Genomic DNA, 230,686 nt, shown 5'->3' with positions numbered 1-230,686 from the left:
GGATTGCGCTTGCATCAGGGATAGCGGTCGCACTTATAGCGAAAAATGGGATTACACTTTTGTCACATGACCCGCACATCACCACGGCCCTTGTTTTTGGGACAATTCTTGCGGTCGCCTTATTCAAGGGAGTTGCTGTTGGTCCGTTAATAGGGGCCGGCATAGCTTATTTATGCATGCAGATCTTCAATTTCTTCAAATGAAGAAGGGGGTGAATGAGCATAAAATCCCCCCCGTTTTGAAAAGGGGAATCTTCTAGTTAATGTTTCATTTATTCTGCTTGGTAACGGATTTTTCAAAAAACGTTCGGGGACCGCTTTGGAAATGCAAGAGAATAAGTAGCTAATTCTTCTGATAAAATAATAATTTTTTCACATTTTAAGTGCTTTTCATTCCCAAAAAAGTGTTTATTGTTTATAATAATGATGTAACTGCTCAGGATTATTCAATTGGGATTCAGAATATCCATGATATTTCAGAGGAATCTTAAAGAAATGCAATTATTGAGCAAGCGCTCACTAGGAACGGCTGCAAGCATTAAATTTTTAGATCTCATCTTAAGGTTTAGCGTGCATTTTACTATTATGGGGGTTCTGTTTCTGTGAACGCTTCCAACTTAAGATGTGTGTCTTCTGCAAAAAAATAGATGGTTGTAATCAATAGCTGATCTCTTGGAAGCGCTATATTTATACGCAATGAGCAAGGACATAGGGGAATACTCAGGAAAAGGAGAGATTTAGTATGACAGCAACAAAAGGTCTTGAAGGTGTGGTAGCAACAACTTCATCAGTAAGCTCCATCATCGATGATACATTGACGTATGTAGGTTATGACATCGACGATTTGGCTGCAAATGCAACATTTGAAGAAGTAATCTATCTATTATGGCACGGAGCTCTTCCGACTAAAAGCCAGTTAGAAGAATTAACTAAACAACTTGCTGAAAATGCTGAAATTCCAGCTGAAGTGGTTAATCATTTCAAAACTTACCCAATTGATAAAGTGCACCCGATGGGAGCTCTTCGCACAGCCGTTTCCCTACTTGGTCTATATGATGAAGAGGCAGATGTAATGAGTGAAGATGCCAACTATCGCAAAGCCATCCGCATCCAAGCTAAAATCCCTACTTTGGTAACAACTTTCGCTCGTATCCGTCAAGGAAAAGAATCGATTGCACCGCGTACAGATTTAAGCTTTGCTGCTAACTTCTTATATATGTTAAGCGGCAATGAACCGACAGCAATCGAAGAAGAAGCATTCAACAAAGCATTGGTCCTTCATGCCGACCATGAATTGAACGCTTCCACATTCACGGCACGTGTCTGTGTGGCAACATTATCCGATATCTATTCTGGCGTTACTTCTGCCCTTGGCGCGTTAAAAGGCCCGCTTCACGGCGGAGCTAACGAACAAGTCATGAAAATGCTTACGGAAATCGGTACCGTTGAAAATGTTGAGCCTTACATCAACGAAAAATTAGCCAATAAAGAAAAAATCATGGGCTTTGGCCACCGTGTATACCGTAAAGGCGATCCGCGTGCCAAGCACCTTAAAGAAATGTCCCAAAAATTGACGGAGCTTACTGGACAACCTCAATATTATGATATGTCCATTAAGATCAATGACATCGTAACCGGTCAAAAGAACCTTCCGCCAAACGTGGATTTCTATTCTGCTTCGGTATACCACAGTTTAGGTATCGAGCACGATCTATTTACGCCAATCTTTGCTGTAAGCCGCGCTTCTGGATGGATTGCCCATATCCTTGAGCAATATTCAAACAACCGTTTGATCCGTCCGCGTGCAGAGTATGTTGGACCAGGTATGCAAAAATACGTACCGATTGAAAAACGCTAAGTAAAAGTTTTTCGAAACATATTTTTATTTCATCAATTTTGTAGTAAATTAATAGATGTGACTAAAGAGGGTTAGTGGTGCTGCCAGCTTTAATGGCGGACGATCTAACCTTTGAATTTGAATCGGAGGTAAGAGACATGACACAAAGCCAAAAAATCACAGTTACTAACGGTGCTCTTAACGTGCCAAACAACCCAATCGTTCCTTATATTGAGGGAGACGGAATCGGTCCTGATATCTGGGCGGCAGCTTCTCGCGTTTTGGATGCAGCAGTTGAAAAAGCTTACAATGGCGAAAAGAAAATCGAATGGAAAGAAGTTTTAGCCGGACAAAAAGCATTTGACCAAACAGGCGAATGGCTTCCGCAAGAAACTTTAGATGTCATCAACGAATATCTAATTGCCATTAAAGGACCTCTTACAACTCCAATCGGCGGCGGTATCCGTTCCTTGAACGTTGCATTGCGTCAAGTATTGGACTTATTCGTATGTCTTCGCCCGGTACGTTACTTTGAAGGTGTGCCTTCACCGGTTAAACGTCCAGAAGATACTGACATGGTCATCTTCCGTGAAAACACTGAAGATATCTATGCAGGCATCGAGTATGCAAAAGGTTCCGATGAAGCGAAGAAACTAATCGACTTCCTACAAACTGAATTCGGTGTTACAAACATCCGTTTCCCAGAAACTTCAGGTATCGGGATCAAACCGATTTCCGAAGAAGGAACAAAACGTCTTGTTCGCTCTGCACTTAACTATGCGATCAAAGAAGGCCGTAAATCATTAACGCTTGTGCATAAAGGGAACATCATGAAATTCACGGAAGGCGCATTCAAGACTTGGGGCTATGAAGTGGCTGAACAAGAATTCGCCGACAAAGTGTTCACATGGAACCAATATGACAAAATTAAAGACGCGGAAGGCACGGAAGCTGCTAACCAAGCACAATCCGCTGCTGAAGCTGAAGGAAAAATCATCGTTAAGGATTCCATTGCCGATATCTTCTTACAGCAAATCCTGACTCGCCCTAAAGAGTTTGATGTTGTTGCGACAATGAACTTGAACGGAGATTACATTTCAGATGCATTGGCTGCCCAAGTTGGCGGAATTGGTATCGCTCCAGGAGCAAATATCAACTACGAAACTGGACATGCCATTTTCGAAGCTACTCACGGAACGGCACCAAAATATGCTGGTCTTGATAAAGTGAACCCTTCTTCCGTACTTCTTTCAGGCGTTCTTTTACTTGAACACCTTGGCTGGAACGAAGCTGCGAACAGCATCACGAAATCAGTAGAACAAACAATTGCTTCTAAAGTTGTTACATATGACTTTGCCCGCCTAATGGAAGGTGCAACAGAAGTTAAATGTTCCGAGTTTGCTGACGAGCTTATCAAAAACCTTAAATAATAATCTTTGCCTATGATGCTTTCCGGAAAAGTTCCTACACGGGTTCTTTTCCGGAAGGCTTATATGTGTACATGAGGACGTTTGAAGTATTCCGAAAATTTCATGAATTCAAGGAGGAAATAACATGTCTAAACGTAAAAAGATCACAGTGGTCGGCGCAGGCTTCACTGGTGCTACAGCAGCCTTCCTGGCTGCTCAAAAAGAACTTGGCGATATCGTCTTGGTCGATATCCCGCAAGCTGAAAACCCTACAAAGGGCAAAGCGCTTGATATGGCGGAGGCGGGTCCCGTTCTGGGCTTCGACGCTAACATCAGCGGTACTTCCGATTATGAAGATACAGCCGGTTCCGACGTAGTCATCATCACTGCTGGTATTGCTCGTAAGCCAGGTATGAGCCGTGACGACTTAGTTCAAACCAACCAAAAAGTCATGAAATCCGTAACTAAAGAAGTGGTTAAACATTCTCCGGATACAACGATCATCGTTTTGACAAACCCAGTCGATGCCATGACGTATACCGTTTATAAAGAATCAGGTTTCCCCAAGGAACGTGTAATCGGACAATCAGGTGTTCTTGATACAGCCCGATTCCGCACCTTCGTTGCGCAGGAGTTGAACTTGTCCGTTAAAGATGTGACTGGCTTCGTACTGGGCGGACATGGGGATGATATGGTTCCCCTTGTACGTTATTCCTATGCTGGAGGCATTCCTTTGGAAACATTGATCGCCAAAGAGCGTTTGGATGCCATTGTGGCACGTACACGTACCGGCGGCGGGGAAATCGTAAACCTTCTTGGAAACGGCAGCGCTTATTATGCACCTGCTGCGGCTCTGGTGGAAATGGCTGAAGCGATCCTCAAAGACCAGCGCCGGGTTCTTCCTTCCATTGCCTATCTTGAAGGGGAATATGGATTCGAAGGAATCTACCTAGGTGTTCCGACTGTATTAGGTGCGAACGGCATTGAAAAAATCATCGAACTTGACTTGACTGATGACGAAAAAACGGCACTTTCGAAATCGGTTGAATCGGTCAAATCGGTCATGCAAGTTCTGCAGTAAGGGAACTGTAAAGCTTCCCTTCATCAAATTGCCCGGAAAATGGGGAGGAAGGCCATCATGCCTTTCTCTCCGTCCACGGGCAGTTTTTTTTATAGGCTCATTGGGGACAATGAAAAGGTGCAATGCGGCCGATGATTTTTTTATGTGTAAATTTCAGGTCATATTCTTTATAATGGAATTGGATGAGTAGACTGAAAACTTTCGGTCTATGGGGTAATACATATTGCAGGAGGATCTAATGTCAAAGAAAATTCTCGTAGTGGATGATGAACAATCGATCGTTACCTTACTTCAGTACAATCTGGAACAAGCAGGCTATACGGTGATCACGGCTTTGGATGGGGAAGAAGGCCTTCAGGCTGCTGTGGATGTACGTCCCGATTTAGTCGTATTGGATTTGATGCTGCCTAAAATGGACGGGCTTGAAGTTTGTAAACAGCTTCGCCAGCAGAAAATCAATACACCGATCTTGATGCTGACAGCCAAGGACGATGAATTTGACAAAGTGCTCGGACTTGAACTTGGGGCTGATGATTACTTAACGAAACCATTCAGTCCGCGGGAGGTCGTGGCAAGGATTAAGGCCATATTAAGAAGGGCGCAACTGCAAACCAATGGAAGTGACGCAGGTCAAGATCAGGAAGATGGTCTCTTAAAGTTGGGGGAATTGAAAGTGTTTCCTGATCGATACGAAGCATTCTTTGATGAACAGCAATTAGAATTGACTCCAAAGGAATTTGAATTACTTTTGTATCTGGCGAAGAATAAAGGCAGGGTTTTAACGAGGGACCAGTTGCTTAGTGCGGTCTGGAATTATGATTTTGCGGGGGATTCGCGAATCGTCGATGTGCATATTAGCCATCTGCGTGAAAAAATCGAGAACGATACAAAAAAACCTCTTTATATCAAAACGATCAGGGGCTTGGGCTATAAGCTTGAGGAGCCTAAAAAAGAATGACGACCTATCGTAAGAAGCTCCTGTTCACCCTCATCACGCTTGTGATGGTCGTCCTGATGGCCGTTGGCTTTTTATTGGGACATTTGTTCAAAAGCTATTATATTAAGACATTCAATGAACGTATACAAAATGAAACGTTTTTCATCTCTACATATATTCAGGAGCATGGGGGGATCGCCTCCTTTTTGGAAAAAGGGAAAACGGCAAAGCTGACGCCCCTCTTGGATTCGAACTTAACCATTCTCTCGAAGGATGGGGAAATATTATACGATTCGACTTCATCCAATGAGATACTCAAGAACCACGCAAATGTCCTTCGCGAAATTACGGTGGAAAAGGGGCGCGAGCAAGGGGAAGGGTATGAAGTCGTTGAAGGGGACGCCGACCTTCATTATTATTGGAAGACAGTTGAAAAGGACGGCGAGATTGAGGGATTTGTTGTTCATAGTAACGAAATCGAAGCCATTCATCAAGTGAATAAGCAAATGTGGCAAATCTTGATCATTTGTTTAGGGGTGGCCTTGATCATCATCCTCATGCTTGCCAGCAAAATCACTTCTTATTATACCCGGCCTATCGAGGAAGCGACGATGGCAGCCATTGAATTGGCCAAAGGAAATTATGAAACCCGGACATTGGAACGGCATTCGGATGAAACGGGAATGCTGACGACGTCCTTGAACATATTGGCAAGAAACCTGCAGGAAACCGAGATAGCGAGGGAAATGAACCAGGATCGGCTGGAAACGCTTGTTGAAAATATCGGGAGCGGTGTGCTGCTCATAGACAGTAAGGGCTATACCACCGTAATCAACCGGGAATTCAAAAAAAGCTTCCGTGTGGATGCCGCTACGTTTTTGTTTCAGGAATATTACTCGGTCATTCAAGATCAGGAAGTCATTTCGATCATCGAAGAGATTTTCCGAACCGAAAAAACGATAAAACGCCAGGTAAAGTTACCGCTTGCCATCGAACGCAAGCATTTTGAGATTTACGGTGCGCCGATCATAGGGAATCATGATGAATGGAAGGGGATCCTGCTCATTTTCCATGATATCACCGAATTGAAGCGGCTAGAGCAAATGCGCAAGGATTTCGTCGCCAATGTTTCCCATGAATTGAGAACACCGATCACTTCCATTAAGGGCTTTTCCGAAACATTGTTGGATGGGGCCTTAAAAGACGAAAAAACCTTGAAGCACTTTTTATCGATCATCTTGAAAGAAAGCGACCGGCTGCAAGAGCTCATTCAGGAGCTTTTGAATTTATCCAAGATGGAGCAGCAGGAATTCGTCCTGAAAGCAGGCGTTGTTGACATGACGAAAGTACTCGGCGAAATACAGGAGATGCTTATAGGGAAGCTGAAGCAGAAACAAGTATCTCTGGAAATTGATCCATCACGAAACCCGGTATTCGTTGAAGGGGAATCGGACAGGATTAAACAGGTGTTCATTAATTTGATAACGAATGCCTTGACCTATACGCCAAATGGCGGAAGGGTGTCAGTAAAGGTGCTTGAACGTGAGCAGACCGTCGACATTGCTGTTCAGGATAATGGAATCGGAATCGATGAAAAGGAACTGCCAAGGATTTTTGAAAGGTTTTACCGGATTGATAAGGCGAGAAGCCGTGATTCGGGCGGAACGGGGATTGGACTTGCAATCGTTAAGCACATCATTGAGGTTCATAAAGGGAAAATCAAGGTGGAAAGCACACCTGGGGCAGGCACGACCTTTACGGTGACGCTTAACAAAAGCTTGAAGGGGAAAATGTAAATTTACATAGCCTTTACAATTCCTTAAAATGGACTTCACAATGCCGGGGTACAATGGTTGCACAACCCCTCATCCAAGGAGTTATGCAAAAACAGAGACTAATGTCTCTGTTTTTTATTTTTGGCTCTATTTTCTCACTGGCATCGATTCCCCCATTTTTAATAAGGGAAATATTTCATTTTCATGAAACTTTAGGCCCTTTCTTGCGTAAATAAGATATAACCGCAAAGAAGGGGTGATACATATCATCAGTTTAAAAAGGATCTATACGATTACAGGACTTGTTATTCTTATATTAATTTTGGGGATTGTAGCGATATCGACCTGGTATACGGTCGATGAATCCGATCAGGCTGTCATCATGACGTTTGGTAAGGTGGAGGAGACGATCACGGAACCTGGACTTCACGTTAAACTGCCTTGGCCGATCCAATCGGTTGAGAAGCTATCGAAAGAAACGTTCAGCCTTAAGTTCGGATATAAGGAAGAGGACGGAGAGGTGAAGGATTACCCGAGCGAGACGAAAATGATTACGGGTGATGAAAATATCGTGCTGGCCGACCTGGTGGTTCAGTGGAAAATTACCGACCCTCCAAAATATCTATACAATGCAGATGATCCAGAAAAAATATTATATGATACCACTTCAGCTGCATTAAGGAGCATCATCGGCAGCACGAAAATCGATGATGCACTTACATCCGGCAAAGCGAAAATCGAAGCGGATGTACGGGAATTATTGACCCAGCTAATGGAAAAGTATGATGTCGGGATTTCCATTTCTGCTGTCAAGCTCCAGGATGTCGAGCTACCGAATGAAGAAGTGCGGAAGGCATTTACGAACGTGACCGATGCCCGTGAAACGGCCAATACGAAAAGAAACGAAGCCGATAAATATGAAAATAAGCGGATGAATGAAGCAGTAGGGGAAAAGGACGCTATCCTTTCGCAGGCCAACGGGGATAAAGCTGCCCGTACCGAGGCCGCCCGCGGCGATGTAGCTGTTTTTGAAAAGCTATATAGTGAATATAAAGGCAATAAGGGGATCACGAAGGACCGCCTTATCATTGAAACCCTGGAGGGCGTCCTGCCGAATGCCGAGATTTATATCATGAATGATGATGGAAATACGATGAAGTATTTGCCGCTTCGTTCCCTTGAAAAAGAGGAAACGAAAAAAGCGCCGGCATCCGAAGATCAGGCTTCCGATACTGAAACGAAAAATCAGAATCCAGCTGAAGAAAAAGCGGCAGGGCAAGGGGGCACAAAGCAATGAGCGGGAAAATAGTAGATTTCACTGAATTGAAAAAAGGAGACTTTCATTGGAGGGGCTATTTCAGGATTGGCATTTTCCTCATTATGTTAATCGTCCTGCTGCTGATCGTGTTCACCAATATCTACATCGTCAAAGAAGGAGAATATAAAGTCGTCCGTCAATTCGGGGAGGTTGTAAGGATCGATAAGACCCCGGGCTTAAAGGCGAAAGTGCCGTTCATCCAAAGCGTCATGACCTTGCCGAAGTACCAAATGAGCTCCGATGTATCCGAGGCGGAAATCAATACGAAAGATAAAAAACGGATGCTGATCGATAACTATGCTGTTTGGAGAATCGAAGACCCGAAGAAGCTGATTACAAATGCAAGGACGTTTGAAAATGCGGAAACGAAAATGGAGGAGTTCATCTATTCTGCTGTCCGTTCCGAGCTGGGCCGACTGAATTATGATGAAATCATCAATGATGAGAAGTCGTCCAGAGGAAGTTTGAATGACCGCATAACGGCAAAGGTCAACGAGCTGCTGCAAAATGACAATTATGGCATCAGCCTGACGGATGTTCGGATAAAAAGGACGGATTTGCCTGCAGAAAATGAAGCGTCCGTTTTCAAGAGAATGATTTCCGAGCGTGAATCGAAGGCGCAAGAGTACCTTTCCAAAGGTGATGCGGATAAAAATAGGATCATTGCGGATACGGATCGGAAGGTGAAGGAGCTGCTATCGACTGCCGAGGCGAATGCCGAAGTGATCAGGTCAGAAGGAGAAGGGGATGCGGCGAAAATCTACAACAAGTCGTTTTCCAAGGATCCCGAATTCTATAAATTGTACCGGACGCTTGAATCTTATAAAAAAACGATCGGAGATCAAACGGTCATCGTGCTCCCATCGGATTCACCGTATGCAAGCTTGTTAATGGGAAATACAAAATAACCGCATAGCCGTCATTTTTCTTTCCGCTTCTACTCATGGTAGAATAGAGGGAGAAAATGAACGGCTTTTTTGCGCTTATGAATGGAAGCTGAACACTACATAAACCTGTTTGACTGGAGGAAGACGGATATGGAAAAAAAGTTAGTACTCATAGATGGAAATAGCATTGCCTACCGTGCATTTTTTGCGCTTCCGCTCCTGAATAATGATAAAGGGGTGCATACGAATTCCGTTTACGGATTCACGATGATGCTCAACCGCATACTCGCTGAGGAAAAACCGACACACATACTTGTAGCCTTCGATGCCGGCAAAACCACATTCAGGCATGCCGCATTCAAGGAATATAAGGGCGGGCGCCAAAAAACGCCGCCTGAATTGTCCGAGCAATTTCCCTTCATTCGCGAGCTGCTCGATTGCTTCCAAATAAAAAGGTATGAATTGGAGAATTACGAGGCGGATGATATCATCGGTACACTGTCGTTACAAGCAGAAAAAGATGGCTACGAGGTCAAAGTCATTTCCGGTGATAAGGATTTGACACAACTATCCTCCCCTAGCACGACGGTTTCGATCACGAAAAAGGGAATTACTGATATCGAGGAATATACGCCAAAGCATATCCATGAAAAATACGGACTATCCCCACTCCAAATCATCGATTTAAAAGGGCTGATGGGAGATGCCTCCGACAATATCCCTGGAATACCGGGAGTTGGCGAGAAGACCGCCCTTAAGCTATTGCACCAATTTGAAACGGTAGAAAACCTTCTTCAATCAATTGAGGAGGTAGGCGGGCAAAAATTGAAAGAGAAGATAGAGGAACATAAAGATTTGGCCCTTTTAAGCAAGGAGCTTGCCACGATAACGAGGGAAGCGCCGATTGAAGTTTCCCTGAATGAGACCGAGTACAGCGGGATGGATCAGGATCGGGTCATTTCATTTTATAAAGAGCTTGGCTTTTCGACCTTGCTCGAAAAGTTGGATGTGACGGAAAGTGTGCCGCTTGAGCAGGAAGAGATCGAGGTCAATTCGGCAGAAATGACAGAAGGGTTGTATGCGGATGAAAGTGCATTATATGTGGAAATTTTAGAAGACAATTATCATCGCGCCGACATCATCGGGATTGCCATAAGTAATGAGCATGGCCATTTCTACTTCCATGGGGAAAGTGCGTTGAACTCCGATGCATTCAAAGCCTGGGCGGAGGATGAAACGAAAAAGAAAACGGTTTTCGATGCGAAACGAACCGTTGTGGCACTCCGCCATCGGGGTGTCCAAATTAAAGGTATCGATTTCGATGTGTTTCTGGCTTCTTATATCCTGAATCCTGCGGAATCAGTGGACGAAGTGGCGGAAATCACAAAAACCCAAGGAGCGATACGTTTGGAAACCGATGACGCCTTCTATGGAAAAGGCGCCAAACGAATCATTCCTGCTGAAGCTGAATTGTGCGAGCATATTGCCCGAAAATCGAAGGCGATCTTTTCTTTGAAAGAACCAATGGTCGATAAGCTTCATGAGTTTGAGCAATACCATTTATTGACGGATCTTGAGCTGCCATTATCGATCATCCTGGCGAACATGGAATGGCAGGGCATAAAGGTGGATATCGGCCGCTTAAAAAATATGGGGCAGGAATTGGCTGGACGTTTAAGAACGATCGAAGCCAGGATCTTTGATCTGGCTGGCGAGGCTTTCAATATCAATTCACCCAAACAGCTCGGTGCCATCCTTTTTGAAAAATTGGAGCTTCCGGTCATGAAAAAAACGAAAACCGGTTATTCCACTTCTGCCGATGTGCTGGAAAAGCTGGAGAGCAAGCATGATATCGTAAAGGAAATATTGCTGTACCGCCAGCTTGGGAAGCTGCAATCCACATATATTGAAGGCTTGCTAAAAGTGGTCAATAACAAATCGGATAAGGTGCATACCCGTTTCAACCAAGCGCTGACCCAAACCGGCCGGCTAAGCTCGACAGATCCCAATCTGCAGAATATCCCGATCAGGCTGGAAGAAGGAAGGAAAATCAGGCAGGCCTTCATTCCATCCGAAAAAGATTGGATCATTTTCGCGGCTGACTATTCGCAAATCGAATTACGTGTGCTGGCACACATTGCCAATGACAGCGGTCTTGTGGAAGCATTCCAGGCCGGGATGGACATTCATACAAGAACGGCGATGGATGTGTTCCATGTATCGGCGGAGGAAGTCACATCGAACATGAGACGCCAAGCCAAAGCGGTCAACTTCGGCATTGTTTATGGTATAAGTGATTACGGGTTATCGCAAAGCTTGGGGATTACGAGAAAAGAAGCTGGGGAGTTCATCGAGAAGTATTTAAGAAGCTTTCCGGGTGTGCAGGAGTATATGGAAGAAAGCATACATGAAGCCCGACAAAAAGGATATAGCACGACCCTCATGCAAAGAAGGCGCTATATACCCGAGATTACGAGCAGGAATTTCAACATCAGGAGCTTTGCGGAACGTACGGCGATGAACACGCCGATTCAGGGAAGTGCCGCGGACATCATCAAGCTTGCGATGATCAATATGAACAAGCGCCTGATCGAGGAGGGGCTCAAGACGAGGATGCTCCTGCAGGTGCATGATGAATTGATTTTTGAAGCCCCGCCGGAGGAACTCGAAATCCTGAAGGTGATCGTTCCAGAGGAAATGGAAAATGCCATCGGATTGAACGTGCCTCTTAAAGTCGATTATGCCTACGGGCCAACATGGTTTGATGCCAAATAAGAAAGATAGGTGATAGAAATGCCAGAACTTCCAGAAGTGGAAACAGTCAGAAGAACGTTAGAGCAGCTTGTACTTGGAAAAGAGATCGAGGAAGTGTCCGTTTTCTGGCCAAAGATCATTAAAGCACCCGAGCCCATCGAACAGTTTCAGGATGCCTTGAAGGGGCAAACGATTCACGAAATAGGCAGGAGGGGCAAGTTCCTCATTTTCACCTTGGATGAATATTCGATGGTTTCGCATTTAAGGATGGAAGGCAAATATGGGGTGCATCAAAAGGATGAACCATACGATAAACATACACACGTGATTTTCAAGTTCACGGACGGCAGTGAGCTTCGTTACCGCGATGTTCGTAAATTCGGCACGATGCACCTGTTTGCCAAAGGTGAAGAATTGGAGCGATTGCCTTTGGTGCATTTGGGCCCTGAACCGTTATCCGAGAATTTCACCGTTGAGGGACTTCGGGCGAAATTGGCCAGGACCAATAGGAAAATCAAACCGGTGCTCCTTGATCAAACGGTTGTCGTGGGAATTGGGAATATTTATGTGGACGAGTCTTTATTTCGTTCAGGCATCCATCCGGAGAGGAAAGCCTCCACACTCTCCTTGGAGGAAATTGTAAAGCTGCATGCCGAAATCATTGCGACATTAGCTGAAGCTGTTGAAAAGGGAGGAAGCACGATCCGTTCATATATCAACTCCCAAGGTCAAATCGGCATGTTTCAGTTGGAACTGAATGTTTATGGACGAAAAGGCGAAGACTGCAAGACTTGCGGTACGCCGCTTGAAAAGCTGGTTGTAGCAGGGCGCGGCACACATATTTGCCCATCATGCCAGCCATTCATTTAACTCATGCATTCCACACACATCGGATGGGCTCCTTCCATATACTAGGGTAGCAACGAGAAGGGAAGGAGTATATTCCGATGTGGCTACAGATTATTTTTCTTGCATTTGCAGTTAGTATCGACGGCTTCGGTGTAGGCATGACATTTGGTATGCGGAAAATGAAAATACCGCTTAAGTCCATAGCGGTCATCTCATTTTGTTCTGCTTTAAGTTTAGGCATAGCGATGGTCATCGGGCAATTCATCAGTCAGCTCATATCCATCGGTGCAGCTGAAAAAACGGGAGGCATCATTCTCATTTTCCTTGGTGCCTGGATGGTATACCAATATTTCAAGCCGGATAAAGATCAGAAGGATGATAGATATCACGAAAAAATCATCTTCAATTTTGAAATTAAATCACTTGGGGTCGTCATCAATATTTTACAAAAACCATTGAATGCCGATTTCGATAAATCAGGCACGATCACCGGAGTCGAAGCGCTCGTATTGGGATTTGCTTTATCCCTGGATGCATTCGGTGCCGGTGTAGGGGCGGCCATGATCGGGATTTCCCCCATCATCCTTGCGGGCTGCATCGCCGTCATGAGTTCCATCTTCATATGGAGCGGGATTCAAAGCGGGAAATTACTTTCAAATAACAAAGTGGTCCAGCATTTGACCTTTCTTCCGGGTGTGCTCCTGATGTTAATCGGATTATTCAAATTATGATAGAGAAATAGGATGTATAAGGGGGAGCTTATGGGACAAATCATCGGAATAACCGGAGGCATTGCCAGCGGGAAAAGCACGGTCAGCCTCTATTTACAGGAGCTCGGTTTCACGATCATAGATGCAGATCTGGCTTCCCGTGCTGTCGTTGAGCCTGGTGAAGAAGCCTATGGTCAAGTGGTAAGTGCATTTGGAGAAGGCATTTTATTGGCGGATGGGACGATCGATCGCGCCAAGCTAGGGTCGATAATCTTTCATGACGAGGAAAAAAGGCTGCAGCTCAATGGCATTGTCCATCCAGCCGTAAGAAGGTGGATGCGCCTCAAAACGGAAGAAGCGCTTGAAGCAGGCAAGGAAACGGTTTTCATGGACATTCCGCTATTATTCGAAAGTAAGCTGACCTACATGGTCGAAAAAACGCTTTTGATATATGTGAATGAACGAGTCCAATTGGAGCGCTTGATGAACAGGAATGGCCTCTCGGAAGCGGATGCCCTTGCACGGATTCATTCACAGATGCCTTTGGCCGATAAAAGAGCTTTAGCGGATGCGGTCATTGATAATGATGGCCGACTCGAAGATACGAAGAGTCAGGTTAGGGCCGTACTCAACGATTGGCATGTCATATAGTCATCATAAAAGGAAGGAACCATTAGGTTTCTTCCTTTTGTGTTGAAAAAATACTAATAATCCGCATTTTTATTAGCACAATTAAAGTTAATTATGTTATACTAATTACATATAAGAGGTAATAAGTATAACATTATTTTCAGGGGGTCCGAACGATGAATTCAAGAATAGCAATTAACGGATTTGGGAGAATTGGAAGGATGGTTTTCCGAAAGGCCATATTAGATGAGAGTTTGGACATTGTTGCAATCAATGCAAGCTATCCTGCTGAAACTTTAGCCCATTTACTAAAATATGATACGATACATGGTAAATTCGACGGCATCATTGTTGCGGAAGATGATTCACTTGTTGTGAATGGCCGCCGGGTACAACTAATCAATAACCGTGACCCGAAGCTTTTGCCGTGGAAAGAGATGAACATAGATATCGTAATTGAAGCTACAGGCAAATTCAATGAACGCTCCAAAGCGGCTCTTCATTTGGAAGCAGGGGCAAAACGGGTGATATTGTCTGCGCCGGGAAAAAATGAAGACGTTACCATTGTCATGGGCGTCAATGAGGAAGTGCTGGAAATTGACAAGCATTTTATCATTTCCAATGCATCCTGCACCACGAACTGTCTTGGGCCCGTTGCGAAAGTGCTTGATGAGAAATTCGGCATAAATAACGGTTTGATGACAACGATCCATTCTTATACGAATGACCAAAATAATATCGATAACCCGCATAAAGATTTAAGACGCGCCCGTGCTGCTGCGGAAAGCATCATTCCTACGACGACTGGGGCTGCAAAAGCCATCTCCCTTGTGCTGCCGCAATTAAAAGGCAAGCTTCACGGAATGGCAATCCGCGTCCCTACACCTAACGTGTCCTTGGTCGATCTTGTCGTGGATTTAAACCGTGATGTGACGATTGATGATGTGAATCAAGCATTCATCGATGCTTCCGAAAATGAACTAAAGGGCATATTGGAGTTCACGACTGAACCCCTGGTTTCCTGCGACTTCAAAACCAATCCGCATTCCGCCATCATCGATGGTCTGACAACGATGATGATTGGAGACAGGAAAGTGAAAGTACTAGCTTGGTATGACAATGAATGGGGCTACTCCAACCGGGTAGTCGATCTTGTGAAATTGGTCGCATCCGAATTGAAAAAAACGTCAGAAGTCCAATTATCAGTAAAATAATCCTGCAAAAGTCTTGAAATATACGATCTTAAAACATGGATTACAAGGCTGGGTAATTTGAAGGAGATGCTGTCTGCACTTTGCAGGCAGCATTTTTTATGGGTTCTGCTTTCTTTCGATGATGGATAACGAAAAGGGAAGCATGTAACAAGCGCGATGTACTCCATTTCGATGAAAAACGAAACTCGCGAGTAATATCGATGAATTCGCGAGTAAAAGTGCCGAACTCGCGAGTAAAGTGTTCAAATTAGCGAGTAAAGCTCCAAAAGAGGGGGAAAAGGCAGTGATTATGAGGAGGACCCGAGCTGAATGGGAGTGTAACGGACGAAATTGACGAATAACGCTCCCCCATTCCGTGTGAAAAGCGCAATTTTTATGAGGATCCGATTCGAATAACAGTGCAAAGTCTAAGCTCGAAGATCGTTCCATCCGCCTATGCATTTAGGGAAATGTACGGTCAATATCAGTTCAGTCCCACATTTCTATGCCGATTTTTTAAAAATATAATTTGATGCAGTTATGAGGGGCAGCGATAAACTGGAATACAGGCAATCCTGGCTGTCCAAAAAGCTGTTATTGCTTTTCCATAAGCAGTTTATCTTTCCAAAACTTCAAATTTGGAGTTGCAAAAAAAATTCAAACAATATATACTATGAATCGTGAACTTCTTCAAAAGACGGTTTGCATGATGGCTACTTAAAGGGTTAGGACCTCTTTGGACTAACTTTCCCCCGTGGTAGTTATCAGAACTAATTGAAATCATTGTAAGGGGGAAGCTTAATATGGAAACAGCTTACACTATGGAAACAATGGGTAGACATGTCATTTCTGAACTTTGGGGTTGTGACTTTGAAAAACTGAACAATATCGATTTGATTGAAAAGATTTTTGTTGATGCTGCTTTGAAATCAGGTGCAGAGGTGCGCGAAGTTGCCTTTCACAAGTTTGCTCCACAAGGGGTCAGCGGGGTCGTCATCATTTCCGAATCACATTTGACGATTCACAGTTTTCCAGAGCACGGCTATGCGAGCATTGATGTCTATACATGCGGTAACTTGGATCCGAATATTGCGGCAGATTATATTGCAGAAGCTTTAAATGCGCAAACACGTGAAAACATCGAATTGCCACGTGGATTAGGTCCTGTACAAATGAAAAAAACCAATATAAGTGCCCTATAAAAAAACGTATACACAGAGATGCCATGGGTGCATCTCTTTTTTAATGCAAAGATTTAGCGGCTTCTGACGGTGCGGCGCGCAAAGGCGAGAAGCGGCTGGAGCCTTCAAGTTACACTTTTTACTTGTACTGGCCGTTCCTTTTAATATAAGATTGAAATAGAAGATTAACTACTTGGGGAACATTTAGATAGCGGAGTCCTACATAAAATACGGAGCTGATAATGATGAAATGCCCATCATGTCAATATAACGGAACAAGAGTGCTCGATTCCAGGCCTGTCGATGAAAGCAAATCGATTCGACGTCGCCGTGAATGTGAGGCATGTGGTTTTCGATTCACGACATTTGAAAAGGTTGAGGAAACACCGCTTATTGTAGTCAAAAAAGGCGGGACAAGGGAAGAGTTCAGTCGGGATAAAATGCTGCGTGGATTGATCAGGGCTTGCGAAAAACGTCCGGTTCCCTTGAAAGAGCTAGAGCAAATTACCAGTTATGTAGAGAAGGAATTACGCAATCAGGGCATATCGGAAGTGAAAAGCGACTATGTCGGCGAAATGGTGATGGACAAGCTGGCGGAAGTCGATGAGGTTGCCTATGTAAGGTTCGCATCCGTCTATCGGCAATTTAAAGATATCAATGTTTTTATCGATGAATTAAAAGATTTGATTAATAAAGAAAGAAAGTAGAGCTGAAGATTCACTTTGGCTCTTTTTTCACTACATCTTTTGAAAGGTTTGAATGGAGATGTCAATGCATTGGCAAGAATTGCTTCCAGCGGATTCATACTTGGTCTCATCCGCGGGGCTGCTTCATGATTATGATCGGAAAGTACTGACCCGTCTATATCAACCTCTTATCGGACCTATCTGCATCAGCCTATACATGACGCTTTGGAGTGAGCTGGAGGAAAACAGGCTATGGTCGGAAACCTCCTCCCATTATCAATTAATGAATACCATCGGCTTGAAGTTAGGTGATATTTATGAAGCGCGTCTATTGCTTGAGGGAATCGGGTTGCTGAATGTGTATAAGCAATCGAAAAACGATTCGAAGGAATTCATCTATGAATTGAACCCGCCGCTGTCCCCTCAGCAGTTTTTCACCGATGGAATGCTGAATATTTACTTATACAAAAAAATCGGTAAAGTGCAATTCAACCGGTTGAAGCGATTCTTTTGTGATGATCAAATCCAGACTGATCAATATGACCGGGTGACGAAGTCTTTCACGGAAGTTTTCTCATCCGATCATTTGGACTCCCTATATGTCACCGATGAAGCGAAAAATGAATGGAAACCGGTACCCGAACAGCAATTCATTGAACGGGTGGAGGGAGTCGAGCCATCGGGATTTGACAGCCTATTCGATTTCGAGCTGTTATTTGCCGGAATGAAATCTTCAATCGTACCTAAAAAGGCCTTTACGCCAAAAATCAAAGGGACGATTGCCAAACTTGCTTTTTTATATGGCATTGATCCTCTCGAAATGCAAAAACTAGTGATGGATGCCGTTTCATTGGATGATGAGATCGATGAGGAGAAACTAAGAAAAGCGGCCAGGGATTGGTACCAAATCGAACGGCAGGCTGATATGCCGTCCCTTGTCAATCGGGTGCAGCCGATTCGTGAACGGACACAAAAAGAAGAACCGAAAACTCAGGAGCAAGAGCTGATCCGTCATTTGGAGACCATTTCACCTCGTGAACGGCTCATGCAATTATCAGGCGGTGCGGAGCCATCAAGCGGAGATTTGAAGGTGGTGGAAGGCGTGATGATCAATCAAAAGCTGAATCCTGGTGTCGTCAATGTCCTGATTGAATATGTCATGCTTAAAACGGATATGAAATTCACCAAGGGCTACGTGGAGAAGCTCGCTGGCCATTGGGCGCGGCTGAAGGTTTCCACCGTCATCGAGGCGATGGAGCTGGCTAAAAATGAACATCGGAAATATCAGGACTGGGCTCAAGGCAGCAGGAATGCGGCCAAAGGCGGACGGAAAAAGACGATTCGGGAAGAAGTGGTTCCGGAATGGCTTGAGAAAAAGGATGAAGACGTGCAGGAGCAGAACCAAAACCAGCCTGAATTGGATGCGCAAAAACGCGATCTTCAGGAAAAATGGAAGCTGTGGAAAGCAGGAGGTGAAATGAAAGATGGAAAAGATCAATAGATCCCTTAACAAATTGGCGAATACGAACCAATTTCAACAGCGTTACGAAAAGCTGAAACAGGAAATTTTTGAAAACGAGCAGATTCGGTTATTCTTGAATGCCAACAGTTCGACTGTCACGAAGGAAATGATCGATAAAAACCTGGGTAAGCTTTATGAATTCACTTCTCAAAGCAATAAGTGTGACAAATGCCCGAACTTGGATGGGTGCATCAATATGATGCATGGGTATTATCCGAAATTGGTCGTTCAAGGCAAAGCGTTGAATCTGCATTATGAAGTCTGCCCGCGGAAGCTCGCGGAGGATGAAAGACGGAAAAGGGAAAAATTGATTCGCAGCCTTTACGTTCCTAAGGATATTTTAACGGCATCGATCGAGGATTTCACCCAAACGGATGATGAAAACAAACGCTTGGATGTTTTGCGTAAAGCGATCACGTTCATCATGGAATATGAACCGGGAAAACGGCAAAAGGGCTTATATATTTACGGGAAGTTCGGCGTTGGCAAGACGTACTTGCTTGGTGCGATCGCCAATGAACTTGCCCAAAGGCAAATTGCCTCCCTCATTGTCTATGTGCCCGATTATTTAAGGGAACTTAAGGGTTCGATCGGTGATAATACCGTCAACGAAAAAATCGAGATGGTGAAAACGGCACCGGTGCTCATGTTGGATGATATCGGGGCAGAATCAATGACGAGCTGGGGGCGTGATGAGGTATTCGGCCCGATTTTGCAATTTCGGATGCTGGAAAACCTGCCGACGTTTTTTACTTCGAATTTCGATATGAATGGCCTGGAGAATCACCTGACCTTTTCACAGCGCGGTGAGAAGGAAGAAGTGAAGGCGGCACGGGTTTTGGAAAGAATTAAATATTTAGCGGAGCCTGTAAGACTTGATGGAACGAACCGCAGAAGATAAAGGAAAGTGGTCTCTGATTAGAGGTCACTTTTTTCTTTAATCCGGGCGCCATCGACTTCTAAACATGTCCCCATCCCCATATACTTGAAAAAAGAACCAAGGGGGAAGGGGGGATGTCGTAGTGCAAATTTCGTTTCAAAATGATTCAGAGGCATTGAAATTGCTGGATTTCGTTTCTGTCCATCCGTTAGGGGCAGAATTTCGACCATACATTCGATTTCTTCGGCAACAAGGACTGCATATGGATATGACAGAGTCTTCAGGTGAAAAGTGGTTGATCCTGCTTCGTGACTCATTTCATTCATTTTTATTGGAAGAAAAGACGCTATCCGTACTTGAACAAATCATCGTCGGCAAGTTTTTCTATAGGGAGCGGGAAGAAATCGAAGCGATCATCGAAATAGCCTCGTCGATCATAGATGGGGAAAGGTCCGTGAATGGAGATGCGGCATTCGATAGGGAGAAACGATCGATCGAGGAGGGGCTGCAAAGCATATTGGAGGGAAGGGTATCTTTTTCATTCGATTCCTTCACCACCTTCCGTTTAAAATCATTCCACCACACATTGGAGAAATATGTGGTCAAGGCGATCGATGAATACAAATTGGAACAGGACTATCAAAATTTCATCGCTACGCTCCGTGATTGCCTCATTGGGCAAGAGTCGAAATTCATATCGCTTCACTTGGTCAACCGTGATGGTTTTCACTTCTATGATCATACATTCACCAAGCTTGACCGTCCGGAAATCAATCGCTTGATCGACAGGAGGCTGCTTGCCAAAAGCTCACTTTTTCTCGACACGGTGATACTGGCCCCGCTGCTATCGATCGCACCCGTCAACTTATATATCTATACAGATGACAAGGAAGAGGGATTGATCCAAACGATCTCAAGGATTTTTGAAGAGCGGGCGATGGTCCTGCCACTTTCGTCATTTTCCCAGGCAAAATGAATGACTTTATTCGGAATGAGAAAATTAACCTTGATTTTCCCCGTATAACGACTTATAATTTCCTACATACTAGTAAAAAACAAAAGTTATGATGAGGACAAGGGTATTCTGATCGCCGATTATCAGAGAGGGGAGCCGCAGGCTGAAAGCTTCCTATTCGCATGGAACACTTACCACCTTTAAACTTCGGCTCGGAAAGCAGGCATTTTTTGCGACTATGAGCTGACGGGAAGCTGCCGTTACCAAGTTACGAGTGCCGTTTTGCCATGATAAGCAAAGTGGAACGAGGGTGGAACCGCGGGTTAATGATATCTATTACTAAGCTCGTCCCTGTATGTATACAGGGGCGGGCTTTTTGTGTTTCATTGAAATCAGCTGCCTGAAGGAATTTGTCTGAACAATAAGAAGGAGTGAAACTGAATGTCTGAATTACTGAAAATATCTTTTCCTGACGGAGCGGTTAAGGAGTTTGCCAAAGGCACAACAACTGAAGACATCGCTGCATCGATCAGTCCTGGATTAAGAAAAAAATCCATTGCCGGGAAATTCAATGGCCAATTATATGATTTGAAACGTCCGATTTTAGAGGATGGGACAATCGAAATCGTTACACAGGACGCACCGGATGCACTTGAAGTGCTGCGTCACAGTACGGCTCACTTAATGGCCCAAGCCATCAAGCGCCTGTACAAACATGCCAAATTCGGTGTGGGACCAGTCATCGAGGGCGGTTTCTACTATGATATCGATTTAGAGGAATCATTGACTCCTGAAGATCTTCCATTGATTGAAAAAGAAATGAAGAAAATCGTGAATGAAAACCTGGAAATCTCGCGGATCGAGGTCAGCCGTGATGAAGCCATTTCCCGTTTTAAGGAAATCGGCGATGAGTATAAACTGGAGCTGATCGATGCGATACCAGCCGAGCAGCAAGTAACGCTTTATGAGCAAGGTGAATTCTTTGACCTATGCCGCGGCATTCACGTCCCGTCAACTGGGAAAATAAAGGAATTTAAGCTTTTGAGCATTGCCGGTGCCTACTGGAGAGGCGATAGCAAAAACAAAATGCTGCAGCGTATATATGGAACGGCTTTCTATAAGAAAGAAGAATTGGCCGAGCACCTGCGGTTCCTCGAGGAAGCGAAGGAACGGGATCACCGCAAAATCGGCAAGGAATTGAACTTGTTCATGAGCTCACAAAAAGTCGGGCAAGGGCTGCCGATGTGGCTGCCAAAGGGTGCGACAATTCGCCGGACAATCGAAAGATATATTGTCGATAAGGAAGAACGACTTGGCTATGACCATGTCTACACACCTGTAATGGGAAGCGTGGACCTTTATAAAACATCCGGACACTGGGATCACTACCAGGACGGCATGTTCCCGGTCATGGAGATGGAAAACGAACAGCTCGTTTTACGTCCGATGAATTGCCCGCATCACATGATGGTCTATAAAAACAGCATCCACAGCTATCGCGAATTGCCAATCCGAATCGCCGAACTGGGCTTGATGCACCGCTATGAAATGTCAGGTGCGCTTTCCGGCCTGCAGCGCGTACGCGGGATGACGTTGAATGATGCCCACATATTCGTCCGTCCCGATCAAATCAAAGAAGAGTTCAAGCGTGTTGTGAATCTGGTTCTTGAGGTATACAAAGATTTCGATATCAAGGATTATTCCTTCCGTCTGTCTTATCGCGATCCGCAAGATACAGAAAAATATTTTGATGATGATGCGATGTGGGAAAAAGCGCAGGGCATGTTAAAGGATGCCATGGATGAGCTTGGATTGGATTATTTCGAAGCGGAAGGTGAAGCGGCATTCTACGGTCCGAAGCTTGATGTCCAAGTGCGTACTGCCTTAGGAAAGGACGAAACGCTTTCCACTGTTCAGCTTGATTTCTTGCTTCCTGAGCGTTTTGATTTGAATTATGTCGGGGAAGATGGCAAGCAGCACCGTCCGGTCGTCATCCACCGCGGTGTCGTTTCGACAATGGAACGGTTTGTCGCGTACTTGATCGAGGAATACAAGGGTGCATTCCCGACTTGGCTGGCACCTATCCAGGCACAGGTGATTCCGGTCTCTCCTGAAGTGCATCTCGATTATGCGAAAGAAGTGCAGGAAAAACTTAAAGCGCAGGGCATCCGTGTCGATTTGGATACACGTGACGAGAAAATCGGCTACAAGATCCGTGAAGCACAAATGCAAAAAATCCCGTACATGCTCGTCGTCGGCGATAATGAGGCCAAAGAGGGCAGTGTGAATGTACGTAAATATGGTGAACAAAAATCCGAAACGATCGCTTTTGAAGATTTCGTTGCAGCGATCAAAGCGGAAGTAAGCCGCTAAGGCTAAAAGGGGGGCACATATTATTGTGTCCCCCTTGTCATTCAGTCATGATAAAATGAGACCACTACAACATTGAAAAGGAGGATCAAAATGAAGAAGAAATTCTCATATCTATTTGGGCCAACATTTCTTGCCATCATCATTTTATTGGTGTTGGACGATTATCGCCAGTATGCGATTGTCCCGGTCCTGCTTTTTTGGATTATCCTGTTTTCTTGGGATTCGATCGAGAAAAAGAAAAAATCGAAAGAAAACTCGTAACATTGGATGGCTCGGCTTCAAGTAAGGGAGGAATGACGGCTAATGGAAATCAGAAAGGCTTCAAGCCAAGATGCCGAAGCATTGGCAGCTTTGTTCAATCATGTTGAAGATTCAGGATATATGCTGTTCAATCCGGGTGAAAGGAAAGCGACAGGTATCCAAATGGAAAAACAATTGGAGCAAATTGAAAAGTATCCCCATTCCGTATTCCTTGTTGCTGCGAGCGGCCATGATCTCCATGGTTATTTACTGTTAGCCGGGAATGGGCTCGAAAGAACGAGGCACTCTGCCAAGATCGTCATCGGCATCAGGGAAGGGGATCGCGGGAAAGGAATCGGGGCAAGTCTGTTCCAGGAGATGGAGGCCTTTGCCCGCATGAACCGCATCCGGCGCCTGGAATTGTCCGTCATCGCAAATAATGCCCAAGCCCGTTCGCTTTATGCGAAGATGGGGTTTGAACAAGAAGGCGTAAAGCGTGAATCGCTGTATTTTGATGGGAAGTATCATGATGAATACTTTTTGTCCAAATTACTTTGAAAAAACATATTGTCAAATAACAGAATGTCTGATAATATTAATTTTGTTGTGAAAAACGAATAAAATTAGCATTTGACAAGTCATCAGTGTTTATGATATATTTCTAAAGTGAATTGAATACGTGTTTGAGGAAAAGAAGAAGCACCCGCTTCTCACCTGGTTGACGCAAGCAATGCAGTTAACAGGTCATGATTTGATTATTTGGATCTTTCTGAATGAGTCTATCAGTGTGGGTGCAGCATGCATCCACACTTTTTTATTATGATTATATCCTGTAAGCGAGTTGTGAGCGTGACCGAATTGATTCAAATATTCGTATTCGCCAATATCTTTGGAGGTGGCTAACTATTAGTAAAGACGCGATGGTAAACGAGGGCATCCGAGCCCGTGAAGTTCGTCTTATTGACCAAAACGGAGAACAACTTGGAATTAAAACGAAATTCGAAGCATTGGAAATTGCCGCTCGTGTAAATCTTGATCTAGTTTTAGTTGCTGCAAATGCAAAGCCTCCGGTAGCCCGGATCATGGACTACGGAAAACACCGCTTCGAGCAGCAAAAGAAAGACAAGGAAGCACGTAAAAATCAAAAGGTCATCAGTCTGAAAGAGGTTCGCTTGAGCCCGACGATTGAAGAACATGATTTCAATACGAAGCTTCGCAACGGTATTAAATTCCTTGAAAAAGGCGATAAAGTAAAAGCTTCTATCCGATTCAAAGGACGTGCCATTACGCATAAGGAAATTGGTCAACGTGTACTCGTTCGTTTTTCTGAAGCATGTAAAGAAGTGGCTACAATCGAGCAACACCCAAAAATGGATGGACGCAGCATGTTCATCATCTTAGCACCAAAAGCTGAAAAGTAATTGTAAAGTAATTTGTAATGAGGAGGAATACCTTATGCCTAAAATGAAAACTCACCGCGGGTCTGCTAAACGTTTCAAAAAGACTGGATCCGGCAAACTTAAGCGTTCTAACGCTTACACAAGCCATTTATTTGCTAACAAATCTACTAAGCAAAAGCGTAAGCTTCGCAAAGCTAGCCTTGTAAGCAAAGGTGACTTCAAACGTATTCGTCATATGCTAGACAACATTAAATAAGTTCGATTTATCGAGTTAAATAGGAGGGAAATAACATGCCACGTGTAAAAGGCGGTACTGTTACTCGCAAACGTCGTAAAAAGGTAATAAAATTAGCTAAAGGTTACTATGGCGCGAAACATATTCTTTTCAAAGTAGCTAACCAACAAGTAATGAAGTCAGGAAACTATGCTTTCCGTGACCGTCGTCAAAAGAAACGTGATTTCCGCAAACTTTGGATCACTCGTATCAACGCAGCTGCACGCATCAACGGTCTTTCTTACAGCCGTTTAATGCATGGTCTAAAGCTTGCTGGTATCGAAGTGAACCGCAAAATGCTTGCTGATCTTGCTGTTGCTGACGAACAAGCTTTTGCTCAATTAGCAACTGCTGCTAAACAACAATTGGACAAATAAGTCTGACTGATATCAGCCACTCTCTTTTTTAGAGGGTGGCTTTTTACATAGCGAGAGGAGGTAAACGGAATGCAGGAAGCATGGATCATCATCATGTATATCATCATCACGAACATCATCGGGTTTGCGCTAATGGGAATCGACAAAAGGAAAGCGCGTGCCCGGGAATACCGGATCAGTGAAAAGACGCTATGGGTTTGGGCCGTCATCGGCGGAGGGACAGGTGCCTTTTTGGGGATGAAGCATTTTCGCCATAAGACGAAGCATGCCGCTTTTAAGCGGGGCCTGCCTATCTTGATGGTCCTTCAGCTAGCCTTATTGATTAAGATATTCATTCAATGGTAATATGTAGCCCGTATAATGTATATGCTTGTAGAAGCAGCAAGAAGCAGCTGGAGGGAGAACATGAATGATAAACTGACACTTGTGATGAGCTACGTCCAATCCGGCAGTGTGTTTGCACCATTGATTTTTATCGCGTTCCACTTATTGCGGCAATTTTTGTTCATTCCCGTCATAGTCGTCTGCATATCAGGCGGCGTATTATTCGGGGCAGCCTTTGGCACCATTTATTCGATAATCGGCTTGACACTCTCGAGCATGGTCTTTTACTTCGTAATAGGCAAATTTCCGAAAACGAAGGATAAGCTGCTGCGGCTCAAGAATAAGCTATTCGGAAATCGAAAGCTGAATAGCCGGCAAATAGCCGTTCTTCGGCTCATCCCGTTCATCCATTTCTATTTGTTGTCGCTTTGCTTATTGGAATCCAATAAAGGATTGAAAAATTATTTTTACCTATCCTTCATGACCAATATCCCCGTTGCCTTCGTTTATACCGTCTTTGGCCACTATATTGCGGATTTCAGCCCTACGCTGATCGTCATCATCTTATTATCCTTAACCGTCTTGCTCTATTTATTGAGGGAGAAGCAGACCGTCGTTCCCTGGAAGGAATTCTTCCGATCGCATGAATAGACGAAAAGGGCCTTGGAGTCACGACACTCAAGGCTCTTTTAGTGTGCTCTGTCATTCTTTCTTTAAAAATTCCTTAACCGGACTTTTCCAATCGATGACCGCATCGGGATAGTGTTTTTTTATCGCTGTCTCAATTTTCGAGAAGTCATTTCGCTTCAAGCCTTTCAATCCTGCTACCGTTTTTGGCCAGATGAAAATCGATATGACCTCGAAGGATCGGTCCGTCGTTCCTAAATACTTTTCCCCTTCGAACATGACCCCGTTGTAGGTCAGCAGGAAATTCTTGCGGATATTGGCCGTATCGTCGAGAAGAAAGTACTTTTTCTGTTCATGTGCCAGCTCTAACTTCCTTTTCGGGTTCAATAGGTATTTGATGACTGTGTATATAAGAAAGATGATGAAAGCTAAAAGAATGAACCGCATGATCAATACCATGGAGCTACCTCCCTAAACAGAGTGATTCTTTACTTTTACGTATAGGTTTTTAATAAGTTTCATTTATTTGTTATAATTTAATGGATGATGATAGAAAGTAGTGATGAACATGAACATCAATAAATTATTGGATATGCAGGCAGCTTTAGATGAGCATATTCAAGCCAAGCATGATTTGGGTGCTGAAAACTTGGTGGAACGGAAGATTCTCGCCCTTTTGGTGGAGCTTGGGGAGCTAGCCAATGAAACGAGATGCTTTAAATTCTGGAGTCTTAAAGGACCTGCCGGAAAAGAGACGATTTTGGCAGAATACGTGGATGGCATCCATTTCATTTTGTCCCTCGGGATCGAAATTGGTTTTGTCCCGGAAATCCCGGCGGCCTTGAAGAAGCACGGTAACGATCTTACGGCTCAATTCATTGCGATATATGGCTATATCGGTGAATTTCGTACCAAGCTGGACGAGCCGTCGTTTCAAAAGGTTTTTACGGAGTATTTATATTTAGGGGAAATGCTCGGATTTTCCGCAGCGGATGTGGAACAGGCATACGTCAGTAAAAATGAAGTGAATTACGAACGGCAAAAGCAGGGCTACTGATTGTTTATGCGACTTATTTTTTGTATAATTATTCTTGTACTGTAAGTAACAGGGGGGTAGTCGGATGGCTCAATTGGATGAAACGCTGCGGATGCTGCGGGACTTAACGGATGCTAAAGGCATTGCAGGCAATGAAAGTGAAGTAAGAAAAGTGATGGCTGAATACATAACACCCTATGCGGATGAAATGACCACTGACGGCTTAGGAAGCTTGATTGCCATGAAAACGGGAGACGCTAACGGTCCGAAGATCGTCGTCACTGGACACATGGACGAAGTCGGTTTCATGATCACCCAAATTGATGATAAAGGATTTTTGCGCTTTCAGCCGGTAGGAGGCTGGTGGTCACAGGTGATGCTTGCCCAACGCGTGACAATCGTCACGGGTAAAGGCGATGTAACAGGCATCATCGGTTCGAAGCCGCCGCATATCCTGTCAGCGGAGGCAAGGAAAAAGCCGATCGATATCAAGGACATGTTCATTGATATTGGGGCATCAAGCAAGGCGGAAGTGAAAGAATGGGGCGTCAAGCCAGGTGACATGGTCGTGCCATATTTCGAGTTCACGGTCATGAATAATGAAAAGCTGCTGCTTGCCAAAGCTTGGGATAATCGCATTGGCTGCGCCATCGCCATCGATGTACTTAAACAGCTGAAAGATAGCGAACATCCCAATGTCGTCTACGGAATAGGTGCGGTACAGGAGGAAGTGGGACTGCGCGGCTCGAAAACATCGACATTCAAGATCCAGCCTGATATCGGTTTTGCCGTCGATGTCGGCATTGCTGGTGATACACCGGGAATAACGGATAAAGAAGCGATGAGTAAAATGGGGGATGGCCCGCAAATCGTCATCTATGATGCATCGATGGTGGCACATAAGGGCTTACGTGATTTCGTCACCGACACGGCCGATGAGTTGAATATCCCTTATCAATATGAATCGATTCCAGGCGGCGGGACGGATGCCGGCTCCATCCACTTGACGGCGAATGGAGTGCCTGCACTCGCGATCACGATTGCAACACGCTACATTCATTCACATGCAGCCATGCTGCACAGAGATGATTACGAAAATGCCGTCAAGCTCATTGTCGAAGTCATCAAACGCTTGGACCGTGAAGCCGTAAATCGAATCATCTATGACTAATCTTGTAAAATAGTGATGGAGGGAACCTGAAAAGGTCCCCTCCATTTTTTGGCTAACATCTACTTATCTTCGACGACGATATAGACCGCCTTGATGGGCCCGTGGACGCCAACGACAAGATCCATTTCGATATCGGCCGAATTGCTTGGTCCGGTTATGAAATTAATGCAGGAAGGAACAATCTCACCCTGGGCGACTTTTGAACGGATGGCAGCTGCAGCCTGTGTCATTCGCGGAATGATCGTGCTTTTGGGAATGATCGAAACATGGCAGGAGGGAAGGAAGCTGATGGAGCGGCCATGATCCTTGCTGCTGAACAGGACGACGGTGGCAGATTCTGCCAGTGTCATTTCACTGAATGTGATGCCGATATTTGCACGCTCCGCTTTCTCGATGTTTTTTCTGCCTGCTTGGTGATCCCATACAAAAGCTCCTTCTTCCAATAATAAATCATTCATTTTGTACTCTGAAAACCGGGTGTCGTCCGGAATGACCAAGGGACCGCCCCCAAGCTGCTCGATCACCTGTTTTAAAAGATGCCCCACTTGCTTTGAATCGGTCAGGTGAAACGCGGTATGTACCCGTTTGCACTGTTCCTCTAATTCCTCGACAAGATCATGTGGGGTCTTCTTTTTCAAAATCTCTTTTTGGGGAGCGTTCTTCCATACAGGCAGTGAAATGCCTTCTGTCATAGTGGGCCTTCCGAGATTTTTGGAAATGTTTTTTAAAAATCTCTCTTCATTATGGATGGTTCCCTTCATGATGGATTTCCTCCCTTTTCGCGATTTTTGAACCAGTCCCGAAAGCTCTCTTTACCTGGCGCCGGAAACTCGCGGCTCTCTGTCCACGTTTTCAACGGACCAGGCCCTTTCGAGATGCTATCTCCTGTTTTGAAAGGCGACATGGCTGCAGGGACCATTTTGGAACCGAACTTATAGAGCATGGGGGAGGCTGCGCCGAGCCCGAATGCCTTCATGGCCATCTTTTCTGAAAATGGAGCCATTTTTTCCTTTTCCACAATAACTTCACGATGCTTTCTTAGTAAATCATGCAGCGGAATCTTAACCGGACAGGCATCCGTGCAGGCTGCACAGAGGGTCGACGCATATGGAAGCTCCTTGAAATCATCATATCCACCGAGCAAGGGGGATAGTACGGCCCCGATTGGTCCCGGATAAATGGAACCATAGGAATGGCCGCCAACCTGGCGATAAACCGGGCATACATTAATGCAGGCAGCACAGCGGATGCATTGCAGGACGGATTGGAACTCGGTACCTAAAATGGAGGAACGTCCATTATCGACGATCACCAGATGGAATTCCTCCGGGCCGTCGACATCACCTTCGTCCCGAGGACCGGTAAGTGCAGTGATATAGCTGGTCAATCGTTGACCGACGGCGCTCCTTGTCAAGAGACTGACAAGGACCTCAAATTCATCGAAGGTGGGGACAAGCCGCTCCATTCCCATCACGGTAATTTGCGTTTTGGGCAGGGCAGTGACCAAATCGGCATTTCCTTCATTCGTAACTAATCCAATTGAACCGGTTTCCGCTATTGCAAAATTACAGCCCGTAATCCCTACATCGGCGCTCAAGAAATCCTTTCGCAAAATGCCTCGGACATGGGCGGTAAGTTCTTCCGGTTTTTCGGTTTGGGTATAGGCCAGCTTTTCTTTGAAAACATCTCTAATCTGTTCTTTGTTCTTATGAAGGGCAGGTGCGACGATATGGGAAGGGGGATCATGATCATCCACCTGTAAAATGTATTCGCCTAGATCCGTTTCGACGACTTCGAGGCCAATTGCTTCAAGGGAAGCATTTAAATTGATCTCTTCCGTTACCATCGATTTGGATTTCACGATTTTCTTGGCTTTCTTGCCTACTATGACGTCCTTGATGTAACCGCTCGCTTCTTCGGCGGTTTCGGCGAAAAAGACATGACCGCCCCGTTTTGAAACATTTTCAGCAAGCTGATGCAAATAGAAGTCAAGGTTGGCGAGAACATGCTGCCGAATCTCTTGCCCAAGTGACCGCCATTCCTCCCAACTGCCCAATTCATCAACCGCTGTCAGTCTCCGTCCGTGCAATCGTTCCTGGGCACTCGATACAGCCAAGCGCATAAAATCATTATGTAGTCCCTCATCCACCCGTTCTTTAAATTTGGCTGAGCTTGTTTTCATAGCCATCTTTTTTTCCCTCCCAGCTTTTTTTAAATACTATTCAGCACTTCGGCAATATGAAGCACTTGAATCGGTTCTCCTTTCCTTCGGATGCGTCCGCCGATATTCATCAAACATCCTGCATCCCCGCCAATCAAAAAATCGGCCCCGGTGTCTTGAATATGGCAGACCTTCTCCTCCACCATTTGTCCGGAAATATCGCCCATCTTAACTGAAAACGTGCCGCCGAACCCGCAGCAGTTTTGGGCATCGGGAAGAGGGGTCATTTCTAGCCCCTTAACATGGCTTAATAAAATCCCCGGCGCCTCCTTGACTTTAAGCAGCCTAGTCATGTGGCATGAAGTATGATAGGTTGCCGTTCCTTTAAAAGTTGCCCCAACGTCGGTCACTTTCAGGACATCGACGATGAATTGGGTTAATTCATAGGTTTTGTTGGCTAATGAGACAGCCTTCTTTTCCCACTCATCCTCGCCTTGAAAGAGAGCAGGATATTCCTTGAACATCGCTGCACAGGAACCGGAAGGGGTAACGATATATTCAGCGTCTGCAAACGTGTTAATCATCTTTTTCATAGCTTCCTTCGAATCTTTCGTATACCCGCTATTATAGGCTGGCTGCCCGCAGCATATCTGGGATTCGGGGAAATCAATCTCACAACCCAGTCTTTCTAGCAACTCCACCGTAGCTTTACCGACATTGGACTGAAACAGATCAACTAAGCATGTTGCAAAGAGAGTAACTTTCAATCTGAATTCCTCCTTTTCAAAATAAGATAACAGGTCATCTGATGACTGAAATATAGAAAAAGGAAATGGTGAATACCAATTTCCAATATTTATATACCAAGTAATCGTTTTCAAAATAATATATCAATTTTATTTCTGTTTGTATAGGGGAATTTTTAAAAATTGAGTCAGGTTCCGGGATTCCTTTGTTGTTTTTTTTGCAGCACCACATCCAATGATTCCTCGACACTTTGCAGATGAAACAGCATGGCATTGCGTGCTCCGGTTTCATCTTGGTCGGCGATGGCCTCGTAAATCCGGGCATGCTGCTCATAAAGCTGATTGAGCGTCATTTCCTCGGAATATAAGGCAAACCTGCGGATATCACGCATTTTTTCCGTCATTAATTCTGACACGTGGTTCATCAAGGAAATCAGCAGCTCATTTTGGGAAGCATTCGCCACGGCAACATGGAAGGAGATATCGGCTTTATCACTCAACTCTTCATCGTCAGAGACGTTTTTCATATGGGAAAGCCTTTCCTTCAGTTCGGTAAGGTTTTCCTTCGTTCGTTTCTTGGCAGCAACTTCTGCCATACCAGACTCAAGGATTTTTCGAACCTCGAGCAAATGCTTGATATTATCTTGATCCATCAAAAGCGCAGCAGTCAAGGGATGATTCATGATGGCAGGGTCGAAGGTTTTCACGAATGTGCCTTCCCCTTGCTTGATTTCGATGAGTCCCATTGAGCTTAATGCACTAAGTGCTTCACGGATGGCAGGGCGGCCGACCTGGAAATTTTCTGCAAGCTGCTGGATGGAATCCAATTGTTCACCTGGCTTCAGGGCACCAGACCGAATCATTTCATAAAGTTCATCGCTGACGACTTCATAAATTTTTTTCGGTTTTATTTTTTTGTATACCAAGTAGTAGCACCTCTATTTTCTATGAGTTTCTCTAGTTAATAGTATATAACACAAATGTTCTTTCACCCTCATGGGAGGATTAAAATCCAATCAAAAATAAAAAAATCTTGATTTTATATTATTAATCATTTAATTTAAATGAATACTCATCTAGTCATCTGATGACTTCGATTGATTCGATTTGTAAGGGTTTTCATCTTGTGCTTGATTTCAGAAATTTTAAAAAATTTAACGTAAATGGAGTCGAAATGAATGACATGGACACAAAACTTTACCCCAATCACTGATGATTTAGTTTTATCTTCCCTTGTTGCACTCATCCCCATTCTTTATTTTTTCTGGGCTCTTGCCATCAAACGGATGAAGGGCTATTTGGCTGGGCTAACGACGTTATTTGTAGCACTGACAGTAGCTATAGCTTTCTATGGGATGCCTCCAGAAAAGGCATTGATGTCCGCTTCACAAGGGGCGGTCTACGGAATTCTGCCAATCGGCTGGATCATCATTACCTCCGTATTTCTTTATAAAATGACGGTGAAAAGCGGACAATTCGATATTATTCGTTCTTCAGTCCTTTCACTTACCGAAGACCGCCGCCTTCAAGCATTATTGGTCGCATTTTCCTTCGGTGCTTTTTTGGAAGGGGCTGCTGGATTTGGTGCACCCGTGGCGATTTCCGCAGCCCTTTTAGTTGGTCTAGGCTTTAATCCGCTATATGCCGCAGGAATTTGTTTGATTGCAAATACCGCACCGGTGGCCTTCGGGGCCGTCGGCATTCCGATCATCGCCATGGAAGGACCAACAGGCATAGCTGCGATGGAGATATCAAAAATGGTCGGCCGGCAGCTGCCATTCCTTTCTGCCTTCATTCCGCTGTATCTGATTTTGATCATGGCTGGATGGAAAAGGTCGCTGGAGGTATTGCCTGCCATTTTGGTTTCGGGTTTTTCCTTTGCTATCACTCAGTACGTAAGCTCGAATTTCCTTGGACCTGAGTTGCCGGATATACTTTCTGCGTTGGTGTCACTTTTTGCATTAGCGATTTTTCTTAAATTCTGGAAGCCTAAAACGATCTTTCGCTTTGCATCCGAGGAAACGGCTGCGGCTGCCGAACCGTTGATCGATTTGTCCAGAAAGGAACCTGTGTACACGAAAGGGCAAATATTCCACGCGTGGTCGCCATTCCTGCTTTTGACCCTTTTCATCACCATTTGGGGGCTGAATCCGATAAAGCCGGCGCTCTCAGGCCATTATGAAGGCAATGGCTTTCTGCTCGGGATAATCAATGAAATCGGTAAACTGGTTACCTTCCAATTGGAAGTGCCGGGCCTCCATAATGAAATTATTGGAGGCAACGGCCTGCCGATAGCGGCATTCTTTAAATTGGAGCTGCTCGGTGCGGCGGGTACAGCGATTTTACTGGCTGCCATCGTGACGAAGTTCCTCGTCCATATGCCGGCAAAAGAGTTTTTCAGCACCTTCGCCGAGGCGATGGGCGAGTTGGCAAAGCCAATCCTGATGATTTCATCCGTAGTCGCCTTTGCCTATGTTACGAATGCTTCGGGCATGTCGACAACTTTAGGGATGACCCTTGCGAAGTCAGGGGATTTGTTTCCGTTCTTCGCACCGGTCCTCGGCTGGCTCGGTGTCTTCATAACCGGCTCGGATACATCAGCGAATCTCTTATTTGGCAGTCTTCAAAAGGTGACGGCGCTTAAGGTGGGGATGGAACCGGTACTTGCGCTTGCAGCGAACTCTTCCGGAGGGGTGACGGGGAAGATGATTTCTCCTCAATCGATCGCGATTGCTTGTGCCGCTGTTGGACTGGCCGGCAAGGAATCGGAGTTATTGAGGTTCACGGTCAAACATAGTTTATTTCTATTGCTGCTCGTTTGTGTGATCACCTTCTTGCAAAATGGCGTCTTTTCCTGGATGATACCATAAGTAGCTAGAGGCTCTTCCATGCAGGCCTAGCACATATTCCATAGCCAAATAGAAAAGGAGGAAGGATGATGCAATTGTCAGCCGTGGCTGAAAAATTGGTGCATGAGGTCCGGAAACTGATTGATGAGGAAATCATCATCATCGATCATGCAGGCACGATCATCGCCAGTACTGATGACAGCCGGATTGGCTCCTATCATGAAGGGGCGATACACGCTTTTAAAAACCGCGAGAAATTGATCATAAATAAACAGGATGAACGAAGTTGGAAAGGCGTGAAGGCAGGAATTAACCTGCCGATTTTTTTTAATCAGGAAGCCGTTTGCGTAATTGGGATCACCGGCGATCCCAAACTTGTTTCCCCCTATGCAGAACTATTGAAAAAGATGACGGAGCTGTTCATTCAGGAAAGCTACCACCTCGAGCAGGAGGAATCCCAATCACGACTGATGGAATTCTTCGTTTTTGAATGGCACCAGCTGGAAACATTCAATGAGCCATTCCTGCAAAAGGCAAAGATGCTTGGAATTGATGTCCATGTAGACAGGGTCATCACTCTTGGTGAGTTCAAGACGGAAAAAGTCATCGAGCCGCATGTCTGGAGGGCGCTTCAGATATACGTAAGGCAGCAGCGTCCGTCGGACATCGCCGTCCGATGGGGGCGAAATCAGTTCGTCCTTCTTTCGCCAGCCAATATGTTTGGTTCAAAGGACCTGCAATTAATGAAATTACGTAAACTGCAAAGGAAGCTCGAAGATAGCTCTGGTTATAAAGTGTGTGCCGGGGTTAGCTCAGGTATGTCTGGTGCCGCTTTCAGAAAGGCTTTCTTCCATGCGGAGCGCTCGTTGAATATTGCGTTGCCAACAGCAACCATTGTATTTGATGTGGACTTAAAGCTTGAAGTCCTGCTAGATGAGGTTACCCGTGAAACAAGACAGGAATATATAACAAGGACGATAGAGGATTTGATTTCGAATGAGGAGCTGCTTAAAACCCTTTCCGTGTACTTCGCCTGTGATTTGTCCGTGAAGGACACCGCTGAAGCCCTTCATATACATATCAATACACTCCATTACAGACTCAAGCGAATTGAAGATATGACCGAACTGAATCCAAGGAAGCTAGCAGATTTGGTCACACTCTATCTAGCTCTGAGAGTATTGGATGAACGTACAAATTAATTGTGAATGAATCGTTAAAATCTGTATGTTCATACATGGAAGGAGGAGCTGTTTTTTCCTTATACTTAAATCATAGCAAAGCGATTAATGTGATTGTGAATATGAGGGGGAAATACATACATGATAACCAAGCAAGTCAAGCAGTTACTCCTTTCCATCGTTGGCTCGGAAAACTACGAGGATTCCAAAGTGGAGTGCCTGGTCCATTCATATGATGCGACACCAGGCTATCAAGCGATGCCGGATGCGGTCATTAAACCTGGCTGTACAGCCGAAGTATCTGAAATCATCAAGATTTGCAACGAGTACAAGGTTCCCATCGTTCCACGCGGCTCTGGTACGAATTTGAGCGGCGGCACCTGTCCGATGGAGGGCGGGCTTGTTCTATTATTCAATCGGATGAATGCTTTGCTGGAGGTCGATGAGGAAAACTTAACGGCGACGGTGCAGCCCGGTCTGATCACATTGGACTTGATCACAGCAGTTGAGGCGAAGGGATTGTTTTATCCTCCGGATCCAAGTTCGATGAAAATCTCCACGATCGGAGGCAACATTAATGAAAACTCAGGTGGGTTGCGGGGGTTGAAATATGGAGTCACGCGCGATTATGTCATCGGGCTCGAGGTGGTCCTTCCGAATGGGGACATCATCCAAACGGGAGGCAAGCTTGCCAAAGATGTAGCCGGTTACGATTTAACGAAGCTGATGGTCGGCTCCGAAGGGACGTTAGGAATCGTTACGCAAGCGATCTTAAAGCTGATTCCCATGCCGGAGAGGACAAAAACGATGCTGGCCTTGTATCAGGATTTGGATGCTGCAGCCCAGTCCGTGGCTAAAATCATTGCCAATAAAATCATTCCGGTCACCCTTGAATTTCTTGATCGGCCGACTTTGGCTGTCGTGGAGGATTTTGCGAAGATCGGGCTGCCTACCGATGTGGAAGCGGTCCTGCTGATTGAACAGGATGGCCCTCCTGAAGTGGTGGAACGTGATATGAAAAGGATGGCGGATATCTGTCTGGAAGAAAAGGCGGTTTCCGTGGAAATTGCCGAAACAGAGGCGGATGCAGCTGCGCTGAAAACGGCAAGACGTACCGCCCTCTCTGCACTGGCACGCTTGAAGCCGACGACCATTTTGGAAGACGCCACCGTTCCCCGTTCGGAAATTGCCAAGATGGTTCGAGCGATCAATGAAATTGCCAAGGAACACGATGTGAACATATGTACATTCGGTCATGCAGGGGATGGAAATCTTCACCCTACCTGCATTACGGACGCTCGTGATCATGATGAAATGGAGCGTGTGGAGCGCGCATTTGCAGACATTTTTGCCGCAGCCATCGATCTTGGCGGGACGATCACCGGTGAGCATGGAGTGGGTGCGATGAAGGCGCCCTACCTAGAATGGAAGCTTAAGAAGGAAGGGGTTGCCGCCATGAGGGTGATAAAGCAAGCATTCGATCCCAATAACATCATGAATCCCGGAAAGGTCTTTGCCAAGGAAAGCAGGAAAAGAGTGGTGGTTTCGTCATGACGACCGTTCAGGAAAGAGAAGCGATTGCCAATCAATTCGCCCAAAAAATGAACGAAGATGAGTTGCTGAATTGCATGCGCTGTGGTTTTTGCCTGCCTCATTGCCCGACTTACATTGAATCTGGAATGAAGGAATCCTACTCGCCCAGGGGGAGAATTGCCCTGATGAAAGCCGTGACGGACGGTGCAATAGAGCCGGATGAAGATGTCGAACGCTCTTTGAGCTTATGCCTTGGCTGCAGGGCTTGTGAACCTGTTTGCCCTTCCGGTGTGAAATATGGACATCTTCTGGAGGAAGCAAGAGATATCATCCATCAGAACAAGGAACACAGTTTTCCTGTGAAAAACATCCGCAAGGCCGTTTTTAGCGGATTGTTCCCACATCAGGAGCGAATGCAGAACATGACGAGCCTGCTTGGCTTTTACCAACGGTCCGGCCTGCAATATATCGCCCGGAAAACAGGGGTCCTAAGTATGCTGCCCGATCATTTGGCGACCATGGAAAGGGTGCTGCCTAGGGTCCCGGCAAAATCTGAAATGAAAAAAAGGCCGGATGGGCTGCCTGCGATAGGTCCGGCTCTCAAAAAGGTGGCCTTCTTTTCCGGCTGCTTGATGGATACGATGTTCCTCGAAACGAACAAGGCAACACTAAAGCTGCTTCAGCGAGCAGGATGTGAAATCGTGATTCCGAAATCCCAGGCTTGCTGCGGTGCGCTTCATGGGCACAGTGGCGAAAAAGAAGGGGCCAAGCAACTTGCAAAGCGGAATATCGAAGCGTTTGAGGCAGAGGGGATCGATTATATCATCACGAATGCAGGCGGTTGTGGGGCTTTTCTCATTGATTACGACCATTTGCTCCAAGATGAACCGACTTGGCATGAACGGGCAATCTGCTTCAAAAGTAAGCTGAAGGACATTAGCGAAATTCTTGTTGAACTTCGCTTTCATGAAAAAACTCGCCTGAAATTACCAGCCCAAACCGTAACATTCCAGGATTCCTGTCACTTACGCAATGTGATGAATACAGCCAGTGCTCCGCGTATTCTTCTTCAGGCGATAGAAGGAATCGATTTCAGGGAAATGAAGGATGCGGATCGCTGCTGCGGCTCGGCCGGAATTTATAATATTGTGGAATCTGAAATGTCCATGAAGATTCTTGATTCGAAAATGAAGCATACCAAATCGACGCAGGCGAATGTTGTTGTTACGGCGAACCCTGGCTGTTTGCTGCAAATGCAGCTGGGTATCGAGCGGGAAAAAATGGGGAATGACACGAAAGCCGTACATATCGTCGACCTTCTCGTGGAAGCTGCAGCTTTATAATAGAAGAAAATGGCGCAAAAACCGAACGCCGATGGTAGGCCGTAAGTGTTTATATGGAATTATTTTACTGAACATTACGTTTTTATTAATGAGCAAATCCTTGATAATCCTGGTTTTCGGGCAAATTGTTGTTCTGTGCTAAGAATGAATTGTCATGTTTTAACATAAATGAAATATGGATTCCTCGTTTACTTAGGTGCAAGGCGGGTAGAGTTTATATATGACAGCTACTAAACAGCACAACAAACCCTAAGGAGGAATGTACAATGAATAAAACAGTTTATGGAGTATATGAATCGAATGCAGAAGTGATCCAAGCAATCAATGCACTCAAGGCCAAGGGCTTTGAAGGGGATGATATCACGGTTGTCGCTGATAAGGAAGAAACATTGGATTTTACCAATCACCAACGTGAAACGGATGTTCATACGATGACGAATGTCCCTCACGACGAATCATTTATGGACAAGGTGGCACGCTTCTTCATGCCAGATGATACAGCTGACCTTTCGACAAGATTGGCGAATGCAGGACTTTCCAATAGTGACGCAGCAGAACATGTCTTTGATGTGGAGAACGGAAAAGTCCTCGTGTTGGTCGAAGAAGGCGAAGGCCATCTTGGAACGGCAAAAGATAAATTCACGACCGCATCGATGGACACGGCCGGAACCAGGCTGGATGGGAACACCGCGCCCCCTCTCGATAACGGTACCGAGAAAGCCGATGCCTTAAATAAGGAAGATGTATATGGAGTGAACGGGAAAGGCCGTGAATTGCCAGAAGATGAACGGACGCTCACGCTTCGCGAAGAACAGCTGAATATCGATAAAGAAAGAGTTCAGACCGGTGAAGTGGTCATTAATAAAGAAGTGAATGAACAACATAAAACGATCAATGTCCCTGTTGAACATGAAGAGGTGACAATCGAGCATCGATCAGTGTCAGGACGGGAAGGAAATCTGGAGACTGACAGCATTCAGGAGGGGGAAACGATACGTATCCCTGTCGTCGAAGAAAAATTGGAAGTATCGAAAAAACCAGTTGTAACAGATGAAATCGTCATCAAGAAACACGCTGTACAAGAAACCGAACAGGTTAAAGATACTTTGAAGAAAGAAGAAATTCAGCTTGATAGTTCAGATGACTCGATCTTGAATGAAAAAAATGCAACTGAACGAAGTGGTAACCGCTTCTAAGTGTAAAAATGTTGGCTAAAAGGGTATCGGAATGTTCTCCATTCCGATACCCTTTTTTTATTACGAAAGCGATCCTTTGCAAAAAAGCCTCCCTTAGAGGGACAGAAAGGTGTTCCTAAAGAACTCCACACTTCCTCTTAGGACGCTTTTTTGTTTAAAAAGCGTCCCTTGGGGTATACCTACAAATAAGACAATGTTCCAGAAATTAAGGAGGAAGAGATGCATGGGAAAAGCATTATACGGTATATACGATTCTAAACCAGAAGTATATCAAGCTATACAATCCTTAACGGAAACGGGAAGAGATGAACGGGAAATAACCGTGATCGCCAATAAAAAGGAAGATTTCGATTTTGGCAGTGAAAGAAAAGATCATGAAGTGGACGTCGTAACGAATGCTAGCGAAGAGTCCTTTTTGGATAAGCTGAAACATTTCTTCCTGAATGAAGGAACGGGAGACATAAGAAACAGGCTGGGAGAATTCGGGCTCGCCGACAGCGAAGCGACCGCATATATAAACGAAGTGGAGGCTGGGAAATTCTTGATCCTTATAGATGACCAGGCAGCCGCCTCCAATGATATGCATGATGATGAATATCTCGCGGAAGACCCGCTTAAAACAGGGGTGGTGAACAACCCGGACCCAAACCTTTTTCCAGAGACCACTGCTAATGCCTATCAAACGCCTGAAGTGGAGGCGCAGCCAGGGAGAAGCAAAGAACTGCACGGGAATTCTGCCGATATCTTTGAAAATCATGAAGAGCTGAACACAAAGCGTGCTCAAGAAAGGGAAATCAGGTCCAATTCCACCGAGAGATACAAACAACAGGAGAAGACGGATTTTGAAGGCACATTGACAAGCGACCCACATGCCGATCCATTTTCAGCCGATACCGGGAAGGCTTTGGATGAAGACCGATCTGTGAACCGTAATGTTAAAGGGGAAGAAGACCCATTGAAAGAGGATTATATCAAGAATAGAATCAATACCGACCATCTGTAAGGGTGCAAACTAACAGCCTGCCCAAAGGCTGTTAGTTTCCTTTTGGCAGGGGAACTCCCTAGCAAGGGATCAGCATTTACCATTGCATTATATGCTTGTTTATTAATAAAGCGGCAAGGTATAATTACAGAGGAATCCTATTTCAAGTGAAGTAACAAGGAGGAAGAAAACATGGACAAAAACGTTTACGGTGTTTTTGACTCTAATCCGGAATTACTTGCTGCAATTCATGATTTACAAGCAAAAGGCGTGACTGGCATACAGATGACAGTCGCAGCTGATATAAAAAATGATGTGCAGCTAGGAAATGAGCATACGGATATATTGATCATCGCCAATCAGGACAAGGATACTTTTTTAGAGAAAATCATCCATTTCTTCACAGAAGAAGGCTCAGGGGATTTGCGTACCTTTTTCACGAAATACGGGTACTCCGTAACAGAAACCAATGCGATTCTCGAAGAAGCGAAAGCAAAAAAATTCATTCTGCTTCTTGATGAAGAGGTCTCAGTCGAAGAAATGAAGGCAGATCCGGATAAAGTGGTGCCGATTACGAAGTGAGTGAATGAAAAAAAATAACAGCCTCCGAGGGCTGTTATTTTTTTAATCCTGATTCAAGGGCATGAATCATTTCTTGTTTTTCTTGATCGGATGAATTTTGCCAGATGACCTCGAATAATACTCCCAAGCCAGGCAACATTTTTTCCTCACCGTTTTGGATTGCATCGACAATCGTGTCTTCCAGCTGCTCCTGCGAATTTCCAGATACATTTTGGATGATCGCATTTCGTAGGTTTAAATTCACAATTATTCCTCCTCTAACACATAATGACTGACATTACTAGCATTTCACAAACAGACATGTAATATGTATGCAATTTGCGTTATAATAGGAAAATCAGTGTGAAGTTAAAGGAGCGTTTACCCTTGAAATATATTGAATCGCTAAAAAACCCGCAAGTCAAGCAATGGAAAAAGCTACTGACGAAAAAAGAGCGTGATAAAACCGGCCACTATTTAGTGGAAGGATTTCACCTTGTTGAAGAAGCTTTAAAAGAAGGAATCGTCATGGAAGTCATCGTAAATGAAGAAACGGAAATGCCAGCCCATTTCAAACTGGAAGGCACGGAAGTCATTTATGTGAAACAAGATATCATGAAAGCAATATGCGATACAGAGGCGCCGCAGGGCATTGCGGCTGTTTGTGAACAGAGATTGGCGAGCATGGCCTCCATTGAGCATGATAAACTATTGTTGATCGATGCCGTCCAAGATCCGGGTAATATTGGGACGATGATCAGGACAGCCGATGCAGCCGGTATTGATGCAGTCATTGTGGGCGAAGGCTGTGCGGATTTATATAATCCTAAGGTGGTCCGTTCGACACAAGGAAGTCTATTCCATATGCCTGTTATCAAGGCAAACCTATCCGAGGTCATCGATGAGCTGAAACAGAATGGGACGCCGGTTTATGGTACGGCTTTGGAAGGTGCTTCGCCGTTCGATGAAGTCAAACAATCATCGCGATTCGCCCTGTTAGTCGGTAACGAAGGCCAAGGCGTTTCAAAGGAGTTACTGGCGAAAACGACCAAAAATCTTTATATTCCGATCTATGGAAAAAGCGAATCGCTTAATGTAGCGATTGCCGCTGGGATTTTAATGTACCATTTGCGAAAATGAATTTGAAACGGACGCCGAATTATAATATAATGAAACAGAATTTTATAATGCAAACAACGATGACAAAGAATAGTAACTTAAGTTATCCATAACCAGGGAAAAATGCCGCGACTGAAAGCATTTTTATGGCACTGCTTAAGGGAATTCACCTTTCGAGTTGGCATTGGGAAGACATGACGTCCGAAAAATGTTCCGGTGAAAAGCCGTTATTTTCATGAAGTGAGTGCAGGAGTTTATTTGTTTTGCACTAATAAGGGTGGTACCGCGATACATAAACCTCGTCCCTTTAGGGATAGAGGTTTTTTTGTGTTCATTTTTAAAAAGGATAATGAAGGAGGAAGACATGATGCAGGAACGATTACTAGAACTGCAGGAAGAAGCGTTGCAAAAAGTGACCGCCGCTTCCGAACTTAAGGAACTGAATGAAGTCCGTGTTGCTTATTTGGGGAAAAAAGGCCCAATCACTGAGGTATTGCGTGGCATGGGCAAGCTCTCGGCAGAGGAACGCCCGAAAATCGGCGCGCTTGCCAATGAGGTACGTGAGGCAATCGCTACGGAAATCGAGCAAAAACAAAAAGCTTTGGAGACGGCAGCCGTCAATGCCAAGCTTGCAACGGAAACGATTGATGTAACACTTCCAGGACGTCCGGTGAACAAGGGGAACCTTCACCCATTAACACGTGTTGTGGAAGAAGTTGAAGATTTATTCATCGGAATGGGATATACCGTTGCGGAAGGTCCTGAAGTCGAAAGCGACTACTACAACTTCGAGGCACTTAACCTGCCAAAAAGCCATCCGGCACGTGATATGCAGGATTCCTTCTATATTACGGATGAAATCCTGATGCGGACGCACACTTCACCCGTTCAAGCCAGAACGATGAAAAAACATGAAGGTCAAGGCCCTGTAAAGATCATCTGCCCGGGAAAAGTATATCGCCGTGATAATGATGATGCGACACACTCCCATCAATTCCAGCAAATCGAGGGCTTGGTCATCGATGAGAACATCAGCATGAGCGACCTGAAAGGAACGCTCGACGTATTCGCGAAGAAATTATTCGGGCAAGACCGTGAAATCCGTCTTCGTCCAAGTTTCTTCCCATTCACCGAGCCTTCCGTCGAAGTGGACATTTCCTGTAAAATCTGCGGTGGTAAAGGGTGCAGCGTATGTAAACAAACAGGCTGGATTGAGGTGCTTGGCGCTGGGATCGTTCATCCGAACGTCCTTGAAATGGCAGGCTTCGATTCCAAAAAATATTCTGGCTTCGCATTTGGAATGGGCGTCGAACGGATCGCGATGCTGAAATACGGTGTGGACGACATACGTCATTTCTATACGAATGATGTTCGATTCTTAAAACAATTCAACCATCACGAAGCATAAATTTTCAATTTATAAAGGAGGACCTACCATGTTTGTCTCATATAAATGGTTACAAGATTATGTTGACCTTTCAGGCATCAATGCGACGGAGTTAGCTGATAAAATCACGAAAAGCGGCATTGAGGTTGAAGGGGTGGAAAAGAAAAGCGAAGGACTTAAAGGCGTCGTCATCGGGCACGTGCTTGAACGTGAACAGCACCCTAATGCCGATAAATTGAATAAGTGCCAAGTTGATATCGGGGCAGAAAATCCCGTTCAGATCATCTGTGGCGCACCGAATGTCGATAAAGGCCAAAAAGTCGCAGTCGCTACTGTTGGTGCCGTCCTTCCAGGGAATTTCAAAATCAAGAAAGCGAAACTGCGCGGCGAAGAATCGCACGGCATGATTTGCTCACTTCAAGAATTGGGCTTCGAATCCAAGCTCGTTTCCAAGGATTATGCAACAGGCATCTTCGTCTTCCCAAATGATGTGGAAGTAGGAAAAGATGCATTGGAAGAGCTTGGTCTAAGTGATGAAGTGCTCGAACTTGGTCTGACGCCAAACCGTTCGGATGCTTTAAGCATGATCGGTGTTGCCTACGAAGTGGGAGCCATTCTCGGCCGGGAAGTGAAATGGCCGGTTATCGAGAAAGAAGAATCAGCTGAAAAAGCGACGGATTACATCAGCGTAAAAGTGGAAGCAAAAGAAGATAATCCGGTTTACATTGCGAAAATCATCAAAGATGTAAAAATCGGTCCTTCACCGCTTTGGATGCAAACACGGCTGATGTCTGCAGGTATCCGTCCTCATAATAATGTGGTCGATATCACGAATTACATCCTACTTGAATACGGGCAGCCGCTGCATGCGTTTGATTATGACCGTTTTGGTTCAAAAGAAATCGTCGTCCGCAGGGCGAAGGATGCTGAAAAAATCGTAACCCTTGATGAAGCGGAACGCACGCTGACACCAGATCATTTAGTGATCACAAATGGCAGCGAGCCTGTTGCGATTGCCGGTGTTATGGGCGGAGCCGATTCCGAGGTGAAAAACGATACCACGAACATCATCCTTGAAAGTGCCTATTTCGCGGGTACGGTCGTTCGTAAAGCTTCAAAAGACCATGGCTTGCGCAGTGAAGCGAGTGCACGTTTTGAAAAAGGCGTTGATCCGGCCCGGATACGTGAAGCTGGGGAACGTGCCGCGCAATTGATTGCCCAATTTGCTGGCGGAACAGTCCTGCAAGGAACGGCAGAAGTTGACGAGTTGACAATGGAACCTGCAGTCATCAGCATCACCCTTGAAAAAATCAATAAGCTTCTTGGCACGAACATGACCGTATCCGAAGTGGAATCGATCTTCAAACGCCTGAAATTCGGTGTGGAACTCGACAATGAAACGTTCACGATCACTGTTCCGACACGCCGTGGGGACATTACGATTGAAGCTGATTTAGTGGAAGAAGCCGCACGTTTATATGGATATGATAATATTCCCACTACGCTGCCAACCGGTGCTGCTACCCCTGGCCATTTGACAGACTATCAAATCAAACGGCGGAAGGCCCGTCGTACGCTTGAAGGAGCAGGTCTTTATCAAGCGGTGACCTATTCACTGACAAGTGAGGAAAAAGCCGCGCAATTTGCATTGGAAGCAAGAGAATCGATTCGATTAGCTATGCCGATAAGTGAAGAAAGAAGCCAGCTGCGTTTAAGCATCGTGCCTCAATTGCTGGAGGTCGTGAGATATAACAACGCCCGCCAACTTGATTCAGTAGCTCTATATGAAATCGGATCCGTATTCTTTAAGCGGGGAGACCAAGAGCTTCCTGAAGAAAAAGAACATATCGCCGGAGCCATCACAGGCCTGTGGGAAGCACATCCATGGCAAGGCGAAAAGAAACCGGTCGACTTTTTTGTAGCCAAAGGCGTGATCGAAGCATTATTCGATACACTGGGATTAACGGATCAAATCAGTTACCGCCAAGCACAAATCAATGACATGCATCCAGGGCGGACAGCGGAAGTCCTGTTGAATGGTGTTGTGATCGGCTTTATCGGCCAAGTGCACCCAACTGTCCAAAAAGATTTGGATATAAAAGAAACATATATTTTCGAGCTTTCCTTAAAGGCATTGTCAGAAGCGGAAGTGGCGCCAATTGCCTACGAAACGATTCCTCGCTACCCATCGACGACACGCGATATCGCGCTCGTCGTCGATCAAGCGACAAAAGCCGGAGACATTCAAATCATGATTGAAGAGGCTGGAGGCAAGCTGCTCAAGGAAGTAACCATCTTCGATTTATACGAGGGAGAAAGAATGGAGCAAGGCAAAAAATCCATCGCCTACTCACTGAAATACTTCGATCCGGAACGTACACTTACGGATGAAGACATTACAAAAGCACACGAAAAAGTACTGGAAGCCGTAAAAGAAAAAGCCGGCGCAGAACTACGAGGTTAAAACAAAAAGACAGCTCCCTGAAACGCGGGAAGCTGTCTTTTTATAAACTGGCGAGTAAAGTGCTCGAATTGGCGAGTAAACCGTCCAAATTCGCGAGTAAAGTGCTCGAATTGGCGAGTAAACCGTCCAAATTCGCGAGTAAAGTGCTCGAATTGGCGAGTAAACCGTCCAAATTCGCGAGTAAACTGCTCGAATTGGCGAGTAAACCGTCCAAACTCGCGAGTAAAGTGCTCGAATTGGCGAGTAAACCGTCCAAACTCGCGAGAAAACCACTCAAATTGGTGAGTAAACCGTCCAAACTCGCGAGAAAACCACTCAAATTGGTGAGTAAACCGTCCGAACACGCAAGAAAAATCGTCAATTAGCGAGTGAACCACTCAAATTAACGAGATTACCGCTCGAATTCGCAAGTAAAGTACTCAACCTGACGAGTAACCCGCATAAAAACGGCTGTTCCTGGAAGGGGGCAGCCGCATTACCTTTATTTATGGTATTTCTGTTGGTATAAACGTTTTGCTTTTTCAGTATTGGCAAAGTGGGTTTTCGTGAATTCGTGCAATGCATCGATTCCTTTTTCATGGATCAATCGTGCAGCGGCTTCGTCGACGGCAAATCCGGCACCCTTCGGGATCTTGAATCCGGCTTTTTCACTTAGCAAATCAAAGCGTTTGACGAAGGCGTATCGCGCCAGAATGGATGCAGCAGCTACGCCAAGGTGGATGCCTTCCGCTTTTGTGCATAAATAGGTAGCATTAGCTTGAAAGCGTTCTTGGTTCTTCAGATAATTAAAAAACACATCAGGCTGGGCGAACTGGTCAATAAGGACTGCCTCGGCTTGCTCTGGCTGGATTTTTTGCATCAGAAGCTTGATGGCTTGGTTATGAAGAAGAGCCTTCATTTTTCCTTGTGACATCCCCTGGGCCTGAAGCGTATTATATTTAGGGTTATCGCAAGTAAGCAGGCTGAAGGGCACGACATCCTTTATCTGTTTGGCAATTTCAATGATCTGTGGGTCTTTCAAGTTTTTTGAATCCTGAACACCAAGCTCCCTCAAAAGGGAAAGTTGTTCTTTTTTTGCATAAACGGCTACGACCGTGATCGGGCCAAAATAGTCGCCTGTCCCGACTTCATCTGAACCAATCACGGACATCGTTCCGATATTCGCAGGCGGTGAATACCGGTGGATTTTTACTGAAGAGGTTGCGGCCGCTTTTTTCTTTGGCGCGGAAGGAGTTGCGGCCTGCTGCCACTTGCCGGCTTCCAGTTCAGCGTTCTTCCCTTGAAAAAGGACCTTTCCCGATTTATAGGCGGTCACCGTGCATAGCGGCGGCTTGGCGGAAAAGATGCTCCCTGGCGGCGCTGTGGTGGCCAAGGATGAAGAATAATGAACGTGCATCTTTTTTATTTGTGCGGGACTGATGAGTAAAACAACATGGGACATAATCGGTAAACTCCTAACTTCATATTATTATTAAGGCAGGCTGCTTCCTGGGTCGTTTTCATCTGACAAATTATTGCAGTTTTTATACAAGAAATGACGCGGTACTCCCTTTCATGACGAAAAACTTCATGATATGATAGAATTAGGATTGTTTAGATTGGGGGCATCATTTTGTCAGACGATAAACGAAATAAAACAACAGTTGATATATACGGACAACCATATACAATCGTCGGAACAGAAAGCGCAAGCCATATGCGCCTGGTCGCTTCGATGGTTGACGAAAAAATGAGAGAGATCAGTATGAAAAACCCATACTTGGATACAAGCAAGCTAGCGGTACTAACGGCCGTGAATACCATCCACGAATATATTAAGTTAAAAGATGAATTAGACCAGCTTCAACTGGAATTAAAGAGAGAGAAGGACTGAGTACATGCTTGATTTAGCAATTCTGGCCATTCTTTTAATCGGTTTATTAATCGGTTTAAAGCGCGGCTTCATTTTACAAACCGTTCATATGACAGGGTTCATAGTGGCCTTTATCGTCGCATATGTGTTTTATGGAGATCTTGCTCCCAATTTGAAATTGTGGATCCCGTTCCCGACGATGAGTGATTCCTCGGCCCTTACTATGTTTTTTGAAACAGTCGGGCTCGAAACGGCTTATTACAATGCGATTGCCTTTGCCATCATTTTCTTCGCTGCCAAGATCCTTTGGCAAATGCTTGGCTCGATGCTCAATTTCATCACACACCTACCGATATTAAAACAGCTGAATCGCTGGGGTGGCGGAATATTGGGCTTTGTTGAAATCTATCTTATCATGTTTATTATATTATATATAGCTGCCATGCTTCCAATGGATTCGATTCAGAAGCCGCTAGCGGGGTCGTTCATGGCAGAATCAATCGTGAAACATACACCGTTCCTTTCCGAACAAGTGAGGGAACTTTGGTTTCAAAAACCAGCTCAATCATAATGACAGTTAACGAGGGCCTGCCCCCCTTTCTCAAAGTCCTGATCCATATACTTTGATTGGGGGAGGCCCTTTTCTGTAAGCGCATGATCCTGCCCCTGATCAAGTCATGGCAGGATCGGCCTGCTTGTACTTTCCCTTCAAGAAAGGTATCTTTAAGAAAGAAAACAAGTCACACCCTACTAATTTTTTTGGCGGTGAATGAAATGGCGATCAATAAAAAAGATATCATTAAACTATTAGAAAAAATCGCGATATATATGGAATTAAAAGGAGAGAATCCTTTTAAGGTCTCGGCTTTCCGCAAAGCAGCAGGAGCCTTGGAAACGGATGATCGGAGTCTTGCGGCCATCGGGGACTTCACTGCGTTGAATGGAATCGGCAAAGGGACGGCATCCGTCATCGAAGAGTACATCAATGAGGGAAAATCGACCGTGCTGGAGGAGCTTCAGGAGCAGGTGCCAAAAGGTTTGATACCACTGCTTCAACTTCAAGGCTTGGGCGGGAAGAAAATTGCCAAACTCCATAAAGAGCTGCATGTCAATGATGTGAATGATCTAAAAACCGCCTGTGAAGAGGGCAGGGTTGCTGCACTGGCCGGTTTCGGTAAGAAAACGGAGGAAAAGATACTGGCAGCCATTGCCGAGGCAGGCTCAAGGCCAGATCGGCTTCCTCTTGCCTTCATGAGGCCGATTGCCGCTGATATTGAAACGGCTCTTGCCAACATGGACCATATCATCCGCTCATCGAGAGCTGGCAGCATCCGGCGCATGAGGGAAACGATCAAGGACCTCGATTTCATCATTTCTACAGATCATCCCGAAGAAGTGAAGAATCAGCTTCTTGCCCTATCAGGGATCAAGCATGTTATAGCGGCAGGGGATACAAAAGTATCGGTCGTGCTTGATTATGAATACGATATTTCTGTCGATTTCAGGATCGTGAAGGATAATGAATTCATCACGACATTGCATCATTTTACAGGTTCGAAGGATCATAATGTGCGGATGCGGCAGCTCGCTAAAGAACGTGGTGAAAAAATCAGCGAATATGGTGTGGAAGTGGCGAAAACTGGCGAGATCCTGACGTTCGAAACAGAAGAACAATTTTATCATCACTTTAATCTGCCATACATCCCGCCGGAATTGCGTGAAGACGGTACCGAAGTCGAGCAATATGATGCAATTGAACCGCTCATATCTCTAGAAGCCATCCAAGGCGATCTCCATATGCATACTACATGGAGTGATGGGGCTTATACGATAGAAGAAATGATCGAAGCATGCCGTGCAAAAGGCTATCGATATATGGCCATTACCGATCATTCGCAATACTTGAAAGTGGCGAACGGACTGACAGTGGAACGGCTGCGGGAACAAAAGAAAATCATCCATGAATTAAATGAAAAATACGATGATTTTACCGTGCTTTCCGGGATTGAAATGGATATCCTCCCTGATGGGACGCTTGATTATGACGATGAACTGCTTGCGGAGCTGGATTTGGTAATCGCATCGATCCATTCCAGTTTTTCGCAGCCGCGTGAAACGATCATGGAACGTTTGAAAACGGCCCTTAACAATCCACATGTCGATATCATTGCCCATCCAACGGGAAGGATCATTGGTAAAAGGACAGGGTATGATGTCGATATCGATATGCTGATCGAGCTTGCCCGCGATACGAATACTGCCTTGGAGCTGAATGCGAATCCGAACCGCCTGGATTTGGCCGCTCCTCATTTACGCAAGGCACAGGAAGCGGGCGTAACGATTGTAATTAATACCGATGCCCACAGCATCGATATGCTGGAGCATATGTCTGTTGGAGTTTCAGCGGCCAAAAAGGGCTGGATCAAAGAATCGTCGGTCCTGAATGCAAAGGATCAGGGAGGATTACTAGCGTTTTTGAAGAGAAATGAGTAACTATTTTGCCCATAAATAAGGAGGAGCTTTAACTCCATGCATAATAAAGCTTTAAAGACATTGGAATTTCATAAAATCAAAGAACAATTAATCTCGCATGCCTCGTCTTCGATAGGAAAAGAGAAGGCTCAGCAACTTATGCCTTCAACCGACTTCGAAGAGGTGACGAGGTGGCAGGAAGAAACGGATGAATCGGCCAAAATCGTCCGGTTGAAAGGCAACCTGCCATTGGGCGGGATTTTCGATATCCGGCCACATGCCAAAAGGGCCCAAATTGGCGGAATGCTTTCACCGATGGAATTAATGGAGCTTGCCAGTACGATTCGTGCCGGCAGGATCCTGACTCGATTCTTCGAAGAATTGGCCGAGCAGGAAATCACTGTCCCGCTTGTAGCCGAATATATTAATTCGCTTCATCCGTTGATCGATTTGCAGCAGGATATTACGTTTGCAATCAGTGAACATGGCGAAGTGATGGATTCTGCAAGCGACAAGCTCCGCACCTTAAGAAACCAGATCCGCTCGAACGAAAGTCGTGTCCGCGAGAAGCTGGAAAGCATGATTCGTTCCTCGAACGCAACTAAAATGTTATCGGATGCCATCATCACGATCCGGAATGACCGTTTTGTCATCCCGGTTAAACAGGAATACCGCAGTGTATATGGCGGGATCATCCATGATCAATCCTCCTCAGGGCAGACATTGTTCATTGAACCGCAAGCAATCGTGCCATTGAATAATGTTCTCCAGGAAACAAGAGTGAATGAAACGCAGGAAATTGAACGGATATTGGTTGAATTATCGGAAAAGGTCGGTGGGTACACGCCTGAACTGCTTCATAATGTGAAGGTGCTGGCACATATCGATTTCCTTGTTGCCAAGGCGAAATATGCAAAAACGATAAAGGGGTCTAAGCCGAATCTGAATAATGAAGGACGCGTGAAATTATTCAAGGCGAAGCATCCGCTCATTCCGAGTGATGCAGTCGTGGCCAATGACATCTTCCTTGGTGATGAATTCACGACGATCGTCATTACCGGCCCGAACACAGGGGGGAAGACGGTAACCTTGAAAACGATTGGCCTCTGCACGTTAATGGCCCAATCCGGACTGCAAATCCCTGCGCTCGATGGCTCTGAAACGGCCGTGTTTTCCTCCGTTTATGCCGATATTGGCGATGAACAATCGATTGAGCAAAGCCTCAGTACGTTCTCGTCCCACATGGTCAATATCGTCGACATTCTAAAGAAAGTCGACTATGACAGCCTGGTTTTATTCGATGAGCTTGGTGCGGGAACAGACCCTCAGGAGGGTGCCGCTTTAGCGATATCGATTTTGGATGAGGTATATAAGCGCGGAGCACGTGTAATGGCGACGACACATTATCCAGAATTAAAAGCATATGGATATGATCGCGAAGGTGTCGTCAATGCAAGCGTGGAGTTCAATGTGGAAACGTTAAGTCCAACCTATAAGCTCTTGATCGGTGTGCCGGGGCGGAGTAATGCTTTTGAAATTTCCAAGCGCCTTGGCTTGGATGAAAGCGTGATAAACAATGCGCGCAGCCATATCGGAGAAGATACGAATAAAGTCGAAAATATGATAGCTTCCCTTGAAGATAGCCGCAAGAAGGCGGAAGAGGAAGAGCTGGAAGCCAAGAATCACCTGAAGCAGGCGGAAATCCTTCATAAAGATTTACAAAAGCAAATGGGTGAATATGAGGAACAACGCGATACACTCGCTGAAAAGGCAGCAAAAGAGGCAGCCGCAATCGTTGAACAGGCAAAAAAAGAAGCGGAAGCGATTATCGCGGATTTGCGTAAGCTCCGCCTTGAGAAAAATGCCGATGTGAAAGAGCATGAACTGATCGATGCGAAAAAACGGCTTGAAGAAGCAACGCCGAAAGTGAAGAAAACATCGAATAAAACGGCAAGGCCTTTGGAGAAAAGCCTGAAACCGGGAGACGAAGTGAAGGTCGTAAGCTTCGGACAAAAGGGCCACCTGATCGAAAAGGTTTCCGGGAATGAATGGCAAGTTCAGATCGGCATCATGAAAATGAAGGTGAAGGAGTCTGATCTGGAATTCATTAAAGCAACAAAAGTGAAGGAAACCAAGCCTCTCACGACGATCAAAGGAAGGGATTATCATGTAAGCGTGGAACTTGATTTACGTGGGGAACGGTTTGAAAATGCCATTTCAAGAGTCGAAAAATATGTGGATGATGCGTTATTGGCGGGATATTCAAGCGTCTCGATCATTCATGGTAAGGGAACGGGGGCTCTCCGGTCCGGGGTCCAGGAATACTTGAAGAACCACCGCGCTGTCAAAAGGATCCGGTTCGGCGAAGCTGGAGAAGGCGGAACAGGCATTACGGTGGTGGAATTTAAATAAAGGGCGGTCATGCCGGCTATTCTGCCTGGCTGGCTGACCAGTTACCATTTTGGGAGTTGGACCATGGAGAATATGTGGGAAAATGAATATGTATATATCGCTGCTCGTTACAGTGTCGTAATTTTGTGCATGATTGTTTTTTTAGCCATCTTTGAACTTGTCACAAAGTACAAGAACTGGGAGGAAATCAAGCAGGGAAACCTTTCCGTGGCGTTGGCTACTGGCGGCAAGATATTTGGGATCGCCTATGTATTCCAGCAGTCCATCCTCCATCAGAACTCGCTCATTACCATGATTGGCTGGGGTGTGTACGGATTTGTCCTTTTGCTGATCGGTTATTTCATTTTTGAATTTATGACACCTGGATTTAAAATAGATGAAGAAATACAAAAAGATAACCGGGCAGTTGGATTCCTATCGATGATCATTTCCATCGCTTTATCTTTTGTCATCGGTGCAGGAATTTCTTGATGCCCAGCATGAGAGGGAGAAAATTGTGGAGAAGCTTGCAAAAGTCTTGATTGTTTGTTGCGGAATCTTTTTTCTGCTTGGAATCGTTTATATGTTATTCTTCACTTGAAAGAAGCGGCCATTCGGTCGCTTTTTATTTTGAAGTCGAATAGAAAGAGTGGTTTCAAGCTCAGCACTTGAATGGCCACAATTTTGGAGGTCTGTATTTAGATCGTTTCATTTCACTGCAGGCGCTCCCTTATCCAGAGGCGGTCCTTGAGCCTCCTCGGCTTTCAGCCTGCGGTGTCTCACGTAGACGCGCAATTCCCGCAGGAGTGTCGCGCCTTCCGTTTCATTCCACTTTGATTGAAAACGAATGTGACTCAGTTCGGGGTGGTTTCTAAGTTCTGTGGTAGATTACATGCACCTTAGATTCTGCCATCAGCCTTTATGCTTATATTTCCTCATTTCAACAATTGTAAGAAAATCCCGGGTGTAATATAATGAGAAAGAGTATTAAGAATATTCAGAAGGAGGGGTGTACATGAGCCATAAGCCATGGCAAGCCATTTATCCGGCACAGATACCAGCCGTTTTATCGTATGAAGATAAGCCTCTTTATTCGTTTTTGAAGGAGTCAGCCGAAGAATTTCCCGATAAAGCATCGATTCATTTCCAGGGAAAAGAATTGTCTTACCGTGAAGTCTATGAATCTGCTTTAAGGTTCGCAGCCTATTTAAAAGGCATCGGCCTTCAAAAGGGGGAGCGCGTTGCCGTCATGCTTCCAAACTGTCCTCAGGGGGTCATCAGCTTTTTTGGGATATTGATGGCGGGGGGCGTAGTGGTCCAAACGAATCCAACCTATACAGAACGTGAACTCGAGTACCAAATGAAGGATTCCGGGGCAAAAATGATTGTAGTGATGGACATTTTATTTCCGCGTGTCACGGCCATCGCTTCAAGAACGAATCTCGAACACATCATTGTAACCGCTATCAAGGAATATTTACCTTTTCCGAAAAACCTGATCTATCCGTTCATCCAAAAAAAACAATATGGCATCGTCGTCAAAGTGGAGCATGAAGGCAATCATCATTTATTTACCGAAATCATGAAACGGAAAATCCCTGAGGAAGTGCTTGAGCCGATCGATGTTAATGAAGACCTTGCGCTTTTGCAATATACTGGCGGGACAACGGGTTTTCCAAAAGGTGTCATGCTGACTCATAAGAACCTATTGGCGAATACCAAGATGTGCAACGCCTGGCTTTACAAAAATAGGCGCGGGGAGGAGAGGGTCCTGGCCATTTTACCATTCTTCCATGTGTATGGGATGACGACGGTATTGGTTCTATCCGTCATGGAAGGGAATACGATGATCATCATGCCTAAGTTCGATATCGAAGCGACGCTGAAAACCATCCAAAAACAGAAGCCGACGATGTTTCCCGGTGCGCCAACGATGTATATCGGCCTGCTGAACCATCCGGATATCGCCAAATATGATTTGTCCTCCATCAATGCGTGTATAAGCGGTTCCGCTCCGCTGCCTTTGGAGGTTCAGGAGCAATTCGAAAGTATCACGGGCGGAAAGCTGGTTGAGGGCTATGGACTATCGGAAACCTCTCCGGTGACACATGCCAATTTCATTTGGGATCAGCCCCGTGTAAAAGGAAGCATTGGACTGCCCTGGCCAGATACGGACTCGGCGATTTTGTCCCTGGAAACGGGTGAAGAGCTTCCGCCGAATGAAATTGGGGAAATTGCCATAAAAGGACCTCAAGTGATGCAGGGATACTGGAATCGGCCGGAAGATACGGAAAGCACATTTAAAAATGGCTGGCTGCTAACGGGTGATTTGGGCTACATGGATGAACAGGGGTTCTTTTATGTGGTCGAGAGGAAAAAAGATACCATCATTGCCGGAGGATTCAACATCTACCCGCGTGAGGTGGAAGAGGTACTTTACGAGCATGAGGCGATCCAGGAGGTAGTGGTAGCAGGCATACCCGACCCATATCGCGGCGAGACCGTCAAAGCCTATGTTGTCCTGAAAAATAATGCGAGTGCGACTGAAGCGGAATTGAATGAGTTTGCCAGAAAGAGCCTGGCTTCCTATAAGGTGCCGCGCAGCTATGAATTCAGGGAAGAGCTGCCTAAAACCACGGTAGGCAAGATTTTGAGAAGAGTCCTGATCGAGGAAGAAAAGAAAAAGCTATCCGAAGAAAGAAAAGAAGCGTAAAGCAGCATATCATCCTTACGGAGCAGAGGCCCATGGCTCCGTGTTTTGGAAAGAAGCTGGACAACCTCCAGATCCAGGCTGTAGAATGAACCATAGTGATGGTGGAATCTCAGGACTCTTTAAAGTTTTTGCTTGACAGTCAAGTGTCGTCATTTTATGATAGAAATATGAATGATGATTCATTCATTTTCTGAAAGGGGACCGCCAGTGAAACGCAACAGACCGAAGTATAATCAAATTATTGACGCAGCCGTCATCGTCATTGCCCAACACGGCTATTATCAAGCTCAAGTATCCAAAATCGCCAAGCAGGCAGGCGTAGCGGACGGCACCATCTATCTTTATTTTAAAAATAAAGAAGATATTTTGATATCATTATTTCATGAAAAGATGGGCTATTTTGTGGAACAGATCGAAGAGGAACTCAAAGGGAAATCCACAGCGTCCGAAAAAATGCATGTGCTTATCCAGAAACATTTTCAAATCCTTTCAGAAGACGTCAATTTGGCAATTGTAACCCAGTTGGAATTAAGGCAGTCGAATAAAGAATTACGCCTAAGAATCAATGATGTGTTGAGAGGATATTTGAATCTAATCGATCAGATCATCACCGAAGGAAAAGAGAAAGGCGAATTCCTGCCTGATTTGAATAATTTACTTGCAAGGCAGATGATATTTGGAACGATTGATGAAACGGTGACCACATGGGTCATGAATGAGCAGAAGTATTCGCTCTCGGACCTGGCACCAGACGTTCACCGCCTTCTGCTTGGAGGATGTGGCTTGAAAAGTTAGCGATTCGAATCGAGGGTGGGCGACCATCCTCTAAAGAATCGGTTAATTGCTTTCCTGCTTTTTAAGGAAAGAGATACATATTGAATGTTCGAAAAAGTTTGACTAACATGCCAGGAGGGATGGATATGGAATACCTTAAGCTTTCTGTCGAAAATCATGTGGCATTCATAACGATTGATCATGCGCCCGCAAACGCACTTTCCTCAGCCATCATCGGGGAGCTGTCCGAGGCCTTCGATCAAATCGGGCAAAACGAAGAGGTACGGGTTGTCCTTCTTCATGGTGAAGGAAGATTTTTCTCGGCTGGAGCCGACATTAAAGAGTTTACGGAAGTGAAAAATGGTGAAGCCTTCATATCGCTGACCAAGAAAGGTCAAGCTGTTTTTGAAAAAATTGAATCCTTTCCCAAACCGGTCATTGCTGCCATCCATGGTGCAGCGCTTGGCGGAGGGCTGGAACTGGCCATGTCCTGCCACATTCGTCTGGTGACCGAAAGGGCGAAACTAGGCTTGCCTGAGCTGCAATTGGGATTAATCCCCGGTTTTGCAGGTACACAGCGCCTTCCACGTTATGTCGGCACGGCAAAGGCAGCTGAAATGCTCTTTACAAGTGAACCGATCACAGGCACACAAGCCGTTCAATGGGGTCTGGCGAATCAGGCCTTCACGGATGAAGACCTACTTGTGAAGGCAAAGGAATTGGCCCATAAAATCGCCAAGAAAAGCCCGCTTGCATTAAAGGCCGCCATCGAGTTATTGAATTATACGAAGCATGATTCCTACTATGAAGGTGTGGAAAGGGAGGCCGCCCTTTTTGGCAAAGCTTTTGATACGGCTGATGCACAAGAAGGCATTCGTGCCTTCATCGAAAAAAGAGAGGCTGTATTCAAAGGGAAATAATATGTTTGAAGGTACAAAAAAACTATTTTTAAATATTATGCAGGATTTTGCTGGAACCTGAAGAATACTATTCATATATCTATAAAATTCATAATCTTCAAAACTCAAATTATTCGGGAGGTATTACCGTGAATATTTATGTGCTGCTGAAAAGAACATTTGATACAGAAGAAAAAATTACACTGTCCAACGGGAAAATCAATGAAGATGGAGCAGAATTCATCATCAATCCGTATGATGAGTATGCTGTTGAAGAAGCCATCCAAGTGCGGGATGCACAAGGCGGTGAAGTAACGGTCATTTCAGTCGGAACCGAAGAGGCCGAGAAGCAATTGCGTACAGCTCTTGCAATGGGTGCAGATAAAGCGGTATTGATCAATATCGAGGATGATATAGAAAATGGCGACCAATTCACGACAGCCAAAATCATAGGCGAATATTTAAAAGACAAAGAGGCCGATTTAATCATCGCCGGAAATGTCGCAATCGATGGCGGTTCAGGGCAAGTCGGTCCGCGCGTTGCCGAAATTTTAGGGATCCCTTATATCACAACGATCACTAAATTGGATATTGCAGATGGAAATGTAAGCGTTATCCGCGATGTTGAGGGGGATTCCGAAACGATCGAAGCTTCCCTTCCATTATTGGTGACGGCTCAGCAAGGGTTAAATGACCCGCGTTATCCTTCATTGCCAGGGATCATGAAAGCGAAGAAGAAACCGCTTGAAGAATTGGAATTGGACGATCTGGACCTGGAAGAGGATGATGTCGAAGCGAAAACGAAAACGATCGAAATTTACCTTCCGGCTAAAAAAGAAGCAGGAAAGGTATTGAGCGGCGAGATCGGTGACCAAGTTAACGAACTTGTACAATTATTACGCAGCGAAGCTAAAGTAATTTAATAGAAACGGTACCTTTTTAAAACAAACCACACACAACAAATAGTTAAAATAGAGCACAGGAGGTTTTTATAAATGGCTAGAAAGTTTCTTGTATTGGGCGAAGTTCGCGACGGTTCACTAAGAAATGTATCATTTGAAGCGATCGGTGCGGCTAAGCTTGCTGCAGATGGCGGAGAAATCGTAGGTGTTTTAGTTGGTGACAGTGTTCAGGATTTGGGGAATGAATTGATCCAATACGGTGCAGACCGGGTTGTTGCTGTCGAAAACGATCAATTGAAGCAGTACACTTCAGATGGTTTTGCTCAAGCCTTGCTAGCCGTCATCGAGCAGGAAAAGCCGGAAGGCATTTTCTTCGGACACACGGCGCTTGGAAAAGACCTTGCCCCTAAATTGGCTGGAAAGCTTGAATCAGGATTGATCTCTGACGTGACATCCATCGAAGAAGAAGGCGGAAATATCGTTTTCACCCGTCCTATTTATTCTGGTAAAGCATTTGAAAAGAAAATTGTTACTGGTGGCGTAATATTCGCGACGATCCGTCCGAACAATATTGAGCCATTGGCGAAGGATGAGTCCCGCTCCGGTGATGTTGCCGCGTTAAGCGTGGATATCAAGGATTTACGCACGATCATTAAAGATGTGGTCAGAAAGGCAAGTGAAGGAGTCGACCTTTCGGAAGCGAAGGTGATCATCGCTGGCGGCCGCGGAGTGAAAAGTGAAGATGGCTTCGAGCCTTTAAAGGAACTGGCACAAGTTCTTGGCGGGGCGGTAGGTGCTTCCCGTGGTGCATGTGACGCGGATTATTGTGACTATTCTTTACAAATCGGGCAAACGGGTAAGGTCGTTACACCTGACCTATATATTGCCTGCGGGATTTCTGGAGCGATCCAGCATTTAGCTGGTATGTCCAACTCTAAAGTGATCGTAGCCATCAACAAAGATCCTGAAGCGAACATCTTCAATGTAGCTGACTATGGAATTGTCGGCGACCTTTTTGAAGTCATACCATTGCTGACGGAGGAATTCAAGAAGCTTAAAGTCAATGCGTAAAGCGAAGATGCTTCGGATAAGGGACGAGACAGAACATGTCTTGTCCCTTCCTTTTTTGATTCAGGCTGCTCCCTTTGGGTGCATATTCCCTCTTTTTTTGGACATCCTACCACTGAAGCAAAATAATAGCATCGATTCCAGCAACAATGGTATACTGTCTTTAGTTATTTGAGTAAATTTGAGGAGGAAATATATATGGCTATTGTAAATGCAACTGACCAAACGTTCACGACGGATACTAGCGAAGGTGTCGTTCTTGTAGATTTCTGGGCTCCTTGGTGCGGACCTTGTAAAATGATCGCTCCTGTTCTTCAAGAGCTTGATACGGAAATTGGCGATACGGCGAAAATCGTAAAAGTCGATGTAGATGAAAACCAAGAAACAGCAGGGAAATTCGGTGTAATGAGCATCCCGACACTAATCGTCCTTAAAGACGGTGAAGTGGTGGATAAAGTGGTTGGCTTCCAACCAAAAGAAGCTCTTGCTGAACTTATTGCTAAACACGCTTAATAAGCGGACCAGTTAAAAAAGCTTCAAGTCCCCGGACTTGAAGCTTTTTTCGCTATCTTGATATATAATAATTGTAAACTGGGAGAACAGGAGGCTGAATGCATGAACCAGCAAATAAAGAATAAACTTGCCCTTCTTCCCGATCAGCCTGGTTGTTATCTAATGAAAGATCGTCAGGGAACGATCATTTACGTAGGCAAGGCGAAAGTGTTGAAGAACCGTGTCCGTTCCTATTTCACGGGATCCCATGATGGAAAGACATTCCGGCTCGTCAACGAGATTGAGGATTTTGAATACATCATTACATCTTCCAATATCGAGGCGCTCATCTTAGAGCTGAATCTGATCAAAAAACATGATCCAAAATATAATGTCATGCTTAAGGATGATAAAACCTATCCCTTCATTAAGCTGACTGCGGAGCGGCATCCCCGTTTGATCATTACGAGAAAGGTCAAAAAAGACAAGGGGAAATATTTTGGTCCTTATCCTAATGCTTTTGCCGCAAATGAAACGAAAAAACTACTCGACCGCATCTACCCTCTTCGGAAGTGCAATACGTTACCGGATCGGGTCTGCCTTTATTATCACCTTGGCCAATGTCTGGCTCCATGCGTTTATGATGTGGAGGAACAGGAATATAAAAAAATGCTCGATGATATAAACCGCTTCTTGAACGGCGGGCATACGGAAATAAAAAAAGAGCTGACCGAGAAAATGCTGGAGGCCTCGGAAGATCTGGATTTTGAGAGGGCCAAGGAGTTTCGTGACAAGATTGCCCATATTGATATCACGATGGAAAAGCAGAAAATGATGTCGACCGATTTCATCGACAGGGATGTATTCGGATTTGCTCATGATAAGGGCTGGATGTGCGTTCAAGTATTTTTTGTGCGACAAGGTAAATTGATAGAAAGGGATGTTTCCCTTTTTCCCGTCTATGATGAGCCGGAACAGGAACTGCTTACTTTCCTGGGCCAGTTTTACGAGATTACCAACCATTTCAAGCCAAAGGAAATCTTGCTGCCTGAATCGGTGGACGCTGAATTGGCTGAAGGCCTGCTTGGCGTGAAGACCATTCACCCAAAGCGGGGAGCGAAAAAAGATATGCTGAAATTGGCCAATAAAAACGCCTCGATTGCGCTTCAGGAAAAGTTTTCATTGATCGAGCGGGATGAGGAAAGGACGATCAAGGCAGTGGAAAATCTGGGAGTGCAATTAGGGATCTATACCCCGCATCGAATTGAGGCCTTCGATAACTCCAACATCCAGGGAAGCGATCCTGTTTCCGCTTTGGTCGTATTCATTGATGGCAAACCCGAGAAAAGGGAATACCGCAAATATAAGATTAAAACGGTCCAGGGTCCTGATGATTATGAATCGATGCGCGAGGTCGTCCGAAGAAGGTATTCACGCGTATTGAAAGAAGGTCTTCCGCTTCCGGATTTAATCATCATTGATGGAGGCAAAGGGCATGTGGAGGCCGTACGCGATATTTTGGAAAACGAACTGGGCCTTGATATCCCGCTTTCAGGTCTGATTAAAGACGAAAAGCATAAAACATCGCAATTGATGATCGGCAATCCGCTTGAGCTTGTACCGCTTGATTCCCGGAGCCAGGAATTCTACTTATTGCAAAGAATTCAGGATGAAGTGCATCGATTCGCGATTACGTTTCACCGCCAGCTGCGCGGCAAAAATGCCGTACACTCCCAGCTTGATGATATTCCAGGGGTCGGCGAGAAACGGAGAAAGCAATTGTTAAGGCATTTCGGCTCATTGAAGAAAATTAAAGAGGCTTCGGTCGAGGATATTATCGGAGCGGGCATGCCAAAAGGGGTAGCTGAGGGAATCGTAAGAAAATTGCAAGAATAACCTTGCTCACCATAAATCACTATGCTATGATTAAAAGGAATTTTTAATTAGACAACTTAAAAGTGCTGATAGAGGTGCGGAATTCAAGAGTAAAAACCTGGAGAAGTATGAGCTTCCATGAAGGGTTTCGAAAGGGAAGGACGCCGAAGGAAGACAAGTCTCATACCTTGTTTTTCTGGTCTGACATTTAATAAATGGCGGATTGTCAGGGTGTATACCCTGGAGAGCTATCTCACTGTGTTTACAGGATTGGATATGTGATCACAGCAATGAGATATTTCTCATTGCTTTTTTTATTGCCTAAAAAGAGAGGGTGCATGAGGATGGCATTAATCGTTCAAAAGTTCGGCGGAACTTCCGTCGGCAGCGTTGAAAAACTTAAAAATGTTGCCAAACGGGTAATCGAGGAAGCGGAGAAGGGCAATGAAGTGGTCGTCGTAGTGTCAGCGATGGGCAAAACGACCGACCAATTGGTTTCCATGGCTCAGGATATTTCCGGGAACCCAAGCAGAAGGGAGATGGATATGCTATTGACGACGGGGGAACAGGTTACGATTTCCCTGCTGACGATGGCCTTGCTTGAGAAGGGACATGAAGCAATCTCCTACACTGGCTGGCAGGCAGGGATGCAGACGGAATCGGTTCACGGGAATGCCCGGATAATGGACATCGATGCTTCGAGGATCCAAGCTAGGCTTCAAGAGCAGAAAATCGTTGTCGTGGCCGGTTTTCAAGGAAGCGACGTTAATGGGGAAATCACTACATTGGGGCGGGGCGGTTCCGATACGACGGCAGTTGCCATCGCGGCAGCGCTCAATGCGGATAGATGTGATATATATACGGATGTAACGGGTGTTTTCACGACGGATCCGCGCTACATAAAAGGCGCGCGAAAACTGCAATCGATCTCCTATGATGAGATGCTCGAGCTAGCCAATTTAGGGGCGGGCGTTCTGCATCCAAGGGCTGTCGAATATGCGAAAAATTATCAAATCCCGCTGGAAGTCCGTTCAAGCATGGAGCGGGAATCAGGAACGATCATTGAGGAGGAAGCAACTATGGAAGAAAACTTAATTGTACGCGGCATTGCATTTGAAGATAGCATCACCAGGGTGACGGTATATGGCTTGCCCCAATCACTTGGTGCCTTATCGACCATTTTCATGACGCTTGCGAAAAACCAGATCAATGTGGACATCATCATTCAAAGCATGACCGCCGAGGATACGACAAACTTATCCTTCTCCATAAAAAGTGAAGATAAGAAGGCGGCCTTGATCGTCCTCGAAAATAATAAAGAATTGCTGGCTTTTGAAAGGGTGGAAACGGAGGGCGGTTTGGCCAAGGTATCCATCGTCGGATCGGGTATGGTATCGAATCCGGGAGTGGCGGCCGAGATGTTTGAAGTGATGGCCAATACGGGCATCCAAGTGAAAATGGTCAGCACATCCGAAATCAAGGTTTCGACTGTCGTCAATGAGAAGGAAATGGTGAAGGCGGTCGAATCCCTGCATGAAGCATTTAAACTGGGCCAGCATGCAAATGTGCTAGCATGATTCATGGAGTCCAGTAAAAAACAGACTTCCGGTAAAAAGGGTAAGTCTGTTTTCTGGGCTTGTTAGATTGGATCTCTGGGATCCCATTGGATGGTGAATGTCACTTTTTTTGCGCGGCGTTTGATTTCTTCGGTTGATTCGCTGAGGAATTTTTTTTGCAGTGTGAACTGCTCGGCAAGAAAACCGGCTTCAAGCTGGAAGTGACAGTCAGGATGTAAATCAAGGCGGCGGCTGATTATTTCACCCGACAACGTTAATTCCATCTCGTTTTTCGTATACTTGATGATTTCCAATTCGCCCCATCCGGCGCTTTGGAAAAATTCGATGACTTCCTGATCGCCATTCAGTGGGAATTTTCGTGCTAATTGTTTACCTGCCCAATAGAGGATTTCATTCGAGTCTTTTCCGAGTATATCATTCAGTAGTACTTCCCTGATTAATTCATATCCGAAAGCCGGGACTTGAAACGCTTCTGTTTGAATTTCTTCCTCTATCGCTGCAGCAATATTTTTTTTCATAGTTCATCGCCTCTTTCTGTAAATCTATTATAAACGTTTTTCTTTTGCAAATTATATTGTTTTTTTATTTATTTAAAACGTAATTGGAAAAAAATGATAAATTATACCGAGATATTAATAGATTAGTACGTTTTTTCTTTAAATATAGTCTTGACAAATAAAAAAACATGTATTTTCATCCGATAAAATCTATATTAAAAAAGAGATTTGTTGTATCCGTTTTCTTGACGCACATAGAAGTCAGGAGTAAAATGGACATGTCACATAATTGTAAGAAAGTATAGGAGAGCTTTTGCACTCTATACTTTATTTTCACGCGGAGATAAAAGGTAGCCACCAGATTATCTTTGCATGATTTTTCACAAATTAAGGGGGGGCACTTAGTGGCAAAAAATCGCGAGTTTGGGAATCGTAGACTTCATTCACTTCTTGGAGTTATTCCGATTGGTCTATTCCTAATTTTTCATTTATCGGTAAACTTTATGGCAACAAAAGGGGAAGAGACGTTCAATGGGGCAGTTCATTTAATTGAGTATACGCCCGTAAAGCTTTTGGTAGAATGGGTCGTCATCTATCTACCAATCATTTTCCATGCTGTATACGGAATTTATATTGCTTTTACAGCAAAAAACAATTTAGGCAGATTCAGTTTCTTCCGTAACTGGATGTTCATGCTGCAGCGCCTGACTGGAATCATCACATTGATTTTCCTTGTTTGGCATATTTGGGAGACTAGAGTTCAAGCAGCCATGGGTGCTGAGGTTGATTTTGACATGATGGCAGAGATATTCTCCAATCCATTCATGATTGTGTTCTATATTGTAGGTATCATCTCAGCGATTTTCCACTTTGCGAATGGGTTATGGTCATTTGCAGTGAGCTGGGGTCTGACAGTTTCACCTAAATCGCAAAAAATCATGACTTATTTTACTTTGATCGTTTTCGTTCTGCTTTCTTATATCGGTGTTAGTGCAATTTTCGCTTTCGTATAAGAAGGTAGAAGTTCATTTATAGTATTCGGATAAAAACATAGCTTTGCTAATGGAAATAAGGGAGTGACAGAATTGGGTAAAGGTAAAATCATTATCGTAGGTGGAGGTCTAGCCGGTTTAATGGCGACGATCAAAGCAGCAGAGCTTGGACAACAGGTTGATTTATTTTCATTAGTTCCTGTTAAACGCTCTCACTCAGTTTGTGCCCAAGGCGGAATCAATGGGGCAGTAAATACGAAGGGTGAAGGGGATTCTCCATTCATCCACTTTGATGATACAGTTTATGGCGGAGATTTCTTGGCTAACCAGCCGCCGGTTAAAGCGATGTGCGAAGCGGCACCATCGATCATCCATATGTTTGACCGTATGGGCGTTATGTTCAACCGTACTCCGGAAGGTCTCCTTGATTTCCGTCGTTTCGGCGGTACTCAACATAGCCGTACAGCATTCGCTGGTGCAACGACTGGTCAACAATTACTTTATGCATTGGACGAGCAGGTTCGCCGTTATGAAGTGGAAGGTCTTGTAACGAAATATGAGGGCTGGGAATTCCTTGGAGCCGTTATCGATGACGAAGAAACGGCACGCGGTATCGTAGCCCAGAACTTGACGACAATGGAGATCAAATCATTCCCAGGCGATGCAGTCATCATGGCGAGCGGCGGACCGGGAATCATATTCGGTAAATCAACAAACTCGATGATCAACACAGGTTCGGCAGCTTCGATCGTATACCAACAAGGTGTTAAGTATGCTAACGGTGAGTTCATTCAAATTCACCCGACAGCGATCCCGGGAGATGACAAGCTTCGTCTAATGAGTGAGTCGGCTCGTGGTGAAGGCGGACGTATCTGGACATATAAAGACGGAAAACCTTGGTACTTCCTTGAGGAAAAATACCCAGCTTATGGTAACTTGGTGCCTCGTGATATCGCGACTCGTGAAATCTTCGACGTATGTATGAACATGAAGCTTGGTATCAATGGAGAAAACATGGTTTATCTGGATCTATCACATAAAGATCCTAAATTACTGGATATCAAACTTGGCGGAATCATTGAAATCTACGAGAAATTCATGGGTGAAGATCCTCGTAAAGTTCCAATGAAAATTTTCCCTGCCGTTCACTATTCAATGGGCGGACTATGGGTTGATTATGACCAAATGACTAACATTAAAGGCTTATTCGCTGCAGGTGAGTGCGATTACTCCCAGCATGGCGGTAACCGTCTTGGCGCGAACTCGCTTCTTTCTGCCATCTATGGCGGTTCAGTCGCTGGTCCGAATGCCGTTAAATATATCGAAGGCCTTGCCAAAACTTCTGAATCCATTCCTTCTTCCTTATATGATGGATACGAAAAACAAGAGCAGGAAAAATGGAACAGTGTCATGTCTCTTGATGGAAATGAAAATGCGTACGTCCTTCACAAAGAACTTGGTGAGTGGATGACTCAGCATGTTACGGTCGTTCGTTACAATGACAAGCTGAAAGAAACGGATAACAAGATTCTTGAGCTGATGGAACGTTACAAGCAAATCAACATCAATGATACGGCTAAATGGAGCAACCAAGGAGCTGCCTTCACTAGACAGCTGCAAAATATGATGCAATTGGCACGTGTGATCACGATCGGTGCGTTGAACCGTGATGAAAGCCGCGGAGCGCATTATAAGCCTGATTTCCCGGAACGTAATGATGAAGAATTCATGAAAACGACAATGGCGACGTTCAAAGGCTTGGATCAAGCACCTGAATTCCATTATGAAGATATTGATGTATCACTTATCGCGCCGCGTAAACGTGACTACACGACGAAACATTAAAGAGGGGGAGCAAAAAAATGGTTGAAACTAAATCTGAGACTAAAACAGTCCGTTTTATCATCACTCGTCAAGATACACCGGATTCAGCTCCTTATGATGAGGAATTTGAATTAGCGTACCGTCCGAATATGAACGTGATTTCCGCGCTTATGGAAATCCGTCGTAACCCGGTAACAGTACAAGGCAAACATACGACAGCGATCGCTTGGGACATGAACTGCCTTGAGGAAGTATGTGGTGCTTGTTCAATGGTCATCAATGGCAAACCAAGACAATCATGTACAGCCCTTATCGACCAATTGGAACAGCCTGTCCGTCTTGCTCCAATGCGTACTTTCCCTGTGGTTCGCGACCTTCAAGTAGATCGCAGCCGCATGTTCGACTCGTTGAAAAAGGTTAAAGCCTGGATTCCGATCGATGGAACGTACAATCTGGGACCTGGTCCGCGTATGCCAGAAAAGAAACGCCAATGGGCGTATGAATTATCAAAATGCATGACTTGCGGCGTTTGCTTGGAAGCTTGTCCAAACGTGAACAGCAACTCCAACTTCATGGGGCCACAGCCTTTATCACAAGTCCGTCTATTCAACGCGCATCCAACTGGTGCCATGAATAAAGCGGAACGCCTGAATACGATCATGTCCGATGGAGGGCTTGCAAACTGCGGTAACTCACAAAACTGTGTGCAGTCTTGTCCTAAAGGCATTCCATTGACTACATCGATTGCGGCACTGAACCGTGATACGGCCATCCAGCAATTCCGTAACTTCTTTGGAAGCGACGAAGTTTAATCATCAAAACGAAAGGGCCTGTATCCTAGGATACGGGTTCTTTTTTTAGCGAATCCCATCGAAAAAGAACAGGGAGTGACAAATGATGGAACCGATATGCAGATTAACCAGCTTTCCGAGAGAAAATCCTTTTCATTATTCCCTTTTTCTTATAAAATGAGTGAATAGCCATTCATTTTCGAAAGGGAGTGCACAAGTTGGGCAGAATATCATATATCGATAATATAACGGAGTGGATCAGTGATTTTTCTTTTAAACATGAGATTAAGGTCCGCTTTTCGGAAACGGATATGTTCGGGCATTTAAATAATACGATTCCCTTTACTTATTTTGAGGAAGCGCGGATAGAATATTTTAATAGCTTGGGATTCATGAAGGATTGGACGGCATTCACCAGTGATCAAATTCCGGTAGTCGCCGATCTGCAATGTGATTATCTGCAGCAGGTGTTTTTCAATGATCGATTGACGATCCATGTGAAAGCCGACCATATTGGGACCTCCTCGGTAGATCTTCATTACATGGGCACTAAGCAAGATGGTTCCATATGTTTAACGGGCAGGGGAACGATCGTCCAAGTCTCCAAAGATACCGGGAAGCCGACACCCTGGACGGAGGAGATGAAGCAAGGGATGTGGCATGCGGAGGTCGAACATTCCTGAAAAAATTTCATCCCATTAAGTAAAATAGTCACTCCCTTGCACTTGCCGACATACTATATCTTGACTAAATAGACACCCACTCCGGGTTTTATGCTGGTGAAGGCAAGGAGGGTAACATTACTTGAAGGAGAACGAATTCACTCATAAGCCACTACTCACCAAAAGAGAAAAAGAAGTATTTGAGTTACTAGTACAAGACAAAACAACAAAAGAAATCGCAGGTGAATTGTTTATTAGCGAAAAAACAGTTCGAAACCATATCTCGAATGCGATGCAGAAGCTTGGAGTCAAAGGACGTTCGCAGGCAGTCATAGAACTCCTTCGTATGGGAGAACTTAAGCTTTAATGTGTTAGCGTTTAATACGTAAGCCTTATAAATATTTTCTCTCCCGTTCTATTTGGCAGCATATAAGGAAGTCGAAAACAATCTCATTGTTTTGACTTCTTTGGATGCTGCTTATTTTTATGGGGAGCGTGACAATTCCGGACAATCAATCTTGAAAATCATTTCACTTTCATCCAAAATGGTAGTATGATAAGTTTCATGAAGCGGGGAGTTGGGTGTATGGATGAAGAAAAGCAGGTGGCTTATGTAGCCGATATCGAAAAGGAATTGCGCTATGTATCGTCCTGGATTAAGCAGAGGGGACGAGAGATCCTATATGATTATCATATAACCATTCCTCAATTTCTGGCTTTGCAATATCTTTTTGAAGCTGGCGACATGACGATTGGCGAATTGTCGACGAAAATGTTCCTTGCCTTCAGCACAACGACGGATCTGATTGACCGGATGGAGAAGCGTCAGCTCGTCCAGCGCGTCAAAGATGAAAAGGACCGGCGGGTGGTTCGCATTCACCTTCTTGGTGAAGGGGAACGGATCATCGAAGAAGTGATCAATAAACGGCAGCAGTATTTGAGCGGCGTGTTAGCCCATTTCAATGATGCTGACATCGTTTCCCTTCAAGGGATCTTGGCTAAATTACATCAAGAAATGAAAGAAAAATGAGGCGAGTTTTTTGAAACAACCAATAGGAATCATTGATTCAGGGGTAGGCGGCTTGACTGTAGCGAAAGAAGTCATGCGTCAGCTGCCGAATGAAAATATCATTTATTTAGGCGATACAGCAAGATGTCCTTATGGACCTAGATCCAAAAAAGATGTTCAAGCCTTCACATGGCAAATGACGAGATTTTTGTTGAAGAAGGATATTAAGATGCTGATCATTGCCTGCAACACGGCAACAGCGGCCGTACTTGATGAAATAAGGGCCACGCTTTCGATTCCTGTCCTGGGCGTCATCCATCCAGGTGCACGAGCGGCGTTGAAAGTATCGAACTCCCTGCATATTGGCATCATCGGCACGGAAGGCACGGTGAAAAGCAAAGCTTATGACGATGCACTGGCTTCCATTAATACCGATGTGAAAGTGGACAGTCTGGCCTGTCCAAAATTTGTCCCGATCGTGGAAAGCGGCGAGTTTGAAGGGCAAATCGTCAATAGGGTCGTGGCACAAACCTTAAGTCCGCTGAAGAAAACGAAGATCGATACATTAATACTCGGCTGTACCCATTATCCGCTACTGGGATCTGTCATTTCATCCTATATGGGAAATGGAGTCCAGGTGATTTCCTCGGGAGAAGAGACGGCCCGTGAGGCAAGCGTCATCTTGGATTATTATAGATTAATCAATAAAAGCAAGCTCCGTCCGGTTCATCGTTTTTACACAACCGGCTCCAGGGATATGTTCGGGGAGATCGCCTCGAGCTGGCTTGGCATCCACATCAGCATGGTTGAAACCATCAAGATCGATCACTTATAAGACTTCCATTTTGGGAGTCTTTTTTTGATGGCAAGTCCAAGATAACTTGCAGAGATCATGGAGAATAAGCGATAGGAGGCAGCGGCCTGCCTTCCATGAACATGAAGGACGCTTGTGGAAAGGTAAAAAAAAATTGGTCTATTTTCCCCTAGGGCTCGTATAAATAGGAGTACAAACTGTCCTAGGAGTGATTTTATGTCCAATAAATCAAAAGTAACGATGGCTGTTACCATTCTCGCATCTTCCATTTGGCTTTCCGGATGCGGATTATTCGGCGGTGAAGAGAAAAAGGAAATTGATCCGCCCAAGGATGTTTCCATGGTCGACGATGAATCATCATTAAAGGAATCGAATGGCCAAGAGCAGCCTGCAACAGATGGTGAGGAAGGCGCCGTGGAATCCAAAACGGTGAAAACGGAGTTATATTTAATTGATAAAAGCGGGTATGTGGTTCCGCAGACATTGGAGCTCCCTAAATCCGAAGCTGTCGCTAAGCAGGCGCTTGATTATTTAGTCGATAACGGGCCAGTCACGGATAAACTGCCAAATGGGTTCAGGGCGGTCATTCCTGCAGATACCCAAATAAGCGTGAACATTAAAGACGGAGTGGCAGTGGCCGACTTTTCGCCGGAGTTCAAAAACTATCAAAAAGAAGATGAGCTCAAGATCCTTCAAGCCATTACATGGACGCTGACGCAATTTGACTCCGTCGATAAAATCAAGATGAGGATTAATGGAGAAGATATTTCCGAAATGCCTGTCAATGGCACGCCGATCGATGAGAATATTTCCAGATCTTCAGGAATCAACATTGATACAAGCGACGCTGTCGACATATCGAATACGAAAGCACTGACCGTTTATTATGTCGGCGGTGACGAGGAATATACGTATTATGTTCCGGTAACGCGCCGGATCAGTGAAACGGTTTCTGATGATGTAACAGCTGCGATTCAGGAGCTGACGAAGAGTCCTTCGAATTCGAATTTACAAACAGGCTTCATGACTGATGTAGCCTTACTTGACCAGCCTAAAATGGCAGATGGCAAGGTCAGCCTCAATTTCAACGAAAATATCTTGGGCAGCTTTAAAGAGAAAAAAGTGTCAAAAGAAGTTCTCGATGCCTTGGTACTTTCGTTAACGGAACAAAAGGGAATTGAAAGCGTTGAAGTGCAAGTGAAGGGAAGCGCCGATATTCTGAATGAAGAAGGAAAGAAAATATCAGAGCCTGTCGTCCGTCCGGAAAAGGTCAACACGGGTAGCTTCTAAAACATCGATTATAGCTGGAACAGTTGGAGGCAGCCTACCGCTGCCTCTTTTTTTTTCGATTTATGATAATCATGGAAACTCAGCGTGGAAAATTATTCTGATGGCCATAAGAGCCGGGATTATTGATGAAGTGAGATTTGTGTTAGACTTAAATTACAAGGCATTGTGGAAGCGCCGGCAATTACATATAAAGATTCAGTGGCCCAAAAGGGCTTCCTGCATCATTCGAAGATCAAAAAACGAAAAAAGGTGAGATGAAGGATGAAGACAGTAATCATTGCAACGAAGAATAAAGGAAAAGCGAAGGAATTCGAAAGCTTATTCGCCGCTAAAGGGTATGAAGTCAAAACGCTTCACGATGTGCCGGGTGCACCGGATGTCGAGGAAACCGGTACGACTTTCGAAGCGAATGCAATCCTGAAGGCGGAGGCCATTGCCCAGCAGTTGGGTCATTTTGTCATTGCAGATGATTCAGGCTTGATCGTAGATGCATTGGATGGCAGGCCGGGCGTTTATTCAGCGCGCTATGCCGGTGAAGCGAAAAGTGACGAAGCGAACACGCAAAAAGTCCTCAGCGAGCTGGAAGGAGTCCCTGAAGCGGAAAGGACCGCGAGATTTTATTGCGCCCTGGCACTAGCCTCACCGAACCAGGAAACAATTACGGTATCTGGAACGATGGAGGGTTTTATAACGGAGCAGCCTTCCGGAGAGAACGGATTTGGGTATGATCCCATCTTTTTTGTTAAAGAAAAAGGCAAAACAAGTGCAGAATTGACGAAAGAGCAAAAAAACCAAATCAGCCACCGGGCTCATGCCTTGCAGGCTTTGGATGAAAAACTTGATCTATTTTTAAAGAGGGAGGAAGGAATGTGACGATGAAAATCCTAATCATGAGTGATAGTCATGGACTCATGCAGGAAATCGGCATGATAACCGACCGTCATAAACAGGAAGTCGCAGCAATGATTCATTGCGGGGACTCCGAATTGGAACGAAAAGACCCACTCATGGAGGATTTCCTCGCCGTTCGGGGCAATTGTGACTATGATGATGCCTATCCGGATGATTTGGTGGAGAACATCGCTGGCAAGCGGTTCTTCCTCACACACGGGCATCTCTACAACATCAAGATGACGTTGATGAACGTAGCTTATAAAAGTGAAGAAGTCGGAGCGGATATCGTTTGCTTTGGCCACTCCCATGCTGCTGGTTCTGAGATGATCGATGGCAAGCTTTTCATCAACCCGGGAAGCATCCGGCAGCCGCGGGGAAGAATGGAGAAGACCTATGCCATCTTGGAAATCGAAAAAGACCATCTTGAAATCATCTATTACGACCTTGAAGGAAAAATAGTGGAAGAGCTAAGAAATACTTATCAATTCGAATGACATCATGTATAATGAACAGGAAGCGTTTTTCCCCGCTTCCTGGATTTTAAAAAAGGAAAAAACTTTTTCAGAAAAAGCGTTGACTTTCTTTTGATATCCTACTATAATAAGAAGTGTCCTAAGGGAACAGTTAAGGTAATACATAAGTTTTACCGCAACTTATATCATAAACGTCTCAGTAGCTCAGCTGGATAGAGCAACGCCCTTCTAAGGCGTCGGTCGGGAGTTCGAATCTCTCCTGGGACACTAATTAGAAAAAACCCCTGTAATGTTGATCGCTCAGCATTACAGGGGTTTTTTATTTGTTCAGAATGCCGTTGGAAAAGTTACAGGGCATTATAAATAATGCCATTTCGTCAGTATGGGCGTCGCAAAGGGCACAAATAAATCCTAGCCCTTTGCTATGATGGATGTCGCTATTTCGGAATGATAGCCAATTGAATATTTGTACTATTATTTGTTATGGATACGGAAACATCATCGGTATCCATACCCAAGAAATCATTTCCTTTTAAATTAGCTTTCAATTCGCTTATATCATAGGAAACGTCCAAAGATTGAAAAATCACTTCTAAAACAGCCGTGAATTTCTTTTCAATAGTGGGGAAGTCTTCTTTAGATTCCTCAACGAATAAAAAAAGGTCGGCTAGATTCTTCTTTTCGTCTGTTGAATCATAAGTAAGCTGGATCTTATTATCTTCTGTATTAAAACCTGACTCCGTTTTAATCAGGAGCCTTTGATTATCATTGTTTACAATCGCTTTTTCAAATTCCTCCACTGTTATTGAAAAAGTTGGAGGATTTTCCATGGCGGCTATTTCTTCAGGAGTGGATTCGGTATCACTAGCATCTTCTGGGTTTCCGGTAATTCCATATGGCGAACAGGCTGTTAGGAAGAGTATGCTCAAGATAAGGCAAGCATTTTTTTTATTCAACGAGCTCGCCTCCATTCAATTCATAGACTATGTCACAAAGATAGTTTATTTGCCGATCATCATGGCTTGTCAGTAAAATCGTGACCCCGTTCTTCTTGTAATCCAATAACAGCTCTTGGATCTCAATAACGGACTTCTTATCCAATCCATTGAAAGGTTCATCCAAGACTAATATTTCCGGGTTCTCCATGATAGCTTGTGCTATCCTCAAACGTTGTTTCATGCCCAAGGAATATGCCTTCACTTTTTTGTCTTTTGCATGAGCTAGACCCACTTTATTTAAGGTTTGAACGATATCTTCTTTTGTAATCTTTTTTTGTATATTCGCTAAGATCGATAAATTTTCCATGCCAGTTAAGTAGTTTATGAATGGCGGCTGTTCAATGATGATGCCGGCATTGTCAATATATTTCTTACTGAAAAGGATTCGTTTGCCTTCCACCCAAATCTCGCCATCATTAATAGCCGTAAATCCACAAATCGCTTTTAACAACATCGTTTTGCCTGATCCGTTTGGCCCTACAAAGCCTACACAAATTCCTGGCTTAATTGATAAGGAAATATTATTTAGAATGGTGTGATGCTTTATGCTCTTATTAATATTCTGTACTTTAATCATTTTAAGGCCCCTATACAATTTTATATTTCAAGTTCCGTAGTAACAGGCGGGCAAGAATCATTAAACAGATCCCCGCAATCATCCCACCAACAAAATAAGCATCACCACTAATAAATACAACGCTGAACGTCTTTAGTTGCAGATCCATGATGAATAATACGGAAATGAGTATGAACACAGTCAATAATGCCGTCGTTTCTTGGAATTTCAAATAGAGGTAAAACAAGATTGATGAAAGTCCTAAGGAAATGAGAATGCTTGCGATGCCAAAAAATAAAAATTGTCTTATGATTGAAGCTGGATACTCAAATTCCAGTGCACCATGAACAAAAACGAACGTAAAAATGGAACTGACGTATATAAATACAAATAACGTTACAGGAAGGATGTATCGACCCCTGATTATTCTTAAAGCCTCCCGTTGCAGGTTGATTCGGGAAAAAACAAATGGATGATAGGTTTTCTTGATCATGAGGAAAGAAAGGGAACCCCAAAAAATAGACGCTGCATAAAACGTATATGGACTGATGAAATGGAGAACGCTATTTCCTTCCATATGTTCAATCTGGTTAAAGGCTTTATTAACAAAGATCCGATCCAGGATCGCTTCAGCTGGTAACGATTCATGATAGTCACTCATATAGATGATGATATGTTGATAGCCTTGGATATAGTTAATGAAAGCTAATGAAACGGAAGTGATCATAACGGTTAGTAATAATATTGGATAGTTTTTTATCGCCACTTTTTTAGACCTTTAACTTTCTGGATTTTTAACTGTCTTATTTACACCTGCGATCAGTAATATTATCGCCATGATAAACAATAGAACCAATGGCAGAAATGCTTCCAATGTGGAATACATGGTATTGAAAGCGGTGAAGCTTGCGAAAATGTCAAACCAAACACTTTGAGTGTAAACACCTAGTTTTCCGTACAAAAAATAGATGATCAATACCGATACAATGACTTTATACTCTCGATTTAATAATAAAACCAATGCACACGCTAACAAACTGAACACGAATGCTAAACATAAATAAATTGTACATACCATGAAAACAAAGAAGAGGTAAGGATGGCTGCTATAAAAATTGTGAGGTAAAATCGAAGCAAATCCTCCTATATCATCAAGACTGCGATAAACAAAGATTGCCCCGATCGAATAATACAATAAATAGGTTGATACAACAGTAAACGTTGATAACAATGTATATTGTATGACATCTCTATAAACCTGGTTTTTTATTAATGGAAAACGATGTCTTCCGAGAACATATAAACTTCTTTTCTCTGTGAATAATCCAAGCGTAGGTAATATGAATAAAACGGGAATGTAGTTGATGATGTGAAACATCGAAGAATCAACAAATACTTCCCAAGTTGAAATGCCAGCTATGAAACTGTGTCTGATGTCTTCTTTAGTCCCTACTAAATCAGGTGCGTTATAATCCATTGTCATGATTTCAAAATAATGACTAGCAAACACCCAGGAAAGGGTTAATCCGCCAAACAATAAAAATGATGCTAACGCCATATATCGGCTTCTAATTTTAAATGTACTGAGTAACATTGAATTTCCTCCGCTGTTTCTACTAGCTTTAATTATTTAAAGGAGTGTTGCCCAAGAATGAAATTCCGGACAACACTTTACATTTCATTAACGTTTAACCGCCACTTGCAGACCAAGAACCTTTTATCGTAACCTTCCCTCCACCGGTATTATTCGTTTTTCTTAGCCCTAATTTGTACTTGTACCCTACCTCGGCCTTCTCAGTTTTAAATGTGGCTTTCTTTCCTCTTTGGACATTTGTTCCGCCCCTGAAAACACCGTTGGAGTTTTTCATATTTGCTGTAATCCAAGCAGTACCAGAATCGTTTGATAGATTAACGACACCTTTGGTGTTTGATTTTCTTAACGATTCTGGTGCGAATTTCTCAGCTCCAGAATAAGTAACATTATAACCGGTGAAGCTCCTTACCTCCTGAGCTTGTGTTTCCGTTCCTGCATAACCTAGAATGCCTAATGATAAAAGACCAGTTACTATCCATTTACTTTTTTTTAATGTAATACTCCTTCCAATTAAGGATTATTTTGGCTGCAACCAACCAAAGTATAGTAAAACTTCAGGAGTATTGCAACGAAAAATAAGTAAATAGTATCAAATTTACTCATTTATGATGAAAAAAAGGGGAAATAACAGGACTATGTGATGGTGAAACATTCATATTTCGGGTACATGAAAGTTATCCATACCGTAAGTGGTTGCGGATATAAGCATTCAGGTAAGAAGTATTTAATTTCAAAATATCGCAGGTGGATTGCTTTTTATGTCGAATTTGTAATGGATAAGGAGTTGTTTAAATGAATAAAGATCGTTTGTTCAAGTTCATTCAAACTTCCACTCGGGGTAATTTCTTTTCTGTGGAGATAGCCGAAGATGGAACAAATGTGGCCCAATTAGCCAAGGAATTAGAAAATGAAGGAAGAATCAAGCTGAGGGAATGCACACGGAAGGAGCAAGGGATTTATTTGGAAGGAATACTGAAGTTCGTGCCTAGCTAATTCGTGAAGGAATTTACGGATTAGCTTTTTCTGTCATGTTTCATATGGTCCAATCTGCAGCCAAACTCCACGATCATTCGAGTTTGGCTGCAGATTTTTTTATGGTGCTTAACCGTTTCGTTTCATTCTTGTGCTGCAAGTGCTTGGCTGTCTGGAGGCGGTCGTAAAGAAAAAACATTGACACAATACAAACTTATTAATAATATGTTTATTATATAGTAAACAAAAAGAGGTGTTGTTTGTTTGTTGGAAAACGCTGAAATATTTTGGGCTGCATCCCAGGCTGAACTTAAACAAGGGTATATCGAAGATGGGGAGCAATATACTTGTTTGTTGTGCAATCAGGCAATTCAAAAGGGAATCATATACCCTGTGGACGGGGTTCTTTATGAGGCGGAGCGGTATATGCGCATTCATGTTGAACGCGTTCATGTGTCCGTATTTGAATACTTGATGAATTTGGATAAAAAACTTACTGGCCTCACCGATCATCAAAATAGCCTTCTTCGTCTGTTTTACCAAGGCAAGAATGATGCCGAGATTCAGAAGGAAATGGGCATTGGCAGCCCTTCGACCATTCGTAACCATCGCTTTGTTTTGAAGGAAAAGGAGCGGCAAGCCAAGTTGTTTTTAGCAATGATGGAGCTGTTGAAAGATAAAGATGAACATGCACCGGCATTGGTCCCGCTCCATCCAAAAGCAAGGATGGTCGATGATCGTTATAACGTTACAGAGGATGAAAGGGCGGCGGTTTTAAAGAAATTTTTCCCTAACGGAAGCAAGGATGCCTTGAAATCCTTTCCGCCTAAAGAAAAACAAAGACTGCTGATCCTTCATGAAATCACGAATCACTTCGAACATGATCGAAAATACGAGGAAAAAGAAATCAATCAAATTTTAGGAACTGTCTATCATGATCATGTTCTTTTGAGAAGATATTTAATAGAATACGGATTCTTGGATAGAAAGCTTGATGGGAGCCAATATTGGCTGAAGAAATGAGGAATGGGGGCAAGGGAGATGGACCGTAAAAAAGAACTGAAGCAATTATTTAAAGAAACGAAGGTTGAAGCGGGGATTTACCAAATAAAAAATCAGCATAATCATAAGGTGTTCATCGGGAGTACAAGAAATTTAAAAACGTTGAAAGGGAAGCAATTTGAATTGTCGATGGGAAGCAACACCAATAAAGGGCTTCAAGATGAGTGGAATCGATATGGAAAAGATGCCTTTGCCTTTGAAGTGCTGGAGGTATTAAAGCCGAAGGAAACGGGCTTCTTTGATATGAAACGAGAGCTGCAAAAACTGGAAGAGGATTGGCTGGAGAGAGTGCAGCCGTATGGAGAACGTGGGTATAACAAGGAAAAAGCCGATTGACGATAAAGGATAGGGTTTCCCCCGAGCATGCGGGTGGGGAAATGGCATTTCAGCCGATATGGAAAAAGGCAAAGGAGAAATATAAACGGATAGATTATACAGGGACCCAGTCGTGGTTCTTTTTTTTATCTAATTTCAAGGTCTGCTTGTTGTTCGTTTTTAAATGGTTTAAGCTATTAGTAAGGAGTGTTTCGTTTTTCTAGGAAACTACCACTAAATAATTTAGTATAGGAGCTGCAAATGAAAAAACTAGGTTGGACCATGACGGGGATAGGGACGATCATTGCACTCGGTGCGCTGCTTTATCCTTTGAATGTTATTGATAAAACAAACTGTATTTATTTATTGCTGGGCGGTGCAGGGCTTATGTTCATAGGTTCGATGATCAGGGCCTTTTCGCTGCTTAAAAAATGAATCGGAGTACGTGAGGAGATTATATGGTTTGAAATGGTTGAAGCAAGGTGATGACATGGATAAAAACCAATTGAAATATGCCCAGCAGCATCTCGCTAATGAGCGCACTTTTTTAGCTTGGATAAGGACGGTGATCGCGATCGTCGGGGTGGGTTTCCTAACGACAAGTCTGCATTTTACGATAGGTGTGCATCGTGATGTACGGATCGACTTGATCAGTATCGTGCTTGGGATGTTCGCATGTGCGCTTGGGCTCATCATTACAGTGCTGGCAACGATCGCATATTTGCAGAAGAAACGGCAAATCAATCAGGGAATCTTCCAGGCATCCGGTGCGAATGTGGTACTCATTGCTCTATTCATGGTCATTCTGTTAGGGATGATCGTTTTATATTTTTCCTTTTTATGAAAGACTGCCATTGCTTTGCAGGGCAGTTTTTTTAGTTCTTTATATCATGACATTGTAGTGGGGAATTAACAGCCGTTTTACCTGATAACCTCGGTAGAAAAGAATGATAATAGCTTGAATTTGTATTTAATTTGTTTAATTCCCATTTCGTGAGATATGATAAAGGGAGATCAAATAGGAGGTCATCCATATGGTGGATATCCAAAAAGGTGAGAATTCTTTTTTTGTTGAAGATAATGGCGAAAAGCTTGCGGAAATCACATTTTTCAAATCGGGCGTCCATGAAATTACCGTCGATCATACTGTTGTGTCTGACAGGCTTCGCGGCCAGAAGGTAGGAAAGGCCCTTCTTGAAAAAGTGGTTGCATTGGCACGCGAGGAAAACCGGAAGATTGTTCCGATATGTTCCTTCGTTCTGCAACAGTTTGAAAAACATGCGGAGTACGGGGATGTTTGGGCTAAATGAATTAGAGGGCTGATCATGGAAGGCTGGAATCGTTCCGGACCTTTCCATGGCCAGCCCTTTTGCTTTGCAGGGTGTTCAGTTAATGAATCATTCATGCTTTCGGCACAAAGCGCCTTTCCGCCAGCATCTTCGCTTGCATTAACTATAAGGGGGAGGTGGAAGTATGAGAATTAAATTACGGACCCTTCTGAATCGGGCAACAGAATGTATGGGGAACGGAATGAACCCGGTCGTGAAAGCGGCGATGCTGGAGGTGGTGAAATTAGCATATGAAGAAGGGATAACGGTCCTGATAACACTCGGTCACCGGAGTTTTGCTGAACAAGCCCGCTTGTATGGACAAGGGAGGACGGATAACTCCAAGCCAATCGTCACGTATGCCAAAGCTGGCCAGTCACTGCATAATTATGGACTGGCTGTTGATTTCGTCATCATAAGCGAGGACGGCAGGCGTGCATTGTGGACGGAGAGTGAAAAGTGGACAAGAGTAGCGGCCATCGCTAAATCGTTAGGTTTTATTTGGGGCGGGGATTTTTCCTTTTATCGGGATATTCCGCACCTGGAAATGTCAGGTGGACTATCCGTAAGAAATCTCCAACAAGGGTGGAGGCCGAATCTGATATCACAAATCGCTGACCGGAAGGGAGAAGGATGAAAAAATGATTTTCCATATACCCGGATGGAGGAGTCAGCTTGAGGGGGAGATTTTCCGAATTTTTTTTGGACGCAATCCCTCCTGCTTAAAAAATTATCAATCAAATGACATTGGGATAGAATGTGGCAATGGTAGGGATGTAAGCGTATACAATAAATCTTTCAATTTGGAATTATCAAAAAATTCTCAAAAACCTGTTGACTACCTTCTGAAATACGCGTAAGATAATCACAAATACAAGACATCAAACATAAACGTTTCTTAAAAATTTCGAATAATGCGAAAAGCATTGAAGAGGATAAGTAGTCTTTTTACAAGGCATTCACAGAGAGCCGGGTAGCTGAGAACCGGTATTGTCCCGAAAGATGAACTCACCTTGGAGTTTCAGCTTGAACGGTTGACTAGTAAAGCTGAACGGGTGCGTACCAGTACCCGTTACCAAAACAGAGAATGGCTATAGGCTGTTCGAAGTGCGCATGGAATTTCATGCGAAAAAGGGTGGTACCGTGGAGTGGCTCATCAAGCCTTTTCACCCCTTTATCTTGCGTAGGCAAGTACATGTGGGGTGGGAAGGCTTTTTTGTATGCTTAAAAAGCTGAAAATTCAGAATTTTTTTAAAAAGATGAGGAAGCGAAGGAGGTTTTTACGTAATGGCACAAAAATCAGTGGTAGCTGATCGAAAAAGTGCAAGGACCCATTACAGTGGTGCCGAGTTCTTGTTGAATGCATTGAAGAAGGAAAAAGTCGAAGTAATCTTTGGTTATCCGGGCGGCTCCGTATTGCCGATTTATGACAAGCTTTATAGCTCGGAGCTTGTCCATGTTTTGACAAGACATGAACAAGGCGCCATCCATGCGGCTGAAGGATACGCAAGGATTACAGGCAAGCCTGGGGTTGTCATCGTCACCTCGGGGCCAGGGGCAACGAATATCGTTACCGGTTTGGCGGATGCCATGATCGACTCCTTGCCGCTTGTGGTTATTTCCGGTCAGGTTTCAACGAGTGTAATCGGGACGGATGCCTTTCAGGAGGCGGATGTACTGGGGATCACTACCCCGATTACTAAACATAACTATCAGGTAAGAAAACCGGAAGATCTCCCGCGCATCATTAAAGAAGCCTTTTATATCGCTTCAAGCGGAAGGCCTGGACCTGTATTGATCGATATCCCTAAAGATATGGCGATTGTAGAAGCGCCATCGGTGGAGACGGAGCCAGAGATGGACCTTCCGGGATATCAGCCGACAACCACCCCGAATTACCTGCAAATCAGAAGGCTTGTCGAAGCCGTGAGCGGGGCGAAAAGACCGGTCATCCTGGCAGGGGCAGGGGTCCTGCACGCAAAGGCATCCCATTTATTGAAGGAGTATGTCGAACAGCAGGGCATTCCAGTCGTCCACACTTTATTGGGTTTAGGAGGCTTTCCTGCCAGTCATCCGCTCTTTGTCGGGATGGGGGGGATGCATGGCTGCTTTGCCGCCAATATGGCACTGTCGCAATGTGATCTATTAATCAATATCGGGGCAAGGTTCGATGACCGCCTGACAGGCAATCTAACCAAGTTCGCCCAGCATGCAACGGTGGCCCATATCGATATTGATCCAGCTGAAATCGGTAAAAACGTACCGACGAAGATTCCGGTTGTCGGCAGTGCGAAGGAAGCGCTGAAGGAATTGATTGCACAAAATGGCAGCAAGCCAAACATTGATGAATGGACAGAACAGCTGACAAAGTGGAATGAGGAATTCCCGCTGCGTTTTGACCATGAAGAGGGCGTGCTGAAACCTCAGCGAGTCATCCAGATGCTCCATGAAAAAACGAAGGGAGAAGCGATCGTAACGACGGATGTCGGACAGCATCAAATGTGGGCGGCGCAATACTACCGGTTCAACAAACCGAATTCATGGGTCACCTCAGGGGGCTTGGGAACGATGGGCTTTGGGTTGCCTTCCGCTCTCGGTGCACAGCTGGCAGATCCAAAAGCGACGGTCCTTTCCATATCGGGGGACGGGGGATTCCAAATGTGCCTTCAGGAACTTTCGGTCATTGCCGAGAGGAAGCTGCCGATCAAGATCATCATCGTCAACAATGAAGCGCTCGGAATGGTTAGGCAGTGGCAGGAACTCTTTCATGAAAACCGTTTTTCACACAGCATTTTTCAATCACATCCAGATTTCGTGAAATTGGCTGATGCTTACGGAATTCCAGGTTACAAGGTGACGACAGAGGAAGAAGCGAGCGCATGCCTCGATGCAGCGTTGGCGACTGATGGTCCTGTGCTGATTGATTTCCGTGTAAAGCAGGATGAAAATGTCTTTCCGATGGTGGCGCAAGGAAAAGGGCTTGATGAGATGGAAGGAGTTTAATAGATGAAGGGAATTCTTAGCCTCACCGTGAACAACCGGCCAGGTGTCCTCAACCGGATCACGAACCTGTTCACGAAAAGAAATTATAACATTGAAAGCATGGCTGTCGGCCCATCCGAACAGGAAGGCATTTCAAGAATGACCTTCGTGGTCGATGTTGATGACGAAGCTGTCGTCGAGCAAATCACTAAGCAATTGAACAAGCAAATCGAAGTATTGAAAGTGATAGACATAACGAATCAATCGATTGTGGCGAGGGAGCTTGCGCTCATCAAAATATTGGTGACCACACAAAGCCGGGCCGAGATCTATGCATTGATTGAACCGTTCCGGGCCTCTGTAATCGATGTCAGCAAAGATAGCCTGACCGTCCAAATTACGGGGGAATCCGACAAGATCGGTGCCTTCATTGAACTGATCAGGCCTTATGGCATCAAGGAATTGGCAAGGACGGGTACAGCCGCCATCCCGCGCGGCATGCAAATCGCACAGGCTAAAAGCGCAACCATCGTATAAGCAAAAACAAAAAAACAAAAAAACACGAAAAGAAAAGGGAGATGTATTTATTATGGCAAAAGTATTTTATAACGCAGAGGCAAACGAGAATTTTTTCAACAATAAAAAGGTGGCAGTGATCGGCTATGGTTCACAAGGACACGCACACGCACAAAACCTTCGTGACAGCGGCGTTGAAGTGATCATCGGAATCAGGAAAGGGAAATCCTTCGATAAAGCGGTGGAAGATGGATTCAATGTATACACGGTAAAGGAAGCGTCCGAACAGGCAGATGTGATCATGAACCTGCTTCCGGATGAAACCCAGCCTAAAGTATATCAGGAGGAAATCAAACCGGTATTGCGTGCAGGTCAAGCGTTAATGTTCGCCCACGGATTCAATGTCCATTTCAATCAAATCGTCCCGCCGGCAGATGTAGACGTATTATTGGTAGCGCCAAAAGGTCCTGGACATTTAGTTCGCCGTACATATGAACAAGGTGCAGGAGTACCGGCATTGTTTGCCATCCATCAAAATGTTACGGGCGAAGCAAGAGAGTTGGCGCTTGCTTACGCTAGGGGAATCGGCTCATTGAGAGCGGGCGGATTGGAAACGACATTCCAGGAAGAAACGGAAACGGATTTATTCGGTGAGCAAGCTGTCCTTTGCGGCGGACTGACATCCCTTGTGAAAGCGGGCTTCGAAACCTTGACGGAAGCCGGATATCAGCCGGAAGTTGCCTATTTCGAGTGTTTGCATGAACTGAAATTGATCATCGACCTTATGTATGAAGGCGGAATGGAAAACATGCGCTATTCGATCTCCGACACAGCTCAATGGGGAGATTTCGTTTCCGGACCACGCGTTGTGACAGAAACGACGAAAGAAGCCATGAAGGCCATCTTGAAAGATATCCAAGACGGTGAATTCGCTAAAGGCTGGATCTTGGAAAACCAAGCGAATCGCCCAGTCTTCAATGCTATTAATAATCGCGAAAACCAACATCAAATCGAAGTGGTCGGCCGTGAATTAAGAAAAATGATGCCATTCGTCAAGCCTCAACAAAAAGAGAAAGAAGTGGTAGCCGTTGCGAAAAATTAACATATTTGAAACGACGCTTCGAGATGGGGAGCAATCTGCTGGAGTTAACTTGAATTTTACCGAAAAGCTTGAAATAGCTTACCAGCTTGAAAGATTGGGTGTCGATATTATCGAAGCCGGATTTCCGGCAGCATCCAAAGGGGATTTCAATTCCGTCCAGGAAATCGCGCGCAAAATTAAAAACAGCTCTGTTACAGGGCTGGCGCGTGCGGTGAAAGGCGATATTGATGCAGCGTGGGACTCATTGAAAGGCGGCGCAGAACCAAGGCTGCATACGTTCATTGCCACTTCCCCGATACACCGTGAATATAAGCTGAAATTGACGAAGCAGCAAGTGATTGAGAAGTCAGTCGAGATGGTCAAATATGGGGCAGCGCGTTTCCCTATTGTACAGTGGTCTGCAGAGGACGCAAGCCGGACAGAGCTGGACTACTTGGCGGAAATTGTTGAAGCGGTCATCCAGGCTGGTGCGAAGGTCATTAATATACCCGATACGGTAGGTTATGCCGCTCCTATCGAATACGGCAACATTTTCCGATACCTTCGTGAACATGTTCCTTCTATTGATAAGGTTAGTTTATCGGCACACTGCCATGACGATCTTGGGATGGCAACGGCCAATTCATTGGCTGCCATCGAAGGAGGGGCGACACAGGTTGAAGGAACGATCAATGGCATCGGCGAACGTGCCGGAAATGTTGCCCTGGAAGAAGTGGCGATGGCACTGTACATCCGTAACGATTTCTATCAAGCAAAAACGGATCTCGTCTTGAATGAAATCAAGCGGACCAGTGATTTGGTCAGCCGTCTGACCGGGATGCAGGTTCCTGCCAATAAGGCCATAATCGGTGCCAATGCGTACGCCCATGAGTCAGGCATTCATCAGGATGGCGTGTTAAAGGAAAAAACGACATACGAAATCATATCGCCCGAACTAGTCGGAGTATCCTCCAATTCCCTGGTGTTAGGCAAACATTCAGGCCGGCATGCCTTCAAAGAAAGATTGCAAGAATTGAATCTTTCCGTGACGGAAGAGGAAATGAACACGTTATTCGTTCAATTCAAGGAGTTGGCTGATAATAAAAAGACTATGACGGATGAAGATATCGTGGCCCTTGTGCTGGAAGAGAAAGCAACGGATCTCAATTTTTATGATTTGACTTCCTTGCAGATCTCTCACGGTACACATCAGACAGCGACTGCGACAGTAACGTTGAAAAAAGGCGATAATGAAGAAATACAAGAGGCAGCTACAGGAGCGGGAAGTGTCGAGGCCCTTTATAATACGCTTGAGAGATGCTTGGGATGTCAAGTGAACCTGCAGGACTACCGGATCCAATCGGTTGGCGGAGGAATGGATGCACTTGCTCAAGTCTTTGTCAAAATTGATTATAACGGGGTGGAAACGAGCGGCCGCGGTCTTGATCAGGACGTTCTCGAAGCATCCGCCAAAGCGTATTTGAACGCTGTGAACCGCGTCATCATCATGAGGGAACTGGAAGAAAAGGCAGTATTACAATAGGAAGGGGAGATTTCGATGAAAAGGAATATTGCGGTGCTTCAAGGAGACGGCATCGGTAAAGAAGTGACAAGAGGCGCTGTAGAAATCCTCGAAGCCGTTGCCCAAAGATACGGACATGAATTTGACTTTCACTATGGTGATATTGGCGGCGGTGCCATCGATCTTACAGGCTCACCATTGCCTGATGATACTGTCAAGGTTTGCAAAAACAGCGATGCGGTATTGTTAGGGGCTGTCGGGGGACCAAAATGGGATGATCAGCCAGCGCATTTAAGGCCCGAACGGGGCTTGTTGAAAATCCGGAAGGATTTGAACCTTTATGCCAATATCCGTCCAATCAGCTATTATTCCAGTTTGTCGGAATCTTCTCCGCTTAAAAAGGAATTCATTGAAGATGTTGATTTCGTGATCGTCAGGGAACTAACCGGGGGGCTTTATTTCGGGAAGCCGAGTGAGCGAGTCGAAAGGGAAGGGAAAGAAGCGGTCGTCGATACGCTTTTCTATCAGAAAAGTGAAATGAAGCGCATCATTGAACTGGCGTTTGCGATGGCATCGAATCGCAAGAAAAAAGTCACCTCTGTCGATAAAGCAAATGTTCTTGAATCGAGCAGGATGTGGCGTGAAACGGCAGATGAAGTCGCCAAGGATTATCCGGATGTAACCCTTGAGCACATGCTTGTCGATAACGCGGCCATGCAGCTGATCAAGAACCCGAAACAATTCGATATCATCGTGACGGAAAACATGTTTGGTGACATTTTAAGTGATGAAGCATCCGTATTGACCGGTTCGCTTGGAATGCTTCCTTCAGCTTCAATCTCCGTGGAAGGACCTAATCTATACGAACCGATCCATGGCTCCGCTCCGGATATTGCGGGCAAAAACGTAGCTAATCCAATCGGGACCATTTTATCAGCGGCGTCCATGCTGCGGTTATCCTTTGGTTTGGAGGAGGAGGCTGAAGCTGTCGAGCAGGCTGTGGAAACGGTGCTTGAATATGGCTTGAGGACAGGGGATATCGCAAATGGGCAATCGGATATCACCTCCACTTCAAGGATGATTGCCGAAATAAAAGCCAGCCTTTTAGACCAGGAAGCCATTTCCAATATCATGGGTGCTTATGCATAAACGTCTTCACGGCCTATCATTAGGCCGTGTTTTTTAAAAAATATATGAGATTGATCGAGGTGGATAAGAATGGGAAAGTCGATAATAGAGAAAATATGGGACCGGCATATTGTAAATGAAGAGGAAGGCAAACCGGATTTAGTATATATTGACCTTCAATATATACATGAAGTGACTTCTCCGCAAGCATTTGAAGGATTGAGATTAAAGGGACGCACAGTCAGGAGGCCGGACCGTACCTTCGCAACGATGGATCATAATGTCCCGACCGTCAATCGCTATTTCATCGAGGATGATATTGCCAGGAAACAGCTGGAGGCACTTGCCCAAAACTGTAAGGAGTTTGGTATCCGCCTTGCAGACCTGGATAGTCCCGAACAAGGGATCGTTCACGTCATCGGTCCAGAATTAGGGCTGACGCAGCCGGGGATGACGATCGTTTGCGGCGACAGCCATACCTCCACGCATGGTGCGTTCGGATCGATCGCATTCGGGATCGGTACAAGTGAGGTCGAGCATGTATTAGCGACGCAAACCCTATGGCAAACAAAACCGAGAACATTGAAGCTCGAGGTTAATGGCAAGCTGGGACACGGCGTCAAGGCGAAAGATGTCATATTATATGTGATTTCCAAATTCGGTGTCGATTTCGGAACGGGATACATCATTGAATACTGTGGTGAAGTTTTCCGTGATATGTCGATGGAGGAGCGGATGACCGTATGCAATATGTCCATCGAAGGCGGGGCAAGAGCGGGGCTGGTGGCACCTGATGAAACGACTTTTTCTTATTTGAAAGGTCGTAAATATGTTCCAAAAGGGGAAGAGTTCGAGCGGAACGTTCAGGATTGGAGATCACTGTCCAGTGATGAAGATGCTGTATATGACGAAGAAATCATCCTCGATGGCAGCCTCATTTCGCCGATGGTAAGCTGGGGTACAAACCCTGGAATGGCCAGTGGCGTGGACGGTAGGGTGCCGACCTTTGCCGAGGATATCATCGATCCGAAGGAGTTGAATCGAGCACTAGAGTATATGGGCCTTGAGGAAGGGATGGCGATCACCGATATTCCCGTTCAGCATGTATTCATTGGGTCTTGTACGAATTCCCGCATCGAGGACTTGCGGCAGGCCGCAGAAATGATTGAAGGTCGGGAGGTTCATAAAGGGGTAAGGGCCATGGTCGTTCCCGGCTCGCAAAGTGTCAAGAGGCAAGCGGAAGATGAAGGCCTGGATGAAATCTTTAAATCTTCCGGCTTCGAGTGGCGTGAATCGGGCTGCAGCATGTGTCTGAGCATGAATCCTGATGCTGTGCCTGCCGGAGAACATTGTGCTTCGACCAGTAATCGAAACTTTGAAGGCCGGCAGGGTGCAGGTGCAAGAACACATCTGGTTAGTCCAGCCATGGCTGCTGCGGCCGCCATTCATGGGAAGTTTGTCGACATCAGGAATTTTAAGCGGACGGAACCGATTTATTAATACGATTTAACTGGAGGTGCAGGAAATGGAACCAATCACTTTATATAGAGGAAAAGCGGCGGTGCTTGACCGTAAAAACGTGGATACCGATCAAATCATCCCTAAGCAGTTTTTGAAACGAATCGAGCGCAGCGGCTTTGGGGAATTTTTATTTTATAACTGGCGTTTTGATGAAAGTGGGAATGAACGTCCTGATTTTGAATTGAATCAACCCCATAATCAAAACACTTCCATATTGATAGCTGGTGAAAATTTTGGCTGCGGTTCCTCGCGCGAGCATGCTCCTTGGTCATTGAAAGACTACGGATTCGATATCGTCATTGCCCCGTCATATGCGGATATTTTCAAAAGTAATTGCATGAAAAATGGGATGGTCCCCATCGCCTTAACGGCGGCTGAGGTAAAGCATTTGATGGAAGCTGCATCAGCGCCCGATTACGAGTTGACAATCGACCTTCCTAATCAAACCTTGAAGGATGACAAAGGATTCGAAGCAAGCTTTGACATTCATCCTTACTGGAAGGAAATGCTCGTGAAAGGGTGGGATGAAATTTCGATCACCCTTCAATATGAAAAAGAGATTTCTTCGTATGAATCAAGAACCAAGGTTGCTTCAAGTTAACCAAGGAGTGGAATCTCCCGTTTTCTTATCCTATCGGGAAAGGAAACGGGAATTTTTTATGGCCAAAAATACGGAAAAGCGCTGAATAGGGTGTAAATCCGGGAAAATTTTTGTATTTCCTTCTATTCCATGCTAAACTGTTTTTCAAAAAGTGAACGGTGAGGCGGAAAATTGGATGGATAATGATAACAACCGGAATAAGAACGGAGAAGCTAGGATTATCGCCTTTCCAAATCTCGGTGAAAGGCTGATCGCCAAAGGGCTGGATGAGCTTGGGAACCGCAACTTTAAAGCTGCTGCCCAGCTTTTCAGCCAAGCGAGGGATTATGAGCCTGAAGATGATGAGGTTTGCATGGGGCTTGTAGTCTCGCTTGTGGAACTGGAGTATTATGAGGAGTCAAAGGAATTGTGCAAAGAGATGCTTAATAAAGGCATCGGTGATTATTTTCAACTTATCAACATCTATTTGATGGTCCTTCTGCAATTAGGCGAGCATCGGGAAATGGTCACGACGATCGAACTGTTGTTTGACGAAAACCAAATTCCTTTTGACAAAGAAGAGCATTTCGAAAAAATGCTGCAGTTCAGCAAACGGGCCATTGAGGATAAAAAAGAGGAAGAAGACAGGCAAAATCAGCAAGTCGCAGCGGAATTACAAGAAGATGGGGTATTTGAAGGGAAGGCGGATAACGAAATGTTCCTGATCATTTCAAAACTTACGCACATCAACATCCGGCCGTTCATTCCACAAATCGAGCAATTTCTTCAATCGGAGGAAGGGCACCCCTTCTTTAAAACGATGCTACTGAACATCCTGACCGACCAGGAATATAACGAACAAGTGACACTTAGGAAGTTCAATGAAACGAAGTCTGTACTCCCGAAGGACTTGAAGAGCTTGAAGGAAACGGATTTTTTTAAGAAGATTACCAGCCTGACGGAAGCAAGGATCAGCCAGGATAACCCAAGCTTATATGATATGGTGCATAGTTTAATCGAGCGGCATTCTTTTCTTTTATACCCCTTCGAACCGGGACCGGAAAGGATTCCTGCCTATGCGGCGGCTTACCATGCCCTGGCCGAGGAATACATGGCTGGTGAGATTTCCGCTAGGGGCATAGCGAGCATATATCGCGCAGAAGAGGAAGCGGTAGCCGATATTCTAGCCGATTTAAAAGAAATAGAGGAAATTTCTTATCCCATTATTTAACCTATTGCTGTTGTAACAGAATCAACCTGTGGTATAATGTAGTGGTTGTAATGTATAATTCGTCTGATTTTGACGAAATCCCAAGATTTTTTGGGTATATTTGAGGGATGACTTGTTAACACTTGCAAAGCATATTCATCCAATGCTTATTATTGAAGTATATAGATTTTTTGGAGGGAAACACATGTCTGTAAAATGGGAAAAACAAGAAGGTAATCAAGGTGTATTAACAATCGAAGTTGACGCTGCAAAAGTGAACGAAGGTTTAGACGCAGCTTTCAAAAAAGTAGTGAAACAAGTAAACGTACCTGGCTTCCGCAAAGGTAAAATGCCACGTCAAATGTTCGAAAAGAAATTCGGCGTAGAATCTCTTTACCAAGATGCGCTTGATATCATTCTTCCAGATGCATACGCAAATGCTGTCGAAGAAGCTGGAATCCAGCCTGTAGATCGTCCAGAAATCGACATCGAGAAAATGGAAAAAGGCGAAAACCTAATTTTCACTGCAACTGTAACAGTTAAGCCGGAAGTTAAATTAGGAGATTACAAAGGTGTTGAAGTTGAAAAGTTCAACACGGAAGTAACGGACGAAGATGTTGAAAACGAATTGAAAACATTACAAGAGCGTCAAGCAGAGCTTGTCGTTAAAGAAGAAGGACAAGTTGCCGAAGGCGATACAGTTGTTCTTGACTTTGAAGGATTCGTTGATGGTGAAGCATTCGAAGGCGGAGCTAGCGAAAACCATTCATTGGAAATCGGTTCTAATTCTTTCATCCCAGGATTCGAAGAGCAACTTGTCGGACTTGAAACTGGCGCTGAAAAAGATATCGAAGTTACTTTCCCTGAAGAATACCATGCTGCTGAACTTGCAGGAAAACCAGCTGTATTCAAAGTGAAAATTCACGAAATCAAAACAAAGCAACTTCCTGAGTTGGATGACGAGTTCGCGAAAGACGTCGATGACGAAGTGGAAACGTTGGCTGAACTGAAAGAAAAAACAAAACATAAATTAGAGCACGACAAAAAACATGAAGAAGAAAACTTCATCCAAAACACTGTAATTGGCAAAGCTGTTGAAGGTGCAGAAATGGCCGTTCCTGAAGCTATGATTTCCAACGAAGTGGACCGCATGATGAATGAATTCTCTCAACGCATTCAATCTCAAGGTCTTAATCTAGAACTTTACTACCAATTCTCTGGTCAAGACGAAGAAGCTTTGAAAGCTCAAATGAAAGAAGAAGCAGAAGGACAAGTTCGTACAAGCTTAACTCTTGAAGCGATTGCTGAAGCTGAAAAGCTTGAAGCGACTGACGAAGATGTTGAAGCTGAGCTTGGACAAATGGCAACAATGTACAATATGGAAATCGACGCAATTAAACAAGCTCTTGGAAACCTAGAAGGAATCAAAGGCGATCTTAAAATTAAGAAAGCTATTGACTTCTTGGTTGAAAACAGCAAAACGGTTGAAGCTAAATAATTTTTAGATTTTAATATTTCCTTTAAAAGACAAGGCGCGAGTAATCGTGCCTTGTTTTATACATATTGAGAATTAGTGGAAATTTCAAATATCGGATATTTCCTGATTGATTTTTTTTGCATTTCAGTGTAGATTAGTTCTAATACCGCATATACATATTTATACAGTGAATCCTAATTTTAAAAATCAAAAGTTTTGGGTATACTGGTAAAGGGCAAATACATATTGATTGATCATTATACTTATTTAACAACTCGAACGCGTGAGCATTTTTGTTACGAAACTTCCAAGAACATGATAAAATGCAAAACATACTAGGGATTTTGGAATGCTTAAGCAGGGGTATGCCTAGTTTTTTTCAATTAAGATTGGGTACCGCCATGCTGATGAGTTGGAAGAGTATTAAAAGGGGTGAACGTACATGTTTAAATTTAATGATGAAAAAGGACAGTTGAAGTGTTCTTTTTGCGGAAAAACTCAAGAACAAGTCCGTAAACTGGTTGCTGGTCCAGGTGTATATATTTGTGACGAGTGTATCGAGCTTTGTACGGAAATCGTCGAGGAAGAACTTGGTACAGATGAAGAAGTGGAATTCAGAGATGTACCTAAGCCTATGGAAATCCGTGAAATTCTTGATGAATACGTGATTGGACAAGAACAGGCGAAGAAATCATTGGCTGTTGCGGTTTACAATCATTATAAGCGTATCAATTCCAATAGCAAGGTCGACGATGTCGAGCTTTCAAAAAGTAACATCGCCCTAATCGGACCGACAGGGAGCGGGAAAACCCTTCTTGCACAAACACTGGCCCGGCTATTGAATGTTCCTTTTGCCATTGCTGATGCCACTTCATTGACGGAAGCTGGATATGTAGGGGAAGATGTGGAAAATATCCTCCTTAAATTGATCCAAGCAGCCGATTATGATGTAGAAAAAGCGGAAAAAGGCATCATTTATATTGATGAAATCGATAAAGTTGCCCGTAAATCGGAAAACCCTTCGATTACACGTGACGTATCTGGAGAAGGCGTGCAGCAGGCGTTATTAAAAATTCTTGAAGGAACGGTTGCAAGCGTGCCGCCTCAAGGCGGACGGAAACATCCGCATCAAGAATTCATCCAAATCGACACGACCAATATCCTGTTCATCTGTGGCGGTGCATTCGATGGAATTGAACCGATCATCAAACGCCGCCTTGGCCAAAAGGTCATTGGTTTTGGCTCTGATGTGAAAAAGGACGATATTGCGGAAAAAGAATTACTTTCCAAAGTGCTTCCAGAAGACTTGCTTCGTTTCGGATTGATTCCGGAATTCATCGGACGACTGCCGGTCATTGCGACTCTTGAGCAATTGGATGAAGCCGCTTTGATTGAAATCCTGACACAACCAAAAAATGCGCTAGTCAAGCAATATCAAAAGTTACTTGAGCTTGATGATGTTGAATTGGAATTCGAACCGGAAGCGTTAAGTGAAATTGCCAAAAAAGCGATTGAGCGTAAAACGGGTGCCCGTGGATTGCGTTCCATCATTGAAGGGATCATTCTCGAAGTGATGTTCGATCTTCCTTCTCGTGATGATGTTGCAAAATGTGTCATCACAGGTAACACGATTTCCAAAAATGAATCTCCAAAGCTTGTCCTCAAAGATGGCACAACCGTCATGGGACAAGAAAAGAAAACATCTGCTTAATTTGAATCCACAGACGGCCAGTACATCCTGGCCGTCTGCATGTATAGAAAAAGGGTATTGGAGTGATCTCATTCCGATACCCTTTTTTTTTTTGCAAATTGCACGCTTGATCGTATGCTTTCGCATTTGCGCAGCAATAAAACCAGCCTCTGTCCTTATCCGTTGTTTCGGTAACTCTACGATAGAAGAACTGTTTAAACAAGTGAAGACCCAAAATGGGCAGCTCACCAATTTCCCAGAACTCTCTGGACAAGCGAGTGCCTGAAGAGTAAAGCAACGGTTAAAGTCCATGTCCTCCAGACCTGTGATGAAGCAAAATTCAAAATACATTTTCACGTAAAGTAGATGAAACGGAAAGCGGAGAGACTCCTGCGGGAAATGCGTGTCTTCGTGAGACACCGCAGGCGCACAAGCGCCGAGGAGGCTCGCGGGCCGCCCGCTGGATAATCGAGTGCCTGCAGTGCAATGAAACGGGAATATTACAAATCCTAAAAAACTGTGGGAAATTTGAGATGCTATGTTTGTTTTATGAAAAGTGGAAAGTAACGGTCTAATTTCACCCCTCGAAAACTTAAGGTAACTTGCTTTCAACTTTCGATTATGCAATGAACCGACATAATTCAAAATCATGGAAACATTAGGCAATGAAAGCCTGACCTCAACCTGAACGAAAAAGCGGGATTGTTTCCGCGGAAACCCCAAAAATTTACAACGCGGATTTCATGGATAATTTCGCCCTTCCAAAGGAGATACTAACAGAAATGACAAACTAGGAGAGTGCAGGAGGGAATAGAATGAATTGGACAGGATTGGCGTTGTTTATTCAGCTGTTTTTTGGGATTATTATCGGGTTATATTTTTTGAACCTATTGAAAGGCCAACGGACCCAGAAGGTTTCGATTGACCGAGACTCAAGAAAGGAAATGGACCAATTACGGAAGATGAGGTCCATTTCATTAACGGAACCATTGGCTGAGAAGGTCAGGCCGAGCACATTCAACGAAATCATCGGCCAGGAAGATGGGATCAAATCATTGAAGGCTGCATTATGCGGCCCAAATCCGCAGCATGTCATCGTCTATGGCCCTCCAGGGGTCGGGAAAACCGCAGCGGCCAGACTTGTGCTTGAAGAGTCCAAGAAAAACGGGAAATCACCTTTTAAGAGCTCAGCGGTGTTTGTTGAATTGGACGCGACGACAGCCAGATTCGATGAGCGGGGGATTGCCGATCCGTTGATTGGTTCGGTGCACGATCCGATCTACCAAGGCGCCGGCGCAATGGGACAGGCCGGAATCCCGCAGCCAAAGCAAGGCGCTGTCAGCAATGCTCATGGCGGGGTATTGTTCATTGATGAAATAGGTGAGCTCCACCCCATCCAGATGAATAAACTTTTAAAGGTTTTGGAGGATCGGAAGGTCTTTCTCGAAAGCGCCTATTACCAAGAGGAAAATCAAAATATCCCCACTCACATTCACGATATTTTCAAAAACGGGCTGCCTGCCGACTTTCGCTTGATTGGAGCGACGACGCGGACACCGAATGAAATTGCACCTGCGATCCGTTCAAGATGCATAGAGGTCTTTTTCCGTGAGCTTGACCGGGAAGAGATAATGAAAGTCGCAAAGAATGCCTCCGATAAAGTGGGGATCTCGATAAGTGAAAAAGGTTTGCAGTCGGTTTCCGATTATGCCCGAAATGGCAGGGAAGCGGTCAATATGATCCAGACGCTTGCAGGGATCTCGATAAATGAAGACAGGACCTTCATACGAGAAGAAGATATTGATTGGATGGCACATAGCAGTCAATTGACGCAACGCATGGATCGTAAAATAGAGTCGAATTCGAAAATAGGTCTTGTCAATGGCCTCGCAGTTTATGGTCCCAACTCAGGGGCATTGCTGGAAATAGAGGTTACCGTCATGGCCGCATCCAATGAAAAAGGCTCGATCAATATTACTGGTATTGTTGAAGAAGAGAGCATCGGCGGGGGAACTGGCAAGTCGATCCGCCGCAAGAGCATGGCGAAGGGCTCGATTGAAAACGTGATTACGGTTCTCCGGTCGATGGGGGTGCCAGCCGACCAATTTGATATCCATGTGAACTTCCCGGGCGGAAGTCCCGTCGATGGCCCTTCTGCAGGGATTGCGATGGCAACGGGCGTATACTCGGCCATTTATAAAATCCCCGTTGACCACACGATTGCCATGACTGGAGAAATCAGCATCCATGGCGGTGTTAAGCCGATTGGCGGAGTCATACCGAAAATCAAGGCGGCAAAGCTAGCAGGAGCAACGAAAGTGATCATCCCTGCCGATAATATGCAGCCGCTGTTATTGGAAATCAAGGATATTGAAATCATCCCCGTTACACATGTAAAAGAAGTGCTGGATCAAGCATTGAAAAAGGAAATGATATCGGAGCAAATCCTCACATCCTTGGACCTATCAAAAAAAGAAAGCGTATAAAGGAAATGCCCCGGCTTAATGGAACCGGGGCATTCTGATGAAGTCATGAATCTTCATATATGAAAAAAAATCGCGAGTTCAGGCGTGCTTTTTTAGTTGATATTGGAGATAATAAAAGCAGTCGAAACGTGTGAAGGTAAACGAATAGACACTTCTATATAAATAGGATAGAATTGTTAAAAGGTCGAGAACATGGGTAAATAGTTTACAACGACGATATTAAATAGATGGAGGTGTCAGGAAATGACTGATAAAGAAATCATCGTCCCCCTCCTGCCGCTTAGAGGATTGCTTGTATATCCAACGATGGTACTTCATTTAGATGTAGGCCGAGATAAATCGGTGCAAGCCCTTGAGAAAGCAATGGTGGAAGACCATCTTATATTTTTGACGACACAACAAGATGTTTCGTTGGACGAACCAGGTGAAGAAGATTTATTTAAAATGGGAACATTGACAAAAGTAAAGCAGATGCTGAAGCTTCCGAACGGAACAATCCGGGTACTGGTGGAAGGTTTGAACCGGGCAGAGGTCGTTGAATTTTACGATTATGAGACACATTATGGTGCCAAAATAAAAATATATGAAGACAGTGATGAAAAGGATGCGGAACATCAAGCATTGATGCGCACTCTTCTGGATTATTTTGAACAATACATAAAAATGTCCAAGAAAATAACCGGTGAAACATTCACATCCACTTCGGATATTGAAGAGCCAGGGAGATTGGCTGACATCATTGCCTCCCACCTGCCTTTGAAGCTGAAGGAAAAGCAGGAAGTGCTAGAGACCATCGATATGAAAAAGCGTTTGAGCCGTGTCATTGAAATCATCAATAATGAAAAAGAGGTTCTTTTTCTTGAGAAAAAAATTGGCCAGCGCGTCAAGCGTTCGATGGAACGGACGCAAAAGGAATATTACCTGCGTGAACAAATGAAGGCGATCCAAAAGGAATTGGGCGACAAAGAAGGAAAGACTGGCGAAATTGAAGTCCTTAACGAAAAGATTGAAGAAGCGGACATGCCAGAACACATTAAGGCAGCCGCCCTGAAGGAACTGGACCGCTATGAAAAAGTGCCTTCAAGCTCTGCCGAGAGCTCTGTCATCCGCAATTATATCGAGTGGCTGATATCACTTCCTTGGTCCAATGCGACGAAAGATGATTTGAATATCCACAAAGCTGAAAGAATTTTGAATAGAGATCATCATGGGCTGGAAAAGGTGAAGGAGCGGGTGCTGGAGTATTTGGCCGTCCAGCAATTGACCAACTCCTTGAAGGGGCCGATCCTTTGCTTGGTCGGACCTCCTGGTGTCGGAAAAACGAGTTTGGCGAAATCAATCGCAACTTCCATGAATAGGAACTTTGTCCGGATTTCATTAGGGGGAGTGCGTGATGAATCTGAAATCCGCGGACATCGCCGCACATACGTAGGGGCAATGCCAGGACGGATCATCCAGGGCATGAAAAAAGCCGGAACGATCAATCCCGTCTTTTTATTGGATGAAGTGGATAAGATGTCCAATGATTTTAGAGGCGATCCATCCGCAGCGATGCTTGAGGTCCTCGATCCGGAGCAAAACCATAACTTCAGTGACCATTATATCGAAGAAACGTATGATTTATCCAAAGTCATGTTCATAGCAACGGCTAATAATTTGGGCTCCATTCCCGGCCCGCTTCGCGATCGTATGGAAATCATTTCGATTGCAGGTTATACTGAAATAGAGAAACTTCATATAGCCAAGGATCACCTGCTGCCAAGACAGCTGGAAAACCATGGTTTATTGAAGACCCAATTGCAAATCCGTGAAGAAGCACTTACCAAAATCATCCGTTACTATACCCGGGAAGCCGGTGTCCGGAGTCTGGAGCGGCAGCTTGCAGGCATCTGCCGGAAGACTGCGAAAATCATCGTGTCCGGGGACAAAAAGCGGGTCGTCATTTCGGACAAGAATGTCGAGGAGTTTCTGGGAAAAACGATGTTCCATTACGGACAGGCGGAAGTCGAGAACCAAGTCGGTGTAGCCAATGGCTTGGCCTACACATCGGTTGGCGGCGATACATTGCAAATCGAGGTTTCCTTATCACCAGGAAAAGGCAAACTCATATTGACAGGCAAGCTTGGTGATGTAATGAAAGAGTCAGCACAGGCAGCTTTCAGCTATGTCCGTTCCAAAACCGAGAAACTTCATATTGATACGAACTTCCATGAAAAATATGATATTCATATTCATGTCCCTGAAGGTGCGGTCCCCAAGGATGGGCCTTCTGCAGGCATCACGATTGCAACAGCGTTAATATCGGCCCTTACCAACAGGCCGATCAGAAAAGAGGTAGGCATGACAGGCGAAATTACATTACGCGGACGGGTTCTTCCGATCGGCGGCCTTAAAGAAAAATCTTTAGCGGCTCACCGTGCAGGACTTACGAAAATCATCATTCCGCAAAATAACGAAAAGGATATTGATGATATCCCGGAGAGTGTCCGTAAAGCATTAACATTTGTTCCAGTCTCACACGTCGATGAAGTTCTTGAGCATGCATTGGCAGGTGCGGACGAATGAAAGTGACAAGTTCAGATATTGTCATCAGTGCCGTAAAGCCTGAACAATATCCCAATACCCCAATACCGGAGTTTGCCCTGGCTGGCCGCTCCAATGTTGGGAAATCCAGCTTCATCAACAAAATGATCAACCGGAAAAACCTGGCGCGCACATCGTCCAAACCGGGAAAGACACAGACCTTGAACTTTTATATCATAAATGAAGCACTTCATTTTGTGGATGTTCCTGGTTATGGCTACGCAAAGGTATCCAAATCCGAGCGTGATGCTTGGGGAAGGATGATCGAAACGTATTTCACTTCCCGTGATCAGCTCCGTGCTGCGCTTCTGGTCGTCGATTTGCGTCATCCGCCGACAAAGGATGATATCGCGATGTACGAATTCCTGAAGCATTATGACCTGCCGAGGATCGTCATTGCCACAAAGGCGGATAAGATTCCGAAGGGCAAATGGCAGAAGCATTTAAAAGTCACGCGCCAAACGTTAAACATGGAAAAAGAAGATGAATTGCTTCTTTTCTCTGGAGAAACGGGCGAAGGGAAAGAACAAGCCTGGGGCGTACTCAAGAAGTATATGTAAACGAAAAAGGGGTATTCCGGATGCGGAATACCCTTTTTTTTAGAATGTGCTTTGCCAGATCACTTTTTTCGGACCAAAAAATAGATCCCGATTGCCATCAAGGCAAATGGCCAAAATCTTTCGATATTCGCCGTGCTCGTTTCCACCAGCCCGAAGGAGGTCGTGATTTTATCATAAAATAAGAATAGTACCGAAATGATCAGCAGTATCAACCCATGAAACATTCCAGTATTTGTTTTGCGGGCCCGCAGTATAAAACCTAGGGAGATGATTAAAATAAAGATACCTATATTATCCGGCCATATTTCCAGGTTTTTTACGATGTGAAAATGGGCCCCGAACCCCAGCAGGATCACGCCTGGCAGGATCGACTCGAATTCATTGCCGCTATAGGCCTGGATCAGGAAGGCGGCACCGACAATGCAAAGTAGCGTCGGCCAGCTATAAAAGTCCGGGAAGATTTCGATTTGGGAATGTTCAAGAAAAAAATAAAGGCCGAAACCGATTAAAACGATTCCAGGGAAAATGCGTTGCGTTTTCATGGGATCCTCCTATCCAATTCGATTACTTGAAGTTTTTTGCCATTTTTGTTATGTTACTTTTGTACACAGTGTCGAAATATGTATGTAACTTATAAATCCCGCTAGACACCTTGTGGAGCGATCCTGGCGTTTTAGCCGTCTTTTCATGGTAGCATATGTTTTCATAAACTGTTCATATTATTTGCGTGAATCCATTTTAGTACATGTTATAATAAATTTACACGAAAAATTTTGGGGGTGCAAAACAAAAGGATGCATATTCTAGCGGTTGGTATTAATTACAAAACTGCCCCTGTTGAAATTCGGGAAAAACTATCGTTTAACGAAGCCGAACTTGCCGAGGCAATGAAAGCTCTTAAAAATAAAAAAAGCATCTTGGAAAACATCATTATTTCAACATGTAACAGAACGGAAATATATGCGGTCGGTGACCAGCTTCATACAAGCAGGTATTACATCAAGGAATTTCTTTCGGAATGGTTTCATATCGATAAAGAGGAATTTTCTAAATACCTGTTCATTTATGAGGGAGATGGGGCCGTCGAGCATTTATTTTCAGTTACGTGCGGCTTGAATTCCATGATACTTGGTGAAACCCAGATTTTGGGACAAGTTCGTTCCAGCTACATGTTGGGGCAGAAAGAAGATACGATCGGGACCGTGTTTAACCATCTCTTCAAGCAAGCCCTTACATTGGCGAAAAAAGCCCATTCGGAAACGGAAATCAATACGAATGCCGTTTCTGTCAGCTATGCTGCCGTCGAGCTTGCCAAAAAAATCTTCGGCGGTCTCAATGGCAAGAACGTCCTGATTCTTGGTGCGGGTAAAATGGGAGAGCTGGCCATTCAAAATCTTCATAGCAATGGTGCAGACAGCATAACGGTCATTAACCGCACCTTCCAGAAAGCGGTCGATTTGGCCGGCAGGTTCAATGGGAGGGCGAAACAGCTTCAGGAGCTGCAATGCGCTTTAGTGGATGCGGATATCCTGATTACTTCCACTGGGTCGAAAGAGCTTCTCGTAACTAAAGAAATGATGACCTTCGTGAACAAGCTTCGTAAAGGCCGTCCCATTTTCATGGTCGATATTGCAGTTCCGCGTGACCTCGATCCAACGCTGGCCGAGTTGGAAAATGTCTTCTTGTATGACATCGACGATCTTGAAGGAATCGTTCAGGCGAATATCGAAGAGCGCAGAAAAGCGGCCGAGAAAATAGAGCTGATGATTGAATCCGAAATCGTCGATTTCAATCAGTGGATCAATTTGCTTGGTGTGGTCCCTGTCATTTCTTCCTTGCGGGAAAAATCGCTTTCGATACAGAAGGAAACGATGGAAAGCATTGAAAGAAAGCTTCCGCATTTAAGCGAACGTGACAAAAAGGTATTGAACAAGCATACGAAGAGCATCATCAACCAAATGTTAAAAGATCCGATCCTTTATGCAAAAGAGCTGGCGGATGAGCCGAATGCAAAAGAGCAATTAAATAACTTCGTGAAAATCTTCCACTTGGAGGAATTGATAGAAGACCACCTGGTGGCGGATGATGAAAAAGTGCGGAACGGCTCCAAGGCATCCCTGCTAAATCCAGTTCCTGTCCAGTAATGAGGTAGATATGGAATTACTAATGACAAGATTGCACGAAGCCACAGTATTGTTGTATGCCATCAGTATGCTTTTATATTTTATGGACTTCCTTAATAATGACCAGAAGGCGAATAAGGTCGCTTTCTGGTTGCTTTCTATTGTTTGGGTGCTGCAAACAATTTTTTTGTTTCTGTATGTATGGAAAACGGGAAGGTTCCCGGTATTGACGATTTTTGAAGGCTTATACTTTTATGCATGGGTCCTCGTATCGTTATCATTGATCATCAATCGCTTGCTGAGAGTCGATTTCACGGTCTTTTTTACGAATGTTTTAGGCTTCATGGTCATGGCCATCCATACCTTTGCGCCTGTCCAGATTGAATCGCAGGTTCTTGCTCAGCGTCTCGTTTCGGAGCTTTTGCTCATACATATCACCTTTGCGATTCTATCTTACGGGGCATTTACGCTTTCTTTCGTATTTTCCCTGCTCTACTTAATCCAATATGACTTATTGAAGCGGAAGAAGTGGGGCAAAAGGCTGCTCCGGCTTGGTGATTTAACCAAGCTTGAGCATATGTCTTATGTGCTTGCCGCGATAGGAGTTCCCTTATTGGTGGTCTCGCTCATCCTCGGCATACAATGGGCTTATATAAAAGTGCCGGGTGTATCGTGGCTAGATATGAAAATCATTGGTTCATTCATATTGCTCATCGGCTACAGTGTGTTTTTGTACTTGAAAATCCGGAAACAAATGTATGGAAGGACACTGGCCTTTCTGAACATTGGATCCTTCATGATTGTATTAATCAACTTTTTCCTTTTCGGAAGCCTTTCAACATTCCACTTTTGGACTACTTAGGAGGAAACTATGAGAAAAATTATTGTCGGTTCTAGACGAAGCAAATTAGCGATCACCCAAACGAATTGGGTGATCGACCAACTTAAAGCACTAGGTGCTCCTTATGAGTTCGAGGTGAAGGAGATTGTCACAAAAGGTGACCAAATCCTTGACGTAACACTTTCCAAGGTAGGCGGCAAAGGCTTGTTCGTTAAAGAAATCGAACAGGCGATGCTGGACAAAGAAATAGATATGGCGGTACATAGCATGAAGGATATGCCGGCAGTGCTTCCCGAAGGCTTGACGATCGGGTGCATACCGCCGCGTGAGGATCACCGGGATGCCCTGATATCGAAAAATCATGAAACGTTATCTGAATTGAAGCCGGGCTCCATCATCGGCACAAGCAGCCTGCGCCGCGGCGCTCAACTTTTGGCGAGAAGGCCTGATCTTGAAATTAAATGGATTCGCGGCAATATCGATACCCGTTTGAATAAGCTGAAAACGGAGGACTATGATGCGATCATCCTGGCGGCAGCCGGACTTTCAAGAATGGGCTGGGAACGGGAGATCGTTACCGAATTTTTAGATGAAGACATTTGCATCCCGGCAGTTGGTCAAGGAGCGCTATCCATTGAATGCCGTGAAGACGACAAAGAGTTGCTCGACCAACTTGAGAAATTGACGTGTGCCCATACAAAAAGGACGGTCGAAGCGGAACGTGCCTATTTGGATAAAATGGAGGGCGGGTGCCAGGTGCCGATTGCCGGCTTCGCAGTGGCGAAGGATAATGGCTCCGTCACTTTGACGGCATTGGTCGCTTCACCGGATGGAAAGGTGATGTACAAGGAAATGGTCGAGGGTACAGATCCCGAGGCAGTTGGACATGAAGCTGCCAGGAAAATTAGTGAAATGGGCGGTAAAGAATTAATCGATCGCGTAAAAGCGGAGCTCGATCAGTAATGATTCCCTTCCAGCCCCTTAAGGGTTATCAGGTATTGATCACCAGAGGGAAAGGACAGGCTGATGGCTTGAAGTCATCAATCGAGGAACATGGCGGAACCCCGCTGCTTGTGCCGTTGCTGGAGTTCACCCTGCCTGACCATTTGAAGGAGGTTCAAAGGTGCTTAGGCGCGATCCATACCTATGACTGGATCATCCTGACCAGCCAAAATGGCGTCGATTATTTCTTTAAGCTTCTCGGGAAACGGCCTGGCACGCTTCCAAAAATAGCGGTGATCGGTTCCAAAACGGAAGTCGCCCTGAAACGATACGGATATGAGGCGGATTTCGTCCCAACCGAATTCGTTGCGGAAGGGTTCGTTTCGGAGTTCATTGCCTCAATCAAACCGGGAGCCCGTGTACTTCTGGCGAAAGGGAATCTCGCCAGGTCCGTCATTGCAGAAGCAATCAGTGATGCGGGATCATCATGTGATGAAGTGATCATCTATCATACCGTACTTCCAGCAAGCAGCGAAGAAGAACTCGTGCATCTTATAAAGAATCATGCCATTGACATCATAACCTTTACGAGTTCTTCGACGGTCAACCATTTCCTGCAGATCATGGAACGCCATGAGCTGGGTGCATACATAGACAGGATCGTCATCGCATGCATTGGACCCATCGCTGCCAAGACCGCTGTTAAACATGGATTAGCAGTGGATGTATGTCCGGGTGTCTACACAACGGACGCCATGGTTGACGATATCATTCGCTTCATCATGAAACGCAATACTAAGGGAGGAACTTTACAATGAAAAACATTCCATTTAATCGCCACCGCCGCTTGCGTGCAAGTGCTGGCATGAGGGCTTTGGTGCGTGAAACGCAATTGCATAAAGAGGATTTGATTTATCCCATCTTCGTCATTGATGGTGAACAGGTGAAAACTGAAATCAACTCGATGCCTGGTATCTATCAGCTCTCCATGGATAATTTGGAGGCGGAAATGGATGAAGTGGTAAGCCTTGGGATTAAATCCGTCATTTTATTCGGTGTACCCTTTGAGCATGATAAAGACGAACAAGGATCAGGCGCATTTCACCATAACGGACTCGTGCAGGAAGCGACCCGCCTCATTAAAAAACGATATCCTGAAGTCATTGTCATCGCCGATACCTGTCTTTGTGAGTATACAAGCCATGGCCATTGCGGAGTGGTTGAAGGAGAAAGAATTCTCAATGACGCCTCCCTTGACCTTCTTGCCAAAACGGCAATCAGCCAGGCAGAGGCCGGAGCCGATATCATAGCCCCTTCGAATATGATGGACGGATTCGTGGCAGCGATCCGTGCCGGACTGGACGAAGCCGGGTATGAAGACATTCCGATCATGTCTTATGCGGTGAAATATGCTTCTGCATTTTACGGACCCTTCCGCGATGCTGCGAATGGAGCGCCGCAATTCGGAGACAGGAAAACATATCAAATGGACCCTGCCAACCGTCTTGAAGCATTTCGGGAAGCGGAATCCGATGTCGCTGAAGGTGCGGATTTCCTGATCGTCAAACCGGCACTTGCTTACATGGACATCATCCGTGATGTGAAAAATAATTTTAATCTCCCTGTTGTTTCCTACAATGTCAGCGGTGAATATTCGATGGTCAAGGCAGCAGCCCAAAATGGCTGGATCGACGAGAAAGCAATCGTGACGGAAATGCTGACAGGATTGAAGCGTGCAGGCTCCGACTTGATCATCACGTACTTCTCAAAAGATGTTGCACGGTGGATGGACGAAGAACAAAGATAATAAAATGGGAAAAGGGGATTGAATCATGCGGTCATATGAAAAATCGAAAAAAGCGTTTGCCGAAGCAGTAAATTTGATGCCAGGCGGAGTGAACAGCCCGGTACGTGCTTTCAAATCTGTGGACATGGATCCCATTTTCATGGAGCGCGGCAAAGGCTCAAAAATGTATGATATCGATGGCAATGAATATATCGACTATGTTCTTTCATGGGGACCGCTTATCCTTGGTCACACAAATGATCGTGTCGTTGAAGCTTTGAAAAAGGTAGCGGAAACAGGCACAAGCTTTGGAACGTCTACGTTGATCGAGAATGAGCTGGCTAAGTTGGTCATAGACCGCGTGCCTTCCATTGAAATGATCAGGATGGTATCATCCGGAACGGAAGCGACCATGAGTGCCTTAAGGTTGGCACGAGGCATTACAGGACGTGATAAAATCCTCAAATTCGAAGGTTCATATCACGGACATGGAGATTCCTTGCTAATCAAAGCCGGTTCCGGCGTTGCGACGTTAGGATTGCCCGATAGCCCCGGTGTACCGGAAGGCATTGCCAAAAATACGATCACCGTACCATATAATGACCTTGCAGCAACCAAATATGCATTTGAACAATTTGGCGAAGATATCGCTTGCATCATCGTTGAGCCGGTTGCCGGGAACATGGGCGTCGTTGCACCGCAGCCTGGTTTCCTCGAAGGCTTACGGGATGTGACGACTCAATACGGGGCATTATTGATCTTTGATGAAGTCATGACAGGCTTCCGTGTCGGTTATCAATGTGCTCAAGGGTATTTTGGCATCACACCGGATCTGACTTGTCTTGGAAAAGTGATTGGCGGCGGCCTGCCGGTAGGAGCGTTCGGAGGCAAGCGCGAATTCATGGAACGGATCGCTCCGAGCGGAACGATTTACCAAGCGGGAACATTGTCAGGAAACCCGCTGGCCATGACGGCCGGACTTGAAACACTGAGCCAGCTGACGCCGGAATCTTATCAAGAATTCACCCGGAAAGGTGATTTGCTTGAACAAGGCATCGGGGAAGCAGCCAAAAAGTATGATGTTCCCCATACCTTCAATCGGGCGGGCTCAATGATCGGACTATTCTTCACGAATGAAGAAGTCATCAACTATGATACGGCCAAAACATCCGATCTGGAATTTTTTGCTTCTTACTATCGGGAAATGGCAAACCAAGGCATCTACTTGCCGCCGTCCCAATTCGAAGGCTTATTCCTATCCACTGCACATAGCGATGAAGATATCGAAAAAACCATCTCTGCGGCAGAAAAGGCATGTGCCCAATTAAAAAAATGAACACAATAAAGCTCTAAGTCAGGACTCCCTTTTCCAAATGCCTTTTGGAGAAGGGGTGCCTGTCTTTTTTTATTCATTTAATGAGACTATTCAAAATAATTGCATAAGTAACTTCTCCTTTAAAAAAAGGGTGCAAAGAGGACGACCTATGGCTCGATGAAAATAAGGAATAATCAATCGTCTTTCCACATAGATTGTTATTGGTATATGTACCGTTTCTGAAGTTGAAAGGAGGAGTTGTCTTGTCGCAAGAAAATGAATCGCATTTACGATTTTCTTTAGAGGAATCCGTTTGGTTCCAGAAGGGACAGGAAGTGGCTGAGCTTTATTCGATTTCCCTGGACCCGAATGTGACGATTCAAGAGAGTGATCAATACGTTTTTATCCGAGGCTCGTTAGACTTATGCGGTGAATACAAGGACTCGCAAAATGGTGAACAAGAGGAGTTCTCGCAAACCTTTTTGCCAAAGGCGGTGCAAAAGGTCGAGAGGCGTCTCAATGGACTTAATGAGTTCACACACCGTTTTCCGGTTGATATAACGATTCCGACCAATCGGGTTGCCTCATTGGAGGAAATCGACGTCTCGATTCAGAGCTTTGACTATGCGTTGCCTGAACATAATTGCTTGAAATTGCAGGCCGACTTGCTGATAACCGGAATATACAATGATTCATATGTGGAAGAACGGCTCGAGGCCGAACAAGAAGCAGGGGAAGTGGAGGAGCAGGAAGAAACGGATGGCGAAAATGAGTCGTACATTCCCTATGCGGCTGGAATGCCGACCATTCCGGATTTTCAGCCTGTTTTCCGGGATGAGGAGGAAGATGAGCTTTATACACCATTTTCTGCGGAGGCAAAACGAGTAGCTGAAGCTAACGAAGAGGAAGAAGAAGAACCCATTTATATTAGCGATCAACACAGTGCTCCTGTATTTGACATGCCGGTTTCACCATATCCTGAAGAGGAGGAGTGGGAGGCGGAAGTAAGCAGGCAGGAAGAACAGGATGCTAGTGAACAAGTGTCCGAGGAGCCTGTATCGTCCATGCAAGAAGAAAAGCCTAGCAGGCAGGACTCGCCAAAAGAGTCCCTGAAGGCAAATGAGGTTCAGGAGCAAGATGCGAATCTTCAAAGTGTTCCAATTGTGAGCGGCCAAGTCGCACGGTTTAAGACGGAGGGGCCGACCCTTCAGGAGGATGAGGCTGTTACGGCAGGTCCGATTCTTAATGAACAGGTGAAGGTGGAAAAAGAAGAGGAGCCTCACTCGTCGATTAGCGAGCTGTTTAAAGAGAGGGAAAGGCCAGCACCGCAAGCCAAGGAAGTGAAAAGCTATAAGGGCAGGAAGCAAGCCGCCGCGGAACGGGATGAAAAAGAAACGGCTGACCATGGGGAGAAGCAATCCTCCATCATGGATCTATTCGGCAGGAAGCAAGAAGAAGAGCTGGTAAGGATGAAGGTTTGCATCGTTCAGCAAGGAGAGACGCTTGAAGATCTGGCCCAGCGTTATGAAGTGACGGTCCAGTCGATACTCTTCAGCAATGAATTGGAGTCGAATCAGAATGTCGAGGAAGGTCAAGTCGTCTATATACCGAAGGCGGTTGCCTATAAAAATTAACCGTGACAGAGAGCAGAGCAGCCATAAAAGCCTGCTCCTGTTTTTTACGAAGAGAACGGTTTAAGTTTTTTTTAGAGAAGGTGAGTGAGTCTCGTGGAGGAAAACGAGAATCAGCAGTCGGCCAATCGGGATTGGGACACGGAAAACGTTTTGAAGCAATATGCCCTTTATGTACAATATATCGAGGATTTCGGACGGGTGAAGAAGGTATACAGTGATCGCGGTACGTTTGCCTTGAAGTCGATTTTACCGCATAATGGCATTGATTTTATAAAAAATGTGCAAAAGCTGTATCATCGCGGTTATAATCGCATCGTTCCCATCTATCAAACGATGGACCAACGGTTTGCCGTCCTCCATAATGGCAGGCTGTATTATTTGATGCCGTGGCTGAACAACGCAGGGGACGGGGAGCGTGATGAAAAGCATAAGCAAATGTTCAGGGAGCTTGCCCGGATGCATACCTTGACTGTAAAAGAAATCCAAGTGGATCCAGAAGAACGGGAAGCGCATTATGAGCGGACGCTAGATGCCTGGAATAATGAGAAGGACTTTATGGATGAGTACATTGTCAGCTGTGAAAAGAAGTGGTATATGTCACCATTCGAAATGACGGTATGCTCATTCTTCAATGATATTTCACAGGCATTGAAATATTCGATCAAGAAGTTTGAAACCTGGTATGAAAAGACGAAGGAAAGTGAGAAGGTTCGAACCGTCGTTACTCACGGAAAAGTCTCCCTTAAGCATTTCGTTTATGATGAACGGGGATATGGTTATTTCATCAATTTCGAGAACTCGAATATGGCGCCGCCTCATTTCGATTTATTGCCTTTTCTCGTTAAATCGGCGAGGACCTACCCTACCCAATGTGATGACAGCGTCGATTGGCTGTATAACTATATGCGATATTTTCCGCTGAAGGAAGAGGAATTGCTTCTCATGCAAAGCTATCTTGCCTTCCCTGGTTCTGCTTTGGAATTGGTGAAGGGCTATTCGGATGGCAGGTCGCAGCGCTCGGAGCTGGATGATGTCACTCAACTGCAGCGGCAATTCTGGTTGTTGAAGAACGTCGAATATATGGTGATGAAAATCGAGGAAATTGAACAGCAAAAAAAGGCGGCTGCCGAGGCTGCCAAAGAAGAGCAATCACCCTCAAGCTAAATATACATGATTGGATCATCTCCAGTCATGTATATTTTTTTGCTGTTAGGGCATAATTAAATCCATTCGAAGTATAAAGACAAGGCCAGGAAAATGAATGCAACCAACAGGAGCATATCAAAGAACGTCGGGAAAATCAGTGTCCGCAATCCTTGGAAAACGATGAAGGGAACGATGAACTGCTGGCAGACACCGCGGAATTTTTTCATCCAAGGCGGTAAAGTGTAGGGAGTATATCTTCGTTTCATATTCATTACCTTCCTTTTTAGGACTTCTAATATACTATGGGTGGCAGTGGAAAAGGTGAAAAAGCCGTCACAATGAGCATTAGTGGAGGATACTATGAAATAGCAATGTCCCTGCTTCTTTAAAAAAAGTAAGCGAAAAGATGATTGACTCTAGCCCCATATTTTTTGTACTATATACTATATGCATTTAATGATTTTACATATGAATATAAATCAATGCTAAGACCGGAATTAGTAAGATGACATGCACCTTTCAGAGAGGAAGCCAATTGGTGGGAGGCTTCCAGGCAGCAGCATCCGAAGTCGTCCGCGAGCAGTTTTCGTGAAAAATCTTTAGTAGCGAAGGCCGGTGAAGAGCCGTTATCCGATTTGAGAGCCGAAAGGGATGCTTTATCTTATTTCGGAAAAAAGGTGGCACCGCGAACAACTTCCTTCGTCCTTTTATGATGATGGAAGTTTTTTTTATGCCCAAAAGGAGGAAATGATATGGAAGAGAACCAGATTTCAATGCCGACTAAATATGATCCGCAGACAATAGAGAAAGGCCGCTATAAATGGTGGCTTGATGGGAAGTTTTTTGAAACGACGGGTGACGATAAAAAAGAACCTTATACGATTGTCATCCCTCCGCCGAATGTGACAGGCAAGCTGCATCTCGGCCATGCATGGGACACGACGCTTCAAGATATATTGACGCGCATGAAAAGGATGCAAGGCTATGATGTTTTATGGCTGCCGGGCATGGACCATGCCGGTATCGCGACGCAAGCGAAAGTGGAACAGAAACTTCGTGCCGAAGGCGTAAGCCGCTATGACCTGGGACGGGAAAAGTTCGTTGAAGAAACATGGAAATGGAAGGAAGAATATGCAAGCCATATCCGTGAACAGTGGTCAAAGCTTGGTCTTGGCCTTGATTATACGCGTGAACGCTTCACGCTTGATGAGGGGCTTTCTAAAGCGGTCCGTGAAGTATTCGTTTCCCTTTACAACAAAGGCCTGATTTACCGGGGTGAATACATCATCAACTGGGATCCATCGACGAAAACGGCGCTATCCGATATCGAGGTCATATACAAGGATGTTCAAGGTGCGTTTTATCATATGAAATATCCGTTGGTGGATGGTACGGGTGAAATCGAAATAGCCACGACCCGTCCGGAAACGATGCTAGGCGATACGGCGGTTGCTGTACACCCTGAAGATGATCGGTATAAGCATTTGATCGGCAAAATGGTCCGCCTGCCATTCACGGGCCGGGAAATCCCGATTGTCGGTGATGATTATGTCGATATGGAATTCGGTTCCGGTGCGGTTAAAATTACACCTGCACATGATCCGAATGACTTTGAAATCGGCAACCGTCATGATCTGGAGCGTATCCTCGTCATGCATGAAGATGGCTCGATGAATGATAAGGCCGGTAAATATGAAGGCATGGATCGTTTTGAATGCCGTAAACAAATCGTCAAAGACCTTCAGGAAGAGGGCGTCCTTTTCAAAATCGAAGATCACCTGCACTCAGTCGGGCATTCAGAAAGAAGCGGAGCTGTTGTCGAGCCGTATCTTTCCACGCAATGGTTCGTTAAAATGCAGCCGCTTGCTGATGCTTCGGTGGAGCTTCAAAAAGGGTCGGATGATGAAAAAGTCCATTTTGTCCCAGACCGTTTCGAAAAAACGTATTTACACTGGATGGAAAATATTCGCGACTGGTGCATTTCCCGTCAGCTTTGGTGGGGCCACCGCATTCCGGCCTGGTACCATAAAGAAACAGGTGAAGTGTATGTAGGACATGAAGAACCAGCGGATGCGGAGAACTGGGAACAAGATACAGACGTTCTGGATACATGGTTCAGCTCGGCTTTATGGCCGTTCTCGACGATGGGCTGGCCTGATGCCGAGAGTGTCGATTTCAAACGCTACTACCCGACCGGCGCACTTGTGACAGGCTATGACATCATCTTCTTCTGGGTTTCAAGGATGATTTTCCAAGCTCTTGAGTTCACGGGTGAACGTCCATTCGAAGATGTACTGATCCACGGCCTCGTTCGTGATGAACAAGGACGCAAGATGAGTAAATCGCTTGGCAATGGTGTCGATCCGATGGATGTCATCGATCAATACGGAGCAGACTCCCTGCGTTACTTCTTATCGACAGGCAGCTCACCAGGTCAGGATCTTCGTTACAGTACGGAAAAAGTCGAGGCGGTTTGGAACTTCTCCAATAAGATTTGGAACGCATCCCGATTTGCTTTAATGAACATGAATGGAATGACGTACGATGAAATCGATTTAAGCGGCGACAAATCCGTAGCAGATAAATGGATTTTGACACGTTTGAATGAAACGATCACGAACGTGACGAGACTTGCGGACCGTTATGAATTCGGTGAAGTCGGCCGTGTACTTTATAACTTCATTTGGGATGACTTCTGTGACTGGTATATTGAAATGGCGAAGCTTCCATTATACGGTGAAGACGAAGCGGCTAAGAAAACGACACGTTCAATCTTGGCTTACGTGCTCGATAATACGATGAGGCTGTTGCATCCCTTCATGCCGTTCATCACTGAAGAAATCTGGCAAAACCTACCGCATCAAGGAGAGTCCATCACTGTTGCCGCTTGGCCGGAAGTGAACGAAGAATTGACGGATACGGCTGCAGCCGAGGAAATGAAGCTGCTTGTTGAAATCATCCGCTCCGTCCGTAACATTCGGGCTGAGGTGAATACGCCGCTAAGCAAAAAAATCAACTTGATTTTAAAAGCGAAGGACGAATCCACCTTGGCGACCCTGCAGAAGAATAGCAGTTATATTGAACGCTTCTGTAATCCTGAACAATTGACGATCGGCATTGAAGTCGAAGAGCCAGCCCAGGCGATGACGGCTGTCGTAACCGGAGTGGAGCTGATCCTCCCGCTTACAGGACTGATCAATATTGATGAAGAAGTGAAACGTCTTGAGAAAGAGCTCGACAAACTCAATAAAGAAGTGGAACGTGTACAGAAAAAATTAGGCAACGAGGGCTTCGTCAAGAAGGCGCCGGCAAGCGTCATTGAAGAAGAGCGGGCCAAGGAAAAAGACTATAGCGAAAAACGCGACTCCGTGATCCACAGAATCAATGAATTGAAACAACTGTAAGCATGAAAGGAGGAACCAGCACATTGGCTGGTTCCTCCTTTTTATTCATGATAATCTTGAACGTCATGAAGGGAGTTGATCCTTTCCTTGATGAATGTGAGGTACTCCCTTACGATATTGATCTCGCTCAAGGCACTTAGAGTACGGCTCCCGACGACATCCTCGATTTCATTGAGCATCAGGCTGCCGTCTTCGGCAAAAATGAAATCGATGCCGACCAGGCCGAATTCAAACGCTTCGATGATTCTTTCCACCAGCGCTAAATCATGGGGAGCCAGTTCATATAAGGAAGCGGTTCCGCCTAACGTATAATTCGCCTTGAAGCTGGAAGCTGATTCGCGGAGCACGGCGGCCTTCACTTGTTTGCCTATGACAAAAACACGGATATCCTGTCCGAATCGGCCGGGTTGCTGCACGATCCAGTTTCCATCATTCAACTGGGCCAAATCTGCGTCATTCTTGATTAAATACACCTGCTTCCCGCCGCGGCCTTTTGTTTCTTTAGCGATGAAAGGAAAGGTCATATCAGTTGCCTTTGGCCGTCCGCTGCAATATACGGTATCGGCCATCGGAATTCCCAACGTCGATAAATACTGATGGGTCTTTGCTTTGTCATTCGCCATTTCGGATACGAAAGAGGAGTTGAAGCAAACAATCCCGATTTGCTCCAGCTGTCTTGTGAAAAAAGGATCGATGGTCCGCACGATGGCAAAGTCTGGCGGTGTGATTGGCCCCAGCACATGCTCCGCATATAACGCATTGCAGCGATGACCGATCCGAAGGTCTTCACGATGGTAGAAATGCAAATCAAGATCAAGCTTGCTTGCCTCGTCCAGCATCCAATCTATGTAGCCTTTATTTTTTTCGGCATCCTCGCGATTATAAATCAGCCAGCCTGCTTGCTTTTTCATTTGACGCTCTCCCTTTTCCTAAATTGTCCAGCATATAATCAAACATGCTGTCCGCGATGTTGATGCCGGTGCATTCATATATATTCAGCAAATGCGAATTGGAATTGACCTCGCACAAAAGCGGCCCATCTTCACCGAACAACAAATCGACGCCGGCAAATGAGGCGCCGAGAATCTCTGCACAACGGATCGCCAGGTTTGCTTCCTCCTTTGTGGGCGTATAGGGCTGGGCCCTGCCCCCAGCTGTCATGTTGGCCCGGAAGTCAATCTCGGAATGGCGCTGCATCGCAGCTATGACCTGATTGCCGACGACATTGACACGAATGTCCCGTCCTTTGCTGTGCCTGATGAATTCCTGGATGATGAATGGTTTGTGGCCAAGATGACGGACCGCCCTGAGAAGTTCTTCTTCCGTTTGAATCAAATAGACTTGTTCCCCGAAAGAACCGTAGGACTCCTTGACGACAAGCGGGAATCCAAGTTCGCTCCCGATTTTCATAAAAGCATCCATATCGGCCCGTTCAATCCCCTCGTATGTGAAAGGAGGGAAGACAGTCTTTGGCATCGCAATGTTATGCCCTGCCAGTGCTTGATGCGTTTTCGCTTTGCTGTCGCAAATATCGATGGCAGAACTGCTGTTGTAAACCGGAAGGCCGAGCAATTCCAAGTGGCGCGCCAAATGGATGTCTTTGTCCATGAATAGGACAAAATCAGGCAGCTTTCCAAACGCTCCCTTAAGTAAAGGGACTCCTTTTTCGATGACGGGAATTAGATCTGAGTTTCGCATTAAGGTTGCCTTGATTTTTTTTCTTTCGGCTGCTGCTTGAATGAATAAAGCCAAACTGGAAAATTTATCATGCTGTAAATAGCCATTCACGACAATCCAACAGTGGATGTCAGAAGTTTTCATGGAATACACTACCTTTCATCTAGGTTAATCGTTCATATATTGATAAAATAATCTTAACGCATTAGAGCGGTAGAAAGATAGAGGGGGCTCGAGGTTTAATGACAACGACCATGGAAGAAATCAATCATTTTTTTGAACGGCGGCAAGTCCGGTTGGGCATGAATTTCGGATTGTCACGGATGGAAGCATTATTAAGTAAATTAGGCAATCCGCATGAAGGGTTAACGTATATACATATTGCCGGCTCGAATGGGAAAGGTTCGACACTGCAGTATATGAAAGGGATGCTGATGGCAGAAGGCGTCCGGGTCGCGTCCTTCACCTCGCCGTATTTAATCCGCATGAATGAGCAGCTGAAGATAAATGCAGCGGAAATCAGCGATGAAGAGTTCGTGTCCGTCTTCACGGAACTGCGGCCGTTCATCCAAGAGATGGATGAAGCAGGGAATCATCCCACTCAATTCGAAATCCTGACAGCTATGGCATTCTCTTATTTTAGCAAGAAAGAGGCGGATTTGGTTTTGCTGGAAACCGGGCTTGGAGGCAGGCTGGATACGACGAATGTCATCAAGCCACTGCTTTCGATCATTACCTCGATATCTTTGGAGCATACGAATATCCTCGGTGACACACTGGCGGAAATCGCTGCAGAGAAGGCAGGCATCATCAAAAGCGGGGCGCCGGTCATAAGCGGGGTGACGGCGAAAGAACCGGCGGACGTAATCGGAGAAAGAGCGATTGCAGTTGGTGCTCCGTATTACCAATCAGGCAGGGACTTTCAAATCGGGCATATCAAAAAAAGTGAAAGCGGGCAGAGCTTTTCGTTTACGCAAGGAAATAGGACCATCGATCATATTGAAATGAGCATGTTGGGCCAGCATCAAATCGAGAATGCGGCATTGGCCATTGCTGCTGTCCTGATCGCCCTTGAACATATCGATGAAAATAGCATCCGCAGGGGAATCGCGGAAGCAAAATGGAATGGCCGTTTTGAGAGAGCATCCGAAGAGCCTTTGGTGATCATGGATGGTGCCCATAATCCGGCGGGCATCGAGGTCCTCATGGATACGCTGAAAGTGCATTACCCTGACTATGACTACCGATTCATTTTCAGCTCATTCAAGGATAAAGATTATGCCAAGATGCTTCATGAACTTGAAAAAGATGCGCTTGAAGTCATCATTACCGAGTTCGCCCATGATCGCGCGGAGGCTGCGCAGGCGCTTTATGAAGCCTCTCATCATAAGAATAAAGTACTGATCACGAATTGGCAGGCAGCCATTACGGAAGGAAGGCGGAAAACAGGGGATAAAGAAGCGCTTGTCATCACAGGTTCCCTGCATTTCCTTTCACTTGCGAGATCATTCCTGCATGACTGATCGGTCCGAATCGGAAACCGATCAATTTTGCCATGAAGTGAATATTTGGAAGAGCCAGAGGGGAATTACGGGGAGATCCAATCCTTTCATGAAGTTTTTGTCCGTCAACTCGACGTATATTTGTTAAAATATGCTTATATATTGTTTCTAGAATCAACAGGCTTTTGACGGGCCGGCCTGAAGAGTAAATACGGGGAGGAAATGACATGAGGAACCGTAATGAGTTTCGAAAAAGGGATGTCCTGGCAAAAACATGGGACATGCTGATGGAGGATATGCAGGTCGGGAAACGGGCCAGATGGACGGTTTCCTTGTGCATGTTGCTTGAATGATGGTTACCCACGTCTATATATTCATACTAGGCTTGATTTTAGGTTCATTTTTTAATGTTGTCGGCTTAAGTGTTCCGGTAAGCACCCCATTTGTGAACCGTCGCTCCGCTTGTCCCTCCTGTGGGCGTACCTTGACATCTCTTGAGCTGATACCGGTCATTTCCTATGTGCTGCAGGGCGGGAAATGCCGGGGCTGTAAAGCGGGGATTTCCCTTCTATATCCGATCGTGGAAATGCTGACGGGCATTTTATTTGTATCAGCTCCGCTATTCCTCGGTTATTCGGGTGAGCTACTTATATGCTGGACATTGATTTCGTTGTTCATGATCATCTTTGTATCCGATGTGACCTATATGCTCATACCTGATAAAATCCTGCTTTTCTTTATGCTGATTTTTATTATCCTCCGGATATCGTTCCCGCTGTCACCGTGGTGGGATTCGCTAGCTGGTGCGGCAATCGGGTTCAGTCTGCCCCTTCTGATCGCCGTAGTGAGCAAGGGCGGTATGGGTGGCGGTGATATTAAACTGTTTGCAGTGATCGGATTTACCTTGGGTACGAAGCTTATGCTATTATCCTTCCTTTTTGCGAGTTTTTATGGGGCATTCTTTGGCATCATCGGGATGCTCAGTGGTGCCCTTAATAAGAAAACTGTCATCCCATTCGGCCCGTACATCGTTTTTGGAACATTGACGGCTTATTATTGGGGCGAAGATATTGTAAGTTTGTATGTAAGCCTCCTAAGATGAGCGTAAAGGACCATGCTGCAAATGGGGGAATTTGTCTAATGAGCCCTCGATTAGCAGAGCTAGTGAATTTCCCCCATTTCCAAGGAGGGGGGAAGGAGAATCGGGCAGCTCCATAATCTGTGAGGCATGGATATTGAGGCAATCATGAACCAGAAGTACCAGTGGACAAGAAGACCCTCTCAGCCAGGCGGTCGGTAAAAGGGAAAATTTGACGAAACCTATTAATGACAAGACGACAAAAGTCTTGTTATTTTTTTTTTGCACTATGATAGGATGGAAAAAATGATTTGGAGAGGAGGAAAAAAAGTGGGCAAGCCAGGAAAAAGCAAAGGTATTAAGATTAAGATAAATGGGGAAGAAAAAGGATTTGCCGATAATGGCAGGATTGAAAGGGAAGAGGCAGCGAGTGAAGAGCAGGAACGGCAAGATGATAGCTTTGAATGGATTTTGCCTGATGAAACCAACGAGAACAAGATCGTATTGGTCCCCACGCCCCCGAAGAAAAAAATCCCGAAGCTGATCGGCTTTGGTGCCAGCTCGCGGAAAGGCTCGGAAAAAAGGCCGATTAAGACATTTTTGATCGCTGTCATTTGCGCCGTGTTCTTTGGATCGATTCTTGGCTTGATTGCCGTTAAAACGATCACCAGGGAGAAAGCGGCGGTCCCCTCGGCCGAGACCCCGATTTCAACGAAGGCTCCGGTGGAAGATAAAAAAGCCGCAGTGAAGGGGAATGCGACGCAGCTGAAGACATTTCTTGTGCAGGGCGGAGTGTTCAGCAGCGAGGATGCAGCCAGGCAGGTACAAAAGAAAATCCTCGAAAAGCAGGTTCCCGCTGAAATCTTCAAACTGGAAGACAGCTATTATTTATTCCTTGGTTCTGCAGAGAGCCTCGCTTCAAGCAAGGAGCTGGCCTTATTCTTAAAGTCGTATGATGTGGATGTTTACTGGAAGGAAATCAACCTTGAAGCGTCCGGAAAAAGCCAGGGGGATGAAAAAAACCTCGACAAGATGAAGACGGTATATGCTTCGCTAGCGGAAATATCGGCTGCCAAGCTTCGCGGTAAAGAAGCGACGGTAAACAGGGAGGCGCTGAAGAAAGATCTGAATGAACTGAAAGCGGCGAAAGTATCCGAAGGGTTAACTAAAATGAATGCTGACCTAACGGCAGCGGCACAATCGATTACCGAGTTTGAGAGTTCCAAAAAGGAAGACGAGCTGCTCAAGGCACAAGCAAGCCTCCTGGATTTTTTATTGAATTACCAAAGTGCAACAAGTTAACGGGAAAAGGGACTATCCAGTTGGACAAGCTCCCTGTCAAAAGCTGTCACAAGACAGCTTTTTTATTTTCCGGGAAATGCCCACCTGGATTTGATGATTCCTAGTAAACAATAATTGTGGATTGCATCATAATTTGATAGGATAGATATGTATCTCCCTATGTAAAGAAAGGTGACCTTTTAATTATGCAGCCATTGATTTTAGCTTCTTCATCACCACGTCGTAAAGAGCTTCTGCAGTTTCTCCAAATCCCCTTTGAAAGCATGAATTCCAATGTCGATGAAACGATTGATGATACCATGTGTCCGGATGCTGCCGTGAAAGAGCTTGCCTCGCGCAAAGCGATGGCCATCGCAGCAAGATTTCAGGAACGCTGGGTGATCGGTTCGGACACGGTTGTAGTCCTTGATGGAAAGATTTTGGGCAAGCCAACCAGCCGCGCCGATGGAAAAAGGATGCTGGAGATGTTATCAGGACGTACACATGAGGTATATACGGGCGTTGCCATTTTATTCGGTAAGCATTGCAAGGTTTTCGCGGAAAAAACGGAAGTGACTTTTTGGGAGCTGCCAGAAGCTGAAATCGAACATTATCTGGATAGCGGGGAACCTTTTGATAAGGCAGGCAGCTATGGGATACAAGGGTACGGATCCCTGCTTGTCAAACAAATCAAAGGGGACTACTTCTCTGTCGTCGGGCTTCCGGTTTCGAGATTGGCCCGTGAGCTCAAGGCGATGCAGGCGGACCTGGGATAATCGATTTCCGCCCTGGCGTCTCCCTTCTATAGGGAGGGCAAATGTTTTGCATGAAAAAATGTTAATAAGGGATTACCCGAAAGAAGAAAGGCCGCGGGAACGGTTTCTGCAAGACGGGCCACAGAGCCTCTCCAATCAGGAATTGCTTGCGCTGCTGCTGAGGACGGGGACCCGTGATGAATCCGTACTTCAGCTAGCCGGCAGGCTCATCAATTCCGTCAAGGGTCTGCGTCTGTTAAAAGAAGCCTCCGTGGAAGAATTGACCGGGATTAAAGGGATAGGGGAAGCGAAGGCCATCCATATTCTTGCATCGGTCGAACTTGGCAGGAGGATGAACCAGCTGAATGATCAAGATCGCTATGTGATCCGTTCCCCTGAAGACGGGGCTAATTACTGCATGGAGGACATGCGTTTTTTGTCCCAGGAACATTTCGTCTGCCTCTATTTAAATACGAAAAATCAAGTGCTTCAAAAGACAACAATCTTCATCGGCAGCCTCAATGCCTCAATCGTGCACCCCCGCGAGGTTTTTAAAGAAGCTTTCAAAAGGTCTGCCGCCTCTATCATCTGTCTTCATAACCACCCCTCCGGAGACCCCACTCCTAGCAGAGAAGATATTGAAGTGACGAAAAGATTAGTCGAATGTGGTAGAATTATCGGGATTGAAGTATTGGACCACATCATTATCGGGGAACACAAATATGTTAGCTTGAAGGAAAAAGGTTATTTATGACACTATCAAAATTTTTGACGATACGATATAATATTGTTTATGATTTTTAAAAGAGGAAACTTTTTCAAAACTCTTATTGTCAAAAAACGACAAATTACATCTTGAACTTATAAAAAAGGCATTTTTGTTTACGAAAGGGAGATACCAATGTTTGGAATAGGCGCTAGAGATATAGGGATTGATTTAGGAACGGCTAACACGCTCGTATATGTAAAAGGAAAAGGGATTGCGGTTCGCGAACCATCGGTTGTTGCAGTGCAGACCGATACAAAGCAAATCGTTGCAGTCGGAAACGATGCGAAGAACATGATCGGCCGTACACCTGGAAACGTGGTTGCGCTTCGTCCGATGAAGGATGGCGTAATAGCTGATTATGAAACGACCGCAACAATGATGAAGTACTATATGAAAGAAGCTCAAAAAAAGGGTGTATTCGGAAACAAGCCATATGTCATGATTTGCGTTCCTTCTGGAATCACTGCAGTAGAGCAGCGTGCAGTCATCGATGCAGCGAGACAAGCGGGCGCACGTGATGCATATCCGATCGAAGAACCGTTTGCAGCAGCGATTGGTGCAGACCTTCCAGTTTGGGAGCCTACAGGCAGCATGGTCGTGGATATTGGCGGAGGAACGACGGAAGTGGCGATCATATCGCTTGGCGGTATCGTAACAAGCCAATCCATCCGCATCGCTGGTGACGAAATGGATGATGCCATTATCGTTTACATACGCAAAAACTACAATTTGATGATTGGTGAGCGTACTGCAGAAGCGATTAAAATGGAAATTGGTTCTGCAGGTGATACGGAAGGCGTCGAAAACATGGAAATTCGCGGCCGTGATTTATTGACGGGTCTACCGAAGACGATTGAAATCACACCTGATGAGATATCCAAAGCACTAAGCGATACCGTTTCCGCGATTGTGGACTCGGTGAAAAATACGCTGGAAAAAACACCGCCTGAATTGGCCGCTGACATCATGGACAGAGGCATCGTGTTGACGGGCGGAGGCGCTTTGCTGCGCAATTTGGATAAAGTCATCAGTGAAGAAACGCAAATGCCGGTGATCATCGCCGAAAATCCGCTGGATTGTGTGGCGATCGGCACGGGGAAAGCGCTGGATCATATCCATTTATTCAAAACTAAATCAAGAGATTCCCGATAAGCATAACTTCTCAAATAGGAGCCGGCTCAACAAAAGGTTGCAATTTTGAGCCGGTTTTTCTTATGTTCAAACAGCACGGGCAACGCATTTACGTTTTATAAGGTATAAAGGTAGTAGATATTAGATATTAAGATATAGAGGTGCAATTACCATGCCACAGTTTTTTAATAAAAAGCTCCTTCTCTTGCTCGTTAGTATCATCGTTCTCGTGGCATTGATCGGTTTTTCTTTAAAGGAGAGAGAAGAGTTGACTTGGCCGGAGCAATTCCTGAAAGATACGACAGGCTGGGTTGGAAATGTGTTTAATAAGCCAGTATCGGGTATAACAGGTTTTGTAGGAGGCTTAAAAGACCTTCAGCATACATACGATGAAAACAAAAAATTGAAGGCCCGCCTGGATGAATATGTACTATTGAAAACCCAGGTCCAGGACTTGAAGGAAGAAAATGACGAATTCCGTGATAACCTCAAAAAAGAAGATGACCTGCGGAAGTATTCATCGATTCAATCGACGGTCATCGGCCGTAATCCCGACCGGTGGAATGAGATGCTGACGATCAATAAAGGAAAGCGTAATGGGGTAGAAAAAAACATGGCCGTCATCAAGTCCAATGTGCTTGTGGGCAAGGTTAAATCAGCGACTGATTTTACGGCTTCGGTTCAGCTCCTGAGCTCAATCGATAAAGCGAACCGCGTCTCGGCAATCGTACAAGGTGATGATAAAGCTTACGGTTTGATTGAAGGTTTCGATGATAAAAAGAACCTGCTGCTGATGAAACGGATTCCATATGATAAAAAAATCAAGAAGGATTCTACGGTCATCACTTCCGGTTATGGCGGGATATTCCCGAAAGGACTATTGATTGGAAAAGTGGTTGACGTCAAGGTGGACCAATACGGATTGAACCAGACTGCTTATATTGAACCTGCGACGGATTTATACGATATAAATAATGTTATGGTCGTTCAGCGTGAGGTTGGCGGGGTAGCGGACGAAAGTGATGGGGAGGATGAAGCGGAGTGAAACAATTCATCCTTTCTTTTGTAGCACTGATTTTTTTTGTTTTTGAAAGCATTTTCGCGCAGCTGTTTGCCGGCGATGCATTCGGGGACGATAAAATCCTCGTTCCCCATTTCATGATGATTTTCATTTTTTTCCTGGCGATGTACGGTTCCAGGAAAATGGGCATGCTTTATGGGGCCATCCTTGGATTGACTTATGATGTCGTGTATACGGAGATCTTGGGGATCTATATGTTCCTGCTTCCTTTTCTTGCCTATTTGATTTCGAAATGCATGAAAATCCTGCAAAATAATCTATTGATTGCCTGTCTGACGGCTTTTATATTCACGGCCGTTTTGGAGCTGGTCATCTTCCAGATGAATACCATCCTTTCGTTCGCCGATATGCCATTCGGTGAATTCGCGGAAAGGAGATTGCTTCCGACCTTGTTATTGAATCTCGCATTCATCATCGTCAGCTGCTATCCTTTAAAGAGATTATTCGAAAAGCTTGATTTGCAAGGAGACGCGGAATAACGTTTCAATGCCCGAAGTGCAGGCCGGAATCGCATTTTTTCTTTTCAGAGTACGTAGAAAAAGGAAAATTGTTTTCCTATGTCGAATTATATTTCATTGAGGTGAAACAAACGTCATGAATAAAAGAATTCAGCAAAATGTCATGATTAAGGGAACAAAAGACGGGTTTATGCTTCATCTCGATGATTCTTGCTCATTTTCCGATTTGTTGAAAGAGTTAGAAGTGAAGCTTTCCGCAAACTATCAGTTTCAAGAAAATGACCCGTCCATTTCCGTTAAAGTACATACAGGGAACCGCTATCTTGATGAAAAACAAACAAAAATGATTAAAGAGGTCATCCATAAAAAAAAGAAGCTTTTCGTAGACGAGATGATTTCAAATGTCCTGACAAAGGATGAGGCGAACCGCTGGAAAGATGAAAACCAAGTGACGACCGTGACCAAGGTGATAAGATCTGGACAGGTTTTTGAAGTTCCCGGTGATTTACTTCTGATCGGGGATGTCAATCCTGATGGAACGGTGCGTGCGGGCGGCAGCATATATGTGATGGGGCAGCTAAGGGGCATCGCCCATGCTGGATACATGGGGAATAATGAGGCCATAATAGCAGCCTCGGTCATGAAGCCTGCCCAGCTCCGCATTGCCGGACAGGTCAATTTATCTCCTGACGAATATACGAAATGGGGGCATGATCTGGAATGCGCCTTCATGGACGAAGAAGAAAATATCATTATCGACAAACTGCAAGTTTTAAAGAAATATAGACCTAATTTAAATAGATTAGAAGGGGGTCTCTAATCGTGGGAGAGGCAATAGTTATAACATCCGGTAAGGGTGGTGTCGGGAAAACGACCACCTCCGCCAATTTGGGAACATCTTTAGCTCTTCTAGGCAAAAAGGTTTGCTTGATAGATACGGATATCGGTCTGCGGAACTTGGATGTGATCATGGGATTGGAAAACCGGATCATCTATGATTTGGTCGATGTGGTCGAAGGGCGCTGTAAGATCCATCAAGCGCTCATTAAAGATAAACATTTCGAGGATTTGCTTTATTTGCTTCCGGCTCCGCAAAATAGTGATAAATCAGCGGTGAATGAAGAGCAGATGAAGAAGCTCATCAGCGATATGAAGCCGGATTATGATTATATCCTCATTGACTGCCCAGCAGGCATTGAACAGGGCTTCAGGAATGCCATTGCCGGCGCTGACAAGGCAATCATCGTTACGACTGCCGAGAGACCCGCTGTCAGGGATGCGGACCGCATCATTGGCCTGCTTGAAAAAGAAGAGCAAATTGAACCGCCTCAATTGATCATCAACCGGATACGCGGCCATTTGCTTCATGAAGATGAAGAAATGGATATCGATGGCGTTACCGATTTCCTGAAAATTGACTTGATCGGCGTCATTCCTGACGACGACCAGGTCATTGTGGCAGCGAATAAAAAGGAGCCCATTGCCTATAATCCAGACAATAGGGTGTCGCTTGCTTACCGGAACATAGCCCGGAGGATTCTTGGTGAATCCGTTCCCTTGTCGCCAATCGGCGGCGAACCAAAGGGCTTCATGTCCAAATTGAAAAAATTCTTTAGCGTGCGCTGAATTGGGATTGTTTGAAATGTGATGGGCAAAGCCCTTGCAGTCAAGCAAATTCAAGGACGAAGCGGGAGCACTTGATGCCCCGCTTTTTTTTATGGTGCGGGCAAAAAAAAGGCAAGCCAGGGTTCCTGGCTTGCCTAATCCATATGGAGACGGGGTTATCCGCGTCTTCCGCCCCTGCCGCCGCGTTTTGATTCGGTGCTGCGTTTAAGGGTCGATAAATTTTCTTCACTGGTCTTTAAAAAGCGACTCATTTTATCTTCGAAATTTTCCTTTGGCTGGAAATTACCTTTTGAACGAAAATCTTTAGAACGGCTATCCCCTTGGCGTGGTGGGCGTTTGGTATAAGAAGAGGTTTGCCCTTCGGGTCTATCTATAGCCTTTTTGATGGACAAGGCAGTTTTTCCGTCTTTCTCACTAATCACTTTTACTTCTATTTGGTCGCCTACTTTAAGATGGTCATTGACGTCTTTTACATAGCTATCTGCTACTTCGCTAATATGCACAAGACCTGTCGAGCCTCCCGGTAATTCTACGAATGCTCCAAAATTAGTGATACCTGTTACTTTACCTTGTACTTTGCTGCCTATTTCGATTGACATAAAAAAATGTTCCCCCTCAATAATGTTAAAACCACTTTATTATAACAAATTTCAGGGAACAATATCAATTGGATTTTACGTGGTTTATTCAATTTCAGCAATTGGTGTGAAAATCCTTTGGATTACACCACTTTTCCCTCGATTTTCAGGCGAGTTAATTATTTTATTCCCACCATCCTTTCACGGTCATAGTCTGGACAAGTTGCTCATACGCTGTAATATAGCGCTTTTTAGAGCAGGGGGGATTCTTTATGGATGATCGCAGGAAAGATATCCGCAATCGCATTGCCAAGAGACGGAAGTTTAATGATAATCCAGTTGGGAACAGCAGTTGGACGGAAATCAACAATGATGAATCATATGGTGTGGATTCATTCAACGGATATTCGGAAAAAGATCATCCGCTCTTCAGGAAAGAATATTTTTTCTTTAAAATCCTTGTCAGCGTCTGCCTGTTCCTGGTCATTGCGGTGATGTTCAAGCATCCTTCGGCACGTCTTGATCCTGCCAGGAGCTTTGTCTCGGAAAACATGAGCAAGGAATTCCAGTTCGCTTCCATCTCCAATTGGTACGAAAATGCGTTTGGCAAACCGATCGCTTTTTTGCCGAAGGAAGCGAAAAAGGAAACGGTTGACTCGAACGAGGGCTATGCGACGCCAGTTTCAGGCAAAATCACCCAAACCTTCGAGACGAACGGTGAAGGGATCATCCTGGAAACGAGCAAGGGCTCCAAGGTCGAGGCAATCAATGAGGGCGTAGTCATTTTTGCCGGTGAAAAGGAGGGAATAGGGAAGACGGTCGTCATCCAGCATGCCAATCATAGTGAATCCTGGTATGGGCAGCTGAAAGAGATTGATGTGAAGATGTATGAATTCGTTAAAAAGGGCAATGAAGTTGGACAGGTTACAGTCAGTGAAGACGGATCGAAGGGCAGATTTTATTTGGCGATCAAAGAAAATGATGCTTTCGTCAATCCTAAAAAGGTGATTCAATTTGAGTGAATATGGGAAATTACTGCTCAAGATCAGGGTGCATCCGACATTGTGGTTCGTGATTGGTGTTGCCATCCTCACTGCCCATTTCGTGGAAATGCTGATGCTGCTGCTCATCGTCTTCATTCATGAAATGGGGCATGCCGTCTGTGCTCAGCACTTTAAATGGCGGATAAAGTCCATCCAGCTGCTTCCTTTTGGGGGGGCTGTCGAGACGGAGGAATATGGCAATAAAAGCTTGAAGGAGGACTTGGCTGTTGTGCTTGCCGGCCCGCTTCAGCATGTATGGCTCATTGGTGCCGCATTTTTGCTTTATTTCTTTTCTTTTATTTCCCATGAGCTGTATCAGCCCTTTTTGTATATGAATCTGATGCTGCTAGCCTTTAATTTGCTGCCGATTTGGCCGTTGGACGGGGGACGGCTGCTATTCATTGGCATTTCGCTATATTGCACCTTTCTTGAAGCCCAGAAGCATACACTGCATTTTTCGGCAGCTTTCGCTGTTACGGCCTTTTTGACCTGGCTCATTCTTGATCCGCTCAATTTGAACATTTGGCTCATCGTCTTTTTCATCGGTCTTTCGCTTGTGATGGAATGGCGGCAGCGCTACTATGCGTTTATCCGCTTCCTGTTGCAGCGTCATTACGGGCATACCAATGACCTGGCGAAATTGAAGCCGATTTTGGTGGATGCACAAGAACCGATTTATAAGGTGCTGGAACTGTTTCAGCGGGGGTGCAAACATCCCGTCATCATCATGAAAAACGGCAAGGAGAGCGGATCATTGGATGAAACGGAAATCCTCCATGCCTATTTTTCCGAGAAAATGACAAACGGGAAAATCGGTGACCTATTATATTCTTATTAAATATGTTATCCTTTCTTCAAATTGAGGAGAGGATTTTTTTAATGAAAAAGATGATCGCGAACCTTGCTTCACGCGAAAAAAGAGTCGCCGTATTGGAGAATGAGGTACTGCGCCAGCTTGTGATTACGCCCGAACAAAAGCGCAGTACGGTCGGTAACATTTATCTTGGGAAGGTGACGAAGGTATTGCCTGGTATGGATGCCGTCTTCATTGATTACGGGGCGGATAAGAATGGCTTCCTGCATCGAGACGAGCTCCCTTCCTACCAAATGACAAAAAACACCGATGGGAAAGCGGCCATCGGCCAATATGTTCGTCAGGGAGAAAAGCTGCTCGTTCAGGTAAGCCGTGATGAAACAGGTACAAAAGGAGCTAAATTGACGGGATTGATCGAGTTTTCCGCAGAATCCCTCGTATACATACATGGAAACGATTATGTTGGCGTGTCAAAGAAATTCAAAAACGAGCAAATCCAAAAACAGTGGCGGGAGACAGCCCTGCGAAATAAAAAACCTGATGAAGGCTTGATCATACGCACCTCGATGGAGAAGGAGAGTGAGGCGGTCTTCTTGGAAAGGCTGGACTCATTGCGCGAGCAGTATCAAGCATTAAAAAGGAAGGCTGCCTCTCTCAAGGCTCCGGCACTGCTCTTGTCGAGGGATTCAGTTCTTACGATGATCATGGATGAGATGTCTCGAACGGCTGCCGGACAGCTTGTCATCGATGATTTCGACGCCAGCCAAGTGTTGAAGAAATGGGTGCAGGAAAATCAGAAGGAGTGGGAAATATCCCATGCACCCGGTCCAGACAATATTTTTTCCGAAGCGAATATAGAGGCGCAAGTGGAGAAAATGAATAAAAAAATCGTTTGGCTCGATAATGGCGGTTATCTGATTTTTGAAGAAACGGAAGCTTTCACCGTCATCGATGTCAATTCTGGTAAATTTACCGGAAAAGCGGCAAAGGAGGCAACCTTGTTTGCCGTGAATCAGGCGGCGGCTAAAGAGGTCGCCCGCCAGTTAAGGCTGCGGAATATCAGCGGGATCATTTTGATCGACTTCATCAATATGACTCAAACGCGACACGAGCAGGAAATCATCGATATCGTTAAAAGGGAGACGGCAAAGGACGAGAAACGGGTACAGGTCATCGGCTTTACTGAGCTGGGCATCCTCCAAGTGACGAGAAAGAGAACCTCGCCGTCTTTAAGCGAATGGATGACGGTCCCTTGCCCGGTTTGCAACGGAAGCGGAAAAATCGAAAGCCCTGAAACCGTGGCCTTCCGGCTGGAGCGTGAACTGCTGGAGCACCGCAAGACCGATGATGAAGCGGTCTGGGTCGAGGCAAGCGAGGCGGTTTGGCACGTGCTGCTTGGCGAACAGGAATCCTACAGGCAGACGTTGGAGGAATTGATCGCCAAAAGGCTATTCGTAACATTTATCCCCGGCTCCGTGAATGCTTATTCCATCAAACGCTTCGGCAGCATTGAGGAAATCAGCGGCGCCATCGAATGATGGGCAGGAATTTCTACAAATATATTGACAGGCATTCCGGTTTCATGATAGGATTTTACTGTTATGTTTGTAGCACCCGTGCTACAACCGCTCAACATCAGGTCCTAAGCTTTTGCCTTTCAGGCAAGACGCCTGTGATTGGCGAGTCTGAGACATTCAAGGAGGTGCAAGTATGTACGCAATTATCGAAACTGGCGGTAAACAAATTAAAGTAGCAGCTGGCGAAGCGGTTTACATTGAAAAATTAAACGCAGAAGCAGGCGAAACTGTTACATTTGACAAAGTTTTATTCGTAGGTGGCGAAGACGTGAAAGTCGGTGCTCCACTAGTTGAAGGCGCTACTGTAACAGGTACTGTCGAAAAACAAGGGAAGCAAAAGAAAATCACTGTTTTCAAATACAAAGCGAAGAAAAACAATCGTAAAAAACAAGGTCATCGTCAACCATACACAAAAGTTGTTATCGAAGCAATCAACGCGTAAGGGCTGATTCTAGATGATTAAAGTTGTCTTTGATGCTCCGCAGGAACGAATTGCTTCGTTCACCCTAAGCGGACATGCTAACTTTGCTAAAAAAGGTTCTGATATCGTTTGTGCAGGTGTGTCGGCTGTTTCCTTCGGGGCAGTCAATGCAATCATGTCCTTGACGGATGTAGAGCCTGAGATCGAGCAAGGAAGGGAAGGCGGCTATCTTCGCTGCGTCATCCCGGGGAATCTTTCGCCGGAATCCGAAGAGAAGGTTCAGCTGCTTTTGAACGGAATGCTCGTATCGCTGCAAACCATCGAACGTGATTATGGTAAATACATGAAAATTATCCTCAACCAATAGGAGGTGGAACATATGTTAAGATTAAATCTTCAGTTCTTCGCTTCGAAAAAAGGAGTAGGTTCTACAAAGAACGGACGTGACTCAATCTCCAAGCGTCTTGGCGCTAAGCGTGCAGACGGTCAATTCGTATCTGGTGGCTCTATCCTTTACCGTCAACGCGGAACGAAAATCTATCCTGGTGAGAACGTAGGCCGTGGTGGAGACGATACTCTATACGCTAAAGTAGACGGTGTTGTTAAATTCGAACGTTTCGGACGTGACCGTAAAAAAGTAAGCGTATATCCAGTTGCACAAGAAGCATAATTGGCATCTTTGAACAGAGGCTGACTCAAAAGGGTCTGATTCCTTCTACAAGACTATATACCGCGTCATTTTTAATAATGGTAGGCATATAGTGGAGAAGAAGGGGTCCGGCCCTTTATTTATACTATGGTTCGATAGATGACCAGCGTTTTGCAGGAGACTTCAGTCATTAGTATAAGGAAAAGCAACCTCTGACATACAAAAGGCTCGCCAACCGGCGGGCTTTCTTACACTTTCAGGGGAACAACCCATTACTCATTCACCCCGTTTGGTTCATCCGGATGGACAGTCCAATTCAACTATATCATCTCCGATTGGTGCTAAGATAAGGCCCATTCTCTTTTCTAGTTCAAATGGCTCTACCATCGTCCAAAGAACTCAGGGTGTGTGGCTGTATTTTTTGGACGGGGGCTTCATGTGAAGGCATGTGAATCGAGCTTCATTTCCTGTTTGTTGTTTTTTTGTTATACTGTAAAATGGAAGTATTCAACATGATAGAGCGGAAAAAAGTTTCTTTATCATAATTGAAGGTGTTAATAATGAATAAAAATTGGACGACTATTGAAACCCTGCGTCAAACCAGGCATGATTGGCTGAATAAAATTCAAATCATCAAAGGCAATCTTGAGCTGAACAGAATTGACCGTGTCAAGGGCATCATTGATGAAATCATTATTGAAACCCAAAATGAAGCACGCCTGTCCAGCTTGAATTTACCGAAATTCACTGAGATGCTGCTGACTTCCAATTGGAATAACGGATCATTTTATTGCGAATATGAAATCATCGATGTTTTTCAAGGATCTGCTGATGTGGATGAGCTGATGTATCGCTGGACGACCGATTACTTTACCATTTTGGATAAGAGTCTGGATCCGGCTTTTGAAAACGTACTGTCTGTTTCCATGGGTAAAAAGCAAATGGACAGCATGCGCTGTTCCTTTCATTTGCAAGGCAAATTCATTGACCAGCCGGCAGTAATCGAGTTTTTGGAACGGTCGCTAACGGCTGAGCAAACGATTGAAGTGTGCGAATGCGCTGGGGACGAAATGTTTTTTAAGATGACTATTGATTTTTAAAAGAAGTATACAGCAAGAATTGACTTGCAGAAAACAAGGAAGTGATAGCATGTTTGTCGATCAAACGAAAGTCTATATAAAAGGCGGAGACGGTGGTAACGGAATAGTTGCTTATCGTCGCGAGAAATTCATACCAAAAGGCGGACCTGCCGGCGGAGATGGCGGGAATGGCGCTAATGTCGTTTTTGAAGTGGAGGAAGGCTTGCGCACGTTAATGGATTTCCGCTATCAACGTCACTTTAAGGCACCGCGCGGGGAGCACGGCATGTCCAAAAACATGCATGGAGCGGCTGCAAAGGATATGGTCATCAAGGTTCCGCCAGGCACGGTCGTCATTGATGAAAAAACGAAGGAAGTCATTGCTGATTTAGTGGAGCACGGACAGCGCGCCATCATTGCCAAGGGTGGACGCGGAGGCAGGGGGAATTCCCGTTTTGCCACACCTGCCAATCCTGCCCCTGAAATCGCGGAGAACGGCGAACCTGGCCAGGAACGCGATATCATCATGGAGTTGAAGCTGCTCGCTGATGTCGGGTTGGTCGGTTTCCCTAGTGTGGGAAAATCCACTTTGCTTTCAGTCGTTTCAGCAGCGAGACCTAAAATCGCCGAATACCATTTCACTACGATCGTCCCTAACCTCGGAATGGTGGAAACGGAGGATCACCGCAGCTTCGTCATGGCCGATTTGCCTGGTTTGATCGAAGGGGCATCTGAAGGAGTCGGGCTTGGCCATCAATTCCTGCGCCATATTGAAAGGACGAGGGTAATCGTCCATGTGATCGATATGTCCGGTCTTGAAGGCAGGGATCCGTATGAAGACTACCTGACAATCAATAAGGAACTGGAAGAATACAATTTGCGCTTGACCGAGCGTCCGCAAATCATCGTTGCCAGCAAAATGGATATGCCGGACTCTGAAGAAAACTTGGCGGCTTTCAAAGAAAAGCTCGAGGAAGACTATCCTGTATTCCCGATTTCTGCGGTGACGCGTGCCGGAATCCGTGAGCTTCTTTATGCAATTGCAGATAAAATCGAAGAAACTCCTGAGTTCCCTCTTGATCATGAAGAAGAAAATACCGGAATTCACCGTGTTCTTTATAAACATACTTCACAGGCGGATGAGTTCAGCATTGAACGCGAATCCGATGGCAGCTTTGCCGTATCTGGATTCAAGATCGAGCGTCTATTCAAAATGACGGATTTCACCCGTGAAGAATCGATCCGTCGTTTCGCGAGGCAGCTCCGTTCATTCGGAGTCGACGAAGGCCTTCGACAAAGAGGTGCCACAAATGGCGATATCGTCCGTATCCTTGAATACGAATTTGAATTTGTTGATTGATAAGATGCCATGATGGCAGGCAAAAGGAGGCGTGCAGAGTTGAACAAGGGCGATCAGAAGTTTTTCCTCGTTAGAGAGGATGTCCTTCCCGAAGCGATGAAAAAAACGCTGGATGCAAAAGAAATGATTGAACGGGGAAAAGCTGAATCAGTTTGGGAAGCGGTACAGCGTGTGGACCTGAGCAGAAGTGCCTTTTACAAATACCGGGACACGGTGTTTCCGTTTCATACCGTCGTCAAAGAAAAACTGATTACCCTGTTCTTTTATCTTGAAGATCGTTCGGGTACTCTATCGGAGCTTTTACGGCTCGTCGCATCATCCGGCTGCAACATCATGACAATCCATCAAACGATCCCATTGCAGGGACGTGCGAATGTCACCCTGTCCCTCAACACGGGCGGGATGACGATGGATATTGATGAACTGCTTACAAAACTGCGTAAAATGGAGTTTGTCGAGAAAGTCGAAATCATTGGGAATGGCGCTTGAAAAACAGCCTGTACTTGTTACAAGTACAGGCTGTTTTTTTTTAGTCGCGATTAACTATTGTAAAAAATCTGAAAATGGCATAACATAAACAATAGATTTTCCGTGAAAGGGAGTTTATAATATGACATCAAAAATCGCATTTCTAGGGCCAAAAGCAACGTTCACGGATTTAGCTGTTTCTCGACTATTTCCTAATGACATAAAGATACCGATGAACACGATTCCCGACTGCCTTGATGCTGTACGTGACGGCGAAGTGAATCACACGCTCGTCCCCATCGAGAATGCATTGGAGGGATCGGTCAATATAACGATGGATTACCTGGTCCATGAAGTCACCTTACCGATAAAAGGGGAAGTGACGATTCCGATCCAGCAGCATTATATGGTGCATCCAGATCATGCGTATCCAGGTTTCAGACCGGACATGGTATATTCGCATTCGCATGCCATTGCACAATGCCGCAAATTTCTACATAAGGATTTGAGGGGCATTCCATACGAGTATGTGACGTCGACCGCCGCTGCCGCGAAGATGGTGATGGAGAACCCTGACATCAACATTGCTGCCATTGCCAATGATATGGCTGCTGCGGAGTATGGACTGACGATCGTGAAGCACAATATCCATGATTACGAACATAATCATACGAAGTTTATCGTCGTATCAAACAGTGAAGTTGACTACGCCGGGCATTTGACGGTTGAAGGAGATGCGAAGACGACCTTGATGGTCCAGCTTCCTGCCGACCACTCTGGGCAGCTGCATCAAGTGCTTTCCGCTTTCTCCTGGAGGAAGCTGAACCTCTCCAAGATCGAATCTAGACCGATGAAAACCGGCCTTGGCCATTACTTCTTCATCATTGACGTTGAAATGGCCCTTGACGATGTTCTCATCCCGGGTGCCATTTCCGAATTGGAGGCTCTTGGCTGCTCGGTTACGGTAATGGGAAGCTATTCATGCTTTAAGGTCCAAAACGGCGTAATGCAGCGTTGAGCACTCCTAAAAAAGATGATGCACACTAAACTGCAACAAAATGTCCCGGAGCATATCCGGGATGTTTTTTTGTTCTCGGACTACAAAAGGAAAAGGGGTCCATCGAAGTTGAAAATGGTTTAATTACACACCATTTTTGATGTACTCGTATACTATAGGTAGGCGAACGTTGATATCAAGAAAAAAATACATAGCATCGATCCTAAGTAGCTATACCCTTTTGTATCGAAGAAGATCTTTCAATATGCATGGAACAGGTGGTGTTCAGCAGAAATGGATAGTCAATTCAAAGAAACGTTCGGTTCATGGACCCAGGCGATAGGGACGGTCATTTCTGCTGTTGGGGGAACACCATCCAGAGTGCTTTCCGAAGATTTTCGCAAAAACCTGGATTTGATCGGTAATGAACTTCAAGCGACGGGAAATGCGATATTGGCGGATGCGGAAGATACCTGGTCACTGAATAAACTCGGCAACCAAATCCAAGCGATCGGCAATTCGACTGTCATCCTGGGGCTGGTCATTGATTTCGATGAAGTGACGAAGCAGGAATTGATCATCAAAGGCAATTTGATTCAAGCGTTGGGCGGCGGAACCGCGGTTGCCGGAGCATATGAGAATCCGGATGAACCTGAACAGGCCTTGAATGTCACCGGGAATATATTGCAGGCTATAGGAAATTCGATGCAGGCGATTGGAGGAATCGACGAACTTAGGAATAGCCTTCTTGAAAAGGATCCTGATAATGATGAAGGAAACGATGAAGACAAAGAAGGCGAGAACGAGGAGGGAAAAACACAATATCAATATCCAGACTTTGAAGAGGAGCCGACAGATGGAGAATTGATTCAGACAATGGGGGGCTGGATACAGGCGGTCGGTTCCGTGCTAAACCTGATTGGTCAATTAAGGAGCAATAATGAAAGCCAATCCGGCGAAGACAGCTCCAATGAGAGCGATTCAGCATGATGAAATAACAAAATCCCCTCAAGATATGAGGGGGCTCGTTCCGTCAATCGACCAATATCCCGGCTTCCCTCAGGGCATCCTCCGCTTCGTCAAGCAGTTCCTCAGAAGAGGCGCTCAGTGTATGGAGATGGATGCCGCTCGTTAGCTCCGATAAAAAAGACGCATTCGTGGCGGACACTCTCGATAGGAATTGCTGGACCTCCTTTCGGCTGCTGACCATGATGGAAGCGGTTAGGTCACCGTAAACGGGATGCTCGATTTTAACATCCTTGACCGTAATGCCGATGTCGACGAGCAGATAGAGTTCTTCTTGCGTCCGGGATGGATCATGCTGGCAAGCGAGGATCCTTTCCGGCTTTTTCGTGCTTTCGGTTGGTAAAAACATATAGCCTTGGCTCGTGGCAATGATCGGTTCATTCCGTGCTTTCAGCAACGTTATATCACCGACGATAACCTGGCGGCTTACACTCGTCATTTCCGAGAGCTCGCTGCCTGTAACGGGCTTTGCGCTTGTTTGCAATATATGTAAAAGTTTCGTCCGTCTTTCTTCCCCGAGTAATTTCTTTTTTTCCATGATTCAATCACCTCTTTTGTTAAGGACATTTTACCATAGAATGTCCGACTTTATCGAATCGCAGCGATTCCTGCAAGGCACTCTGCCAATTTGTGCATATCAGCGGCAGTGGTGTGTTTTCCAAAGGAAAGACGGACAAATTGATGTGCCTCTTCTTCGCTTTTCCCGATTGCCATCATGGTTTTGGATGGCTCCTGCTTACCAATCTGACAGGCGCTCCCTGTCGAAACCGCGAAGCCCCTCCGGTTTAATTCGAGCATGATGTACTGCCCCTGCAATCCCGGGAAGGTAAGGGCCAGGATGTGGGGCAATTGCCTGGTTTGCGCTTCGATGACTTTAAAGTGGACCGTTTTTTCCGTTAGTTGCTGAATCAATAGCCTCCTGAGCATGAAGATTCGTTCATGTTCTTTTTCGCGGATTTCTCCTAGGTTCCTTGCAGCAGTTACGAAGGAGGCTATGCTGGGAACGTCCACTGTCCCGGGCCGGAATCCAGATTCGTGGGTGATATTCGGAACGGGGGCCTTTAACTGCTGAATGGTTGGAAAGATCACGGCACCGGTCCCCTTTGGGCCATAAACCTTATGACTGGAAATGGACATTCCATCACACAAAGCAGATATCCCCTCCAGTGGCAATTTTGCAAATGACTGAACACAATCAACATGCAAAAATGCTGGATGCTCATGGACAATTTTACTTATTTGCTCAATTGGCTGAATGACTCCCATTTCCGAGTTCACATGTTGGACAATGACCAGGCACGTCTTGTCGGTAAGTGCTTCAATTAGGTGTTCGATATCGATAAGGCCATTTTCCAAATGCCGCAGATACGTCACACTGTAGCCGGACTGTTCAAGCTTGCAGACATGGTTGGCGATCGAGGCATGCTCGGTCCGGCTTACGATCAAATGGTTCTGCCAAGCCGGCCTTGAAGCGAGAAATGTATCGATTGCAAGACTATTGCTTTCCGATCCGCCGCTCGTGAAGATGATGCCTTCTTTTTTTAGATTCAGCATTTCTGCCAGTTGCTGTCGTGACATATCCAATAAACGTGCACTTTCAGAGCCGATATCATGCAAACTGCTTGCGTTTCCGAAAAACCTCCTGGAGGCTTGGCTGAACACATCGATCGCTTCTTCATCCATGGGGGTAGTTGCGGCATAGTCCAAATAAATCAAAAAATCACTTCCATCCTTCATTCTAAAAAACTCTTGATAATAATTTAATAGTATGTAAATATAGTTGTCAAGACACCTGTCGTAAACAGGAGGGATGTAATTATGGTCACAACGGAAGTCATCGTGATAGGCAGCGGTATTGCGGCCTTGACAACGGCATTGGAGGCAAGTGAGCGGAAGCATGTGATACTCATCACAAAATCAGAACTTCGTCATAGTAATTCTTACTTGGCGCAGGGCGGTATTGCTGCGGCACTCTCCAGCCAGGATGGAGTATCCTTACATAAAAAAGATACGCTCTCTGCTGGCCAGCATTATAACAAGGTGAAGGCCGTGGAAAAACTCGTCCAGAAAGCCCCTTCGGCGATCGCTGACCTTATCCGCTCCGGTATGCAATTCGACCGGGATCATGACGGCTCCCTGATGCTGGGAATGGAGGGTGCACATAGTGTAAGGAGAATCCTTCATAGTCATGGTGATGGGACAGGAAGGTACATGATGGAGCACCTGATAGAATGCTTGAAAAGCACGTCGGTACAAGTGATCGAGAATGAGGCAGCAGTGGAGCTGATCATCGGTGAAGATGAATCTTGCATAGGCGTTAAAACCCTGGATCGGTCAGGGAAACTGGCGGTCTTTCATGCAGAGCGGACGGTTCTGGCAACAGGCGGATGCGGCTCACTCTACCGATATACATCCAACTCACAAACGGTATCAGGTGATGGAATCGCGCTTGCCTTCAAGGCGGGGGCCAAGGTTCGTGATATGGAATTCATCCAGTTCCATCCGACACTGCTTTTCAAGAATAACAAAGCAGCAGGTCTTGTTTCAGAAGCGGTCCGGGGTGATGGCGCCCTATTGGTGACCGAAGCTGGATTGCCAATCATGGAGGGTGTTCATCATTTGAAGGACCTTGCCCCAAGACATATTGTCGCACAGACGATTTTTTCTTATATACAACGCGGCGAAAAGGTATTTTTGGATATTTCGATGATCAAGGACTTCAAAAACCGTTTTCCGACGGTCAGCTCATTATGTGAGAAAAACGGGGTGGATCTCCAGCTCGGAAAAATCCCGGTTGCTCCTGGAAATCATTTTTTAATGGGAGGAATTGAAGTGGATGAGCGGGGGCAAACCTCTGTCCCCTCTTTGTATGCAGTCGGAGAGGTGGCGTGCACGGGTGTACATGGAGCGAACCGCCTGGCAAGCAATTCCCTCCTCGAAGGGCTGGTATTTGGCAAGGCCCTAGGGGGCTTGCTTGCCCATATGCAATCAAGGGAGCTGCCAAAAGAAAAAGAGGGAACACAAGGGTTTGCTCATCTTGCTTCTTTACCTGATTTACCGGTATTGCAGGAAAAATTGATGAATGAAGCGGGTATCGTCCGGACCGGGGCAGGATTAACGCGCCTGAAGAATTATCTGGAGACTTTCGACATCGAAAGCCTGCTTGATATGGATGTTAGCGGGCGATCGCTGACGGAAATCACTAAAGCCAACACAATAATCGTCGCGTGGCTGATTGCTGAATCGGCGCTGACTAGAACGGAAAGCAGGGGCGGGCATTTCCGCAGCGATCATCCAAGCGAAGATGATTCCCTATGGCTTAAAAAATCGGTCATCCTTGCTTGCCAAGATGTGAAAAACCGTGTGAAGGGAAGATGGCGATATGAATATATTGAAGCTTAAGCAAATGCTGGAGCATTTTTTGATCGAGGATATAGGAGAATATGATGTAACGAGTGATACCATTTTTGGCCAAACAAAACAAGGTACCTTGACATTCATTGCAAAAGAAGGCGGGGTTTTTAGCGGAAGCGACGTCATCACGACAGGCTTTTCCCTGTTGGATAACCAAATTGAGGTGACCCTGCATGTCCAGGATGGTGAAGTGTTCGAAACAGGTCAAAAGCTTGCACGAATGACCGGCAATATGGCGTCGCTATTAAAGGGGGAAAGGGTGGTTTTGAATTTGGTGCAGCGCATGTCCGGAATTGCCACGCTTGCTCGTGAAGCTGCGTTGATCTTAGCGGGAACGAAGACGAGGGCATGTGACACAAGGAAAACCACGCCTGGCCTGCGGATGCTGGAAAAATACGCGGTCCGCTCGGGAGGCGCCTTCAATCACCGAAATGGTTTGTATGATGCCGTCATGATCAAAGACAATCATATCGCTTTTGCAGGTTCGATAACGAACGCAGTTCAAGCGGTCAAAGCAAAATTGGGGCATGCATGGAAGGTGGAGGTTGAAACGGAGTCACTGAAGCAAGTTCTCGAGGCTGTTGAAGCCGGTGTGGATATCATCATGTTCGATAACAGGAGTCCTGACGAAATCAAGCAGTGGGTCAAATCCGTTCCGGACCATATCATTACGGAAGCTTCCGGGGGAATTACGCTGGGCAATTTAGCTGCATATCGCGAAACAGGGGTGGATTACATATCGTTGGGCAGTCTGACGCATAGCGTCCGGGCCCTGGATATCAGCGCAAAGGTTACAGAACGTGAGGGGGTTTTGAAATGAATATATTGGAGATGGCTGGCACAGCAGGGAATGCACTTCCTGAAAAATATAAAGCGATGTCAGCGGGGGAGATGGAGAAGGCGGTATGGGAGATAAAAAAGCGCTTAGGTAGCCGGCTTTATATACCTGGTCATCATTATCAACGGGAGGAAGTAATCCGCTTTTCCGATGTGACGGGCGATTCGCTTCAGCTGGCCCAGCTTTCGGCTCGAAATCGTGAAGCGGATTATATCGTGTTTTGCGGCGTGCATTTCATGGCCGAAACGGCCGATATTTTGACAGGAGAAACTCAGACCGTCATTCTGCCTGACATGCGTGCCGGCTGTTCGATGGCAGATATGGCGGATATCGATCAAACGGAACGAGCATGGACAAAGCTTCAGCAATTATTTGGCGATTCGATCCTTCCGCTTACTTACGTTAACTCGACTGCGGCCATCAAAGCATTTGTCGGTAAGAATGGCGGAGCCACGGTGACTTCTTCAAATGCCCAAGAGATGGTCTCCTGGGCCCTTAAGCAAAAAGAACGGATCTTGTTTCTGCCCGATCAGCATCTTGGCAGGAACACAGCCTTCGATATCGGCATCCCATTGAATGAAATGGCTGTTTGGGATCCGCATAAGGAGGAATTGATTCATGAGGGTGAACGAAAGGATCTGAAGGTGCTTCTATGGAAAGGGCATTGTTCGGTCCATGAAAATTTCACGACGGCGAATGTTGAAGCACTTAGGAAGGAACAGCCTGCCATGAATATCATCGTCCATCCCGAATGCCGCCGGGAAGTGGTTGCCATGTCTGATTATGCCGGTTCGACATCTTATATCATTGATATGATCGAAAAGGCACAAGCGGGAAGCTCTTGGGCAATCGGCACCGAAATGAACCTTGTCAAGCGACTAATCGCCAATAACCCAGATAAGCAAATCATCTCCTTGAATCCGAATATGTGTCCTTGCCTGACGATGAATCGAATTGATTTACCGCATCTGCTATGGGCACTTGAATCGATTGAAGCAGGTCAAATCATCAACCCGATAAAAGTGGAAAGGAAGATTGCGGATGATGCCATCCTTGCTTTGAATCGAATGCTTGAAAGGGCATGACGCGTTTTTCGGGCAATAGAAAAAGGGGGTTTTTGCAGCCCCCTTTTTATGTATCATCCGTACGTGTTAAAGATTTCTCGTTTCAAAGGTATTGCCTTTATTCATATCTCCAGATTCAAACCCTTTACGGAACCAACGTTTCCGTTGTTCGGAGGTGCCGTGAGTGAAGCTGTCGGGAACTGCGTAGCCTTGCGCCTTTTTCTGGATGGAGTCATCTCCCACACCGCTGGCTGCATTCAATGCCTCGTCAAGGTCGCCTTCCTCAAGCAGATTCTCTCCCTGGACATGATGTGCCCAAACTCCTGCTAAATAATCGGCCTGTAATTCAAGCCTGACAGAATACTGATTATAATCGGTTTTACTGACCTTTGAACGATCGGGCATGAACTTTTCCGTCGTTCCCAACAGTGTCTGGACGTGGTGTCCGACTTCATGAGCAATGACATAAGCCATCGCAAAATCCCCTGGTGCCTGGAATTCTTCCTTCAACTCTTGATAAAAACTAAGGTCGATGTATAGCTTCCTATCACCGGGACAATAAAACGGCCCCACTGAAGAACCTGCGATACCGCATGCCGATTGCACACTTCCTGAGTACAGGACAAGAGTCGGTTCTTCATAATTCAAGCCGTTTTTCCGGAATTCCTCCGTCCAGACCCGCTCCGTATCTGCCAGGACGACTGATACAAACTGTGCAAGCTCCTTCTCTTCATCACTTTCCACATACGTGCCGCCGCTCCCTGAATCATCGGAGGTCAAGCCGCCTAACAGCTCACTGGGATTACCGCCCAGCAGTGTCAAGATCAAAACGATAATCAATCCGACACCGCCGCCGATGCCAGCCATCCCTTTGCCGCTCATCCCCCTTTTATCCTCGACATTCGAACTGCCCTGCCGTCCTTTCCATTTCATTAACATTCCTCCCAGTATGAATATAAGTGCAAGTCATGGTCCATGGACCATTTACTTTCTTATACCCGGAAATCCTTGAGGTTAGACAGGAGGTTAAAGGAAGAAAACTTCCGGAAGAATGCGGGATCGGTGTCCCAAAATCATCCATCCACTCATAAAAGTCCTCTTGGATGCATAAGTTTTCATGATAAAAAATAATAGCAATTCACCCACTACATCATAGTATATATGGACATATGCACAGGAGGGGTTAATAGCGTGAAAATTCATATAGTCCAAAAAGGCGATACACTTTGGAAACTCGCTAAAAAATACGGCGTCAGTTTTGAAGAACTTAAAAAAGTGAACGCACAATTAAGCAACCCGGACATGATGATGCCGGGAATGAAAATTAAAATCCCAGGAACAACCGGAGCAGTAATAAAAGAAACGATTAAGCCCAACATTCATATGGGAGTGAAAGAATCCCAGGTTCAACCGTATCCAGCACAGCCTGCACCGATGAAAGAGCAGCAAATGATGCAACAACCACCGATGAAAGAGCAGCCGAAGTATCAGCAGCCAATCAAAGAACAGCCAAAATACCAAGCGCCGATCAAAGAGCAGCCGAAGTATCAGCAGCCAATCAAAGAACAGCCGAAATACCAAGCGCCGATCAAAGAGCAGCCAAAGTATCAGCAGCCAGTCAAAGAACAGCCGAAGTACCAAGCACCAATCAAAGAACAGCCAAAGCCGATCGTGAAAGAAAAGCAAATAATCATTCCAAAGGAAGTTCCTGTACCGAAACCGGTCATACCTGAAATCGATATCAATAATTATTATATGGTCAACATGACCAACATGAGTGTGCAAAAGCCGCCTGCACCGCCGCCATTACCGAAGAAAAAGGAAGAACCGGCCGCAACTAAGAAAAAGAAGAAGAAGCCCGCCGTTTCACCGACTCAGGAGTATTGTGAGCCTGTGGATGATTGCATCCCCATGACGCCAATCATGCCAGGAACCGGCTATAGCATGCAGCCTCCGCCATGGGCGCATATGCCGATGCAGGGGATGCAAGCCCCATATCATGGCGGCTATGAAAACCCGGGATCACAAGGGTATCAAATGATGGAAGAAAGTTCTGAGGTCTGGGGAGAATCTCCTGACTCGCAATCGATGGGTCAGGGATACGTTCAAGGTGCGACCATGAATCCATACAGCCAGCAACAATATTATCCATATCAAGCATCTGCACCGATGCCGCACCATTTTTATGGAGGGATGGGACAGCAGCCTCAAGCAGCAGGTTCATATATGCAACAAGACCATGAGTCACCTAACGAATCGCCATCCTCATACAACCAACATAATCATTCACAGCAAAATATACAATCCGCAGATGATGATGACGAAGATTGCGGTTGCAACAAAGGGCTGCTTGGAACGTATGGACCGGACGTGAAAGGGCAGTATCAACCGAATGTCAACGAGTATCACCAGCCTGAGTATCCACAATATCCATCACAGCAGCCATATCATGACCCGAATTTTGGCGCCTATCCGCAGATGGGGAGTCAGCCATATCCACATGAAACAGAATCAACTGAATCGGATCATGGCCAACAATATGAAGCCTTCGTGATGCCAGGCCAAAACGGAGGCCAGCCAGGCATGATGATGGGCGGCCAAAACGGAGGCCAGCCGGGCATGATGATGGGCGGCCAAAACGGAGGCCAGCCGGGCATGATGATGGGCGGTCAAAACGGAGGCCAGCCAGGCATGATGATGGGCGGTCAAAACGGAGGCCAGCCGGGCATGATGATGGGCGGCCAAAACGGAGGCCAGCCAGGCATGATGATGGGCGGCCAAAACGGAGGCCAGCCGGTCATGATGATGGGCGGTCAAAACGGAGGCCAGCCAGGCATGATGATGGGCGGTCAAAACGGAGGCCAGCCAGGCATGATGATGGGCGGCCAAAACGGAGGCCAGCCAGGCATGATGGGCGGCCAAAACGGAGGCCAGCCAGGCATGATGATGGGCGGCCAAAACGGAGGCCAGCCAGGCATGATGGGCAGTCAAAACGGAGGCCAGCCGGGCATGATGGGCGGCCAAAACGGAGGCCAGCCAGGCATGATGATGGGCGGCCAAAACGGAGGCCAGCCAGGCATGATGGGCAGTCAAAACGGAGGCCAGCCAGGCATGATGGGCAGTCAAAACGGAGGCCAGCCAGGCATGATAGGCGGTCAAAACGGAGGCCAGCCGGTCATCATGATGGGCGGTCAAAACGGAGGCCAGCCGGTCATGATGATGGGCGGTCAAAACGGAGGCCAGCCGGGCATGATGGGCGGTCAAAACGGAGGTCAGCCGGGCATGATGGGCGGCCAAAACGGAGGCCAGCCAGGCATGATGATGGGCGGTCAAAACGGAGGCCAGCCGGGCATGATGGGCGGTCAAAACGGAGGTCAGCCGGGCATGATGGGCGGGCCTTATGGAGGTCAACCAGGCATGATGGGCGGTCAAGACGGAGGTCAGCCCAGAATGATCGGCGGTCCTTATGGAGGCCAGCCAGGCATGATGATGCGCAATCAGCTTGGGGGGCATCCGGAAGCCATGTTACCTGGACAAATGGGAGGCCAGCCAGGCCAATTCGGGGGCGTTCGTGCGCCTGAAACATTTGGGATGCCGACATATGCAGATGAAAGCGATGACTACTAATTATCAAGGAGACAGTGTTTTTAACACTCGTCTCCTCTCTTATTTAAATCGTAAGCCAAAGAGTATCCATCATCTTCAAAGCAGTGTCTATTTACTGACTTTCGAAAAAGGTCCTCCAATGATTCTCAAGGGGTTCGACAGTTTTGAGAAGTGGGATAGGCAAAGAGAATTGACATCTTTGTTAAGGCAAAAGGGATTTGATCAAACGTACAATATTCACCAAAATTTAATGCCCTTTCAATTCAAAGGGAAATGGTACGGCAGTATGGACTACTTTCAACCAAGCAAGAAGAAATTTCGCTTTTCCCATCACAAGGACCGCTTGGAGGGGATCGAGTTATTGGAAAGCTTCCATGATGTGTCTGAAAACCTTTCCATAAAAGCACCTCTATTCGATCAGGCCAAAAAATGGCGGGAACGACTATCTTTATTTAAAAAAAATTTCACTTATGTTCGCCAATATGTTTCGGAGGATATCATCAAGGAATGGATTAAATGGGGGGAGTGGTCCTTAGAAGGGTTTGAAAAAAACCAGTCATTGTGGAACAGGGAGAAAAAAGTCATCATTCATGGCGATTGTGCTCACCATAATTTCCTGCGGAAAGCAGACGGGACATTGACCTTAATCGATTTTGACTTGATGGCGATTGCCCCACGGTGCATCGATTATTTACAATACGCCAACCGGATATCCCATCATTTGGGTGATGCAGCAACGATGCTGTGGCAAGTGCCGCAACTGAAAAGGTATGAATCAGACCTTGCCTTTTTATATGCTTTAACATATCCCACGGATATTTTCCGTGAATGGAATCGTCTTAATAAAAGCTCATCCCAATTACATTCTGTCTGGAAACTTACTGTTGAAGGTTTTCCAGAGCGGATGGAGATGAATGAAAAGTTAGCGAAAAAGATTTCCTCCCTGAATAGGAAATAACCCGTTTTTTTGGCCATAACTAACTGAGTACAATGGCCGGAAGACACCCATGCTAATTATGAGCGAAATATAGCTCATTAATTGCTATGGGAGGGTCATAGGTGCGGAATCTTAAATGGGCACTGCCGCTTTATACGGTATTGGCTGCCATCGGCCTGGTTGGTTGCGGTACTAATGATTCAGCGGAAAACGAGAATTTCATTGATGAAACGGGATACCATTCCACTGAAAAAGATCAGTTGGTACGGAACATAAATTATCAGAATATGGTGCAGGGATTGTATGATAAAGATGATGCTTACAGTAAGCGTGATCGAAATTATCATGGTCATGAAAGTAAACCGCTTCGAGCCAAATCATCCTATTATAATGCGTATGAAGGCGAATTGGCAGACCTGGCCAATAGTGTTGCGAACAGCGTGGATCCGGTCGTCGATGCCAGGGCAATCATCATGAAGAATGAAATGCTTGTTGCCTTGCTGCTTGATGACTACAGTCAAGCTAGGGAAATCAAAGAAATAGTGAAACAAAAAATCACACCATTATCTAAAGGCAGGACCTTAATAGTCACCACCGATGAAGGTGTCTATTTCCGGACCATGACACTTGATAACAATCTTCGTGACGGTGATACGAGGGACTTGATCATCCAGGATGCGAATGATATGTTCGATAACCTTAACATTCATGAAAATCACCTGAAATGATGCATGGACTGACCTCGATTGATGGGTCAGTCTTTTTGATTTTTTTGGTTAATAAACGTTGTTTGAGGTCAAACTACTTAAAAAGTAAACGCCTTAAGAGGTGAGTATATTGACTAAACAACTAAGAATCCAATTAGTCTTGATCCTATTTATCATGCCATTTTGCTTAACCGCTTTTGCTGAAGGATCTGCGAAAAAGGAAAATGATCCGATTGAGAGAAAGGTCATCCTGCAGCGTATGTATTTGGATGGTGAACTAAGCGAGGAGAAATTGACGGAAACCATTTGGTCGATGGAAGACTTTTGGTCCAAATATGAAGGCTGGAAAGTGGTCGACCAAAATGAGGAGCAAATCGTGCTTAAGAAAATCGAAAATGATATCTCTCCGCTCCTAAAAGCGAATGGCTATCTCGGCATGCGGGAAGATGGAACACTTTCCATTTTTATCGGAAGGCCGGAGCATGCCAAAATCATTCACACCTTCTACCAATTGGACATTGGGAAACTTGAAGTATATAAGCAGGAGGAACTGCAAAAAGGGATTCCGATCATGAATAAAGACCAATATAAACAGCTCATAAAAGAATATGAGCCATATTCGGTAAACTAGGGCGGGTGGATCTCCCAGCCTTCAGACAGTAGGCAACCTCGATATTATGGAGGTTGCCTACTATTTTTTTTATGCGATATTGATTGTTTCATCTCGCTCGTCATTAAATTAAATTGTATATATGTAGGGATTGAACGTGAAAGGCCTCAATTCGCGAATAAAAGCACGAAATTGGCGAGTAAAGCCGTCAAACTGGCGAGTAAAAGAGCCGAATTGGCGAGTAAAGTAGCCAAATTCGCGAGTAACGGCTCCCAATCGCGTGCAAAAAGCACAAATTGGGACAACAACGCGCCGCCAACTGGAAGCAAAGCCAAAACTCGCGAGTAAAAACAGGAAATTGGCGAGTAAAGCCGTCAAATTCGCGAGTAACGGCTCCCAATCGCGTGCATAAGCACAAATTGGGACAACAACGCGCCGCCAACTGGAAGCAAAGCCAAAACTCGCGAGTAAAAATAGGAAATTGGCGAGTAAAGTCGTCAAACTCGCGAGTAAGTGTACCTTAGTTCAATATGTAGAGAGGATTCTGATTATCCACAGTTTTAGTGGATGTAATCTCTGTTGATTGCTTTGGCTCCCCTTTATTTAAAGGGTGCTTGCCGCATTCGGAAATCATGTAAAAGACTTTGCCGATTATAAAATAACTTTATATGAACAACCACCGGTTTTATGATAAAATGAGAGGTACAGCAAAATCAGGGAGAGAATTAATTTGTATGATTATATAAAAGGCAAGGTCGATTATATTGGACCTGAATACATAGTCGTGGAAAATGGGGGGATCGGATATCAAGTGATGACGCCGAATCCTTTTATTTTTTCCGCCCAATACCAGAAAGATATCCAAGTTTTTTTGTATCATTATGTGCGTGAAGATTTGGTTGCCTTGTATGGTTTTCAGAATCGTCAAGAAAAGGCGTTATTCACGAAGCTTTTGAATGTAACCGGAATCGGGCCGAAGGGGGCGCTTGCCATACTTGCGTCAGGTCAGGTCGATCAAGTCGTGCAGGCGATTGAAAATGAAGATGAATCGTTCTTGGTGAAGTTCCCGGGAGTAGGGAAGAAAACGGCAAGACAGATGATTCTTGATTTAAAAGGAAAGCTGGAGAACATCATTCCGGATGCCTTTCCGAGCTTGTTCAACGAAGGCTTTCCGGCTGCAGGCAGTCCGACTGGCTATACGGAGGAATTGGACGAAGCGATGCTTGCATTGAAGGCACTTGGCTATTCGGAAAAGGAAATCCAAAAGGTTGCCAAGAAATTGCAGACGGAAGATATGACGACCGAGCAATATATTAAGAAAGCATTGCAGTTGATGCTAAGATAAGGAGTGGCGCAATGGAGGAGAGAATTTTCAATCAGGAAGCCGATTTGAACGAACTGTCCTTTGAACAAAGCCTGCGGCCGCAAAACTTAAAGCAATATATTGGACAGGATAAAGTGAAAGCGAACTTGAGTGTATACATCGAAGCGGCAAGGATGAGGGAGGAAACGCTCGATCATGTCCTTTTATACGGGCCTCCGGGTCTCGGAAAGACGACGCTTGCGGTCATCATCGCCAACGAAATGGGTGTCAATATCCGCACGACCTCAGGACCTGCCATCGAGCGGCCGGGTGATTTGGCGGCGATTTTGAGTGCGCTTGAACCCGGAGATGTGCTTTTCATAGATGAAATTCACCGTCTCCCTCGTGTGGTCGAGGAAGTGCTATATCCGGCGATGGAGGACTTCTGTCTCGATATTGTGGTCGGAAAAGGCCCGGAGGCACGCTCGATCAGAATTGACCTGCCCCCGTTCACTCTCGTCGGGGCGACGACCCGCGCCGGTTCATTGTCTGCGCCGCTTAGGGACCGTTTTGGCGTTTTGAGCCGTCTTGAATATTATACGGAAAACCATTTGACGGACATCATCATCCGTACAGCCAGAATCATGGATACGGAAATGGATGGTCAGGCAGCTGCAGAGCTTGCGAGGAGATCGAGGGGCACGCCGCGGATTGCCAACCGGCTTTTACGAAGGGTCAGGGATTTCGCCCAGGTTCGCGGAGATGGCACGATAACGGCAGGGCTTGCCGATTATGCACTTGAATTAATGCAGGTCGACCGTTTAGGACTCGATCATATTGACCATAAATTACTTAAAGGGATCATTGAGAAATTCCGCGGCGGGCCTGTCGGTCTGGAGACGATTGCCGCCACGATCGGCGAGGAAGCCCATACGATCGAAGATGTGTATGAGCCATATTTGCTGCAGGTCGGTTTCCTTCAGCGTACCCCAAGGGGGCGTATGGCTACACAGCTCGTTTACGAGCACTTCGGAATGGTGATGCCTGAATGATGAATATACCTAAAATGGTTATGATACTTGGCGTGATCATCTTCGTGATCGGTTTTGCGATGAAGTATATCCACCTCGGCAGGCTGCCGGGAGATATCTTCTTCAAAAAAGGGAATACGGCGTTTTATTTTCCAATTGTGACCTCAATCATAGTCAGTGTCGTGTTGTCCGCTATTTTTTATTTGATTGGCCGTTTTAAATGAATACTACAGCTTGATAGACAGGTTAGGAAGTGGAACAGATGAAATTGGATGAGTTTGATTTTCGTTTACCGGAGGAATTGATTGCCCAAGTTCCTTTGGAAGATAGGGAAGCAAGTCGATTGATGGTATTGGACAAGGAAACGGGCAAGCTTGAGCATGATGTCTTCAGCCATATCACAGAATATATCAAACCGGGAGACTGCCTTGTGTTGAATGATACGAGGGTTCTGCCGGCCCGACTGTATGGAAGTAAGGAAGAAACGGGTGCAAAAGTGGAGGTCTTATTGCTCAAGCAAGAGCATGATGATGTTTGGGAAACACTGGTAAAGCCCGCAAAACGAATAAAAGAAGGCTCGACAATCACCTTTGGTGATGGTAAGCTAAGTGCCGTCTGTACGGGAGTGCTTGACCATGGGGGCCGCATCCTGAGGTTTCAATATGAAGGCATTTTTTATGAAATACTGGACGATCTTGGGGAGATGCCGCTTCCTCCATATATCAAGGAGCAGCTTGACGATCAAGATCGTTATCAAACGGTCTATGCGCGTGAACGTGGCTCTGCAGCAGCACCGACCGCAGGGCTGCACTTTACCGAGCACCTGCTCGAAAAGCTGAAAGGGATGGGTGTTCATATCGCCTTCATCACGCTTCATGTCGGGCTCGGAACGTTCCGCCCCGTCAGTGTGGACGATATTGACAGCCATGAGATGCATTCCGAATTTTATCAAATGACGGAAGGTACTGCGCGTTTACTTAATGAAGTGAAAGAAAAAGGCGGGAGAATCATCACTGTCGGCACAACATCCACAAGGACATTGGAAACGATTGCGTCCGCTAATGATGGGGTCTTCAAGGAGGCTAGTGGCTGGACGAGCATCTTCATTTATCCTGGGTATGAGTTCAAGGGGATCGATGCGATGATTACGAACTTCCATTTACCGAAATCAACTTTAATCATGCTTATTTCTGCTTTGGCGGGCAGGGAGCATGTTCTGCATGCCTATGAAACGGCCGTGGAAGAAAAATACAGGTTCTTTAGTTTTGGAGATGCAATGTTAATCAAGTAATATTAGAGTGATAAGCTCTTGAAGGGAGTTATTGCGTTGACGGCAATACGATATGAGTTAATCAAAACATGTAAACAGACAGGGGCACGGCTAGGCCGGGTCCATACGCCGCATGGTTCTTTTGAAACGCCGGCATTCATGCCGGTAGGGACGCTGGCTACTGTCAAAACGATGTCTCCGGAAGATTTGAAGCAGATGGGAGCAGGCATCATCCTCAGCAATACATACCATCTATGGCTTCGTCCCGGGCATGAGATCATCAAGGAAGCTGGTGGACTGCATAAGTTCATGAACTGGGATCGCGCGATATTGACGGATTCTGGCGGCTTCCAGGTCTTCAGTTTGAGCGAGTTCCGCAAAATCGAGGAAGAGGGCGTTCATTTCAGGAACCATCTGAATGGCGATAAGCTATTCTTATCTCCTGAAAAAGCGATGGAAATCCAAAATGCGCTTGGCTCCGATATCATGATGGCTTTCGACGAATGTCCGCCGTTCCCCGCAACCGAGGAATATATGAAGAAGTCGGTTGAACGGACAACACGCTGGGCTGAACGCTGCTTGAATGCGCACGAGCGTCCGAATGACCAAGGGCTATTCGGGATCGTTCAAGGCGGGGAATTCGAAAACCTTCGTAAACAAAGTGCAAAAGACCTTGTCTCTCTTGATTTCCCGGGTTATGCTATTGGAGGACTATCCGTCGGGGAACCGAAGGATATCATGAACCGCGTACTGGAGTTTACAAGTCCGCTGCTGCCAGCCAACAAACCTCGTTACCTGATGGGGGTGGGTTCGCCGGACTCCTTGATCGATGGCGCCATTCGCGGTGTCGATATGTTTGACTGTGTGTTGCCGACGCGAATTGCGCGTAATGGTACATTAATGACAAGCAATGGCCGACTTGTGGTGAAAAATGCGAAATATGCACGTGATTTTGGTCCTATCGATGAAAATTGCGATTGCCATGTCTGCAAGAATTATAGCCGGGCATATATTCGCCATTTGATTAAATGTGAAGAAACCTTTGGGATTCGTCTTACGACTTATCATAACCTGCATTTTCTGTTAAACTTGATGGAACAGGTCAGACAAGCCATTCGAGAAGATCGTCTTGGAGACTTTAGGGAAGAGTTTTTTGAGCAGTATGGTTTCAATAAACCAAATGCGAGAAACTTCTAATTCCATAAATATTTTAATGAACGAAAGGAGTGAATGTACAAAATGGCAATAACTCAAATACTTCCATTAATCTTAATGTTCGTATTGTTCTATTTCTTATTGATCCGCCCGCAGCAAAAACGCCAAAAGGCAACGCAAAGCATGCAAAGCAGCTTGAAAAAAGGTGATAAGGTTGCGACCATCGGCGGCATGCACGGAACGATCGATGCAATCGATGAACTGCAAATCGTCATCAAGTCACCAGATGGCACTAAATTGACTTTCGACCGTGCTGCAATCCGTGAAATTACGGAAAGTGCACCAAATAAAGAAGTATCTATATAAGCTAAAGGAAAACCGGCATTGCGCGGTTTAGCTAATAGGAAAAGGGGTCCGGAATTTTTATATTCCGGACCCCTTTTCCCATTCCTTTTATATTTTCCGGCTTTACTGGAGGCAAAGGTAACGCAAAATATTCAATCATGTTCGTGAAACGGTAAAAATTATTGCGGACTTCGTTCGCGCGAGATGTATCGACGAAACGGAGGAGACGGCTTCTGGAAAGCTATGAGCCTGCTGTGACGAGGTACAAAAACAAAAAAATGCAGGCATAACTCACTTTCGAGTCTGCCTGCAGCCTGAACCGGGCAAGATGCCCGGATTTTTGCTGTGTTTATTAATTGGTGCGTGAGTCGGAGCTCATATTGACCCCGAGCACACCGCCCATCATGGCCGTGATGACGAAGCAGCCGTAGTAGATCCATTGCTTGACGGTGAAGAGTGCGTCATGCCCCAAATATTGAAAAAGGAACACGACTAACAGATAGAGAAAGCCTGTGCTGCCGCCTAAGAATAGTCCTTGTTTTTTCCCTTTGCCTCCTGAAATGAACCCGCCGATGAACAGTGATAAAAAGGAAATGATCATGACCACATATGTCAGGGATGATTCCGTCAATGAAGTGAAACGTAGAAGGATGGAAACGATCAAGCTTGCAATCATCGCAATGGCAAAGATGGAACCTACGCCATAAATTACGGCGACACTCATTTTTTTAGTTTCGATGGGTATTCCTCCTTTTTAAAGGCTGAGACGTTTTAGCCTGTTTATGTGTTTGTACAAGCATATTCCTCATCTTAAGCCTTTAGACCACAGCATCCGCGAAATTAGAAAAGATTATGGAGTAATTTTTCTATTCCCAAGCCATGCTATGGATGAAGGATGTGTTAGTGAAGTGGATACCTATCTGGCTATTATTTTTAGAACGACGATGATCTATCTAGTCATCTTATTCCTTTTCCGTATGATGGGTAAGCGGGAAGTTGGGGAACTGAGCATTCTGGATTTAGTGGTATCCATCATGATAGGGGACATTGCAGTCCTATCCTTTGAGGATTTGAATAAACCATTTTTCCAGCAAATCACCCCGATGTTCGTTCTCGCTTTCATCCAGATCATATTGGCTTTCATTTCATTGAAAAGCATCAGGTTTCGGAATTTCGTCGACGGTACACCGCAGATCATCATCAATCAAGGGAAAATAGATGAAAAGGCGATGCGTAAGCAACGCTATAATTTCGATGATTTATTGACTCAGCTGCGAGAACAGGGGATCAATGATCTGAATGAGGTGCAATTTGCCATTCTCGAATCCTCGGGGAAGCTTTCGGTCATTAAAAATACCCAAGGAAAAAGGACGAACACGAAGCAAACGCCATATCCGCTTATTATTGATGGGAAGATACAGGAAAATAATCTTTCCAAAATCGGCAAAAATCAATTTTGGCTCAGGCACCAGTTAAAAAAACATGGTGAAGCGAAAATACAAGAGATTTCGATTTGTGGGTACATAGATGGCCAATTTTACATCGATAAAAACGAAACGAAGAAATGACCGAAGCCGTTTAATGCTTCGGTCCATTTCATTTCCAAGCAAACTTCGCTAAAAAGCCGCCGACTACAGGAATCCTGACTAGATCCGCCTTTTTTATTGAGCCGGTCATGAGCAGGAAAAAGGTGAAAAGCAGGATCACGACTGTTACCGAAATCAACAGCCTTGGTACGATCGGCTGTGTCGAGAGCGGGACTTGATACAGATAATAGCCGCCCCAGCCTGAAATGAGAGCAAGAATCAAAGCCGAAATATAGCTCCGGAAATGCAGCGTGAAGGGAACCACCTTCAGCACGGTGGAAAAATGCAGGAAGGTGACGAGCATCGAACCGACCGCTATTCCTACCGCAGCGCCCATGATTCCGAAGCTTTCTTTTGATGCAAGGAGCCAAATCACGCCGATTTTAAGAATGTTGCCCGCCAGGCTGTTGAACATGGCTGCTTTGGCAAGGTCCAGTGCTTGAAGCATGGACTGCAGCGGGAACTGGAAGTAAAAGAGAATGAAGAAGGGTGCCAGGAATTTAATGAAAACGGCGGCATGTGATGAGCCATACATCACCTGCAGGATCGGTTCGGCAAAGATGAACAAAATGACGACGGCCAAGCAGCCTGTGATAAACGTGATTTTCAAGGACTGCTGCAGCCTATGTTCAACGAGCAGGAAGTTACCGGTCGTCCGCGCCTCACTGACAGCAGGTACAAGTGCAGTCGCCAATGATGACGTAATGAACGAAGGCAGCATGAGCAGCGGCAGCGCATATCCCGTCAGCTCGCCGTATTGGCTGGTGGCTGCGGCTGCGGTGACACCGGCTAGGGCCAAGCTCTGGGCGACCACTATCGGCTCGAAAAACCATGAAAGGGAACCGATCATCCTGCTTCCGGTGGAAGGAAGCGCAATCCCCATCAATTCAGTGAATGTCCCTTTACCGGACTTCACATTTTTGAAAAAGCCCTTCCTGAACTTAAAATGCTTCTTTAGCTTGAAGCTGGTCAAAAGGTAAATGAGAGAGACGAGCTCGCCGATGATCGAGGCGAACATCGCTCCGGCTGCTGCATATTCGATTCCATATGGCAAAAAGGCCTTCGTCAGGACGGCGATGAAGGTGATGCGCGCCACCTGCTCGATCACTTGCGAGAAAGCGAAAGGCTTCATATTTTGCTTGCCTTGGAAATACCCGCGCAATACGGATGATATCGCAATGATCGGCACGATTGGCGCAATCGCCATCAGGGGCCAGACCGTCCGTTGATCGGTGAATAAGTACTCTGAGAGGACGGGGGCGAAAAACAGCATCGCTGGAGTGAAGATCATCGATAATGCAAAGGTGCATGCCAAAGAGACGACAAGGATCTTTTTGATTTTTCGTTCATCGCCCCGGGCATTTGCCTCAGCAACGAATTTGGATATGGCGATGGGAAGCCCCAATTGGGTAATGTTCACGACGAGAAATAGGGTCGGTAAAGCCATCATATATAAACCAACGCCTTCTTCGCCGATGAAGCGGGCGATGACGATGCGATTAATGAATCCAAGAACCCTTGTAATCAGGCTTGCGATTAATAATATCAGCGTCCCTTTTAAAAATTTAGACATTGAACTCCCTCCCTGCCTTCTCAAAAAAGCGGTTATGCTATACAATTATCTATATGCTTGTACATGGACAAAGCATGACAAAAGTGTTTGTTTGCGTTCTGACATCCATCGGAACCCTTCTTAAGAAAATGCACAATCGAGAGAATCATTTTTACTGGAGGCAAAGTGATGGCAAAAATGAATCATCCCTATGAAAGCTATTATGCAAAGGTACGTCCATTTCTGAAGAGCAAGCGTGAGGAATTTCAAATGGTCGGTTTGAATGCCGTTACAGAGGAGGATATCTGGGGAACTCTAACTAAAAACAAATGGAAGCGCCCGCAGGAAAATATTCATCTTCACGAGCTTGTCGCTGATATCGTGACTTTTTCGAGCAATCAGTTCATGACCTTCCAAATGGTCGAAGCATATAAATCACCCAACCTATTCGAGCCGCTGTCCGAGGAGGAATTAAAAGAACTTTTAAAGGAATGAAACAAAGATATACTTAAATTGACAGCTGTTTATAAATGAATCATAATAGATATGGTTATGCTTTTTTTGGAAAAAAGCATAGGTTGCTGTGTCTTTTTTTCTCGAAAAGCTAAGGGAATGCTAGGTGCTTTCATACAAAAAAATGACAGGATTTAAACTTCAGGAACAGGCGGATTATAGAAAGGGGCCTACTACATAATGGTTAAAAGAAGCAGGATCGTTGCGTTTTTTCTGATCATATTACTGGTTTTCGCAGCGATGGGAACGACTTCAAAAGGAATCCTCAAGGATATCAAGCTGGGGCTTGACCTTCAAGGCGGATTTGAAGTGTTATATGAAGTGAAGCCTCTGTCTGGGGAAAAGATCACCCCGGAAGTTTTACGGGCTACAGTAAGCTCACTTGAGCGGCGTGTCAATGTTTTGGGTGTTAGTGAACCTAATATCCAAATCGAAGGGAAAAACCGGATCAGGGTTCAATTGGCTGGGGTCAAGGACCAAAATAACGCTCGGGAAATCCTTTCGACACAAGCTAAACTATCCTTCCGGGATTATAACGATAAGGAAATGATGACCGGTGCCGACCTGAAGGAAGGCGGCGCGAAACAAACGTTCCAGGATAATAAGCCGGTCGTTGAAGTCACATTGAAAGATGTGAACAAGTTTAAGGAAATCACGCAAAAAATTTCATCAATGCCGCAACCGACGAATGTCCTTGCGATCTGGCTGGACTTCGAGGAAGGCAAAGATTCCATTAAGGATAAAGCCTCACAAGACAATATGATATCCGCTCCAGCTGTCAGTGAAGCTTTCAATACGAAAAAGGTTTATATTACAGGGCAATTCACGGTGGAGGAAGCGAAAGAGCTTGCCGACCTACTTGATGCAGGTGCACTGCCTGTCGACTTGAAGGAAAAATACTCCACTTCCGTAGGAGCCCAATTCGGTGCAGGGGCACTGAACGATACGATTTTTGCCGGCATCATCGGGATTGCACTCATTTTCATCTTCATGCTTGTTTATTACCGCTTCCCGGGATTCATTGCAGTCGTGACGCTGAGCATCTATATCTTCCTGACGCTGCTGGTCTTCGATTGGATGAATGCAGTCCTCACGCTTCCAGGCATAGCGGCATTGGTGCTTGGGGTCGGGATGGCCGTGGATGCCAATATCATCACCTATGAACGGATCAGGGATGAACTGAAGCTTGGCCGCACGGTAAAAGCGGCTTATAAAGAAGGCACGAAAAACTCGCTTAGCACGATTACGGATGCGAACCTGACGACCTTGCTCGCTGCAGCTGTCCTCTTCTATTACGGGACAAGCTCGGTTAAAGGGTTTGCGACGACCTTGATCATTTCCATTTTAATGAGCTTCATTACAGCCGTTTATGGTACGCGTCTCTTCATGAGCCTATGGGTGAAAAGCGGCTTCCTGGACAAACGCACATCATGGTTTGGCGTGAAGAAGAAATATATTCACAACCTAAACGAGAAGATCAATCTAATGTCATTGCCGACACGGTTCGATAAAATCGATTTCGTCAAGCATCGGAAGGCCTTTTATGGCATTTCGATCGGGATCACGATTATCGGGATCATCTTCCTGTTCGTTTTCCGCTTGAATCTGGGAATCGACTTCACGAGCGGAACCCGCATCGAAATCGCGTCTAAGGATGTACTGACGACTCAGCAGGTTAAGACCGAGATGGGCAAGGCCGGCATCGATGTCGATGATATCAAGGATGTCAGACTTGCTGGACAGGATAACAAAAATGCTGTCGTCCGGACGGTGGGCGTTCTTGATAAACAGGAAATCGCTGTCCTGAAGGACCATTTCAAGAAGGATTACGGAGCAGAGCCGAATGTAAGCACTGTCTCACCGACTGTAGGAAAAGAGCTTGCGAAAAATGCCATCATTGCCTTGACGATTGCCTCCCTTGGGATCATTTTGTATGTATCGATACGGTTTGAATGGCGAATGGCCGTACCGGCCGTCGTGGCGCTCATTCATGATGCATTTTTCATCATCACGATCTTTAGTCTGCTTCGCCTTGAGGTGGATATCACCTTCATCGCTGCGGTTCTGACAATCGTCGGTTATTCCATCAATGATACGATCGTTACGTTTGACCGGATTCGGGAAAACCTGCGCTTCAGCCGTAAAATCAAAACGGTCGAAGAGCTTGAGAACATCGTGAACATCAGTATCAGGCAAACGCTGACGAGATCGATCAATACGGTGCTGACTGTACTCGTTACGGTCATCGCCTTGATGATATTCGGCAGTGAAGCCATCAGGAACTTTTCGATCGCCCTGTTCATCGGGCTGATATGCGGTGTGTATTCATCGCTATTGATCGCTTCCCAATTCTGGCTTGATTTAAAAATCAGGGAATTGAAGAAGAAGGGTCCGCTGAATACGGCAAAAGAAAAGAAAAAAAGCCTGGAAGGGCAAGTTTAATACGCACAGGAAGGCTGGCATGTTGCCAGCCTTCTTTTCTTTTTATAAATCACGGGGATGCCCCTGGGTTTAAAATAAAATTGAAACCGGCATACTCGTTTTGTATAATAAGTAAATTGAGGGGTGAATTCATGTTAAAGCCAAAAACGCGGTGGAACTTGCGAACTGCCGATGAAAACAAAGTTGCTGTACTAGCGGAAGAGCTTCATATCACACCTTTGGTTGCAGCCCTGCTTGTGAATCGAGGCCTGGACACGATCGATAGAGCCCGATCTTTTTTATTTGTTAAAAATCAAACCTTCCATGATCCATTTTTATTGAAGGATATGGATAAAGCAGTATATAGAATAACAGAAGCGATTCAAAATGGAGAAAAAATCAGGATATTCGGTGATTATGATGCCGATGGCGTGACATCGACCACCGTGATGCTGACGACGCTGATGAAAATGGGAGCCGATGTCGATTTTTACATTCCGAACCGGTTCACGGAAGGCTATGGCCCGAATCCGATGGCATTTCGTCTGGCGGCTGAGCAAGGAGTGAAGGTATTGATTACCGTCGATACCGGAATTTCGGCAGTAGAAGAAGCGCAGCTTGCCGAGGAGCTTGGCATGGACTATATTTTGACCGATCACCATGAACCGGGACCTGTCCTGCCAAAGGCATTGGCCATCATCCATCCGAAGCTGGAGGATAGTTCATATCCCTTTAAAGACCTGGCCGGCGTGGGAGTCGCCTTTAAGCTGGCGCACGCCTTGCTTGGGGAACTGCCTGAGGATTTACTTGAAATAGCGGCAATCGGGACCATTGCCGATTTAGTGCCTTTGAAAGGGGAGAACCGCCTCATCGCAGCCAAAGGAATCGAGCAGCTGCGCTTGACGGGCCGCCCAGGGCTCGTTGCCTTAATGAAAGTGGCGAATGTCCAGCAAGAAGCCTTGAATGAGGAATCGATCGGCTTTGCCATGGCTCCCCGGATCAATGCAGTCGGACGGCTGGGCGATGCCGACCCGGCCGTTGATTTATTGATGTCGGCAAACCTGGATATGGCGCTGGAGCTTGCCAATGAAATTAATGATATCAATAAAGAACGGCAAGCCATGGTCGCAGCGATGGCGGAAGAAGCGATAAGGGAAGTGGAGGAAAACTTCCCGCCGGAAGACAATGGTGTGCTCATCATCGGAAGGGAAGGCTGGAATGCAGGAGTGGTGGGGATCGTCGCCTCCAAGCTTGTTGAACGCTTTTACCGTCCTACGATTGTGTTGAGCTATGACCGGGAGAAGGGATTGGCGAAAGGTTCAGCACGAAGCATCGCCGGGTTCGATCTTTTCGAAAGCCTTTCGTCCTGCCGGGAATTGCTGCCGCATTTCGGCGGACATCCGATGGCAGCTGGAATGACGTTGAAAATGGACGATGTTCAGGAGCTTCGGGACCGCATGAATGAGATTGCGAAGGAACAGCTGACAGAGGAGGACTTCACCCCGATCACGAACTTGGATGGAGCGACGACCCTTGCTGAGGTTTCGATTCAAACGATCCAGGAGATGAGCCTGCTAGCGCCATTTGGGGTGACGAATCCGAAGCCGAGGATTTTGATAGATTCCGTACAGCTTTCAAGTGTCCGCAAAATTGGTGCGAACCAAAATCATTTGAAGGTCCAGCTTGAAGATGGAGACAACCATAAACTGGATGGAGTAGGCTTCGGCCTCGGCCATTTTGTCGATGAAATAGCCCCGCACGCTGAGGTATCGGTGATTGGGGAGCTATCCATCAATGAGTGGAATAATATGAAGAAGCCTCAGATTTTTGTCCAGGATGTGGCGGTGGATCATTGGCAGTTATTCGATTATCGCGGGAAGGGTCAGGCGGAAAAATGGCTCGGGGACATTCCGGCCCATAACCGGAAAATCGTCATTTTCTCACAGGATATTTATGCCAGGTACCCATTTTTGCAAAATCATCCCGATCTTGTTCATATCAAGAACGGCGAGGATGCCGATGAACTCGATTGCTTCGAGGCCCATGTGGTTTTCATGGACATGCCGCCTTTGAGGGATGTTCTGAAGCGGACCATCTCCGATAAGAAGCCATCCCGTATTTATGCCCACTTCTCCCATGATCAGGACCATTTCTTAAGTACGATGCCGACAAGGGATCATTTTAAATGGTTTTATGCCTTCCTCGCGAAAAAGGGGCCGCTCGACGTGAAACGGTATGGTGATGATTTGGCCAAATACCGCGGCTGGTCCAGAGATACGGTCGATTTCATTTCAAAGGTGTTTTTTGAGCTGGATTTTGTTACAATAGAGAATGGGTTAATTATGCTCACAACCAATGCGAAAAAACGCGATCTCAGTGAATCTGAATCGTTCCTAAGAAAGAAAGAGCAATTTGAGCTTGAACAAGAGCTTGTTTATTCTTCCTATCAGCAATTATTCGATTGGTTCAATCTTTATTTAGTTCATGAGGCAACAGACCTTGAGGAGGAAACAAAGCAATGGATTTAAAGCAATATGTAACAATTGTGCAAGACTGGCCAAAACCGGGTATTGTCTTCAAAGATATTACGACATTAATGGATAACGGTGCTGCTTATAAATACGCAACAGATCAGATTGTCGAGTATGCACGCGACAAGCAAATTGATTTAGTTGTGGGACCGGAAGCACGCGGATTCATCATCGGCTGCCCAGTCGCTTACTCATTGGAAGTGGGATTTGCACCAGTGAGAAAAGAAGGAAAGCTTCCACGCGAAACGATAAAAGTGGAATACGGCCTGGAGTATGGGAAAGATGTATTGACAATCCATAAAGATGCCATCAAGCCTGGACAACGTGTTTTGATCACCGACGATTTACTTGCCACAGGCGGTACAATCGAGGCGACGATCAAATTGGTCGAGGAGCTTGGCGGAATTGTAGCCGGGATTGCATTCCTTATCGAATTGACTGATCTGGACGGAAAAGATAAATTAAATGGCTATGATGTTTTGACATTGATGAGCTTTTAATAAAGTAGGGCACCCTGACCAGGGTGCCCTATTCTATTTTCGCTTGATTTAACTGGATTTTGTCGAATTTCCAGTGAAAAAAAGCAGGATTCTTAATAAAATGCACGTTTAACTCTTTACATCCTTGCTTTTTTTTTCGATAATAGTAATATTAAAGAATTTTTCTGCTAATAAGTTATTTGCACTTGTATCCGTTTATGGCGGATTTATTTTTTTCGCAAAAATTGTCATGTTTTGCAGAATAAAGGGAAGTGCTACCAATCATACTCAATCCGGATCATATCCGGTGGCAGTTAAAGTGGGGTTAAGGTGATTAAATGGCAAATGATCAAATATTGACTGCCGAGCAGGTTGTGGAACGGGCCAGCTTATATCTTCAGCCGGAAGAAGCTGAATTTATTCATAGAGCGTTTAAGTATGCAGAGTTTGCTCACCGGGAACAATTCCGTAAATCGGGAGAGCCGTATATCATTCATCCGATTCAAGTAGCGGGCATTCTCGCCGATCTTGAAATGGATCCGGCAACTATTGCAGCAGGTTTTTTACATGATGTAGTCGAAGACACGGAGGTCACCCTTAAGGATATCGAGGAAAATTTCAGTCCTGAAGTTGCCATGCTCGTGGATGGCGTGACCAAGTTAGGGAAAATCAAGTATAAATCACAGCAAGAGCAGCAGGCGGAAAACCATCGGAAAATGTTCGTGGCGATGGCCCAGGATATCCGGGTCATCTTGATCAAGCTTGCGGACAGGCTGCACAATATGCGGACCTTGAAGCATTTGCCACAGGAAAAGCAAAGGCGGATCTCGAACGAGACGTTGGAAATCTTCGCACCGCTTGCGCATCGTCTTGGTATCAGTACGATTAAATGGGAACTCGAAGATACGGCCTTGCGGTATTTAAATCCTCAGCAATATTACCGGATCGTTAACCTGATGAAGAAAAAGCGGGCAGAACGAGAAAAGTACCTGGAAGAAGTCATTGATGAAGTGCGTAAAAACGTGGAGGAAGTCAACATCAAGGCCGACCTTTCAGGCAGGCCGAAACACATCTACAGCATTTATCGCAAAATGGCACTCCAGAACAAGCAGTTCAGCGAAATTTATGATTTGCTGGCTGTTCGGATCGTCGTACACAGCATTAAGGATTGCTATGCGGTTCTAGGGATCATCCATACGTGCTGGAAGCCGATGCCTGGCCGGTTCAAGGACTATATTGCCATGCCTAAGCCGAATATGTACCAATCGCTTCACACGACCGTGATCGGACCAAAAGGAGATCCCCTGGAAGTCCAAATCCGCACATCGGACATGCATCGCATTGCCGAGTTCGGGGTTGCCGCGCATTGGGCATACAAAGAAGGCAAAGATGTTGGTGAACAGCCTTCATTAGAAGAAAAGCTGACATGGTTCAGGGAAATACTCGAGTTCCAGGACGACGCCACGAATGCCGAGGAATTCATGGAATCCCTGAAAATCGACCTTTTCTCCGATATGGTATTCATCTTTACACCAAAGGGCGATGTCATCGAATTGCCGTCCGGATCGAACCCAATCGACTTCGCTTATCGGATCCACTCCGAAATCGGGAACAAAACGATCGGTGCCAAGGTGAACGGGAAAATGGTGCCGCTCGATTATAAACTGAAGACCGGCGATATCATTGAAATCTTAACATCGAAGCATTCATATGGTCCAAGTCAGGACTGGCTTAAGCTTACCCAAACATCTCAAGCGAAGAATAAGATCCGCCAATTTTTCAAAAAGCAGCGCCGCGAAGAGAATTTCGAAAAAGGCAAAGAGCTTGTTGAAAAAGAGATCAAGGATATGGAGTTCGATCTAAAAGAAATCCTGACGGCCGAGAACATTAAGCGTGTTGCCGATAAATTCAACTTCCTCAATGAGGAAGATATGTATGCGGCAGTGGGCTACAATGGAATCACTGCCCTGCAGGTGGCTAACCGCCTTACCGAAAAGTGGCGGAAGCAGAAAATGGTCGAGCAGGAGGCCGATATTTCAGAGGCAGTGGCCGACCTGAAAACATTCTCCACCTCCTCTAAAAAACGCGATTCAGGTGTGCAGGTACCAGGTATCGATAACCTGCTCATCCGCTTATCCCGCTGCTGCAATCCAGTCCCAGGTGATGAAATCGTCGGTTATATCACCAAAGGACGGGGTGTCTCGGTCCATAGGCAGGACTGTCCGAACCTGGAAAGCGGCGATTCCGATCATCGCCTCGTCCCAGTTGAATGGGAAAGCACGATTAACGAGCGGAAGGAATACATCGTCGAAATAGAAATCAGCGGATATGACCGCCGCGGTTTATTGAACGAAGTGCTGCAGGCCGTCAATGAAACGAAGACGAACATCTCTGCGGTATCAGGTAAATCCGACAGAAATAAAGTGGCAACCATCCATATGTCGATTTATATCCATAACATTGCCCACCTGCAGAAGGTTGTCGACCGTATTAAACAAATTTCGGATGTCTATTCCGTTAGAAGGATCATGAACTAAGGAGTTTTTTATGCCATGCGTGTAGTTTTGCAACGTGCCAAAGCGGCAAAAGTCGTTGTGGCAGGCCAAACGGTCGGCCAAATTGACAGCGGGCTCGTCCTGCTGGTTGGCATCACCCATGATGATACCATCGAGGATGCCGTTTATTTGGCTGATAAGATCGTCCATCTTCGCATATTTGAAGATGAAAATGAAAAGATGAACCATTCCTTATTGGATGTTGGCGGTTCGATATTATCCGTTTCACAATTCACCTTGTACGGCGACTGCCGAAAGGGCCGCCGCCCGAACTTCATGGACGCCGCCCGTCCTGAAGCGGCGAATGAATTATATGAAGCATTTAACGAGGAGCTCCGTAAAAGAGGCATCCATACGGAAACCGGCCGATTCGGTGCGATGATGGATGTTCAGCTTACGAATGATGGTCCCGTTACTTTAATAGTAGAAAGTAAAAAATAACCTGCCGCGGCAGGTTATTTTTGTGTCATGCAGGGTGCACCTCATTTGAAGTATCGCGCCAATCCATTATAGATGGCGGATGTGATTCCTTCTTGGTACTCTTTCGAGGTAATGGTCAATTCTTCGACTGGATTGCTCAAATAGCCTAATTCGATAAGCGTTGCCACTCGCTTGTTTTCACGGATGACATGATAGTTTCCATACCGGGAGCCGCGATTGTTCACCTGCATGGATGAACTGAAGGAATGGGCAAGTGCAGAAGCCAAGCCTTGCTGATAGTCATGATAATAGTAGGTTGTGATGCCGCTGGTGATCTGGTCCATGGTGCTATCGTAATGGAGGCTGATGAAAGCATCCGCTTCATGGATATGAGAAGTGCCGACCCTGGAAGACAGTGGCACATAGGTATTGCCGGTTCTTGTCAAGATCACTTTCGCGCCTGCTGCCTGGAGTTTGTCCCGAAGCAGCTCGGCCGTTCGTATCGTCAGGTTTTTCTCCAGTGTGCCCCCCACCCCGATCGTACCGCTATCCCTGCCGCCATGACCTGGATCGATGACGATCGTTTTATCCTTTAAATATTTTTCGACGCCAGGCCGTTGGATCTGCTCTGAATTACCCTCAAGCGTCACGATCCAGCCGGCAACATACGCTGTTTTTCCGTCTTTTAACTTAATGGAGTACCAGTCGCCCTCCATGCCGATGACAGGGAAGGTTTCCCCTTCTCGGGCCTGCCTGACGATCCCCGAGTTCCCATCGGCAGAACTCCTCAATATCGTTCCATCGTGGATGATGGCAATCTTGTTTCCTTTTATGTCCAGCTTCTTTTTCTTCGGTTCTTCCACACGTTCTTTTTCTAAGTACCAGCTGACGACCCAGCCCTTTTCGGAATTGGAAAGCTGGATTTGTGTCATCCTTCCTTTTGTTTGCAAAACGGTGTAGGTTTCGTCCTTGTTCACCGAGCCGATGACCTTGGCGTTCAAAGAGGCATCTTTCCTTACATGCAAATTGGAAGCAGTCACCCTCGCAGTGTCTGCAGCGGGATTGACTTCCGTTTTAGCATTATTCGCCTTCAACTGCAGGTACGTCACCGCTACCCAGCCCTGCACTCCTTGAAAATCGATTTCTGCCCAATCATTTTTAATGCGATGAACGGTAACGGAAGTGTTTTTATCCAGCTTACCAAGCGTTGAGCCGTTCTTTGAAGGTTCGGAGCGGACATTAAGCCGGTCGACCAAGGTGACACCGGATTGAACGGCTTCTTTTTTAGCTTTTTCTTTTTTTACGGTACCCCCGGATCCTGCATCGGTCTTGAGGTAGTCAGAAGAGACCCAGCCTTCTAGGTCCGCAGATTTGATTTTTATCCAATTTTGGTTCTTTTCAATGATGGCAACCGCGGTTCCTCTCGTTAAGGAACCAACCGTTTGAAACGTAGTGCCAGGACCTGTACGGACGCGGACGGAGCTGCCGGTTATCGTTCCTTGTCCGGAGCCTTTTTTCGCGACGCTTGTTCCCGACTTCCTTTCCACTAACCAGTTGGCAACCCAGCCTGTTTCATTTGAGCCGATTTGGATTTCGAACCAGTCGCCATCCTCTTTGATGATGGGGTACGATTCCCCTTGGGCGATTTTTTTGACGATGGGGAAGCTGAGGCCAGCCCCTTCCCGGACATTGACCACTTTGCTCGTCACGGTTACTTCCCCTTCATCATTCCCGAATGCGTGATTGGCGGGTACTATCGCAGCCATGATCAGCAAAAGGATCAGGCCGAATAAACCCGGTTTCTTCTTCATAAGTTGTCTCTCCCTTTTCATGTCCTTATGTATGTATTCTCGTTCAATAAAAATTTCCCTCTTTCCCAGTGCAAAAAACATATTTTTTAGGAAAGAATAAATCCTATAGAGATAATAGGAGGAATTCCAATGAAATTCAGCGAAAAAGATCAAACGAGCTTGAGCGGAGGCAATCAAGTGCTAGGTGTCGATTTCCACGATTTTATCCAAAAGGAACAAAGTGCGAACCTGGTTGAATTGGCATCCGAGTTTGGAGTGAATGTCCGGACGGTCAAAAACCTGAAAAAACGTTTGAACCAATAAAATGCGGTGAAAATCGTAAAGCCTACCTTGACATTTGCAGGTAACGTCCGTATGATTATAAAATATCAGACTTATAACTGCAACAACCAATGATGGAGAAGAGTAATTAAGAAACACATGAAAAGAGAGGAAATGTCTTGGCTGAAAGCATTCCGCATGATGACTTAATGAAAGAACCCTCCGTAGGCTTCACTCCGAACGGATTTTCCTACTAGGAGATGGACGTGTAACAGGCGTTAACTGTTTTTAAGCGGGGGCACAGTATTTTTTGTGCTTCAACTAGGGTGGCACCACGGGATATTCAACTCTCGTCCCTTGTAACGGATCAGTTACAAGGGGCGGGAGTTTTTGTTTGGCAAAAAATCAGTATAGCGCCATATAGGGAAGGCGCTCTGCTTTAAAGGAGGAAACATATATGTCCATTCAGATTCCTAGAGGTACGCAGGATTTATTGCCGGGCCAAACGGAAATTTGGCAGTATATCGAAAAGACAGCGCGTGAGATTTGTCACCGTTATCAATATAAAGAAATCCGCACACCGATTTTCGAGCACACGGAATTATTTTTACGCGGTGTAGGCGATACGACCGATATCGTCCAAAAAGAGATGTATTCATTCCAAGATCGCGGCGAAAGGAATCTGACCCTTCGTCCAGAAGGCACTGCATCCGTGGTCCGTTCCTACATCGAGAACAAGATGTTTGGATGGGCGAATCAGCCGGTCAAGCTATATTACATCGGCCCGATGTTCCGTTACGAACGTCCGCAGGCAGGCCGATTCCGCCAGTTCGTCCAATTCGGGATCGAAGCGTTAGGAAGTAAAGATCCAGGCATCGACGCTGAGGTGCTTTCACTTGCCATGAGCCTCTACAAGGAGCTTGGTTTGAAAAAGCTGAAACTTGTCATCAACAGCCTTGGAGATAAAGAAAGCCGGATTGCGCACCGAAACGCGCTGATTGAACATTTCCAACCTCGCATTGGCGAGTTTTGCGGAGACTGTCAAAACCGACTTGAAAAAAATCCACTGAGAATCCTGGATTGTAAAAAAGACCATGACCACGAATTGATGAAAACGGCGCCATCCATCATTGAATATTTAAATGATGAATCCCGTATTTATTTTGAAAAGGTGAAACAGCACTTGACGGATTTGGACATCGACTTCGTCGAAGATCCGACACTAGTACGTGGCTTGGATTATTATAATCATACCGCCTTTGAAATCATGAGCGATGCAGAGGGCTTTGGCGCCATTACAACGCTATGCGGAGGCGGAAGGTACAATGGGCTGTCAGAAGAACTTGGCGGACCGGAAACCCCGGGGATTGGCTTTGCACTAAGCATCGAACGGCTGATTGCTGCCTTGCAAGCGGAAAACGTCGAGCTGCCGATCAAAAAGGGAATTGACTGCTATCTTGTTTCATTGGGTGAAACGGCCAAAGATTATACCGTCAAGCTTGCCCATCAATTGCGCAGTGCCGGTTTCACTGTCGAAAAAGACTATCAAGACCGTAAAGTGAAAGCTCAATTCAAATCGGCCGACCGCCTGGAAGCTAGATATGTGGCAACACTGGGTGATGATGAATTGGCCAATAATAAAATCAATGTAAAGTTCATGGAAACCGGAGAACAAGTCCAGATGGATCTTGCCACATTCGTTGAACAATTCAAAAAGCTACAGGCTTAAGGGGGAACTACCATGTTTGGCAGAACATACTTCAATGGAGAAGTAACAGAAGCAGCAATAGGTGAAAAAGTAACATTAAAGGGTTGGGTACAAAAGCGTCGCGACTTGGGCGGAGTCATCTTCATCGACCTTCGTGACAGAAGCGGAGTCGTGCAAGTCGTTTTCAATCCCGACATCTCGGCGGAAGCCTTGGCCACTGCCGAGAAAATCCGTAATGAATATGTCCTTGATATCCAAGGCACAGTCATCAAGCGTGATGAAGCCAACATCAACCCGAACGTATCCACTGGGACCATCGAAGTCCAAGCGGAAAGCGTGACGATCTTGAATGAAGCTAAAACCCCTCCTTTCATCATTGATGAGAGAACGGATGTATCAGAAGATATCCGCTTGAAATACCGTTATTTGGACTTGCGCCGTCCGGCCATGTTCGAAACGTTGAAAATGCGGAACCAAACAACGAAGGCAATCCGCGATTATTTGGACGGCGAAGGCTTCCTTGACATCGAAACACCGATCTTAACGAAAAGCACACCTGAAGGAGCGCGCGATTATTTAGTGCCTAGCCGTGTGCACGAAGGCGAATTCTATGCACTGCCACAATCACCGCAAATCTTCAAGCAGCTATTGATGGTATCCGGATTCGAACGTTATTATCAAATTGCCCGCTGCTTCCGTGATGAAGATTTACGTGCGGACAGACAGCCTGAATTCACGCAAATCGATATCGAAACAAGCTTCATGAGCCAGGAAGATATCATTAACACCGCTGAAAACATGATGGCCAAAGTGATGAAGGATGTAAAAGGACTGGATGTAACCCTGCCATTCCCTAGAATGACATATAATGAAGCGATGGGACGTTTCGGTTCCGACAAACCGGATACACGTTTCGGAATGGAGCTTCAAGACGTATCCGAAATCGTCAAAGACAGCGACTTTAAAGTATTCACTGGCGCCGTTGCAAGCGGAGGACAAGTGAAAGCGATCGTCGTCAAGGACGGGAACGCGGATTACTCCCGTAAAGATATCGATGCCCTGGCTGAATTTGCCGCAATCTACGGTGCAAAGGGTCTGGCATGGCTCAAGGTGGAAGCGGACGGCGTAAAAGGACCAATCGCCAAATTCTTCGCCGAAGACCAACAGCAATTAGTAGCTGCACTGGAAGCGGAAGTAGGCGACTTGATCTTATTCGTCGCAGACAAGAAAGGAATTGTCGCCGATGCACTTGGTGCGCTCCGCAACAAGCTTGGCAAAGAAAGAGGTTTGATCGAACAAAGCAAATTCAACTTCCTCTGGGTGACCGATTGGCCATTGTTCGAATATGACGAAGAAGAAGGACGCTATTATGCAGCCCACCATCCATTCACGATGCCATTCCGCGAAGACATGGACAAACTGGAATCAGATCCGGCAAGCGTCCGTGCTCAAGCATATGACCTCGTCCTGAACGGCTATGAACTAGGCGGTGGATCACTTCGTATATTTGAACGTGACGTCCAGGAAAAAATGTTCAAAGTACTTGGATTCTCAGAAGAAGAAGCAAACGCACAATTCGGCTTCCTCATGGATGCCTTCGAATACGGAACGCCTCCACACGGCGGAATCGCCCTTGGACTGGATCGCATGGTCATGCTGCTTGCAGGCCGCACAAACCTGCGCGACACCATCGCGTTCCCGAAAACAGCAAGCGCAAGCGACCTGCTCGTTGACGCCCCAAGCTCCGTAAGCGACAAGCAATTGGCAGAACTCAGCCTAAGACTAGCCGCTTTAAAGAAATAAATAAAGTGGGAAAAATATGAAAAAATACCTAGATGCTTTCTCTTGAAACGAAGCAAAGCATTATGATATGATGTTTTCAACAAATAAGAGTCCTGATGTGTTCGTTCTTTAACCTATAAGTTTTGACCGAACACTTATAGTTACCGGGAGCACTAGTTTCCTGGCCGCGTACATGCCTCCCCTCGTGGAGGACTTACAAACGCGAGGAACCGAGCACCCACCTGCGGAGAGCGGGTTCAAAACAAAGGCGTAAACGGCACAATTGGGACTCTTATACATCACAAAGCAACTCATGTTCCTAACATGGGTTTTTTTGTGCGCTCAAAAAGAATTTCTGACAAAGGGAGTACGCTTACCACTCAAACTTCATCAAGAAAATGCAATTGGTCAGTAAAGAGCTGGAACTCACGAGCACAACGATCAAACATAAGAGAAAGCACAATTCGCGAGTAAAGCTAGTGAATTGGCGAGTAAAGTGCCAGAACTCGCGAGTAAAGACCTCAAATTGGCGAGTAAAGTGGCAGAATTCGCGAGTAAAACTCTCAGATTGGCGAGTAAAGAGCGGGAACACACGAGAAAACGCTCAAACATTATAGAATAGCAACTATTCTTATTGTGAAAGAGTCGAACTCACGAGAAAAATGCTTAATTTCAGCTTCCAAGGAGGGATAGCATGCATTAATAAAGAAAATAAAGGGAAAGGAGTGATGAATAAATGCGAAAACAGTGTGTAAAGCCGATAAAAATGGTGAAGCTTGAGGCTTTGATGAGGAGGCTGCCAGCAAATCATCCCAAACAGAAAAAGATAAGCAGTGATTTCCGGAAAATTCGTACTGGCTTTAACGGGGAACGGATAATTGGCAATGAGTTAAATGGTCTTTCAAAAGACTATCACGTTTTACATGATTTGAGATTATGTCACGAAGGGAGCCGCTTTTTTCAAATCGATTACCTTATAATATCCAAGAAATATTGCCTCATCATTGAAGTGAAAAATTTTACGGGAACACTCTATTTCGATCGTACGTACCATCAATTGATTCAGACGAAAGATGGTCATGAACAAGCTTATCTCGATCCGCTCATTCAGGTTGATATTCAAAGATCACGCTTAAGCAATTGGCTTGCTGCTCATCATTTTCCTCCGCTTCCGATTGAAACGTTTGTTGCCAATGCCAATCCGAATACAATCATCCGGACGACCCCCGGTTTTTCTCCCATTCTCCAGAAAATTACAGGAAAAGAAACACTTATCTCCAAAATCCTACCCTTGAAAGATAGGTACACATTTGAACAATTAACGGAAAGGCAGCATAAAAAGCTATCCAAGATGATTTTAGAAAAAAATACACCGCTCTATCCTGATGTCCTCAAATTATATCAAATTGACGAAAAAGATTTACTCAAAAGCGTTCAATGTCCTGACTGTTCTGCACTCCAAATGCAATATCATTGGGGGAAATGGTCATGCAGCCATTGTTCTTGCATCTCCAAAGATGCCCACATGCAAACTCTACGTGATTACGCCCTTCTTATTGATTCCACAATTACAAATAATCAGGCACGTCGATTTTTACAGCTGGATTCGATCGATGTTATGCAGAAAATGCTTTGTGCGATGGATTTGCCCCATAGGGGAAGATTTAGAAATAGAGTGTATAGTCTTGATAGATTAATTCGCGAGTAAAGCGCCCAAATTGGCGAGTAAATCCTGCAAATTCGCGAGTAAAGCACCCAAATTGGCGAGTAAATCCTGCAAATTCGCGAGTAAAACACTAAAATTGGCGAGTAACCTCCGCAAACTCGCGAGTAAAGCGCCTAAACTCAAGAGAAAAGCCCCAAAACCTATGATAAAAGCTCAATTGGCGAGTAAATCCTGCAAATTCGCGAGTAAAACACTAAAATTGGCGAGTAACCTCCGCAAACTCGCGAGTAAAGCGCCCAAGCACTTTAAAATATCCCCCCATTTAAGGAACATTCCACCTTATACATTCGTAAATTATAGGAAGGGTGAAGAATCATAAGCCATGGAAGGAAAGTAGTGAGGGCTTTGAAAGACTTATTGAATGCGAAGCGGATGGAAATGCTGCAGTTCGTGGAGCGGCTTGTGAATATTGATAGCGGCTCACGTACGAAAAAGGGCATTGATGAAATTGGTTTGATAATGAAGGCGAAATTTGAAAGTTTGGATTTTATCGTGGATGTCGTGAAACAGAAGGATTATGGCAATCAGCTGGTGATTCAGCATCGTGATGCGGTTAAGCCGCATATTTTGGTTGTTGCACATATGGATACGGTTTTTCCTGAGGGGACGGCGCTGAAACGTCCTTTCAAAGTGAAGGGAAATCGGGCGTACGGTCCAGGTGTAGCTGACATGAAGGCGAGCCTGGCTGCGATTTTTTATGCGATCCTTTGCTTGAAACAGACGGGGCAGACAGGCTACAAGCATGTTCAAATCATTTTGAATAGTGATGAAGAGATCGGTTCACCGTCGTCTGGATCCCTCATAGCTGAAAAGGCGGCGAAAAAAAAGTATGCGCTAGTTCTTGAACCGGCAAGGATGGATGGGTCTCTGGTCACGGCGAGACGGGGCTGCGGTCAATTCAAGGTGGATATAGTCGGGGTGGCGGCCCATTCGGGGATCGAGCCGGAAAAGGGGCGAAGTGCGATTGAGGAATTGGCCCATAAGATCATTGCCCTGCATCAATTGAATGATCGATATTCGGGAATCGGCGTGAATGTCGGCATGATCGAAGGCGGATCTGCGGTGAATACCATCGCTTCGCATGCGGCCGCTTTTGTCGATGTACGGATCACGGAAAAAAGGCAGGAAGAGATCATCCTTAAACAAATGAAAAAAATCTGTGCGAAGACATACATTCCAGGAACGAAGACGACACTGACCGGAAAAATGGATCGGTCGCCGATGGAGAAGACCGAGAAAACGAACATGCTTTTGGAGACGATCCGGCAAGCGGGCAAGGAGATCGGCCTCGTTATTACCGATACGGCCACGGGCGGCGGTTCGGATGCTTCCTTCACGGCCGATCTGGGAATACCGACAGTGGATGGGCTTGGACCGATCGGCGGGAATGCACATAGTAAAGAAGAGTACTTGGAAATACCGAGCCTGGCAGAACGGACTTTATTGCTGGCTACCGTCATTCAAAAATTGTCAAACATGAACTAGGAAACTAATTCCGATTAGACTGCTCATATTTCGCTTGTCATACTTGCTGTTTATGATATATTGTTAATTGGGAAGCTTAATAAGAACAGAATTTATTGGAGTTGAATATATATGCTGCATCAGTTTTCACGTAATGAATTAGCAATTGGCAAGGAAGGCATCGATATACTGAAAAACACGACCGTGGCTGTCCTTGGGGTAGGAGGAGTCGGTTCTTTTTCAGCTGAAGCATTGGCCCGTACCGGCATCGGCCGGATCATCCTTGTGGATAAGGACGATGTCGACATCACCAATGTAAACAGGCAGATTCATGCTCTGCTATCAACAGTCGGCCAGCCGAAGGCGGAATTGATGAAAAATCGCATTCAAGACATCAATCCAGACTGTGAAGTGATTTCCCTGAAAATGTTTTATACAGAAGAAACATTTGAAGAGTTTTTCAGTTATGGACTGGATTATGTCATTGATGCCTCCGATACGGTCATTTATAAGATGCATGTGATGAAGGAGTGCTTGAAACGGAATATCAAGGTGATTTCGAGCATGGGGGCCGCTAATAAAATGGACCCGACCCGTTTTCAAATTGCCGATATTTCCAAAACCCATACCGATCCGCTTGCTAAGGTCATCCGTACCAGGCTGCGTAAAGAGGGGATCACAAAAGGAATCCCGGTTGTTTTCTCCGACGAAAGTCCGATCGTCATTCGTGAGGATGTTCGCAAGGAAGTCGGCAATGATGCGGCCAAAATCCGTAAAGCTCAAATGCCGCCGTCCTCGAATGCATTCGTCCCATCCGTAGCTGGCCTGATTGCAGCAAGCTGGGTGATCAATGATATATTGAAAGAAGTGGACGTCCGCCGAGTAAACGATTGATACGCTAAAAAAACTGAATCTAGCAGAGTCAGTTTCAGACTGTAGACAAACTCGATAAGAATCGAGTTTGTCTATTTTTATGGGTTATACGATGTGGCCGCCAGGCACTCGCTTTCCGCGGGCGGTCCGGGAGCCACCTCAGCTTTCAGTCTCCGGTGTCTCCCGTGACTCGCACTTCCCGCAGGAGTCTCGTACCTTACGTTCCAACCCACTTTGTTTTACCCCTTAGTTAGAACACTTTTGCCTAGAGTCATTTTTGTTTTAAAATAGAAGGATTAAAACTTGAGTTGATAAGGATGCTTTCTAAACATGATTCTATTCAGCGAGATCAACTTGAAATGATTACGTTAGATCAACCATTTGGTTCGTAAAATAGAGGCTGCCATTGACTTCACTTTCATTCATGACCTGGTGAAAGGGGCTCGGAATTTTTTAATACCGAACCCATTTTGTCTACAAACTGACTGACTTTAGCAGAGTCAGTTTTTTTTGTGCCAAAATAGTAGATATTCCCTTTAAATAACTTTTTTATCCAGATCTTATAGACGGGGTCGAAAGAATGAGATAAACTATTTTCAGAATATTAGTTTTATTCAGATATTCAAACGGTTGGAAGAACACACAAAACAAGGGGGTTTCAAATGAAGAAGAACAAGCTAGCAGGAGTGGTTCTATCACTTTCATTGGTCGCTGGGGCGCTCGCAGGTTGCGGCGACTCGAAAACGACTGGCAGTTCAAGCGGGGGTTCATCCAATTCGGGTGACACGATTAAAATCGGTGCCAACCTTGAGTTGTCAGGAGGTACGGCATCATTCGGCCAATCGGCTGCGGATGGTTTGAAACTGGCCATCGATGAAATCAATAAAGAGGGCATCGACGGTAAAAAACTGGAAATCGTCAAGGTTGATAATAAATCCGATGCTGCAGAAGCGACAAGCGGTTCGATCAAGCTGGTCAGTCAGGACAAGGTAGTCGCTGTGGTCGGATCGGCTACGAGCACGAACACATTGGCCCAGGTTCAGGTCGCACAGGATAATAAGGTTCCTTTAATCACACCGACGGCAACAAACCCCGACATCACCAATAAAGCTGGAAAAGTAAATGATTACGTGTTCAGGACCTGCTTCATCGATCCGTTTCAAGGAACGGTTGCAGCCAATTTCGCTTCTGACGAAGTAGGGGCGAAGACAGCTGCGATCTATGTGGATAGTGCTAGTGACTATTCCAAAGGATTGGCCGCTGCCTTTAAAAAGGCGTTCACGGCGAAAGGCGGCAAAATCGTTGCCGAAGAGGCCTATGTCACGAAAGATACCGATTTCCGCTCCACATTGACACGTATTAAGTCGGCCAAGCCAGAGTTCGTCTTTCTTCCTGGTTACTATGAAGAGGTCGGGTTGATCCTGAAGCAGGCACGGGAAAATGGCATTGACCTTCCTTTCATGGGCGGAGACGGCTGGGATTCCCCGAAGGTCGTTGAAATTGCCGGAGCCGACGCTTTGAAAAATACGTATATCACCAACCATTATTCACCAGAAGATGAAGATGCAAAAATCCAGGATTTCGTTGCTGCCTTCAAGAAAGCGTACAATAAAACACCGGATGCCTTTGCCGCGCTTGGCTATGATACGGGGTACTACCTGGCCGATGCCATCAAAAGGTCCGGCGATGCCTCACCAGAAAAAATCAGGCAAGCATTGGAAGATGTCAAGGACCTTCAATTAGTTTCAGGTACGCTGAACCTCGATAAAAACCATGATCCCATCAAATCGGCCACCATCCTGGAATACGTGGATGGCAAACAAACATTCAAAACAAAAATCAATCCATAATCTACTTGGATAGGGGGACAGGCTCCCCCTATTTTTATATTCACTTATACTACATTAACCAGTGAAGAACTTATGCAGGCTTATTTAGGAGAACATTGGACCGCCCTTTATGGCGATTATTAAACTGATTTTTCCATGTACATATGCAAAATCTATAAGAATCGAGTAACGCTTCATGCATTATTTTATTCATCCAGGATAGTATAATTCAATTTTGAAATAGGAAATAAGACTAAATTGGAAGGTTCATACTGGGTTTAATTCCCTATCATCAAGCAAATATATTACCGTAAATGGAAGTAAAAGGGTGAGAATGCTAAGGGGAGGAATAAAAAATTTTGGGTAATAAAGGAAGAGAAAACAATATTAAAATAATTTAATTATCAGTTTTTTCTGATAATAACGCCATTTTCTTGAGTTTTAAAATATAGAGATATAAAAATGCCCCATTATTACCTATGAAAAATCTCCTATTTAACGAAATTTTCTCACTATTATTGTATAGACGGAATGAAAATTATGCGGTAAACTATTTTTCGAAATATTAATTTAATTTTAAACATTTCGGCTAATCGAAAATTTCTGAAGCATCTTGAATAATTATTCATGCATCAGAGCTCTGATTACAAAATGGGGGGATTATTTATGAAGAAGAAAAAACTAGCAGGTGCATTTCTTTCACTAACACTTGCAGCAGGCATGCTAGCGGGTTGTGGAGGCTCTGGTTCATCAGATAAATCAAGCGGGGATGGCGATACGATCAAGATCGGTGTCAACCTTGAATTATCAGGCGGTGTAGCCTCCTATGGACAATCGATTGCAGAGGGTCTTGAGCTGGCAACAGAGGAAATCAATAAAGAAGGCATTGACGGTAAAAAAATCAAACTTATCAAAGTCGATAATAAATCCGAAGCATCTGAAGCAACAAGCGGAGCGATCAAGCTGACTTCACAAGATAAGGTTGCGGCGATCGTAGGTGCGGCGACAAGCACGAACTCCATTGCCCAGGTACAAATTGCACAGGATAATAAAGTGCCTGTCATTTCACCTTCAGGTACAAGCCCGGAAATCACATTCAGCAAAGATAAATTGAACGACTACATCTTCAGGACAAGCTTCATCGATCCGTTCCAAGGAACGGTTGCTGCGAATTTTGCCACTAGTGAAATCAAAGCGAAAAGTGCAGCCATCTATATCGACAGCGCAAGTGATTATTCAAAAGGATTGGCAGCAGCCTTTAAAGAGCAATTCGAAAAAAATGGCGGAAAGATCGTCGCAGAGGAAGCTTACATTGCAAAGGATACCGATTTCCGCTCCACATTGACTCGCCTGAAATCAGCGAAACCGGATTTCATCTTCCTTCCAGGTTACTATGAGGAAGCAGGCTTGATCGTGAAGCAGGCTCGTGAAACTGGCCTGGATGTTCCGTTCATGGGCGGTGACGGCTGGGATTCTCCTAAGCTAGTGGAAATTGCCGGTGCAAAAGCATTGAATAACACGTTCATCACGAACCATTATTCTTCAGGTGATCCTGATGAGAAAATTCAGAATTTTGTGTCTGCGTTTAAGGCGAAATACAAAGATAAATCTCCGGATGCCTTTAACGCGCTTGGCTATGACACAGGATATTTCCTAGCGGACGCAATCAAGCGTGCTGGTTCAGCGGATCCGACAAAGATCAAAGAAGCGCTGGAAAAAACGAAAAATCTTCAGCTTGTAACAGGTACCTTTACATTGGATGAAAAACATAATCCGATCAAATCAGCCACCATCCTTGAATTCAAAGAAGGAAAACAAGTTTTCAACACAAAAATCAATCCTTAATACCGAAAAAAAGTCCAACCCTTCGCCGGCCCTTCTTCTATAAGAAGGCGCTGGCGAATTCTCATTTTTCTGGAATGCCAGGTCGCTGAAACTTCCATGAGTGGAATGAAAGAGTCTGGACGATCACTATAAAATTAGATTTTTCAAGGAGAGTCGAACATGGAATTGATACAGCAGCTAATAAACGGGGTTTCATTAGGAAGCATTTATGCCCTTATCGCTCTCGGATATACGATGGTTTACGGGATTGTTAAATTGATTAACTTTGCACATGGTGATGTTTTCATGGTCGGTTCATTCGTAGGGTTTTATTCGATAACGGTTCTGGATCTGTCATTCGTGCCCGCTCTGTTGATCGCGATGTCGGTCTGTGCACTGTTTGGAGTACTGATCGAGCGAATTGCCTACAAGCCATTGCGTAACGCAACGCGCATTGCCGCACTTATCACGGCAATCGGGGTTTCCTTGTTGATCGAATATGGCTTCATCTATGTCCGCGGCGCACAGCCTGAGGCCTATCCGAATGATGTATTGCCGACCGACAAGTTCGATATTTTCGGGGTATCGGTCAATAGCCAATCGATCTTGATCTTCGGGGTCGCTGTCGTTTTAATGATCATTCTTCAAATCATCGTCCATAAAACGAAAATCGGCAAGGCGATGCGTGCCGTTTCCTTCGATGCGGATGCAGCCAAGCTGATGGGGATAAATGTTAATAACACGATTTCTGCCACCTTTGCAATCGGTTCCGCTTTAGCTGGGGCAGCAGGTGTCATTTTCGGGATTTATTATATTAAAATCGAGCCGCTTATGGGGGTGCTTCCGGGGCTTAAAGCTTTTGTCGCTGCCGTGCTGGGCGGGATCGGAATCATTCCGGGTGCGATGGTCGGAGGATTATTGCTTGGTGTCATCGAGGCTTTGGTCAGTGCCGCCGGTTACTCATTATGGCGTGATGCGGTAGCATTCGTCGTCCTGATCCTTATCCTGATATTCATGCCACAAGGATTATTCGGTAAAAACAAAAAAGAAAAAGTATAGGGGAGACAAAGCAATGACTACAATTAAGCGAGCAAAAGGTTTTTGGCTCTCGATTTCATTATCCTTGATCTTTTTCGCCATCGTACAGGTGTTGATCGGCGGCGGATCGCTCAATCCTTTTTATCAAAATACGCTCATGTTCATCGGGATCAATATCATCCTGGCAGCTTCCTTGCACTTGATCATCGGGATAACGGGGCAATTCTCCATCGGGCATGCAGGATTCCTTGCAGTCGGGGCATACGCTTCAGCCGTCATGACGATGAAGCTGAACATGCCATTCACGGTAGCGTTGATAGTCGGAGGTTTGGCGGCGGCGATTGCCGGCCTGATCATCGGCATTCCAAGCTTGCGTCTAAAAGGTGACTATCTGGCGATTGCCACCCTCGGTTTTGGTGAAATCGTCCGGATCGTGCTTTTGAACATCGATTATGTTGGCGGGGCGAGCGGCATGCAGGTTTCCCATTTGACCACTTGGCCGTGGGTGTTCGCTTCCGTCCTCGTGACGATCATCGTCATCAGGAACTTCACAAGCTCGACACATGGAAGGGCTTGCATATCGATCCGTGAGGACGAGACGGCAGCCGATTCGATGGGGATCAATACCACCTATTACAAAGTCGTCGCGTTTGCGATCGGAGCCTTTTTCGCCGGCATCGCCGGAGCGCTTTATGCTCATAACTTCTATATCATCCAGCCATCGAACTTCGGATTCCTGAAGTCATTCGATATCTTGATCCTGGTCGTGCTTGGCGGTCTTGGAAGCTTGTCAGGAGCTGTATTGGCAGCCGTATTACTCACAGTGGTCACGACATTCCTCCAAGATTATCCGGAAACGCGAATGATCATTTACAGTCTGGTTCTTATCGTCATGATGCTTTATCGTCCGCAAGGGTTAATGGGGACAAAAGAAATAACGTCTATGTTCAAACGTAAAGGAGGCAGCAGCCATGGAAACAAAAACACCGCTGCTTAAGGTCGATTCGGTCGGCATCCAATTCGGGGGGCTTAAGGCCGTTTCCAGTGTGAACGTCGAGCTTTACCCAGGTGAATTGGTTGGCTTGATCGGGCCGAATGGTGCTGGGAAAACCACTTTCTTCAACTTGCTGACAGGAGTTTACGTCCCGACGGAAGGCACGATTTCCTTGGAAGGGGAGGACTTGAGAAAACGGCCGCCCTATAAAATCACGCAAAAGGGCATCAGCAGGACCTTCCAGAACATTCGCTTGTTCAGCGAGCTTTCCGTCATCGACAATGTAAAGGTTGCGTACCATTCGCTTTCGAAACATAGCATTTTAAGCTCGATCCTCCGTATGCCCAGCCATTTTAAAGGGGAAAAGGAGATGGATGAGAAGGCAATCGAGTTCCTGAAGATCTTCAACCTCGATCAATATAAGGACGAGAAGGCGAAGAACCTGCCATATGGCAAACAAAGACGACTGGAAATCGCACGGGCGCTTGCCGCCAATCCGAAGCTGCTTTTGCTCGATGAACCGGCAGCGGGCATGAACCCTCAAGAAACGCATGAGCTGATGAACCTGATCGCCCTCATCCGTGAGAAATTCGATTTGACCGTCTTATTGATCGAGCATGATATGCCGCTTGTCATGGGAGTTTGCGAGCGCATATACGTACTGGATCACGGACAGCTGATCGCTCAAGGGCGGCCTGAGGAAATCCGGAACAATCCAAAAGTCATCGAGGCCTATCTGGGCGAGGAGGTTTCATAATGCTGAATATCGAGGACATTAACGTCTATTACGGAAACATTCAAGCCTTGAAGGGAGTTTCGCTTTCCATCAACGAAGGCGAAATCGTGACCTTGATCGGTGCGAATGGTGCCGGCAAGAGTACGATGCTGAAAACCGTTTCCGGATTACTAAAACCAAAGCAAGGCAAGATCCTTTATGAAGGGCAGTCGATTGGCGGAAAGGCGGCACAATCGATCGTGAAGATGGGCATATCCCACGTTCCTGAAGGCCGCCGTGTCTTCGCTAACATGTCGGTTGAAGAAAACCTTGAGCTTGGCGCGTATTTACGCAAGGATAAGGCAGGCATCAAGCAGGATATGGAGAAGGTGTATGAATTATTCCCGCGCTTGCTTGAGCGCCTGAAGCAGCAATCCGGAACGCTTTCCGGCGGTGAACAGCAAATGCTCGCAATGGGCAGGGCGCTGATGGCCAAGCCGCGGCTGCTCCTATTGGACGAGCCATCGATGGGCCTCGCCCCATTATTGGTGAAACAGATCTTTCATATAATAGAAGAAATCAATAAAACGGGAACGACGATCCTGCTTGTCGAGCAAAATGCCAATTTGGCCCTATCCATTGCCGACAGAGCCTATGTCGTCGAAACGGGGCGGATTGTTCTATCCGGAAAATCAGAGGAACTGACCGCAAGCGAAGAAATCAAGAAGGCTTACTTAGGCGGACATTAAACCGCGAAGGGCGTTCACATACTGTAGGTAAACTCGAAAGGTTATGGAGTTTACCTACAGTTTTTTTGATTTTTTGTACTGTGAGCGTTTCATTCCACTGCAGGCACTTATCTTTCCAGAGGCGGTCCGTGAGCCACCTCGGCTTATAGCCTTCGGGTCTCACGTAGACACGCATTTCCCGCAGGAGTGTCGCGCCTTCCGTTCCATTGCCCTTTGCGTGATCCAAAGATAGGATCCAGAATACATATAGTTTTAGGTGGGTACAACGAACGCTTCATTGCACTGCAGGCACTCCCTTTCCGATGGAAAGCGTAAACTCGCGAGTAAAGTCGATAAATTCGCGAGTAAAAGCAGGAAACTCGCGAGTAAAATTGATAAATTGGCGAGTAAAGTGGTTAAATTCGCGAGTAACGCTCCGAAATGGAGAATGAAAGCAGGAATTATTAGTAGACTCATCGTCGAATTTGAAAGTAACGCAAAAAATGGACGCAAAATGGCCCCCACTCCCTGTGAAAAGGACCATTTTTATGGAAGCTCACCTCATATTCACAGCAACGTCCAAACCCGGGAGTAAAAGCATGAAACTGTAACAAGAACCGCTTCATCCCACGCTGTATATATAAAAGAGCTCGAATGGCCCGTAATCTCGGGAATTTGTACTGTGATTCTTGCTTTCCATTCCACCAAGTTTAAGCAGTCAGCTTTAACCACTTTAAGCTACCAGGCACATCCTCGGTTTGTTAGTTCTGACACGATGAAGTTCGTATTATTCCAAAAAAAGTATTTAATAAATAAAAAGGTTAGTAAAACGATATCACTCGTTATACAATCTAGTTAGGGATAATGGTAGAGTGAGATCTTGGGTCAACATCATCGATATTTATTCTTAATTATATTTTTTTGGAGTGATTTCATGTACAAGTTTATTCAGGCGATATTGCCGGTTGTATTGCTGTTCATGTTCCTGCCACATGATCAGCCTGTGATTGCAGCTGCGGAGGAGGCTCCGAAATCGGATGGTGTCATCGTCAAGTATAAAGAGACGGATGATGAGCCGATCCACGAGTTGATCGAGAGGGTCGCGGTTCCAAAAGGGCAAACGACGGATAAGCTGATCGAAAAGCTTGAGAAACGGAAGAATGTCGACTATGCCGAGCCGAACTATTTATTCAAGAAGATGGACACACCGAATGATCCAGCATACATAGATCAGTGGCACCATAAGAATCTTGGAACAGAAGCGGCCTGGATAAAAACGACGGGAGCGAAGGAGATGATCGTGGCGATCATCGACGATGGGATCGATCGCAAGCATGAGGATTTATCCGGGAAAATCGTCGACGCCTATGATACGATCCGCAAGCGGAAGAATATTTTGCCGGAAGGGGAGCACGGGACGCATATTGCAGGCATCATTGCCGGAAGTGCAAACAATAACAAGGGCGGAGCGGGTGTTGCGCCGAATGTAAAGCTGATGCCGATCAATGTTTTTGAAGGCGAGTATGCCGATACGGCCGATATCATTGAGGCGATACATTATGCGATCCAGAAAAAAGCGAAGATCATCAATATGAGTCTCGGAGTCAACATGTATTCGGAGGCGTTGAATAAAGCCGTGCAGGAAGCAGCGAAAAAAGGGATTTTGATCGTTGCGGCTGCCGGCAATGAAGGCGATATGGGGAAAAATGTGCAGCGGGTATACCCAGCTGCTTACAGCAACGTCATTTCCGTTGCCGCCACGGATGAAAGGGACAAGCGGCCCTACTATTCCAATTACGATTCAACCGTGGACATTGCAGCCCCTGGAGATGAGATCCTTTCCACCTTGCCACATGGCAAATATGGCTGGATGAGCGGAACATCGATGGCCTCGCCCATGGTGGCGGGAGTAGCGGCACTCATTTGGTCCAATGAGCCTAAGCTCAATAAAACGGAGGTTGAATACCGCCTCTATGATTCAGCGAAGGATCTGGGTGCGAAAGGGAAAGACATGTACTATGGAAACGGGAGGGTCAATGCCAAGAAGGCCCTGGAAATGAAGACGCTGACCAAGCCGGCCGTCCAAGCGATTTCCGATAAGGATACCAAGATAACCGGAAGCATCCCAGCCAATTTCCAAACAGGAACCGTCTCGATCTACACCGACAAGAAACAGCTGGCCACCTTGAAAATCAATGGCGAGAAGGTGTTTACGGCCACAATCGCCAAACAAGCAGCCAACACGTCGATTTCTACAAGACTCATTGATCATTCGGGAAATAAAAGTGTACCAGTTTCATTTAAAGTGCAGGATGAAACCGCGCCTGCTAAACCGTCGGTCAATACGGTAGGCGACAATACGGTAAAAGTGACAGGCAAAGCGGAAGCAGGCTCTTCCGTCACGGTCAAAAACCGCAGCACCGCTCTTGGTAAAGCGAATGCCAATAGCGCAGGGAACTACACCGTAACAATGTCAAAAAAACAAAAAGCCGGAACGATCCTCTCGGTTACAGCAACCGATAAAGCCGGCAATATCAGCCCGATCAAAACGGTCACTGTCGCGGACAAAACCGCACCTGGTAAACCGACCGTCGACAAGGTCACGACAAAAACGACGATCGTAACAGGCAAAGCGGAAGCCAACGCCACGATGTCAATCAGAGCATCAGGGAAACAAATCGGCTCTGCCACAGCAACGAATAAAGGGACCTTCTCCGTGAGGATCCCGAAGCAAAAGGCAGGGAAGAACCTCTATGTGACCGCTAAAGACAAAGCGAAAAATGTAAGTGAAGCCCGAAAAGTCACGGTCAAAAAGTAAGGGAAATACAAAAACAGCCGCCCAATCCTCATTTGGGGGCTGTTTTTTTGCATCAATCCTTATTGCCATACATCAATTCCGTGCTGCGGCTATAGAGTTCAATGATATGGCCAAAAGGATCTTCACAATAAATTAAATAATAGGGCTTGTTCTTCCACGTATTCCATATATCGCTTCGTCTCTTCCCGCCAGAATTCGCAATCTTATCGGCAAGCTCTTCAATATCATCCGAAATTAAGCAAATATGAAAAAAGCCCTGATATTCATCACTTTTACTCTTCGGCATCCTCGGCTCCTGGAATTCAAAAAGCTCGATTCCCACCTGATTATCGGCCATCAAATGAGCATTGCGCATTTTTTGGACATGATTTCCAAGAAGGTCATTCGTCATATTCGGCTTGTCCTCATCACTTGCATCAAACGAATACGGGCCCGCCAATAACTTGAATCCCAGCACCTGCTCATACCACGAAATCGCAGCATCCAAATCAGGCACAGCCAAACCGATGTGCGTAATTGCTGTCATATGCATCACTCCTAATAATAAAATACCCGTTCAAGCCGGCGGCCAAACGGTCCTTTTGGGAACAAAAAAAAGAAGCAATAGTCAATACTGCTTCTTGGATTACATATATCGACTTCACACGAAATGGTTTAAATTTCACCCTCTTCAAGCCTCCTCTTATACTCGACTTTACTGATCAGCCCCTTTGCATTGCAGGTAAGGCAATCCGTATAAATATCGTAAGCACCCGTACCTGCACAAACATGGCATTTCACATGAGTTTCCGGAATATCCTTATGCATGAATGAAAACATCTTTTCAAAATACTGCAGAATAATCATGTCCAAAACTCCTTTTTTTTCTATCATACAACGAAAAAGCGCGAAGGAAGCCGGAAAAACGATAACATTACGGAAACTTCATATTGGCATTACATAGTTTACGTGAAGTTAAAGATTGAACTTCATCCTTGATATTTGTCGATTGATGTCAGAATTAATGGGCAAAACATTCTTTATAACGTAAAATGTGTTAGTTATAATGAATGAGAGAATAAAGAGAAAAGGATGGAATCGTATGCTCTATCAATTCTTAGTTCATAAATGGAGGTAAAGATGAGGAAGTATGGTTTACTGATTATCGCAATTATTTGCTTAACTGTGCTGGCTTTTGGCCAAATCCATTGGAAAAACAAAAGCCAGGCAGCAGGGGTGGAGGCTAGAGAAGCTGAGGCAAAACTTAAACAAAAGGAAAAGGAAGAAAGGGAAGCGTTGATAGAGAGTTTAAAACCAGAGAATAATCAACAGCAGACCTTAATCGATTATTTGCGCTATCAGTCGCTTACGCAGGATCAGGTGATTATCTCCCTAGTGGGCAGTAACGGTACTTCTGGAACTGGGGCAAGCTCTTCTGCCAAAACCTGGACAGCAAGTCTGGAGAAGAGTCTGCGTGCTGACCTTGATGAGGCTAAAACGATACGTTTTATCAATCATAGTCATGAAGGGTACTCGACAGAGGATTTGCTCGAAGGGAATACAATCGAAGCTGCCATAAAAGATGATCCGGATCTGATCATTTTTGAAAACTCGCTGATCAACAATCATTATCAATCAATTAGCCTGCAGCAGACGGAAAACGATTTGGAAAACATCATGGTAAAATGGCAAAAAGAACGGCCAAATGCAAAGATAATCATGCTTTCCCCGAATCCCGTCGCAAATAATGATATGAAAAATAGCTTAGGTTTGAGTTATGAGGATTATATAAAGGCTTCTGAGGCCGATATCAAAAAGAAGCAATGGAAGTATGTCAATAGCCAGGCAGGTATGGAAAAGAAGCTGAAGGAAGAGAATATGAGATTGGCTGATATATTAACCAATGATAACATCCATCCGAATGATCGGGGTCATCAGATTTGGTTTGAGGTGTTGCAGGACTATTTTCAGCAAAAACAGGATATGTAGAGGAAAGGGGGAAAGCGGCTAACACCGCTTTTCCCCCCTTTTACGTCAGGCTTTGCACTAAAAAAGAAAGCGATACCATCAATACTTAAACCGAGCATTTTCGAACCTGAATGAATTCGCGCATTTCCTCTTTCGATATCCCTGAACCCATAACATCCTCCATGATTTGCAGCCACTCTTCATCCATACTTGTGTTTCCTTGTTCATATAACAATGCATCAACCTTAATACCTAAAATTCCGGCAATTTTTTCCAAAATTAAAATAGTAGGGTTTGTTTGAAGGTTTCTTTCCAGTGAGCTTATATAGGATTTGGCAACGCCCGATTTCGTGGAGAGTTCACTAATTGACATTTTCCTTTCTTCCCTAAGCGACTTGACTCGATAACCAATCATATTGATCACACCTAACCATTTCTATGAATATATAAACTATTACCTTCAGTTTACACAGTTTTCCTCGATTTATAATGATAACTAGGCCCTAAAAACTTGACACAATTTAGTCGATAAATGCTTTTTCTTCATTTCATGGGCAATTAGTTTTAGGTGGATTCATCCAATGGCAGGAAGAAGCACTGCAAGTATTGGGTAAATAGGTTTAATTTAGATAACGACAAACCCTTTTATAGCGGGGATTTTTTAGCTAAAATGGCTCTAATGAGGATTAATTAGAAAAAAATTCCTTTGAATTGAGGATATTTTTAGTATATTATCATCTAAGCGCTAGAAAAGTATTCATTGATTGTAAGATTCATGAAAAATTCCTTGATAATACATAAAAATAGGTAATATTATGTGTTATAATGCAATAGGTCATTTTTAACATATTAGGAGGATGAAATGGAAGAAACGATTAGTATTGCAGATATTTTTAAAACATTAAAGAAGCGTTGGAAGCTCATCATGCTGCTGACATTAGTTGCCGCGTTAATTAGCGGAACAATTTCTTTCTTCGTATTAACACCCGTCTATCAATCTTCGACACAGATTCTCGTGAATCAGAAGCAATCCGAGAATCCATTGGACTCGACTCAAATACGATCCAATATTGACATGATCAATACATACAGTGTGATCATTAAAAGCCCGGCCATTTTGGAGAAGGTCATCGATAAGCTTGCGCTGGATCAAAGCGTAGAGCAGCTTAGTGAAATAATCACGATTAACAGCCAAGAAAATTCACAGGTGTTTTCGTTGACGGTTCAGGATAGTAAGCCCTCAGAGGCAGTACAAATTGCCAATACGATTTCGGAAACGTTCCAAAAGGAAATCAAGAATATCATGAACGTCGACAATGTGAGCGTGCTTGCCAAAGCGGAAGTCAAGGAAAATCCTACTCCTGTGAAGCCTAATCCTGCATTGAACATCGCGATAGCGATCGTGGTCGGCTTGATGGCTGGCGTCGGCCTGGCATTTTTGCTTGAATTCATGGACAATACGATCAAGGATGAGAAGGATATTGAAACACTTTTAGAATTGCCTCTACTTGGCTCGATCCAGAAAATTTCGAACGTACATAATAAAGGCTAAGCTGAATGAAAGGAAGCGGGATTTTTGAGAAGTAAAACCAAAAAACAGGTGAATTTGATTGCCCAGCATAGTCCTAAATCACCGATCACTGAGCAATATCGATTAATTAGAACGAATATACAATTTTCCTCCGTGGATGAAGATATCCAAACCATCGTTGTAACCTCGGCCGAGCCTAATGATGGGAAATCGACGACATCTGCCAACCTGGCCATCGTATTGGCACAGGAGGAGAAAAAAGTGCTGCTTGTGGATGCCGACTTAAGAAAACCGTCCGTCCATTACGCGTTTGGTCTTAGTAACATCCAGGGACTTACAAGTGTATTGACGAAGAAAATGAGCATTGGAGAAGCAGTCTTGAAGACAGATGTTCCTCATTTGGACATTTTGACGAGCGGACCGATTCCCCCGAACCCTTCGGAATTATTGAATTCCAGAGCGATCAAAACAACCATTCGTGAACTGAAAGAAATATATGATTATATCATTTTTGATACACCGCCGGTTCTCGTCGTTCCTGATTCGCAAATTGTTGCCAATAAATGTGATGGCGTGATCATGGTCGTCTCCAGCGGCAAGACGAACAAACAAAGTGCCGTGAAGGCGAAGGAGCTTTTAGCGAAAACGAATACCTCCCTGCTTGGTGTCGTTTTGAATGGCGTGGAAACGGATAACAGCAATTATTATTACTATCAATCTTGATCGAATAAGACAAAGTTCGACAAATTAACACCCTGTTTAATGGAAGGTTTATATGCTACTATTAAGCAGGGTAATCATTACTATTTTTATAGAGTGGGTATTTAGACCTGTTCGTTATAAAGGAAGTGTTAGAGATTGATTGATATACATTGCCACATTCTTCCCGGGGTGGATGATGGCTCCACAGAAGTGGATGCAAGCATAAGCATGGCAAAGAAAGCGGTGGAATCAGGCATCACGCATGTGTATGCGACGCCGCATCACTTAAATGAGAAATATGTCAATGTGAAGCGTGACATCATTGCCAGGGTTGTGAAATTAAGCGAGAGTTTTCAACAGGCTGATATTCCCCTTACGATTCATCTCGGACAGGAAGTACGGATACACCGAGATCTGCTCACTTCACTTGAAAAGGAAGAAATCCTGACATTGGACGACAAGGGCAGACATATGCTGCTGGAGCTTCCGTCGGGCCGTGTTCCTACATACACACAAGACATGATTTACGAACTGCTGCTTCAAGGAATAACACCGATCATCGTGCATCCGGAACGAAATAAGGAATTGCTTGAAAATCCTAAAAGACTATTCGAGCTGGTTCAAGAGGGTGCCTTAACGCAAATTACCTCTGGAAGCATGATCGGGAATTTCGGGAAAAGGATTCAATCGTTTTCCAAAAAAATCATCGACCATAATCTGGCGCATTTTCTGGCAACGGACGCCCATAATATAGGCTCGAGAGGCTTCACGCTGCACGAGGCCTACGATACAATTACGAAGATGTACGGGATCGAACGGACCTTTTATTTTAAAGAAAATGCGGAGCTGCTCATGAAGGGACAAAGTCCAGCTATTGAAAAGCCAGCGCCCTTCAAAAAGAAAATATTAGGTATTTTTTAATAGGTATAGTGTGCTGGAACATGCTAGCGACAATAGCAACACATTCTGCCATGCAAATTTTTTTATAGTGCTAACTTGTGAAAAAGAACACAATATTTCATTGCTGTATTAAAGGCGGATATCAACATTCAATAAAGGGGGAAATGTAGTTGGCCTACCGGAAACGACTGACATTATTGGCGCTCTTGGATTCATTAATCGTATTATCGGCCATTTATGTAAGTTATTTGTTCTTGTATCCTTATTTGCAAATATTTAAATTACCAACGCTTTTGGTCACTTCAGTCTCTCTATTAATCAGCCATCATTTTTTTGCTTCCATTTATAAACTGTATAAGAATGCCTGGGAATATGCGAGCATCCGCGAGTTAGTGTCGATTGTAAAAGCCGTGAGCTTATCGATTATCACGGTAATCGCCATCCAGATCATCGTTTTTCAAGATGTATATGTACGAGCCATGGCGCTGACATGGATGCTGCATATCATCTTCATCGGCGGTTCGCGTTTTTCGTGGAGAATGCTGCGGAACCGTCTGATCCATAATCAAAAGGAAACCAAGAATACGCTGATTATCGGTGCTGGATCGGCAGGGACGATGGCTGTACGGCAGCTGCTTACTAATCATGATATCGAACTGAAGCCAGTCGCCTTCATCGATGATGATCCGAAAAAAGAAAAATTGGATATCCTGGGAATACCCGTTGTCGGCAACTCTAAGCACATTCCTGAAATGGTAGAGAAATATCATATCGATAATATCGTCATTGCGATTCCTTCCTTAAGCAAGAAAGAGCTGAAGGTCATATTTGATGAGTGTGTAAAAACAAGTGCGAAAACTCAAATTATTCCGATGATTGAAGATATTATGCTAGGGAAAGTAGCCGTGAACCAATTTAAAGAAGTCGAAGTGGAAGATTTATTGGGCAGGGAACCGGTTGAACTGGACATAACGAGCATATCCCAATATGTAACAGGCAAGACGATTTTGGTTACAGGGGCTGGAGGCTCGATTGGTTCGGAAATCTGCCGCCAAATCTGCCGCTTCTCACCCGGCCGACTGATCCTCCTAGGACACGGCGAGAATAGCATCTATCAAATTGATATGGAATTGAAAAAACTATATGCGAATCAAATGGAAATCATCCCGGTCATCGCGGATATTCAGGATCGGGAGAGAATTTTTGAGGTGATGGAGACACATCGTCCTGATGTCGTGTACCATGCGGCTGCGCATAAGCATGTTCCGCTTATGGAATACAACCCACGTGAAGCTGTGAAAAATAATGTTTTTGGAACGAAGAACGTCGCAGAAGCGGCAGATACGTTTGGTGTAGGGGCGTTTGTGATGATTTCATCCGACAAGGCCGTCAACCCAACCAATGTCATGGGCTCGACCAAACGGATTGCAGAAATGATCATCCAGCAGCTGGCTAAAAATAGCGCAACCAAATTCGTTGCCGTCCGCTTCGGAAATGTTTTGGGCAGCAGAGGAAGCGTCATCCCGTTATTCAAAAAACAAATCCAAGCAGGCGGACCAGTAACGGTCACCCATCCAGACATGACCAGGTATTTCATGACCATACCCGAAGCATCGAGATTAGTCATCCAGGCAAGCTCTTTGGCTCGAGGCGGGGAAATCTTCGTTCTTGATATGGGTGAACCTGTGAAGATTGTTGAATTAGCAACAAATCTAATCCAATTATCTGGCTATTCCATTGAGGAAATAGGAATCGAATTCTCGGGGATTCGACCTGGCGAGAAAATGTATGAAGAACTATTAGGGGAAAAAGAGGTTCATAGTGAAGCGGTGTTCCCGAAGATCTTTATCGGAAAAGCGGTATTGGAACAGGAAGAGGAAATACAATATCTATTGAACTCTTATGATGATTTTTCCATGATAGAACTTAAACAATTCGTGATAAATTTAGCGAATCGAATAAGAAATAAAACGTACTCAGCCGTGAAATAGCAATGTTAAGAAATTATATGTGAGTAAAATTGTTAATCAGTTGAGTAAACTTGGAGTTTAATCTATATTCAAGGATAATTCACAGGTGAACATCAAGAAGATTTAAACACTTATCTTCCTTGGATAGACTTCCTCACTTTCCCACTATTTATATAGTGGCTAAATGGAGAAAGAACTTGTTGAAAAATATCTTCATATAAAGAGACTTATTGTAGGAAGGAAGTATTGGAGAATGAAGGATCGATTATTCCTATCATCACCACATATGAGTGATGAAGGGTATGAAATGGAATATGTAAAGGAAGCTTTTGATACGAACTGGATTGCTCCTCTTGGAGAAAACGTGAATCAATTTGAAATAGAATTGGCAGATAAGGTAGGAAGTAAAGCTGCTGCAGCACTATCTTCAGGGACAGCCGCAATTCATTTAGCACTTAAAGCAGCCGGAGTTGAAGAAGACGATATTGTATTTTGCCCTACCCTAACATTTTCAGCAACGGTCAATCCGGTCATTTATCAAAAAGCCATTCCTGTTTTTATAGATAGTGATTACGAGACTTGGAATATGTGTCCTAAAGCGTTGGAAGAAGCCTTTGTAAAATATCCAGAAGTGAAAGCCGTAATTGTCGTGCATCTTTACGGATTATCTGCCGATATGGATAAAATCATGGAGATTTGTAATAAGCATAAGGTAGCGGTAATTGAAGATGCTGCTGAAAGCTTAGGTACATATTATAAGGGGAAGCATACTGGAACCTTTGGTGATTATGGGATTTTCTCCTTTAATGGCAATAAGATAATTACTACATCAGGTGGTGGGATGCTAGTTTCCAATAATGAAGAGCGTATTGCAAAGACCAGATTTTGGGCGACTCAGAGTAGGGACCAAGCAAGGCACTATCAGCATAGCGAACTAGGATTTAATTACCGGATGAGCAACGTAGTTGCAGGGATTGGCAGAGGACAGCTAAAGGTATTAGATCAGAGAGTTGAGAAGAAAAACTATATCTTGGAATTTTATAAAAGAGAACTTGGTGAACTTGACGGTGTCGAATTTATGCCTAGCAATGAGTGGGATAAACCGAATTATTGGTTAAGTTCATTAATTCTTTATGGCAGGGTTAGACCATTTGAGATTATGGAAGCTCTTGAAAAAGAAAATATTGAATCAAGACCAGTGTGGAAGCCAATGCATCTGCAGCCGTTTTTTGAGAAGTATGACTTTGTCGGGACGAATGTATCGGAAAAATTGTTTGAGAATGGCATTTGTTTGCCTTCTGATACGAAGATAACGGATGAGGATTTGGAGAGAGTTGTTGAAATTATTAAAGGGTTGTGGAGATAATCAGTGAGAATTTTTAACTTATATATAAAAAGATCAATTGATTTATTAGGTAGTTTAATAGGTTTAATAATTATTTCACCCATTTTACTTACTATAGTAGTTTGTATTAAATTAACATCTAGAGGTCCTGTCTTTTTTAGTCAAGAAAGACTTGGGGAAAAGGGTAGAGTTTTTAAAATCTTGAAATTTAGAACGATGGTAGTAAATGCAGAAAAGATTGGATCAGGATTGTTTGTTAAAACGGAGAATGATAACCGTATTACAAAGATTGGGAAATTACTACGTGGTACTAGTTTAGATGAACTTCCACAACTTTGGAATGTTGTAATTGGAGAGATGAGCTTAGTAGGGCCAAGACCACCGGTACCACACCATCCATATAAATATGAAGAGTATAGTGATTTTCAAAGAAAAAGATTCGAAATGAAACCCGGAATGACTGGTTTGACCCAGGTTACCGTTAGAAATTCTGTTACATGGGATGAAAGAATTCCAATTGATGTCGCGTATGTTCAGAAATTTACTGTTTGGCTAGATATTAAAATTCTCTTTAAGACGCTAATTAAAATATTTAATCGAGAAAGTATATACACTCATACCAATGTTAAGGATTCGGAGAAATCTTCGAATCTTAATTAAATCCGAGGAGATATTGTATGAATATTGCTATTCGCAAATTTCAAGAAGAAGATATACATTATAAGGTCAAGTGGATTAATGATGAAAATAATAATAAGTACCTTCATTATGATTTACCTCTAAGGGAAGATAAGACCTTGTTGTGGTTTAAAACGCTTGAAGGTAGAAATGATAGGGTTGATTGTACTATCACATTTGATGGTGAACCTGCGGGGTTAATTGGCTTATTGAATATAGATAGTAAAAATAAAAAAGCAGAATTCTATATTTGCCTAGGTCAAGAAGAATTCAAAGGTAGAGGAATTGCAAGTATAGCAACAGACCTTTTAATTAAAATAGGATATAAAGAGCTCGGTTTACAAAAGATTTACTTATACACTGAAGTAGAAAATACTCTGGCTCAAAAACTTTTTGAGAAGATTGGTTTTGAAAAAGAAGGATTATTAAAAAATGATGTAATTTACAATGCTAAAAAGATAGATAGATATGTTTATGGATTAAATGTAGGAAGTTATATTTTTTAATATTTAAGGGTGGATATAAGTGAATATAGGTATGTTTCAAGCAACGCCGATTCAAAGCATTAGCGAAAACCTAAATAATAACACTTTCTTTATCAAACGTGATGATCTTCTACCTTTATCATTTGGAGGTAATAAGGCGAGGAAGGCAGTTCTTTTTTTCGAAGATTTGATGAGGGAAGAATCTGATTGTGTAGTGACATATGGTAGCAGCAGTTCTAATCATTGCAGAATTATAGCCAATATTGCGGCGGTAAAGAATATTCCATGCCATATCATTTCACCTAGTGAATCCAGTCATCCAACTTCTAATAGTAAAATGATTGAATTGTTTGGTGCTTTAGTTACACTGTGTCCTCTAGCCGAAGTCAATATTACGATTGAACGAAAGTTAGTTGAGCTAAAAGAACAAGGTTACAAACCCTACTTCATTCAAGGTGGAGGTCATGGTGATATCGGTACACAGGCCTATGTGAATGCATATGAAGAAATATTGGAATATGAAAGAGTATCCGGTATGAAGTTTGATTACATTTTTCATACGACTGGTACAGGAACTACGCAAGCTGGGCTTGTATGTGGAAAACTATTGCATGGTGATAAAAGAGAAATTGTTGGAATAAGCAATGCTCGAAAAAATCCTTATGGCGGCCAAGTTGTACTGGATAGCGTTAATAGTTATTTTATCAATATAGGTAAGGTACCAATAACTACCGAAGAAATCATCTTCATAGACGATTATGTACTTAGCGGTTACGGTTTTTACAATCAACAAATATTAAAAACTATAAAAGAAGTTCTAATTAACGATGGTATCCCAATGGATACAACCTATACTGGAAAAGCTTTTTGGGGGATGAAAGAATACATTAAGAATAATCAAATTAATGGGAATAAAGTTTTATTTATCCATACTGGTGGAACACCACTGTTTTTTGATAATTTGGAGGAACTGATGAATGAGTGACGATTTGAATATACTAATATTAAGTTGTGGAACAAGAAATAAAATTGTGAATTATTTTAAAAAAGAGTTAGCTGGTAAAGGCCTGGTTATAGCTACAGATTGTAGCAATTTAGCACCAGCACTCTATGAGGCAGATAAACATTTTATTGTTCCTAGAAGTAATGATGAAAAATACTTAGATGTCATTCTTTCTATTTGCAAAGAGAATAATATAAAAGCTGTCTTATCATTGATTGATCCTGAGCTTAGTCTTCTTGCAGAATACAAACAAGCTTTTCTGGATATTGGAACGGTACCTATCGTCTCAGATTTTGATGTTGTTGAGCTGTGTTTTGATAAATATAGGATGTTTGAGTTCTTGATGCAGAATGGACTACAAACTGTTAAAAGTTATATAGACAAAGAGAAGTTTTACTGCGACGTTGAAGCTGGAGTAATAAACTATCCAGTGTTTGTAAAGCCAGTCAAGGGTAGTGCTAGTATCAATATAAATAAAGTTACATCAAAAGGAGAAATTGAGTTGTTATTTAGTCGCTTTGACAATTTAATAATTCAAGAGTTTATGGATGGAACTGAATTTGGTGCAGATGTTTATATTGATATGATTTCTAGTGAACCGGTTGCTATATTTACAAAAGAAAAGATTAAGATGCGTGCTGGTGAAACTGATAAGTCAGTATCGATTAAGGATGAAAAACTCTTTGAAATAATCCATGAATTCGTAAAAAAAGCTGGATTTAAAGGCATAATCGATATTGATATTTTTAAAGTCAATGGTGAATATTACATATCTGAAGTCAATCCTAGATTTGGTGGAGGTTACCCACATGCATATGAAAGTGGTGTAAATGTCACGAAGATGATTATCAGTAATATTAATGGACTTGTGAATGAAGAGGTAATTGGTTATTTTGATGAAGGTATTTATATGATGAAGTTTAATGAAGTGAAGATAATAACGGAAAATCAACTATTAGAAAGAGGTTAGAATATGGAATTTATCATTCTTCTTATTTTTTACTTAAGTGCCTTTATTATTATTTGGGCTATGGTTGGTTATCCGTTGTCATTAAAAGTTTTAAAAAGCATTTACAAAAATAGAACGTTAAAAAAAGACTACGCTTATGAACCAACTGTGACAGTTATGGTTGTTGCTCATAACGAAGAGAAAGTAATATATGAAAAATTAGAAAATATAATAAAGCTAGATTATCCAACAAATAAAATTGAGTTTTTGGTTGCTTCGGATAATAGTACAGATAAGACAAATGAAATAGTAAGGAACTTTATAATAGATCATCCAAGTTATAGAATTCGGTTGTATGAAGTAAAACAGCGTAAGGGAAAAACAAATGCCCAAAATGAGGCTCAAAAAAGAGTTGAAAGTGAAATTCTTGTAATGACTGATGCTAATTCAATGATGGAAGTTAATTCTGTAAGAGAACTAGTATCAGCATTTACAGCGGAAGATATTAGTTATGTTAGTGGTAGACTGGTAATCATTAATAAAGATTTTAGTGGAGTTACAAACTCAGAAAGTACATACTGGGATAGTGACACGAGGTTACGAAAAATTGAGAGTGATATACAAACAATAACAGCTGGTAATGGTGCCATTTATGCTTGTAAGAATGCTGACTATTATGATTTCGAACCTATAAAGAGTCATGACGGTAATATGCCAAGGTTTTATGCTTTGGAAAATAAAAGAGCTTTATATAATCCTGATGCCATAGCATATGAAAAAGCAGGAGAAGTTATTGAAGATGAGTTTAAACGTAAAGTTAGGATGAACCGTGGAATTATATGGAACATCATTCCAGATATACGGATATTAAATGTATTCAGTTATCGTTGGTTTTCGTATTTTTATTTTGGTCATAGAACATGTAGATATTTATTATGGATTTCACACCTATTTGTTTTTATATCTAATGCATTTTTAGTGCCAGAGTCTTGGTTTTATTCGTTAACATTTGTAGGGCAATTGGTATTTTACCTTTTGGCTATAGTTCAATTAATAACCAAAACTAATAATAAATATTTAACATTAATTTATTACTACTGTGTAACATTATTTGCACAGTGGGTTGGTGTTTATAATATATTAACTGGAAGAGCTAAGCCATTCTGGGAGAAGGCAGAAACTACTAGATGAAGTATAGGAGAAAATGTCCTTCTTCATGTAATCAAGTTTCCTTGTCGTAGAATAGACATAGGGGGTCACCTTCCATTCTTGTGTCGTTTTAGTGTTGCAACTAAACTGTTTGAGAAGGTACTCCTTATTTTTACTCTTCAACATCCCGTTGGGAGAAGGACTTCAAATTATGAAATTGATTCAGATATTCTAATTTTAAAAATGTAAATAAATGTGAAGAAACGTTATGAGTTTTTTTCATATAGAAGGGATTTCCATGAAATTCATTAAGGATATAATATGGACATTTTCAGGAACTATAGGAGTGCAATTAATAGGATTATTACTCAATATTGTTTTAGCAAGACTGTTAACACCTGAGGTTTTCGGTATTGTAAACCTTGCATTGATAATAATTGTTTTTGTGCACATTGTTCAAGAAGCAGGATTAAGTTCTATATTAATACAAAGAAATGAAATAAATAAATCATTAGTTGCTACTACCTTTTATTTAAATATTACTTTTTCGTTAATACTATGTTTAACCATATTCATTTTTGCAGAAAAAATAGCTGTGTTTTTTGGACATATGGAAATAGAAGAATTACTATATTACTCTATAATTGGTATATTTATTGGATCTCTAGGAGTAACCTTTCGAGGAATTCTAATGAGAAATAGACAGTTTAGGACTATATCAATTATAAACTTAGTTTCAGAATTTCTGGGAGTTGTTTTAACATTTATATTTATATTTTATAAAGAGTATAATTTAGCAGTTGGAATAAGAATTATGGCCAGACCTGCATTCCAAGCTATTTTTATGGTTAGTGTATGTGGTTTAAAAGAACTAGGAGGAAAGCCGAAATTAAGCTTATTAAAAGAAATAATGCCCTTCAGTTCAAGTGTACTAGGTATAAAAACAATCAATTATATTAAAAATAATATTGATTATTTATTTATAGGTAAAATGTTAGGAAGCCAAAATTTAGGTATATATACTTTGGCATTTCAGTGGAGTACGATTGCTAAGTTTTATATTTCTGGATCCATTGCCAAAGTTTTACTTCCTGAAATATCAAAAAAACAAAACGATATTGAAAGTGTTAAGCGTATATTTATTAAAGTAGTCAGAAAAGTTTCATTTGTTATTTTTCCTTTTTGTATTGGATTAACGTTGCTCGCTCCTGCCTTTATTTTAGTAGTGTATGGGCAACAATGGGAAAGTGCAATACCAATTTTAAAGATATTAATGGTTGCAGGATTATTAACTTCATTTAGTACAATTATTGGGAGAGTATATGAAGGTTTAGGTAAACCAAGCATAGAATTAAAAATTACAACTATATCAATCATTGCTTTCTTACCACTTTTATTTGTAGGTTCATTTTTTGGACTATCAGGGATTGCTTATGCTGTGTTACTACATTCAGCTATCTTCGATATTATTCTAATAGTAAGGGTATTACGTATATTAAATATGTCAATTAAAAGTTTTATCCGTTCCTTTAAATCAGTCTTCTATTCAATGCTGTTTGTAGTAATATTTTATATTATTATTGACCATGTATTTTTTACTAATAACTATACAGCAGTGTCTCTAGTTTTATTATTATTAATACAAATTATTTTATATGTATTAGCATCTTTTATTTTTAACAAGTCAACTATTATAACATTATTTAATAGTATATACAGAAAACTAAGTTTTAGAAAAAAAGTTAATAAGCCTACCTAATAACATATAAATTCTTACAAATAAACTTGTGGAGTATAATAAAGTTTATGTGATTTTGGAGCATATTGATTGTAAAATTAATCTGGGGATAATTTGAAGTCGTTTCCGATTGTACTGCCGCTATTAGGAATACTATTAGTTATGCCAAAATTAATGGGTATAGCAAGATAACTTTGAAAGGTAATTATCTTATGGATAATGTTACTTTGACTTCCCTTTATTTTGAAATGGTACAGAGACATCAACACAGTTATTTATATAGAAAAAGGTAAAGGATTGAAACCATGTCGATAAAAAAATTATCTTTACTAACTATACTCCTGGTATTTTTATCAGGATCATTCACTTTGAATAGACTAAATTTAGGTTTTAATTTTGAAGTGAAGTATTTGCTTTTTTTAGGGTTTGTTTTCTTAACTCTTTTCGAAATAAGTAACTCCCGTAAAGAGAAACGAATAAATTCAACTACTTTCTTTTTTTTGATTGTTACATTCACCTATGTTTTTTTATCAACAATATCCACCTTGTATGCAAAAAGTCAAATACTCGCCTTTGAAAAGTTAATTTCTTTATTTTTTTTACTAGTTTTAACTATAAGTATCTTATATATAGTTAAGGAAATGAAGCCAGGGATTTTTTTGAATTATGTTACTGGTTTTTTTGTGATTTTAGGAATAGTATATGCTATTCCTGTTGTATTTAGCGTACTGTCCGGCGCATCGAGAGGTGATGTTAATCTAAGTGGGCCAAACGTAGCTACTAGGATACTTTTTTTTGCTTATTGCAGTTCGCTCTATAGATACAATTTATATGAAAAAATACCCTACTTATTATTGGGTATAGGATTCTTAGCCAGTATAGTGTTGATAGGATCAAGAGGAGGTTTAGTGGCTGCAATAGTAACCCTAGCATTTTTGTTTGCAATTAAAAGAGTATTTTTACCATGGAATTTTAAAAAGAACATTAAGATTACCTACAAACAATTACTACTTTTTCCTCTTTGTTTAGGAGTTATTTTTTTAGTATATGAACCTGTAAAACGAGTCTTTATGGGGCGAGTAATCGGCACCACTTTTGCTAACGAAACTGTTTATACTTCAGGCAGAGACGTTCTTTACGCAGAGGCTATCTCCATGATAAAAGAAAGACCAATATTTGGGAATGGTCTTGCGAGTTTTACTGCTTCTACAGGGAGTGTGTATCCGCATAATTTACTTTTAGAAATGATTTTGGAGGTGGGTCTATTAGGATTGGCGTTTTTTCTGATATTCTTAATGTTTTCTATCTCCTTTATCTTTAAGATGAAAAAAACGCCGTTGTTCATTCTTTCTGGTATACCCTTATACATGATAATTGCTCAAATGTTTTCCGGTGAATTTTATGACTTTAGATATTACTTTTTATGGAGTGTAGTATTGTCTTTTTATGGAGTTTTGAATAAGTCGGAAGTGTACTTGGAGAACAAAAAAGTCAATATTAAGGAATATAAAAGAAGAAAATGGAAAATGTATGTCTGGAATAAGAAATACACATGAGAAATATACTCGCGATAAGTGGAATAATTCTTATTAAATGTGTATAGACTACTACTTCCCTTTTAAATTATCTATTCATTAAAAACAATCAATCGGTTATTGATGGATAAGCAAACAGAGATGAAACTATCCCTATTTTTTCTCAATAGATAAATAGCCATTATCTTAACTTCAGATGGATATTCGGTGTCTTTATTCATCAAATAATCTTGATTCACAATGTTTAATGTTTATTAATTAGGTAATAACTAAATTTAAAATTTAAGATTTATATAATTATAATATGCATTGGTGGTTACGCTAACAGCTCAGAAATTTCGTTAATGCAAATTAAAGAGTAAAGGAAGGCTAGTATGTACAAAATAGCAGTAGCAGGGACCGGCTATGTAGGCTTAGTTGCAGGCGTATGTTTTGCCGAGGTGGGGCATCAAGTAACTTGTGTGGATATAGACGAAAATAAAGTGAATGTCATGAAGTCTGGTGTTTCTCCTATTTATGAAGCGGATTTGGAAGAATTGATGCAGAAGAATTATGCGGCTGGCAGGATTGATTATACGACTGATTATAAGTCAGCCTATGAGGAAGCTGATGCGATCTTTATCGGTGTGGGTACGCCAGAGCAGCCTGATGGTTCTGCCAATCTTTCTTATATCGCAACTGTTGCAAGGCAAATTGCTGAGTCGGTGGTAAAGGACTGTTTAGTCGTCGTGAAATCAACGGTACCGGTGGGAACGAATGATAAAGTCGAGCAGTTCATCCAAGACTTTTTGGTGAATGATGTGAAAGTGGAAGTTGTATCGAACCCGGAATTCTTGGCGCAAGGCTCTGCGGTGCATGATACACTGCATGCCGAACGGATCATTATCGGAACGGAAAGTAAATGGGCGGAAGAATTGATGCAGAGCATTTATGAGCCATTTCATTTACCTGTTGTTTCCGTCAATAGAAGATCGGCCGAAATGATCAAGTATGCCTCGAATGATTTTCTGGCCCTTAAAATCTCTTATATGAATGATATTGCTAATCTTTGTGAGCTTGTTGGTGCGGATATTCAGGATGTCGCAAGAGGGATGAGCTTCGATAATCGGATCGGCAGCAAGTTTTTAAGTGCGGGTATTGGTTATGGCGGTTCCTGTTTTCCTAAAGATACAAAAGCGTTGGAATATCTGGCAAGACAAAACGGTTATGAGCTTAAAACCGTCAAAGCTGCCATTGATGTGAACAAGGACCAAAAGACGATGCTATATAAAAAAGCTGGGAAAAGACTGATTACCTTTAATGGTCTTAAGGTAGCCGTACTAGGATTAACGTTTAAGCCTGGCACGGATGATTTAAGAGAAGCTGCCTCACTCGAGAACGTGCCATTATTATTGGAGCAAGGTGCCGATATTTATGCATTTGATCCAGTTGGGGCAGAGAATTTTGCTAGAGTGTATCCGGAAGGTAAGCATGGCAAAGGCAGTATCACCTATGTGGCGAATATAGAACATGCCCTAGAAGGAGCGAATGTTTGCTTTATTTTTACCGAATGGGGAGAAGTGAAAGAATTATCGCCAGAAACATATAAGACATTGATGAGGACTCCTTTAGTATATGACGGAAGAAATATCTATAATGTTGCAGAAATGCAGCAGTCAGGGATAGAGTATCATTCCATTGGAAGAAAGCCTGCAAGTAGGATAGAAAAAAAGGAGTCGAAGAATGTTGAATTACAATTCCCTAGATCCTAGTAAAACATATCTAATTACTGGAGCGGCTGGTTTCATCGGTTTTTTCTTATCAAAGAAACTATTAGAACAAGGCTGTAAGGTGATTGGTGTTGATAATATCAATGATTACTATGATGTGAAGCTAAAATATGCTCGATTGGAACAGCTAAAGCCTTATGAAACGTTTACCTTCATCAAGGGTGATATTTCTGACAAAGCAACCATCACCAATATATTCGAAGAGTCTAAACCTAATATTGTCGTAAATCTGGCTGCCCAAGCGGGAGTGCGATACTCGATTGAAAATCCGGATGTTTACATTCAAAGTAATATCATTGGGTTTTATAATATCCTTGAAGCCTGCAGGCATTATCCTGTGGATCATCTTGTATACGCATCATCGAGTTCTGTTTACGGCGCGAACAAAAAGGTTCCATTTGAAGAAACGGATTTTGTCGATAATCCGGTATCGCTATATGCATCAACGAAGAAATCTAATGAATTGATGGCCCATACATATAGTCATCTCTATAATATTCCTGCGACTGGTCTTCGTTTCTTTACGGTTTATGGCCCGATGGGGCGTCCGGATATGGCTTATTTTGGATTTACTGATAAGTATTTTGCTGGTGAATCCATTAAGATCTTTAATAATGGTGATTTTGAAAATGATTTATATAGAGACTTTACCTTTATTGACGACATAGTGGAAGGGATTGAGCACCTTCTTTCCAATCCTTCAGTTGAAGAAAATGCTGTTCCTCACAAAGTATTTAACATTGGCAACAATAATCCTGAAAAGTTGATGGCTTTCATTGGGGCTTTGGAGAAATGTTTAAGTAATGCTCTAGGTAAAGAGGTAGAATTTGAGAAGGTGTTCGAGCCTATCAAACCGGGAGACGTCCCTGCTACATACGCTTCGACGGATTTGCTGCAAAAGGCTGTTGGATTTAAGCCAGAAACTTCGATAGAAGAAGGATTGCAGAAGTTCGTTAATTGGTATGTGGACTATTATCATAAAAAGTAACAATCGATAAACAGAAAAATCGTGATGAGAATTATTTTTGTACAGCATTAGGAACATCGCTAAAAATTAATGAAGACAAAGAGTTTTTGAAAGCTCTTTGTCTTTTTATTAACCTGGATTAGTCGTGTTTCTTCTATTATATATACCCCATGTTCAACACATATTCTTATATAGATGCCTCCTCTTATTATGGAAATGAAACAATGTATCTTCAATAAATATCAGAACAATAAAAAAGGGATGTGTTTCATGAAAAAAATCATCGTTTTTGCCTTCTGTTTGTTGGTACTCGTTTTCTTCATTTTTCAGCAGAAACATTCTCCATCAACCCACCAAGAAAAGATCTACGTTGAAGATTTTAAAGGGGCTACTGATTCCGTTAAGATTCAGGCTGCGATTGATCATGCGCATAAAAATAAGCTAAAGACGGTCATGCTGGATGATCGGAAGTATACGATTTCATCACCGATCATCGTGAGAAAAGGCGTTAAGCTGCTTTCCGGATACGGGACGAAGTTAATTGTCGAGGGGAATTTCAGGGTGCTTGAGCTTGAGCGGAATGCTTCCATTGAGGGGGCTTATGTAGTGATCAATGCTGCTGATTTCAATTCTGAGGTCATTTATTTGGATGGGAAATATAAGTACTATAATACGTGGAACAAAACCGAAGTGAAGGATGTCAATATCATTAATTGGTCCGAGAGTCATCAGGGAACGGGGCTATCTTTATATGCTGGCGGTAAGGAGCATGAGATTTCATTCGTGAACGTTGAAAATGTTAAGGTTGCAGGGATGAAGACCGGCGTCAAGCTAATGGCAGAAGCACCAGCTTCAGGTAAGGCCTGGGTGAATGCCAATCGATTCATGAATCTATCGTTGGAGGATTGTGTGAATATGATTGATATTCAAAGCAGCGCTACCGTCCCGAATGAGGTCAGTGGTAACCAATTCACGAACTTACAGATACAGCCCTCGGGCAAAACGAAGCGTATTTTGAAGGTAAGTGGGCAATATAATACGTTTGAGGGCATGATTTGGGATTTGGATAAAATCACGACGCAAAACGAAGTTATTGAACTTACCGAAAATAGTATGAACACTAGCTTTGATATGCCGTCACTGCCGATGGACCGGATCACTGATAATGGTCAGGCCAATAGGTTGAATCCATGAAAAAGTGAGAAGGGTGATTCGCTAATAAAAGAGGCACACACCCTGTATTTTGAATGGGAGAGTTAACTGGTCTTATCCTCTTTATCTATGGGATGAATTTCCTCATCAGATAACGAGTATATGTGCCAGTTTTTTTGTAGTTACTGCTCATAGCTTGGAGGTGATGATTTGGCCTTGATCATTGATGCTCACTTTCCATTTCGTTCCGTTTGGTGAAGTCATTGTCACGTTTTTCCCTTTTTGCAGCTCCAGATCTCCATACAAGGTTCCGCCTGAAGTCGGCAGCCAGGCTGTACCCTGCTGCAGCGATGATCTTGCGAAAATCCGGTTGATCCGGAATCGTTTGTGCTCTTGTGTATATCCGCTTAAGGTCAGTTTGATTTTATAGAGCGTTTGTGCTCTTGTTTCTGAAATCACCGTGTTACCGGCATTGAAGGGGAGGGTCTTGGCAACGGTCCATGGTCCATTCAAGCTTTGTTGATATTCAATCAATACGCGGCTTGGGCTTTCATTCCATCCAAAGTAAATGCCAAAGCAATTGAGCATGCTAATGGGCTGCTTCGAAAAATCCAATTCAATCACAACCGGCTGGGAACTGGGAACATCCAGGTAATTGACGCTTTGTTCATCGAGCAAACTGAAACAATTAGCAAGATTTCCTCCGTAAGGGGCTTTTCCGGAAAGCTGACGTATCGTATGGCGCAGGTTTGCATTTACTAAAATATCGTCCTGATTTCCGGCGAGATGGGCTTTACCTAGCGCAATGGGCGGGATCACTTGAAGGGATTCCTCATGAGGGGATGTGCATCGATTGTATTGGCCGCGATCAAGGATGGATGTGGCTACCTGATTGGAATTGAGGTAATTGTGATGGGAATCGGCGGAGAATTCGATGACGATGGGAGGATCATCCATACGGTACGTATCCCAGATGACGCCTTCAAATAGATTGTAAGCGCCTGAGCAGCGAATGACTTTTTTCGTTTGCTTACGGCATTGGACTTGGATATCAGTAAAGGTGTTTCCCGAAATTTCGTACGGTAAATCGCTGTTTCCTACAATCTCGATCCCGTACTGGCAGCCATCGATATAAATCGATTGGAAGGAGTTCGCATTAATCCAGCAGGGGGTATCTACATTGAACAGTTTTTCGGTTTTTAGATAGATGGCGGTTTGGAAGTTAGTGATTTGGAGGGAGCTTGCCTTAAAGAAGCTGATGAAATCCCATGCTTTTTTACAGGATAAATGGATGGCAATTCCCTGGTAACTTGCTGATCGGTTTATCAAATTGATGTTGGATATAGCTGTGTGATTATGGATTTCGATTTGTTGCTCTCCGGATAAAAAAATGACGGATGAATTAAAACTCTTATCTACGACTTCGATTGTCCCGCCGGAGATGGATGCATCCTTTTGAAGTTCAAAAACCTGGAAATTCCCTTTTACATGTAACGTTATGGTGGGATCCATTTCAAGGTGTACATTCGACTTAATGATAATCGGTGAGGATAGGGTATATTGCTTCGTCCCGGTAATGACGACCTTTGAATACTTATTATCTGCACAATAGTCGATTGCTGCTTGGATGGCTGCTGAATTGTCCGCTAGATTAGGATTGGCGCCAAAACAATCAATATTGGCAACATTGCTGTTCTGGCAGTCTTCGGAGAGGTTGAGTGGGTCTGCCATGTATAACACTCCTTCTTTGGTCATGTTATATAGTATATGCTTGTCCGAAACGGATGTATGGGTATACCAAATAAAAAACAAACGAGGTCGTCGTTTGTTTTTTTATCATTGATACGTTTTAAGTGTGGAATGAATCATATTCGTGAGGGAGAAGGATTCCTCCACCTTTTGCCGTGCTTGGCTGCCCAAGCGTTGTCTTAAGTCCTCATCACCCTGAAGAGATTTGATTTGTTTAGCGAATTCCTGTTCTGAATGCTGGGAAATGAGAATCCCGGTTTCCTGATCCACGATCGCTTCCTTAACGCCGCCTACATCCACTGACATCATCGGTGTTCCTGCCGCCATTGCCTCCAGCACGACCATCGGAAAGACTTCTCTGGTCGAGGTTAAAAGAAGTAAGTCCATCTTGCATATGAATTCATATGGATGGGAAGCATTCCCTAGCAGCATCACCTTGTGGTGTAGCTGTAAGTCGTTAATCACCTTTTCCACATACTCCCGCTCAGGTCCATCTCCCGCGATATAGAACATCACGTTCGGTACCTCTTTTAATTCATGTACGATTTTTAAGAAGAGTTCATGGTTTTTCTCTTTTGATAAGCGGGCTAGAATGCCCACATGAAATGTTTTATTTGGCTGAACTTGTTTAAAAGAAAAGTGTTCAACGTCCACTCCGTTGTAAATCGTTCGGATAAGAGCGTTATTTACTCCTAATTGAAGCAGGTTCTCTTTTTCAAAATTACTTATCGCGATAATTTGCTCCACATGCCGATTCAGCACCCTTTTAAAAAGGGATGGCAGCTTTTTTTCCAGGATGGTTACATTATGCTTCGTATACACCAGCTTGATCTTTCTTTTGGTCAGCTTCTTGATCGCAATCGAGTAAAGCAGCATGCGCAAGCTATTGGCATGAATCACATCAATCTGTTTTAGGCGGACTTGTTTCCTTAACAGCGTTAGATTAGCGGCATGATTCTTTAAGCTTAACGGAATGAATTGTTGTTTGTTCTGGATATGCTTGTATAATTCACCCGTGGCTGCAGCAGAGTAAAAGGTCATGTTTTTATCTTGAAGATGGTTTTCCAATTTGCAAAAATACATCTCAGCTCCGCCTATTATGAGTTTATCGGTAAGTAACAGAACGTTGTTCATATTCATTTTCCCCCATTTTGTATAGAGACAGGCTGTAACCCTCTGCTTTTGTTGTAGGCGTTATAGGCATATTTGGTAAAGTAAAAGTTTGCTTCGATTATATTTAGTTTTTCCTGGACCCTTAACAGCTTCCAATATCGATAGGCAGCCTTCCATTTGTTTCTTGAAGTCGAGTTACTTACGATCCTGTATTTGGATAGAATCATCGGTAGGCCATGCGCTTGATAGCCATTTCGCAGCAGTAACAGCCATAATGCCGTATCCTCTGGCTGGATATCTGGCATCTCAATCTGCTTGATTTGCCTTCTATCCAACATGACGGTTAAGCAGCCAATTGTCGTATTTCCAATCAAATGCTTATAATCCACGGTTATCGGTGCCTTTACTTCAATATCTAGAGGATGTCCTCGTTCATCTATTAAACAATAAGAGGTAAAGGAAAAAGCAAGATTCCCGCTTTTCATGAATCCAACCTGTTCTTCCAACTTAGTGGGAAGCCATAAATCATCACTATCGAGAAAGGCAATATACTCTCCTCGTGCTTCTTTAATGGCTATATTCCTGGCTCGCGCAGCACCGACATTCGTAGCTAAAGGAATGAGTCTGACTCGTGAATCCATAGCCTCATAGGATTTGATGACCTGAACCGAATCGTCCTGTGACTGGTCATCCACAATGATCATTTCCCAGTTAGGGTAGGTTTGATCCAGGACGGTTTGGATCGTTTCCTGAATGAAAGCCGAGCAGTTATACGACGGTGTGATCACGGAAACTAGCGGACGATCATCCTTTGTGCTGAAGGTCATTGTAATCCACCTCTTTTCTCTCATATACGGAAATATATTTTAATGTCAGGGCTAAAAAGGAAAAAAACGCTTCATTGATCATAAGTGAAAGGGACATCATCTGTATCAAGAAGGCAAACAGGGTAAGCACAATGAATGGTTTTTCTTTATGCAGCTTAGCCTTGAATAAGGTAATGATGAGCATCAATAAAAAGGATAGGTAAAAAAGGAAGCCAATGATGCCGGATTCCACTAAAACCTCGAGATATGTGTTGTGGACATAAAGCTTTTCACTGTGCTCGAAGGCGTAATAATCGGAAAAGTTAAAAGCACCAATACCGATAACGGGATGGGTCATGAAGTAGTTAAGTGCCTGCACCCATAACTCAAACCGGCCGCTTCCTCCATCGGTTGAAAAGTCATTAACACGGCTTGTGATGATGTCATTCAAGTTTATATGTATGAATGATCCGACGATATACATCACAGCTATACATAGTAACGAAACGACGATCATCTTGATCTTTTTCGAAAAATTAGCCAACAGCATGTACAAAAAAACGACAAGGACAAGAGCCAAAATTCCGCCTCGTGAAAAGGTCAGGAGGGAAGTGATCATGCATAGGATGAATCCGACTGAATGCTTGAAGCCCTTTAAATGGGTTAAATAAAAAGAGAAAAATAGAGTATTGAAAAAAATGAAAATGTTTGGATCATCAAGCAAACCAATCAATCTTGGATAATCCCGGTCCAATAATAAACCATATGATGTAATCTCGACACCCGTCGGGAACCTTCCTGTCACCTGTATTCCGATGATATACAATAATAGGCTGATGATGTTGAAGACGATTCCGACATTGGCAATGGAGCCTTCAATGACACGTATCGTGGTTAACTCGAGTACATATCTCATGATGAAATAACAGCCGATGACAAGGATCACGCCTAAGATTACGCGAATGCTTGATTCAGGATATTGTGAAAAAGCGCCGCTTAAGCAATAGGTGAAATAAAATAACAGCAACAGGATTTCATAATGATAAAGGGTATGGAAATAAAAATCCCGAAAGTGCATGCAGAAAAAAATCGCTAAAAAAATCATGTAAATCTTTAATGAAAAACCGATGGAGATATTGTATTTACTGAGCGTAATAAAAAATAACAAGAGAAAGACTGGCCACATGGAGGTGTTCTTATGAATTAGCAATCTTTCCATTCTCTTTTTGTCTCCCATCTTGTACATGTTTGGTCGTACGTTTCTTTCTAAGGAAATCCGTGAGCAAATGCTTGATTTGTTTATCAAGCAGTAAAATGCTGGCCGTTACCATCATGATAGCAGAAATCATGGCGATAAGAGGATGCATGGATAGCATGTATTGCATAAGGCTAAAGCTGATCGTAAAGAAGGAACCATACGGCACAATGACCTTGGCAAGGACCGTTTTCTTCTCTGGATAAGCAAGGACATAGCCAATGAAGGAGACAACCTCCATGGTTAAAACGGCAAAGGCCGCACCAGCCACAGCATAGTTGGTGCTCAAGTAATAGAAAGCTAGCAGGCCGATCAGGATGGTGAAAAACTGGACGATTGTCCGCCTGTTTTGCAGCCCTCTCGTTGTGAGTCCGTCAGCGATGGCAATGTTAAACCCTTGCAGAACGATGATGAAGGCCAATATTTGTAAAGGCCGGACGGCAGAGCCCCACTCGGCGCCAAATAAAAGGGTGACGAGATAGGCCGCCAGGTAGAATAACGAAATGGTCATGCACATACCGATGTAGGACATGATTTTCATTTGCAGGATATTCAATCTCGTGTGTTCTCCCAGTTCACCCCGATTGTATTGTTTAAACAAAAGCGGAAAAAAAGCTCCTGCAATGACCCCTGGTATTTGATATAATGCGGAAGGAATCCGATAAGCTACTGCAAATAGGCCAACAAGCGCTAAAGGCAAGGTCTTTTCCAGCACCAACGGACCCATTTGCGGGATTAACATAATGAATAATCCACTGATCAAAAACGGACTAAGGTTCGTCAATAATTGTCTTTCAAAAGAAGTGCTCCATTTCATTTCCGCTTTCCTCAGCAGTAAGTACAGGCTGTAAAGCCCACCGGATAAATAAGAAAATCCATATAAAAAGGCTGCTGCATGGACATCTACTTGTAAGCCCATACTCACTGCTGTTGAAATGATCAAAGCAACGGACGAGAAGATTTTAATGGATGCTATGAACTGCATCCTTTCGATCAATTGGAAATAGGTGATCCCGATACTTTGCATGGCCAGGCCAATAACCATCGGAATCATTAAGCTATAGATCATATACAAAACATCTTGTTCTTTATAGAGAATGTTGATTCCGAAGAAGAACACAATAAAGGTTACTAGTAAGCATATAATCCGAATCTTCATATAAGATGAAAATGTTCTTCCTAGGTTTTCCAGCTTCGATCCTTCACGCAGAAAGGTATTGCTTACTCCGAGATCTGTAAAAAAATTCATTACCATGGCAAGGGCCAGGGCTACACTGAAAATTCCATAATTCTTTGAATTGAAATAATTCGCTAATAAAATGAGAGTGGCAGCATTTAATACATTTGAAAGAATGGTACTGTAAAATAAATGAACAATATTAACTAATATCGAGTTTTTCTTGGTATGCACTTGTTTCACTCCCAATTCATGACGATAAAGTCGTTGGCTTGAGTCTATGTGAAGGTGAATCAAGGACGGTTGCAGGTAAAGAATGATGTTGTTGATTGAAATAAAATTCATATGTGCTGGCAAGACCTGTTTCAAGCGAATGAACGGGCTCCCAGCCTAATTCCTGGATCGTCGCTTTATTGCAAAGTAAGCTTTCTCTGATATCACCATTTTTCTCTGGTTTATAGATAGGGGATATAAGATGACTGCCAAAGGATTGAATGATTGTAAATAATTGATTGATGCTTGTACTGGTCATGGATGAAATATTGAAGGTACCGCTACCTTCATATTCCAAAGCTCTCACATTGGCATCAGCTACATCTTTTACATAGATGAAATCTCTCGTTTGATTACCGTCCCCATATATAAAAGGGCGTTCCTTATTAATGACTGTATTGGTAAAGATCGATATCACGCCGCCTTCGCCATTCGCCGTCTGTCTTGGTCCATACACATTACTGTAGCGAAGATTCACATAGTTTACATCATAAAGCTCTTTCGCAAGCTTTAGATAATCCTCTGCCGTTTTCTTTGAAGCTCCATAAGGTGATAATGGAGAAGGAACATGTGATAGGGTGATTGGCAAGACATCAGAATTACCATATACAGCCGCGGATGAAGCAAGTACGATTTTTTTTACGGAATACTTGTGGGCAAGCTTAGCGATATTTATCGTGCCCATGATATTGATCCGTGCATCGTTCGTCATATCGGAGATGGACTTTTGTACACTAACCTGTGCCGCTTGATGTATGACATAGTCAGGCCTGAATGCATCCATTGCCTGTTCAAGCAAGACTTCATCCTCTACATTTCCAAAGAAGGGAGTGACTTTGGCTTGTACATTCCCGATGGAACCGGTGGATAGGTTGTCATATATGGCCACTTCATAATTTTTTTGAATTAATGTATCGACAATATGAGAGCCGATAAACCCAAAGCCCCCGGTCACTAGTACTTTATTCATTTTCCATTGCCCCTTTTAATAGTTTATCTGGCTCCATTTCCTGTAAAGACGATAGTCAGTGTTCGTAATAAAATTTTGATTTCCAGCATAAATGAGCGATGTTGGATATAATATAGATCGAAATGAAGCTTATCGCTCGGGGTTAAATCGTAACCTCCATTCACCTGGGCCCATCCGGTTATTCCAGGCTTCACATATAATCGGTTTTTAAAGCCAGGCAGAAACTTTTCGAATTCGTTATAAAAATATTCTCTTTCAGGCCTTGGACCGATGAGTGACATATCGCCCTTTAACACATTAATTAACTGAGGGATCTCATCGATCCGGGTCTTTCGTATAAATGCTCCTATTCTCGTAACTCTAGGATCGTTTTGACTTGCCCATGTAGGCCCATTTTTTTCGGCATCGATGCCCATGGAACGTAATTTAATGATATTGAAAGGCTTTCCATCCAGCCCGAGCCGCTGCTGGTAAAAGAAAGGCGAGCCAGTCGAATCAAGCGGAATGAGAATGCAGAATAAAACCAAAACAGGTGTCAAAAGCAGCAGCATCAAAAACGAGATGATAAAATCGATGGCGCGCTTGATATGAAAGTATGTGGATGTCGATAGTGGCTTGATTAGAACTTCTTCTTGCCTATCGACTCTTAGCTTGGAATCCAATGGTTATCCTCCTTGTTTTAAGAAATGATCATCGATCCTAAAATTTCATGATTGGCCCTTTCAAATTGAGATTTCAAACCTGCGATTTTTTCCAGCTTATCTCTTCCTTCTTGTATCGCTAAAATGATGCCATCACAATGGTTAGCCACGATATTAGCATCAGGTTTAGCTAGACTATCTGATGTGTGAAATAAAATGATATCAAAATTCTCTTTCCATCCGGCTATCAGGGCAGGGAGGGTTTCCAAGGTCAATAATGCGGCTGGTTCATACAGTACATCGCTTGTCGGAAGACAAAATAACGAGTCCTTTATATGTATGGCCTGGTTAAGATGGGGCGAGTCATTTAAAAGCAAATCGGTCAAACCGAATGAATCATCGATTTTAAACACCTGATGCAGCGAAGGCTGACGCAGATTGGCGTCGACTACCAGAACTCGTTTTCGTTGTTCAGAAAAGGCAAGTGCTAAGTACGCCGCAGCAGTTGCTATATTCCTTGATTGTGAGATGGAAGTAACCATCAATACGGATGCATCATTTTGAAGGCTGGACTGAATATTGGTACATATAGAATAAAATTGGTCTTTATTGATTGCATCATTTAGATAAAAGGATTGTTTTCTCGTGAAGTTAATACTCACCGAATTCACCTCGTTTCGTGGAAGGTAACGCTTTATAGGATGTTTTACGTTTCCGGTTAGCTCTTTTGTCATTTATACTTAGACGGCCTAATACTGGAATGCCCAGCCGCTCGAGATCTCGATCCGTGTAGGTAGAGTCATCGAAATGTTCCCTAAGAAGCGCCAATCCTATTCCAGCAAAAAAACCTATAACAATGGAAATGGCGATAATCAAACTAGGTTTTGGAAAAAGCAGCTCGGCTTGGCCCATTTCATTATCACTGAGAATACTGATTTGCTTTACACCTGTAATGTCCTTGAATTTAGAAATCGATTGCATCGCGACAGTTTGAGCGATTTCCTTAGCGGATTCAGGGTTTGAATCCTTGACGGTAATCGTAATGATTTGTGAATTGTCTCGATTGGTAATGGATACTTGTTTTAGTAGGTCATAACTTGACGCCTTAAGATTCAGTGCCTCTTTAACGCCGATCATGATTTGCGGACTTTTAATGATATCCATATAGGAAAGGGCAAGTTGTCGATTCTCTTGAACTTTATTTATCGACACTTCCTTTTCGTCCATACTTAATGAACCTGCCAGTACCTGCGTTGAATATTGATACGTTGGTTTCATCACATACAAGGACGTAAGGATAATGAAACCAGTTATACAAACTGTAGTGAGTATAATGATCAGTAATCGTTTTTTTAAAATCCTGATAAAATCTTTAATTTTCACTTTTTCATTCATCGAGTTCACCACTTTTTAGATATAGTAAGAATTTTTTAAAAGGTAGAGGTAATGAGTCTTATCAAAGGATGGGCAGACTGTTATCCGATCTTGCGGTTTAACTCTATTGTTCTTTCTACATCATCTATTCGTTTTCTCTTCGTTAAATAAGAACCGAGCTTCATTGATGGTTTTTCTATGAATAGATAAGCCACTGAAGAGAGTAAAATGGAAAAGATGAAGGAACATAGCAATATCAACAAGATGGGCAACTTATCATAGAATAGGTACATGAAAGAGAATAAGGAAATGAGATGATATAAATACAAGCTATATGAAATTTCCCCTAGAAAAGTAAGCAGTTTCGATCTTAATAGGCTGGAAATTTTTTGGGAAGAGACACTGATGGTTATAAAGATACAAACACCAAATGAGACCACATAATCTCTGAAAATATAGTTGTTCAAAAAATCGACTTGGCCAATCATTCCTTCGTACATAAAACAGATAATTGCGACAATAAACAATATGATTTTTACTGCTTTTTTCATTTTCCAAGCAAAGGGAAAAAGTTTATCACGATATTTCGCTAATATAGCTCCCATTAAAAAAAGCGTACAGTAATGAAGACTAAGAAGAATGCTGGTAATACTTATCCCAGAACCATGTACATATAGAATCATGGTGGTTAATAAACTTAAGCCGACTAACCAAAATAATGAGTGAATGAGTTTTTTCCTTATAAATAAAAAGATCAATACGGGAAATATAAGGGAAATTCTCATTTCATGAACAAGTGACCAGATGACATTGTTATAGGCATCTGTATTGTATTGCCCGATAAATAACAGGTGCTGCAGGAATAGGTTTGGAGAATCCAAGGTTCTCCATGATTTATCAAACCACGTACTGATTACGGGCAATTCATTATCACTTAAGAGAGTCTTTGCTAATATAGCCGTGCTTATGGCGACTAGATACGGAATATAAATTCGGAATATTCGTTTTACCAAGTATGTAGAATAGTCGAATTTTGTACGATTAATGGATACATACAAAACAAACCCACTTAATACAAAAAACAGAATGACAGACTCATTTCCACTGCTGAATATAAGCCGCAGCGGGCTTTCCTTGAATAAAAAAACCATATTTGGGCTGTTTGAACCGTATTGATAATTTGCATATGACGGGTATACCATTAGATAGTGCCCGATTAAGACAATAAGCGCTGCTAGCCCCCTTAATGAGTCAAATTCCTCATATCGTCTAGTCATATTTTCCTCCATATGAATCTTTTTTTTATAATATAGCACTTGTTCTCAATAAAGTATACTAAGTTCTTTAAAACAGACAAAAATAGACAAAAAAAACATAAATCTACTGAAAATATCATTCATTTTACATTAGATTCATATTAAAAAAGCAGCAGCTTCCTTTCAGGCATTAGAAATGAGATTTGAGGAAAATTTGTTCTTTATACCTAGAAAACCAACCGATTAAAGAGAAATTCACTGTAAATATGTAAGGGCGAGCATTAAAAATAAGATTATGATAATTTTTTTAGCATCTATATAGTCCTAATGGCTGAGTAAAGTGTACATGATATTGCGAGGGAAACTGCAAGGATAATGAAACCAATTGACATAATAATATAAGGGTGGTAAGTTTTTTATAAATATTCGTTATAAAGAACAAATGGTTCTTAAACGAAAAATCCAAAACGATTCTATAAATACTCTATTCGATTTGAGACGAGAATGTATTTTTAAATAAGCCAATTCTTATCCAAAGCAAAAGCTTGATTCATGCAACAGAAAAGAAAGGATGAATTTTTGTGCCTTTATATCAAATGAGAGAAGTATGGACACCTTTAAAATTAGTTGGCGTGAAGTTTTATAAAACAGATGATGGAAGTATATTTATGAAAGTGTTGAATAAACACCGCAGAAAGTTAAAGTGAAAAAAAGCCACAATTCCCCTATCACAGTATTGTGAACATTTGCCATAACCTACCCGGCATGGCATGTTATCGATCAGGGAGAAATCATCCAGGTGGGTGAATATAACCAATTAGCGAAGGAAAAGAGAGGTATGTTCAGCCATTTATTAGGTATTCAACTGGAATCTAGTGTATAAGGGTGACAAGGAAAATTGTTAAGAAGGTCAGGATGCAGCCCTAAAGTGGTTGGTCATCCTGGCTTTTTTTGTGGGAAATCCTGAAGTGCTTGATGATGATCGTTCGGGAATTGTTTTTATAGAATAGTAATATTGATTGACTTCAACCAATATTACTATTTTTCTGAATGAAGAAAGCCTGGTTTAACAACGATTTTATGTAAAAATGTCGCTATTTGGTGAAAAATGACGAAATAAAACGAATAGTATTAAGACCTATCTTGATACATTTAATCGTAATTAACAGTATAATGATAGTAAGAAGTTAAGCGTAATGTATATCGGCATTATTTTTGGAAACAGGAGTGTAGGAGTACCATTAAAGAAATGCGGAAAATTCTTGAGAAAGGCAAACCTATTGAAAAGTAGGGACGCAAAATTACAGGTCTAAGGCAAATGCTAAGATGGCTGGGTTGCCACAAATTGGACGGGAATGATGATGAAGGCAAGCAATGATTGGGAAGAATGGGTAAGTTTAATGGAAGAGGCGAGAAATGCTGGGTTAACGATTGAAGATGTGCGGGTCTTCATTGTTGAAAATGGAACAAGAGATAAACCGTACATGATGGTATAAGCTTTTTTTCTGGAGGACTGGTATACAGTCTTCTTTTTTTTGTAAAAAAATCAAGAGTAAATACCTACCCGAAAATAGTCAATAATACCTTAAAGATTCTTAACCGTGTGCCGATACTATATATAGAGATTAAGCAAAGGGACTTCGCGGAGGGCGATGTCAGTTAGCTGCCATCAAAATTAAAGGAGATTATTTGATGACAAAAAACAAATTCATTACGTTCGAGGAAGTTTATGAAAAGAAACAGAGAAGAAAGAAAATGTTCGTCGGGTCTTATATTGTTATCATTCTTATTTTAATTTCAGCCATGACTTTTTTTCTGGGTCAATCATAATTTTGGGATCGCTGGGACTGAGGAATCGGTCCTTTTTTTTGTTTCGATCGGCTCCATATACTAGATGAAATAGTTCATGATGGTAGATTTACAGTTATTTAACTTGCCAATCCCCACCATATATGTAATTATCAAATAAATGAGCTATATTCCTTATATTTCAAGAATAGGATTATCAAAACAGTAGGATAGCGCGGCTCGACAGTATTGGAGTGGGAGTTTGATATGGAATTTTTCGAGATTTTAAAGGATACGTTTGCCAAAGGGGAGTCTGGAGAAGATATAACACTATCAGAGCTGGTGGATGAGCTTAAGGAAAAATTAAGCATAATCATCGAGGAGTCTGATAGGATGTAATGCGAGCATACATACTCACCATCTAGGCGATGGTGATTTGCTTTTCTTTCTCCGAGGAGCAAAGCCATGAATCCTTTCCGGGCTGCCTAAGAAGCATTGGCTGGCGAACGAGGGAGATTCTTCTGTTCCTGCCCCTTATTTATTCTGTGCAACCCTCTGGCATGCTTAAACCTCACATGAACATGCATGGCCTCGAACCATCCTTCTTCTTTTGACTGCATCCTCATGCATGCCTGCCTCCGCCTTGAACTGTACTTATATACATACTGTTTTACAATGATAATCGCCCCTTAGTCCACCCTTTTGGATGGAATCCTCTAAACCTAATAAAATTCTCAAACCACCAGCGTATCACAAAAATGAATTTTGTGAGGCTCAATAATGGAACAGGGAGTTTCAAAATTGAAACTCCCTGTTCCATTAATCTTGCTAAAATGAAGATATGTCGATCCTACATTCACACTGCCGGAGGAGCTAGCAGAAATTTTACAATTTCTCTATAAGGGCATGTACCTGCGGATTCTATGAAGGGATTGTAAAAAAAGATAGAACATAAAATGATTGCAGGCATTACAGATTCCCATTTATCCATATATATTTCACCATTAAAAGCGCTGCTGGCAGCAGCAGGGGAAAATCATGTGGGTACGATATCCACAAGTGGCCGAAGCTGAAGTTCGATATCCGTCAGTGACGGAAGTGTTTCAAAATCAAATCGGCGGGTTCAGGATTTGAGACGCATACCCCACTCTGTTTCGGGTTTAATGGGAAAGCCATATAAACATTCTTCCTGCGAATGGAGGCGAGCTTAATACATTACAGTCAAATATTGCTCATTACTTCACAAACAGAAGCTTAAAAAGAAGAAGTTTTTAGGTGTTTTTTAATCTGTCCAAATTTAAGGGGGTAGGAATGATTGGGCAATATGGCTGATTTTCCAATAAGTTTAACGGAAATTCGGACGTGAAACCTCAGAGTTCACCAGTTTTTTCATTTCCTGAAAACGAGAAATATATAAATGTCTGACAAGAAAGGGAGAACCATATGAAAAAGGTAAAAAAAGCAATCATCCCAGCGGCGGGGCTGGGAACAAGGTTTTTGCCTGCGACTAAAGCGATGCCGAAGGAAATGCTGCCGATCGTGGATAAGCCGACCATCCAATATATCATTGAGGAAGCGGTGGCTTCAGGCATTGAAGATATCATTATCGTCACCGGAAAAGGCAAGCGTGCGATCGAGGATCATTTCGATAATGCCTTCGAACTGGAACATAATTTAATGGAGAAAAACAAATTCGAATTATTGGAGAAGGTCCAGGCACCTTCCAAGGTGGACATTCATTACATCAGGCAAAAAGAACCAAAAGGTTTAGGACATGCAGTTTGGTGTGCCCGGAAATTCATTGGAAATGAACCCTTCGCCGTTTTACTGGGTGATGATATCGTCCAAGCGGAAACACCATGCTTGATGCAGCTAATCAACGAATACGATAAAACCTTATCGTCGATCATCGCGGTCCAAGCCGTACCTGCAGAAGAAACGCATCGTTACGGCATTGTCGAACCAGGCAAACAATATGGGCAGCGCTATGAAGTCAATAACTTCGTTGAAAAGCCGGCAAGAGGCTCAGCTCCGTCCAACCTGGCCATCATGGGCCGCTATATTTTCAATCCGGAAATATTCATGTTCTTGGAAAAACAAGAGCTGGGAGCAGGCGGGGAAATTCAACTCACGGATGCCATCCAAAAATTGAACGAAATTCAACGAGTCTTTGCCTACAACTTTGAAGGAAAACGCTATGATGTTGGCGAGAAAGTAGGCTTCATTCAGACGACGATCGAATTTGCATTGAAGGAAGACAATCTTAAGGATGATCTTTTAGTGTTTATCGAAAACCTCTTAGAAAGGCAAAAGGTAAACGAATAAACAGGGTAAGGGGGGAGCCGAATGGGAAGCTGAATACCTCCCGCAGCAGCGGCGGCCTCGGCCCAGCTAAGCCCAGGAATATCCCCCTTATGATAAGCAGCGAGTACTAGTTACTTGATATGAAAATAATCCTTAAAAAAGTGAAATGCCTGATGAATTCGGATGAGGCTTACTAAACAAATGGAGATGATTGATTTGAATGTAAAAGTTTGTATAGTTGGTTTGGGTTATATTGGCTTACCGACTGCGGCTGTTTTAGCGGAAAAAGGATTCCTGGTACATGGTGTAGATGTTAATGAAGAAGCCGTTCATTCAATTAACAATGGGGAGGTACATATTTATGAACCAGACCTGGACAAGGTTGTAAAAAAAGTGGTAACAGCAGGTAAATTGACGGCTGATATCGTGCCTATGAAGGCCGATATTTTTATTTTGGCTGTACCGACACCATTTAAAGAAAATCACAAACCGGACTTAGCGTACGTTGAATCAGCTACGAAGTCGATCATTCCCTATATTGAACCGGGGAATATAATCATCCTTGAATCCACTAGCCCGATCGGTACGACTGAAAAAATGGCAGAGTGGATATTACATGAACGAACAGATTTAAGCATGGACGAAAATAAGTCCAATCAGATTTTTGTATCGCATTGTCCAGAGCGTGTCTTGCCTGGGCAAATATTGAAGGAATTGATTGAAAATGATCGTACTGTCGGCGGCATCAATAAAACGTCCACACAAAAAACAGCAGAATTTTATGAATCATTCGTTGAGGGGAAGGTACTTCAGACCAATGCAAAGACCGCTGAATTGACCAAGCTAACGGAGAACACCTACAGAGATGTCAATATCGCTTTGGCAAATGAACTTTCCATGATTTGCGATGATCTAGAGATCGATGCTTGGGAATTGATAAAGCTGGCTAATCACCACCCCCGCGTGAATATATTACAACCGGGTCCTGGAGTCGGAGGGCATTGTATTGCGGTCGATCCATGGTTCATTGTGGATGCAGCGCCAAAGAGAGCTAATTTGATTCATACTGCCCGAAATGTGAATGATGCAAAACCTCAGTTCGTTTTACAAAAAGTGAAAGAAGCCATGAGGATGTTTGTCAATCCATCAATTGCATGTTTGGGGCTTTCATTTAAAGCGAATATTGATGACTTACGTGAGAGTCCGGCTGTAGAAATTGTCTCTAAATTGGCTTCCTTATCAAATCATTCGATATATGTTTCTGAGCCGCATATTACCCAATTACCGCTAAACCTGCAAAAATTAAATATTCAACTTGCTGGTACGGAAGATGCCCTTAAGTATGCCGATATCGTTTTATTGTTAGTTGAACATGATTATTTTAAATTAATTGATCCTATCAGTTTAGAAAATAAAATCGTAATTGATACAAAGGGAATCGTCCAAATGGATAGTAAACCTAAAGCAATAAAAAGTATTTAGTGAAAATGCAAAGTAAGAATTAAATCCAAAAGAAAAGGTGAATAGCACGTTATGGACCTTAGTTTCGTAGTGATTGGATATAACGAAGAGGAGAATATTGTAAGGACTTTAAATTCCATATATAACCTGGAATTGGAAAAAGAATCTTATGAAGTGATTTATATCGATTCAAATTCTAGCGATAAGACCATAGATTTAGTTAAACAATTTCCTTCGGTACAAATTCATTTAGTTACATCAAACAAGTATTCAGCAGCTTTATCAAGGAAGATAGGAAGTGACATTGCAAGTGGCAGGGTTATTTTCTTTTTAGACGGAGATATGGAAATAGATCCGCAATCAGATATAGAGTTCTGTATGAATGAGTTGGATAATCAACATGTTGGAGTGATTTCCGGAAGGCTTTATGAAATATGGTACAAGGATAAAAGAGTCTATAAAGAAACGAAGGATAGGTATCATGTGCAAGCTGAAAAAGAGAATCTAATTTCTCCAGGAGGTTTTTTCTTAATAACTAAAAACCTTTTAGAAAAGGTGGGGAATTTTAATATCGGATTAAAATGCAATGAAGAAATCGAGCTGTTTTCAAGAATAATGAATGAGAAGGTAAGCCTCTATCGTAGTAATAAACTTACTTGTGTCCATCATTATCATGTAGATAGCAATTCCAAAAGTTTCAATCAGAGATTAAAAGAAGGTTTCTATACCGATTTTTGGACATCATTACGTACCACAATCAGAAAAAAAACATTTAAAAACTATATTAACTTTCCAGGTAAGAAAAAAAACTTGATTGTTCTATTTATCAATTTGGCCATGTATGTAACGGTTATCTTGTCAATGATCGGTAATAAGATGCTGTTGCTGCTCCCGATCGCTTATTACTTGTTAATTTTAGCGAAAAAGAAATTTGATTATAAAGGTTTTATATTTCTTCAAAAATATAACTTTTATTTAGTTTTGGGCCTATTTGATTTTTTATTTTTAAACAGAGGGAAGGATGTCCAATACTCATCAGAAAAAATCAGATAGTAACGCAGCTTTTTTCCAATGTTTATGAACCGATTATCTAAATAAGTCTTGTTTGTTTATAACTTATTCAGCTGAATATTGACACCTATTAAATTGTATAGAACCGTTAATGGGGATAATGGATAGTGAGGGAGTATATGGATAAAAAATATAGGAATTTAGGTAAAAACTCGCTGATTTTTACCGTGGGAAATATTAGTTCTGCAGCTATTTCTTTTTTATTGATACCGTTATTTACCCATGTACTATCAACCGAAGAGTACGGTTTGATTGATTTTATAATTTTAACGATAACTGTACTTATTCCCTTGGTTAGTTTTAATATTGTTGAGGCAATAATAAGATTTGGCCTTGATGGCCATTACGATAATAAAAGGGTTTTTAGTACATCGATCGGGATTTTCCTGACGGTTTTCCTTTTATTGGCTATCATTGCGATAAGTATTACCAGTTTTTTCACTATACCATTCAATATCTATATGATTGTCATCATGTTATTTTTTGTCACTTTATATCGTATTATACATGAGTTTTCCAGAGCAAATGATCAACTAATGTTATATGCTTTTGCAGATGTTCTCTACTCGGTATTTTTTGCCGTTTTTAATATTATTCTGATCGCCTATTATGATTTTGGGATCAATGGCTATTTTATCTCGTATACCTCAGCCCATATATTATGTGCGGTTTTTTTATTGATTTTTGGGAAATTGTATAAACATTTTTCCTTTTCTTATATCGATTTTAAATACGTTAAAGAGTTCATCCGGTTTTGTTTACCCTTAATTCCAAGCTCTATTGCGTGGATGGCAACCAATATATCAAATAGGTATCTAATAACATATTTTTCAGGATTTTTATCATTAGGTGTTTATTCTGTCGCAAATAAATTCCCTATATTACTTAGTAATTTTTATAATATATTCGCGAAAGCTTGGCAAATATCATCAGTTCAAGAATTTAATAAAAAAGATACAGATATTTTTTACTCTAGAGTTTTTAATTCTTTAACCAGATTCATCTTCCTCATCATCATTGTCATCAATGCATTCATTAACATTATAGTCCACTTCTTTATTGGAAGTGAATACAAAGAAGTGATCTATTTTATCCCGGTATTATTACTTGGCTTTTCTTTTTATATATTTTCTAGTTTTTTGGGGACTATTTATACAGCTTCCAAGAAAACGAATGGAGCCTTAAAAACCATGCTTGTTTCAGCTCTAGTGAATTTAATAGCCAACCTGATATTGATCCCCATTTATGGGGCTATTGCTGTAACCGTAAGTACTCTTTTATCGTACTTTGTTTTATTTTTTTATAGGTTCAATGATACAAAGAAGGTCATTTATATCCGCATTGAAACGACAAGTTTTATAACCTCAATAATATTGGTTTTTGTCCAAATTTACTTAATATATAATATTGGGAATATCGGATATCTACTGTTGTTAAATAGTATTATTATGGTTTTATTCTTTATGGGAAATGTTGAAGAAATACGTACTATTTATAGAATGATTAAAGGAGTTAGAAAAAAAATTTAAAAGCATGTTAATTTTCATATCAACATTATCATTAATTTGTAGACTTCATACGTCAAATGTTTCGCATGTTTTGTTGCTATGTACGAAGTCATGCGGTGTGATTGATTTCTCATCCCAGAGGGTAGGAAGCTCATCTGTCTCGCAGGAGTCTCGCGATCTGCGCCCATCAACCTTACATTCTCTCGTTTCAAAAACCAAAAGCTTGTAATCAATGGGTGGATTTTATTTCAAAAAAATGAGGAGCATAAACATGGAAAATAAAATTAAAATAATGACGATTTTCGGGACAAGGCCTGAAGCCATTAAAATGGCTCCTCTCGTTTTGGAATTAAAAAAGCATTCCGATTCGATTGAATCCATCGTCACTGTTACCGCGCAGCACAGGGAAATGCTAGATCAGGTTTTGGAGGTATTCAATATAACCCCGGATCATGATTTGAATATCATGAAAGAACGTCAAACCTTGACAGGAATTACGATAGATGCTTTATCGGGCTTAGAAAAAATAATGAAAGAAGTGCAGCCAGACTTGGTTCTCGTTCACGGGGATACTTCAACCACCTTTGCTGCAAGTCTTGCCGCTTATTATAGCCAAATAGCAGTCGGGCATGTTGAAGCTGGTTTAAGGACATGGAATAAGCACTCCCCATTCCCGGAGGAAGTCAATAGGCAATTAACAGGCGTCATTGCGGATTTGCATTTTGCCCCGACAGTTCAAGCGAAAGAAAATCTTTTACTGGAAAATAAAAAACAAGAAGCGATCATGGTAACAGGCAATACAGCTATCGATGCTTTAAAAACGACTGTATCAGATTCATATACGCATGAACGGATTGAAGAAATCGGCCTGGATAAAATGATATTGCTGACTGCCCATAGACGGGAAAATCTTGGCGAACCGATGAGGAATATGTTCAAGGCGATCAAACGCCTCTTGGAAGAAAACCATAATGTTCAGGTCGTCTATCCTGTACATCGCAATCCTGCCGTAAGGGAAATGGCCAAAGCAGCATTGGGTAATCATAAAAGAATTCATCTCATCGAGCCGTTAGGTGTAATAGACTTCCATAACTTTGCTTCGCGTTCACATCTTATCTTGACCGACTCTGGGGGAGTTCAAGAAGAAGCTCCCTCATTGGGTGTTCCTGTGCTGGTGCTCCGGGATACAACAGAAAGGCCCGAAGGAGTGGAAGCAGGGACCTTAAAGCTAGTGGGCACTGATGAAGATAATATATTTCAGGCTGCACATGAGCTATTGAATGATAAAGAGAAGTATGATCAAATGGCTAAATCGGCCAATCCTTATGGAGATGGCAAAGCCTCCTATCGCATCGTTCAAGATATTCTGTATCGCTTTGGTAAAATCGATAAGACTCCAACAGAGTTCAAATGACTCTAAACCACTTCCGCTTGCCAATCTCCACCATATATGTAATTATCAAATAAATGAGCCAAAATCCTTAGAAAACAGCAGGATAGGGCGGCTTGAATTTATTGAATTGGGAGTTTACTATGGAATTTTTCAAGGTTTTAAAGGATACGCGTGCAAAAGGGGAGTTTGGAGAGGAAATGACTATAACAGAGCTGGTGGGCGAGCTTAATGACAAATTAAGCAAAATCATCGAGGAGTCTGATGGTGTATGAATCCCAAATACATATTCCCCATTTTGCTCGTTTTTTGGGCGATGGTGATTTTCTTTTTTTCCTCGCAGACGTATGAAGAGCAGAGCATTACGCCTTTTTTGGCGCAATTCAATACCCCTTATTGGTATGACCGGTTGGAGGGCATTTCCTTCATGTATGGCGGGGTTGGGGTGAGTGCCCGTACGGCTGGGGTTAATGGGTTTCTGGAGTTTTTCATTCGGAAGGGGGCCCATCTTTTTATCTTTTTCGTGTTTGGGTTTTTGACGTTGGGCGTTTGGTGCCGTTTTGTCAGGAATCAGGTTCTGACGTTTGCGGGCGCTTTGGTTTGTGTCCTGTTTTATGCGAGTGCCGATGAGCTGCATCAAATGGTTACGGGCGGCCGGACTCCGTTGTTGCAGGATGTGATGCTTGATACGTGTGGCGGCTTGTTAGGCATTTGTTGCTTTCTTATATTCAATCGTTGGAGAAAGCGTAGAACTTGATGAATTCTGTCTGAAACCGATCCATACAGGGAAGGAGCATGTCCAACAACATGCTTCTTTTTTTGTCTTGTCACTGAAGATGGCGAATGGCGTTAGCGATGGGAATGGGATTCCTCTCCTTTTTCGGACACGAGGGCACTCAGATTGAAAAAAGAGAGGGGATGTCTATGGGGAATGATGGGAGTTCATTCCTCATGAGACATATTTCATTCTCGAGCGATCACTGATGGCTTTCAGAATGAACATTTTGTCCTGTTTGCTTAGCATAGCCCAGCTGCCTGCTTTGATTTTCATACGATACACTCCTTTTGTTTAGGGTCATTTAGTATAGGCAATGAGTGGCGGTTGATGGGTTCCGGGACCAGAGATTAATAGAGTCATTTGGTGAAAGGGGCAAGGGGAAATTGATATGTTTATCGGCTCATACTAGATTATACCGTCTTTTACCGTCTAATAAACAACAAAAATTCCAACAAATCTCTACAAGTAGCGTCCATTTTTTGTCAGAATATTGGACGGATAAAAAGAAAAAGCTGTCAGAATGCGGGTTCTGGCAGCTCTTTTTTTTGCTTATTTAATGGCCAATTGTTCCTTTAATTCGGATTGGACCATTTCTTTTTCTTCATCGGAGACGATATTATAGTAGATTCCGTCGATTTTCTTTCCATCGCCAGGTATGGTTGACTGGGTGATGCTTTTACTTGCATCCCGGTAGTTTTTCTGGATATCCATCATGTCATCAAACGTCAAATTCGTCTGGATGTTTTTGCTTAGGGCATCGAAGACATCATCATATTTCGTCAAAGATGAGACGCTTGCCCCTTCTTTAATGACGGCTTCGATGATGGCGCGCTGCCTTGATTGGCGGCCATAGTCACCGTTTGGATCATCATATCTCATACGGGAATATTTAAGGGCATCTTCGCCATTAAGGTTGATGCTTCCCTTCGCGAAGTGGACACCATCGTATGTGAAGTCCAAATCGTTTTGTACCGTTACGCCGCCGACGGCATCAACGATATCCTTGAAGCCTTCCATATTGATCTTCATGTAGTAGTCAATCGGGATATCGAGGAAGTTCTCGACGGTATCCATGGACATTTTTGCACCGCCGAAAGCAAACGCGTGATTGATTTTATCCTGTGTGCCATGGCCGACGATCTCGGTCCGTGTATCACGTGGTATGCTGAGCATTTTAACGGATTTCTTCTGCGGATTGACGGTCAAAACGATCATCGTATCCGAGCGGCCTTTGTCGCCATCACGTTCATCGACCCCAAGCATGAGCAGCGAGAAGGGCTCCCGGTCGGATAGGGCAAGGTCCTCCGTTCGTTTGTCTGTAGTACGGTCTATGGGCGTATGCATCGAATCAACGGTTTTCGTTAGGGAATTCCAGACGGAGTAGGCAAAAGCGCCTCCTGCTAATATGAAAAGTAGGACAATTATCCCGACTACCTTCAGCCAAGTCCGTTTCTTTTTTTTCTTTTTTTCGTGTCTCATAGATTACTTCCTTCCTCTTTTTGTTGCCACATTCTCTATTATATTTAATTTTTCGCGAAAATAATAGTATATTTTACTATTTTATCATAGTATTTACATATTTTGGTGTATTGGTGTTCTATATAACTAGAACAGCAGTGAAGGGGTTGGAAACGTGAAATCGTTTAAAGGTTTAGTCCAAAAGGAGTGGTTGATCGGAAAAACGGCGCTGCTTTGGTTATGGGTTATCAGGCTGGCTTAGTCTGCCTTGCTTTTTTTGCGGCTAAGTCGCTGGTCTTTATTATCTTTGTATGTGGGTAAACATGCTGGTGCAGCCGATTTTCATGTTCTCTGTCATTCTTGGCCGTTTACATTCGGGAAGGGAAGAGGCTGCTATGGATTCATCATCCGCAATCTGCAGCCATGCTGTTGGGCAGTAAGATTTCAATCTGCATGGTTCTTCAAGTGATCTCGATTTTCTTTTCTGTTGATTTAGACAAGCAAATGGTGATCATTGCATGGTAAAAAGAAAATCACAGGTAAATGGGCATGGAAAATATATAGTATAATATAACTGGTTATATTATACTATATTTAAAAAATGAAGGGGTAAGAGACTGTGCGAATGAGAGAGTTGAGTAAGCGTGTAATGGGATTGGGGGCATTCCTTCTTCTCCTGATGTTTGGTGTGTGCGCAGAGGCTGAAGCCTCGACAATGGCAGCAAACATTAAAGTCAATGCAGTCAACAAAGGGGCATTAGCCAGCACCAAGGACAAGAAAGTGTATAGAGTTGTCATACCGGAGGCTGGGGTCGTGACGCTATCAATCAAGCGTAATGCCAAGGCTTCGTGGGAAGGCACCATTCAGAACAATAAAGGATTCAACTATACATACATCTATACAAGCAGTCAAACCGGCGGTCCGGACTTCGAGGAAGTGCAAGTAGGGCTTCCAAAGGGGACATATACTATCACGATTAGTGATGACGGGGCAGCTTCCAAGGTTCCTTTTCAATTTTCGGTAAAGCACACGAAGGATGACCATTTTGAAAAAGAGGCGAACGATACGGCAGCGGCAGCGAATGGTATTCGTCTGAATGAGACATACAAAGGGGTGATCAGTACCTCCGATGATCATGATGCATTCCAATTCACCGTTCCGCAAAATGGCAAGGTGATGCTGTCGATTAAACAAAGGCTTGAAACGAATTGGCACGGAAGGATTCAAGATCGTTCTGGCAAAAAGTATGGTGAGCTATATACAAGCGAAAAGTCAGTGATCACAACCGACTTGAAAAAAGGCAGCTATTATTTGATCATGGAAAACGCAGAAGATTCGATTGATGTCCCTTATAGTTTCACCATTTCGGATACCTCGCCTTCATTGAGGGCAGCAAGAATCGTGGTGTCCAATGAAACGGGAAAGACGGATGTTATCAAGCTGTGCGATTTGAAGAAAGGGACCATCATTAAGGTGTATGACGCAATGAGCAGAGGGAAAATGCTGGCGAGTGGGACGGCAACGGGAGCGTCAATGAATCTGAAGGTGAAGCAGCTCGGTAAGAAAGCGGGGAGTATCTACGTTTCGGCAACACAGCTGCCATTGAGGGAAAGCGGCCTTGTCGCTCGATCTTATCAAGGTGAAATCTCGCCTTCCTTGAAGAAGAGCCAAGTGAAGGTGGCGAACAATAAAGGAAAAGCCGACCTCGTTAAAGTGAGCGGCCTGACCAAGCATGATGTCATCAAGGTATACAGCGTCAAAGGAGCCGTTTTGGCAAAGACGACCTCCAAAGGGAAACGGGCGAACGTATCGATTAAGCAGCTTGGTACAAAAGCAGGCAAGGTGATTATGACGGTGACGAAGAATGGGCAAAGAGAAAGCGCACGTCTGACGATTTCGTTCAGTAAGGAAAAATGATTGTGATAGCTCCGGGGTGTTTTCGCCTGGTGTGGAGAAAATAAATGATGCATGTCAGTACAGCGGACTCCGGGTGAAAAAGCCCGGAGTTTTTCTGTAAAAAGAAGGGCGATTTCTTGAAATATGAATAGACTGGAAAAAGTGATGCTTCACATTTGTCTGGGCGTTCGACGATTTCCTGCAAAATGGGTGATTGGAAGAGTCCGTAATAGAAGCAAGGCGCATATATATGCAGTACGGATATCACTAAAGTATAAATAACTATTGGAGGCTAAAGGAAAAATGGCAGAGACTGTTAGTTTACCGTACCTTGAAGCTTTAAAGGGAAAATTTGTGAGGGTATATAAAGGCGGCCCTGAATCCAGGGAAGGAAGGCTCATTGAAGTTCGCAGCGATTATATCGTCCTGCAAACGGAAGAAAATCAAATTGTCTATTACCCGATCGAGCATTTGAAAATCGTGGTCGAAAATGCGAGAAAGGTGCTTGACTTATGTCCAATCAACGATAAAGAAATTGTATATCCTGGAACTTTCTTAGGGGCTCTTGAAGCATTACAGGATAGCTGCATCCAAGTGAATGGCGGCGGTCCGGCTTCAAAAATTGGCCGGGTTATCGATGTGAAAGATGAATTCCTGGTTCTATCCACCGAGAAAGAAGGATTGGTTTTATTCTCGATTTCCCATATCAAAAGTGTAACGGTCGTGGAATTTGCGTGCCGTGAGTTACCACCTCAAGACATATATGACGGTATCGATACACTGAACGGCATTCTTTCAAGATTGATCCACAACTGGGTATCCGTTAGTGCAGGCGGCCCTGAGAGGGTTGAAGGAATCCTGATTGAAGTGGCTGAAACGTACATCGTTGTTGTGCATAATGAAGAATTATTTTATGTAACAACGGAACATATCCAATTCCTCGTTTTATCGGTCTGGATAGAAGATAATTGTTGTGAAAGCTCAAGCAGCTCATCTTGTGAAAGCTCATCAAGCAGCTCATCATGCGAAAGCTCATCAAGCAGTTCATCGTGTGAAAGCTCATCAAGCAGTTCATCATGCGAAAGCTCATCAAGCAGTTCATCATGTGAAAGCTCATCAAGCAGTTCATCATGTGAAAGCTCAGCGATAGTAGAGAGTTCATCAAGCAGTTCATCCGAGGAAAGCTCAGGCAGAGGACAGGGACGGCCCCGCACAAATACGTTCAAGCAATTATGGCTTGAGAATTTGATCAAAGCAGCGTCTCAAAACACGAAGTAAAAGGAAAGACCAAACAGGCACAGCAACCAAATGGAGTTGTTGTGCCTTTTTATGGAATCTGGACAAGCTCTTTTTTTGTTTGTGCTAAATGCGTCGTAGCGCCAGACCCCAGTCATTAAGTGGCGTTAAAACCAACTATGCTGTCTTTAACATGCATGAAGGAATAGTTAACGAAGAACACCTCTCCATGTCGTTTGGGAAGCGGCATTCTTTCGTTCACTTTCGGCGATGTAGAAACTCCAGATCTAACAGCGATCCGGAGTCATTTCTTTTTCTCGATATTTTCATAGACCGATGCAAGGGCTTGTTCGAATTTCCCGCTCTTTTTCGGTTTGTAATATTTTTTGCTGCGCAGTTTATTCGGTAAATATTGCTGCTTGACCCAGCCACTTTCGTAGTCATGCGGATAAAGGTAGCCGATTCCGCGTCCGAGTTCCGCGGCCCCTTTGTAATGGGCATCCTTGAGGTGATCTGGGACATCTCCGCTATGGCCGCTGCGAATGTCGGAAAGAGCCGCATCGATTGCGGTAATGGCTGTGTTCGATTTAGGCGATAGGCAAAGCTCGATCACGGAGTTGGCAAGCGGAATCCGGGCTTCAGGAAATCCGAGCCGTTCAGCAGCTTCGACTGCAGCGAGTGCCCTGGGACCAGCCTGCGGATTGGATAGGCCAATGTCTTCGTAAGCAATGACAACCATGCGGCGGGCAATGCTGACAAGATCGCCGGCCTCGACCAAGCGTCCCAAATAATGAAGCGCCGCATTCACATCACTGCCGCGGATCGATTTTTGGAAAGCTGACAGGACATCATAATGGGCATCTCCATCCTTATCATGTGAGAAGCTCTTTTTCTGCATGCACTCCTCGGCAATGGGCAAATCTATCTTGATCGTACCGGATTCATCAGGCTCGGTGGAAATGACCGCAAGCTCCAGAGCATTTAGCGCGCTGCGGACATCTCCGTTCGAAGCCGTCGCGAAATGGGTGAGCGCTTCAAGGCCGACCTCCGTTTTATATGCGCCAAGCCCCCGCTCCTCATCATGAAGTGCACGCTCCAGGGCTTTGATTAAATCAACGGTTTCCAATGATTTTAGCTCGAAAATCTGACACCGGCTTCGAATCGCGGGATTGATGGCATGGTAGGGATTGCTTGTCGTTGCACCGATCAAGGTGATCATGCCGTTTTCCAAATAAGGCAAAAGGAAATCCTGTTTCGCCTTATCGAGCCGATGAACCTCATCCAGCAGCAGGATCACCTTGCCGGACATCTTGGCCTCTGCGGCGACGATTTCCATATCTTTTTTGTTATTGGTCACCGCATTGAGAGTCCGGAATGCAAATTTCGTACTCCCGGCAATCGCGCTGGCAATCGATGTCTTGCCGATGCCTGGCGGACCATACAGAATCATCGACGAAAGCTGCTTGGCTTTAACCATTCTTGCGATTATTTTCCCTTCGCCAACCAGATGCTCCTGCCCGATGATTTCATCAATCGATCGAGGCCGCATCCTGTAAGCCAATGGTTTAATATTCATTGCGCACCTCTCCTTTTTATATAACGTATCACAAGTTAAGGGTGAAATGCGCTGATTATGCTATCTCTGCTGGCAAAATCCTAGTAACCGGCGCATTAAAGCCGATAGTCCGCCCTTTAAGGAGGCTAATTCATCTTAAGGGGAGAGCATTCGTCCTTTATGGCTCATCATCCGGCCCTTTCCCTATTCGATTCGGACTAGCCTACCATCAGAGAATTTACTAGATACACTCTGTCTTTTGTAGAGGTGAAAATGTTTGTTGCGCTTGATGGAGCGTGCAGCCGGAAGGAGTTTCGATATGTGCGAGTGGTAATGGAAGGTTTTGCGAGGTTTACATAATCTTTGAGGAAATATATCAATCAAAATCTTTCTTCCGCTTATTTCGTTCGTCCGGACTAGAGGGTGAATAATTCGTCCCGAAAATCGGACAATCCGACCGTGCCAAATAAATTCCTACCTCTCCAATTAGGATAATTTGTAAAATTGGTGGTGGGTGAATGCATTTCTGATGGGAATATGCTATAATTTCATAAGATTTTAGAAACGGATAAATAATTCGAGGTGTATATGTATGAAGATATCTACGAAAGGCCGTTATGGTTTAACGATCATGATCGAGCTTGCTAAACATTATGGAGAAGGCCCGAAGAGTTTGAAATCGATTGCGCAGACGCATAATTTGTCCGAGCATTACTTGGAGCAGCTGATTGCGCCTCTTCGAAATGCAGGATTGGTGAAGAGTGTCCGTGGTGCGTATGGCGGGTATGTGCTGTCCAAGGATCCTCAGGAGATTACTTCGGGTGATGTCATTCGCGTATTGGAAGGGCCGATCACCCCGGTTGAGGGGATCGAGGAGGAAGAGCCGGTTAAGCGCCAGCTTTGGATTCGCATCAGGGATGCCGTGAAGGATGTATTGGATAATACGACGCTGATGGATTTGGCGAATTACAAGGATACGGGTGAAATCGATTCTTATATGTACTATATTTAAGTGATCAGCAATGCGCCTATTTTGTAGGCGCTTGCGTTTTTTAATGGAGGCGACAAAAAAGTGGAGAGAATATATTTAGATCATGCGGCGACTTCACCGATGCATCCACATGTTATCGATAGGATGATGACCGTCATGAGCCATGACTTCGGCAATCCTTCGAGCATCCATGCTTTCGGTCGGGAGGCGCGTCATGTTTTGGATGAGGCCCGTTCAAGCATTGCCAAAAGCATTGGTGCCGGACGGAATGAAATCATTTTCACGAGTGGTGGAACAGAGGCTGATAATACGGCGATCCTTGGGGTTGCCAATGCCTATAATGGAAAAGGAAAACACATCATCACGACCGAGATTGAGCATCATGCGGTTTTGCATACTTGCCAATTTCTTGAGAAGTCTGGCTTTGAACTCACTTATTTGCCTGTGAATGAAGCGGGGCTTATTTCACTTTCCGACGTGGAGGCCGCTTTGCGCGATGATACGATTTTGGTTTCGGTCATGTATGGGAATAATGAGGTCGGGACGGTCCAGCCGATTGCCGAAATCGGTCGGCTGCTTAAAGACCATCCGGCCATTTTTCATACCGATGCGGTTCAAGCCTATGGTTTGATTCCTATCGACGTGCGCGAATTGGGCGTGGATTTGCTGAGTGTATCGGCTCATAAAATCAACGGCCCGAAGGGAATCGGCTTTCTATATATTCGTGAGGGGTTGAAGCTGAGTCCGCATCTTTATGGCGGGGAGCAAGAGCGCAAACGCCGGGCGGGCACGGAAAGTGTGCCGGCCATTGCTGGCTTTTCGGAAGCTGTATCAATCGCTCAACATACGATGGTAAGTAAATCCGCAGAATACAAGCGCTTCAAAGACGTATTGCTTGCCGTCTTCGATGGGGCGGATGTACAATATGAAATTAACGGATCTATCGAACAGTCGCTCCCTCATGTGCTGAATGTAAGTTTTCCGGGTACGAATGTGGAATCGATGCTCGTCAATCTGGACTTGGCAGGTGTGGCGGTGTCAAGCGGCTCCGCTTGTACCGCAGGATCGATCGAACCTTCGCATGTGCTTGTCGCCATGTTTGGCAAGGATTCGGAGCGGACGAAGAATTCGATCCGTTTCAGCTTCGGTTTGCATAACACGGAACACGTTGTCAGGCAGGCGGCTGAAACGACCGTGACAATCATTAACAGATTAGTGGGAAGGTAGTCCTTCCTTTAAAATAAAAGAGGTGACAGGATGAATAAAGCACCGCAGGATACCCGCGTCGTCGTGGGTATGTCAGGAGGCGTTGATTCCTCTGTGTCAGCCCTGCTCTTGAAGAATCAAGGCTATGATGTGGTCGGGATCTTCATGAAAAACTGGGATGACACGGATGAAAACGGGGTTTGTACGGCGACGGAGGATTACAATGATGTGATTGCCGTATGCAATCAAATCGGTATCCCCTATTATGCAGTGAATTTCGAAAAGCAATATTGGGACAAGGTATTCACATATTTCTTGGATGAGTATAAAGCGGGCCGTACCCCCAATCCGGATGTTATGTGCAATAAGGAAATCAAGTTCAAGGCATTTCTTGAGCATGCGGTAAGCCTTGGTGCGGATTATGTGGCCACAGGGCATTACGCGCAGGTCGAATACCGGGATGGCGAATACAAAATGCTTCGCGGTGTCGATAATAATAAAGATCAAACGTATTTCTTGAACCAGCTTACACAAGAACAATTGCAAAAAGTCATGTTCCCGCTCGGGCACATCGATAAAAAGGAAGTCCGTGAATTGGCGAAAGAAGCCGGGCTTGCCACCGCAACGAAAAAGGATTCGACGGGCATTTGTTTCATTGGGGAACGCAATTTCAAGGAGTTCTTGGGCAATTACCTTCCAGCGCAACCAGGTGATATGGTCACAATGGACGGCAAGGTCATGGGCAAGCATGATGGATTGATGTATTACACG

General features: G+C 44.1%; 219 protein-coding genes, 1 tRNA gene, 1 other RNA gene, 1 pseudogene, 2 riboswitches and 6 other annotated features (2 of these 230 only partly in view). Of the genes and pseudogenes, 184 read left to right on the top strand and 38 right to left on the bottom strand.

What is annotated here, in order from left to right; genetic code table 11:
• From QNI08_RS01405 to QNI08_RS01280, 26 genes are all read left to right on the top strand, one after another.
• Positions 1–203, top strand: the 3' end of a protein-coding gene (locus QNI08_RS01405; RefSeq protein ID WP_285765637.1) for a DUF441 domain-containing protein. It extends 259 nt beyond the left edge of the window; only the last 203 of its 462 coding nucleotides appear in the window; its start codon lies beyond the left edge, outside the window; the stop codon is at positions 201–203.
• A 538-nt stretch (positions 204–741) separates the two neighbouring features.
• Entirely contained in the window at positions 742–1,857 is a 1,116-nt protein-coding gene (gene citZ / locus QNI08_RS01400) for a citrate synthase (RefSeq protein WP_285765636.1), read from the top strand.
• 92 nt (positions 1,858–1,949) lie between these two features.
• Entirely contained in the window at positions 1,950–3,266 is a 1,317-nt protein-coding gene (gene icd, locus QNI08_RS01395) for an NADP-dependent isocitrate dehydrogenase (RefSeq protein WP_285765872.1), read from the top strand.
• A gap of 124 nt (positions 3,267–3,390) precedes the next feature.
• A complete protein-coding gene (gene mdh / locus QNI08_RS01390; RefSeq protein ID WP_285765635.1) occupies positions 3,391–4,326 on the top strand; it encodes a malate dehydrogenase in 936 nt (311 codons plus the stop codon).
• Positions 4,327–4,564: 238 nt separating this feature from the next.
• On the top strand, positions 4,565–5,284 hold the full coding sequence (locus QNI08_RS01385) for a response regulator transcription factor (RefSeq protein ID WP_285765634.1): 720 nt from the start codon (positions 4,565–4,567) through the stop codon (positions 5,282–5,284).
• Entirely contained in the window at positions 5,281–7,059 is a 1,779-nt protein-coding gene (pnpS, locus tag QNI08_RS01380) for a two-component system histidine kinase PnpS (RefSeq protein WP_285765633.1), read from the top strand. Before QNI08_RS01385 ends, pnpS begins: the two co-directional genes overlap by 4 nt.
• A 244-nt stretch (positions 7,060–7,303) precedes the next feature.
• On the top strand, positions 7,304–8,335 hold the full coding sequence (gene hflK, locus QNI08_RS01375; RefSeq protein ID WP_285765871.1) for an FtsH protease activity modulator HflK: 1,032 nt from the start codon (positions 7,304–7,306) through the stop codon (positions 8,333–8,335).
• On the top strand, positions 8,332–9,264 hold the full coding sequence (gene hflC / locus QNI08_RS01370) for a protease modulator HflC (protein WP_285765632.1): 933 nt from the start codon (positions 8,332–8,334) through the stop codon (positions 9,262–9,264). Before hflK ends, hflC begins: the two co-directional genes overlap by 4 nt.
• Before the next feature lie 129 nt (positions 9,265–9,393).
• A complete protein-coding gene (gene polA, locus QNI08_RS01365) occupies positions 9,394–12,018 on the top strand; it encodes a DNA polymerase I (protein ID WP_285765631.1) in 2,625 nt (874 codons plus the stop codon).
• Between the two features lie 18 nt (positions 12,019–12,036).
• Entirely contained in the window at positions 12,037–12,867 is an 831-nt protein-coding gene (gene mutM, locus QNI08_RS01360; RefSeq protein WP_285765630.1) for a DNA-formamidopyrimidine glycosylase, read from the top strand.
• Positions 12,868–12,944: 77 nt separating this feature from the next.
• Positions 12,945–13,577, top strand: a complete 633-nt coding sequence (gene ytaF, locus QNI08_RS01355) for a sporulation membrane protein YtaF (protein ID WP_285765629.1) — start codon at positions 12,945–12,947, stop codon at positions 13,575–13,577.
• A 30-nt stretch (positions 13,578–13,607) separates the two neighbouring features.
• Positions 13,608–14,207 carry a dephospho-CoA kinase gene (gene coaE / locus QNI08_RS01350; protein WP_285765628.1) on the top strand — a complete coding sequence of 200 codons (600 nt, stop codon included), beginning with the start codon at positions 13,608–13,610 and terminating at the stop codon, positions 14,205–14,207.
• 155 nt (positions 14,208–14,362) lie between these two features.
• The gene (locus QNI08_RS01345) at positions 14,363–15,400 is read left to right on the top strand and encodes a glyceraldehyde-3-phosphate dehydrogenase (RefSeq protein WP_285765627.1); all 1,038 of its coding nucleotides are present in this window, start codon (positions 14,363–14,365) and stop codon (positions 15,398–15,400) included.
• 800 nt (positions 15,401–16,200) lie between these two features.
• Entirely contained in the window at positions 16,201–16,581 is a 381-nt protein-coding gene (gene speD, locus QNI08_RS01340; RefSeq protein WP_061142319.1) for an adenosylmethionine decarboxylase, read from the top strand.
• 224 nt (positions 16,582–16,805) lie between these two features.
• A complete protein-coding gene (nrdR, locus tag QNI08_RS01335; RefSeq protein WP_285765870.1) occupies positions 16,806–17,267 on the top strand; it encodes a transcriptional regulator NrdR in 462 nt (153 codons plus the stop codon).
• A gap of 64 nt (positions 17,268–17,331) precedes the next feature.
• On the top strand, positions 17,332–18,747 hold the full coding sequence (locus QNI08_RS01330; protein WP_352231184.1) for a replication initiation and membrane attachment family protein: 1,416 nt from the start codon (positions 17,332–17,334) through the stop codon (positions 18,745–18,747).
• On the top strand, positions 18,731–19,669 hold the full coding sequence (dnaI, locus tag QNI08_RS01325; protein ID WP_285765625.1) for a primosomal protein DnaI: 939 nt from the start codon (positions 18,731–18,733) through the stop codon (positions 19,667–19,669). The genes QNI08_RS01330 and dnaI overlap by 17 nt, the downstream gene beginning before the upstream one ends.
• A gap of 121 nt (positions 19,670–19,790) precedes the next feature.
• Positions 19,791–20,624, top strand: a complete 834-nt coding sequence (gene ytxC, locus QNI08_RS01320) for a sporulation protein YtxC (protein WP_285765624.1) — start codon at positions 19,791–19,793, stop codon at positions 20,622–20,624.
• A gap of 420 nt (positions 20,625–21,044) precedes the next feature.
• The gene (gene thrS, locus QNI08_RS01315; protein WP_285765623.1) at positions 21,045–22,976 is read left to right on the top strand and encodes a threonine--tRNA ligase; all 1,932 of its coding nucleotides are present in this window, start codon (positions 21,045–21,047) and stop codon (positions 22,974–22,976) included.
• Positions 22,977–23,066: 90 nt separating this feature from the next.
• Positions 23,067–23,237 carry a hypothetical protein gene (locus tag QNI08_RS01310; RefSeq protein ID WP_285765622.1) on the top strand — a complete coding sequence of 57 codons (171 nt, stop codon included), beginning with the start codon at positions 23,067–23,069 and terminating at the stop codon, positions 23,235–23,237.
• Positions 23,238–23,279: 42 nt separating this feature from the next.
• Positions 23,280–23,774, top strand: coding sequence for a GNAT family N-acetyltransferase (locus QNI08_RS01305; RefSeq protein ID WP_285765621.1), 495 nt, complete (start codon positions 23,280–23,282; stop codon positions 23,772–23,774).
• Positions 23,775–23,901: 127 nt separating this feature from the next.
• Positions 23,902–24,038, top strand: a sequence feature (ribosomal protein L20 leader region).
• A 98-nt stretch (positions 24,039–24,136) separates the two neighbouring features.
• Positions 24,137–24,637, top strand: coding sequence for a translation initiation factor IF-3 (gene infC / locus QNI08_RS01300; protein ID WP_057911473.1), 501 nt, complete (start codon positions 24,137–24,139; stop codon positions 24,635–24,637).
• Between the two features lie 34 nt (positions 24,638–24,671).
• The gene (gene rpmI, locus QNI08_RS01295; RefSeq protein ID WP_034309070.1) at positions 24,672–24,872 is read left to right on the top strand and encodes a 50S ribosomal protein L35; all 201 of its coding nucleotides are present in this window, start codon (positions 24,672–24,674) and stop codon (positions 24,870–24,872) included.
• 35 nt (positions 24,873–24,907) lie between these two features.
• The gene (gene rplT / locus QNI08_RS01290; RefSeq protein ID WP_034309067.1) at positions 24,908–25,267 is read left to right on the top strand and encodes a 50S ribosomal protein L20; all 360 of its coding nucleotides are present in this window, start codon (positions 24,908–24,910) and stop codon (positions 25,265–25,267) included.
• Between the two features lie 69 nt (positions 25,268–25,336).
• Positions 25,337–25,612: a DUF1294 domain-containing protein gene (locus QNI08_RS01285; RefSeq protein WP_285765620.1), complete on the top strand. Its 276-nt coding sequence runs from the start codon at positions 25,337–25,339 to the stop codon at positions 25,610–25,612.
• A gap of 60 nt (positions 25,613–25,672) precedes the next feature.
• Positions 25,673–26,242: a TVP38/TMEM64 family protein gene (locus QNI08_RS01280; RefSeq protein ID WP_285765619.1), complete on the top strand. Its 570-nt coding sequence runs from the start codon at positions 25,673–25,675 to the stop codon at positions 26,240–26,242.
• A gap of 51 nt (positions 26,243–26,293) precedes the next feature.
• Here QNI08_RS01280 and QNI08_RS01275 read toward each other — a convergent pair whose 3' ends face one another.
• Positions 26,294–26,677 (bottom strand): sigma-w pathway protein ysdB, encoded by a 384-nt coding sequence (locus QNI08_RS01275; RefSeq protein ID WP_285765618.1) that lies wholly within the window; start codon positions 26,675–26,677, stop codon positions 26,294–26,296.
• A gap of 109 nt (positions 26,678–26,786) precedes the next feature.
• On the opposite strand from QNI08_RS01275, the gene QNI08_RS01270 reads away from it, so the two are divergent.
• Both QNI08_RS01270 and QNI08_RS01265 read left to right on the top strand, forming a co-directional pair.
• Complete coding sequence (locus QNI08_RS01270) at positions 26,787–27,275, top strand: dUTP diphosphatase (RefSeq protein WP_285765617.1); 489 nt, start codon at positions 26,787–26,789, stop codon at positions 27,273–27,275.
• Positions 27,276–27,339: 64 nt separating this feature from the next.
• Positions 27,340–28,425 carry a M42 family metallopeptidase gene (locus QNI08_RS01265; protein WP_285765616.1) on the top strand — a complete coding sequence of 362 codons (1,086 nt, stop codon included), beginning with the start codon at positions 27,340–27,342 and terminating at the stop codon, positions 28,423–28,425.
• A gap of 59 nt (positions 28,426–28,484) precedes the next feature.
• On the opposite strand, the gene QNI08_RS01260 is transcribed toward QNI08_RS01265, so the two are convergent.
• The 4 genes from QNI08_RS01260 to QNI08_RS01245 all read right to left on the bottom strand — a co-directional run bounded on the left by QNI08_RS01260 (position 28,485) and on the right by QNI08_RS01245 (position 32,258).
• Complete coding sequence (locus tag QNI08_RS01260) at positions 28,485–29,189, bottom strand: LutC/YkgG family protein (protein ID WP_285765869.1); 705 nt, start codon at positions 29,187–29,189, stop codon at positions 28,485–28,487.
• On the bottom strand, positions 29,183–30,613 hold the full coding sequence (locus QNI08_RS01255) for a LutB/LldF family L-lactate oxidation iron-sulfur protein (protein WP_285765615.1): 1,431 nt from the start codon (positions 30,611–30,613) through the stop codon (positions 29,183–29,185). The genes QNI08_RS01260 and QNI08_RS01255 overlap by 7 nt, the downstream gene beginning before the upstream one ends.
• 23 nt (positions 30,614–30,636) lie before the next feature.
• Positions 30,637–31,353 (bottom strand): (Fe-S)-binding protein, encoded by a 717-nt coding sequence (locus tag QNI08_RS01250; protein WP_285765614.1) that lies wholly within the window; start codon positions 31,351–31,353, stop codon positions 30,637–30,639.
• Between the two features lie 167 nt (positions 31,354–31,520).
• The gene (locus tag QNI08_RS01245) at positions 31,521–32,258 is read right to left on the bottom strand and encodes a FadR/GntR family transcriptional regulator (RefSeq protein ID WP_285765613.1); all 738 of its coding nucleotides are present in this window, start codon (positions 32,256–32,258) and stop codon (positions 31,521–31,523) included.
• Between the two features lie 252 nt (positions 32,259–32,510).
• Here QNI08_RS01245 and QNI08_RS01240 point away from each other — a divergent pair, with 252 nt between their 5' ends.
• The 7 genes from QNI08_RS01240 to QNI08_RS01210 all read left to right on the top strand — a co-directional run bounded on the left by QNI08_RS01240 (position 32,511) and on the right by QNI08_RS01210 (position 40,998).
• A complete protein-coding gene (locus tag QNI08_RS01240) occupies positions 32,511–34,202 on the top strand; it encodes an L-lactate permease (RefSeq protein WP_285765612.1) in 1,692 nt (563 codons plus the stop codon).
• A 65-nt stretch (positions 34,203–34,267) separates the two neighbouring features.
• The gene (locus tag QNI08_RS01235) at positions 34,268–35,383 is read left to right on the top strand and encodes a PucR family transcriptional regulator (protein WP_285765611.1); all 1,116 of its coding nucleotides are present in this window, start codon (positions 34,268–34,270) and stop codon (positions 35,381–35,383) included.
• A 120-nt stretch (positions 35,384–35,503) separates the two neighbouring features.
• Positions 35,504–36,916, top strand: coding sequence for a glycolate oxidase subunit GlcD (gene glcD, locus QNI08_RS01230; RefSeq protein WP_285765610.1), 1,413 nt, complete (start codon positions 35,504–35,506; stop codon positions 36,914–36,916).
• Positions 36,913–38,238 carry a (Fe-S)-binding protein gene (locus tag QNI08_RS01225; protein WP_285765609.1) on the top strand — a complete coding sequence of 442 codons (1,326 nt, stop codon included), beginning with the start codon at positions 36,913–36,915 and terminating at the stop codon, positions 38,236–38,238. The genes glcD and QNI08_RS01225 overlap by 4 nt, the downstream gene beginning before the upstream one ends.
• A 266-nt stretch (positions 38,239–38,504) precedes the next feature.
• Complete coding sequence (locus tag QNI08_RS01220) at positions 38,505–39,434, top strand: YsnF/AvaK domain-containing protein (RefSeq protein ID WP_285765608.1); 930 nt, start codon at positions 38,505–38,507, stop codon at positions 39,432–39,434.
• Positions 39,435–39,657: 223 nt separating this feature from the next.
• Positions 39,658–40,437, top strand: a complete 780-nt coding sequence (locus QNI08_RS01215) for a YflT domain-containing protein (protein WP_285765607.1) — start codon at positions 39,658–39,660, stop codon at positions 40,435–40,437.
• A 171-nt stretch (positions 40,438–40,608) separates the two neighbouring features.
• Positions 40,609–40,998, top strand: coding sequence for a general stress protein (locus QNI08_RS01210; RefSeq protein ID WP_285765606.1), 390 nt, complete (start codon positions 40,609–40,611; stop codon positions 40,996–40,998).
• A gap of 34 nt (positions 40,999–41,032) precedes the next feature.
• Here QNI08_RS01210 and sspI read toward each other — a convergent pair whose 3' ends face one another.
• Complete coding sequence (gene sspI, locus QNI08_RS01205) at positions 41,033–41,242, bottom strand: small acid-soluble spore protein SspI (RefSeq protein WP_285765605.1); 210 nt, start codon at positions 41,240–41,242, stop codon at positions 41,033–41,035.
• A 122-nt stretch (positions 41,243–41,364) separates the two neighbouring features.
• Here sspI and QNI08_RS01200 point away from each other — a divergent pair, with 122 nt between their 5' ends.
• The 4 genes from QNI08_RS01200 (at position 41,365) to QNI08_RS01185 (ending at position 46,312) form a co-directional block, all read left to right on the top strand.
• Positions 41,365–42,117 (top strand): TrmH family RNA methyltransferase, encoded by a 753-nt coding sequence (locus tag QNI08_RS01200; RefSeq protein ID WP_285765604.1) that lies wholly within the window; start codon positions 41,365–41,367, stop codon positions 42,115–42,117.
• Positions 42,118–42,167: 50 nt separating this feature from the next.
• Positions 42,168–42,406 (top strand) — a binding site (T-box leader).
• A gap of 57 nt (positions 42,407–42,463) precedes the next feature.
• Positions 42,464–43,504: a phenylalanine--tRNA ligase subunit alpha gene (gene pheS / locus QNI08_RS01195; RefSeq protein ID WP_285765868.1), complete on the top strand. Its 1,041-nt coding sequence runs from the start codon at positions 42,464–42,466 to the stop codon at positions 43,502–43,504.
• Between the two features lie 28 nt (positions 43,505–43,532).
• Positions 43,533–45,947, top strand: coding sequence for a phenylalanine--tRNA ligase subunit beta (gene pheT / locus QNI08_RS01190; RefSeq protein WP_285765603.1), 2,415 nt, complete (start codon positions 43,533–43,535; stop codon positions 45,945–45,947).
• 68 nt (positions 45,948–46,015) lie between these two features.
• Entirely contained in the window at positions 46,016–46,312 is a 297-nt protein-coding gene (locus tag QNI08_RS01185) for a hypothetical protein (protein WP_285765602.1), read from the top strand.
• 116 nt (positions 46,313–46,428) lie between these two features.
• Here QNI08_RS01185 and rnhC read toward each other — a convergent pair whose 3' ends face one another.
• Entirely contained in the window at positions 46,429–47,388 is a 960-nt protein-coding gene (rnhC, locus tag QNI08_RS01180) for a ribonuclease HIII (RefSeq protein WP_285765601.1), read from the bottom strand.
• Between the two features lie 171 nt (positions 47,389–47,559).
• Here rnhC and zapA point away from each other — a divergent pair, with 171 nt between their 5' ends.
• From zapA to QNI08_RS01115, 13 genes are all read left to right on the top strand, one after another.
• A complete protein-coding gene (gene zapA, locus QNI08_RS01175) occupies positions 47,560–47,820 on the top strand; it encodes a cell division protein ZapA (protein WP_057911494.1) in 261 nt (86 codons plus the stop codon).
• 4 nt (positions 47,821–47,824) lie between these two features.
• Positions 47,825–48,370, top strand: coding sequence for a CvpA family protein (locus QNI08_RS01170; protein WP_285765600.1), 546 nt, complete (start codon positions 47,825–47,827; stop codon positions 48,368–48,370).
• 203 nt (positions 48,371–48,573) lie between these two features.
• Complete coding sequence (gene polX, locus QNI08_RS01165) at positions 48,574–50,292, top strand: DNA polymerase/3'-5' exonuclease PolX (RefSeq protein ID WP_285765599.1); 1,719 nt, start codon at positions 48,574–48,576, stop codon at positions 50,290–50,292.
• Between the two features lie 36 nt (positions 50,293–50,328).
• Entirely contained in the window at positions 50,329–52,683 is a 2,355-nt protein-coding gene (locus QNI08_RS01160; protein WP_285765598.1) for an endonuclease MutS2, read from the top strand.
• A 63-nt stretch (positions 52,684–52,746) separates the two neighbouring features.
• The gene (locus tag QNI08_RS01155; protein WP_285765597.1) at positions 52,747–53,154 is read left to right on the top strand and encodes a DUF350 domain-containing protein; all 408 of its coding nucleotides are present in this window, start codon (positions 52,747–52,749) and stop codon (positions 53,152–53,154) included.
• A 523-nt stretch (positions 53,155–53,677) separates the two neighbouring features.
• Entirely contained in the window at positions 53,678–55,375 is a 1,698-nt protein-coding gene (locus QNI08_RS01150) for a long-chain-fatty-acid--CoA ligase (RefSeq protein WP_285765596.1), read from the top strand.
• Positions 55,376–55,582: 207 nt separating this feature from the next.
• Entirely contained in the window at positions 55,583–56,170 is a 588-nt protein-coding gene (locus tag QNI08_RS01145; RefSeq protein ID WP_285765595.1) for a fatty acid metabolism transcriptional regulator FadR, read from the top strand.
• Between the two features lie 125 nt (positions 56,171–56,295).
• Entirely contained in the window at positions 56,296–57,069 is a 774-nt protein-coding gene (locus QNI08_RS01140; protein ID WP_285765594.1) for an enoyl-CoA hydratase, read from the top strand.
• Positions 57,070–57,197: 128 nt separating this feature from the next.
• A complete protein-coding gene (locus QNI08_RS01135) occupies positions 57,198–57,971 on the top strand; it encodes an electron transfer flavoprotein subunit beta/FixA family protein (RefSeq protein ID WP_285765593.1) in 774 nt (257 codons plus the stop codon).
• Positions 57,972–58,043: 72 nt separating this feature from the next.
• Complete coding sequence (locus QNI08_RS01130) at positions 58,044–59,021, top strand: electron transfer flavoprotein subunit alpha/FixB family protein (protein WP_285765592.1); 978 nt, start codon at positions 58,044–58,046, stop codon at positions 59,019–59,021.
• A 189-nt stretch (positions 59,022–59,210) separates the two neighbouring features.
• Entirely contained in the window at positions 59,211–59,531 is a 321-nt protein-coding gene (gene trxA, locus QNI08_RS01125; RefSeq protein WP_328113193.1) for a thioredoxin, read from the top strand.
• Between the two features lie 102 nt (positions 59,532–59,633).
• Positions 59,634–61,406 (top strand): excinuclease ABC subunit UvrC, encoded by a 1,773-nt coding sequence (gene uvrC, locus QNI08_RS01120; RefSeq protein WP_285765591.1) that lies wholly within the window; start codon positions 59,634–59,636, stop codon positions 61,404–61,406.
• A 61-nt stretch (positions 61,407–61,467) separates the two neighbouring features.
• Positions 61,468–61,644, top strand: a riboswitch (Lysine riboswitch).
• A gap of 85 nt (positions 61,645–61,729) precedes the next feature.
• Positions 61,730–62,962: an aspartate kinase gene (locus QNI08_RS01115; protein WP_285765590.1), complete on the top strand. Its 1,233-nt coding sequence runs from the start codon at positions 61,730–61,732 to the stop codon at positions 62,960–62,962.
• A 62-nt stretch (positions 62,963–63,024) separates the two neighbouring features.
• Here the strand turns inward: QNI08_RS01115 and QNI08_RS01110 are convergent, their stop codons facing one another.
• Positions 63,025–63,480, bottom strand: coding sequence for a YslB family protein (locus tag QNI08_RS01110; protein WP_285765589.1), 456 nt, complete (start codon positions 63,478–63,480; stop codon positions 63,025–63,027).
• A 383-nt stretch (positions 63,481–63,863) separates the two neighbouring features.
• On the opposite strand from QNI08_RS01110, the gene QNI08_RS01105 reads away from it, so the two are divergent.
• The 11 genes from QNI08_RS01105 to QNI08_RS01055 all read left to right on the top strand — a co-directional run bounded on the left by QNI08_RS01105 (position 63,864) and on the right by QNI08_RS01055 (position 72,475).
• Entirely contained in the window at positions 63,864–64,472 is a 609-nt protein-coding gene (locus QNI08_RS01105) for a succinate dehydrogenase cytochrome b558 subunit (protein ID WP_285765588.1), read from the top strand.
• 72 nt (positions 64,473–64,544) lie between these two features.
• On the top strand, positions 64,545–66,296 hold the full coding sequence (gene sdhA / locus QNI08_RS01100) for a succinate dehydrogenase flavoprotein subunit (RefSeq protein WP_285765587.1): 1,752 nt from the start codon (positions 64,545–64,547) through the stop codon (positions 66,294–66,296).
• A gap of 17 nt (positions 66,297–66,313) precedes the next feature.
• Complete coding sequence (gene sdhB / locus QNI08_RS01095) at positions 66,314–67,087, top strand: succinate dehydrogenase iron-sulfur subunit (protein WP_061142165.1); 774 nt, start codon at positions 66,314–66,316, stop codon at positions 67,085–67,087.
• A gap of 197 nt (positions 67,088–67,284) precedes the next feature.
• Entirely contained in the window at positions 67,285–67,749 is a 465-nt protein-coding gene (locus QNI08_RS01090) for an acyl-CoA thioesterase (RefSeq protein WP_285765586.1), read from the top strand.
• 121 nt (positions 67,750–67,870) lie between these two features.
• Entirely contained in the window at positions 67,871–68,095 is a 225-nt protein-coding gene (locus tag QNI08_RS01085) for a helix-turn-helix domain-containing protein (RefSeq protein ID WP_028392149.1), read from the top strand.
• 219 nt (positions 68,096–68,314) lie between these two features.
• Positions 68,315–68,758, top strand: a complete 444-nt coding sequence (locus QNI08_RS01080; RefSeq protein ID WP_285765585.1) for a MarR family winged helix-turn-helix transcriptional regulator — start codon at positions 68,315–68,317, stop codon at positions 68,756–68,758.
• Between the two features lie 10 nt (positions 68,759–68,768).
• Positions 68,769–69,572, top strand: a complete 804-nt coding sequence (gene racE, locus QNI08_RS01075; RefSeq protein WP_285765584.1) for a glutamate racemase — start codon at positions 68,769–68,771, stop codon at positions 69,570–69,572.
• Positions 69,573–69,767: 195 nt separating this feature from the next.
• Positions 69,768–70,841, top strand: coding sequence for a GerMN domain-containing protein (locus QNI08_RS01070; protein ID WP_285765583.1), 1,074 nt, complete (start codon positions 69,768–69,770; stop codon positions 70,839–70,841).
• Between the two features lie 261 nt (positions 70,842–71,102).
• Complete coding sequence (locus QNI08_RS01065; RefSeq protein ID WP_285765582.1) at positions 71,103–71,714, top strand: XTP/dITP diphosphatase; 612 nt, start codon at positions 71,103–71,105, stop codon at positions 71,712–71,714.
• Positions 71,715–71,716: 2 nt separating this feature from the next.
• Entirely contained in the window at positions 71,717–72,229 is a 513-nt protein-coding gene (locus QNI08_RS01060; RefSeq protein ID WP_285765867.1) for a metallophosphoesterase, read from the top strand.
• A gap of 172 nt (positions 72,230–72,401) precedes the next feature.
• A tRNA-Arg gene (locus QNI08_RS01055) sits at positions 72,402–72,475 on the top strand.
• A gap of 170 nt (positions 72,476–72,645) precedes the next feature.
• Here the strand turns inward: QNI08_RS01055 and QNI08_RS01050 are convergent.
• From QNI08_RS01050 to QNI08_RS01035, 4 genes are read right to left on the bottom strand one after another with little or no spacing between them, the layout of a single operon-like run.
• Positions 72,646–73,164, bottom strand: a complete 519-nt coding sequence (locus QNI08_RS01050; protein ID WP_285765581.1) for a hypothetical protein — start codon at positions 73,162–73,164, stop codon at positions 72,646–72,648.
• Positions 73,157–73,783 carry an ATP-binding cassette domain-containing protein gene (locus tag QNI08_RS01045; RefSeq protein WP_285765580.1) on the bottom strand — a complete coding sequence of 209 codons (627 nt, stop codon included), beginning with the start codon at positions 73,781–73,783 and terminating at the stop codon, positions 73,157–73,159. Before QNI08_RS01045 ends, QNI08_RS01050 begins: the two co-directional genes overlap by 8 nt.
• Positions 73,784–73,793: 10 nt before the next feature.
• Entirely contained in the window at positions 73,794–74,528 is a 735-nt protein-coding gene (locus QNI08_RS01040) for a hypothetical protein (RefSeq protein WP_285765579.1), read from the bottom strand.
• A 12-nt stretch (positions 74,529–74,540) separates the two neighbouring features.
• Positions 74,541–75,356, bottom strand: coding sequence for a hypothetical protein (locus QNI08_RS01035; protein WP_285765578.1), 816 nt, complete (start codon positions 75,354–75,356; stop codon positions 74,541–74,543).
• A gap of 792 nt (positions 75,357–76,148) precedes the next feature.
• On the opposite strand from QNI08_RS01035, the gene QNI08_RS01030 reads away from it, so the two are divergent.
• From QNI08_RS01030 to yihA, 20 genes are all read left to right on the top strand, one after another.
• A complete protein-coding gene (locus tag QNI08_RS01030) occupies positions 76,149–76,349 on the top strand; it encodes a hypothetical protein (protein ID WP_285765577.1) in 201 nt (66 codons plus the stop codon).
• 246 nt (positions 76,350–76,595) lie between these two features.
• The gene (locus QNI08_RS01025) at positions 76,596–77,351 is read left to right on the top strand and encodes a DUF2087 domain-containing protein (protein ID WP_285765866.1); all 756 of its coding nucleotides are present in this window, start codon (positions 76,596–76,598) and stop codon (positions 77,349–77,351) included.
• A gap of 18 nt (positions 77,352–77,369) precedes the next feature.
• Entirely contained in the window at positions 77,370–77,726 is a 357-nt protein-coding gene (locus tag QNI08_RS01020) for a GIY-YIG nuclease family protein (protein WP_285765576.1), read from the top strand.
• 240 nt (positions 77,727–77,966) lie between these two features.
• A complete protein-coding gene (locus tag QNI08_RS01015) occupies positions 77,967–78,140 on the top strand; it encodes a hypothetical protein (RefSeq protein ID WP_285765575.1) in 174 nt (57 codons plus the stop codon).
• Positions 78,141–78,168: 28 nt separating this feature from the next.
• Complete coding sequence (locus QNI08_RS01010) at positions 78,169–78,549, top strand: YidH family protein (RefSeq protein WP_285765574.1); 381 nt, start codon at positions 78,169–78,171, stop codon at positions 78,547–78,549.
• 190 nt (positions 78,550–78,739) lie between these two features.
• Positions 78,740–79,015, top strand: coding sequence for a GNAT family N-acetyltransferase (locus QNI08_RS01005; RefSeq protein ID WP_285765573.1), 276 nt, complete (start codon positions 78,740–78,742; stop codon positions 79,013–79,015).
• A gap of 163 nt (positions 79,016–79,178) precedes the next feature.
• Positions 79,179–79,670 (top strand): M15 family metallopeptidase, encoded by a 492-nt coding sequence (locus QNI08_RS01000; protein WP_285765572.1) that lies wholly within the window; start codon positions 79,179–79,181, stop codon positions 79,668–79,670.
• A 280-nt stretch (positions 79,671–79,950) separates the two neighbouring features.
• Positions 79,951–80,210: a binding site (T-box leader), on the top strand.
• Between the two features lie 110 nt (positions 80,211–80,320).
• Complete coding sequence (ilvB, locus tag QNI08_RS00995) at positions 80,321–82,036, top strand: acetolactate synthase large subunit (protein ID WP_285765571.1); 1,716 nt, start codon at positions 80,321–80,323, stop codon at positions 82,034–82,036.
• Between the two features lie 3 nt (positions 82,037–82,039).
• Positions 82,040–82,552 carry an acetolactate synthase small subunit gene (ilvN, locus tag QNI08_RS00990; RefSeq protein WP_285765570.1) on the top strand — a complete coding sequence of 171 codons (513 nt, stop codon included), beginning with the start codon at positions 82,040–82,042 and terminating at the stop codon, positions 82,550–82,552.
• A gap of 52 nt (positions 82,553–82,604) precedes the next feature.
• Positions 82,605–83,633: a ketol-acid reductoisomerase gene (gene ilvC, locus QNI08_RS00985; RefSeq protein WP_285765569.1), complete on the top strand. Its 1,029-nt coding sequence runs from the start codon at positions 82,605–82,607 to the stop codon at positions 83,631–83,633.
• Positions 83,620–85,155 carry a 2-isopropylmalate synthase gene (locus QNI08_RS00980; RefSeq protein WP_285765568.1) on the top strand — a complete coding sequence of 512 codons (1,536 nt, stop codon included), beginning with the start codon at positions 83,620–83,622 and terminating at the stop codon, positions 85,153–85,155. The genes ilvC and QNI08_RS00980 overlap by 14 nt, the downstream gene beginning before the upstream one ends.
• Positions 85,156–85,170: 15 nt before the next feature.
• Complete coding sequence (leuB, locus tag QNI08_RS00975) at positions 85,171–86,283, top strand: 3-isopropylmalate dehydrogenase (RefSeq protein WP_285765567.1); 1,113 nt, start codon at positions 85,171–85,173, stop codon at positions 86,281–86,283.
• Between the two features lie 69 nt (positions 86,284–86,352).
• Complete coding sequence (gene leuC / locus QNI08_RS00970; RefSeq protein WP_285765566.1) at positions 86,353–87,762, top strand: 3-isopropylmalate dehydratase large subunit; 1,410 nt, start codon at positions 86,353–86,355, stop codon at positions 87,760–87,762.
• Between the two features lie 25 nt (positions 87,763–87,787).
• Positions 87,788–88,384, top strand: a complete 597-nt coding sequence (gene leuD / locus QNI08_RS00965; RefSeq protein ID WP_285765565.1) for a 3-isopropylmalate dehydratase small subunit — start codon at positions 87,788–87,790, stop codon at positions 88,382–88,384.
• Between the two features lie 175 nt (positions 88,385–88,559).
• A complete protein-coding gene (locus QNI08_RS00960) occupies positions 88,560–89,594 on the top strand; it encodes a tetratricopeptide repeat protein (RefSeq protein ID WP_285765564.1) in 1,035 nt (344 codons plus the stop codon).
• Between the two features lie 184 nt (positions 89,595–89,778).
• On the top strand, positions 89,779–91,071 hold the full coding sequence (gene tig / locus QNI08_RS00955; protein WP_285765563.1) for a trigger factor: 1,293 nt from the start codon (positions 89,779–89,781) through the stop codon (positions 91,069–91,071).
• A gap of 421 nt (positions 91,072–91,492) precedes the next feature.
• Complete coding sequence (gene clpX / locus QNI08_RS00950; protein ID WP_285765562.1) at positions 91,493–92,761, top strand: ATP-dependent protease ATP-binding subunit ClpX; 1,269 nt, start codon at positions 91,493–91,495, stop codon at positions 92,759–92,761.
• Between the two features lie 794 nt (positions 92,762–93,555).
• Entirely contained in the window at positions 93,556–95,226 is a 1,671-nt protein-coding gene (gene lonB, locus QNI08_RS00945) for an ATP-dependent protease LonB (RefSeq protein WP_285765561.1), read from the top strand.
• Between the two features lie 243 nt (positions 95,227–95,469).
• Positions 95,470–97,791: an endopeptidase La gene (gene lon, locus QNI08_RS00940; protein ID WP_285765560.1), complete on the top strand. Its 2,322-nt coding sequence runs from the start codon at positions 95,470–95,472 to the stop codon at positions 97,789–97,791.
• The gene (gene yihA, locus QNI08_RS00935; RefSeq protein ID WP_285765559.1) at positions 97,788–98,369 is read left to right on the top strand and encodes a ribosome biogenesis GTP-binding protein YihA/YsxC; all 582 of its coding nucleotides are present in this window, start codon (positions 97,788–97,790) and stop codon (positions 98,367–98,369) included. The genes lon and yihA overlap by 4 nt, the downstream gene beginning before the upstream one ends.
• 59 nt (positions 98,370–98,428) lie before the next feature.
• On the opposite strand, the gene QNI08_RS00930 is transcribed toward yihA, so the two are convergent.
• Complete coding sequence (locus tag QNI08_RS00930; protein ID WP_285765558.1) at positions 98,429–98,911, bottom strand: LiaI-LiaF-like domain-containing protein; 483 nt, start codon at positions 98,909–98,911, stop codon at positions 98,429–98,431.
• Between the two features lie 252 nt (positions 98,912–99,163).
• Here QNI08_RS00930 and hemA point away from each other — a divergent pair, with 252 nt between their 5' ends.
• The 8 genes from hemA (at position 99,164) to ysxE (ending at position 108,174) form a co-directional block, all read left to right on the top strand.
• Entirely contained in the window at positions 99,164–100,513 is a 1,350-nt protein-coding gene (hemA, locus tag QNI08_RS00925; protein ID WP_285765557.1) for a glutamyl-tRNA reductase, read from the top strand.
• Positions 100,514–100,523: 10 nt separating this feature from the next.
• A complete protein-coding gene (locus QNI08_RS00920) occupies positions 100,524–101,354 on the top strand; it encodes a cytochrome C assembly family protein (protein ID WP_285765556.1) in 831 nt (276 codons plus the stop codon).
• Between the two features lie 9 nt (positions 101,355–101,363).
• Complete coding sequence (gene hemC, locus QNI08_RS00915) at positions 101,364–102,296, top strand: hydroxymethylbilane synthase (RefSeq protein ID WP_285765555.1); 933 nt, start codon at positions 101,364–101,366, stop codon at positions 102,294–102,296.
• Between the two features lie 35 nt (positions 102,297–102,331).
• Positions 102,332–103,093 carry a uroporphyrinogen-III synthase gene (locus tag QNI08_RS00910; RefSeq protein WP_285765554.1) on the top strand — a complete coding sequence of 254 codons (762 nt, stop codon included), beginning with the start codon at positions 102,332–102,334 and terminating at the stop codon, positions 103,091–103,093.
• Positions 103,090–104,082 carry a porphobilinogen synthase gene (gene hemB / locus QNI08_RS00905; protein ID WP_285765553.1) on the top strand — a complete coding sequence of 331 codons (993 nt, stop codon included), beginning with the start codon at positions 103,090–103,092 and terminating at the stop codon, positions 104,080–104,082. The genes QNI08_RS00910 and hemB overlap by 4 nt, the downstream gene beginning before the upstream one ends.
• 25 nt (positions 104,083–104,107) lie before the next feature.
• Positions 104,108–105,397, top strand: coding sequence for a glutamate-1-semialdehyde 2,1-aminomutase (hemL, locus tag QNI08_RS00900; protein ID WP_285765552.1), 1,290 nt, complete (start codon positions 104,108–104,110; stop codon positions 105,395–105,397).
• A 242-nt stretch (positions 105,398–105,639) separates the two neighbouring features.
• The gene (spoVID, locus tag QNI08_RS00895; RefSeq protein ID WP_285765551.1) at positions 105,640–107,010 is read left to right on the top strand and encodes a stage VI sporulation protein D; all 1,371 of its coding nucleotides are present in this window, start codon (positions 105,640–105,642) and stop codon (positions 107,008–107,010) included.
• Positions 107,011–107,103: 93 nt separating this feature from the next.
• Entirely contained in the window at positions 107,104–108,174 is a 1,071-nt protein-coding gene (ysxE, locus tag QNI08_RS00890) for a spore coat protein YsxE (protein WP_285765550.1), read from the top strand.
• A 56-nt stretch (positions 108,175–108,230) separates the two neighbouring features.
• Here ysxE and QNI08_RS00885 read toward each other — a convergent pair whose 3' ends face one another.
• A complete protein-coding gene (locus tag QNI08_RS00885; protein ID WP_285765549.1) occupies positions 108,231–108,422 on the bottom strand; it encodes a hypothetical protein in 192 nt (63 codons plus the stop codon).
• A gap of 212 nt (positions 108,423–108,634) precedes the next feature.
• Positions 108,635–108,866 (top strand) — a binding site (T-box leader).
• Between the two features lie 42 nt (positions 108,867–108,908).
• Between QNI08_RS00885 and QNI08_RS00880 the strand changes: the two genes are divergently transcribed.
• Positions 108,909–111,560, top strand: coding sequence for a valine--tRNA ligase (locus tag QNI08_RS00880; RefSeq protein ID WP_285765548.1), 2,652 nt, complete (start codon positions 108,909–108,911; stop codon positions 111,558–111,560).
• Positions 111,561–111,601: 41 nt separating this feature from the next.
• Here the strand turns inward: QNI08_RS00880 and QNI08_RS00875 are convergent, their stop codons facing one another.
• Entirely contained in the window at positions 111,602–112,471 is an 870-nt protein-coding gene (locus QNI08_RS00875) for an ATP-grasp domain-containing protein (protein WP_285765547.1), read from the bottom strand.
• Complete coding sequence (locus QNI08_RS00870; protein WP_285765546.1) at positions 112,440–113,381, bottom strand: ATP-grasp domain-containing protein; 942 nt, start codon at positions 113,379–113,381, stop codon at positions 112,440–112,442. Before QNI08_RS00870 ends, QNI08_RS00875 begins: the two co-directional genes overlap by 32 nt.
• A gap of 98 nt (positions 113,382–113,479) precedes the next feature.
• On the opposite strand from QNI08_RS00870, the gene QNI08_RS00865 reads away from it, so the two are divergent.
• From QNI08_RS00865 to minD, 11 genes are all read left to right on the top strand, one after another.
• The gene (locus QNI08_RS00865) at positions 113,480–114,760 is read left to right on the top strand and encodes a bifunctional folylpolyglutamate synthase/dihydrofolate synthase (protein ID WP_285765545.1); all 1,281 of its coding nucleotides are present in this window, start codon (positions 113,480–113,482) and stop codon (positions 114,758–114,760) included.
• A gap of 206 nt (positions 114,761–114,966) precedes the next feature.
• Complete coding sequence (locus QNI08_RS00860) at positions 114,967–115,092, top strand: hypothetical protein (RefSeq protein ID WP_285765544.1); 126 nt, start codon at positions 114,967–114,969, stop codon at positions 115,090–115,092.
• The gene (locus QNI08_RS00855) at positions 115,089–115,841 is read left to right on the top strand and encodes a prepilin peptidase (protein ID WP_285765543.1); all 753 of its coding nucleotides are present in this window, start codon (positions 115,089–115,091) and stop codon (positions 115,839–115,841) included. Before QNI08_RS00860 ends, QNI08_RS00855 begins: the two co-directional genes overlap by 4 nt.
• 306 nt (positions 115,842–116,147) lie before the next feature.
• Positions 116,148–117,119, top strand: coding sequence for a hypothetical protein (locus tag QNI08_RS00850; protein WP_285765542.1), 972 nt, complete (start codon positions 116,148–116,150; stop codon positions 117,117–117,119).
• A 185-nt stretch (positions 117,120–117,304) separates the two neighbouring features.
• Positions 117,305–117,874: a Maf family protein gene (locus QNI08_RS00845; protein ID WP_285765541.1), complete on the top strand. Its 570-nt coding sequence runs from the start codon at positions 117,305–117,307 to the stop codon at positions 117,872–117,874.
• 58 nt (positions 117,875–117,932) lie between these two features.
• Positions 117,933–118,607, top strand: coding sequence for a RadC family protein (radC, locus tag QNI08_RS00840; protein ID WP_285765865.1), 675 nt, complete (start codon positions 117,933–117,935; stop codon positions 118,605–118,607).
• 147 nt (positions 118,608–118,754) lie between these two features.
• On the top strand, positions 118,755–119,774 hold the full coding sequence (locus QNI08_RS00835; RefSeq protein WP_285765540.1) for a rod shape-determining protein: 1,020 nt from the start codon (positions 118,755–118,757) through the stop codon (positions 119,772–119,774).
• 151 nt (positions 119,775–119,925) lie between these two features.
• The gene (gene mreC, locus QNI08_RS00830; RefSeq protein ID WP_285765539.1) at positions 119,926–120,798 is read left to right on the top strand and encodes a rod shape-determining protein MreC; all 873 of its coding nucleotides are present in this window, start codon (positions 119,926–119,928) and stop codon (positions 120,796–120,798) included.
• A complete protein-coding gene (gene mreD / locus QNI08_RS00825) occupies positions 120,795–121,313 on the top strand; it encodes a rod shape-determining protein MreD (RefSeq protein ID WP_285765538.1) in 519 nt (172 codons plus the stop codon). Before mreC ends, mreD begins: the two co-directional genes overlap by 4 nt.
• Positions 121,314–121,428: 115 nt before the next feature.
• A complete protein-coding gene (gene minC / locus QNI08_RS00820; RefSeq protein ID WP_285765537.1) occupies positions 121,429–122,112 on the top strand; it encodes a septum site-determining protein MinC in 684 nt (227 codons plus the stop codon).
• Between the two features lie 2 nt (positions 122,113–122,114).
• Entirely contained in the window at positions 122,115–122,918 is an 804-nt protein-coding gene (minD, locus tag QNI08_RS00815; RefSeq protein ID WP_061143480.1) for a septum site-determining protein MinD, read from the top strand.
• Positions 122,919–123,073: 155 nt separating this feature from the next.
• Here minD and QNI08_RS00810 read toward each other — a convergent pair whose 3' ends face one another.
• Positions 123,074–123,517, bottom strand: coding sequence for a S1 domain-containing RNA-binding protein (locus QNI08_RS00810; protein WP_285765536.1), 444 nt, complete (start codon positions 123,515–123,517; stop codon positions 123,074–123,076).
• Between the two features lie 251 nt (positions 123,518–123,768).
• On the opposite strand from QNI08_RS00810, the gene QNI08_RS00805 reads away from it, so the two are divergent.
• From QNI08_RS00805 to QNI08_RS00755, 11 genes are all read left to right on the top strand, one after another.
• Complete coding sequence (locus QNI08_RS00805) at positions 123,769–124,518, top strand: M23 family metallopeptidase (protein WP_285765535.1); 750 nt, start codon at positions 123,769–123,771, stop codon at positions 124,516–124,518.
• Entirely contained in the window at positions 124,511–125,377 is an 867-nt protein-coding gene (locus QNI08_RS00800) for a M50 family metallopeptidase (RefSeq protein WP_285765534.1), read from the top strand. Before QNI08_RS00805 ends, QNI08_RS00800 begins: the two co-directional genes overlap by 8 nt.
• Before the next feature lie 41 nt (positions 125,378–125,418).
• Positions 125,419–126,891: an Rne/Rng family ribonuclease gene (locus tag QNI08_RS00795; RefSeq protein WP_285765533.1), complete on the top strand. Its 1,473-nt coding sequence runs from the start codon at positions 125,419–125,421 to the stop codon at positions 126,889–126,891.
• Between the two features lie 75 nt (positions 126,892–126,966).
• Positions 126,967–127,050, top strand: a sequence feature (ribosomal protein L21 leader region).
• 13 nt (positions 127,051–127,063) lie between these two features.
• Entirely contained in the window at positions 127,064–127,372 is a 309-nt protein-coding gene (gene rplU, locus QNI08_RS00790) for a 50S ribosomal protein L21 (RefSeq protein WP_034308849.1), read from the top strand.
• A 13-nt stretch (positions 127,373–127,385) separates the two neighbouring features.
• Positions 127,386–127,718, top strand: coding sequence for a ribosomal-processing cysteine protease Prp (locus tag QNI08_RS00785; protein ID WP_061143475.1), 333 nt, complete (start codon positions 127,386–127,388; stop codon positions 127,716–127,718).
• 12 nt (positions 127,719–127,730) lie between these two features.
• Positions 127,731–128,021, top strand: coding sequence for a 50S ribosomal protein L27 (rpmA, locus tag QNI08_RS00780; RefSeq protein ID WP_061143474.1), 291 nt, complete (start codon positions 127,731–127,733; stop codon positions 128,019–128,021).
• A gap of 539 nt (positions 128,022–128,560) precedes the next feature.
• Positions 128,561–129,100, top strand: coding sequence for a Spo0B domain-containing protein (locus tag QNI08_RS00775; protein WP_285765532.1), 540 nt, complete (start codon positions 128,561–128,563; stop codon positions 129,098–129,100).
• 49 nt (positions 129,101–129,149) lie between these two features.
• Positions 129,150–130,439 carry a GTPase ObgE gene (obgE, locus tag QNI08_RS00770; protein ID WP_285765531.1) on the top strand — a complete coding sequence of 430 codons (1,290 nt, stop codon included), beginning with the start codon at positions 129,150–129,152 and terminating at the stop codon, positions 130,437–130,439.
• Positions 130,440–130,478: 39 nt separating this feature from the next.
• Positions 130,479–130,928 (top strand): ACT domain-containing protein, encoded by a 450-nt coding sequence (locus QNI08_RS00765; protein ID WP_285765530.1) that lies wholly within the window; start codon positions 130,479–130,481, stop codon positions 130,926–130,928.
• 121 nt (positions 130,929–131,049) lie between these two features.
• A complete protein-coding gene (pheA, locus tag QNI08_RS00760) occupies positions 131,050–131,925 on the top strand; it encodes a prephenate dehydratase (protein WP_285765529.1) in 876 nt (291 codons plus the stop codon).
• Between the two features lie 273 nt (positions 131,926–132,198).
• Positions 132,199–132,894 carry a DUF6944 family repetitive protein gene (locus tag QNI08_RS00755; protein ID WP_285765528.1) on the top strand — a complete coding sequence of 232 codons (696 nt, stop codon included), beginning with the start codon at positions 132,199–132,201 and terminating at the stop codon, positions 132,892–132,894.
• Positions 132,895–132,937: 43 nt separating this feature from the next.
• On the opposite strand, the gene QNI08_RS00750 is transcribed toward QNI08_RS00755, so the two are convergent.
• Together QNI08_RS00750 and QNI08_RS00745 are read right to left on the bottom strand one after the other, a co-directional pair.
• On the bottom strand, positions 132,938–133,471 hold the full coding sequence (locus QNI08_RS00750; protein WP_285765864.1) for a transcription repressor NadR: 534 nt from the start codon (positions 133,469–133,471) through the stop codon (positions 132,938–132,940).
• Between the two features lie 47 nt (positions 133,472–133,518).
• A complete protein-coding gene (locus QNI08_RS00745) occupies positions 133,519–134,667 on the bottom strand; it encodes an IscS subfamily cysteine desulfurase (RefSeq protein WP_285765527.1) in 1,149 nt (382 codons plus the stop codon).
• 81 nt (positions 134,668–134,748) lie between these two features.
• Here QNI08_RS00745 and nadB point away from each other — a divergent pair, with 81 nt between their 5' ends.
• The 3 genes from nadB to nadA are packed head-to-tail and all read left to right on the top strand — an operon-like array spanning position 134,749 to position 138,267.
• Positions 134,749–136,332, top strand: coding sequence for an L-aspartate oxidase (gene nadB / locus QNI08_RS00740; RefSeq protein WP_285765526.1), 1,584 nt, complete (start codon positions 134,749–134,751; stop codon positions 136,330–136,332).
• Positions 136,313–137,164, top strand: coding sequence for a carboxylating nicotinate-nucleotide diphosphorylase (gene nadC / locus QNI08_RS00735; protein ID WP_285765525.1), 852 nt, complete (start codon positions 136,313–136,315; stop codon positions 137,162–137,164). Before nadB ends, nadC begins: the two co-directional genes overlap by 20 nt.
• On the top strand, positions 137,161–138,267 hold the full coding sequence (gene nadA / locus QNI08_RS00730) for a quinolinate synthase NadA (protein WP_285765524.1): 1,107 nt from the start codon (positions 137,161–137,163) through the stop codon (positions 138,265–138,267). The genes nadC and nadA overlap by 4 nt, the downstream gene beginning before the upstream one ends.
• Positions 138,268–138,333: 66 nt before the next feature.
• Here the strand turns inward: nadA and ypfJ are convergent, their stop codons facing one another.
• The gene (ypfJ, locus tag QNI08_RS00725) at positions 138,334–139,179 is read right to left on the bottom strand and encodes a KPN_02809 family neutral zinc metallopeptidase (RefSeq protein WP_285765523.1); all 846 of its coding nucleotides are present in this window, start codon (positions 139,177–139,179) and stop codon (positions 138,334–138,336) included.
• Positions 139,180–139,437: 258 nt separating this feature from the next.
• Here ypfJ and safA point away from each other — a divergent pair, with 258 nt between their 5' ends.
• From safA to yajC, 11 genes are all read left to right on the top strand, one after another.
• The gene (gene safA, locus QNI08_RS00720) at positions 139,438–141,873 is read left to right on the top strand and encodes a SafA/ExsA family spore coat assembly protein (protein WP_285765522.1); all 2,436 of its coding nucleotides are present in this window, start codon (positions 139,438–139,440) and stop codon (positions 141,871–141,873) included.
• Positions 141,848–142,810, top strand: a complete 963-nt coding sequence (locus QNI08_RS00715) for a phosphotransferase (RefSeq protein WP_285765521.1) — start codon at positions 141,848–141,850, stop codon at positions 142,808–142,810. The genes safA and QNI08_RS00715 overlap by 26 nt, the downstream gene beginning before the upstream one ends.
• A gap of 101 nt (positions 142,811–142,911) precedes the next feature.
• The gene (locus tag QNI08_RS00710) at positions 142,912–143,517 is read left to right on the top strand and encodes a YhcN/YlaJ family sporulation lipoprotein (RefSeq protein ID WP_285765520.1); all 606 of its coding nucleotides are present in this window, start codon (positions 142,912–142,914) and stop codon (positions 143,515–143,517) included.
• Between the two features lie 109 nt (positions 143,518–143,626).
• Complete coding sequence (locus tag QNI08_RS00705) at positions 143,627–144,127, top strand: intercompartmental signaling factor BofC (protein ID WP_285765519.1); 501 nt, start codon at positions 143,627–143,629, stop codon at positions 144,125–144,127.
• A gap of 171 nt (positions 144,128–144,298) precedes the next feature.
• Entirely contained in the window at positions 144,299–144,454 is a 156-nt protein-coding gene (locus tag QNI08_RS00700; RefSeq protein ID WP_285765518.1) for a hypothetical protein, read from the top strand.
• A 382-nt stretch (positions 144,455–144,836) separates the two neighbouring features.
• Entirely contained in the window at positions 144,837–145,451 is a 615-nt protein-coding gene (gene ruvA, locus QNI08_RS00695; protein ID WP_285765517.1) for a Holliday junction branch migration protein RuvA, read from the top strand.
• Between the two features lie 11 nt (positions 145,452–145,462).
• Complete coding sequence (gene ruvB / locus QNI08_RS00690; protein WP_285765516.1) at positions 145,463–146,461, top strand: Holliday junction branch migration DNA helicase RuvB; 999 nt, start codon at positions 145,463–145,465, stop codon at positions 146,459–146,461.
• Complete coding sequence (locus QNI08_RS00685; protein WP_285765515.1) at positions 146,458–146,664, top strand: DUF2905 domain-containing protein; 207 nt, start codon at positions 146,458–146,460, stop codon at positions 146,662–146,664. Before ruvB ends, QNI08_RS00685 begins: the two co-directional genes overlap by 4 nt.
• Positions 146,665–146,702: 38 nt before the next feature.
• Positions 146,703–147,731 carry a tRNA preQ1(34) S-adenosylmethionine ribosyltransferase-isomerase QueA gene (queA, locus tag QNI08_RS00680; RefSeq protein WP_285765514.1) on the top strand — a complete coding sequence of 343 codons (1,029 nt, stop codon included), beginning with the start codon at positions 146,703–146,705 and terminating at the stop codon, positions 147,729–147,731.
• Positions 147,732–147,767: 36 nt separating this feature from the next.
• The gene (tgt, locus tag QNI08_RS00675; RefSeq protein ID WP_285765513.1) at positions 147,768–148,907 is read left to right on the top strand and encodes a tRNA guanosine(34) transglycosylase Tgt; all 1,140 of its coding nucleotides are present in this window, start codon (positions 147,768–147,770) and stop codon (positions 148,905–148,907) included.
• 42 nt (positions 148,908–148,949) lie between these two features.
• Positions 148,950–149,231 carry a preprotein translocase subunit YajC gene (gene yajC, locus QNI08_RS00670; RefSeq protein ID WP_061143720.1) on the top strand — a complete coding sequence of 94 codons (282 nt, stop codon included), beginning with the start codon at positions 148,950–148,952 and terminating at the stop codon, positions 149,229–149,231.
• 331 nt (positions 149,232–149,562) lie between these two features.
• Here the strand turns inward: yajC and QNI08_RS00665 are convergent, their stop codons facing one another.
• Positions 149,563–149,934, bottom strand: coding sequence for a TIGR04086 family membrane protein (locus tag QNI08_RS00665; protein ID WP_285765512.1), 372 nt, complete (start codon positions 149,932–149,934; stop codon positions 149,563–149,565).
• A 184-nt stretch (positions 149,935–150,118) separates the two neighbouring features.
• Between QNI08_RS00665 and QNI08_RS00660 the strand changes: the two genes are divergently transcribed.
• Positions 150,119–150,778: a DUF421 domain-containing protein gene (locus QNI08_RS00660; protein ID WP_285765511.1), complete on the top strand. Its 660-nt coding sequence runs from the start codon at positions 150,119–150,121 to the stop codon at positions 150,776–150,778.
• 28 nt (positions 150,779–150,806) lie between these two features.
• Here QNI08_RS00660 and spoVB read toward each other — a convergent pair whose 3' ends face one another.
• A complete protein-coding gene (gene spoVB / locus QNI08_RS00655; RefSeq protein WP_285765510.1) occupies positions 150,807–152,369 on the bottom strand; it encodes a stage V sporulation protein B in 1,563 nt (520 codons plus the stop codon).
• A 168-nt stretch (positions 152,370–152,537) separates the two neighbouring features.
• Between spoVB and QNI08_RS00650 the strand changes: the two genes are divergently transcribed.
• From QNI08_RS00650 to dtd, 6 genes are all read left to right on the top strand, one after another.
• Positions 152,538–152,843 carry a post-transcriptional regulator gene (locus QNI08_RS00650; RefSeq protein ID WP_285765509.1) on the top strand — a complete coding sequence of 102 codons (306 nt, stop codon included), beginning with the start codon at positions 152,538–152,540 and terminating at the stop codon, positions 152,841–152,843.
• 198 nt (positions 152,844–153,041) lie between these two features.
• Positions 153,042–155,303: a protein translocase subunit SecDF gene (gene secDF / locus QNI08_RS00645; RefSeq protein WP_285765508.1), complete on the top strand. Its 2,262-nt coding sequence runs from the start codon at positions 153,042–153,044 to the stop codon at positions 155,301–155,303.
• Between the two features lie 131 nt (positions 155,304–155,434).
• Positions 155,435–157,810 (top strand): single-stranded-DNA-specific exonuclease RecJ, encoded by a 2,376-nt coding sequence (gene recJ / locus QNI08_RS00640; protein WP_285765507.1) that lies wholly within the window; start codon positions 155,435–155,437, stop codon positions 157,808–157,810.
• Complete coding sequence (locus QNI08_RS00635) at positions 157,801–158,313, top strand: adenine phosphoribosyltransferase (protein ID WP_285765506.1); 513 nt, start codon at positions 157,801–157,803, stop codon at positions 158,311–158,313. The genes recJ and QNI08_RS00635 overlap by 10 nt, the downstream gene beginning before the upstream one ends.
• Positions 158,314–158,630: 317 nt before the next feature.
• The gene (locus QNI08_RS00630) at positions 158,631–160,829 is read left to right on the top strand and encodes a RelA/SpoT family protein (protein WP_285765505.1); all 2,199 of its coding nucleotides are present in this window, start codon (positions 158,631–158,633) and stop codon (positions 160,827–160,829) included.
• A gap of 15 nt (positions 160,830–160,844) precedes the next feature.
• Positions 160,845–161,288: a D-aminoacyl-tRNA deacylase gene (gene dtd / locus QNI08_RS00625; protein WP_285765504.1), complete on the top strand. Its 444-nt coding sequence runs from the start codon at positions 160,845–160,847 to the stop codon at positions 161,286–161,288.
• A gap of 41 nt (positions 161,289–161,329) precedes the next feature.
• Here dtd and QNI08_RS00620 read toward each other — a convergent pair whose 3' ends face one another.
• Complete coding sequence (locus QNI08_RS00620; protein WP_285765503.1) at positions 161,330–163,078, bottom strand: N-acetylmuramoyl-L-alanine amidase family protein; 1,749 nt, start codon at positions 163,076–163,078, stop codon at positions 161,330–161,332.
• Positions 163,079–163,207: 129 nt separating this feature from the next.
• Between QNI08_RS00620 and QNI08_RS00615 the strand changes: the two genes are divergently transcribed.
• The 17 genes from QNI08_RS00615 (at position 163,208) to QNI08_RS00535 (ending at position 180,838) form a co-directional block, all read left to right on the top strand.
• Complete coding sequence (locus tag QNI08_RS00615) at positions 163,208–163,381, top strand: hypothetical protein (protein ID WP_053535815.1); 174 nt, start codon at positions 163,208–163,210, stop codon at positions 163,379–163,381.
• A gap of 80 nt (positions 163,382–163,461) precedes the next feature.
• Positions 163,462–163,700, top strand: a binding site (T-box leader).
• Between the two features lie 96 nt (positions 163,701–163,796).
• Complete coding sequence (gene hisS / locus QNI08_RS00610) at positions 163,797–165,068, top strand: histidine--tRNA ligase (protein ID WP_285765502.1); 1,272 nt, start codon at positions 163,797–163,799, stop codon at positions 165,066–165,068.
• A gap of 12 nt (positions 165,069–165,080) precedes the next feature.
• A complete protein-coding gene (gene aspS, locus QNI08_RS00605; protein ID WP_285765501.1) occupies positions 165,081–166,850 on the top strand; it encodes an aspartate--tRNA ligase in 1,770 nt (589 codons plus the stop codon).
• An 86-nt stretch (positions 166,851–166,936) separates the two neighbouring features.
• Positions 166,937–167,123, top strand: a non-coding RNA gene (gene ssrS, locus QNI08_RS00600) — 6S RNA.
• Positions 167,124–167,313: 190 nt separating this feature from the next.
• Positions 167,314–167,451, top strand: a complete 138-nt coding sequence (locus QNI08_RS00595) for a hypothetical protein (protein ID WP_285765500.1) — start codon at positions 167,314–167,316, stop codon at positions 167,449–167,451.
• Between the two features lie 114 nt (positions 167,452–167,565).
• On the top strand, positions 167,566–168,537 hold the full coding sequence (locus tag QNI08_RS00590; protein ID WP_285765499.1) for a nuclease-related domain-containing protein: 972 nt from the start codon (positions 167,566–167,568) through the stop codon (positions 168,535–168,537).
• 10 nt (positions 168,538–168,547) lie between these two features.
• Positions 168,548–168,874, top strand: a complete 327-nt coding sequence (locus QNI08_RS00585; RefSeq protein WP_285765498.1) for a hypothetical protein — start codon at positions 168,548–168,550, stop codon at positions 168,872–168,874.
• A 17-nt stretch (positions 168,875–168,891) separates the two neighbouring features.
• Positions 168,892–170,040, top strand: coding sequence for a M20 family metallopeptidase (locus QNI08_RS00580; RefSeq protein WP_352231183.1), 1,149 nt, complete (start codon positions 168,892–168,894; stop codon positions 170,038–170,040).
• A 111-nt stretch (positions 170,041–170,151) separates the two neighbouring features.
• The gene (locus QNI08_RS00575) at positions 170,152–170,913 is read left to right on the top strand and encodes a tRNA threonylcarbamoyladenosine dehydratase (RefSeq protein ID WP_285765497.1); all 762 of its coding nucleotides are present in this window, start codon (positions 170,152–170,154) and stop codon (positions 170,911–170,913) included.
• 641 nt (positions 170,914–171,554) lie between these two features.
• A complete protein-coding gene (locus QNI08_RS00570) occupies positions 171,555–172,742 on the top strand; it encodes an ABC transporter substrate-binding protein (protein WP_285765496.1) in 1,188 nt (395 codons plus the stop codon).
• Positions 172,743–173,387: 645 nt separating this feature from the next.
• Entirely contained in the window at positions 173,388–174,566 is a 1,179-nt protein-coding gene (locus tag QNI08_RS00565) for an ABC transporter substrate-binding protein (RefSeq protein WP_285765495.1), read from the top strand.
• A gap of 159 nt (positions 174,567–174,725) precedes the next feature.
• The gene (locus QNI08_RS00560) at positions 174,726–175,604 is read left to right on the top strand and encodes a branched-chain amino acid ABC transporter permease (protein WP_285765494.1); all 879 of its coding nucleotides are present in this window, start codon (positions 174,726–174,728) and stop codon (positions 175,602–175,604) included.
• A gap of 13 nt (positions 175,605–175,617) precedes the next feature.
• Positions 175,618–176,580 carry a branched-chain amino acid ABC transporter permease gene (locus tag QNI08_RS00555; protein WP_285765493.1) on the top strand — a complete coding sequence of 321 codons (963 nt, stop codon included), beginning with the start codon at positions 175,618–175,620 and terminating at the stop codon, positions 176,578–176,580.
• The gene (locus QNI08_RS00550) at positions 176,555–177,334 is read left to right on the top strand and encodes an ABC transporter ATP-binding protein (RefSeq protein WP_285765492.1); all 780 of its coding nucleotides are present in this window, start codon (positions 176,555–176,557) and stop codon (positions 177,332–177,334) included. Before QNI08_RS00555 ends, QNI08_RS00550 begins: the two co-directional genes overlap by 26 nt.
• Complete coding sequence (locus QNI08_RS00545; protein WP_285765491.1) at positions 177,334–178,041, top strand: ABC transporter ATP-binding protein; 708 nt, start codon at positions 177,334–177,336, stop codon at positions 178,039–178,041. Before QNI08_RS00550 ends, QNI08_RS00545 begins: the two co-directional genes overlap by 1 nt.
• A gap of 256 nt (positions 178,042–178,297) precedes the next feature.
• Positions 178,298–178,615 carry a hypothetical protein gene (locus QNI08_RS00540; RefSeq protein WP_285765490.1) on the top strand — a complete coding sequence of 106 codons (318 nt, stop codon included), beginning with the start codon at positions 178,298–178,300 and terminating at the stop codon, positions 178,613–178,615.
• A 339-nt stretch (positions 178,616–178,954) separates the two neighbouring features.
• Positions 178,955–180,838 carry a S8 family serine peptidase gene (locus tag QNI08_RS00535; protein ID WP_285765489.1) on the top strand — a complete coding sequence of 628 codons (1,884 nt, stop codon included), beginning with the start codon at positions 178,955–178,957 and terminating at the stop codon, positions 180,836–180,838.
• Positions 180,839–180,890: 52 nt separating this feature from the next.
• On the opposite strand, the gene QNI08_RS00530 is transcribed toward QNI08_RS00535, so the two are convergent.
• Both QNI08_RS00530 and QNI08_RS00525 read right to left on the bottom strand, forming a co-directional pair.
• A complete protein-coding gene (locus tag QNI08_RS00530; RefSeq protein ID WP_285765488.1) occupies positions 180,891–181,364 on the bottom strand; it encodes a VOC family protein in 474 nt (157 codons plus the stop codon).
• Positions 181,365–181,492: 128 nt separating this feature from the next.
• On the bottom strand, positions 181,493–181,684 hold the full coding sequence (locus QNI08_RS00525; protein WP_285765487.1) for a hypothetical protein: 192 nt from the start codon (positions 181,682–181,684) through the stop codon (positions 181,493–181,495).
• Between the two features lie 273 nt (positions 181,685–181,957).
• Here QNI08_RS00525 and QNI08_RS00520 point away from each other — a divergent pair, with 273 nt between their 5' ends.
• On the top strand, positions 181,958–182,806 hold the full coding sequence (locus QNI08_RS00520; protein WP_285765486.1) for an SGNH/GDSL hydrolase family protein: 849 nt from the start codon (positions 181,958–181,960) through the stop codon (positions 182,804–182,806).
• A gap of 85 nt (positions 182,807–182,891) precedes the next feature.
• Here the strand turns inward: QNI08_RS00520 and QNI08_RS00515 are convergent, their stop codons facing one another.
• On the bottom strand, positions 182,892–183,200 hold the full coding sequence (locus QNI08_RS00515; protein ID WP_285765485.1) for a helix-turn-helix domain-containing protein: 309 nt from the start codon (positions 183,198–183,200) through the stop codon (positions 182,892–182,894).
• 447 nt (positions 183,201–183,647) lie between these two features.
• Between QNI08_RS00515 and QNI08_RS00510 the strand changes: the two genes are divergently transcribed.
• The 15 genes from QNI08_RS00510 (at position 183,648) to QNI08_RS00440 (ending at position 200,700) form a co-directional block, all read left to right on the top strand.
• Positions 183,648–184,337: a YveK family protein gene (locus tag QNI08_RS00510; RefSeq protein ID WP_285765484.1), complete on the top strand. Its 690-nt coding sequence runs from the start codon at positions 183,648–183,650 to the stop codon at positions 184,335–184,337.
• A 24-nt stretch (positions 184,338–184,361) separates the two neighbouring features.
• The gene (locus QNI08_RS00505; RefSeq protein WP_285765483.1) at positions 184,362–185,039 is read left to right on the top strand and encodes a CpsD/CapB family tyrosine-protein kinase; all 678 of its coding nucleotides are present in this window, start codon (positions 184,362–184,364) and stop codon (positions 185,037–185,039) included.
• Between the two features lie 135 nt (positions 185,040–185,174).
• Positions 185,175–185,939, top strand: coding sequence for a tyrosine-protein phosphatase (locus QNI08_RS00500; protein WP_285765482.1), 765 nt, complete (start codon positions 185,175–185,177; stop codon positions 185,937–185,939).
• Between the two features lie 149 nt (positions 185,940–186,088).
• Positions 186,089–187,909: a polysaccharide biosynthesis protein gene (locus QNI08_RS00495; protein ID WP_285765481.1), complete on the top strand. Its 1,821-nt coding sequence runs from the start codon at positions 186,089–186,091 to the stop codon at positions 187,907–187,909.
• A gap of 232 nt (positions 187,910–188,141) precedes the next feature.
• Positions 188,142–189,254, top strand: a complete 1,113-nt coding sequence (locus QNI08_RS00490) for a DegT/DnrJ/EryC1/StrS family aminotransferase (RefSeq protein ID WP_285765480.1) — start codon at positions 188,142–188,144, stop codon at positions 189,252–189,254.
• Between the two features lie 3 nt (positions 189,255–189,257).
• The gene (locus QNI08_RS00485) at positions 189,258–189,893 is read left to right on the top strand and encodes a sugar transferase (RefSeq protein ID WP_285765479.1); all 636 of its coding nucleotides are present in this window, start codon (positions 189,258–189,260) and stop codon (positions 189,891–189,893) included.
• A gap of 17 nt (positions 189,894–189,910) precedes the next feature.
• Positions 189,911–190,417, top strand: a complete 507-nt coding sequence (locus QNI08_RS00480) for a GNAT family N-acetyltransferase (protein ID WP_285765478.1) — start codon at positions 189,911–189,913, stop codon at positions 190,415–190,417.
• A gap of 19 nt (positions 190,418–190,436) precedes the next feature.
• Positions 190,437–191,381 (top strand): 1-aminocyclopropane-1-carboxylate deaminase/D-cysteine desulfhydrase, encoded by a 945-nt coding sequence (locus QNI08_RS00475; RefSeq protein WP_285765477.1) that lies wholly within the window; start codon positions 190,437–190,439, stop codon positions 191,379–191,381.
• Positions 191,374–192,369, top strand: coding sequence for an ATP-grasp domain-containing protein (locus tag QNI08_RS00470; RefSeq protein WP_285765476.1), 996 nt, complete (start codon positions 191,374–191,376; stop codon positions 192,367–192,369). The genes QNI08_RS00475 and QNI08_RS00470 overlap by 8 nt, the downstream gene beginning before the upstream one ends.
• Before the next feature lie 3 nt (positions 192,370–192,372).
• On the top strand, positions 192,373–193,539 hold the full coding sequence (locus QNI08_RS00465) for a glycosyltransferase family 2 protein (RefSeq protein WP_285765475.1): 1,167 nt from the start codon (positions 192,373–192,375) through the stop codon (positions 193,537–193,539).
• Positions 193,540–193,795: 256 nt separating this feature from the next.
• Positions 193,796–195,256 carry a lipopolysaccharide biosynthesis protein gene (locus QNI08_RS00460; RefSeq protein ID WP_285765474.1) on the top strand — a complete coding sequence of 487 codons (1,461 nt, stop codon included), beginning with the start codon at positions 193,796–193,798 and terminating at the stop codon, positions 195,254–195,256.
• 347 nt (positions 195,257–195,603) lie between these two features.
• Positions 195,604–196,791, top strand: coding sequence for an O-antigen ligase family protein (locus QNI08_RS00455; RefSeq protein WP_285765473.1), 1,188 nt, complete (start codon positions 195,604–195,606; stop codon positions 196,789–196,791).
• 353 nt (positions 196,792–197,144) lie between these two features.
• Positions 197,145–198,521 carry a UDP-glucose dehydrogenase family protein gene (locus tag QNI08_RS00450; protein WP_285765472.1) on the top strand — a complete coding sequence of 459 codons (1,377 nt, stop codon included), beginning with the start codon at positions 197,145–197,147 and terminating at the stop codon, positions 198,519–198,521.
• The gene (locus tag QNI08_RS00445; RefSeq protein WP_285765862.1) at positions 198,496–199,527 is read left to right on the top strand and encodes an SDR family NAD(P)-dependent oxidoreductase; all 1,032 of its coding nucleotides are present in this window, start codon (positions 198,496–198,498) and stop codon (positions 199,525–199,527) included. The genes QNI08_RS00450 and QNI08_RS00445 overlap by 26 nt, the downstream gene beginning before the upstream one ends.
• A gap of 249 nt (positions 199,528–199,776) precedes the next feature.
• Positions 199,777–200,700 (top strand): hypothetical protein, encoded by a 924-nt coding sequence (locus tag QNI08_RS00440; RefSeq protein ID WP_285765471.1) that lies wholly within the window; start codon positions 199,777–199,779, stop codon positions 200,698–200,700.
• 147 nt (positions 200,701–200,847) lie between these two features.
• Here QNI08_RS00440 and QNI08_RS00435 read toward each other — a convergent pair whose 3' ends face one another.
• From QNI08_RS00435 to QNI08_RS00390, 10 genes are all read right to left on the bottom strand, one after another.
• Positions 200,848–202,389, bottom strand: coding sequence for a hypothetical protein (locus QNI08_RS00435; protein ID WP_285765470.1), 1,542 nt, complete (start codon positions 202,387–202,389; stop codon positions 200,848–200,850).
• 105 nt (positions 202,390–202,494) lie between these two features.
• Complete coding sequence (locus QNI08_RS00430) at positions 202,495–203,541, bottom strand: glycosyltransferase family 4 protein (RefSeq protein ID WP_285765469.1); 1,047 nt, start codon at positions 203,539–203,541, stop codon at positions 202,495–202,497.
• A 2-nt stretch (positions 203,542–203,543) separates the two neighbouring features.
• Positions 203,544–204,353, bottom strand: coding sequence for a glycosyltransferase family 2 protein (locus tag QNI08_RS00425; RefSeq protein WP_483313731.1), 810 nt, complete (start codon positions 204,351–204,353; stop codon positions 203,544–203,546).
• Positions 204,325–205,545: an O-antigen ligase family protein gene (locus QNI08_RS00420; RefSeq protein WP_285765467.1), complete on the bottom strand. Its 1,221-nt coding sequence runs from the start codon at positions 205,543–205,545 to the stop codon at positions 204,325–204,327. Before QNI08_RS00420 ends, QNI08_RS00425 begins: the two co-directional genes overlap by 29 nt.
• Positions 205,523–206,992 carry an oligosaccharide flippase family protein gene (locus QNI08_RS00415; RefSeq protein WP_285765466.1) on the bottom strand — a complete coding sequence of 490 codons (1,470 nt, stop codon included), beginning with the start codon at positions 206,990–206,992 and terminating at the stop codon, positions 205,523–205,525. Before QNI08_RS00415 ends, QNI08_RS00420 begins: the two co-directional genes overlap by 23 nt.
• Before the next feature lie 16 nt (positions 206,993–207,008).
• Positions 207,009–208,001: an NAD-dependent epimerase/dehydratase family protein gene (locus QNI08_RS00410; RefSeq protein WP_285765465.1), complete on the bottom strand. Its 993-nt coding sequence runs from the start codon at positions 207,999–208,001 to the stop codon at positions 207,009–207,011.
• 23 nt (positions 208,002–208,024) lie between these two features.
• Positions 208,025–208,663, bottom strand: coding sequence for a sugar transferase (locus tag QNI08_RS00405; protein WP_285765464.1), 639 nt, complete (start codon positions 208,661–208,663; stop codon positions 208,025–208,027).
• A 17-nt stretch (positions 208,664–208,680) separates the two neighbouring features.
• Positions 208,681–209,304: a CpsD/CapB family tyrosine-protein kinase gene (locus QNI08_RS00400; RefSeq protein ID WP_285765463.1), complete on the bottom strand. Its 624-nt coding sequence runs from the start codon at positions 209,302–209,304 to the stop codon at positions 208,681–208,683.
• Positions 209,294–210,037, bottom strand: coding sequence for a YveK family protein (locus tag QNI08_RS00395; RefSeq protein WP_285765462.1), 744 nt, complete (start codon positions 210,035–210,037; stop codon positions 209,294–209,296). The genes QNI08_RS00400 and QNI08_RS00395 overlap by 11 nt, the downstream gene beginning before the upstream one ends.
• An 80-nt stretch (positions 210,038–210,117) precedes the next feature.
• A complete protein-coding gene (locus tag QNI08_RS00390; protein WP_285765461.1) occupies positions 210,118–211,293 on the bottom strand; it encodes an acyltransferase family protein in 1,176 nt (391 codons plus the stop codon).
• Positions 211,294–212,044: 751 nt separating this feature from the next.
• Between QNI08_RS00390 and QNI08_RS22560 the strand changes: the two are divergent.
• From QNI08_RS22560 to QNI08_RS00340, 11 genes and pseudogenes are all read left to right on the top strand, one after another.
• A pseudogene (locus tag QNI08_RS22560) lies at positions 212,045–212,155 on the top strand (ABC transporter); the annotation flags it as partial.
• 377 nt (positions 212,156–212,532) lie between these two features.
• Positions 212,533–212,615: riboswitch (cyclic di-GMP riboswitch) on the top strand.
• 12 nt (positions 212,616–212,627) lie between these two features.
• Entirely contained in the window at positions 212,628–212,768 is a 141-nt protein-coding gene (locus QNI08_RS00385) for an anti-repressor SinI family protein (RefSeq protein ID WP_285765460.1), read from the top strand.
• Between the two features lie 196 nt (positions 212,769–212,964).
• Positions 212,965–213,102, top strand: a complete 138-nt coding sequence (locus QNI08_RS00380; protein WP_285765459.1) for a hypothetical protein — start codon at positions 212,965–212,967, stop codon at positions 213,100–213,102.
• A 225-nt stretch (positions 213,103–213,327) separates the two neighbouring features.
• A complete protein-coding gene (locus QNI08_RS00375; protein WP_285765458.1) occupies positions 213,328–213,459 on the top strand; it encodes a YwzD family small protein in 132 nt (43 codons plus the stop codon).
• 1,044 nt (positions 213,460–214,503) lie between these two features.
• Positions 214,504–215,385, top strand: a complete 882-nt coding sequence (galU, locus tag QNI08_RS00370) for a UTP--glucose-1-phosphate uridylyltransferase GalU (protein ID WP_285765457.1) — start codon at positions 214,504–214,506, stop codon at positions 215,383–215,385.
• Between the two features lie 195 nt (positions 215,386–215,580).
• Complete coding sequence (wecC, locus tag QNI08_RS00365; protein ID WP_352231188.1) at positions 215,581–216,846, top strand: UDP-N-acetyl-D-mannosamine dehydrogenase; 1,266 nt, start codon at positions 215,581–215,583, stop codon at positions 216,844–216,846.
• 51 nt (positions 216,847–216,897) lie between these two features.
• Positions 216,898–217,878, top strand: coding sequence for a glycosyltransferase family 2 protein (locus QNI08_RS00360; RefSeq protein WP_285765456.1), 981 nt, complete (start codon positions 216,898–216,900; stop codon positions 217,876–217,878).
• Positions 217,879–218,015: 137 nt separating this feature from the next.
• Positions 218,016–219,425, top strand: a complete 1,410-nt coding sequence (locus QNI08_RS00355) for an oligosaccharide flippase family protein (RefSeq protein ID WP_285765455.1) — start codon at positions 218,016–218,018, stop codon at positions 219,423–219,425.
• 250 nt (positions 219,426–219,675) lie between these two features.
• Positions 219,676–220,818, top strand: a complete 1,143-nt coding sequence (gene wecB / locus QNI08_RS00350; RefSeq protein ID WP_285765454.1) for a non-hydrolyzing UDP-N-acetylglucosamine 2-epimerase — start codon at positions 219,676–219,678, stop codon at positions 220,816–220,818.
• 119 nt (positions 220,819–220,937) lie between these two features.
• Positions 220,938–221,069: a hypothetical protein gene (locus QNI08_RS00345; RefSeq protein WP_285765453.1), complete on the top strand. Its 132-nt coding sequence runs from the start codon at positions 220,938–220,940 to the stop codon at positions 221,067–221,069.
• Entirely contained in the window at positions 221,066–221,551 is a 486-nt protein-coding gene (locus QNI08_RS00340) for a VanZ family protein (protein ID WP_285765452.1), read from the top strand. The genes QNI08_RS00345 and QNI08_RS00340 overlap by 4 nt, the downstream gene beginning before the upstream one ends.
• Positions 221,552–222,121: 570 nt before the next feature.
• Here the strand turns inward: QNI08_RS00340 and tagU are convergent.
• The gene (gene tagU, locus QNI08_RS00335) at positions 222,122–223,051 is read right to left on the bottom strand and encodes a polyisoprenyl-teichoic acid--peptidoglycan teichoic acid transferase TagU (RefSeq protein WP_285765451.1); all 930 of its coding nucleotides are present in this window, start codon (positions 223,049–223,051) and stop codon (positions 222,122–222,124) included.
• Between the two features lie 604 nt (positions 223,052–223,655).
• On the opposite strand from tagU, the gene QNI08_RS00330 reads away from it, so the two are divergent.
• Entirely contained in the window at positions 223,656–224,948 is a 1,293-nt protein-coding gene (locus QNI08_RS00330; protein WP_285765450.1) for a hypothetical protein, read from the top strand.
• A gap of 282 nt (positions 224,949–225,230) precedes the next feature.
• On the top strand, positions 225,231–226,205 hold the full coding sequence (locus QNI08_RS00325) for a hypothetical protein (protein WP_285765449.1): 975 nt from the start codon (positions 225,231–225,233) through the stop codon (positions 226,203–226,205).
• Between the two features lie 262 nt (positions 226,206–226,467).
• On the opposite strand, the gene QNI08_RS00320 is transcribed toward QNI08_RS00325, so the two are convergent.
• Complete coding sequence (locus QNI08_RS00320; RefSeq protein ID WP_285765448.1) at positions 226,468–227,739, bottom strand: replication-associated recombination protein A; 1,272 nt, start codon at positions 227,737–227,739, stop codon at positions 226,468–226,470.
• A gap of 571 nt (positions 227,740–228,310) precedes the next feature.
• On the opposite strand from QNI08_RS00320, the gene cymR reads away from it, so the two are divergent.
• The 3 genes in view from cymR to mnmA are tightly spaced (at most 60 nt apart) and all read left to right on the top strand, a layout consistent with a single transcriptional unit that may run on beyond the window.
• Positions 228,311–228,730, top strand: coding sequence for a cysteine metabolism transcriptional regulator CymR (gene cymR, locus QNI08_RS00315; protein ID WP_057911634.1), 420 nt, complete (start codon positions 228,311–228,313; stop codon positions 228,728–228,730).
• A gap of 60 nt (positions 228,731–228,790) precedes the next feature.
• On the top strand, positions 228,791–229,936 hold the full coding sequence (locus QNI08_RS00310; RefSeq protein WP_285765447.1) for a cysteine desulfurase family protein: 1,146 nt from the start codon (positions 228,791–228,793) through the stop codon (positions 229,934–229,936).
• A gap of 30 nt (positions 229,937–229,966) precedes the next feature.
• Positions 229,967–230,686, top strand: the 5' portion of a protein-coding gene (gene mnmA / locus QNI08_RS00305; RefSeq protein WP_285765446.1) for a tRNA 2-thiouridine(34) synthase MnmA. The gene runs 396 nt beyond the window's last position; only the first 720 of its 1,116 coding nucleotides appear in the window; its start codon is at positions 229,967–229,969; the stop codon falls past the right edge of the window.

It is taken from the genome of Peribacillus folii, assembly GCF_030271255.1.
GTDB lineage: Bacteria > Bacillota > Bacilli > Bacillales > DSM-1321 > Peribacillus.
This window is presented reverse-complemented; position numbering and strand designations above follow the sequence as displayed.

What these genes read in the sequence shown, in the direction of transcription:
- citZ (WP_285765636.1), top strand. Translation starts at nt 742, where the DNA reads ATGACAGCAACAAAAGGTCTTGAAGGTGTGGTAGCAACAACTTCATCA.
- icd (WP_285765872.1), top strand. Translation starts at nt 1,950, where the DNA reads ATGGCGGACGATCTAACCTTTGAATTTGAATCGGAGGTAAGAGACATG.
- mdh (WP_285765635.1), top strand. Translation starts at nt 3,391, where the DNA reads ATGTCTAAACGTAAAAAGATCACAGTGGTCGGCGCAGGCTTCACTGGT.
- QNI08_RS01385 (WP_285765634.1), top strand. Translation starts at nt 4,565, where the DNA reads ATGTCAAAGAAAATTCTCGTAGTGGATGATGAACAATCGATCGTTACC.
- pnpS (WP_285765633.1), top strand. Translation starts at nt 5,281, where the DNA reads ATGACGACCTATCGTAAGAAGCTCCTGTTCACCCTCATCACGCTTGTG.
- hflC (WP_285765632.1), top strand. Translation starts at nt 8,332, where the DNA reads ATGAGCGGGAAAATAGTAGATTTCACTGAATTGAAAAAAGGAGACTTT.
- polA (WP_285765631.1), top strand. Translation starts at nt 9,394, where the DNA reads ATGGAAAAAAAGTTAGTACTCATAGATGGAAATAGCATTGCCTACCGT.
- mutM (WP_285765630.1), top strand. Translation starts at nt 12,037, where the DNA reads ATGCCAGAACTTCCAGAAGTGGAAACAGTCAGAAGAACGTTAGAGCAG.
- ytaF (WP_285765629.1), top strand. Translation starts at nt 12,945, where the DNA reads ATGTGGCTACAGATTATTTTTCTTGCATTTGCAGTTAGTATCGACGGC.
- coaE (WP_285765628.1), top strand. Translation starts at nt 13,608, where the DNA reads ATGGGACAAATCATCGGAATAACCGGAGGCATTGCCAGCGGGAAAAGC.
- QNI08_RS01345 (WP_285765627.1), top strand. Translation starts at nt 14,363, where the DNA reads ATGAATTCAAGAATAGCAATTAACGGATTTGGGAGAATTGGAAGGATG.
- speD (WP_061142319.1), top strand. Translation starts at nt 16,201, where the DNA reads ATGGAAACAATGGGTAGACATGTCATTTCTGAACTTTGGGGTTGTGAC.
- nrdR (WP_285765870.1), top strand. Translation starts at nt 16,806, where the DNA reads ATGAAATGCCCATCATGTCAATATAACGGAACAAGAGTGCTCGATTCC.
- QNI08_RS01330 (WP_352231184.1), top strand. Translation starts at nt 17,332, where the DNA reads ATGCATTGGCAAGAATTGCTTCCAGCGGATTCATACTTGGTCTCATCC.
- dnaI (WP_285765625.1), top strand. Translation starts at nt 18,731, where the DNA reads ATGGAAAAGATCAATAGATCCCTTAACAAATTGGCGAATACGAACCAA.
- thrS (WP_285765623.1), top strand. Translation starts at nt 21,045, where the DNA reads ATGTCTGAATTACTGAAAATATCTTTTCCTGACGGAGCGGTTAAGGAG.
- QNI08_RS01310 (WP_285765622.1), top strand. Translation starts at nt 23,067, where the DNA reads ATGAAGAAGAAATTCTCATATCTATTTGGGCCAACATTTCTTGCCATC.
- QNI08_RS01305 (WP_285765621.1), top strand. Translation starts at nt 23,280, where the DNA reads ATGGAAATCAGAAAGGCTTCAAGCCAAGATGCCGAAGCATTGGCAGCT.
- infC (WP_057911473.1), top strand. Translation starts at nt 24,137, where the DNA reads ATGGTAAACGAGGGCATCCGAGCCCGTGAAGTTCGTCTTATTGACCAA.
- rpmI (WP_034309070.1), top strand. Translation starts at nt 24,672, where the DNA reads ATGCCTAAAATGAAAACTCACCGCGGGTCTGCTAAACGTTTCAAAAAG.
- rplT (WP_034309067.1), top strand. Translation starts at nt 24,908, where the DNA reads ATGCCACGTGTAAAAGGCGGTACTGTTACTCGCAAACGTCGTAAAAAG.
- QNI08_RS01285 (WP_285765620.1), top strand. Translation starts at nt 25,337, where the DNA reads ATGCAGGAAGCATGGATCATCATCATGTATATCATCATCACGAACATC.
- QNI08_RS01280 (WP_285765619.1), top strand. Translation starts at nt 25,673, where the DNA reads ATGAATGATAAACTGACACTTGTGATGAGCTACGTCCAATCCGGCAGT.
- QNI08_RS01275 (WP_285765618.1), bottom strand. Translation starts at nt 26,677, where the DNA reads ATGGTATTGATCATGCGGTTCATTCTTTTAGCTTTCATCATCTTTCTT.
- QNI08_RS01270 (WP_285765617.1), top strand. Translation starts at nt 26,787, where the DNA reads ATGAACATCAATAAATTATTGGATATGCAGGCAGCTTTAGATGAGCAT.
- QNI08_RS01265 (WP_285765616.1), top strand. Translation starts at nt 27,340, where the DNA reads ATGGCTCAATTGGATGAAACGCTGCGGATGCTGCGGGACTTAACGGAT.
- QNI08_RS01255 (WP_285765615.1), bottom strand. Translation starts at nt 30,613, where the DNA reads ATGGCTATGAAAACAAGCTCAGCCAAATTTAAAGAACGGGTGGATGAG.
- QNI08_RS01240 (WP_285765612.1), top strand. Translation starts at nt 32,511, where the DNA reads ATGACATGGACACAAAACTTTACCCCAATCACTGATGATTTAGTTTTA.
- QNI08_RS01235 (WP_285765611.1), top strand. Translation starts at nt 34,268, where the DNA reads ATGATGCAATTGTCAGCCGTGGCTGAAAAATTGGTGCATGAGGTCCGG.
- glcD (WP_285765610.1), top strand. Translation starts at nt 35,504, where the DNA reads ATGATAACCAAGCAAGTCAAGCAGTTACTCCTTTCCATCGTTGGCTCG.
- QNI08_RS01225 (WP_285765609.1), top strand. Translation starts at nt 36,913, where the DNA reads ATGACGACCGTTCAGGAAAGAGAAGCGATTGCCAATCAATTCGCCCAA.
- QNI08_RS01220 (WP_285765608.1), top strand. Translation starts at nt 38,505, where the DNA reads ATGAATAAAACAGTTTATGGAGTATATGAATCGAATGCAGAAGTGATC.
- QNI08_RS01215 (WP_285765607.1), top strand. Translation starts at nt 39,658, where the DNA reads ATGGGAAAAGCATTATACGGTATATACGATTCTAAACCAGAAGTATAT.
- QNI08_RS01210 (WP_285765606.1), top strand. Translation starts at nt 40,609, where the DNA reads ATGGACAAAAACGTTTACGGTGTTTTTGACTCTAATCCGGAATTACTT.
- pheS (WP_285765868.1), top strand. Translation starts at nt 42,464, where the DNA reads ATGCAGGAACGATTACTAGAACTGCAGGAAGAAGCGTTGCAAAAAGTG.
- pheT (WP_285765603.1), top strand. Translation starts at nt 43,533, where the DNA reads ATGTTTGTCTCATATAAATGGTTACAAGATTATGTTGACCTTTCAGGC.
- rnhC (WP_285765601.1), bottom strand. Translation starts at nt 47,388, where the DNA reads ATGTCCCATGTTGTTTTACTCATCAGTCCCGCACAAATAAAAAAGATG.
- QNI08_RS01170 (WP_285765600.1), top strand. Translation starts at nt 47,825, where the DNA reads ATGCTTGATTTAGCAATTCTGGCCATTCTTTTAATCGGTTTATTAATC.
- polX (WP_285765599.1), top strand. Translation starts at nt 48,574, where the DNA reads ATGGCGATCAATAAAAAAGATATCATTAAACTATTAGAAAAAATCGCG.
- QNI08_RS01160 (WP_285765598.1), top strand. Translation starts at nt 50,329, where the DNA reads ATGCATAATAAAGCTTTAAAGACATTGGAATTTCATAAAATCAAAGAA.
- QNI08_RS01155 (WP_285765597.1), top strand. Translation starts at nt 52,747, where the DNA reads ATGGAGAATATGTGGGAAAATGAATATGTATATATCGCTGCTCGTTAC.
- QNI08_RS01150 (WP_285765596.1), top strand. Translation starts at nt 53,678, where the DNA reads ATGAGCCATAAGCCATGGCAAGCCATTTATCCGGCACAGATACCAGCC.
- QNI08_RS01140 (WP_285765594.1), top strand. Translation starts at nt 56,296, where the DNA reads ATGGAATACCTTAAGCTTTCTGTCGAAAATCATGTGGCATTCATAACG.
- QNI08_RS01130 (WP_285765592.1), top strand. Translation starts at nt 58,044, where the DNA reads ATGGCTAGAAAGTTTCTTGTATTGGGCGAAGTTCGCGACGGTTCACTA.
- uvrC (WP_285765591.1), top strand. Translation starts at nt 59,634, where the DNA reads ATGAACCAGCAAATAAAGAATAAACTTGCCCTTCTTCCCGATCAGCCT.
- QNI08_RS01115 (WP_285765590.1), top strand. Translation starts at nt 61,730, where the DNA reads ATGGCATTAATCGTTCAAAAGTTCGGCGGAACTTCCGTCGGCAGCGTT.
- QNI08_RS01110 (WP_285765589.1), bottom strand. Translation starts at nt 63,480, where the DNA reads ATGAAAAAAAATATTGCTGCAGCGATAGAGGAAGAAATTCAAACAGAA.
- sdhB (WP_061142165.1), top strand. Translation starts at nt 66,314, where the DNA reads ATGGTTGAAACTAAATCTGAGACTAAAACAGTCCGTTTTATCATCACT.
- QNI08_RS01080 (WP_285765585.1), top strand. Translation starts at nt 68,315, where the DNA reads ATGGATGAAGAAAAGCAGGTGGCTTATGTAGCCGATATCGAAAAGGAA.
- QNI08_RS01070 (WP_285765583.1), top strand. Translation starts at nt 69,768, where the DNA reads ATGTCCAATAAATCAAAAGTAACGATGGCTGTTACCATTCTCGCATCT.
- QNI08_RS01065 (WP_285765582.1), top strand. Translation starts at nt 71,103, where the DNA reads ATGAAGACAGTAATCATTGCAACGAAGAATAAAGGAAAAGCGAAGGAA.
- QNI08_RS01060 (WP_285765867.1), top strand. Translation starts at nt 71,717, where the DNA reads ATGAAAATCCTAATCATGAGTGATAGTCATGGACTCATGCAGGAAATC.
- QNI08_RS01045 (WP_285765580.1), bottom strand. Translation starts at nt 73,783, where the DNA reads ATGATTAAAGTACAGAATATTAATAAGAGCATAAAGCATCACACCATT.
- QNI08_RS01035 (WP_285765578.1), bottom strand. Translation starts at nt 75,356, where the DNA reads ATGTTACTCAGTACATTTAAAATTAGAAGCCGATATATGGCGTTAGCA.
- QNI08_RS01030 (WP_285765577.1), top strand. Translation starts at nt 76,149, where the DNA reads ATGAATAAAGATCGTTTGTTCAAGTTCATTCAAACTTCCACTCGGGGT.
- QNI08_RS01020 (WP_285765576.1), top strand. Translation starts at nt 77,370, where the DNA reads ATGGACCGTAAAAAAGAACTGAAGCAATTATTTAAAGAAACGAAGGTT.
- QNI08_RS01015 (WP_285765575.1), top strand. Translation starts at nt 77,967, where the DNA reads ATGAAAAAACTAGGTTGGACCATGACGGGGATAGGGACGATCATTGCA.
- QNI08_RS01005 (WP_285765573.1), top strand. Translation starts at nt 78,740, where the DNA reads ATGGTGGATATCCAAAAAGGTGAGAATTCTTTTTTTGTTGAAGATAAT.
- QNI08_RS01000 (WP_285765572.1), top strand. Translation starts at nt 79,179, where the DNA reads ATGAGAATTAAATTACGGACCCTTCTGAATCGGGCAACAGAATGTATG.
- ilvB (WP_285765571.1), top strand. Translation starts at nt 80,321, where the DNA reads ATGGCACAAAAATCAGTGGTAGCTGATCGAAAAAGTGCAAGGACCCAT.
- ilvN (WP_285765570.1), top strand. Translation starts at nt 82,040, where the DNA reads ATGAAGGGAATTCTTAGCCTCACCGTGAACAACCGGCCAGGTGTCCTC.
- ilvC (WP_285765569.1), top strand. Translation starts at nt 82,605, where the DNA reads ATGGCAAAAGTATTTTATAACGCAGAGGCAAACGAGAATTTTTTCAAC.
- leuB (WP_285765567.1), top strand. Translation starts at nt 85,171, where the DNA reads ATGAAAAGGAATATTGCGGTGCTTCAAGGAGACGGCATCGGTAAAGAA.
- leuC (WP_285765566.1), top strand. Translation starts at nt 86,353, where the DNA reads ATGGGAAAGTCGATAATAGAGAAAATATGGGACCGGCATATTGTAAAT.
- leuD (WP_285765565.1), top strand. Translation starts at nt 87,788, where the DNA reads ATGGAACCAATCACTTTATATAGAGGAAAAGCGGCGGTGCTTGACCGT.
- QNI08_RS00960 (WP_285765564.1), top strand. Translation starts at nt 88,560, where the DNA reads ATGGATAATGATAACAACCGGAATAAGAACGGAGAAGCTAGGATTATC.
- tig (WP_285765563.1), top strand. Translation starts at nt 89,779, where the DNA reads ATGTCTGTAAAATGGGAAAAACAAGAAGGTAATCAAGGTGTATTAACA.
- clpX (WP_285765562.1), top strand. Translation starts at nt 91,493, where the DNA reads ATGTTTAAATTTAATGATGAAAAAGGACAGTTGAAGTGTTCTTTTTGC.
- lonB (WP_285765561.1), top strand. Translation starts at nt 93,556, where the DNA reads ATGAATTGGACAGGATTGGCGTTGTTTATTCAGCTGTTTTTTGGGATT.
- lon (WP_285765560.1), top strand. Translation starts at nt 95,470, where the DNA reads ATGACTGATAAAGAAATCATCGTCCCCCTCCTGCCGCTTAGAGGATTG.
- yihA (WP_285765559.1), top strand. Translation starts at nt 97,788, where the DNA reads ATGAAAGTGACAAGTTCAGATATTGTCATCAGTGCCGTAAAGCCTGAA.
- QNI08_RS00930 (WP_285765558.1), bottom strand. Translation starts at nt 98,911, where the DNA reads ATGAAAACGCAACGCATTTTCCCTGGAATCGTTTTAATCGGTTTCGGC.
- hemA (WP_285765557.1), top strand. Translation starts at nt 99,164, where the DNA reads ATGCATATTCTAGCGGTTGGTATTAATTACAAAACTGCCCCTGTTGAA.
- QNI08_RS00920 (WP_285765556.1), top strand. Translation starts at nt 100,524, where the DNA reads ATGGAATTACTAATGACAAGATTGCACGAAGCCACAGTATTGTTGTAT.
- hemC (WP_285765555.1), top strand. Translation starts at nt 101,364, where the DNA reads ATGAGAAAAATTATTGTCGGTTCTAGACGAAGCAAATTAGCGATCACC.
- hemB (WP_285765553.1), top strand. Translation starts at nt 103,090, where the DNA reads ATGAAAAACATTCCATTTAATCGCCACCGCCGCTTGCGTGCAAGTGCT.
- hemL (WP_285765552.1), top strand. Translation starts at nt 104,108, where the DNA reads ATGCGGTCATATGAAAAATCGAAAAAAGCGTTTGCCGAAGCAGTAAAT.
- QNI08_RS00885 (WP_285765549.1), bottom strand. Translation starts at nt 108,422, where the DNA reads ATGAAACGAAGATATACTCCCTACACTTTACCGCCTTGGATGAAAAAA.
- QNI08_RS00880 (WP_285765548.1), top strand. Translation starts at nt 108,909, where the DNA reads ATGGAAGAGAACCAGATTTCAATGCCGACTAAATATGATCCGCAGACA.
- QNI08_RS00875 (WP_285765547.1), bottom strand. Translation starts at nt 112,471, where the DNA reads ATGAAAAAGCAAGCAGGCTGGCTGATTTATAATCGCGAGGATGCCGAA.
- QNI08_RS00870 (WP_285765546.1), bottom strand. Translation starts at nt 113,381, where the DNA reads ATGAAAACTTCTGACATCCACTGTTGGATTGTCGTGAATGGCTATTTA.
- QNI08_RS00865 (WP_285765545.1), top strand. Translation starts at nt 113,480, where the DNA reads ATGACAACGACCATGGAAGAAATCAATCATTTTTTTGAACGGCGGCAA.
- QNI08_RS00860 (WP_285765544.1), top strand. Translation starts at nt 114,967, where the DNA reads ATGAGGAACCGTAATGAGTTTCGAAAAAGGGATGTCCTGGCAAAAACA.
- QNI08_RS00855 (WP_285765543.1), top strand. Translation starts at nt 115,089, where the DNA reads ATGATGGTTACCCACGTCTATATATTCATACTAGGCTTGATTTTAGGT.
- QNI08_RS00845 (WP_285765541.1), top strand. Translation starts at nt 117,305, where the DNA reads ATGCAGCCATTGATTTTAGCTTCTTCATCACCACGTCGTAAAGAGCTT.
- radC (WP_285765865.1), top strand. Translation starts at nt 117,933, where the DNA reads ATGTTAATAAGGGATTACCCGAAAGAAGAAAGGCCGCGGGAACGGTTT.
- QNI08_RS00835 (WP_285765540.1), top strand. Translation starts at nt 118,755, where the DNA reads ATGTTTGGAATAGGCGCTAGAGATATAGGGATTGATTTAGGAACGGCT.
- mreC (WP_285765539.1), top strand. Translation starts at nt 119,926, where the DNA reads ATGCCACAGTTTTTTAATAAAAAGCTCCTTCTCTTGCTCGTTAGTATC.
- minC (WP_285765537.1), top strand. Translation starts at nt 121,429, where the DNA reads ATGAATAAAAGAATTCAGCAAAATGTCATGATTAAGGGAACAAAAGAC.
- QNI08_RS00810 (WP_285765536.1), bottom strand. Translation starts at nt 123,517, where the DNA reads ATGTCAATCGAAATAGGCAGCAAAGTACAAGGTAAAGTAACAGGTATC.
- QNI08_RS00805 (WP_285765535.1), top strand. Translation starts at nt 123,769, where the DNA reads ATGGATGATCGCAGGAAAGATATCCGCAATCGCATTGCCAAGAGACGG.
- QNI08_RS00795 (WP_285765533.1), top strand. Translation starts at nt 125,419, where the DNA reads ATGAAAAAGATGATCGCGAACCTTGCTTCACGCGAAAAAAGAGTCGCC.
- rplU (WP_034308849.1), top strand. Translation starts at nt 127,064, where the DNA reads ATGTACGCAATTATCGAAACTGGCGGTAAACAAATTAAAGTAGCAGCT.
- QNI08_RS00785 (WP_061143475.1), top strand. Translation starts at nt 127,386, where the DNA reads ATGATTAAAGTTGTCTTTGATGCTCCGCAGGAACGAATTGCTTCGTTC.
- rpmA (WP_061143474.1), top strand. Translation starts at nt 127,731, where the DNA reads ATGTTAAGATTAAATCTTCAGTTCTTCGCTTCGAAAAAAGGAGTAGGT.
- QNI08_RS00775 (WP_285765532.1), top strand. Translation starts at nt 128,561, where the DNA reads ATGAATAAAAATTGGACGACTATTGAAACCCTGCGTCAAACCAGGCAT.
- obgE (WP_285765531.1), top strand. Translation starts at nt 129,150, where the DNA reads ATGTTTGTCGATCAAACGAAAGTCTATATAAAAGGCGGAGACGGTGGT.
- pheA (WP_285765529.1), top strand. Translation starts at nt 131,050, where the DNA reads ATGACATCAAAAATCGCATTTCTAGGGCCAAAAGCAACGTTCACGGAT.
- QNI08_RS00755 (WP_285765528.1), top strand. Translation starts at nt 132,199, where the DNA reads ATGGATAGTCAATTCAAAGAAACGTTCGGTTCATGGACCCAGGCGATA.
- QNI08_RS00745 (WP_285765527.1), bottom strand. Translation starts at nt 134,667, where the DNA reads ATGAAGGATGGAAGTGATTTTTTGATTTATTTGGACTATGCCGCAACT.
- nadB (WP_285765526.1), top strand. Translation starts at nt 134,749, where the DNA reads ATGGTCACAACGGAAGTCATCGTGATAGGCAGCGGTATTGCGGCCTTG.
- nadC (WP_285765525.1), top strand. Translation starts at nt 136,313, where the DNA reads ATGAATATATTGAAGCTTAAGCAAATGCTGGAGCATTTTTTGATCGAG.
- nadA (WP_285765524.1), top strand. Translation starts at nt 137,161, where the DNA reads ATGAATATATTGGAGATGGCTGGCACAGCAGGGAATGCACTTCCTGAA.
- ypfJ (WP_285765523.1), bottom strand. Translation starts at nt 139,179, where the DNA reads ATGAAATGGAAAGGACGGCAGGGCAGTTCGAATGTCGAGGATAAAAGG.
- QNI08_RS00715 (WP_285765521.1), top strand. Translation starts at nt 141,848, where the DNA reads ATGCAGATGAAAGCGATGACTACTAATTATCAAGGAGACAGTGTTTTT.
- ruvB (WP_285765516.1), top strand. Translation starts at nt 145,463, where the DNA reads ATGGAGGAGAGAATTTTCAATCAGGAAGCCGATTTGAACGAACTGTCC.
- QNI08_RS00685 (WP_285765515.1), top strand. Translation starts at nt 146,458, where the DNA reads ATGATGAATATACCTAAAATGGTTATGATACTTGGCGTGATCATCTTC.
- queA (WP_285765514.1), top strand. Translation starts at nt 146,703, where the DNA reads ATGAAATTGGATGAGTTTGATTTTCGTTTACCGGAGGAATTGATTGCC.
- yajC (WP_061143720.1), top strand. Translation starts at nt 148,950, where the DNA reads ATGGCAATAACTCAAATACTTCCATTAATCTTAATGTTCGTATTGTTC.
- QNI08_RS00665 (WP_285765512.1), bottom strand. Translation starts at nt 149,934, where the DNA reads ATGAGTGTCGCCGTAATTTATGGCGTAGGTTCCATCTTTGCCATTGCG.
- spoVB (WP_285765510.1), bottom strand. Translation starts at nt 152,369, where the DNA reads ATGTCTAAATTTTTAAAAGGGACGCTGATATTATTAATCGCAAGCCTG.
- QNI08_RS00650 (WP_285765509.1), top strand. Translation starts at nt 152,538, where the DNA reads ATGGCAAAAATGAATCATCCCTATGAAAGCTATTATGCAAAGGTACGT.
- secDF (WP_285765508.1), top strand. Translation starts at nt 153,042, where the DNA reads ATGGTTAAAAGAAGCAGGATCGTTGCGTTTTTTCTGATCATATTACTG.
- recJ (WP_285765507.1), top strand. Translation starts at nt 155,435, where the DNA reads ATGTTAAAGCCAAAAACGCGGTGGAACTTGCGAACTGCCGATGAAAAC.
- QNI08_RS00635 (WP_285765506.1), top strand. Translation starts at nt 157,801, where the DNA reads ATGGATTTAAAGCAATATGTAACAATTGTGCAAGACTGGCCAAAACCG.
- QNI08_RS00630 (WP_285765505.1), top strand. Translation starts at nt 158,631, where the DNA reads ATGGCAAATGATCAAATATTGACTGCCGAGCAGGTTGTGGAACGGGCC.
- dtd (WP_285765504.1), top strand. Translation starts at nt 160,845, where the DNA reads ATGCGTGTAGTTTTGCAACGTGCCAAAGCGGCAAAAGTCGTTGTGGCA.
- QNI08_RS00620 (WP_285765503.1), bottom strand. Translation starts at nt 163,078, where the DNA reads ATGAAGAAGAAACCGGGTTTATTCGGCCTGATCCTTTTGCTGATCATG.
- QNI08_RS00615 (WP_053535815.1), top strand. Translation starts at nt 163,208, where the DNA reads ATGAAATTCAGCGAAAAAGATCAAACGAGCTTGAGCGGAGGCAATCAA.
- hisS (WP_285765502.1), top strand. Translation starts at nt 163,797, where the DNA reads ATGTCCATTCAGATTCCTAGAGGTACGCAGGATTTATTGCCGGGCCAA.
- aspS (WP_285765501.1), top strand. Translation starts at nt 165,081, where the DNA reads ATGTTTGGCAGAACATACTTCAATGGAGAAGTAACAGAAGCAGCAATA.
- QNI08_RS00590 (WP_285765499.1), top strand. Translation starts at nt 167,566, where the DNA reads ATGCGAAAACAGTGTGTAAAGCCGATAAAAATGGTGAAGCTTGAGGCT.
- QNI08_RS00575 (WP_285765497.1), top strand. Translation starts at nt 170,152, where the DNA reads ATGCTGCATCAGTTTTCACGTAATGAATTAGCAATTGGCAAGGAAGGC.
- QNI08_RS00570 (WP_285765496.1), top strand. Translation starts at nt 171,555, where the DNA reads ATGAAGAAGAACAAGCTAGCAGGAGTGGTTCTATCACTTTCATTGGTC.
- QNI08_RS00565 (WP_285765495.1), top strand. Translation starts at nt 173,388, where the DNA reads ATGAAGAAGAAAAAACTAGCAGGTGCATTTCTTTCACTAACACTTGCA.
- QNI08_RS00560 (WP_285765494.1), top strand. Translation starts at nt 174,726, where the DNA reads ATGGAATTGATACAGCAGCTAATAAACGGGGTTTCATTAGGAAGCATT.
- QNI08_RS00555 (WP_285765493.1), top strand. Translation starts at nt 175,618, where the DNA reads ATGACTACAATTAAGCGAGCAAAAGGTTTTTGGCTCTCGATTTCATTA.
- QNI08_RS00550 (WP_285765492.1), top strand. Translation starts at nt 176,555, where the DNA reads ATGGAAACAAAAACACCGCTGCTTAAGGTCGATTCGGTCGGCATCCAA.
- QNI08_RS00545 (WP_285765491.1), top strand. Translation starts at nt 177,334, where the DNA reads ATGCTGAATATCGAGGACATTAACGTCTATTACGGAAACATTCAAGCC.
- QNI08_RS00535 (WP_285765489.1), top strand. Translation starts at nt 178,955, where the DNA reads ATGTACAAGTTTATTCAGGCGATATTGCCGGTTGTATTGCTGTTCATG.
- QNI08_RS00530 (WP_285765488.1), bottom strand. Translation starts at nt 181,364, where the DNA reads ATGACAGCAATTACGCACATCGGTTTGGCTGTGCCTGATTTGGATGCT.
- QNI08_RS00525 (WP_285765487.1), bottom strand. Translation starts at nt 181,684, where the DNA reads ATGATTATTCTGCAGTATTTTGAAAAGATGTTTTCATTCATGCATAAG.
- QNI08_RS00520 (WP_285765486.1), top strand. Translation starts at nt 181,958, where the DNA reads ATGAGGAAGTATGGTTTACTGATTATCGCAATTATTTGCTTAACTGTG.
- QNI08_RS00515 (WP_285765485.1), bottom strand. Translation starts at nt 183,200, where the DNA reads ATGATTGGTTATCGAGTCAAGTCGCTTAGGGAAGAAAGGAAAATGTCA.
- QNI08_RS00510 (WP_285765484.1), top strand. Translation starts at nt 183,648, where the DNA reads ATGGAAGAAACGATTAGTATTGCAGATATTTTTAAAACATTAAAGAAG.
- QNI08_RS00490 (WP_285765480.1), top strand. Translation starts at nt 188,142, where the DNA reads ATGAAGGATCGATTATTCCTATCATCACCACATATGAGTGATGAAGGG.
- QNI08_RS00480 (WP_285765478.1), top strand. Translation starts at nt 189,911, where the DNA reads ATGAATATTGCTATTCGCAAATTTCAAGAAGAAGATATACATTATAAG.
- QNI08_RS00470 (WP_285765476.1), top strand. Translation starts at nt 191,374, where the DNA reads ATGAGTGACGATTTGAATATACTAATATTAAGTTGTGGAACAAGAAAT.
- QNI08_RS00465 (WP_285765475.1), top strand. Translation starts at nt 192,373, where the DNA reads ATGGAATTTATCATTCTTCTTATTTTTTACTTAAGTGCCTTTATTATT.
- QNI08_RS00460 (WP_285765474.1), top strand. Translation starts at nt 193,796, where the DNA reads ATGAAATTCATTAAGGATATAATATGGACATTTTCAGGAACTATAGGA.
- QNI08_RS00450 (WP_285765472.1), top strand. Translation starts at nt 197,145, where the DNA reads ATGTACAAAATAGCAGTAGCAGGGACCGGCTATGTAGGCTTAGTTGCA.
- QNI08_RS00440 (WP_285765471.1), top strand. Translation starts at nt 199,777, where the DNA reads ATGAAAAAAATCATCGTTTTTGCCTTCTGTTTGTTGGTACTCGTTTTC.
- QNI08_RS00435 (WP_285765470.1), bottom strand. Translation starts at nt 202,389, where the DNA reads ATGGCAGACCCACTCAACCTCTCCGAAGACTGCCAGAACAGCAATGTT.
- QNI08_RS00430 (WP_285765469.1), bottom strand. Translation starts at nt 203,541, where the DNA reads ATGAACAACGTTCTGTTACTTACCGATAAACTCATAATAGGCGGAGCT.
- QNI08_RS00420 (WP_285765467.1), bottom strand. Translation starts at nt 205,545, where the DNA reads ATGGAAAGATTGCTAATTCATAAGAACACCTCCATGTGGCCAGTCTTT.
- QNI08_RS00410 (WP_285765465.1), bottom strand. Translation starts at nt 208,001, where the DNA reads ATGAATAAAGTACTAGTGACCGGGGGCTTTGGGTTTATCGGCTCTCAT.
- QNI08_RS00395 (WP_285765462.1), bottom strand. Translation starts at nt 210,037, where the DNA reads ATGAATGAAAAAGTGAAAATTAAAGATTTTATCAGGATTTTAAAAAAA.
- QNI08_RS00390 (WP_285765461.1), bottom strand. Translation starts at nt 211,293, where the DNA reads ATGACTAGACGATATGAGGAATTTGACTCATTAAGGGGGCTAGCAGCG.
- QNI08_RS00385 (WP_285765460.1), top strand. Translation starts at nt 212,628, where the DNA reads ATGATGATGAAGGCAAGCAATGATTGGGAAGAATGGGTAAGTTTAATG.
- QNI08_RS00380 (WP_285765459.1), top strand. Translation starts at nt 212,965, where the DNA reads ATGACAAAAAACAAATTCATTACGTTCGAGGAAGTTTATGAAAAGAAA.
- QNI08_RS00375 (WP_285765458.1), top strand. Translation starts at nt 213,328, where the DNA reads ATGGAATTTTTCGAGATTTTAAAGGATACGTTTGCCAAAGGGGAGTCT.
- galU (WP_285765457.1), top strand. Translation starts at nt 214,504, where the DNA reads ATGAAAAAGGTAAAAAAAGCAATCATCCCAGCGGCGGGGCTGGGAACA.
- QNI08_RS00360 (WP_285765456.1), top strand. Translation starts at nt 216,898, where the DNA reads ATGGACCTTAGTTTCGTAGTGATTGGATATAACGAAGAGGAGAATATT.
- QNI08_RS00355 (WP_285765455.1), top strand. Translation starts at nt 218,016, where the DNA reads ATGGATAAAAAATATAGGAATTTAGGTAAAAACTCGCTGATTTTTACC.
- wecB (WP_285765454.1), top strand. Translation starts at nt 219,676, where the DNA reads ATGGAAAATAAAATTAAAATAATGACGATTTTCGGGACAAGGCCTGAA.
- QNI08_RS00345 (WP_285765453.1), top strand. Translation starts at nt 220,938, where the DNA reads ATGGAATTTTTCAAGGTTTTAAAGGATACGCGTGCAAAAGGGGAGTTT.
- QNI08_RS00340 (WP_285765452.1), top strand. Translation starts at nt 221,066, where the DNA reads ATGAATCCCAAATACATATTCCCCATTTTGCTCGTTTTTTGGGCGATG.
- tagU (WP_285765451.1), bottom strand. Translation starts at nt 223,051, where the DNA reads ATGAGACACGAAAAAAAGAAAAAAAAGAAACGGACTTGGCTGAAGGTA.
- QNI08_RS00330 (WP_285765450.1), top strand. Translation starts at nt 223,656, where the DNA reads ATGAGAGAGTTGAGTAAGCGTGTAATGGGATTGGGGGCATTCCTTCTT.
- QNI08_RS00325 (WP_285765449.1), top strand. Translation starts at nt 225,231, where the DNA reads ATGGCAGAGACTGTTAGTTTACCGTACCTTGAAGCTTTAAAGGGAAAA.
- QNI08_RS00320 (WP_285765448.1), bottom strand. Translation starts at nt 227,739, where the DNA reads ATGAATATTAAACCATTGGCTTACAGGATGCGGCCTCGATCGATTGAT.
- cymR (WP_057911634.1), top strand. Translation starts at nt 228,311, where the DNA reads ATGAAGATATCTACGAAAGGCCGTTATGGTTTAACGATCATGATCGAG.